The 230,686-nt window shown below is 44.1% G+C and carries 211 protein-coding genes, 1 tRNA gene, 1 other RNA gene, 1 pseudogene and 3 other annotated features (2 of these 217 cut by a window edge); of the genes and pseudogenes, 156 read left to right on the top strand and 58 right to left on the bottom strand.

Going from position 1 to position 230,686, the window contains the following annotated elements; all coding sequences use genetic code 11:
- On the bottom strand, positions 1 to 1,272 hold the 5' portion of the coding sequence (gene murE, locus IGI76_RS15225; RefSeq protein ID WP_333718798.1) for a UDP-N-acetylmuramyl-tripeptide synthetase. It extends 249 nt beyond the left edge of the window; 1,272 of the gene's 1,521 nt are visible here — the first part of the coding sequence; the start codon lies at positions 1,270 to 1,272; its stop codon lies off the left edge, out of view.
- Positions 1,273 to 1,471: 199 nt separating this feature from the next.
- On the opposite strand from murE, the gene IGI76_RS15220 reads away from it, so the two are divergent.
- The 3 genes from IGI76_RS15220 to IGI76_RS15210 all read left to right on the top strand — a co-directional run bounded on the left by IGI76_RS15220 (position 1,472) and on the right by IGI76_RS15210 (position 5,126).
- Positions 1,472 to 3,118, top strand: a complete 1,647-nt coding sequence (locus IGI76_RS15220) for a putative polysaccharide biosynthesis protein (RefSeq protein ID WP_080650821.1) — start codon at positions 1,472 to 1,474, stop codon at positions 3,116 to 3,118.
- A 69-nt stretch (positions 3,119 to 3,187) separates the two neighbouring features.
- Positions 3,188 to 3,907 carry a pseudouridine synthase gene (locus IGI76_RS15215; protein ID WP_074934655.1) on the top strand — a complete coding sequence of 240 codons (720 nt, stop codon included), beginning with the start codon at positions 3,188 to 3,190 and terminating at the stop codon, positions 3,905 to 3,907.
- Positions 3,908 to 4,103: 196 nt separating this feature from the next.
- Entirely contained in the window at positions 4,104 to 5,126 is a 1,023-nt protein-coding gene (locus IGI76_RS15210) for a M23 family metallopeptidase (protein WP_087628081.1), read from the top strand.
- A 94-nt stretch (positions 5,127 to 5,220) separates the two neighbouring features.
- Here IGI76_RS15210 and IGI76_RS15205 read toward each other — a convergent pair whose 3' ends face one another.
- Positions 5,221 to 6,075 carry an RluA family pseudouridine synthase gene (locus IGI76_RS15205; protein ID WP_201690454.1) on the bottom strand — a complete coding sequence of 285 codons (855 nt, stop codon included), beginning with the start codon at positions 6,073 to 6,075 and terminating at the stop codon, positions 5,221 to 5,223.
- Between the two features lie 191 nt (positions 6,076 to 6,266).
- Here IGI76_RS15205 and IGI76_RS15200 point away from each other — a divergent pair, with 191 nt between their 5' ends.
- The 5 genes from IGI76_RS15200 (at position 6,267) to IGI76_RS15180 (ending at position 13,858) form a co-directional block, all read left to right on the top strand.
- Positions 6,267 to 8,429 (top strand): PBP1A family penicillin-binding protein, encoded by a 2,163-nt coding sequence (locus tag IGI76_RS15200; protein WP_005227705.1) that lies wholly within the window; start codon positions 6,267 to 6,269, stop codon positions 8,427 to 8,429.
- A gap of 70 nt (positions 8,430 to 8,499) precedes the next feature.
- Positions 8,500 to 8,841 (top strand): YlbF family regulator, encoded by a 342-nt coding sequence (locus IGI76_RS15195; RefSeq protein ID WP_005227708.1) that lies wholly within the window; start codon positions 8,500 to 8,502, stop codon positions 8,839 to 8,841.
- Between the two features lie 193 nt (positions 8,842 to 9,034).
- Positions 9,035 to 10,225 carry a metallophosphoesterase family protein gene (locus tag IGI76_RS15190; protein ID WP_010749015.1) on the top strand — a complete coding sequence of 397 codons (1,191 nt, stop codon included), beginning with the start codon at positions 9,035 to 9,037 and terminating at the stop codon, positions 10,223 to 10,225.
- Positions 10,222 to 12,897 (top strand): AAA family ATPase, encoded by a 2,676-nt coding sequence (locus tag IGI76_RS15185; protein ID WP_201690448.1) that lies wholly within the window; start codon positions 10,222 to 10,224, stop codon positions 12,895 to 12,897. The genes IGI76_RS15190 and IGI76_RS15185 overlap by 4 nt, the downstream gene beginning before the upstream one ends.
- 16 nt (positions 12,898 to 12,913) lie before the next feature.
- Positions 12,914 to 13,858: a 3'-5' exoribonuclease YhaM family protein gene (locus IGI76_RS15180; protein ID WP_201691651.1), complete on the top strand. Its 945-nt coding sequence runs from the start codon at positions 12,914 to 12,916 to the stop codon at positions 13,856 to 13,858.
- 170 nt (positions 13,859 to 14,028) lie between these two features.
- On the opposite strand, the gene IGI76_RS15175 is transcribed toward IGI76_RS15180, so the two are convergent.
- The 3 genes from IGI76_RS15175 to IGI76_RS15165 all read right to left on the bottom strand — a co-directional run bounded on the left by IGI76_RS15175 (position 14,029) and on the right by IGI76_RS15165 (position 15,979).
- Positions 14,029 to 15,063, bottom strand: coding sequence for a peptidylprolyl isomerase (locus IGI76_RS15175; RefSeq protein WP_201690446.1), 1,035 nt, complete (start codon positions 15,061 to 15,063; stop codon positions 14,029 to 14,031).
- A gap of 115 nt (positions 15,064 to 15,178) precedes the next feature.
- Positions 15,179 to 15,553, bottom strand: a complete 375-nt coding sequence (locus IGI76_RS15170) for a YtxH domain-containing protein (RefSeq protein ID WP_005227717.1) — start codon at positions 15,551 to 15,553, stop codon at positions 15,179 to 15,181.
- Positions 15,554 to 15,979, bottom strand: coding sequence for an HIT family protein (locus IGI76_RS15165; RefSeq protein ID WP_005227719.1), 426 nt, complete (start codon positions 15,977 to 15,979; stop codon positions 15,554 to 15,556).
- A gap of 212 nt (positions 15,980 to 16,191) precedes the next feature.
- Between IGI76_RS15165 and IGI76_RS15160 the strand changes: the two genes are divergently transcribed.
- The 15 genes from IGI76_RS15160 (at position 16,192) to IGI76_RS15090 (ending at position 28,316) form a co-directional block, all read left to right on the top strand.
- Positions 16,192 to 16,671, top strand: a complete 480-nt coding sequence (locus IGI76_RS15160) for a hypothetical protein (protein WP_005227727.1) — start codon at positions 16,192 to 16,194, stop codon at positions 16,669 to 16,671.
- A 78-nt stretch (positions 16,672 to 16,749) separates the two neighbouring features.
- Positions 16,750 to 17,484 carry an ABC transporter ATP-binding protein gene (locus IGI76_RS15155; RefSeq protein WP_005227728.1) on the top strand — a complete coding sequence of 245 codons (735 nt, stop codon included), beginning with the start codon at positions 16,750 to 16,752 and terminating at the stop codon, positions 17,482 to 17,484.
- Positions 17,481 to 18,692, top strand: coding sequence for an ABC transporter permease (locus IGI76_RS15150; protein WP_015510486.1), 1,212 nt, complete (start codon positions 17,481 to 17,483; stop codon positions 18,690 to 18,692). The genes IGI76_RS15155 and IGI76_RS15150 overlap by 4 nt, the downstream gene beginning before the upstream one ends.
- A gap of 104 nt (positions 18,693 to 18,796) precedes the next feature.
- A complete protein-coding gene (locus tag IGI76_RS15145; RefSeq protein WP_005227730.1) occupies positions 18,797 to 19,576 on the top strand; it encodes a phosphotransferase family protein in 780 nt (259 codons plus the stop codon).
- A gap of 57 nt (positions 19,577 to 19,633) precedes the next feature.
- On the top strand, positions 19,634 to 20,290 hold the full coding sequence (gene trmB / locus IGI76_RS15140; RefSeq protein WP_333718797.1) for a tRNA (guanosine(46)-N7)-methyltransferase TrmB: 657 nt from the start codon (positions 19,634 to 19,636) through the stop codon (positions 20,288 to 20,290).
- An 88-nt stretch (positions 20,291 to 20,378) separates the two neighbouring features.
- Positions 20,379 to 21,341, top strand: a complete 963-nt coding sequence (gene comGA / locus IGI76_RS15135) for a competence type IV pilus ATPase ComGA (protein WP_333718796.1) — start codon at positions 20,379 to 20,381, stop codon at positions 21,339 to 21,341.
- The gene (gene comGB, locus IGI76_RS15130) at positions 21,295 to 22,323 is read left to right on the top strand and encodes a competence type IV pilus assembly protein ComGB (RefSeq protein ID WP_010749023.1); all 1,029 of its coding nucleotides are present in this window, start codon (positions 21,295 to 21,297) and stop codon (positions 22,321 to 22,323) included. Before comGA ends, comGB begins: the two co-directional genes overlap by 47 nt.
- Positions 22,320 to 22,625 (top strand): competence type IV pilus major pilin ComGC, encoded by a 306-nt coding sequence (gene comGC, locus IGI76_RS15125; RefSeq protein WP_010749024.1) that lies wholly within the window; start codon positions 22,320 to 22,322, stop codon positions 22,623 to 22,625. Before comGB ends, comGC begins: the two co-directional genes overlap by 4 nt.
- Positions 22,600 to 23,073 (top strand): competence type IV pilus minor pilin ComGD, encoded by a 474-nt coding sequence (gene comGD / locus IGI76_RS15120; protein WP_034857584.1) that lies wholly within the window; start codon positions 22,600 to 22,602, stop codon positions 23,071 to 23,073. The genes comGC and comGD overlap by 26 nt, the downstream gene beginning before the upstream one ends.
- Complete coding sequence (locus IGI76_RS15115) at positions 23,054 to 23,368, top strand: hypothetical protein (RefSeq protein WP_151195730.1); 315 nt, start codon at positions 23,054 to 23,056, stop codon at positions 23,366 to 23,368. The genes comGD and IGI76_RS15115 overlap by 20 nt, the downstream gene beginning before the upstream one ends.
- Positions 23,358 to 23,783 (top strand): competence type IV pilus minor pilin ComGF, encoded by a 426-nt coding sequence (comGF, locus tag IGI76_RS15110; protein ID WP_005227741.1) that lies wholly within the window; start codon positions 23,358 to 23,360, stop codon positions 23,781 to 23,783. The genes IGI76_RS15115 and comGF overlap by 11 nt, the downstream gene beginning before the upstream one ends.
- Positions 23,746 to 24,117, top strand: coding sequence for a competence type IV pilus minor pilin ComGG (gene comGG, locus IGI76_RS15105; RefSeq protein WP_333718795.1), 372 nt, complete (start codon positions 23,746 to 23,748; stop codon positions 24,115 to 24,117). Before comGF ends, comGG begins: the two co-directional genes overlap by 38 nt.
- 167 nt (positions 24,118 to 24,284) lie before the next feature.
- Positions 24,285 to 25,289: a class I SAM-dependent methyltransferase gene (locus IGI76_RS15100; RefSeq protein WP_008382040.1), complete on the top strand. Its 1,005-nt coding sequence runs from the start codon at positions 24,285 to 24,287 to the stop codon at positions 25,287 to 25,289.
- Positions 25,290 to 25,313: 24 nt separating this feature from the next.
- The gene (locus IGI76_RS15095; RefSeq protein WP_005233419.1) at positions 25,314 to 26,498 is read left to right on the top strand and encodes an acetate/propionate family kinase; all 1,185 of its coding nucleotides are present in this window, start codon (positions 25,314 to 25,316) and stop codon (positions 26,496 to 26,498) included.
- 357 nt (positions 26,499 to 26,855) lie between these two features.
- Entirely contained in the window at positions 26,856 to 28,316 is a 1,461-nt protein-coding gene (locus IGI76_RS15090; protein WP_005227746.1) for a peptide MFS transporter, read from the top strand.
- A 95-nt stretch (positions 28,317 to 28,411) separates the two neighbouring features.
- Here the strand turns inward: IGI76_RS15090 and abc-f (IGI76_RS15085) are convergent.
- The 3 genes and pseudogenes from abc-f (IGI76_RS15085) to IGI76_RS15075 all read right to left on the bottom strand — a co-directional run bounded on the left by abc-f (IGI76_RS15085) (position 28,412) and on the right by IGI76_RS15075 (position 32,308).
- Positions 28,412 to 29,994, bottom strand: a pseudogene (gene abc-f, locus IGI76_RS15085) (ribosomal protection-like ABC-F family protein).
- Positions 29,995 to 30,098: 104 nt separating this feature from the next.
- Positions 30,099 to 30,227 carry a hypothetical protein gene (locus IGI76_RS15080; RefSeq protein ID WP_333718793.1) on the bottom strand — a complete coding sequence of 43 codons (129 nt, stop codon included), beginning with the start codon at positions 30,225 to 30,227 and terminating at the stop codon, positions 30,099 to 30,101.
- An 80-nt stretch (positions 30,228 to 30,307) separates the two neighbouring features.
- Complete coding sequence (locus IGI76_RS15075; protein ID WP_005227748.1) at positions 30,308 to 32,308, bottom strand: KUP/HAK/KT family potassium transporter; 2,001 nt, start codon at positions 32,306 to 32,308, stop codon at positions 30,308 to 30,310.
- Between the two features lie 270 nt (positions 32,309 to 32,578).
- On the opposite strand from IGI76_RS15075, the gene IGI76_RS15070 reads away from it, so the two are divergent.
- Positions 32,579 to 33,334 carry an ABC transporter ATP-binding protein gene (locus tag IGI76_RS15070; RefSeq protein ID WP_005227750.1) on the top strand — a complete coding sequence of 252 codons (756 nt, stop codon included), beginning with the start codon at positions 32,579 to 32,581 and terminating at the stop codon, positions 33,332 to 33,334.
- Positions 33,335 to 34,915, top strand: coding sequence for an ABC transporter (locus tag IGI76_RS15065; RefSeq protein WP_201705385.1), 1,581 nt, complete (start codon positions 33,335 to 33,337; stop codon positions 34,913 to 34,915).
- 284 nt (positions 34,916 to 35,199) lie between these two features.
- On the opposite strand, the gene IGI76_RS15060 is transcribed toward IGI76_RS15065, so the two are convergent.
- From IGI76_RS15060 to IGI76_RS15045, 4 genes are all read right to left on the bottom strand, one after another.
- Positions 35,200 to 35,679, bottom strand: a complete 480-nt coding sequence (locus IGI76_RS15060) for a universal stress protein (protein ID WP_010749033.1) — start codon at positions 35,677 to 35,679, stop codon at positions 35,200 to 35,202.
- 64 nt (positions 35,680 to 35,743) lie between these two features.
- Positions 35,744 to 36,034 carry a hypothetical protein gene (locus IGI76_RS15055; RefSeq protein WP_010749034.1) on the bottom strand — a complete coding sequence of 97 codons (291 nt, stop codon included), beginning with the start codon at positions 36,032 to 36,034 and terminating at the stop codon, positions 35,744 to 35,746.
- Positions 36,035 to 36,201: 167 nt separating this feature from the next.
- Positions 36,202 to 36,396, bottom strand: a non-coding RNA gene (gene ssrS / locus IGI76_RS15050) — 6S RNA.
- An 85-nt stretch (positions 36,397 to 36,481) separates the two neighbouring features.
- On the bottom strand, positions 36,482 to 37,759 hold the full coding sequence (locus IGI76_RS15045; RefSeq protein WP_015510472.1) for a replication-associated recombination protein A: 1,278 nt from the start codon (positions 37,757 to 37,759) through the stop codon (positions 36,482 to 36,484).
- 216 nt (positions 37,760 to 37,975) lie between these two features.
- Between IGI76_RS15045 and IGI76_RS15040 the strand changes: the two genes are divergently transcribed.
- The 31 genes from IGI76_RS15040 (at position 37,976) to IGI76_RS14890 (ending at position 70,886) form a co-directional block, all read left to right on the top strand.
- Positions 37,976 to 38,596 (top strand): DNA-3-methyladenine glycosylase, encoded by a 621-nt coding sequence (locus tag IGI76_RS15040; RefSeq protein WP_010749036.1) that lies wholly within the window; start codon positions 37,976 to 37,978, stop codon positions 38,594 to 38,596.
- A gap of 16 nt (positions 38,597 to 38,612) precedes the next feature.
- On the top strand, positions 38,613 to 39,101 hold the full coding sequence (locus tag IGI76_RS15035) for a DUF3013 family protein (RefSeq protein WP_034857588.1): 489 nt from the start codon (positions 38,613 to 38,615) through the stop codon (positions 39,099 to 39,101).
- 11 nt (positions 39,102 to 39,112) lie between these two features.
- The gene (gene prmA / locus IGI76_RS15030) at positions 39,113 to 40,060 is read left to right on the top strand and encodes a 50S ribosomal protein L11 methyltransferase (RefSeq protein WP_333718792.1); all 948 of its coding nucleotides are present in this window, start codon (positions 39,113 to 39,115) and stop codon (positions 40,058 to 40,060) included.
- A gap of 1 nt (position 40,061) precedes the next feature.
- On the top strand, positions 40,062 to 40,817 hold the full coding sequence (locus IGI76_RS15025) for a 16S rRNA (uracil(1498)-N(3))-methyltransferase (RefSeq protein ID WP_333718791.1): 756 nt from the start codon (positions 40,062 to 40,064) through the stop codon (positions 40,815 to 40,817).
- 4 nt (positions 40,818 to 40,821) lie between these two features.
- On the top strand, positions 40,822 to 41,487 hold the full coding sequence (locus tag IGI76_RS15020; protein WP_333718790.1) for a deoxyribose-phosphate aldolase: 666 nt from the start codon (positions 40,822 to 40,824) through the stop codon (positions 41,485 to 41,487).
- Between the two features lie 187 nt (positions 41,488 to 41,674).
- Positions 41,675 to 43,885 (top strand): RelA/SpoT family protein, encoded by a 2,211-nt coding sequence (locus IGI76_RS15015; RefSeq protein ID WP_010749038.1) that lies wholly within the window; start codon positions 41,675 to 41,677, stop codon positions 43,883 to 43,885.
- A 6-nt stretch (positions 43,886 to 43,891) separates the two neighbouring features.
- Complete coding sequence (dtd, locus tag IGI76_RS15010) at positions 43,892 to 44,338, top strand: D-aminoacyl-tRNA deacylase (RefSeq protein WP_333718789.1); 447 nt, start codon at positions 43,892 to 43,894, stop codon at positions 44,336 to 44,338.
- 312 nt (positions 44,339 to 44,650) lie between these two features.
- On the top strand, positions 44,651 to 46,201 hold the full coding sequence (locus tag IGI76_RS15005; protein WP_142962449.1) for an FtsX-like permease family protein: 1,551 nt from the start codon (positions 44,651 to 44,653) through the stop codon (positions 46,199 to 46,201).
- A gap of 12 nt (positions 46,202 to 46,213) precedes the next feature.
- The gene (locus IGI76_RS15000; RefSeq protein ID WP_010749041.1) at positions 46,214 to 46,888 is read left to right on the top strand and encodes an ABC transporter ATP-binding protein; all 675 of its coding nucleotides are present in this window, start codon (positions 46,214 to 46,216) and stop codon (positions 46,886 to 46,888) included.
- Positions 46,881 to 48,431 (top strand): PASTA domain-containing protein, encoded by a 1,551-nt coding sequence (locus IGI76_RS14995; RefSeq protein WP_333718788.1) that lies wholly within the window; start codon positions 46,881 to 46,883, stop codon positions 48,429 to 48,431. The genes IGI76_RS15000 and IGI76_RS14995 overlap by 8 nt, the downstream gene beginning before the upstream one ends.
- 189 nt (positions 48,432 to 48,620) lie before the next feature.
- Positions 48,621 to 50,360, top strand: a complete 1,740-nt coding sequence (locus tag IGI76_RS14990) for an ABC transporter ATP-binding protein (RefSeq protein ID WP_010749042.1) — start codon at positions 48,621 to 48,623, stop codon at positions 50,358 to 50,360.
- Positions 50,299 to 52,221 carry an ABC transporter ATP-binding protein gene (locus IGI76_RS14985; protein WP_005227782.1) on the top strand — a complete coding sequence of 641 codons (1,923 nt, stop codon included), beginning with the start codon at positions 50,299 to 50,301 and terminating at the stop codon, positions 52,219 to 52,221. Before IGI76_RS14990 ends, IGI76_RS14985 begins: the two co-directional genes overlap by 62 nt.
- A gap of 200 nt (positions 52,222 to 52,421) precedes the next feature.
- Entirely contained in the window at positions 52,422 to 52,916 is a 495-nt protein-coding gene (locus tag IGI76_RS14980; protein ID WP_333718787.1) for a methylated-DNA--[protein]-cysteine S-methyltransferase, read from the top strand.
- Between the two features lie 103 nt (positions 52,917 to 53,019).
- Positions 53,020 to 54,525 (top strand): phosphomannomutase/phosphoglucomutase, encoded by a 1,506-nt coding sequence (locus IGI76_RS14975; protein WP_333718786.1) that lies wholly within the window; start codon positions 53,020 to 53,022, stop codon positions 54,523 to 54,525.
- Between the two features lie 19 nt (positions 54,526 to 54,544).
- Positions 54,545 to 54,748, top strand: coding sequence for a hypothetical protein (locus IGI76_RS14970; protein WP_005227790.1), 204 nt, complete (start codon positions 54,545 to 54,547; stop codon positions 54,746 to 54,748).
- A gap of 158 nt (positions 54,749 to 54,906) precedes the next feature.
- Positions 54,907 to 55,581: a two-component system response regulator SapR gene (gene sapR / locus IGI76_RS14965; protein WP_333718785.1), complete on the top strand. Its 675-nt coding sequence runs from the start codon at positions 54,907 to 54,909 to the stop codon at positions 55,579 to 55,581.
- On the top strand, positions 55,578 to 56,615 hold the full coding sequence (sapS, locus tag IGI76_RS14960) for a two-component system sensor histidine kinase SapS (protein ID WP_010749047.1): 1,038 nt from the start codon (positions 55,578 to 55,580) through the stop codon (positions 56,613 to 56,615). Before sapR ends, sapS begins: the two co-directional genes overlap by 4 nt.
- Before the next feature lie 115 nt (positions 56,616 to 56,730).
- On the top strand, positions 56,731 to 57,597 hold the full coding sequence (locus IGI76_RS14955) for a GRP family sugar transporter (RefSeq protein WP_015510464.1): 867 nt from the start codon (positions 56,731 to 56,733) through the stop codon (positions 57,595 to 57,597).
- 23 nt (positions 57,598 to 57,620) lie between these two features.
- Entirely contained in the window at positions 57,621 to 59,006 is a 1,386-nt protein-coding gene (locus IGI76_RS14950; RefSeq protein ID WP_081116932.1) for an APC family permease, read from the top strand.
- Between the two features lie 272 nt (positions 59,007 to 59,278).
- A complete protein-coding gene (locus IGI76_RS14945) occupies positions 59,279 to 60,730 on the top strand; it encodes an ABC transporter permease (protein WP_333718804.1) in 1,452 nt (483 codons plus the stop codon).
- 12 nt (positions 60,731 to 60,742) lie between these two features.
- Positions 60,743 to 61,417 (top strand): ABC transporter ATP-binding protein, encoded by a 675-nt coding sequence (locus IGI76_RS14940; protein WP_016609985.1) that lies wholly within the window; start codon positions 60,743 to 60,745, stop codon positions 61,415 to 61,417.
- A complete protein-coding gene (locus IGI76_RS14935) occupies positions 61,410 to 62,723 on the top strand; it encodes a PASTA domain-containing protein (protein ID WP_121260619.1) in 1,314 nt (437 codons plus the stop codon). The genes IGI76_RS14940 and IGI76_RS14935 overlap by 8 nt, the downstream gene beginning before the upstream one ends.
- A gap of 41 nt (positions 62,724 to 62,764) precedes the next feature.
- Positions 62,765 to 62,923, top strand: coding sequence for a hypothetical protein (locus IGI76_RS14930; RefSeq protein ID WP_005233508.1), 159 nt, complete (start codon positions 62,765 to 62,767; stop codon positions 62,921 to 62,923).
- Positions 62,924 to 62,998: 75 nt separating this feature from the next.
- Positions 62,999 to 63,685 carry a response regulator transcription factor gene (locus IGI76_RS14925; protein ID WP_333718784.1) on the top strand — a complete coding sequence of 229 codons (687 nt, stop codon included), beginning with the start codon at positions 62,999 to 63,001 and terminating at the stop codon, positions 63,683 to 63,685.
- On the top strand, positions 63,679 to 65,010 hold the full coding sequence (locus IGI76_RS14920) for a sensor histidine kinase (RefSeq protein ID WP_060792558.1): 1,332 nt from the start codon (positions 63,679 to 63,681) through the stop codon (positions 65,008 to 65,010). The genes IGI76_RS14925 and IGI76_RS14920 overlap by 7 nt, the downstream gene beginning before the upstream one ends.
- Positions 65,011 to 65,236: 226 nt before the next feature.
- Positions 65,237 to 66,223, top strand: coding sequence for a LacI family DNA-binding transcriptional regulator (locus IGI76_RS14915; RefSeq protein WP_060792557.1), 987 nt, complete (start codon positions 65,237 to 65,239; stop codon positions 66,221 to 66,223).
- Complete coding sequence (gene rbsK / locus IGI76_RS14910; RefSeq protein WP_034857599.1) at positions 66,216 to 67,121, top strand: ribokinase; 906 nt, start codon at positions 66,216 to 66,218, stop codon at positions 67,119 to 67,121. Before IGI76_RS14915 ends, rbsK begins: the two co-directional genes overlap by 8 nt.
- A complete protein-coding gene (rbsD, locus tag IGI76_RS14905) occupies positions 67,096 to 67,491 on the top strand; it encodes a D-ribose pyranase (RefSeq protein WP_060792556.1) in 396 nt (131 codons plus the stop codon). Before rbsK ends, rbsD begins: the two co-directional genes overlap by 26 nt.
- Positions 67,492 to 67,510: 19 nt before the next feature.
- Positions 67,511 to 68,995 carry a sugar ABC transporter ATP-binding protein gene (locus IGI76_RS14900; RefSeq protein ID WP_060792555.1) on the top strand — a complete coding sequence of 495 codons (1,485 nt, stop codon included), beginning with the start codon at positions 67,511 to 67,513 and terminating at the stop codon, positions 68,993 to 68,995.
- Between the two features lies 1 nt (position 68,996).
- Positions 68,997 to 69,950, top strand: a complete 954-nt coding sequence (locus IGI76_RS14895) for an ABC transporter permease (protein ID WP_086337773.1) — start codon at positions 68,997 to 68,999, stop codon at positions 69,948 to 69,950.
- A gap of 18 nt (positions 69,951 to 69,968) precedes the next feature.
- A complete protein-coding gene (locus IGI76_RS14890; RefSeq protein ID WP_074536172.1) occupies positions 69,969 to 70,886 on the top strand; it encodes a D-ribose ABC transporter substrate-binding protein in 918 nt (305 codons plus the stop codon).
- 102 nt (positions 70,887 to 70,988) lie between these two features.
- Here IGI76_RS14890 and IGI76_RS14885 read toward each other — a convergent pair whose 3' ends face one another.
- On the bottom strand, positions 70,989 to 72,182 hold the full coding sequence (locus IGI76_RS14885; protein WP_060792554.1) for a toxic anion resistance protein: 1,194 nt from the start codon (positions 72,180 to 72,182) through the stop codon (positions 70,989 to 70,991).
- Between the two features lie 97 nt (positions 72,183 to 72,279).
- The gene (locus tag IGI76_RS14880; RefSeq protein ID WP_010749055.1) at positions 72,280 to 72,921 is read right to left on the bottom strand and encodes a 5-bromo-4-chloroindolyl phosphate hydrolysis family protein; all 642 of its coding nucleotides are present in this window, start codon (positions 72,919 to 72,921) and stop codon (positions 72,280 to 72,282) included.
- 218 nt (positions 72,922 to 73,139) lie between these two features.
- Here IGI76_RS14880 and IGI76_RS14875 point away from each other — a divergent pair, with 218 nt between their 5' ends.
- Positions 73,140 to 73,718: an NUDIX hydrolase gene (locus IGI76_RS14875; RefSeq protein WP_005227818.1), complete on the top strand. Its 579-nt coding sequence runs from the start codon at positions 73,140 to 73,142 to the stop codon at positions 73,716 to 73,718.
- Positions 73,711 to 74,007: a cell wall synthase accessory phosphoprotein MacP gene (gene macP, locus IGI76_RS14870; protein ID WP_005227820.1), complete on the top strand. Its 297-nt coding sequence runs from the start codon at positions 73,711 to 73,713 to the stop codon at positions 74,005 to 74,007. Before IGI76_RS14875 ends, macP begins: the two co-directional genes overlap by 8 nt.
- Before the next feature lie 58 nt (positions 74,008 to 74,065).
- Here the strand turns inward: macP and IGI76_RS14865 are convergent, their stop codons facing one another.
- The gene (locus IGI76_RS14865; protein ID WP_010749056.1) at positions 74,066 to 74,668 is read right to left on the bottom strand and encodes a class I SAM-dependent methyltransferase; all 603 of its coding nucleotides are present in this window, start codon (positions 74,666 to 74,668) and stop codon (positions 74,066 to 74,068) included.
- A gap of 151 nt (positions 74,669 to 74,819) precedes the next feature.
- On the opposite strand from IGI76_RS14865, the gene IGI76_RS14860 reads away from it, so the two are divergent.
- Genes IGI76_RS14860 through IGI76_RS14850 form a run of 3 tightly spaced genes read left to right on the top strand, consistent with a single transcriptional unit; the run spans position 74,820 to position 76,422 of the window.
- Positions 74,820 to 75,515 (top strand): 5'-methylthioadenosine/adenosylhomocysteine nucleosidase, encoded by a 696-nt coding sequence (locus IGI76_RS14860; protein WP_005227823.1) that lies wholly within the window; start codon positions 74,820 to 74,822, stop codon positions 75,513 to 75,515.
- A 43-nt stretch (positions 75,516 to 75,558) separates the two neighbouring features.
- Positions 75,559 to 76,122: a cysteine hydrolase family protein gene (locus tag IGI76_RS14855; RefSeq protein WP_010749058.1), complete on the top strand. Its 564-nt coding sequence runs from the start codon at positions 75,559 to 75,561 to the stop codon at positions 76,120 to 76,122.
- On the top strand, positions 76,123 to 76,422 hold the full coding sequence (locus tag IGI76_RS14850) for a hypothetical protein (RefSeq protein WP_005227832.1): 300 nt from the start codon (positions 76,123 to 76,125) through the stop codon (positions 76,420 to 76,422). It abuts the gene before it with no gap.
- Between the two features lie 100 nt (positions 76,423 to 76,522).
- On the opposite strand, the gene IGI76_RS14845 is transcribed toward IGI76_RS14850, so the two are convergent.
- Positions 76,523 to 77,554 (bottom strand): hypothetical protein, encoded by a 1,032-nt coding sequence (locus IGI76_RS14845; RefSeq protein WP_240457386.1) that lies wholly within the window; start codon positions 77,552 to 77,554, stop codon positions 76,523 to 76,525.
- A gap of 870 nt (positions 77,555 to 78,424) precedes the next feature.
- On the opposite strand from IGI76_RS14845, the gene IGI76_RS14840 reads away from it, so the two are divergent.
- The 3 genes from IGI76_RS14840 (at position 78,425) to IGI76_RS14830 (ending at position 80,422) form a co-directional block, all read left to right on the top strand.
- Positions 78,425 to 78,979, top strand: a complete 555-nt coding sequence (locus tag IGI76_RS14840) for a hypothetical protein (RefSeq protein WP_236598533.1) — start codon at positions 78,425 to 78,427, stop codon at positions 78,977 to 78,979.
- Between the two features lie 137 nt (positions 78,980 to 79,116).
- Entirely contained in the window at positions 79,117 to 79,725 is a 609-nt protein-coding gene (locus IGI76_RS14835) for a hypothetical protein (protein WP_121260629.1), read from the top strand.
- Positions 79,726 to 79,834: 109 nt separating this feature from the next.
- Complete coding sequence (locus IGI76_RS14830) at positions 79,835 to 80,422, top strand: hypothetical protein (protein WP_221692786.1); 588 nt, start codon at positions 79,835 to 79,837, stop codon at positions 80,420 to 80,422.
- Positions 80,423 to 80,485: 63 nt separating this feature from the next.
- On the opposite strand, the gene IGI76_RS14825 is transcribed toward IGI76_RS14830, so the two are convergent.
- Complete coding sequence (locus IGI76_RS14825) at positions 80,486 to 82,378, bottom strand: M13 family metallopeptidase (protein ID WP_142973907.1); 1,893 nt, start codon at positions 82,376 to 82,378, stop codon at positions 80,486 to 80,488.
- A 140-nt stretch (positions 82,379 to 82,518) separates the two neighbouring features.
- Between IGI76_RS14825 and IGI76_RS14820 the strand changes: the two genes are divergently transcribed.
- Together IGI76_RS14820 and IGI76_RS14815 are read left to right on the top strand one after the other, a co-directional pair.
- Positions 82,519 to 83,058, top strand: coding sequence for a C39 family peptidase (locus IGI76_RS14820; protein WP_005233534.1), 540 nt, complete (start codon positions 82,519 to 82,521; stop codon positions 83,056 to 83,058).
- A 71-nt stretch (positions 83,059 to 83,129) separates the two neighbouring features.
- A complete protein-coding gene (locus IGI76_RS14815) occupies positions 83,130 to 84,095 on the top strand; it encodes a ribose-phosphate diphosphokinase (RefSeq protein WP_153883724.1) in 966 nt (321 codons plus the stop codon).
- A gap of 78 nt (positions 84,096 to 84,173) precedes the next feature.
- On the opposite strand, the gene IGI76_RS14810 is transcribed toward IGI76_RS14815, so the two are convergent.
- Positions 84,174 to 85,193: a LacI family DNA-binding transcriptional regulator gene (locus IGI76_RS14810; protein WP_005227844.1), complete on the bottom strand. Its 1,020-nt coding sequence runs from the start codon at positions 85,191 to 85,193 to the stop codon at positions 84,174 to 84,176.
- Between the two features lie 107 nt (positions 85,194 to 85,300).
- Positions 85,301 to 87,565: a glycoside hydrolase family 65 protein gene (locus IGI76_RS14805; protein ID WP_194193488.1), complete on the bottom strand. Its 2,265-nt coding sequence runs from the start codon at positions 87,563 to 87,565 to the stop codon at positions 85,301 to 85,303.
- A 250-nt stretch (positions 87,566 to 87,815) separates the two neighbouring features.
- Here IGI76_RS14805 and IGI76_RS14800 point away from each other — a divergent pair, with 250 nt between their 5' ends.
- Both IGI76_RS14800 and IGI76_RS14795 read left to right on the top strand, forming a co-directional pair.
- Positions 87,816 to 89,990: a PTS transporter subunit IIBC gene (locus IGI76_RS14800; RefSeq protein WP_010749062.1), complete on the top strand. Its 2,175-nt coding sequence runs from the start codon at positions 87,816 to 87,818 to the stop codon at positions 89,988 to 89,990.
- Positions 89,991 to 90,083: 93 nt separating this feature from the next.
- Entirely contained in the window at positions 90,084 to 90,914 is an 831-nt protein-coding gene (locus IGI76_RS14795; RefSeq protein ID WP_333718781.1) for an endonuclease/exonuclease/phosphatase family protein, read from the top strand.
- A 56-nt stretch (positions 90,915 to 90,970) separates the two neighbouring features.
- Here the strand turns inward: IGI76_RS14795 and IGI76_RS14790 are convergent, their stop codons facing one another.
- The 7 genes from IGI76_RS14790 to IGI76_RS14760 all read right to left on the bottom strand — a co-directional run bounded on the left by IGI76_RS14790 (position 90,971) and on the right by IGI76_RS14760 (position 99,035).
- The gene (locus IGI76_RS14790) at positions 90,971 to 91,411 is read right to left on the bottom strand and encodes a hypothetical protein (protein ID WP_005227852.1); all 441 of its coding nucleotides are present in this window, start codon (positions 91,409 to 91,411) and stop codon (positions 90,971 to 90,973) included.
- The gene (locus IGI76_RS14785) at positions 91,404 to 92,177 is read right to left on the bottom strand and encodes a MurR/RpiR family transcriptional regulator (RefSeq protein ID WP_333718780.1); all 774 of its coding nucleotides are present in this window, start codon (positions 92,175 to 92,177) and stop codon (positions 91,404 to 91,406) included. Before IGI76_RS14785 ends, IGI76_RS14790 begins: the two co-directional genes overlap by 8 nt.
- Positions 92,178 to 92,240: 63 nt before the next feature.
- Positions 92,241 to 93,572 carry a 6-phospho-alpha-glucosidase gene (locus tag IGI76_RS14780; protein WP_270266775.1) on the bottom strand — a complete coding sequence of 444 codons (1,332 nt, stop codon included), beginning with the start codon at positions 93,570 to 93,572 and terminating at the stop codon, positions 92,241 to 92,243.
- A 13-nt stretch (positions 93,573 to 93,585) separates the two neighbouring features.
- Complete coding sequence (locus tag IGI76_RS14775) at positions 93,586 to 95,178, bottom strand: alpha-glucoside-specific PTS transporter subunit IIBC (protein ID WP_016609922.1); 1,593 nt, start codon at positions 95,176 to 95,178, stop codon at positions 93,586 to 93,588.
- Between the two features lie 187 nt (positions 95,179 to 95,365).
- Complete coding sequence (locus tag IGI76_RS14770; protein WP_201690352.1) at positions 95,366 to 96,037, bottom strand: type 1 glutamine amidotransferase; 672 nt, start codon at positions 96,035 to 96,037, stop codon at positions 95,366 to 95,368.
- Positions 96,030 to 97,379, bottom strand: coding sequence for a Mur ligase family protein (locus IGI76_RS14765; RefSeq protein WP_201690350.1), 1,350 nt, complete (start codon positions 97,377 to 97,379; stop codon positions 96,030 to 96,032). Before IGI76_RS14765 ends, IGI76_RS14770 begins: the two co-directional genes overlap by 8 nt.
- Positions 97,380 to 97,577: 198 nt before the next feature.
- A complete protein-coding gene (locus tag IGI76_RS14760) occupies positions 97,578 to 99,035 on the bottom strand; it encodes a TrkH family potassium uptake protein (protein WP_223597487.1) in 1,458 nt (485 codons plus the stop codon).
- Positions 99,036 to 99,348: 313 nt separating this feature from the next.
- Between IGI76_RS14760 and IGI76_RS14755 the strand changes: the two genes are divergently transcribed.
- Positions 99,349 to 100,143 (top strand): HAD family hydrolase, encoded by a 795-nt coding sequence (locus IGI76_RS14755; RefSeq protein WP_330872852.1) that lies wholly within the window; start codon positions 99,349 to 99,351, stop codon positions 100,141 to 100,143.
- A gap of 150 nt (positions 100,144 to 100,293) precedes the next feature.
- On the opposite strand, the gene IGI76_RS14750 is transcribed toward IGI76_RS14755, so the two are convergent.
- Positions 100,294 to 101,358, bottom strand: a complete 1,065-nt coding sequence (locus IGI76_RS14750; protein ID WP_151195747.1) for an iron-containing alcohol dehydrogenase family protein — start codon at positions 101,356 to 101,358, stop codon at positions 100,294 to 100,296.
- A 162-nt stretch (positions 101,359 to 101,520) separates the two neighbouring features.
- The gene (gene msrA, locus IGI76_RS14745; protein ID WP_016609916.1) at positions 101,521 to 102,039 is read right to left on the bottom strand and encodes a peptide-methionine (S)-S-oxide reductase MsrA; all 519 of its coding nucleotides are present in this window, start codon (positions 102,037 to 102,039) and stop codon (positions 101,521 to 101,523) included.
- A 128-nt stretch (positions 102,040 to 102,167) separates the two neighbouring features.
- Between msrA and IGI76_RS14740 the strand changes: the two genes are divergently transcribed.
- From IGI76_RS14740 to upp, 7 genes are all read left to right on the top strand, one after another.
- A complete protein-coding gene (locus tag IGI76_RS14740) occupies positions 102,168 to 102,749 on the top strand; it encodes a GNAT family N-acetyltransferase (protein ID WP_333718779.1) in 582 nt (193 codons plus the stop codon).
- Positions 102,750 to 102,885: 136 nt separating this feature from the next.
- Entirely contained in the window at positions 102,886 to 103,470 is a 585-nt protein-coding gene (locus IGI76_RS14735; protein WP_005227882.1) for a thymidine kinase, read from the top strand.
- Positions 103,471 to 103,473: 3 nt separating this feature from the next.
- Complete coding sequence (gene prfA, locus IGI76_RS14730) at positions 103,474 to 104,547, top strand: peptide chain release factor 1 (RefSeq protein WP_005227884.1); 1,074 nt, start codon at positions 103,474 to 103,476, stop codon at positions 104,545 to 104,547.
- Positions 104,540 to 105,397: a peptide chain release factor N(5)-glutamine methyltransferase gene (prmC, locus tag IGI76_RS14725; protein ID WP_333718778.1), complete on the top strand. Its 858-nt coding sequence runs from the start codon at positions 104,540 to 104,542 to the stop codon at positions 105,395 to 105,397. Before prfA ends, prmC begins: the two co-directional genes overlap by 8 nt.
- Before the next feature lie 175 nt (positions 105,398 to 105,572).
- Positions 105,573 to 106,601 carry an L-threonylcarbamoyladenylate synthase gene (locus IGI76_RS14720; RefSeq protein ID WP_016609911.1) on the top strand — a complete coding sequence of 343 codons (1,029 nt, stop codon included), beginning with the start codon at positions 105,573 to 105,575 and terminating at the stop codon, positions 106,599 to 106,601.
- Positions 106,602 to 106,682: 81 nt separating this feature from the next.
- Positions 106,683 to 107,927 (top strand): serine hydroxymethyltransferase, encoded by a 1,245-nt coding sequence (gene glyA / locus IGI76_RS14715; RefSeq protein ID WP_005227890.1) that lies wholly within the window; start codon positions 106,683 to 106,685, stop codon positions 107,925 to 107,927.
- A 248-nt stretch (positions 107,928 to 108,175) separates the two neighbouring features.
- Positions 108,176 to 108,805 (top strand): uracil phosphoribosyltransferase, encoded by a 630-nt coding sequence (upp, locus tag IGI76_RS14710; protein WP_005227894.1) that lies wholly within the window; start codon positions 108,176 to 108,178, stop codon positions 108,803 to 108,805.
- Between the two features lie 175 nt (positions 108,806 to 108,980).
- Here upp and IGI76_RS14705 read toward each other — a convergent pair whose 3' ends face one another.
- Positions 108,981 to 109,217: a hypothetical protein gene (locus IGI76_RS14705; RefSeq protein WP_005227896.1), complete on the bottom strand. Its 237-nt coding sequence runs from the start codon at positions 109,215 to 109,217 to the stop codon at positions 108,981 to 108,983.
- A 126-nt stretch (positions 109,218 to 109,343) separates the two neighbouring features.
- Between IGI76_RS14705 and IGI76_RS14700 the strand changes: the two genes are divergently transcribed.
- The 7 genes from IGI76_RS14700 to IGI76_RS14670 all read left to right on the top strand — a co-directional run bounded on the left by IGI76_RS14700 (position 109,344) and on the right by IGI76_RS14670 (position 114,644).
- A tRNA-Thr gene (locus tag IGI76_RS14700) sits at positions 109,344 to 109,416 on the top strand.
- Positions 109,417 to 109,741: 325 nt separating this feature from the next.
- Complete coding sequence (locus tag IGI76_RS14695; protein ID WP_333718777.1) at positions 109,742 to 110,926, top strand: FtsW/RodA/SpoVE family cell cycle protein; 1,185 nt, start codon at positions 109,742 to 109,744, stop codon at positions 110,924 to 110,926.
- 9 nt (positions 110,927 to 110,935) lie between these two features.
- Positions 110,936 to 111,313, top strand: coding sequence for an arsenate reductase family protein (locus IGI76_RS14690; RefSeq protein WP_010749085.1), 378 nt, complete (start codon positions 110,936 to 110,938; stop codon positions 111,311 to 111,313).
- Positions 111,295 to 111,633: a glycine cleavage system protein H gene (locus IGI76_RS14685; RefSeq protein WP_010749086.1), complete on the top strand. Its 339-nt coding sequence runs from the start codon at positions 111,295 to 111,297 to the stop codon at positions 111,631 to 111,633. Before IGI76_RS14690 ends, IGI76_RS14685 begins: the two co-directional genes overlap by 19 nt.
- A gap of 77 nt (positions 111,634 to 111,710) precedes the next feature.
- Positions 111,711 to 111,960, top strand: a binding site (T-box leader).
- Between the two features lie 71 nt (positions 111,961 to 112,031).
- Positions 112,032 to 113,066 carry a methionine ABC transporter ATP-binding protein gene (locus IGI76_RS14680; RefSeq protein ID WP_333718776.1) on the top strand — a complete coding sequence of 345 codons (1,035 nt, stop codon included), beginning with the start codon at positions 112,032 to 112,034 and terminating at the stop codon, positions 113,064 to 113,066.
- The gene (locus IGI76_RS14675) at positions 113,059 to 113,745 is read left to right on the top strand and encodes a methionine ABC transporter permease (protein ID WP_081116877.1); all 687 of its coding nucleotides are present in this window, start codon (positions 113,059 to 113,061) and stop codon (positions 113,743 to 113,745) included. Before IGI76_RS14680 ends, IGI76_RS14675 begins: the two co-directional genes overlap by 8 nt.
- A 44-nt stretch (positions 113,746 to 113,789) precedes the next feature.
- A complete protein-coding gene (locus tag IGI76_RS14670) occupies positions 113,790 to 114,644 on the top strand; it encodes a MetQ/NlpA family ABC transporter substrate-binding protein (protein WP_333718775.1) in 855 nt (284 codons plus the stop codon).
- A gap of 38 nt (positions 114,645 to 114,682) precedes the next feature.
- Here IGI76_RS14670 and IGI76_RS14665 read toward each other — a convergent pair whose 3' ends face one another.
- The 3 genes from IGI76_RS14665 to IGI76_RS14655 form a co-directional block, all read right to left on the bottom strand.
- Positions 114,683 to 115,729 carry a helix-turn-helix domain-containing protein gene (locus tag IGI76_RS14665; protein WP_438781658.1) on the bottom strand — a complete coding sequence of 349 codons (1,047 nt, stop codon included), beginning with the start codon at positions 115,727 to 115,729 and terminating at the stop codon, positions 114,683 to 114,685.
- A gap of 248 nt (positions 115,730 to 115,977) precedes the next feature.
- The gene (locus IGI76_RS14660; protein WP_005227922.1) at positions 115,978 to 116,295 is read right to left on the bottom strand and encodes a DUF960 domain-containing protein; all 318 of its coding nucleotides are present in this window, start codon (positions 116,293 to 116,295) and stop codon (positions 115,978 to 115,980) included.
- A 316-nt stretch (positions 116,296 to 116,611) separates the two neighbouring features.
- Complete coding sequence (locus IGI76_RS14655) at positions 116,612 to 117,226, bottom strand: 50S ribosomal protein L25/general stress protein Ctc (RefSeq protein WP_015510436.1); 615 nt, start codon at positions 117,224 to 117,226, stop codon at positions 116,612 to 116,614.
- Positions 117,227 to 117,526: 300 nt separating this feature from the next.
- Here IGI76_RS14655 and IGI76_RS14650 point away from each other — a divergent pair, with 300 nt between their 5' ends.
- The 3 genes from IGI76_RS14650 (at position 117,527) to udk (ending at position 119,648) form a co-directional block, all read left to right on the top strand.
- Positions 117,527 to 118,243: a 16S rRNA pseudouridine(516) synthase gene (locus tag IGI76_RS14650; RefSeq protein ID WP_128488035.1), complete on the top strand. Its 717-nt coding sequence runs from the start codon at positions 117,527 to 117,529 to the stop codon at positions 118,241 to 118,243.
- A gap of 14 nt (positions 118,244 to 118,257) precedes the next feature.
- Positions 118,258 to 118,941, top strand: coding sequence for a YjjG family noncanonical pyrimidine nucleotidase (locus IGI76_RS14645; RefSeq protein WP_333718774.1), 684 nt, complete (start codon positions 118,258 to 118,260; stop codon positions 118,939 to 118,941).
- An 83-nt stretch (positions 118,942 to 119,024) separates the two neighbouring features.
- On the top strand, positions 119,025 to 119,648 hold the full coding sequence (gene udk, locus IGI76_RS14640) for a uridine kinase (protein ID WP_005227927.1): 624 nt from the start codon (positions 119,025 to 119,027) through the stop codon (positions 119,646 to 119,648).
- Positions 119,649 to 119,995: 347 nt separating this feature from the next.
- Here udk and IGI76_RS14635 read toward each other — a convergent pair whose 3' ends face one another.
- From IGI76_RS14635 to IGI76_RS14625, 3 genes are read right to left on the bottom strand one after another with little or no spacing between them, the layout of a single operon-like run.
- A complete protein-coding gene (locus IGI76_RS14635) occupies positions 119,996 to 120,469 on the bottom strand; it encodes a GNAT family N-acetyltransferase (RefSeq protein ID WP_005227930.1) in 474 nt (157 codons plus the stop codon).
- A 13-nt stretch (positions 120,470 to 120,482) separates the two neighbouring features.
- The gene (locus IGI76_RS14630) at positions 120,483 to 121,799 is read right to left on the bottom strand and encodes a sensor histidine kinase (RefSeq protein ID WP_333718773.1); all 1,317 of its coding nucleotides are present in this window, start codon (positions 121,797 to 121,799) and stop codon (positions 120,483 to 120,485) included.
- A 3-nt stretch (positions 121,800 to 121,802) separates the two neighbouring features.
- Complete coding sequence (locus IGI76_RS14625; protein ID WP_005227933.1) at positions 121,803 to 122,477, bottom strand: response regulator transcription factor; 675 nt, start codon at positions 122,475 to 122,477, stop codon at positions 121,803 to 121,805.
- Between the two features lie 132 nt (positions 122,478 to 122,609).
- Between IGI76_RS14625 and IGI76_RS14620 the strand changes: the two genes are divergently transcribed.
- The 6 genes from IGI76_RS14620 to IGI76_RS14595 all read left to right on the top strand — a co-directional run bounded on the left by IGI76_RS14620 (position 122,610) and on the right by IGI76_RS14595 (position 128,822).
- On the top strand, positions 122,610 to 123,332 hold the full coding sequence (locus IGI76_RS14620) for a polyphosphate polymerase domain-containing protein (RefSeq protein ID WP_034869049.1): 723 nt from the start codon (positions 122,610 to 122,612) through the stop codon (positions 123,330 to 123,332).
- Positions 123,322 to 123,999 carry a DUF4956 domain-containing protein gene (locus IGI76_RS14615; RefSeq protein ID WP_005227945.1) on the top strand — a complete coding sequence of 226 codons (678 nt, stop codon included), beginning with the start codon at positions 123,322 to 123,324 and terminating at the stop codon, positions 123,997 to 123,999. The genes IGI76_RS14620 and IGI76_RS14615 overlap by 11 nt, the downstream gene beginning before the upstream one ends.
- Before the next feature lie 15 nt (positions 124,000 to 124,014).
- A complete protein-coding gene (locus IGI76_RS14610; RefSeq protein WP_123834479.1) occupies positions 124,015 to 125,871 on the top strand; it encodes a carbohydrate-binding domain-containing protein in 1,857 nt (618 codons plus the stop codon).
- Between the two features lie 170 nt (positions 125,872 to 126,041).
- Positions 126,042 to 127,526, top strand: a complete 1,485-nt coding sequence (locus IGI76_RS14605) for an ABC transporter permease (protein WP_333718772.1) — start codon at positions 126,042 to 126,044, stop codon at positions 127,524 to 127,526.
- Positions 127,527 to 127,536: 10 nt separating this feature from the next.
- Positions 127,537 to 128,202, top strand: coding sequence for an ABC transporter ATP-binding protein (locus IGI76_RS14600; RefSeq protein ID WP_333718771.1), 666 nt, complete (start codon positions 127,537 to 127,539; stop codon positions 128,200 to 128,202).
- A gap of 167 nt (positions 128,203 to 128,369) precedes the next feature.
- On the top strand, positions 128,370 to 128,822 hold the full coding sequence (locus IGI76_RS14595; protein ID WP_015510428.1) for a YaiI/YqxD family protein: 453 nt from the start codon (positions 128,370 to 128,372) through the stop codon (positions 128,820 to 128,822).
- A 52-nt stretch (positions 128,823 to 128,874) separates the two neighbouring features.
- Here IGI76_RS14595 and IGI76_RS14590 read toward each other — a convergent pair whose 3' ends face one another.
- Positions 128,875 to 130,617 (bottom strand): ABC1 kinase family protein, encoded by a 1,743-nt coding sequence (locus IGI76_RS14590; RefSeq protein ID WP_081116884.1) that lies wholly within the window; start codon positions 130,615 to 130,617, stop codon positions 128,875 to 128,877.
- Positions 130,618 to 130,799: 182 nt separating this feature from the next.
- Here IGI76_RS14590 and IGI76_RS14585 point away from each other — a divergent pair, with 182 nt between their 5' ends.
- The 12 genes from IGI76_RS14585 to IGI76_RS14530 all read left to right on the top strand — a co-directional run bounded on the left by IGI76_RS14585 (position 130,800) and on the right by IGI76_RS14530 (position 143,578).
- Entirely contained in the window at positions 130,800 to 131,876 is a 1,077-nt protein-coding gene (locus IGI76_RS14585; RefSeq protein WP_333718770.1) for a D-alanine--D-alanine ligase, read from the top strand.
- 86 nt (positions 131,877 to 131,962) lie between these two features.
- Positions 131,963 to 133,312, top strand: coding sequence for a UDP-N-acetylmuramoyl-tripeptide--D-alanyl-D-alanine ligase (locus IGI76_RS14580; protein ID WP_333718769.1), 1,350 nt, complete (start codon positions 131,963 to 131,965; stop codon positions 133,310 to 133,312).
- Positions 133,313 to 133,602: 290 nt separating this feature from the next.
- Entirely contained in the window at positions 133,603 to 135,129 is a 1,527-nt protein-coding gene (gene cshA, locus IGI76_RS14575; protein ID WP_121260677.1) for a degradosome RNA helicase CshA, read from the top strand.
- A 202-nt stretch (positions 135,130 to 135,331) separates the two neighbouring features.
- A complete protein-coding gene (acpS, locus tag IGI76_RS14570) occupies positions 135,332 to 135,697 on the top strand; it encodes a holo-ACP synthase (protein WP_015510424.1) in 366 nt (121 codons plus the stop codon).
- A gap of 122 nt (positions 135,698 to 135,819) precedes the next feature.
- Positions 135,820 to 136,941 carry an alanine racemase gene (gene alr / locus IGI76_RS14565; protein ID WP_121260679.1) on the top strand — a complete coding sequence of 374 codons (1,122 nt, stop codon included), beginning with the start codon at positions 135,820 to 135,822 and terminating at the stop codon, positions 136,939 to 136,941.
- A gap of 9 nt (positions 136,942 to 136,950) precedes the next feature.
- Positions 136,951 to 137,322 (top strand): type II toxin-antitoxin system PemK/MazF family toxin, encoded by a 372-nt coding sequence (locus tag IGI76_RS14560; protein ID WP_005227961.1) that lies wholly within the window; start codon positions 136,951 to 136,953, stop codon positions 137,320 to 137,322.
- 8 nt (positions 137,323 to 137,330) lie between these two features.
- Positions 137,331 to 137,627, top strand: a complete 297-nt coding sequence (locus IGI76_RS14555; RefSeq protein WP_121260681.1) for a hypothetical protein — start codon at positions 137,331 to 137,333, stop codon at positions 137,625 to 137,627.
- Positions 137,628 to 137,927: 300 nt separating this feature from the next.
- Complete coding sequence (gene rlmN, locus IGI76_RS14550) at positions 137,928 to 138,995, top strand: 23S rRNA (adenine(2503)-C(2))-methyltransferase RlmN (RefSeq protein ID WP_275853967.1); 1,068 nt, start codon at positions 137,928 to 137,930, stop codon at positions 138,993 to 138,995.
- 195 nt (positions 138,996 to 139,190) lie between these two features.
- Positions 139,191 to 139,874, top strand: a complete 684-nt coding sequence (locus tag IGI76_RS14545; RefSeq protein WP_010749105.1) for a DUF969 domain-containing protein — start codon at positions 139,191 to 139,193, stop codon at positions 139,872 to 139,874.
- Complete coding sequence (locus IGI76_RS14540; protein WP_005233677.1) at positions 139,875 to 140,795, top strand: DUF979 domain-containing protein; 921 nt, start codon at positions 139,875 to 139,877, stop codon at positions 140,793 to 140,795.
- A 30-nt stretch (positions 140,796 to 140,825) separates the two neighbouring features.
- Positions 140,826 to 141,473, top strand: a complete 648-nt coding sequence (pcp, locus tag IGI76_RS14535; protein ID WP_333718768.1) for a pyroglutamyl-peptidase I — start codon at positions 140,826 to 140,828, stop codon at positions 141,471 to 141,473.
- Positions 141,474 to 141,916: 443 nt separating this feature from the next.
- Positions 141,917 to 143,578: a peptide ABC transporter substrate-binding protein gene (locus tag IGI76_RS14530; RefSeq protein WP_333718767.1), complete on the top strand. Its 1,662-nt coding sequence runs from the start codon at positions 141,917 to 141,919 to the stop codon at positions 143,576 to 143,578.
- A 100-nt stretch (positions 143,579 to 143,678) separates the two neighbouring features.
- Here the strand turns inward: IGI76_RS14530 and IGI76_RS14525 are convergent, their stop codons facing one another.
- Positions 143,679 to 144,014, bottom strand: a complete 336-nt coding sequence (locus IGI76_RS14525; protein WP_005227990.1) for a DUF3899 domain-containing protein — start codon at positions 144,012 to 144,014, stop codon at positions 143,679 to 143,681.
- 84 nt (positions 144,015 to 144,098) lie between these two features.
- Here IGI76_RS14525 and opp3b point away from each other — a divergent pair, with 84 nt between their 5' ends.
- Genes opp3b through IGI76_RS14500 form a run of 5 tightly spaced genes read left to right on the top strand, consistent with a single transcriptional unit; the run spans position 144,099 to position 149,117 of the window.
- Positions 144,099 to 145,040 (top strand): oligopeptide ABC transporter permease, encoded by a 942-nt coding sequence (gene opp3b / locus IGI76_RS14520; protein WP_005227991.1) that lies wholly within the window; start codon positions 144,099 to 144,101, stop codon positions 145,038 to 145,040.
- Positions 145,040 to 146,083 (top strand): ABC transporter permease, encoded by a 1,044-nt coding sequence (locus IGI76_RS14515; protein WP_005227994.1) that lies wholly within the window; start codon positions 145,040 to 145,042, stop codon positions 146,081 to 146,083. The genes opp3b and IGI76_RS14515 overlap by 1 nt, the downstream gene beginning before the upstream one ends.
- Entirely contained in the window at positions 146,083 to 147,135 is a 1,053-nt protein-coding gene (locus IGI76_RS14510) for an ABC transporter ATP-binding protein (protein WP_216593164.1), read from the top strand. The genes IGI76_RS14515 and IGI76_RS14510 overlap by 1 nt, the downstream gene beginning before the upstream one ends.
- Positions 147,136 to 147,149: 14 nt before the next feature.
- Positions 147,150 to 148,088, top strand: coding sequence for an ABC transporter ATP-binding protein (locus IGI76_RS14505; RefSeq protein ID WP_005227998.1), 939 nt, complete (start codon positions 147,150 to 147,152; stop codon positions 148,086 to 148,088).
- 30 nt (positions 148,089 to 148,118) lie between these two features.
- Positions 148,119 to 149,117: an RNA-guided endonuclease TnpB family protein gene (locus tag IGI76_RS14500; protein ID WP_430615867.1), complete on the top strand. Its 999-nt coding sequence runs from the start codon at positions 148,119 to 148,121 to the stop codon at positions 149,115 to 149,117.
- A gap of 145 nt (positions 149,118 to 149,262) precedes the next feature.
- Here the strand turns inward: IGI76_RS14500 and IGI76_RS14495 are convergent, their stop codons facing one another.
- Positions 149,263 to 150,093, bottom strand: coding sequence for an NUDIX domain-containing protein (locus tag IGI76_RS14495; RefSeq protein WP_005228002.1), 831 nt, complete (start codon positions 150,091 to 150,093; stop codon positions 149,263 to 149,265).
- 50 nt (positions 150,094 to 150,143) lie between these two features.
- Positions 150,144 to 150,419, bottom strand: coding sequence for a hypothetical protein (locus tag IGI76_RS14490; RefSeq protein WP_333718765.1), 276 nt, complete (start codon positions 150,417 to 150,419; stop codon positions 150,144 to 150,146).
- A gap of 205 nt (positions 150,420 to 150,624) precedes the next feature.
- Here IGI76_RS14490 and IGI76_RS14485 point away from each other — a divergent pair, with 205 nt between their 5' ends.
- From IGI76_RS14485 to IGI76_RS14435, 11 genes are all read left to right on the top strand, one after another.
- The gene (locus IGI76_RS14485; RefSeq protein WP_333718764.1) at positions 150,625 to 151,113 is read left to right on the top strand and encodes an immunoglobulin-like domain-containing protein; all 489 of its coding nucleotides are present in this window, start codon (positions 150,625 to 150,627) and stop codon (positions 151,111 to 151,113) included.
- A gap of 328 nt (positions 151,114 to 151,441) precedes the next feature.
- Positions 151,442 to 153,448, top strand: a complete 2,007-nt coding sequence (gene metG, locus IGI76_RS14480; protein WP_005228005.1) for a methionine--tRNA ligase — start codon at positions 151,442 to 151,444, stop codon at positions 153,446 to 153,448.
- 262 nt (positions 153,449 to 153,710) lie between these two features.
- Entirely contained in the window at positions 153,711 to 156,389 is a 2,679-nt protein-coding gene (locus tag IGI76_RS14475) for a cation-translocating P-type ATPase (protein ID WP_333718763.1), read from the top strand.
- Between the two features lie 171 nt (positions 156,390 to 156,560).
- Positions 156,561 to 156,989, top strand: a complete 429-nt coding sequence (locus IGI76_RS14470) for a hypothetical protein (RefSeq protein ID WP_005228008.1) — start codon at positions 156,561 to 156,563, stop codon at positions 156,987 to 156,989.
- 495 nt (positions 156,990 to 157,484) lie between these two features.
- A complete protein-coding gene (gene abc-f, locus IGI76_RS14465; protein WP_086295758.1) occupies positions 157,485 to 158,978 on the top strand; it encodes a ribosomal protection-like ABC-F family protein in 1,494 nt (497 codons plus the stop codon).
- Positions 158,979 to 159,452: 474 nt separating this feature from the next.
- A complete protein-coding gene (locus tag IGI76_RS14460; RefSeq protein WP_005228012.1) occupies positions 159,453 to 160,526 on the top strand; it encodes an ABC transporter ATP-binding protein in 1,074 nt (357 codons plus the stop codon).
- A complete protein-coding gene (locus IGI76_RS14455) occupies positions 160,526 to 161,407 on the top strand; it encodes a carbohydrate ABC transporter permease (RefSeq protein ID WP_005228014.1) in 882 nt (293 codons plus the stop codon). Before IGI76_RS14460 ends, IGI76_RS14455 begins: the two co-directional genes overlap by 1 nt.
- A 4-nt stretch (positions 161,408 to 161,411) precedes the next feature.
- Positions 161,412 to 162,230 (top strand): carbohydrate ABC transporter permease, encoded by an 819-nt coding sequence (locus tag IGI76_RS14450; RefSeq protein ID WP_005228015.1) that lies wholly within the window; start codon positions 161,412 to 161,414, stop codon positions 162,228 to 162,230.
- Positions 162,214 to 163,506 carry an MBL fold metallo-hydrolase gene (locus tag IGI76_RS14445; RefSeq protein ID WP_086295757.1) on the top strand — a complete coding sequence of 431 codons (1,293 nt, stop codon included), beginning with the start codon at positions 162,214 to 162,216 and terminating at the stop codon, positions 163,504 to 163,506. Before IGI76_RS14450 ends, IGI76_RS14445 begins: the two co-directional genes overlap by 17 nt.
- 16 nt (positions 163,507 to 163,522) lie before the next feature.
- Positions 163,523 to 164,806, top strand: coding sequence for an ABC transporter substrate-binding protein (locus IGI76_RS14440; protein WP_016609876.1), 1,284 nt, complete (start codon positions 163,523 to 163,525; stop codon positions 164,804 to 164,806).
- Positions 164,807 to 164,982: 176 nt separating this feature from the next.
- The gene (locus tag IGI76_RS14435) at positions 164,983 to 166,530 is read left to right on the top strand and encodes a bifunctional metallophosphatase/5'-nucleotidase (protein WP_333718762.1); all 1,548 of its coding nucleotides are present in this window, start codon (positions 164,983 to 164,985) and stop codon (positions 166,528 to 166,530) included.
- Between the two features lie 43 nt (positions 166,531 to 166,573).
- Here the strand turns inward: IGI76_RS14435 and IGI76_RS14430 are convergent, their stop codons facing one another.
- From IGI76_RS14430 to IGI76_RS14420, 3 genes are read right to left on the bottom strand one after another with little or no spacing between them, the layout of a single operon-like run.
- Positions 166,574 to 166,735 (bottom strand): hypothetical protein, encoded by a 162-nt coding sequence (locus IGI76_RS14430; protein ID WP_005228019.1) that lies wholly within the window; start codon positions 166,733 to 166,735, stop codon positions 166,574 to 166,576.
- Between the two features lie 33 nt (positions 166,736 to 166,768).
- Entirely contained in the window at positions 166,769 to 167,119 is a 351-nt protein-coding gene (locus IGI76_RS14425; RefSeq protein WP_005233740.1) for a hypothetical protein, read from the bottom strand.
- A 19-nt stretch (positions 167,120 to 167,138) separates the two neighbouring features.
- Positions 167,139 to 168,161: a lactonase family protein gene (locus tag IGI76_RS14420; RefSeq protein WP_005228024.1), complete on the bottom strand. Its 1,023-nt coding sequence runs from the start codon at positions 168,159 to 168,161 to the stop codon at positions 167,139 to 167,141.
- A gap of 118 nt (positions 168,162 to 168,279) precedes the next feature.
- On the opposite strand from IGI76_RS14420, the gene IGI76_RS14415 reads away from it, so the two are divergent.
- The 8 genes from IGI76_RS14415 (at position 168,280) to IGI76_RS14380 (ending at position 177,079) form a co-directional block, all read left to right on the top strand.
- The gene (locus IGI76_RS14415) at positions 168,280 to 168,633 is read left to right on the top strand and encodes a PTS glucitol/sorbitol transporter subunit IIA (RefSeq protein ID WP_005228025.1); all 354 of its coding nucleotides are present in this window, start codon (positions 168,280 to 168,282) and stop codon (positions 168,631 to 168,633) included.
- 15 nt (positions 168,634 to 168,648) lie between these two features.
- The gene (locus IGI76_RS14410) at positions 168,649 to 169,830 is read left to right on the top strand and encodes an AI-2E family transporter (RefSeq protein ID WP_005228027.1); all 1,182 of its coding nucleotides are present in this window, start codon (positions 168,649 to 168,651) and stop codon (positions 169,828 to 169,830) included.
- A 281-nt stretch (positions 169,831 to 170,111) separates the two neighbouring features.
- Positions 170,112 to 170,681, top strand: coding sequence for a TetR/AcrR family transcriptional regulator (locus tag IGI76_RS14405; RefSeq protein ID WP_010749120.1), 570 nt, complete (start codon positions 170,112 to 170,114; stop codon positions 170,679 to 170,681).
- Positions 170,682 to 170,714: 33 nt separating this feature from the next.
- Positions 170,715 to 171,251 (top strand): flavodoxin domain-containing protein, encoded by a 537-nt coding sequence (locus IGI76_RS14400; RefSeq protein ID WP_060791537.1) that lies wholly within the window; start codon positions 170,715 to 170,717, stop codon positions 171,249 to 171,251.
- A gap of 531 nt (positions 171,252 to 171,782) precedes the next feature.
- Positions 171,783 to 172,709 carry an ROK family protein gene (locus IGI76_RS14395; RefSeq protein ID WP_060791536.1) on the top strand — a complete coding sequence of 309 codons (927 nt, stop codon included), beginning with the start codon at positions 171,783 to 171,785 and terminating at the stop codon, positions 172,707 to 172,709.
- Between the two features lie 129 nt (positions 172,710 to 172,838).
- Positions 172,839 to 175,106, top strand: a complete 2,268-nt coding sequence (locus IGI76_RS14390; RefSeq protein ID WP_438781651.1) for a helix-turn-helix domain-containing protein — start codon at positions 172,839 to 172,841, stop codon at positions 175,104 to 175,106.
- A 19-nt stretch (positions 175,107 to 175,125) separates the two neighbouring features.
- The gene (locus tag IGI76_RS14385; protein ID WP_086295753.1) at positions 175,126 to 176,427 is read left to right on the top strand and encodes a family 20 glycosylhydrolase; all 1,302 of its coding nucleotides are present in this window, start codon (positions 175,126 to 175,128) and stop codon (positions 176,425 to 176,427) included.
- Positions 176,428 to 176,578: 151 nt separating this feature from the next.
- On the top strand, positions 176,579 to 177,079 hold the full coding sequence (locus tag IGI76_RS14380; protein ID WP_086295752.1) for a GNAT family N-acetyltransferase: 501 nt from the start codon (positions 176,579 to 176,581) through the stop codon (positions 177,077 to 177,079).
- Between the two features lie 239 nt (positions 177,080 to 177,318).
- Here the strand turns inward: IGI76_RS14380 and IGI76_RS14375 are convergent, their stop codons facing one another.
- Genes IGI76_RS14375 through IGI76_RS14360 form a run of 4 tightly spaced genes read right to left on the bottom strand, consistent with a single transcriptional unit; the run spans position 177,319 to position 181,668 of the window.
- Complete coding sequence (locus IGI76_RS14375) at positions 177,319 to 178,623, bottom strand: alpha-L-fucosidase (RefSeq protein ID WP_438781650.1); 1,305 nt, start codon at positions 178,621 to 178,623, stop codon at positions 177,319 to 177,321.
- Positions 178,624 to 178,648: 25 nt separating this feature from the next.
- Positions 178,649 to 179,146, bottom strand: a complete 498-nt coding sequence (locus tag IGI76_RS14370; protein ID WP_060791531.1) for a hypothetical protein — start codon at positions 179,144 to 179,146, stop codon at positions 178,649 to 178,651.
- Positions 179,147 to 179,164: 18 nt separating this feature from the next.
- Positions 179,165 to 181,036, bottom strand: coding sequence for a beta-N-acetylhexosaminidase (locus IGI76_RS14365; protein WP_438781649.1), 1,872 nt, complete (start codon positions 181,034 to 181,036; stop codon positions 179,165 to 179,167).
- Positions 181,036 to 181,668: a DUF624 domain-containing protein gene (locus tag IGI76_RS14360; RefSeq protein WP_015510403.1), complete on the bottom strand. Its 633-nt coding sequence runs from the start codon at positions 181,666 to 181,668 to the stop codon at positions 181,036 to 181,038. Before IGI76_RS14360 ends, IGI76_RS14365 begins: the two co-directional genes overlap by 1 nt.
- 300 nt (positions 181,669 to 181,968) lie before the next feature.
- Here IGI76_RS14360 and IGI76_RS14355 point away from each other — a divergent pair, with 300 nt between their 5' ends.
- The 7 genes from IGI76_RS14355 to IGI76_RS14325 all read left to right on the top strand — a co-directional run bounded on the left by IGI76_RS14355 (position 181,969) and on the right by IGI76_RS14325 (position 193,716).
- A complete protein-coding gene (locus IGI76_RS14355) occupies positions 181,969 to 183,327 on the top strand; it encodes an alpha-L-fucosidase (protein ID WP_333718757.1) in 1,359 nt (452 codons plus the stop codon).
- Positions 183,328 to 183,382: 55 nt separating this feature from the next.
- Complete coding sequence (locus IGI76_RS14350) at positions 183,383 to 184,336, top strand: ABC transporter permease (protein WP_005228058.1); 954 nt, start codon at positions 183,383 to 183,385, stop codon at positions 184,334 to 184,336.
- 15 nt (positions 184,337 to 184,351) lie between these two features.
- Complete coding sequence (locus tag IGI76_RS14345; protein ID WP_015510401.1) at positions 184,352 to 185,266, top strand: carbohydrate ABC transporter permease; 915 nt, start codon at positions 184,352 to 184,354, stop codon at positions 185,264 to 185,266.
- A gap of 21 nt (positions 185,267 to 185,287) precedes the next feature.
- Positions 185,288 to 186,940, top strand: coding sequence for an extracellular solute-binding protein (locus IGI76_RS14340; protein WP_015510400.1), 1,653 nt, complete (start codon positions 185,288 to 185,290; stop codon positions 186,938 to 186,940).
- Between the two features lie 84 nt (positions 186,941 to 187,024).
- A complete protein-coding gene (locus IGI76_RS14335) occupies positions 187,025 to 190,072 on the top strand; it encodes an alpha-mannosidase (protein WP_121260720.1) in 3,048 nt (1,015 codons plus the stop codon).
- Positions 190,073 to 190,078: 6 nt separating this feature from the next.
- Positions 190,079 to 192,334 carry a glycoside hydrolase family 3 N-terminal domain-containing protein gene (locus IGI76_RS14330; protein WP_060791526.1) on the top strand — a complete coding sequence of 752 codons (2,256 nt, stop codon included), beginning with the start codon at positions 190,079 to 190,081 and terminating at the stop codon, positions 192,332 to 192,334.
- Positions 192,331 to 193,716 (top strand): glycoside hydrolase family 1 protein, encoded by a 1,386-nt coding sequence (locus IGI76_RS14325; RefSeq protein WP_086295747.1) that lies wholly within the window; start codon positions 192,331 to 192,333, stop codon positions 193,714 to 193,716. The genes IGI76_RS14330 and IGI76_RS14325 overlap by 4 nt, the downstream gene beginning before the upstream one ends.
- A 72-nt stretch (positions 193,717 to 193,788) precedes the next feature.
- Here the strand turns inward: IGI76_RS14325 and IGI76_RS14320 are convergent, their stop codons facing one another.
- On the bottom strand, positions 193,789 to 194,649 hold the full coding sequence (locus IGI76_RS14320) for a MurR/RpiR family transcriptional regulator (protein WP_005228070.1): 861 nt from the start codon (positions 194,647 to 194,649) through the stop codon (positions 193,789 to 193,791).
- Positions 194,650 to 194,865: 216 nt separating this feature from the next.
- Between IGI76_RS14320 and rpsO the strand changes: the two genes are divergently transcribed.
- The 4 genes from rpsO (at position 194,866) to celB (ending at position 200,677) form a co-directional block, all read left to right on the top strand.
- On the top strand, positions 194,866 to 195,135 hold the full coding sequence (gene rpsO, locus IGI76_RS14315; protein ID WP_005228072.1) for a 30S ribosomal protein S15: 270 nt from the start codon (positions 194,866 to 194,868) through the stop codon (positions 195,133 to 195,135).
- 470 nt (positions 195,136 to 195,605) lie between these two features.
- Positions 195,606 to 197,723, top strand: coding sequence for a polyribonucleotide nucleotidyltransferase (gene pnp, locus IGI76_RS14310; RefSeq protein WP_005231801.1), 2,118 nt, complete (start codon positions 195,606 to 195,608; stop codon positions 197,721 to 197,723).
- A 210-nt stretch (positions 197,724 to 197,933) separates the two neighbouring features.
- Complete coding sequence (locus tag IGI76_RS14305) at positions 197,934 to 199,334, top strand: glycoside hydrolase family 1 protein (protein ID WP_060791523.1); 1,401 nt, start codon at positions 197,934 to 197,936, stop codon at positions 199,332 to 199,334.
- Between the two features lie 2 nt (positions 199,335 to 199,336).
- Positions 199,337 to 200,677: a PTS cellobiose transporter subunit IIC gene (celB, locus tag IGI76_RS14300; protein WP_060791522.1), complete on the top strand. Its 1,341-nt coding sequence runs from the start codon at positions 199,337 to 199,339 to the stop codon at positions 200,675 to 200,677.
- 82 nt (positions 200,678 to 200,759) lie between these two features.
- Here celB and IGI76_RS14295 read toward each other — a convergent pair whose 3' ends face one another.
- The 5 genes from IGI76_RS14295 to mvk form a co-directional block, all read right to left on the bottom strand.
- Positions 200,760 to 202,682: a heavy metal translocating P-type ATPase gene (locus tag IGI76_RS14295; protein WP_438781648.1), complete on the bottom strand. Its 1,923-nt coding sequence runs from the start codon at positions 202,680 to 202,682 to the stop codon at positions 200,760 to 200,762.
- 293 nt (positions 202,683 to 202,975) lie between these two features.
- On the bottom strand, positions 202,976 to 204,016 hold the full coding sequence (gene fni, locus IGI76_RS14290; RefSeq protein ID WP_060791520.1) for a type 2 isopentenyl-diphosphate Delta-isomerase: 1,041 nt from the start codon (positions 204,014 to 204,016) through the stop codon (positions 202,976 to 202,978).
- Positions 204,013 to 205,095 (bottom strand): phosphomevalonate kinase, encoded by a 1,083-nt coding sequence (locus IGI76_RS14285; RefSeq protein WP_016609860.1) that lies wholly within the window; start codon positions 205,093 to 205,095, stop codon positions 204,013 to 204,015. Before IGI76_RS14285 ends, fni begins: the two co-directional genes overlap by 4 nt.
- Positions 205,096 to 205,131: 36 nt before the next feature.
- Positions 205,132 to 206,130, bottom strand: coding sequence for a diphosphomevalonate decarboxylase (gene mvaD, locus IGI76_RS14280; protein WP_060791519.1), 999 nt, complete (start codon positions 206,128 to 206,130; stop codon positions 205,132 to 205,134).
- The gene (mvk, locus tag IGI76_RS14275) at positions 206,123 to 207,055 is read right to left on the bottom strand and encodes a mevalonate kinase (protein WP_206617834.1); all 933 of its coding nucleotides are present in this window, start codon (positions 207,053 to 207,055) and stop codon (positions 206,123 to 206,125) included. Before mvk ends, mvaD begins: the two co-directional genes overlap by 8 nt.
- Positions 207,056 to 207,360: 305 nt before the next feature.
- Here mvk and IGI76_RS14270 point away from each other — a divergent pair, with 305 nt between their 5' ends.
- The gene (locus IGI76_RS14270; RefSeq protein ID WP_010749130.1) at positions 207,361 to 208,005 is read left to right on the top strand and encodes a deoxynucleoside kinase; all 645 of its coding nucleotides are present in this window, start codon (positions 207,361 to 207,363) and stop codon (positions 208,003 to 208,005) included.
- Between the two features lie 89 nt (positions 208,006 to 208,094).
- Positions 208,095 to 209,000 carry a magnesium transporter CorA family protein gene (locus IGI76_RS14265; RefSeq protein WP_060791518.1) on the top strand — a complete coding sequence of 302 codons (906 nt, stop codon included), beginning with the start codon at positions 208,095 to 208,097 and terminating at the stop codon, positions 208,998 to 209,000.
- On the opposite strand, the gene IGI76_RS14260 is transcribed toward IGI76_RS14265, so the two are convergent.
- Positions 208,997 to 209,632 (bottom strand): pentapeptide repeat-containing protein, encoded by a 636-nt coding sequence (locus IGI76_RS14260; RefSeq protein ID WP_010749132.1) that lies wholly within the window; start codon positions 209,630 to 209,632, stop codon positions 208,997 to 208,999. The two genes, IGI76_RS14265 and IGI76_RS14260, sit on opposite strands and share 4 nt — an antisense overlap.
- A 333-nt stretch (positions 209,633 to 209,965) precedes the next feature.
- On the opposite strand from IGI76_RS14260, the gene nox reads away from it, so the two are divergent.
- From nox to IGI76_RS14235, 5 genes are all read left to right on the top strand, one after another.
- Complete coding sequence (nox, locus tag IGI76_RS14255) at positions 209,966 to 211,300, top strand: H2O-forming NADH oxidase (protein ID WP_061053308.1); 1,335 nt, start codon at positions 209,966 to 209,968, stop codon at positions 211,298 to 211,300.
- Positions 211,301 to 211,399: 99 nt separating this feature from the next.
- Positions 211,400 to 211,523: a sequence feature (ribosomal protein L20 leader region), on the top strand.
- A gap of 47 nt (positions 211,524 to 211,570) precedes the next feature.
- On the top strand, positions 211,571 to 212,092 hold the full coding sequence (gene infC / locus IGI76_RS14250) for a translation initiation factor IF-3 (protein ID WP_005228103.1): 522 nt from the start codon (positions 211,571 to 211,573) through the stop codon (positions 212,090 to 212,092).
- Positions 212,093 to 212,152: 60 nt separating this feature from the next.
- Positions 212,153 to 212,353 (top strand): 50S ribosomal protein L35, encoded by a 201-nt coding sequence (rpmI, locus tag IGI76_RS14245; RefSeq protein WP_003128650.1) that lies wholly within the window; start codon positions 212,153 to 212,155, stop codon positions 212,351 to 212,353.
- A 63-nt stretch (positions 212,354 to 212,416) separates the two neighbouring features.
- Positions 212,417 to 212,776: a 50S ribosomal protein L20 gene (gene rplT, locus IGI76_RS14240; RefSeq protein WP_003128653.1), complete on the top strand. Its 360-nt coding sequence runs from the start codon at positions 212,417 to 212,419 to the stop codon at positions 212,774 to 212,776.
- A gap of 193 nt (positions 212,777 to 212,969) precedes the next feature.
- Positions 212,970 to 214,589 (top strand): ABC transporter ATP-binding protein, encoded by a 1,620-nt coding sequence (locus tag IGI76_RS14235; protein WP_060791500.1) that lies wholly within the window; start codon positions 212,970 to 212,972, stop codon positions 214,587 to 214,589.
- 24 nt (positions 214,590 to 214,613) lie between these two features.
- Here the strand turns inward: IGI76_RS14235 and IGI76_RS14230 are convergent, their stop codons facing one another.
- Complete coding sequence (locus tag IGI76_RS14230; protein WP_201691627.1) at positions 214,614 to 215,189, bottom strand: helix-turn-helix transcriptional regulator; 576 nt, start codon at positions 215,187 to 215,189, stop codon at positions 214,614 to 214,616.
- Positions 215,190 to 215,739: 550 nt separating this feature from the next.
- On the opposite strand from IGI76_RS14230, the gene IGI76_RS14225 reads away from it, so the two are divergent.
- The 6 genes from IGI76_RS14225 (at position 215,740) to IGI76_RS14200 (ending at position 221,413) form a co-directional block, all read left to right on the top strand.
- Positions 215,740 to 216,339, top strand: a complete 600-nt coding sequence (locus IGI76_RS14225; protein WP_142425041.1) for an MptD family putative ECF transporter S component — start codon at positions 215,740 to 215,742, stop codon at positions 216,337 to 216,339.
- Entirely contained in the window at positions 216,336 to 217,037 is a 702-nt protein-coding gene (locus IGI76_RS14220; protein ID WP_438781647.1) for an energy-coupling factor transporter transmembrane component T, read from the top strand. The genes IGI76_RS14225 and IGI76_RS14220 overlap by 4 nt, the downstream gene beginning before the upstream one ends.
- Complete coding sequence (locus tag IGI76_RS14215) at positions 217,034 to 218,470, top strand: ABC transporter ATP-binding protein (RefSeq protein ID WP_201691630.1); 1,437 nt, start codon at positions 217,034 to 217,036, stop codon at positions 218,468 to 218,470. Before IGI76_RS14220 ends, IGI76_RS14215 begins: the two co-directional genes overlap by 4 nt.
- A gap of 141 nt (positions 218,471 to 218,611) precedes the next feature.
- Complete coding sequence (locus IGI76_RS14210; RefSeq protein WP_008379528.1) at positions 218,612 to 219,319, top strand: response regulator transcription factor; 708 nt, start codon at positions 218,612 to 218,614, stop codon at positions 219,317 to 219,319.
- A complete protein-coding gene (locus IGI76_RS14205) occupies positions 219,309 to 220,667 on the top strand; it encodes a sensor histidine kinase (RefSeq protein WP_201691631.1) in 1,359 nt (452 codons plus the stop codon). The genes IGI76_RS14210 and IGI76_RS14205 overlap by 11 nt, the downstream gene beginning before the upstream one ends.
- A 107-nt stretch (positions 220,668 to 220,774) precedes the next feature.
- The gene (locus IGI76_RS14200) at positions 220,775 to 221,413 is read left to right on the top strand and encodes a PepSY domain-containing protein (RefSeq protein WP_333718754.1); all 639 of its coding nucleotides are present in this window, start codon (positions 220,775 to 220,777) and stop codon (positions 221,411 to 221,413) included.
- A gap of 68 nt (positions 221,414 to 221,481) precedes the next feature.
- Here IGI76_RS14200 and IGI76_RS14195 read toward each other — a convergent pair whose 3' ends face one another.
- Both IGI76_RS14195 and IGI76_RS14190 read right to left on the bottom strand, forming a co-directional pair.
- Positions 221,482 to 221,652, bottom strand: coding sequence for a hypothetical protein (locus IGI76_RS14195; RefSeq protein WP_201688362.1), 171 nt, complete (start codon positions 221,650 to 221,652; stop codon positions 221,482 to 221,484).
- A gap of 90 nt (positions 221,653 to 221,742) precedes the next feature.
- Entirely contained in the window at positions 221,743 to 222,177 is a 435-nt protein-coding gene (locus IGI76_RS14190) for an acyl-CoA thioesterase (RefSeq protein ID WP_008379539.1), read from the bottom strand.
- A gap of 189 nt (positions 222,178 to 222,366) precedes the next feature.
- Positions 222,367 to 222,574 (top strand) — a binding site (T-box leader).
- A 449-nt stretch (positions 222,575 to 223,023) separates the two neighbouring features.
- On the opposite strand from IGI76_RS14190, the gene hisS reads away from it, so the two are divergent.
- The 4 genes from hisS to IGI76_RS14170 all read left to right on the top strand — a co-directional run bounded on the left by hisS (position 223,024) and on the right by IGI76_RS14170 (position 229,207).
- The gene (hisS, locus tag IGI76_RS14185; protein ID WP_060791494.1) at positions 223,024 to 224,322 is read left to right on the top strand and encodes a histidine--tRNA ligase; all 1,299 of its coding nucleotides are present in this window, start codon (positions 223,024 to 223,026) and stop codon (positions 224,320 to 224,322) included.
- 11 nt (positions 224,323 to 224,333) lie between these two features.
- On the top strand, positions 224,334 to 226,109 hold the full coding sequence (aspS, locus tag IGI76_RS14180) for an aspartate--tRNA ligase (RefSeq protein WP_010750005.1): 1,776 nt from the start codon (positions 224,334 to 224,336) through the stop codon (positions 226,107 to 226,109).
- A gap of 155 nt (positions 226,110 to 226,264) precedes the next feature.
- Positions 226,265 to 227,140, top strand: coding sequence for a YitT family protein (locus tag IGI76_RS14175; RefSeq protein ID WP_010750004.1), 876 nt, complete (start codon positions 226,265 to 226,267; stop codon positions 227,138 to 227,140).
- A gap of 198 nt (positions 227,141 to 227,338) precedes the next feature.
- Complete coding sequence (locus tag IGI76_RS14170; RefSeq protein ID WP_194193441.1) at positions 227,339 to 229,207, top strand: acyltransferase family protein; 1,869 nt, start codon at positions 227,339 to 227,341, stop codon at positions 229,205 to 229,207.
- 78 nt (positions 229,208 to 229,285) lie between these two features.
- Here IGI76_RS14170 and dhaL read toward each other — a convergent pair whose 3' ends face one another.
- Positions 229,286 to 229,891: a dihydroxyacetone kinase subunit DhaL gene (dhaL, locus tag IGI76_RS14165; protein ID WP_005233893.1), complete on the bottom strand. Its 606-nt coding sequence runs from the start codon at positions 229,889 to 229,891 to the stop codon at positions 229,286 to 229,288.
- Positions 229,892 to 229,905: 14 nt separating this feature from the next.
- Positions 229,906 to 230,686, bottom strand: partial view of a dihydroxyacetone kinase subunit DhaK gene (dhaK, locus tag IGI76_RS14160; protein WP_008379550.1) — the 3' portion only. Its footprint extends 203 nt past the window's final position; the window shows 781 of its 984 coding nt (coding positions 204-984); its start codon lies off the right edge, out of view; the stop codon is at positions 229,906 to 229,908.

Genomic DNA, 230,686 nt, shown 5'->3' with positions numbered 1-230,686 from the left:
ATCGCTGGTCAGGTAGACTTTGTCCGCATATTCTCCTAGCGCTCGTCCCATATCTGCTCGGCGAGATTGGGCTTTGCCGCCAGCACTGCCAGTGACAAAAAGCAGGCGGCCTTCTGGGCGCAATTGGCGGGCAAGTTCACTTAATGATTGGAAGCTAAGGTAATTGTGGGCATAGTCAACGATCATGACTGCGCCATTTTCTTTTTCTAAAACGATCATTCGTCCAGGGATGATCACTGTCGGCAGGACTTTCTGAGCGTCCTCACGAGAGGCACCCGCTAAGCAGGCAGCTAAAATCGCCGCTGCGGCGTTCTCATGGTTGAAAGAACCTAAGATCCCCAGTTGATATTCACCAGAGACTTGCAAGACATCAGAAGCAGCTGACAGCGCAAAGCCTTTTAGATCTGTCCCTTCTTGGACGACATAATCGGCGTCTGAACGTCCGTAGGTGATATAAGGAACTTGATGGACTTCACAAGTTTCTCGCAGCAAGTGGTAGTGATCGCTTTGGCGATTCAAAATCATCTGTTTGCTGTTGCGGATCAGTTCCCGTTTGCAGTAAAGGTAATCATCATAAGTTGGATGTTCCACTGGTCCAATGTGATCAGGCGAAATATTCAAGAACGCGCCAATATCAAAGGTAATACCGGCGACCCGTTTGGTTTTATAGGCTTGGGAAGAAACCTCCATCACAAGATGAGTCATGCCGTTTGCGACAGCCTCGGCCATCATCTTATAAAGATCCAGTGTTTCGGGGGTCGTCAACACTGCTTCATTAAAGGTTTTTCCGTCGACTGAGTTTTCCTCAGATGAAAAGAATGCTACTTTTTGACCCGTCGATTCTGCTAAAATCGCCCGAGCAAAATAGGCGCAGCTGGTTTTGCCTTTTGTTCCCGTGATGCCGATGGTCACCAACTGTTCTTGCGGGTTGCCATAAAACGCTTGAGCGATCACTGCCATCGTTTCTCGAATGTCGGTGACGATGATTCCATAAGTTGCAAAGTTGTCATAGGGCGTTTCTGAAATGTAGCACTGAATCCCTTGGTCAATGGCGGCAGCCAGGTAGCTTTCTTTAAAAGAAGCCCCTTTACAGAAAAAAAGCGTCGCCGCATCGGCTGTTCGCGAGTCGTAGCTTAATGAGGTAAAGGCAAGATCAGTCATTTCTTGCGGCACGGTATAAACCCAATCAGTGGGGGTGATGATTTCTTTCAATAGGTTTTCCTGCAATAAGAGCTTGCGGATCTGTGGCACGGTAATGAGTTCCTTTTGCATCGTTGTTCTCCTTCATTCCTCTAAAGATTTCTCTTATTATAGCATAACTCCTAAAAACCGCCGTTTGGGAGGGAAAAGTTTTCTTTTTTTTCTCCTTATTTTGAAGAAACTTTAAGATGTTGCAAAAATAGATTGCGACCAACCCTTTTTCGAATTAAAATGGAAGGGATATGTTTGTAGAAAGTTGGAGATAATGGCGATGGATAATCACATGCGTTCAGTGTCAAAAGAATTAACTACACAAGAAAAAATGGCTCAAGGATCTGCTTGGATGACGATGGGAAATATCGGCTCACGCTTGCTTGGCGCCATTTACATTTTACCCTGGTATTATTGGATGGGCGCAAATGCGGATAAAGCAAATGCGTTATTTGGAATGGGCTATAATGTTTACGCCTTATTTTTAATGATCTCCACTGCGGGGATCCCATCGGCAATTGCCAAACAGATTTCTTTTTATAATTCTCGCCAAGAATACCGCACGAGCCAGAAGCTCTTTTTAAGAGCCTTCCAATTGATGGCAGGCTTTGGCGTGGTGACCGCCGGCATCATGTATTTGGCAGCCCCATGGTTGGCAACGGCTTCAGGTGGCGGGGAAGAATTGATTCCTGCAATGCGCTCATTGAGCATTGCACTATTGGTCTTTCCTTGTATGAGTGTCATGCGAGGGTATTTCCAAGGAAACCAAGACATGAAACCTTTTGCGATCTCGCAAGTGGTGGAACAAATTGCACGTGTCTGTTATATGCTTTTGGCGACCTTTATCATTATGCGGGTCATCGAAGGCGAGTACACGGCAGCCGTGACGCAATCGACTTTTGCCGCCTTTATCGGTGTCTTAGCCAGTATTTTGGTTTTAGGCTATTACTTCCAAAAGCAACGGGTGCGGATGGATGTCTTAGTCGATATGAGCAAAGAAGAAACCGTGCTGCAAACCAAAGAATTGGTTTTAGCGACCATCAAAGAAGCGATCCCTTTTATTATCGTTGGTTCTGGGATCACGATTTTAAAATTGGTGGATCAGTACACCTTTGTTCGAATGATGAGCAGTTTTACCGAATTTTCAAATGATCAGCTCTTAGAATTAATGGCGATTTTCGGTAGCAATCCTGATAAGTTGACGATGGTGGTTATCGGATTAGCTACTTCCATGGCTTCAACGGGCCTGCCTTTGATCAGTGAAGCAGTCGCCAAAAAAGACAAAAAGAACTTAGCCAAATTGATCAGCAACAACTTGCAATTGTATTCCTTTGTAATGTTTCCAGCGACCTTTGGGATGATCGTACTGTCTTATCCCCTATACACCTTGTTTTATCGTCCAGATGCGTTAGGGGCGAGCGTCTTAGTCGCTGCCTGTCTGTCTGGTCTGGTCTTGGGCTTGTTTATGCTTAGTTCGAGTATGCTGCAAGGGATGTACCACAACAAAGAAGCGGTTGTTTTCTTCTTTGTAGGATTACTGGTGAAAGTGATCTTGCAGTATCCAGCGATTCGTTTGTTCCAAGTCTACGGTCCATTGGTTTCTACCACGATTGCCTTAGGGATCGTCTGCTGGTTAAATATTCGCAAAATGATTCGCAAAGGCCATTTCAATGTAAACTTAACGTTGCGACGGACATTATTGATTGGCGCGATGACGATCATTATGGTGATCGCAGCGTTGATCGCTCGCCAACTCTTTGGGCTTGTCTTGAGCTCTGAAAGAAAAGTCCAAGCCTTTATCTTGAGCTTGCTAGTAGCTGGAGTCGGCGGCAGTGTATACATCTACATTGCGCTGAAATTGCGTTTAGCTGAAAAATTACTCGGCTCATCAATGGTTCGTTTACGCCAGAAATTACACATCAAATAAAACTAGAAGCAGCCGCTGAGCCTCCTTTGTGAGACCTTGGCGGCTGTTTTATATGAAAGGAAGAAACCGATGCGTTTAGACAAATTTTTAGCGGATATGGGCTATGGCTCCCGCAAAGAAGTGAAACAGTTGATCAAAAAAGGTCTCGTGACCGTCAATGGACAAGTCATCAAAAGTGACAAAGCACAAGTACAAGAAACACAAGATACCGTTTGTTTTGAGGGGGAACCCATTGTTTATCAAAGCCAGTTTTATTATTTGCTGAATAAACCCGCCGGCGTGATTTCGGCAACCGTCGATTCCTATGAAGAGACGGTCTTAGATTTGTTTTCTGAAGAAGCATTTCGCGAAGATCTGTTTCCAGTAGGACGGTTGGATAAAGACACCGAAGGCTTTTTGCTGATTACGAACGATGGCGGATTGGCGCATCAATTATTGTCGCCTAAAAAGCATGTGGAAAAAGAATATTATGCCCAAGTTGAGGGAATCATGACAGCGGAGGATCAAAAAATCTTTGCCAAAGGCATCAAATTAGACGGCGAGTGGACTTTGCCGGCTGAGCTGCAGATCCTCAACGTCGATGAAGACGAAATGCGCAGCGAGATCAAACTGATCCTCCATGAAGGCAAGTTTCATCAAGTCAAACGGATGGTCCATGCAGTAGGAAAAGAAGTCGTTTATTTGAAACGGATTCGCATGGGAGGCCTGTCCTTGCCAGATGATTTGGCATTAGGCGAGTATCGGGAATTAACGTCTGAGGAATTGGCGAAGCTGCAAGAGCGAGGATAAGGCGATTGGCGAGCTAAAGAAATTCTTATAAAAGTTGTTATTCTGCTGCAATATTTGTAAAAAAAGCCCGTTTTATAGGTAATTTACATGAAAATTTGCAACAATAGACTTTAAACTGTTGGAAAAACCCTCTTTTTTTTCATGAATAAGCATGTTAAAGTAGCCAAGCTACTAAAAAAAAGAAGGAGTTGCCTCATTGAAGAAAAAGATTTTTTTATTGCTCGCCCTTACGTTGCCGCTTTTCCAGCCAGCTGTCAGTTATGCTGCTGAAACGAAGAGCACCGAGGAACTGACGGTTTTGACTGCAGAACTTGCCACGTATGAAGAGGAAGTCACCACTAGCCAACAGAAAGTCACAGCGCTGGAAAGTCAATTAGCGGATTATCAGGAAGAATTAACCCAATTAGCACAAGAAAGCCAGGAAGTTCAAACGCAGATCGCTGCTCTGAATGACCAAAAAGCCCAGCATCAAGAAAGCCAAGCGCCAAGCAGCCTGGTAGTCGACGGACCACAAGCCACGATCCAACAACTACGCAAGTTTAGTGAACAACAAGCGGCTTTACGGGAAGTGAACCAACAATTGGCGGAAAAAGAAGCCCAACAGCAACGAATCACTTCGTACCAAACCTTGACGCAAGCCCAATTAGTACATAGTAAAGAGCAACTAGCAACAGCAAAAGAAGAATTGCAGAGCCAACAAGAGCAGCTGCAGCAAACGCAAGCGCAAGTACAAGACTTGCAAGAAAAAGTGGACAAAGAAGCAAAAGCCGCTGAAGAAGCAAAACAAAAAGCCAAAGAAGCAGCAGAGAAAGCAGCAGCCAGTGAATTTTCACTGCCAATCACGGGCGCCGTGTCGATCTCCAGCGGTTTTGGTACTCGAGCTGACCCAACTGGTTTTTCTGGGACGCAGCATGATGGGATCGACTTTACAGGTCAAGCGGGGGAGAAGATCGTCGCCGCTCGTGATGGTCAGGTAGAAGATGCTGGTTATGGTCCAAGCACGGGGAATTACGTGATTTTGGCTCATGATAACGGATTTTACTCGTATTATTTTCACTTAACAGCTATCAGTGTCTCGAAGGGGGCAACCGTTGCAGTCGGCGAGCAAGTCGGTACGATGGGGACGACTGGAAACTCGACTGGCGTCCATTTGCACTTTGGATTGAGTAAGACGTTGTGGTCAGATTTCGTTGATCCAGCAGCTTACTTACCGCTATAAGCCGAAGCACCGAGTAGAAACATTGAAAAAAACATCTGAAACCAAAAAGCATGACTGACAAGAGGGGTTCCTCAAGTCGTCATGCTTTTTTTGTTTACCACAAGCCCGGTTGAGCGATGATCACTAACTGTTCTTTGGTAAAGGGATGCTCCAGATGCAATTCATAGCCATGCAGCAGCAAACGCGGCGCTGGTTTGTTTTGGTAAAGCGGGTCACCGACGACTGGATGACCGATACTGGCAAGGTGGACGCGAATTTGGTGGGTCCTCCCCGTATCTAACACACAATACACATCGGTCGTCTTTTGTTGGGTGTGGGCGATGGTTACATGGGTGACGGCTGACTGACCGTTGCGGGGGTCAATGATCCGCTTGCGACGATCGTGACGGTCACGACCGATTTTTTTGGCGATCGTTTGATCTTGCGTAAGTTTGCCCCAAACTCTGGCTTGATAGCGGCGGAAAATCTGTTTGTTTTCCAACATTCGACCCAAGATCGGCAACACCAAAGGATTTTTTGCGAATAAAACGACACCGCTGGTTTCTTTGTCTAGACGATGGACCACATAAGGCTGCTGCTGTTTCGGCGCAAGGTAAGCAGCTGCATCATTCAATAGGGTATCTGCTTCTAATGGCTGATTGGGGTGCGTCTTGACCCCCGCAGGCTTGTTCAGCACCAATAAGTGCTCATCTTCAAAAAGTACGTCGACTTTGTCTGCTTGGCCTAACTGGATCGGCTGATAGCTGTAATCACTGTCTTCAATGATCAAAGTGATTTGATCGCCGCCACGAACTTCTTGATGAAACATCGCGGGCTGCTGATTGACGATTACATTTTTCCGTGTGCGCAGAAAATGGCGCACTTTTCGTGGGACGAGCCACTCCCGTTCTAACAAATCGCGAAGCGGCATGGGCGGGTGATTTTTGGGTAAAGTCATGGTGTATTCCATAAAAACGTCCTTTCTTTGCTGTTCGCTACCGACTATTATAGCATCTTTAAGCTTTTCTTATAAAAAAAACAATAAAAAACAGAGCATTCAATGCTAGAATAATAAAGCATTCTTTTCGAATGAAATTACGTCTAGAGCCGTATAACAAAGAAAGTCATTTATGCTACACTTAACCAAAGGAGCGTGAAGTAATGGATTGGAAACACATCCTTCACAAAATAAAGACCGGTTGGCTGACCTTTTGGCGCTGGTTAAAACCGTATTTGCAGCAATTTCATCAATGGCGCAAGCGGGTTTGGAAAAAATACCACGTAAATAAAATTTTTATTTTACTTAGTTTAGTTGCTATCTTAATCATGAGCGGGTATTTGTTTTATATCGCCAAAAATACGAAAGTCAGTGAATTAGAGTCAGGTCTGAAAGAATCGACGGTGATTTTTGATGCCAATGGCGATGAAGCAGGGCAGTTGTACTCGCAAAAAGGCACGTACGTTTCTCTTGATGCCATTTCCAGTGATGTGGTCAACGCCTTGATCTCAACCGAAGACCGCAACTTCTATAATCATCACGGGTTTGATATCAAGGGGATCGCTCGAGCAGCCCTGCGCATGCTGGTCAACCGCAGTGCCGAAGGCGGTGGGGGAAGTACCATCACCCAGCAGCTTGCCAAAAATGCCTATCTGTCCTTGGATCAAACCTTTAGTCGAAAAGCCAAGGAGCTTTTCTTAGCGATCGAGATCGAGAAGAAATATTCTAAAGATGAGATTTTGGAAATGTATTTGAACAGTTCCTATTTTGGTAACGGGGTTTGGGGCATTCAAGATGCCTCGCTAAAATATTTCGGTGTCAATGCTTCTGAACTAAGCGTGGGAGAAGCTGCGACGTTGGTGGGGATGCTCAAAGGTCCTTCGATCTATAACCCGATCGACAATCTGGAAAACGCCACGAACCGTCGCGATACCGTCTTGAGTTTGATGGTGGATAACGGCAAGTTGGACCAGTCCGTTGCTGACCAAGAATCACAAGTTGCCTTAGCTAATTTACTGTATGATGGATTTGGCAATTCAGAATCTGGCTATAAGTATCCTTATTATTTCGATGCGGTCATCGATGAAGCCGAATCCTATGGGTTGGACGCCGATGATGTCATGAATCGCGGCTACAAGATCTATACAGCACTGGATCAAAACTACCAAGCGCAAATGGAAGCTGCCTATAAAAACGATGCCTTGTTCCCTGAAAATGCCGCTGATGGCACGATGGTGCAATCAGGCTCTGTCGCACTTGATCCGAATACCGGTGGGGTGCAAGCGGTGGTGGGTCGTCGTGGCGAGCACGTCTTTAGAGGCTTTAATTTTGCCACGCAAATGAAACGTTCACCAGGCTCCACGATCAAACCGATCAGCGTCTTCGCCCCTGCCCTAGAAGCTGGGTTTGAACCCGACAGTATCCTGAAAGACGAGCCCCTCGATTTTTATGATGCTCAAAACTTTGATGGGACCTATGCTGGCGAAGCAGTCATGTATCAAGCCCTCGCCCAAAGCCTGAATCTGCCAGCAGTTTGGCTGTTGCATGAGATCGGCTTAGATCGTGGGTACAGCAAAGCACAAGAGTTTGGACTTTCCTTGACCGAATCCGACAAATATTATGGCTTAGCCTTAGGTGGTTTGGAAAAAGGGGAATCACCCATGACGATGGCAGCAGCGTATGGCGTTTTCGCAAATGGCGGGTATTACTACAAACCGCATTTGATCACCAAAATCGTTGATTCAACTGGTGCCGTGATCGTTGACAATACGTCTGTGCAAGGCAAACGGGTGATTTCTAAAGAGACCGCTGATAAAATGACGAGCATGATGCTCGGCACCTTCTCTAACGGGACGGGTGTTAGTGCCAGTCCGTACGGCTTTACGATCGCCGGTAAGACGGGTACGACAGAGACCAACTTTGATGCTTCTAAGGTCAATGACCAATGGATCGTCGGCTATACTCCTGATATGGTTCTTTCAACTTGGTTAGGATTTGAGCATGTGAGTGAAGATCATTACTTAACAGGAACCAGTGGGCAAGTCGTTGGGAAAATATTCAAAGCAGAGGCCGAAAGCTTACTGCCTTATAGTCAAGGCACCCAATTCCAAGTTGCAGACGCTTATTGGACAGGTGGAAAATTGATGGCAGCCGATGAAGTACCAGATCCTGAGAGCAGTACGTCACAAAATGGCAATGATTGGCAGAAAACCATCGATGACTTTGCCGAAAGCGCCAAAGAAGGCATGAAGGAATTCGGCAGCAAGATCAAAGAAGGAACGAAAGAACTGTTTGGCGGCTTATGGAATTCCATAAGCGGAAATTAAAGGAATTAGGCAACTGCTAGTCTAGAACCTGAGAAGAATGGTATACTAGAAAAAAAGAGGAGGCGTCAAAATGGCAAATATTTATGATACAGCAAACCAATTAGAACGTGAATTACGCGAGTCAGAACAGTTTCAAGATTTGAAAGGTTCTTTCGACCGCTTGAAAGCAAATGAAGAAGCGTATGCGTTATTCAAAGAGTTTCAAGAGTTGCAACAAAGCCTGCAACAAAAAATGATGGCTGGCGAAGAAATGACAGAAGAAGAAGCGCAAAAAGCCCAAGAATTATCGCAAAAAATTCAGCAAGACGGCATTGTTTCTGACTTGATGCAAAAAGAGCAAGCCTTCAGCTTAGTAGCCAATGACTTGAACCGCATCATCATGGGTCCTGTAAGAGATCTATACGAAGCGTAATCGCCAACCAACAAAGACCAAAGAAGCAAGTGAATCTTCAGAGCAATCGGCTGCAACTGCAAGAGCCTTTTCCAAAGAAGTTTCAAAATCGCTTCTTTGGTTTTTTTTATGAAAAAGGCGAACAAATTTTCGTATTTTGCTGACGAAATGCCTGAGAAATGTTATGATAGAAGCATTAAGGAGGGAGAAAGAAATGCGATTTTTACATAGTGCAGACCTGCATATCGACCGGTCATTTGAAGGGGTTCATTTGTTATCTGAAAAAGTGAAGACCCAACTCCCTGCCATCAATCAAAAAATCATCCGTAATTTGGTGGATGTTGCCTTAGAAAAAGCGGTCGATTTTGTTTTGCTGGCTGGGGATACATTCCATCAAGCACGGCCGAGTCTAAAAGTGCAGCATGACTTTTTTGCCCAACTGCAACGACTAGGGGAAGCACAGATCCCTGTCTATATGATTTTCGGTAACCATGATTATTATGATCCGCAACGGTATTGGTTTGCTTTTCCAGAAAATGTCATTCTCTTTTCATCAGAAGAAGTTCAAACGGTTCAAGGAACAACGAAAAACGGTGAAACCTATGCAATCAGTGGATTTAGCTACCAACATCCTTGGATCACTGAAAATAAAGTAACAGAATTTCCTGCAAGAGCAGCGGTGGATTACCATATCGGGCTTTACCACGGGGACCAAGCTGGTGAACGGTATGCCCCCTTTTCAATCAGTGAAATGAAACAAAAAGGCTATGATTATTGGGGCTTGGGGCACATCCATGTACCTAAGACGCTCTCAGAGCAGCCACCGATTCTCTATCCAGGTACACCTCAAGGAAAGACCAAGAAAGAACAGGCGACTGGGGTGATTTTGGCAGACTTAACGCCGCAGGGACCAACGATCGAGCGCTTGGAGATCGCAGAGATCGCTTGGCAAAAGCAAGTGGTCTCCTTAGCGGATGTGACTGCCTCGAATGCCGTATTGCCAGCGATCATCGAGCGCTTAAAAAGTCCTCGTTCGCGCTTGCTGCATCTGGTGTTGACCGATGTGCAGCAGCTGCCGCCAGATTGGTTTCCAGCTGCGGAAAAAAATGAATGGCTGACCTACCTCAATGAACGGTTGGCACAAACAGAGCCGCTGCAAGTGATCTATGCCCTTGAAGTCGAGCAAGCCAATGAAGACAAGATCGCATTGGCGGTATCAGAAGATTATATGCTGCAGTTTTTAGCGATGTATGAGTCGCCAGAGATGTTTGCGGATCGATTGTCGGATCTATTGCAGCATCCACTGATCCAGCGGGGGATCACCCATGAATCATTTCAAGAAGAAGTCTTGCAGCAAGCCAAGCAATTGTTGAAAGACGACTTTCAATGGGAGGAGCAGTCATGAGAATTTTAAAAGCAGAGATTACCGGTTTTGGGAAATACCATGAACAAAGCTTTGCCTTTCATCCGCAAAATCAGCTGCTCTTTGGGCACAACGAGATCGGAAAATCGACGTTGTATCAATTTATTGCCGCCATTTTGTTTGGCTTTCCGAAAAAGACAGCCAAGAAAAAAGACTATACCCCCAAAAACGGTGCTGCTTACGGTGGCAAGTTATGGTTGGCGCTGGAACCCTTCGGTGAAGTGATCGTGGAACGCTATCGGCAAGTGGACCGTGGTCGTGCCAAAGTCCATGTCGCTGGCCAGACGGTCGATGAGCAATGGCTGGCACAACACCTGCAGCCCCTCAATCGAGCATTGTTCTTCGATGTCTTTACTTTTCAGCAAGAGCAATTGACCCAGATCGATAAGCTAGAAGAAAATGAGCTGCACCAAGCGTTGATTTCTCTAGGGATCAGCGGCAGTCAAAAAATGCTGCAGCAAGTGGCGCAATATGAAACCACCAATCAGCAGCAATACAAGCCACGAGGGCAAAAGCTGCCTTTGAACCAAGCGTTAAAACAATTAGAAAAACTGCAAAAAACGATTGCGGAAAAAGAAAGCGAAGAAAGCCGCATCCAACAGCAGTATCAACAGATCGCCCAGCTGCAAGAACAGATCCAAGACTTGCGGCACCAGTATCAAGCATTGAATGACGCTTATCAGGAAAATCAGCAACAGCTGAGTCACTGGGGCCTTTATAAAGAGTGGCAGCAAATGGCACCAGCAGATACGCTAGCCGATCCTCAGCAAGTCCAAGCCATCAAACAGTTTTATCAGCAGTATCAGCAGCTGACGGAAGAAATTCGCAAAAAAGAAGCCGAATTAGATCAGTTGGAGCAAGGAAAAGAATCAGACAAGTATTTCTTTTACCTTGATCACGAGCATCAGATCAGTCACTTGCTGCAGCAGCAAGTGACGATGGCGCGTTTGGCAGATCGTGAAGCAGCAGCCAATCAACAAGAAACTGTCGCCATCACAGAGTTGAATCGCTTGATTGAAAAGCGCCAGTGGAGCAGAGAATCGCCGCCGCTAGTAACGGCTTCGATCCATGAACAAACCACACGTTTACTGCAAGAACGTGTGCAGTTAGAAGAGCTCGAAAAGCGCATGAGGCGTTTAGAAGAAAAAGCGCAATCTTTGCAAGCCACCGCGGCCCGCTTAGAACAGCAGCATCCTCAATTGATTGGCCGCAAGCCCGTTTCTCGCCCGCTATGGCCGCTAGGGATCGTCGGTGGGCTAGTCACAGTGATCGGTATCTTTTTGCCAAGTCCGTGGCGCTGGCTTGCATTAGGTGCGGGGATCTCATCGATCATCGGCAGTATTTTGCCGCTGATGAAAGCAGCACCAAACAAGCAGCAAGGCGTCAAGCAAGAATGGCAGACGGTCCTCATGCAGCTGGATCTACTGGGCGAAGAGTTGGCACAGCTGGAAAATGAGCAGCAGCAAAAGCAGCAGCAGATCAGCCGTGCCCACCAAGCGTTGACACCCTTTTTTGGTGATTTGCCGGTGGAAAACTGGCAGTCGTATCTATTCGCCTATGATGAAGATGTTGCTAGCTATCAAGCCTACTCACAGCAGCGCAAGCAAGCCTATCAAGAACGGCAAGCTGTCACGGAAGAATTGGCACCCTTTGAGGAGCAATTCCGTCCGTATGCGGAGTGGCTGCCGCTGCAAAACAAAACCTTGTTAGAAAAAGCGGCGATGTTGCAGAAGTTTCATGAAGAGATGCAAACGATCAAGCTTTCGCGGTTGCAACAACCTAGCACGTTATTGGCCCAACAATTGACCCGTACCCGCAACGAACGCGACCAACTGTTTGCCCAAGCCAGTGCGCTCTTGCAGCAGCAAGGGTTAGATCACCCTGCAGAAATCAGCCTCTGGTTGAAGCAATGGGAAGCAGCGCAGCGCACGCAGCAGCGAGCAGAAGAATTGGCGGGGATGTTAACACCGATCTATCCCAAACCAGTCACACAAGCAGAATTGCTGCAGCAAAAAGACCAGATCAAGCAGCAGCAAACACAGCTTCAGGCACAAATGCAGCAGTTGACGGAGCACAAACAGCGCTTGGAACTAGAAGCAGCAGCCAGTCAAAAAAACGGCACCTTGAATCAGCTTTATCAAGAAGAAAGTGAGCTGAAGGCGGTCATTGAAGAACTCGCTGTGGCATGGGGCAGTCGTCAGTTGGCGGCTTCAATTTTGACGGATGTCACGACTGAATTGTCAGAACAGCAATTGCCGCAGCTATTGTCAGCCGCTTCGACTTATTTTGAACAGCTTTCAAACGGACGTTATCAAAAGATTCTTCTGGAAAATGGTCTGTTAGTAGCGGCAAATGCCAGCGAGACCTTTTCGATCATTGACTTGTCCACAGGAACGAAGGATCAGTTGATCATGGCGTTACGTTTCGGTTATCTAGCGCTACAAAAAAATCATCCGTTGTGCCCGATCATTATTGATGATGGTTGGTTGCATTATGACAGTGTTCGTAAGGAACGCTTCGCAGCACTATTAAAAGAGTTTGGACAAAGTTATCAAGTAATTTGTTTGTCTTCTGACCAAGAAATGGTAAGCTATTATCAGAAGTACCAGCAGCCTATCGAGGATCTGAGTAAAGGAAGTGAAAGATTTGGCTGATCGGCCAAATAAGCCCATGAAAAAAATTCGTGAATTAACTGTTGATGAAACGTTTCAACTTTTCTTACTGATCAAAAATGCCGATGTACGGATCGCGAAAAACGGCAAAAAGTTTATTGCCTTCACGTTTCAGGATACATCTGGCACGATTGATGGAAAGTTTTGGGATGCATCAGATGAAGAAATCGCCCGTTTTGAACCCGGGAAAGTGGTACTACTAGATGGGAAACGAGAAGTTTACCAAGGCAATCCGCAAGTCAAAATCATGCATTTGCGTTTAGCGAAGCCGGAAGAACCCCACGAACCAAGCCAATACATGGAAAAAGCGCCCTTGCGAAAAGAAGAGATGGAAGAAGAAATCAGTCAAATCTTGTTTGAGATCACAAATCCTCACTGGAATCGCATCGTCCGTTTCTTGTTGAACAAGTATAAAAAGGAATTCTTTGACTTTCCAGCTGCGAAACGCAATCACCATGCCTTCGCCAGTGGATTGGCGTATCATACGACAACTATGCTGCGATTAGGAAAAGCGATCGTCAAAGAGTACCCTGAATTGAATGCGTCACTGCTGTATGCGGGTATCATTTTGCATGATTTAGGAAAAGTGATCGAGTTGACAGGTCCGATGACGACAGAGTATACCTTGGCGGGGAATCTAGTAGGGCATTTGGTCTTAGTGGATGAAGAAATCACGCAAGCCTGTATGGCTTTGAAATTTGATGACAAAGAAGAGGATATCGTTGTTTTGCGGCATATGGTTTTAGCCCACCATGGCTTATTAGAATATGGGTCACCTGTTCGCCCCCGCATAATGGAAGCGGAGATCCTCCATCAGATCGATAATTTGGATGCTTCCATGCAAATGATGCTGACCTCGATCCGCCTGACAGAACCTGGTCAATACACAGACCGAATTTTTGGCATGGACAATCGGAGTTTTTATGTACCGAAAGAAGTGTAGCAGTGATGTTGCAGCTTGATCGATCAAAGTGAATGATAGAAAGAACAAAAACCACGTTAGGCTTGCTTAGCGTGGCTTTTTTAGCTGCTGGAAAAAGCAGTTAAATCGTAGATAGAAATCTAATCGGCACAAAAAAAGAAGCACCGCTATGACGGCACTTCTTTGTTCGTTTATTCAGCAGAAGAATCTGTAGCACTTTCACTTGTTGCAGTAGAATCATCGGTTGCCTCAGTAGCAGAAGAATCTGCTGCAGAGCTGTCTGTTGCATCCGTTGCAGAAGAGTCAGCAGTTGAATCTTCTGTTTCGGCAGCTGTGATGTAATCAGAAAGCAAGTCTGCTAAGTCAGAGTCTTTCATTTTCACATTGGCTGCTTGCAATTCTTGACCGATCGTTGCTGCCATAAAGGTTGAATCATTCAACAACGTGTTTTGAGCAATTTCCGTCAGTTCATCTTTGTATTTATCCATATCGTTGCCTTTGTCTTGGTTTTTCACCATTTTCACGATATAGTATTCCGTCGTATAAGTCGACGTGTTGGTTGCAGAGATCACTTCAGAGATTTCACCATCTTTTAAATCAAAAGCGGCTGTTTTCACTTCGTTTGGCACAGCAGTTGACGTAGAATCGAATTTGATCGTTCCGCCATCTTCTTTTGTTGCTGCATCCGTTGATTTTTCTTTAGCGATTTCGCCAAAGTCAGCATCATCTTTTTTCGCTTCTTCTAAGACATCTTTGGCATCATCTTCACTTGCTACTTTGATGATTTGTGCTTCTACTTCTGGGTGGAAAGAATCCCAAGCAGTTTTCATGTCTGCATCAGTAATATCCATGTTGGCTTTTAAGCCTTCACGTAACGCAAGCTGTTCTTTCAATTCTGCACGGTAAGATTTCACCGTATAACCAGAAGCAGTCAAGGTTGATTCAAAGGAATCACTACCGCCGTATTGTTCAGCCACGTTGTTGAATTGTTCGTCGATCATTTCTTCAGTCACGTCATCGCCGTATTTTTCATTAAAGACTTTTAAGACGATCATTTGACGCAACGCATTTTGGTTTTCTGAACTTGTTTTTGCTTTGTCATAAAAATCTTGAACAGTGATTTTACCGCCCTTCATTGTTGCGATTTCCTCACTTGAGTTTCCACAAGCCGCTAATGCAAAAAGACTCATTGCACTGACTGCTACTAAAAGTAATTTTTTCTTCATTCGTTTAAGCACTCCTAATTCTAAAAAGATTCATAATAATCACTGCACCTACTATACCACTTCTAGAAATGGTTGGGAAGAAAACAGTGGATGTTTCAAACAAAATTCATAAAAACTACAAATTTTCGATTTGTTTGTCATCCTCTGCGCTTTGGGCTTGAATCGTCGTAATGTGTTGATTCAATTGCTCCATTTGGGTCTTGATCCGAGCAAGGCGCGGTTGTGCTTGGAATTTGAAGGCTTCCAAATCTTTCGTGAAAGACTCCGTAACAACAGGGATCGTTTCGTCGATCGTTTTGCGGGTCACCATTACGGCATCTTTTAGCTGTTTGACGCTGTCATTGAATTCTAAGGTCGCCTCTGTCGTGTCATCTAAATAGCGAATCAATTCTTCACGGGTTTCATTGCCGCTTTTCGGTGCAAAAAGCAAACCGCCTAAGCCGCCGGCGATGGACCCGAATAATAGTCCTTTAAGAAAATTGCCGATCATTTAGTCCACCTGCTTTCCAATTTTTTCGGCGATTGCCGCTAGTTCTTCCCCCGTGTAGTTGTCTGCGTGATTGCCAAAATGGATCTTGAAATCATCGTCTTTGCTGTAACGAGGAATCAAATGGACATGGGAATGAAAGACCGATTGGTACGCCAATTCTTTATTGTTGTTGATGATATTTAAGCCTTCGATCTCAGGGAATGCTTTTTCGATCGCTCGAGCAATCTTAGGAATGCGGGCAAAAACCGCTGCTGCCAACGTTTCATCGTACTCAAAAATATCCGTCACATGAGTTTTGGGGATCACCAATGTATGACCCGGGGTGACTTGGGAAATATCTAAAAAGGCATAGACTTGCTCATCCTCGTAGACTTTGTAGCTAGGAATCTCACGATTGTTGATTTTACAAAAAATACAATTTTCCATTGTAAAAAAACCTCCTTGATCTATTACCTCTACTTTACCATATTTTGCTTTTTTTCGTCTGGTTTCCTCTTTGAAAAAGTCGGAACAAGGCAACTGTTCCTTCAACAAAGGCGCTTTTTTAAAGAAATGCGAAAAGCGAGCGAGAAACGCTTGCATTTAGATTCCAACAACCCTAGACTTAATATCAGAAATCAATTGGAAAGAAGGAACCTATGAAACCGATCATCAAAGAAACCTTACAGAAAAAAACAACGACTTCAGCGAAGCTCCGCTACTTGGCTTATGCCTATAAAGAATGGTTGATTGCGATCACGCTTTTTGTGGTGTTCGCAGGTTCGATCACCTATTCGCTAACGCGCCCAAAAGAAGAAGTAGTCAATGCCGCCATCGTCACTGAAACAGCGATGGACCCTACGGTGCAAAGTGAATTAGAGACAGCCGTTGAGACCTGGGCGATCGACCAAGGGTATCAAAAAGAAGAGCTGAGGATCAGTCTGGTTTCCTATGCTGAACCAGCTGCTGTTCAAGCCTTTACTACCCGCCTTGCCGCCGGTGCGATCCAAATGGTCATTTTTCCAGCGAGTGATGCACAACTGTGGCAAGAACGCTTTGGCAGCCAAGAATTGCCGCAAGAAACCATTACAGTGGGAGAAAACGAATTTATCTTACAAGTCACGAATAAAGAAAAATAGGCAACGGTTTTGCTAGCGGATTGAAAAAAAGAGCCTACGTTGACAAAAAGCCGTAATTAGGCGAATCGGAGGAAAAGAATGACTTTACAAGTAGCGAATGTGACAGGCGGTTATAACCAGCTGCCAGTCTTAAAAAATATTGATTTTACGATCGGCGATGGTGAGCTCGTTGGTCTGATTGGCTTGAATGGGGCGGGGAAGAGTACGACGATCAAAGAAATCATCGGGTTACTGCAACCTCACAGCGGGACGATCACGATCGACGGCTTGACCTTGAAGGAGAACCCAGAGCAATACCGCAAACAAATCGGGTATATTCCCGAAACCCCATCTTTATATGAAGAATTGACCTTAAGAGAGCACATTGAAGTGACAGCGATGGCCTATGACCTTCCGCAAGAAGAAGCCATGAAGCGAGCGGAGCGTTTGTTAAAAACCTTTCGCTTAGAAAACAAACTCGATTGGTTCCCAGCAAACTTCTCAAAAGGAATGAAACAAAAAGTCATGGTGCTGTGTGCCTTTTTGATTGAGCCAAGCGTCTACATCATTGATGAACCTTTTCTAGGATTAGATCCTTTAGCGATCAATGCGTTATTGGAGCTGATGAATGAGATGAAACAAACCGGGGCATCAATTTTGATGTCCACCCACATTTTAGCAACCGCAGAGAAGTATTGTGACAAATTCATCCTACTGCATAACGGTGAGATCCGCGCACAAGGGACATTGGCGCAGCTAAGAAGCCAATTTCAAGCACCAGAAGCCTCCCTTGATGATCTGTACCTCGCACTGACAAAGGAGAGTCAAGCATGAAGCAGTTTTTCTCGCAACGCTTACAGCGGCATCAAAAACAGATGACACGCTATTTGCGCTATGTCTTCAATGATCATTTTGCTTTGATCAGCACCTTCTTAGTGGGAGGTCTGGGGCTGTATTATTCAGAATTGCTAAAAACATTGCCGCGGCCGTTTCCATTAGGCGGCATCATCGTGGTCGCTGTTTGGCTCTTCGTTTTACCGCTGGGACGCTTAGCGACACTGACAAAACCGGCAGATTTGATTTTTCTGTTAGCCAAAGAAGGGCAAATGAGAAGTTACCTCAGTCAAGCCCTGCGTTATTCCCTCTGGCTGCCCTTTGGGGTCTTATTTTTAGCCGTAGGAGCAACGATGCCTTTAGTCGTGGTCACAGCAAACAGTACATTTGCTTCCTTTCCCTTCTTTTTAGGAATGATGTGGCTGTTAAAACTGGGGGATCTTTCACTGCAGCGGATTCGGTTGTATCAAGAAACACAGCAGCAAGTCAAACAGCAGCGAGGAATCTGGTTCGCCAGTGCGTTAGCTGCCACACTTGCCAGTATTTATGTAGCACCTTGGCTAGGGTTGGTGATCAGCATCCTCCAAGCAATCTGGTTCCTCTTTGGCGTGAAATCTAATCGTCAGCTCTTGGATTGGGACTATATGATCCAAGCCGAGCAATCGCGCTTATTACGGATCTATCGGTTTATCAACTTGTTTACAGATGTTCCCCAAATCACGACGGAAGCCAAACGGCGCAAATACCTCGACTGGTTGCTGGCAAAGATCAAACCAGCCCAAAGCAATACGTATCTTTATCTTTACTTGCGCCGAGTGATTCGTGGTGGGCAATACGGCGGTCTTTATGTCCGTTTATCCTTGATTGGTGGCTTCGTCTTATTCTTTGTCGATGAGCTTTGGATCAGTCTGCTGATCGGCTGCTTGTTTCTTTATCTGATCGGTTTCCAACTGATCCCTTTGATCAATGAATTTCAATACATGGTTTTGACCCATTTGTATCCCGTGCCAGAAAAACAAAAAGCCGCAGCAATCAAAAAAATTATCGGGTCACTTTTGCTTGTGACGACTGTTTTTTTCGGCGTGATCTGTTGCTTGCGCTTGCCCGTTGTTTGGCAAGGGGGCATCGCTTTTGTGGGCTTCTTCCTCTTTGCGGGTCTTTTTTTAGGCATCTACTTGCCAGGGCGATTAAAGAAAATGCACGCCTGATCCTCAGGAAACCTCTCTTACAAAAAGCGAACGCATATGCGCTTGACGGCGACCCTTTAGGAAGCTAGAATAAGAGGTACTGCGAAATAAGGAGAGAAGCTAGGATGGATATTCGCTTGGATCAAGATTGGCGTATGCGGCCGATCAAAGGCGACACCGGGAAAGCCTATATCGGGCTCAAGGACAACGACAAAGTCTTTATCAAACGAAATACGACCCCGATGCTTGCGGCACTCTCTAAAGAGGGCATTGCACCCAAACTCGTCTGGACGAAACGGACGGGAAATGGGGATACGCTCTCCGCACAAGAATGGCTGGATGGACGGGTCTTAGATCCCGATGAGATCGGCCAAAGAAATGACGTCATTGATGTGTTGTATCACTTGCATCATTCAAAAACGCTGGCACAGATGCTAAGCAAAATCGGCGGACAAGTCAGATCGCCTGAACAAATGCTGATGGATTATCAAGATCAGCTGCCTTCTGCGGTGGCTCAAAACCGTTTTATTCATTTGGTCACCGAGTATTTAAAAGCCAATATTCCAGCTTTTGACGAGCAAAAAGCCGCGGTCGTCCATGGCGATGTCAACTATCGAAATTGGCTGGTTTGTCAAAACTATTTGTATTTAGTCGATTGGGATTCCGTGATGTTTGCAGATCCAGCAATCGATATCGGGACTATTTTAGGTCACTATGTGCCGCTATCCAGCTGGTCCCATTGGCTGGTGCGCTACGGTATCCATAGCAGCAGCGAAGTGATCGAAAAAATTTATTGGTATGCATTGTTGAGTATGCTGCAAGAGGTCAAAAAATATTATCTGCGGGGCGATTACAAAGCCATGAATGCAGAGATTTTACAATTAAAACGAATTTATAGTGAATGAAGAGAAGATGGAGCGAGGCAATTTGGTTCCATCTTGTTTTTTCGGAAAGGAAGAAACATGAGAGTAAGAAAACGTGCAGGTGCAAAAGAGCTGATTGAAGCTCATCCACAATACGTCGTTGCAGAGCCTACCGAATGGAAAGGGCGTTGGCATGAACGCTTTGGCAATGATCATCCGCTACACATCGAGATCGGCATGGGAAAAGGTCAATTTATTACGGAAATGGCGAAAGCTCATCCCGAAATCAATTATATTGGGGTAGAGATGCAGATCAGTGTCGTTTCGATCGCATTGGATAAAATGATCGAGCAGGAGATCCCAAACTTGCAGCTGCTGCATGTGGATGGTTCGGCTTTGACCAACTATTTTGAAGACAATGAAGTAGACCAGATCTATTTGAATTTTTCTGATCCATGGCCTAAGAAGAAGCATGAGAAGCGCCGTTTGACTTCTAAAGCCTTTTTAGCGGTGGACGAGCAAATTTTACGACCTAATGGCGAAATCCATTTCAAAACGGACAACCAAGGATTGTTTGAGTATTCCTTAGCGAGCTTTTCTCAATATGGCATGATCATCAAACAAGTTTGGTTGGACCTGCATAACAGTAGCTTTGAGAACAATATCATGACGGAATATGAAGAAAAATTCTCAAGCCGCGGGCAGCGAATCTATCGGGTGGAAGCCCAATTTGTGGCAAAAGACCCGCAGGAATAAAGAAGTGACGAAAGACGAAGCAAATTTGCTTCGTCTTTTTTTTCTATTCTCAAAAGGCTTGCGTATTTCTTTTTAGGAGGGATAAGTCGTGGATATTCAAGCATTCTCAGATGAGTTGATTCACTATGGCAGACAAGAACGCATGCAGGATCTGGCCATTTTGCCGAGCGGTACACAGATGGAGGTGATTTTCAGTAAAAGCTATCTCAGAAAGACCTATCAAGTACTGACCAACGAAGAAGCCCAGCAGCTGATCACTCGCTTCAAATTTTTAGGAGGAATGGAGGTGGGAGAACGACGCAAAGCTCAGTTAGGAGCAGTCAGTTATCCGTTAGGCGATCAGCTGCAGCGGCTGCGCATCTCCACAGTCGGTGATTACCAAGGGCGTGAAAGTCTCGTGATGCGGTTTCTTTATCCTTTGACTCAGGAGCACCTGCGCTATTTTTTTGCAGAAGACGTCCAGCAGATCCAACAGGCAACCAAACAAAGAGGGCTGTATTTGTTTTCTGGCCCCACTGGCTCAGGGAAATCGACCCTCATGTATCAATTAGCTCGGACAACCAAGGGGCAAATCATTACCATCGAAGATCCTGTGGAGATCGAGGAGCCGCGCTTTTTACAGCTGCAAACCAATTTGAAGATCGAACAAGACTATGATGAATTGATTCGCTTGTCCTTGCGGTATCGTCCAGACCTGCTTTTGATCGGCGAGATTCGTAACAAAGAAACGGCGCAAGCCGCTGTACGAGCCGCTCTGACAGGTCACCGAGTATTTGCCACGATCCATGCCCGAGGTGTAGCAGAAACCAAGACGCGGCTGCTGGAATTGCTCGGGACAGACGATCGTCTGGCACATGCGCTGCAAGGGATCATTTATCAGCGATTGTTGCCAAATGAAGCGAATGAACCTCATGGATTGCTGGCATATCACTTTTATGAGGGGCAAGTGGAAAAACAGTGGCAGCAGGTATTAAAACAAGTGAAAGAAAGTGGGTGGATCAGCGATGAAGTTTATGAAAAAGAAGCCCCAGCTACCACGCCGTGCAACTGAAGCCCTCTTAGTCACCTTCACGGTGTTATTGGAGAGTGGCTTTTCCCTACAAGAAAGCCTCCAAGTGCTGCTGCGCAGCCGCCAGTTTTCTGAACCTGTGATCGAACAGCTAATTGTCCATCTCGCCCAAGGGCAAAGCTTTGCAGCAGCGGTAGCGCCGTTGTCGTTATCGGCTACTGAAAAAAGTCAGCTTCATTTAGCAGAAAATCATGGGGATCTCACGGCGACCTTGCGGCGGATGGTCGACTACCATAAATTGGTCAACAAGCAAAAACAGCTGCTGTACAAAGTAGCTGCCTATCCGCTTTTGTTACTGGTCTTTTTAATAGCTGCGCTTTTTGGGATGCACCGCTTTTTATTGCCCCAATTGCTAGCCTCTGGCATGATCGACGAAGGTCATTGGGGCATTCGCGCCATCACTTGGGCACCAGCAGTACTTATCCTCTTCTTGTTGTTAAGTGTGCTGCTTTTTGTGATCAGCCGCTGGATGTTTGCCCGCCGCACTGCCTTGCAAAAAGCTGTGTTTTTCAGCCACCTGCCATTGTTCGGAGCATTGTACACGAGTTATCACACGAGTTTTTTCGCATTGGAATGGGGCAAGTTGTTTCAGCAAGGGTTAGATATTCAACAGATCATCGAGTGTATGGAGCACACCAATAAAGCTACCTTGATCCAAGAATTAGCACGAGAACTGCGAGTGACCTTGACACTTGGGGGCGAACTCCCAGAAAAACTTCGTCATTTCTCGTTTCTCACACCCGAATTTTCTTTGATCGTCTTTCAAGGAGAAGTACGAGGAAAGTTAGGAGAAGAGCTTTTTTTATACAGTCAATTATTGATGGAACGCTTGTTTCAACGAATCGAAAAAGCCATTCACTGGGTTCAGCCTCTGATTTTTTTGTTGGTTGCTTTAATGATCGTTGGGATCTATGCCGCTATGTTTTTACCAATCTATGGAAATATCCAAGGAGTGATCGAATGATAGAAAAGAAAGTAGCATCTCCTCGCAAGCAGGGGATTTGGCGTGTCAAAAAAGGCTTTACATTGGTTGAAATGCTAGTCGTTTTATTAGTGATCAGTATTTTGGTTTTGTTGTTTGTCCCAAATCTTGCCAATCAAAGAGGAATCATTGATGAGAAAGGAAATGCGGCGATCGTGAAAGTAGTGGAAACCCAGATCGAACTCTTTCGTCTAAATGAAGATCGGGTGCCTTCGAAAGAAGAATTGATTGCAGAAGGGTATGTATCTGAGGAACAATATGCGATTTATGAGCAGGGAAAGTGAGAACAATGGCACTAGGGGATTTTCTGGGTTTACCTTGATGGAAAGTCTCTTGGTACTCTTGGTCAGTAGTCTCTTTCTCTTTTTCCCCGTCGTGGCTATCGAGTACTATCAACGATCGGCGGAAGTTTTCGGCTTTTGTGCTCGCTTAGAAAAAGGACTCTATACCTTGCAGCAATCGGCCATCATCGATAACACACAAACCCGAGCAATCTATCAAGCAGAGCCAACACCAACTGTTTCATTTTACGGCGCTGCAACTGAGCCAGTCACCAAGATCGACGTTCCTCCTCAACTAGCGATGCAGGCGTTTCCCGATATTCTTTTTAGTAGTCAATCCGGCAACAACAGCAGTCTGCGAAGGATCATTTTCTATTGGCAGGAGAAAAAGCAAACCATCAGCTATAAGTTTTTATTTGGGAGTGGCCGTTATGAAAAAATCGTTGAATAGTGGGTTCATCTTAGCAGAAAGCCTGATTGGCTTTGGGGTGTTGGCAACTTGTGTGTTACTGTTTTTAGCAATGCAGACCGCTTCACTGACGCAAAGTGCGGCATTGCAAGAAAAAGCCCAAATGCTGCGGGTGCTGTATGAAGAAGTCCAGAACCACTCCTTTGATGCGTCAACCATTACCTACACGACGCAGCGTCAGGCAGTCTATCAAGTTCGCTTTTGGCAAGCAGCGCAGCATCAACAAGCACGTATCCAAAGCGGCGAACAGCTCTGGGAGATCGTGTATGAAGAGTAAAGGCTTTACTTTGTTGGAGTGTCTGTTGTCTTTATGGGTATTGGCGATCTGCTTATTGCTGATCAGCGGGATCGTCAAGCACCTCGCACCCGTCAATCAGCAGATCATGGCTCGCAAAGATCAAGAATGGCATGTGTTTTTGTTTCAGCTGGAACGGGAATTAAGTACCTGTACCTATCTATCGGTCAGTGAGACCACACTGTATTTGCGAAGCAGTCAAAACAATTCGGTCACCATCGATCGTATCAATCGCGTGCTGCGAAAGCGGGACAACAATGGGTATCAACCACTATTGACAGAAGTAACGGATGTGTCTTTTGAGAAAATTGGCGCAGCGATCCGCTTTACCGTTTCCTTTGAGAATGGAGAGCAGAAAATTGGACAATGGAAAATTCACACACAAGAGGCGGCATAAAGGCGGTATTTTACTCACAGCATTGTTGTTTGTGCAGCTGTTGAGCTTGATGTTATTGCTAGTGTTAGAAAACAGCCGCACAACAGCCCTTTTTTATACAAAAACCATTGAAACCTATGAAGCCCGCATCATGAGCGAACTGTTTCATGCGGAATTCTTGCAAAACGAATTGGCAGATCAAGGGTCACGACTTTATAATGTAGGAAAGTTGACCTATGAACGGCAAGGACAACGCTTACAGATCGAGTGCCATGTCAAAAGCCGCCGCTTTACATTTGCCTTTTTGTTACCCGAAGAAGAGCATGAAATAGACACAGATGACCAAGAAGAATAGTACAGGAAAAGGATGGTTGTTTCGACCATCCTTTTTCATACAGAAATAGAAAAAGAATGTTTACAGCTTCACAAATTATTCTAAACGAAAGCGATTGATTATTTTGGATGAATCGGCTAAAATTAAACAGGTATATATGTTGTTATAGTTTTGAAAAGAGGTGCAAGATGTCCGCAGAAAAAATGGAAACGTCTTTTCATTTGACCGTTGAAGCGATCCAACTGCTTCAAAACGCATTGGAAACGTCTTTTTTTGATGCTTACGTAGAGACGATTGAAAATTTTGTTGATCAATACCAAGTTCGCGTGATCGATGGGGTACCAGATGAAGCAACTGCTGCTCGTTTAGAAACCATCTATCAAGAAATTCGAGCAATGGAACTATCGGCAGAAGAAAAACGCAAGCTTGCGCAGTTGGTTTTGCTCAAAGGCAGCCAAACGGAGCGCCTGCAGGCCAATCACCAACTGACACCAGATAGTCTTGGGTTTTTATTCGTCTATTTGATCGAGCAGTTGAGTAGTGCCGACCAACCAGTGAAACTTCTTGATTTATCGGTAGGCATGGGGAATCTCTTGTTGACAGTCTTGCTGAATCTGCAATTAGCGAAGCGTCCAGTAGAAGGAACCGGTGTGGATATTGACGAAACCTTGTTGGCGATCGCAGCTGCGACTGGCGAATGGACCAAAGCGCCCTTGCATTTGTTCCATCAAGATGGCTTGCAAGAGCTTTTGATCGAACCGATGGATCTGGCGATCAGCGATCTACCAGTGGGCTATTACCCACAAGATGACAAAGCCCGCAGCTTCATTACGGCGGCTCCAGAAGGGCACAGTTACGCCCATCATTTGTTGATGGAACAAGCGATGAACTATGTCAAAGCTGGCGGTTACGGTTTGTTCTTAGTACCAAGCAACTTCTTGGAAACGGAACAGAGTGAATTTTTGAAAAAATGGCTGAAAGAAAAGGTTTATTTGCAAGGAATGATTCAGCTTCCTGAAGAACTCTTTAAAAATGAACATTCACGTAAAAGTATTTTGCTTTTACAAAACCATGGAGGGACAAGCAAACAAGCAGACGAAGTCTTGCTGGTCAAGCTAGCCTCACTGAAAGAACCAAAGAACATCACAAAACTTTTTGAACAATTTGCGGCTTGGAAAGCAGCAAATCTGTAATATAATTCGGATAAGGAGATCATCATGTCAAAAACAATCGCAATCAATGCTGGAAGTTCAAGTTTAAAATGGCAATTATATCAAATGCCAGAGGAAACAGTTGTCGCTAAAGGAATCGTTGAACGAATCGGTTTGAAAGATTCTATCTTTACCATCAAATATGGGGAAGATCAAAAATTCGAACAAATCATCGACATCAACGATCACGAAGTAGCTGTAAAAATGTTATTGGATCAACTGATCGAATTAAACATTTTAGGTGCCTATGATGAAATCACTGGCGTCGGTCACCGCGTCGTTCACGGCGGAGAAGATTTCCCTGATTCAGTTGTGATCACAGACGAAGTGATGGAACGCATCCAAGCATTGGCTGAATTTGCGCCATTACACAACCCAGCAAACTTGATGGGGATCACTGCTTTCAAAAAAATCTTGCCAGAAATCATCAGTGTCGCTGTTTTTGATACTTCTTTCCATGCAACGATGCCAAAACACAATTACCTATACAGCTTGCCATTAGAGTACTATAACGAATTTAAAGTACGTAAATACGGCTTCCACGGTACAAGCCACCGTTATGTTTCTGAGCGTGCAGCAGAAATGTTAGGTAAACCAATCGAAGAATTAAAAATCATCACTTGCCATCTAGGGAACGGTGCGTCGATCACTGCGGTTGACGGCGGAAAATCAGTAGATACATCAATGGGCTTCACGCCATTAGCTGGTGTAACGATGGGCACACGTTCAGGTGACATCGATCCTGCTGTTTTGCCTTACTTAATGGAAAAATTAGATTTGAATATCGATGAAATGGTGGATGTTTTAAACAAAAAATCTGGTTTATTAGGCTTAACTGGTATTTCCAGCGACATGCGCGATCTAGAAGCAAACTACGACAAAGAAGAAGTCAAAGTTGCTTATGACGTCTTTACTGACCGCATCCGTAAATACATTGGTGGCTATGTAACGACCATGAACGGTGTTGATGCGATCGTCTTTACTGCCGGTATCGGTGAAAATGATGCCCACGTCCGCAGCGAAGTTATCAAAGGCATGACTTGGTTTGGTTGCGAATTAGATGCCGATCAAAATGCAAAACGCGGCGAAGAATTAGTGATCTCAACTGAAGAGTCAAAAGTCAAAGTACTTTTGATCCCAACAGATGAAGAATTAATGATCGCTCGCGATGTGGAACGTTTACGCGGCTAAGCGAAAACCTTCCTTAGAATAGAAGCTGAAACACATGCAAGAGAAATGCTTGCATGTGTTTTTTTGTAGGAAAGTCCGCAAAATGGGGCTAGAGAGAAAAATTGGTGAAGACCATTTTCTAATTTTTTAAACAGATAATTTAATAATTATACATATGAAAATTGGCTCATACTGCACCTAGGTGGAGGGCTTCTCATTTTGCTTTCATTTGAATTTAAATTTCCCTCCTTTTTTACAAGATGTTCTCAGGGAAATACCCTTGTAAAAGTTGCCAAATGGGAATAAACTGGCATTTGTGAATTTTCAGAAAAATTCCGCTACTTTATTTTCATTAATTTTTATAAGGGGCCATTACATATGGAAAAAGAAAAAACATTCTTAGGTCAGCCGCGAGGGCTGTCGACTTTATTCTTCACGGAAATGTGGGAACGATTCAGTTATTATGGTATGCGGGCGATTTTGGTGTACTTCATGTACGATGCAGTTGCCAACGGCGGCTTAGGGTTGCCAAAAGGAACGGCTGTGGCGATCATGTCGATTTACGGTTCCTTAGTGTATATGTCAAGTATTGTTGGCGGTTGGATCTCGGACCGTCTGTTAGGATCAAATAAATCCGTCTTTTATGGTGGGATCTTGATCATGTTAGGACACATCGTTTTGGCAACACCTTTAGGGATTCCAGCGTTGTTTGTGTCCATGATGCTGATCGTCATCGGAACCGGACTCTTGAAATCTAACGTGTCGGGTATGGTGGGGCATTTATACAGCAAAGACGATATCCGTCGGGATGCTGGTTTCTCGATTTTCTATATGGGGATCAATATTGGCGGCTTGTTAGCACCGATCATCGTCGGGATCTTAGGACAAGAGGTCAACTACCACTTAGGCTTTTCGATTGCTGCCATCGGGATGTTCATCGGTTTGGTGCAGTATTATGTGCAAGGAAAAACCACGTTGAAAAGTGTAGCGATCGCGCCAACGAATCCCTTATCGGCAGCCGAAAAGAAAACCTTCTTCCGAGCAGTCGTTCTGGTTCTTCTCGCATTGGCAGTGTTGTTTGGCGCAGCAGCTGCAACTGGCCATCTGACGGTGGATTTCTTCATCAACTTTATCAGTGTTTTAGGTATTTTCTTACCGATCTACTACTTTACCAAAATGCTCCGTTCGAAAGATGTCACACCAGATGAAAAGAAAAAAGTGTTGGCCTACATTCCGCTGTTTTTGTCAGCGATCGTCTTTTGGTCATTGGAAGAACAAGGCTCATCGATCTTGGCATTGTTTGCCGCTGACCGTACGCAATCAACGTTATTCGGCATCAATATTCCAGCAAGTTTGTATCAAACCTTAAATCCACTTTTTGTCGTCTTATTGACACCTGTCTTTGTCTGGTTGTGGACCAAACTAGGCTCTCGTCAGCCACGGACAGAAGTGAAGTTTGCCATCGGTTTAGTCTTAGCCGGTTTGTCCTTTCTATTGCTAATGCTGCCAAGCCTCTTGTTTGGAGTAGAAGAACGGGTCAGCCCATTATGGTTGGTATTGAGCTTCTTCATTATGATTGCAGGGGAAATGTGTCTTTCACCGGTGGGCTTGTCGGTGACGACCAAACTAGCGCCGAAAGCCTTCGAAGCACAAACCTTGGCGATTTGGTTGTTAGCAGACGCTTCTTCACAAGCCATCAATGCGCAAATCGCTCGGTTCTACACACCGCAAACAGAAGGGATGTACTATGGCATCGTCGGCGGAGTAGCCGTTGTTGTCGGTATCATCTTGTATTTAGCTAGAAAACCGATCCGTAACTTGATCGGCAACATTCATTGATCAAAAAATAAAAACTTGATTTTCCGCCTATGCATGGATTGAACAACCCATGCATATCGTAGGAAAATCAAGTTTTTTTGTTGCGAATCAATCTCTTAGTCAATCAAGGGGCTCAGGGACTGGCGCGTGATCTGCTGCTGTGCAATGACCAGGGCTTCTTGGAAGTGCTGCTGTAAAAAGTAGCGGTCATGGCTGACCGCCAACAGGGTCCCTTGATAATCTTGCAGCATTTCTTCAATTTCTTCTCGGGCATAGCTGTCGAGGTGATTGGTTGGTTCATCCAAAATCAGGACGTTGATTTTTTCTAAAAAGAGTTTCAGTAACGCCAAACGGATTTTTTCACCACCAGACAAATCTTTGATTCGTTTGTCCACATCACTTTGATAAAACCCGCTTTTGGCCAATTGCCGACGAGCAGCCTCTTCGTTTCCTGTCAACGTCTGTACGTAGGCCAACAAGCGGCTCTCAGGATCGGCAAACTGCAGCTGTTGGGGCAAATAGCCGATTTGTAAGCTGCTGCCGCGCTTGATGGTGCCGCCGCTAGGAAGCTCCTCACCGAGAAGTAATTTGAGTAAGGTTGATTTTCCTGTACCATTGTCGCCGATGATGGCTAGATGCTCCCCACGGTAGATTGCAAAAGTGCTGTCTTTGAATAGGAGCTGATCGGCGTATTGCTGGTGCAAATCGTGAACCATGAACACCTCTTTGCCTGATTTTCCGCCATTTGTCAAGCCTTGCAGCCGATTTTTCGGGGGCGCTGGCGGTTTGACCAGCGTTAGTTTCGCTAGGCGGCGTTCCAATTCTTTGGCTTTTTTGAAGAAGGATTCATTGTCTCCTTCATGGGCCCACTGACGAAACCGACGAATCATGACTTTCAGCCGCTGGACTTCTTTCTGCTGCAGTTCGTAATTTTTGGTCAGTTCCGCCAAGCGAGCTTCTTTCAAGACACGAAATCGGCTGTAATTTCCAGGATACTCAACCAAGGCGCCTTCTTCCAGTTCCCAGGTCTTGGTGGTGACTTGATCGAGAAAGTGCCGATCGTGAGAAACGACTAGAACCGCTTTTTTCGTATTCTGTAAATAATTTTCCAACCAGCGGATACTTGAAAGATCCAAGGATTGGTTGGTTCATCCAGTAACAGCAAGTCAGCATCGGCAACTAGCACTTTGGCTAAAGCGACTTTGACCCGTTCACCGCCGCTAAGCTCTGTTAAGCGTGCGTTCTGTCGATGGGGAATTCCTAAGCCTTGTAAGATCGCGGAAATTCGATCTTCCAATCCATAGCCGCCCAGCTCTTCAAAGCGCTGCTGCAGCTCGCCATAACGGATCAGACACTTCTCTAAATCAGTATCGGGTTCTGCCATCAAGGCTTCGTAATGGCTCATTTGCTGCTTGAGTTCTTGAATGGTAGCAGCAGAATGGAGCAGGTAGTGGGTAACGGTTGCTTCAGAAACTGTCAGCTCTTGCTCGACCGTCCCGATCCTCAAGCCTTTTTGGCGGCTGATAACGCCGCTATCGACGCCTTCACTGCCAGTCAAGATTTGTAAAAAGGTTGATTTGCCCGTTCCGTTGATGCCGACTAGGGCAATTTTTTCCCCAGCTTCGATTTGGCAGGATAACTCCTCAAATAACGGATTCCCGCCGATGGTTTTTTTAATAGCAATTGCTTGTATGATCATGATCTCTCTCCTTGAGACCACTCAAAAAGGCCATGGATATCCATGGCCAGTGTTATTTAAACTCAGATTCTCTTGAGAAAAATACCTTGAGATGGCCATTGATTTTACGTAAATGTAACTGTTTTGGACAGACTCGTCCCGTCAACAGCAACTGTAAAACCAACTGCATGGCTAAATGCGATATGGTATCGTTGGTAATTTTCATTACTTGTTATTTTAGTCATGCGCATCATGGTAGTTTTCCCTCCTTTGTGTCTTTGTCTTTTCAGTGTACCTGAAAGTATCAGAAAGTTCAACCAGTACTGGCGGTTTCTTAGCGTTCCTCGATGCGTAATTCTGTCAGAGAGCTTTCTTTCATCTGACCGATGACTAATGGAACGGTCTCATGAACCACATCGCTGTATTCTAAGCCGAACCAGCGTTCAGGTGAAATGGTATGGCGTTTGATAAAAAGCTTCGTCTGCATGACTTGCTTCTGCCATTTGCTTAATGCAGTTGCATTCGACAGCTCTTCTTCGATCATCACGAATTGGAAATCGCCCACATTGCGTCCAGGCGTTAAAGAATAGCGTTGCGGCTGCAGCGGCAAGCGACCATCTTTCATTAATTCTTGAATGATTTGGCGAATGTAGAGATTGACTTCTTGCGGCACCCGAAAGCCGAGATAAAGCTTTAGTTTAACGATAAAATCGGTATCTGCCATCGAAACTTCATATTTTTTCGTATAGGGTTCATCGGTGACTTCCACATTGACGAACCAATACACTTTGGCACGTTTTGGCCGTTTGTCTAAAATGGAATAGATGAACTGCTGACCGATCTGATCGTCTTGCAGCTTAGGAACCATGAAGACGACGTTCGTCTGAGATAAGGGCAAAGAATCATCTTCCCGCAACTGTTTCAATTGAGGGATGTAGGTAGAAAGTGCAACTTCTTCGGCAGCATTTTCTTGAATACGATTGCCCCATTCCCAAATCAGCATCACGCCGATGATCACGCTGGCTAACAAGATGGCAACGTAACCGCCATGGAAAAATTTGGTCGCACTGGAGATAAAGAAAATCCCCTCGATCGCTGCAAAAAAGAGCGTGATGAACGGTGCCAAGAAACGGGTCTTCTTGTTTTGATGCAAGTAGAAATACAGCAAAATAGTGGTCATCAACATCGTTACCGTAATGGCCAATCCATAAGCAGCTTCCATCCGAGTAGAGGTCTGGAAGAACAAGACCACGCCAGAACAGGCGATCCACAGCAAGGTGTTCAAGGCAGGAATGTACATTTGCCCGATAGACGCCCCCGGATAGATGATTTGCATCCGCGGCAATAGTTTCAACTTGATGGCTTCAGAAACCAAGGTAAAGGAGCCAGACAGCAGGGCTTGCGAAGCAATGATGGCAGCGAGGGTGGCAAAGCTGACGCCGAAGACTGTCCACCCTTGCGGCAACGCTTGGAAGAATGGATTCAAGTTTTCGATTTCTTGATAAGTCGGGTTTTGATAGACTTGCAGCAACCACGCAGCTTGACCAAAGTAATTCAGCATCAAGCAGATTTTGATATAGGGCCAGCTGGCATAAATGTTTTTCTTGCCCACGTGACCTAAGTCTGAGTAGAGGGCTTCCGCACCAGTCGTTGCCAAAAAGATATTGCCGAGAATAAAGAGACCGGCGCTGTTATCGGGACTAAAGAGCAGATTGATTGCATAACGGGGATCAAGGGCGCGAATCACCGAAAGGTCACCAGCAAAGTTCATCACACCGACGATGCCTAAGAAGGTGAACCAGCCTAGCATGATCGGTCCGAAGGCTTTGCCGACAAACTCAGTCCCAAAGCGCTGCAGGGCAAAGAGGACCAATAAGATTGCTAAGGTGATGCCGACGATGATCGATTGATCATTGCCGAAGCGATCAAAAAAGACTGGAATCCCCCGTAATCCTTCGATGGCAGTGGTCACCGTCACGGCTGGCGTCAACACGCCATCTGCTAGCAGGGCTGCGCCCCCGATGATTGCTGGAATAATCAAATAGCGGCTGTTTTTACGAACTAGGGTATAAAGGGAGAATATCCCGCCTTCTCCATGATTATCCGCGTTTAATGCGATCAAGACGTACTTGATCGTCGTTAGCAGCGTTAGCGTCCAAAAGACGAGCGAGACGCTGCCTAAGATAAAATCGGGTGTTAAGGTGCGTAGTCCGCCATTGTCCTCCACCAAGGCTTTCATTACGTAAAGCGGGCTCGTACCGATATCACCGTAGACCACCCCCATGGCGACTAAAAGTCCGCCGGCGGTCACTTTTTTCATTTTACTTGAACTCATTGACTGTTTTCCCTCCATTTTAAACTGCAAAAAGACCTAAGCGGCCCCTTGCCACTTAGGTCTTGCAAGAAACATCTTAAACCAGCGGATTCCCGCTTGCTGTTGATCTAAGATCATGGAACGGTCCATGTGCTACTCCCCTAAAGTGCTCTTATTATCTTTGTTTTTACAGCTCCTGTCAATTGATTTGTTAAAAATGGCAATAAACATTTTTCATTTCCTGCTTTTCAGCGTAAGATAACAATAGGTATGGAATAAGGAGGCAGGAAAATGATTGAGATCAAGAATCTGACAAAACAGTATGGACCAAAAAAAGCATTGTCTGATCTTTCCCTGACGATCCGTCAAGGGGAGATCTTTGGCTTTCTGGGACACAACGGAGCAGGGAAGTCGACCACGATCAAAAGCTTAGTGAGTATTTTGCAACCGACGAGTGGGGAAATCTATTTTGATGGCCAATCCCTCGTGGAACATCGCGAAGCGATAAAAAAACAAATTGCTTATGTGCCGGACACGCCAGATTTGTTTTTACAGCTAACAGCAGGGGAGTATTGGGACTTGATTGCCGCCGCGTATGAGGTGCCAGCAGCGGAAAAGGCCGAGCGTTTGCAAAAATTAGGGCGCTTGTTTGATATGCTGTCTCATGAAGAAGAGACCATCGCCAGCTTTTCCCATGGAATGCGGCAAAAAACGCTGCTGATTGGGGCACTGATCCCCGATCCAGACATTTGGATCTTGGACGAACCGTTACAAGGCTTAGATCCCCAAGCGGCGTATGATTTAAAAGAAATGATGAAACAGCACGCTGCCAAGGGCAAGACCGTGATTTTTTCCACCCACGTCTTAGACACCGCCCAGCAGTTGTGTGATCAATTGGCGATTTTGAAAAAAGGCGAGCTGCTGTACAATGGCTCAGTGGCAGATTTGCTGGCACAGCATCCGTCGCTTTCTTTGGAAACGATCTATCTGCAAATGACTGGGAGAAGTCAAGAAGAAGCGATTCTTGCAGAAGCGGAGGAAGCGTAGATGCGAAAACAACAATTTCTGACTCTGACCTCCGTTAATTTGCGGTATGCCAATCCCCAACTGACAGACAAAGCTCGCAAAAAAGGCAAGGCTGGTTCGACCTTGACCAGTTATTTGTTGTTTCAATATGCGTTTTCTGGGGTAGTGTTTCTGCTAGTCTATGGGTTGACGATGATCACATTGGATTTTAGTCAGATGCCAGGCTTTTTTACCGCTTATGTCGCTTTGTTCGGGATCTTAGGCTTTTCCCAAGGGATTTCGTCCATTTACAATGTCTTTTTCGAGAGTCAAGATCTGCCAGCGTATTTGCCGCTGCCCTTTCGACAGAGTGAAATTTTTCTGGCAAAGATCGTGGTGGTATTTCTCACCGTTGCGCCGTTTATTTTTCCTCTGTTGGTCTTATTTCTCCTGACAGGGATTCGGGCAAATGTCTTTTTCTTGCTGACGATCTTATGGGCGTTCTTGCTGTTCGGCTTATTTTTAGTCTTGATCTTCAGCATTTGTAGCTTGATCGTCTTCAGTCTGACACGAACGAAGTTTTTCTTGAAGCATAAAAAATTGGTCACTAGTTTATTGCTAGGCGTGACGATGCTGGTTGTTGTGATCGGGGTCTTAATGATGAATCAGGTGAATACTTATGAGACAGACGTGGTAGATCGGGGAGCGATCAGCTTTTTATTGCCCTTTTATTATGTGATGGTGGCACCGTTTCAAACGAATGGTTTGCTTAGCTTGCTAGGGATCATCGCCACAGCAGGCGTGTTGCTTTTTGCCCTCTATCGGTTGATCTTGCCGAAGTTTTATGAGCAAGTGGCAGCCGCGGCGCCCAACCAAGGGAGTGTTCGTCGGAAGCATAAACCCAACCAAGGTTTGGGCCAGCTGTTGTTTAATTACAATTCGCAGTTGATCCGAGATCCGAATTTGATCATGCAAGTCTTTTCTTCTTCGTTGCTGATGCCCATCATTTTCTTAGTGTCCTTTGTGTTTACAGGAGCGATTCAGTTAAGTGAATTGGATGAGCGGTTTATCGGTGTCGTTTTTGTGGCGGGGATCGCCTTGGCAGCATTGATGGTCAACCCGACTTCTTTTATCAGTAATTTGATCTCACTGGATCAGGAGAATTTCTTGTTTGTCCGCTCCTTGCCGCTATCGATGAAGCGCTACTTGCGGGAAAAATTCCGCTTTGGCGTCGTTTTGCAGCTGAGCTTAACGGCAGTCATCGTGCTGGCAGCAGTCCTTCTGTTCAAAATGCCGCTGATTTTGGCTGTCTCTTTTCTAATCGGGGCACTTTGGAGCAGTTTTCTTTTGTGCTTGAAATATTTTGCTCGTGATTATCGGCTGCTGCTTTTGGATTGGACCAACATCAGTCAATTGTTTACGAGAGGGGCGGGGAGTCTTGGGTTAGCCATTGGAACGATCGCAACGCTGTTTCTTTCCATCATTGTTATCATCCTTTACGGCTTTGCTGCGACTTCGGTTGATTTTTGGTTATTGAATGGTCCCGTTTTCTTTGTGATCCTCTTGACCAGCGTCCTTTGGATAGCCCATTATCACCATAGATTTTGGCGTCGTTTTTCCTAAGGGAAGCGACGCTTTGCTTTTTTTATTTAAGGATGGGTAAATTAACTATTTATTCAGAAAATTCAGAAAAACTATTTACAATCAAGCGGAAACATGGTTAGATAGGAGTACCTATTACTTTGCTTTCATTTTTTGCTGTACAAGTTTGGATAACCGACTTGTCAAAGAGCTGTGACCAAAGTCAAAAAGACCAATGAGACCTGAGCGCTCGTTGCCTCTTTTGCTTTTGTCACGGTTTTTTTTGTACAAAAAAACCTGCCAAGCAGCGGCAGGTCGTCTCACTATTAAGCTTTCGTGTGGTCTTTTGCTGGGACTTTGTTTTCTAGGTCTGTCCGTACAACTAACACATCACAGCCGGCATGGCGAATGACATATTCAGAAACGGAACCGATAAAGATTCGTTCCACGGCATTTAAACCAGTGGCACCGATCATAATCAAATCGATGTCGTGATCTTCTGGCAATTGTTTGGCAATGATCGGTTTTGGCGAGCCGTATTCGATCACCGTTTTGACCGCAGTTACTTGATGCTTGCGGGCATAATCCTCATAGTCTTTCAAGGTTTGTTTGGCCATTTCGGTTGCTTGTTCAGCAAGCATGCCGTCAAAAGAAGAAACGGTTTGAAAGGCACGAGTGTCGATCACATGTGCTAAAACCAATTCAGAATCATTCCGCTGTGCCACGTTCACGGCTTTTTTGAAGGCTAATTCTGATTCGCTAGACCCATCGACGGCTACCATGATTCGTTGATATTGTTGTAACATAAGAAACACTCCCATCTGTTATCTTCTACTTTTATTGTAATGCTTTTTTCTGGAAAAAGAAAACCTAATCTTTCTTTTTTTTCATTTTTTGTGCCAGCAAGATGCTGAAAGATGCGGAAGAGAGCAGCAATAAAGCCAAATAAAACAAGGCAATCAGCTCCTTATCGACAAAGCCCACAACCAATGCCACCACGCCTAAAAGGAAATGAATGAGGCTATAGGTTTTTAAGAAGACCTTATTCGCCTCGGTGGTAGGGATCAAAGTGAAAAAAATCGCTTGTTTGGCATAAAGCAAATAACTGGTGCCGAATAATACGAGTGCCACGATCGTAAATAATAGAAGAATCATAAACATACGCCATCCTGTCCTAAGTTGATAGTTTTAGTATAGCGAACCCTAGAAAGAATAGCAAAAGCCACCCTTACTCTGATGTCAGGCAAGGACGTTTCACTGTTGCTATCAGTTAGAGAACGCAAAAAAGCCATCTGTTAAAAACAGATGGCACATTCTAAAAAGAATGGGTAATATCCGTTGATGCCGTTCTTTTTCCCATAGTATTGATCCCGCAAATTCTAGCAGGTGGGTTCCACGGTCTAAGCTTCGAACTACCAAAGGAAAAGGCATGTTACCAGCATTGACACAAGACGGATCCCAAGATATCAATAAAAATGTTCGGTCAACACACAAAAGGGACAACTCGTACATCACAGAATTCCCACCCTTATAGTAGCATAGGAATGACGAAGGTGCAATAAAGTTGTTTGAAAACGATACCAAAAAGTCGCTATTTTTTTTAAGAACCTAGTTTTTTTTCTTTCGCTGCTGCAATTGTTGGTACCGTTGACCTAAGGCTTGCTCATATTTACCAGTGGCTTTTGGTTGGTAATAATGAGTATTTTTCAGCTTATCAGGTAAGTATTGCTGATCGACCCAGGCATCATCAAAATTATGCGGGTATTGATAGCCGACACCCCGATTCAAGCTTTGGGCACCCTTGTAATGACTGTCTCGTAAATGATCCGGGACATCGCCAGCTTTACCGCTGCGAATATCTGCGATCGCTGCATCCAATGCCATGTAGGCAGAGTTGGATTTTGGTGACAGACATAGATCAACCACTGTATCGGCTAACGGAATCCGAGCTTCTGGCAAGCCCAAACGTTCAGCGGCTAACACAGCATTGACGGTTCGAGCAGCGGCTGCTGGGTTAGCTAAACCAATGTCTTCATAGCCGATGACCATCAAGCGCCGACAAATGATCGCCAGATCGCCTGCCTCTACTAAACGACCTAAGTAATGCAGCGCACCATCCACATCGCTGCCGCGAATCGATTTTTGAAAAGCAGAGATCACATCATAGTGCGCATCCCCATCTTTATCGTGGGTCAATGCTTTACGCTGGACGCACTCTTCAATGATCGCTAAGGTCAAATGAATAATGCCGTCTGGTCCTTTTGGGGTGGAACGAGCAGCGAGCTCTAAGCCGTTTAGCGCACTTCGTAAATCGCCGTTGGTCGCTCGCGAGAGATGCAAGCGGGCATCATCGGTCAATACGATGGTTTCTGATCCAAGTCCGCGAGTTTCATCTGCTAAGGCTTGATCAATGGCGGTCAAAATATCTTCTTCTTGGAGCGGTTTGACTTCAAAAATCTGTGTCCGACTGCGAATCGCTGGATTGATCGTAATGTAGGGATTTTCCGTCGTGGCACCGATCATAATGATCTTGCCGCTTTCTAAATGGGGCAGTAAAAAGTCTTGTTTTGTCTTGTCTAGTCGATGGACTTCATCAAGCAGTAAAATGACAGTACCGCTCATTTTGGCTTCCTCTGCCACGATCTGCAGGTCTTTTTTTGTATCTGTGGCGGCGTTCAGCATGCGAAACGCATAGCGTGTCGAGCCGGCGATCGCACTGGCAATGCTGGTTTTTCCGGTTCCCGGCGGTCCGTATAGGATCATCGAAGAAAGCATTTTGGCTTCGACCATTCGGCGAATGATTTTCCCCGGGCCAACCAAATGCTGCTGTCCGACGACTTCATCTAAGTTCCGTGGCCGCATTCGATAAGCAAGTGGCTGCTGCATAAAACGATCCTCTCCTTTTCCTGTAAGTATAACATAAGAACGTATATTCTCATAAACAAGCTGATTTGCGTCTTTACAGAAACAAAAGGGCGCTTATTTTCCACTCAGTCAGCAAAAATCAGGTTCGTTGAAAAGAAATCGTTGAGATCGTCGTAACTCTGTAGTCAAAGATAGTAAGTTCGTCGAGAATTGTGTAGAATAAAGAGGGTGATGAGAATGGATGAATTAATGGCACTTTTTGCGACACAGCCGACAACGACCATCGCACGTGCCTTATTAGGAATGTATTTGGAACATGAGACCCCAGAAGGAACAGTAGGTGGGTATATCGTGGATTGTGAAGCGTATCTAGGCCCCGATGATCTGGCGGCTCATAGTGTGGGCATGCGAAACACACCAAGGGTTCGGGCGATGTATCAGGAACCAGGTACGATTTATTTATATACGATGCATACGCATCGAATCGTCAACTTTATTACGCAGCCAAAAGGCATCCCGCAAGGAATCATGATTCGCGGGCTAGAACCGGTGGATGGGATCGCCTTGATGGAACAACAACGACAAAAAACAGGACCGGATGTAGCCAACGGCCCCGGGAAACTGGTACAGGCACTGCAGATCCCCGCTGAGCTTTATGGAGAATCGATTTTTACAAGCCCACTGCATTTGGTTCCTGAGCGCCGACGTACCCCAAAAGAAATTTTGGCATTGCCTCGGATCGGTATCCCAAATAAAGGGGAATGGACCCAGATGCCGCTTCGTTTTGCGGTGGCTGGCAATCCGTATTTGACAAATATACGAAAAACCGCTGTTCAGCAAGACCATGGATGGTGTTAAGAAAGAAGGAATAGTGATGGCGAAAGAAACGATATTGACTTACTTAGATCAGCGATTAACGAAAAAAATCACCGACTATGATGTGGCGATCGATTGGGATGCCAAAAATCATACGATCGAATTGGTGCTGCGCTTGTTTGCTGAAAATCCTCACCACGTGCAGATCGACGATGCACAAGGTGTGGCATCAGAAGAAGCGATCATTGAATTTGAAGATGGGATTTTGCTGTATGATCCACAAAAATCAACGTTTGATGAAGAAGATTATTTAGCGACGATCCCTTATGCAGGGAAAAAAGGGGTTCAAAAAGCGTTGTTAGACGGATTGGTTGATTACATTCAAGAAATTTTAGAAGAAGGCCAAAGCGATCTGCTTGATTTCTTGAACGATGACAGTGAAGAAGCGATCTTTGAATTGCGATTCAACGAAGAAGAATTTGTGGAGAAAATGACGAACTATCAAGCGGGAGCTGGGGAAACCATGATCCCGTACCCTAGTTACTAAGGAGAACGAACATGAAATGGAATGAAGTAACCGTAGCGACAGCTAGCGAAGCAGTGGAAGCAGTCGCCAATATTTTAATGGAACACGGAGCAAGTGGGGTAGCGATCGAGGACGTTTTAGATATCGAAAATTTTAAAAGCGATGCGTATGGCGAAATTTTGGATAAAGAAACCTATACGACATTAGAAGAAGGCGCCCAAGTCAGTGCCTATTTCCCAGAAACGATCTTTTTACCAGAAGTACTGCCGACGATCAAAGCAGCCATCGACCGTCTGCCAGAATATGGTTTGGCGATCGGCAAAAACACCATCACAACGAGCGAGGTCGTGGAAGAAACATGGGCGACGGCCTGGAAAAAATATTACCATCCAGTCCGCATCTCCCGCTATCTGACGATCGTGCCCAGCTGGGAAAACTATCAACCGCTGCAAGAAGAGGAAAAGATCATCACCCTTGATCCGGGGATGGCTTTTGGGACCGGCACACATCCTACGACACGCTTGACATTACAAGCCCTAGAAGTCTACTTGCGAGGCGGTGAAACCGTCTTAGATGTCGGGACGGGCTCAGGCGTGTTGAGTATCGCCAGTAAATATTTAGGTGCCAAAGACGTGTTCGCTTATGATCTAGATGAAGTCGCTGTGAGGTCCGCCCAAGAAAATATGGCGATGAACCCCATTGCTCACGATGTGACCGTGCAGGCCAATGATCTCTTGCAAGGAGTGACGGTCCCTGCTGATCTTATCGTTGCCAATATTTTAGCGGACATCATTTTATTGATGATCCCTGATGCGTGGCGTCTATTGAAGCAAGAAGGGACCTTGATCGTTTCTGGGATCATTGAGACGAAAAAACAATTAGTGATCGATGCCATGATCGCACAAGGCTTTGAGATCGATCAGTTGTTCAATCAAAAAGACTGGTATGCGATCGCCTTTGAAAAACCAGAGGTAGAGTAAGATGCAGCGATATTTTTTACAGGAGCCTTATGAAGCAAAAGCGGTGTTTGCCGTTTCGGGAGAACCCTTCCACCATATGATCCGAGTGATGCGCATGATTCCCGGGGCAAAAGTCGGTTTAGTTTTTGAGGATCATTTGGCGATTATTGCCAAGATCAAAGAAGCCGATGAAGAAACGGTGTACTTAGAGGAAGTCGAAAAAGAACAGCAGGACAAGGAATTGCCGCTGCAGGTCACGATCGCTAGCGGCTACCCGAAAGGCGACAAGCTGGACTTGATCGTTCAAAAAGGAACGGAACTGGGGGCGGCAGCCTTTATCGGTTTTCCTGCGCAAACTTCGGTCGTGAAATGGGATCAAAAGAAATTACAGAAAAAGCAGCAGCGGCTGCAAAAAATCGCCCAAGAAGCGGCGGAGCAATCCCAACGGCAGATCGCACCAGCCATCACGCTGCTGGATAACGCCAAAGCATTTTGGCAAAGCCTCAGTCAGTATGATGCGGTCCTAGTGGCTTATGAAGAATCAGCCAAGCAAGGAGAAGCGGCGATGCTGCTGCAAGTGATCACTGCATTGCCTGTTGGCAGCAAAGTTTTAGCGATCTTTGGTCCAGAAGGCGGTCTGACCCCCTCCGAAATCGAAGAATCCCAGCAAAACAACGCCAAATTATGCGGGTTAGGCCCTCGAATTTTACGAACAGAAACAGCACCGTTTTATTTTTTAAGTGCTGTCAGTGTGCTAACGGAATTAAAGAGGATGTGAGTTGATGAATAAGAACCAAGAAGCAATCAGTGTCCGTTTGTTGACGGCCGATCTGACCGACTGGGTCTTGAAGGATTTTATCAATCAATATAAGATGACCTTAAAGGAAGTCGTCGTTTTGCCTAGTGCCATTCGGCGAGCGAAAATCTTGGCACAAGGCTCTTCCTTACAAATCGGCGCAGTGATCGATTACCCCCTTGCCCAAGGAACACTGGCAAAGGTGGCGTTTGAAATTGGTCGGGCGTTTATGGAAGGCGCCGATTTTTTGGAAGTCTGGCTGCCAGCTTCTTCCTTCATGGAAAATGATCGTGGCTTTGCGGAGTTGACTGAAACGATCCGCTCCTTGACCTTGACAGGAGGAGAGATCCGCTTAGCTGTGCAAACCGAGATCATGAATGAATTGACGAAGATCCAAGTAGCACAACGCTTGAAAGAAGAAGCTTGGCCAAAGATCGTGTTAGGGCAAAAACAACCGCTAGCAGAAGCATTGCATGACGTGAGCTTGTTTTCCTTAGATGGTGGCAGTCAACTGTCGATCCAGATCAATCCTGACACAGTAGATGAACAAGCGCTACAATCACTACAGGCTGCTGGCGCTGAGAAAATCGGGCTCTCGTATCATGTTTTTGAAGAATTGCTTAAGGACCAGCCGTCGCCCGATGTGCTTTGAACAACAGCGATTGAAAAATAGCTGAAAAATTTGTATAATAATACTACTAAATAAGAACTGCAGGTTAGACAGGAGTCCCATGCTTAGAACGTTTGTCCGCAAGGCTTTGGGTGCGTGACGAAACGTTAACAGCGACTTCTGTCTGCCTTTTTGATAGCACAAAAAAGAAAAGCAGGAGGCGGAATGAATGGCAAAAGAAGTTATATTGACCGGGCCCAATGTCATCAAATTGGTCGCTCATTATATGAGTGAAGAGCATGTTGCCTTTGTCCAAAAAGCATTAGATTACGCGACAGAAGCCCATAAAGAACAATTCCGTAAATCCGGCGAGCCTTACATTATTCATCCAATCCAAGTTGCGGGGATCTTGGCAGAATTGCAGATGGATCCTCATACCGTTGCAACTGGTTTTTTGCATGATGTCGTCGAAGATACCGATGTGACGTTAGCCGATCTGAAAGAAGAATTCGGTGCCGATGTAGCGATGCTAGTGGATGGCGTGACCAAGCTGGGTAAGATCAAGTACAAATCTCATGAAGAACAATTAGCAGAAAATCATCGAAAAATGTTGATCGCCATGGCGCAAGATTTACGGGTCATCATGGTCAAATTGGCTGACCGTTTACATAATATGCGTACGTTGAAACATCTGCGGGAAGACAAACAACGCCGCATCGCCCAAGAAACGATGGAAATCTATGCCCCATTGGCTCATCGTTTAGGGATCAGCCGCATCAAATGGGAATTAGAAGATATTTCTTTGCGTTATTTGAATCCACAGCAATATTACCGAATCGTGCATTTGATGCAGACCAAACGAGAAGAACGGGAATCCTACGTTTCCGAAACCGTGGAAGAGATTCGGATCGCTACGGAGGAACTAGATATCTATGCTGAGATCTATGGTCGACCAAAGCATATTTACTCGATCTATCGCAAAATGAAAGACCAAAAGAAACAGTTCAATGAAATTTATGATTTGTTGGCGATCCGAGTGATCGTTGACTCCATCAAAGATTGTTACGCGGTTTTGGGAACGATCCATACAAAATGGAAACCAATGCCTGGGCGGTTCAAGGACTATATCGCGATGCCAAAAGCCAACATGTACCAATCGCTGCATACGACGGTCATTGGTCCCAAAGGCAATCCTGTCGAGATCCAAATTCGAACCCATGAAATGCATGAGATCGCTGAATTTGGGGTTGCTGCGCACTGGGCCTATAAAGAAGGCAAGACCGAAAAAGTCAGAGCCGACAAGATGACCCAACAAGTTGGCTGGTTCCGAGAAATCTTGGAACTACAAGATGAAAGCTATGATGCTTCTGAATTTATGGAAGGTGTCAAAGGCGATATTTTCAGCGACAAAGTCTATGTTTTCACGCCAAAAGGTGATGTGACGGAGTTGCCTCAAGGCTCCAGTCCACTGGATTTTGCTTATAGCATCCATACCGACATCGGTAACAAAACCACCGGCGCCAAGGTCAACGGCAAGATGGTCCAATTGGACTACAAGTTAAAAAATGGGGACATTATCGAGATCTTGACCTCACCAAATTCCTTTGGTCCAAGCCGCGACTGGGTCAAACTAGTGGCTACCAGCAAAGCGAAGAACAAAATCAAACGATTTTTTAAAGCCCAAGATCGTGATGAAAACATCATCAAAGGGCATGAGGCAGTGGTTCGTACCTTACAAGATATGGGCTTTGTCCCGAAAGAATTTTTGACGAAAAGCAAAATGGCGGAAGCCTGCGAACGGTTCAATTATCAAACAGAAGATGATCTATTTGCCTCTGTCGGCTATGGGGAAGTCAGTCCCACGACCTTAGCCAACCGTTTGACCGAAGAAGAACGGCGCGAGAAACAAATCGAGAAGCAAAAGCAGCAAGTCCAAGAGATGATCAATCAACCGGCGAAAAAAGAACCAGAAAAAATGAAGGTTCGTCACGAAGGCGGCATTGTCATTGAAGGGGTCGATAACTTGTTGATCCGCATCTCCCGTTGCTGCAATCCAGTCCCTGGAGATTCGATCGTCGGCTACATTACCAAAGGCCGAGGGATCTCGATCCACCGCAGCGATTGTCCCAATGTTCAAAACAAAGACGCCGCGAACCGTTTGATCGATGTTGAGTGGGAAGATGCCACCGACATCAACAAAGAATACGATGCCGATCTTGAGATCTACGGTTATGATCGTTCTGGGTTGCTCAATGATGTCTTACAGACAGTCAACACTGTCACGAAGCGCTTAGTGAGTGTCGAAGCCAAAACCAATAAAGACAAAATGGCAACGATCCGCATCACGGTGGCGATTCAGAATTTGACCCATTTGAAATCGATCGTTGATAAAATCAAGCAGATTCCAGATGTTTACAGCGTCAGACGTACGAAGGGATGAGAAAGAATGCGGGCAGTGATCCAGCGAGTTAGTCAAGCAAGCGTGTCGATTGAGGAGAATATCGTCGGTGCGATCCAACAAGGGTTCATGGTTTTGTTGGGGATCACCCATGAGGATACAGGCGAAGATGTGGCTTATCTCGTAAGAAAAATCAAAAATCTGCGGGTTTTTGAAGACGAAGAAGGTAAAATGAATCGGTCACTGGAAAGTATAAATGGCGCCGTCTTGAGTATTTCACAGTTCACCCTCTATGGGGAGACCAAGAAAGGCAATCGCCCCAGCTTCATTCAAGCGGCACCGCCAAGTATTGCGATCCCGCTTTACGAAGCTTTTAATGAAGGCTTAAAAGCAGAAGGGATCACTGTTGCTACTGGAAAATTTGGTGCAGATATGCAAGTCGCCTTGGTCAATGATGGCCCGGTGACGATCGTGATCGATACGAAAGAAAAATAAGTGATACAAAACGAAGGATTTTCTCGCTGGGAAAGAGTGAGAGAATTCCTTCGTTTTTTTATACTCTCGAAAGCGCCAAGCATTTTTGATGGGATTCAAGTAAAATTTAAGTTGAAATCGGGAAATCTTACAAAACTGTTAGCAAAAATACTATTCTTTTATTTGTTATTTAACATCTTTTTCTTGTTCTTTTATAAGGGTTTTTAAATGGAAATATCGTTTGTACTCGTTTTTTAATATTTAAAATTCGAAAAACGATCCTTTATTGCGATTGTTCTTGAGGGAGAAGTATGGAATAATTGTTAAAAAATAATGTCACTGGAGGAAAAAACAATGAACTTTTGGCAGCGTGCATTAAAAAGTATCACCAGAAGAAAAGGGAAATCATTTATTTTATTTTTAGTTCTATTTATTCTAGGCAATGTGATCGCTGGTGCTGTAGCAATTCAACAATCCACTGCCAACGTGGAGCGAGAGACGAAACGCAAAATGGGGAACGTAGCTACGGTGGAAATGGATTGGGAAGGTTTTGAAAAAGAGCATGCAGATGCTTCGGACGAAGAGCGGTCTCAAGAAGATTTTTATCCGAAACCACCAGCGCTGGATGTTTATGAGCAAATCGGTCAGTTAAGCTATGTGAAATATTTTGATTACCAAAATCAAGCTTGGTTAGAAACAACAAAATTGAAAGCCTATACGCCGGAGGATGGCTCGGTTGGCATGGGTGGCAACTATTTCTCTTTGAAGGGCGGAAATTTGGTTGAGCCATTAGACATGCAAGAAGGCTTGATTCGCTTGGAGGAAGGCGAGGGATTAACAGAAAAAGATGTCAGTGAGTTGACGAATGCGGTATTGATCAGTAAAGAGATCGCAGAATTGAACAACCTGAGTGTCGGTGATCAATTGGTATGGGATACACGGGCAGAAGTCATGATGGAAGGTGGTTCAAGCGAGGGAGTGAGTGACGATAGTGAGGATGCGACGGACGAAACGGCTGAAAGTGGCAATCGTGTCGCAACCTTTGATTATCCTGTGACCATTGCAGGGATCTTTTCTGTCGTTAAAAAGGATCAAAGCAATCAAGGCAGTTCATCAGATCAAAGCAATTCTCAAAATAGTGATCAGATATGGCAAGTGATGGATCAAATCAACACCTTTTATGCTAGCAATAATTTAGTGCAAGATTTTAACAAATTGCAGTCTGAAAAGCTTTGGGGTCAAGAAGTGATCGAAGAAGAGTCAGACGCCTATTATCAACCGATCTTTGTCCTAAATTCAACGGATGACGTCGAAGCCTTTAAACAAGAAGCCGGTGCGTTATTGCCGCAATACTACCGCGTCATTGCCAATACGGATCAATACGAGCAGATCGCCGGTGGTTTTACTCGTTTAGGGGTGATCGCAAATTACATCGTAATCATTGCATCGATCGCAACCATCTTTATCATTTCCTTAGTGGTCCTACTTTTCTTACGAGATCGGAAACAAGAATTAGGCATCTATCTCTCCTTGGGGGAAAGCCGTGGGAAAGTCATTGGTCAGATCGTGATTGAAGTCTTGCTGGTTAGTTTAGCCGCACTGCTATTGTCCTTAGTGACCGGGAACTTATTAGGTGGGGCCGTTTCAAATACTTTGATGCAAAACGATTGGATGAGCAATCAAAATGAGATGGGCGGTGTTTATTCTGGCGGTTTGATGGCAGCTAATATTGATTACATGGATATCAAGAATGCTTATCAAGTGTCCTTCTCAGCCGGCTACATCATCACGTATCTGCTGTTAGGTTTAGGAACTGTCTTACTCTCAGCGATTTTACCGCTATTGTATATTTTACGCTTGAATCCAAAGAAAATCATGATGTAGGAGGAACCAACGATGACTTTATTAGAAACCAAAGCAGTCGATTACTATTACCAAGACGGCGATCAGCGTCGCTATATACTGAAAGAGACTTCTGTTTCTTTTGAAAAAGGCCGATTTTATGCCATCTTAGGTCAATCTGGTTCGGGAAAAACGACGTTTTTGTCCTTGATCAGTGCACTGGATAGTCCGAAAAGTGGGCAAGTATTATATGAAGGCACCGATATCGAAAAAATTGGGCATGAGAATTACCGCCGCGACGACATCAGTATCATTTTCCAAAGCTATAATCTGATTCCCTATTTGAGTGCAGTCGAAAATGTCTTAGTGCCGATGGCGATTACGAAAAATCAGCTGCCAGACAATCAACGAGAAGTGGCGTACAATTTGCTGGATTATATAGGCATCACTAAAGAAAAAGCCGATCGTCTCGTCAATCAATTATCTGGTGGGGAACAACAACGGGTAGCGATCGCCCGGGCGTTAGCCACCAATGTCGATATCATTTTAGCGGACGAACCAACCGGGAATTTGGATGAAGAAATGGAACAAGAAATCATCGATATCTTTAAAGAGCTGGCACACGTCCACAACAAATGTGTGATCGTCGTGACCCACGCCAACGAGATCGCTCAACAAGCGGATGAAGTCTTGTATTTACGTAAAGGTGTGTTGAGCAAACATGAGTGATTTTTTATCAAATTTTAGCCCGGACAACTATGATGGCAAAAAGAAACCCACGCCCGATCGCGAGAAAAAAACCAGCGAACCTGTCGGAGATCAAAACGCAAGTGGCGCGGAGCAAGCGGGCAAACCAGCAGAGCCGACGACGGTTCACCAATCAGAAGAGTCGACCGCTAGTGAGCCACTGAGTCGTTCGGCAGCCCGTCAACAAACACAGACGACTGAAGCAAAAGCGGCGAGTTCTTCGACGGAGAAGGTAGCATCAAAGGAACCAGTCAGCCGGTTTGGGAAAGAAGAAACGGAATTTGATCCGACCTACAAAAAGCGTAAGCAGAAAAAAATCTTGCTGATTGCCCTACTGACCGCCTTGGCGGTTACCGTGATTGGGATCGTCTACTATCAAATGACCCATGTGAAGGTGCCAGATTTCACTGCCCAAGATCTGTCAGAAGCGCGGACGTGGGGCATGGAAGAAGGCGTCGCTATCAAAGTAGAGCAAGAATATGATTTTGACAAAGACGTCAACCAAGTGATTGACCAAAGTGTTGACCCTGACAAAAAGATCAAGAAGGGTGCCACATTGACACTGACGGCGAGTCTCGGGCCTGATCCTGAAGAACGCTTAGAGCTGCCAGATTTTTCAGCGATGCAAGTGACCGAAGCAAAAGAATGGATCGCCAGCAATAAAGCCGAGAACCTCTCTTTGATCGAACAATTTGACGACAATGTAGCAGCAGAAGCCTTTATTAAACAAGAGGCGGCCAACAAAGAGCTTGATTTGGCGGAATACAAACGCAAAGACCGTTTGAGTGTCTATTATTCAAAAGGGAAAGAAGTCTTTGAAAAAAATATTGAAGTACCTGATTTTACGGGCAAAGCCAAGAGTGAAGCTTCTGAATGGGCGAAAAAGAATGACTTGAAATACAAAGAAGAAACCGTCTTTTCTGACAGTGTCGCCCTGGATCTGGTGGTTTCACAAGAACCAGTCAAAGGCAGCAAACTCGCGAAAAAAGATGAATTTGTGGTGAAGGTCTCAAAAGGCCAAGCATTGACCGTTCCAGATTTTTCACAATACACGATCGAAGAAGCCCAAGGACTAGAATCGAAAATCCCGCTGCAAGTCAGCACAGTCTATTCCGATCAAGTGGCGTATGGTAGTTTCTTGAGCCAGTCGGAAGAAGCAGGCAAAGAATACAGCGAAAGCGATACTTTGCCAACCGTCAAAGTCGTCTACTCATTAGGCCGACCATATTTAAAAGACATCCGTTTTCAAGCAACGGAAGGCGACTTGCCAAAACTATTCTTTGATGAATACAAATCAAAAGGCGCCAACGTCTATTACGAAATCTACTATGTCGATTCGGCGGAACCAAAAGGAACCGTTGTTGAAATGAGCCGCTACGGCGAGTTTATTCCCCTAGAAACGTGGGTCACCATCGGGATCAGCCGCGGCAATCTGCAAGGCAGTACCCAAACACCGCCGGCAGATGATGGCGGTGACGATGTCGATGAACCGATCAGTACCGCTGGTTCAAACGCTACCGAATAATCCTTACTAAGTGCTTTTTCAAACCGCATCAAAAAAGCAAGCACCCTTCTTTTTGGAAGGGTGCTTTTTACTTACTAATTGTAAAAAAAACACAAGCGAGCCGCTTGAAATCGCTGAGTCGATAAAGTAAACTTGATGGTAACGACAAAAAATGGCTCCGCAGTGCCATCTATAGAAGGGACGAAACAAATGATAAAAAAATTACTCGCGAATGTTGGCAGCTATAAGAAGGACAGCTTGCTGACCCCTGTGTATGTAGCAGGAGAGGTTGCCTTAGATGTCATTATGCCCCTGATCATGGCCATGATGATCGACCAAGGGATCGAAAAAGGAGACGCCGGTGTGATTCTAAGAGATGGCGGCTTGCTTTTTTTATGTTCCTTGATCGCATTACTTTTAGGAACGCTTGGCGGACGAACGGCAGCGATCGCTTCGGCTGGTTTTGCCCGCAACCTGCGGCACAATCTGTTTCGCCGAATCCAAGATTTTTCCTTTTCAAACATTGACCGCTTTTCTTCCTCCAGTTTGATCACCCGCTTGACCACTGACGTGACCAACGTCCAAAATGCTTACCAAATGATTATTCGTATTCTGGTCCGTAGTCCGTTAGTTCTGATTTTTTCACTTGCAATGGTTAGCACCATCAGTCCAGAACTTATGACGATCTATCTGGTTGTTTTACCGATCTTAGCGATTGGTCTGGCTTTAGTTATACGTTTTGCCCACCCGCTGTTTCTAAAAGTATTCCGCATTTATGACCGCCTGAATAATGTGGTGCAAGAAAATTTACAAGGGGTTCGCGTCGTGAAATCGTATGTTCGGGAAGAACAGCAAGAAGAACTGTTTGGCGAAGTGTCCACCGATGTTTATCGGAATTTCACGCTTGCGCAACGAATCGTCTCTTTCAACATGCCATTGATGCAATTTTCTGTCTATACGTGTATGCTGCTCCTGTCATGGTTTGGTGCTCAGCTGATCGTGGAACAAAGCAGCCTGACCACTGGGGAGTTAGTCAGCATGTTCAACTACACGATGCAGATTTTGATGAGCTTGATGATGATGTCGATGGCTTTCGTGCAGATTTTGATCGCACGAACGTCGGCAGAACGGGTCGTAGAAGTATTAGATGAAGAAAGTGACTTGAAAAATCCCGCCGATCCAGTCAAAGAGATCAAAGACGGCTCCATCGTTTTTGAGAATGTCGGCTTTAGTTACGCCAATGACAAAAACAAGCTGGCGCTGACGGATGCAAATCTGCGTATCGAATCCGGGGAAGTCATTGGAGTCATTGGCGGGACCGGGAGCGGAAAATCCACCCTCGTCCAGCTGATCCCGCGCTTATATGATGTGATTGAAGGGCGTGTCATCGTCGGCGGTCATGATGTTCGCGACTATGATTTAGAAGCATTGCGGGACCAAGTAAGTATGGTCTTGCAAAACAATGTCCTTTTTAGCGGCACCATCAACGACAATTTACGTTGGGGCAATGAAGAGGCGTCGGATGAAGAGATCCAGCGCGTGGCAACGATCGCACAAGCCGATCCCTTCATTCAAGAATTTCCTGATAAATATGAAACGCAGATCTCACAAGGAGGAAACAATGTTTCTGGTGGACAAAAACAACGGTTGACGATTGCTCGTGCCTTGTTGAAGAAACCGAAAATCTTGATTCTCGATGATTCTACCAGTGCCGTCGATACCAAAACCGACCGCAGTATTCGTGAAGGCTTGAAACGAGAAATCCCTGGAACGACGACGATCATTATTTCCCAACGGATCAATTCGATCGAAGACGCCGATCGGATCATCGTAATGGATGATGGCAAAATCAACGGCATCGGTACCCATGAAGAATTATTGGCAAACAATGCCATCTATCAAGAAGTGTACCATTCGCAGCAGAAAGGATTTGGTGAAGGTGAAGAATAGACAAGCAGCAAATCCCAAGCGCACATTGAAACGCTTATTGCGGACGATGTTTGGCGACTACAAAGGACAACTCCTATTCGTCGTTGTTATGATCTTATTAAGTGCCTTTGCCAACGTTCGCGGTTCGTTGTTTTTACAAGTCGTGATCGACGATCATATCACACCGCTTTTAGGGCAAGCCAATCCTGATTTTGGCGGCTTGTTTCGGGCGATCGTTCAAATGGCGATCATCTACCTGATTGGGATTTTGGCCGCACTGATCTATAACTTTATGATGGTCAAGATCAGTGAGGGGACGCAGAAAAAAATCCGTGACCAAATGTTTACGCATATGCAGTCTCTACCCGTCGGTTACTTTGATGCCCGCTCAGATGGCGACATCATGAGTCACTTTACCAACGATACGGATACGTTGCGCCAAATGATCTCCCAAAGTATTCCAAACTTGATGATGGCGGCGGTAACCTTTTGTTCTGTCTTTATCGCTATGTTCTCCATCAGTGTCCCATTGACTTTGTTCGTGATGCTGTCGATTATTTTGATGCTGAATGTGATCCGCATCATTTCTCGCCGCAGCGGCCGCTTCTTTGGCGCACAGCAACGAGATTTAGGCGCTGTCAACGGGTATATCGAAGAAATGATGCACGGGCAAAAAGTCGTCAAGATCTTCAATCATGAAAAAATCGTCATGGAAGAATTTGATGCCTTAAATGACCAACTACAAGAAAGTGCCACTAAAGCCAATGTCAATGCCAATACCTTGATGCCGATCATGATGAACTTACTGAATGTCCAATATGTCTTGATCGCCATCATTGGGGGCCTGTTTGCCATCAATGGTGTTTCTGGCCTAACGGTCGGGATGATCGCTTCTTTCTTGCAACTGAGCCGTTCATTGAATGGCCCTATCAGCCAGGTGTCACAACAAATCAACTTTGTGATCATGGCATTAGCCGGTGCTGAGCGGATCTTCCATCTATTAGATGAAACGCCAGAAATCGATCATGGCTACGTCACACTGGTCAATGCCAAATGGTCGCAAGGTCAGCTAGTTGAAACCAAAGAACGAACAGGCACGTGGGCGTGGAAACATCCCCACGAGGATGGGACCATTACCTATACGGAAGTGACGGGAGACGTGCGATTTGAAGATGTTGATTTCGGCTATGTCGACAATCAACTGGTCTTACATGATATCAATCTGTATGCAGAGCCTGGGCAAAAAGTTGCTTTTGTCGGTGCCACAGGTGCTGGTAAGACAACGATCACCAATTTGATCAATCGGTTCTACAACATCCAAGACGGGAAGATTCGTTATGATGGCATCAATATTGAAAAAATCCATCTTGAATCCCTGCGCCGCTCCTTAGGGATCGTGTTGCAAGACACCCATTTGTTTACTGGAACGATTCGCGAGAATATTCGCTTCGGAAAACTGGATGCTAGTGATGAAGAAGTGCTGGCAGCGGCGAAATTAGCCAATGCCGACATGTTTATCAACCACTTGCCAGAAAAATACGACACCGTGATCACGGGCGATGGCGAAGGGCTTTCCCAAGGGCAACGTCAGCTGTTGGCAATTGCGCGGGCAGCGATCGCTGATCCGCCAGTGATGATCTTAGACGAAGCCACCTCAAGCATCGATACCCGTACAGAGCGGATCGTCCAATCAGGGATGGACCGTTTGATGTCTGGACGGACCGTGTTTGTGATCGCCCATCGATTGTCTACGATCCAAAACTCCGATGCCATCATGGTGATGGATCATGGCCGTATCATTGAGCGGGGGACTCATGAAACGCTATTGGCGGAAAAAGGCACCTATTATCAGCTCTATACTGGAAAAATCGAATTGGATTGATCCTGCCATGGCTACGGCTTGAAGCTGCAGCGACTGGCGATCTACCTATTTTTCCCTTGTTTGCAACGACCGATTGGCAGTAAGCCAGTCGGTTTTTTTGCGCAGCTCGAAAAAATGGTATACTGTCACTGAGACAGCCGCACAACGGCGGCAGCACATAAGCAGTTGTGCTGCGAAAATGGATTCCATGAGGTGAAAACATGAAACTAGCATTGGCAAAGATCGTTTTAGATGATGAGTGGTATGAAGTGGTCCAATCGGAAAAAGGGTTAGTTTATTTTGGTCGGCAGCAGGATCATCATGAATTACTCAAGTTCTTTCCATTGGCTGAAATCACTAGTACAGCTGACCTTGATCCAGTAATTGAAGCGCAGCTGCAAGCGTATTTTGCAGGGGAACCAGTGACATTTACTTTTGCGTTTGATTTTGTCGGGACACCATTTCAACAAACCGTTTGGCAAGCACTGACCCAAATTCCTTATGGGCAAACCACTACGTATAGTGACTTGGCGCTGCGCATTCAACGACCGACTGCTGTCCGCGCTGTCGCAAATGCAGTGGGGCGTAACCCGATGATGATCGTGGTTCCTTGTCATCGGGTGTTAGGAAAAAACGGCCGCTTGACGGGGTACCGGGGCGGGTTAGCAACCAAACGCCGACTACTGCAACTGGAAGGGATTCCGTTTAAAGAGTAAGGGAAGCAAACTATTTATAGTAAAAAATACTAAAAAGCAATTTCATTTCCTTTTTTCTCTGGTATAATAAAATTGATTCCGGTTACAAGAAGGGGTGGAGGAAATGAACATCGTTGATTTGCAAAATGGTTCTGATATTCGAGGAATTGCGATCGCAACAGAAAAAGAGCAGGTGACACTGACAGAGCAAGCGGTTCGGCAAGTTGCTTCGGGCTTGCGCAACTGGTTGGCAACAAAGGGCAGCGGTCCTTTTCGCGTGGCAGTCGGTCGTGACAGTCGCTTGAGTGGCGAAGCACTGCAAGAAGTGTTGATGGCACAGCTGCAGCAAGAAGGTGTGGCAGTGATCGATTGCGGCTTGGCAACGACACCTGCCATGTTTATGAGTACACAGTTTGCGGATTTCGACTGTGATGCTGGTGTGATGCTGACAGCGAGTCATTTGCCTTATTACTTTAATGGAATAAAAATTTTCAGCCGCCAAGGCGGTGCCGAAAAAACGGATATCCACTATATTTTGTCCCACACTACCGTTCATGAGGCAGCGGAAAAAGGAAGCTATCAGCAAAAAGACTTGCTGACGCCTTATGCCCAAGATCTACTGCAAAAAATTCGCCAAGGGATGGGAACCAATGAGGAAAAACCTTTGGCTGGATTAAAGATCATTGTTGATGCAGGCAATGGTGCCGGCGGCTTTTTTGCTCAAAAAGTGTTGCTGCCGCTGGGAGCAGATACGAATGGCTCGCAATTTTTAGAACCGGATGGGCATTTTCCCAATCATATCCCGAATCCAGACAATAAAGAGGCGATGGCAAGTATTCGCGAAGCCGTCTTGCGGGAACAAGCTGATTTAGGCATTATTTTCGATACCGATGTCGACCGCTCGGCGGTCGTGACCAAAAGCGGTGAGCCCTTGAACCGCAACAATATGATCGCTGTATTAAGCAAGATCATCTTAGCGGAACACCCTGGCACGCGTATCGTCACCAATTCGCCAACCTCTAATCATTTAAAAACCTTTATCGAAGCACTGGGAGGGCAGCAAGTACGCTATATTTCTGGCTACCGCAATGTGATCAACAAAGCGATCGAATTGAATGAAGCAGGACTGGACACACAGTTAGCCATCGAAACCAGCGGGCATGCCGCGTTTAAAGAAAATTTCTTTTTAGATGACGGGGCGTACGTGATCGCCAAGCTCTTGATGATGCTGCCTCAATTGCAACAGCAAGGCACGACACTGGATGAGCTGATCGCGGCGTTGCAACAACCCGCCGAGACCCAAGAATTGCGCTTTGCGATCCAAAAAGACGACTATCAAGACTATGGTCGCCAAGTGATCAAGGCGCTAGCCGATCATTTGCTGCCAGGATGGCAGATCGATCCAGAAAATGAGGAAGGCATTCGCATCAACTTGACAGCGCCTTATGGCCAAGGCTGGTTCTTGCTGCGAATGAGCCTGCACGAGCCACTGCTGGTGCTGCAGATCGAAAATGATGAAGCGGGTCATCTACCGGCAGTCGTTCAAGCGATCGGTCGCTTTCTATCGCAGTATGAAGCCATCGATCAAAGCAAACTGACACAGTTTTTAGCACAGCAACCAAAAATTTGAAGAAAAGCAGGGAACTAAAATGGTGATCTTGATGCTGCTGATCATGGCAGTGACGTATGGTGTGAATTTTTTCTTGTTTCGTTACTTGAACAAACGACCAAAAATCGATGTCGTTGAACGGTTATCAATGTTATTAGGTGTCAACATGAGTGTGCTTTTTTTCGATGGGATCTTATTGTTTATCGGTAAATTACTGATCGAGACGGTAGAGATCATCGAATAACCCAATAGACATTTTTGCTTTGCCTCGCCACTGGCTTCTACCGTCAGTGGCGAGGTTTTTTAGGGTTTGCTAAAAACGGCGATTAATGTTCGCATTCGTTTTTGATATTTGATAAAGTAAAGAGGAGAAAATTACACAAAGTGAGGGAATTCACGGATATGGCAAAAATAATGGTAGTAGAAGATGAAGCGGTGATTCGCCAACTAATTATCGAAGAACTAGAAAAATGGCAGTTTGAGACCTTTGGCACGACGGATTTCCATCAAGTGTTGACTGACTTTGAAGAACAAGAGCCCCAACTGATTTTACTGGATATCAACTTGCCGGTTTTTGATGGCTACTATTGGTGTCAAAAAATTCGCGAAGCTTCCAAAGTACCAATCATTTTTATTTCTAGCCGCAATACCAATATGGATATGATCATGGCCATGAATATGGGAGCGGACGATTTTGTGACAAAACCTTTTGAGATCGACGTTCTGATTGCAAAAATCAATGCGCTGCTGCGCCGTTCCTACAACTATGTAGAAAGTAGCAGTGAAACGTTAGTGCATAACGGTTTGACCCTCAATATCGACAATAGCAGCATGTACATCAGTGGCGAAAGCATCGATCTTAGCAAAAACGAATACCGCCTGCTGTATATTTTGATGAAAAATCACGGCAAGATTTTAAGTCGGGAAAAACTCTTGCGGGCCTTATGGGATGACGAGCGATTTGTAGACGACAATACCTTGACGGTCAATATCAATCGTTTGCGACGAAAAATCGAACAAGCGGGGATGAACGGCTACATTGAGACCAAAGTTGGTCAAGGGTATATCGTACCATGACAAAGTGGCGGGTTTTGCGCAGTTTTTTGAAAGATCGTTGGCTGCTGTTTATCGGTTGGCTAGTCTTTTTCGTGTTGACGGTCTTAGTTTTTTGGCTGACTCCTCATTCCCCGATGGATTGGGGCACAGTCGGCTATCTCTTTTTAATGCAAAGTGTCTTGATGGTGTTCTTTTTAGCAGTCAGCTACTTATCCAAGCGGCGTTTTTGGCAAAAAATCACTCCCAAGCCTGGAGACAGCTTGCTGCAAAACTACTTGCAAGGAGCACGCTCGGCGGAAGAAGAACGGATCGAATCCTACATCAATCAGTTGATCCGAGAGCACCAAGAATTGATGCAGCAAGTCGTCAGCAATCAAGAAGAACAAAAGGAATACATCGATTCGTGGGTCCATGAGATCAAAGTCCCTTTAGCTGCATCACGATTGCTTTTGCATTCGATCGAATTTGATATTCCCGATGAAAAATTCATCTTACTAGAAAATGAATTGAACCGCATGAACGAATACGTCGAGCAAGTCTTATACGTCGCCCGCTTAGACAGCTTTTCAAAAGATTATCTGGTCCAAGAAATTTCATTGAAAGCCGTCATCCAGCCAGTTTTACGCAGTCAGGCCAATTATTTTATCCAAAAGAACCTGCACTATGCCGTTGAAGGCGAGGATCAGCAAGTGTTGACCGATGAAAAATGGCTCGGCTTTATCTTTCGACAGCTGGTCAGCAATGCCGTGAAGTACACACCACAAAATGGGCAGCTGACGATTCGGATCGAAAAAGATGCCCAAGGGACCTATCTCCACTTGCAAGATAGTGGGATCGGCATTCCTAAAGAAGATATGCGGCGCATCTTTGATAAAGGCTTTACGGGCGAAAATGGGCGCCAAACGGACACCCACTCGACGGGATTGGGGCTCTTTTTAGCGAAAAGTTTAGCGAAGGAATTAGGCATCGAGCTAACGGCTTCGTCGACAGTTGGAAAAGGAACCACCATGACGCTGTTCTTTCCGTTGTTGAGTTATTATGAGGAAAAACGCTAATCTGCTTTTTTTCGAGTATCTTTTTGTGTTTTTTGACAAAAATCACTTGTCCCTAGAACGTTTTCACTGATACACTAAAGCCTGTGTTTAAAATTGAATGGTAAGGATGAATGAAATGGAGATACTCGTTGCATTAGTACCAATGTTTGCGTGGGGCAGCATTGGTTTAGTAAGTGCCAAACTTGGCGGGGATGCGAACCAGCAAACGCTAGGAATGACGATTGGTGCCTTTTTCTTTTCGCTGGTCGTATTTTTTGTGACGATGCCAGTGATTGATGGAAAGGTGATTTTGATCGGTCTTTTGTCTGGTCTTTTTTGGTCCGTCGGTCAAAACGGTCAATTCCATGGCATGAAATATTTAGGTGTGTCTGTTGGACTGCCGCTTTCAACCGGCATGCAGCTGATTTTAAATACAGTCGCAGGTGCATTGTTTTTTGCAGAATGGACACAGACCCGCGATTATGCACTAGGTGTTAGCGCATTGATCTTGTTGGTGATCGGGGCGTATCTGACCGCTCGTCAAGATGGCGAAAGTCCGGTAGAAGCTGGCAGCAAGATGCTTGATTTTCCTAAAGGATTTCGGGCATTGATTTCATCAACGATCGGTTACGGCGCCTATACGATTTTGATTACTTGGGCAGGATTGGACCCCTTGGCGATCATTTTGCCACAAAGTGTCGGGATGCTGATCGGTGCCAGCCTATTTGCTTTAAGGAAGACGAAGGTCGACCGTTTTGTAGGGAAAAATACTTTGTCAGGGTTGTTATGGGGCATCGGAAATGTCTGCATGCTGATCACGGTTCAGCAAGTCGGACTCGCGGTGGGCTTCTCATTGTCGCAGATGGGGATCATCATTTCAACGCTAGGCGGGATTTTTATTCTCGGCGAAAAGAAAACCAAGAAAGAACTGCGTTATGTGGTGATTGGTTGTCTGCTGGTGATTATCGGTGGTGTTTTGCTGGGGTATATGAAAGCAACATAAACTTATATTTTTGAGGAGGAGTTATGGATTTATTTCGAAAAAAAGTCATACAACGGGAAAGTGTGACGAATTTAAAAAAAGAGTTGAAGTTAAAAGATTTGATTATGTTGGGGATCGGCGCCATTATCGGCACAGGTATCTTTGTTGTTACAGGGACTGCTTCTGCTGAGTATGCCGGACCGGCATTGATTCTTTCCTTTGTTGTAGCTGGTATCGTTGTTGTGTTATCAGGGCTTTCTTTTGCGGAATTTGCTTCTCGGATCCCTGTTTTAGGGGGCGCCTATTCGTATCTGTATGTCGTTTTTGGTGAATTTACCGCGTGGCTGGCAGGCTGGTTTTTGATTTGCGAGTTCTTATTGGCCGTTTCTTCGGTGGCATCTGGCTGGTCAGGCTATGTGCAAGGTTTCTTGGCCAGTGCGGATATCCATTTACCAACCGCTTTGACGGGCGGTTATGATCCAAGCAAGGGGACCTACATTGATCTGATTGCTGGTTTAGTCATTATTTTTGTAACCTTATGGGTCAGCCAAGAAGCGAAAAAAGCGTTGCGTTTGAATAATGCCATGGTATGGGTGAAATTCGGCGTGATCCTCTTGTTTATCGTCTTTGGTGCCTTTTTCGTGGAACCAGACAACTGGCAGCCCTTTATGCCCTTTGGTTTTTCAGGCGTCTTTAATGGTGCAGCGTTAGTCTTCTTTGCTTTTCTTGGCTTTGATGCCGTCGCAATGGCGGCGGAAGAAGTTGAAGATGCAAAGAAAAATGTCCCTCGGGGGATCATTGGGTCCATTGCGATCGCAACAGTCCTTTATATCATTGTCACACTGATCATGACGGGAATCGTGCCGTTTGCTGAATTAGGAGTCAATGATCCGGTGGCTTTTGCGATGCGTTATGTCGGTCATGGAGTGGTCGGATCAATCATTTCCGTAGGGGCGATCTTGACCTTATTAACAGTGACGATCGCTATGATGTACTCTTTGGCGCGTCTGTTATATGCCATCAGTAAAGATGGGTTATTGCCAAAAGCCATGCAAGCCATCGATCCTAAGCATAAAACACCAAAGAAAGCGACCTACATCGCTGGTGTTTTTGCTTTCTTCTTTGCGGCAGCTTTCCCGTTGAATATCTTGGCAGAATTGACCAACATTGCGGCATTGTCGTATATGATCTTAATGTCCTTAGGGATCATCAAGCTGCGGAAGATGATGGGGCCACCTGCTAAAGGTGAATTTAAAGTACCCCTGGTACCGTTATTGCCTTTGTTGTCCGTTGCCAGCTGTCTCTTCTTGATGACCCGTCTACAAACGGCGACCTGGATCGTTTTTGGGATCTCCTTAGTGATCGGAATCGCGATCTATTTTGTATATGGCTATCGTAACAGCGAATTAAATGAGAAAATTGACGAATAGGATTGTGAAAAGGCAAAGACCCAGATGTGGTCTTTGTCTTTTTTTGTTAACTATAGCAAAGCCTCCCAAAGAAATCTTTTGGGAGGTATGTTCTTTTGTCATTCACATTCTGATGATTGCTGGAGTCGATCATTGAAACAACAGTCTTTTTTATCAAACGTTCCCTAGGATTCTGCTTTTTTTGAAAAAATTTGCAAATGACAGATTCACTAAAGGTTCATCCAGTATGCTTTTGTTAGAGAAAAAAAGAGAGGATGTTGCAAGTGAATTATATGAAACGAGCATGGCTGAGTGTGACGAGAAAGCGAGGGAAATCTGCGATATTGTTTGCTGTTATTCTGATATTAGGAAATGTGATCGCTGGCGCAATTGCGGTCAATCAATCGACTCAAAATGTCGAAAAGCAGATCAAAAATCAATTAGGCTCACTGGCCACGATTGAGATCGATTATGAAAAGTTGGCAAATAGTGATGGTGGTGCGAGTATGGAGGAGATTCAGCCGCTGTCAGAGGACCTGATCAAGCAGATCGGTGAACGGTCCGAAGTCAAACAGTATGACTATTTACGAGAAACAGCGATTGCTGTTGAAAACTTCAAACCTTATCGTTTCAGTCCTGAAGAGGACGACGACAATGTCATGATTGTCGGAGGAATATCTCCTTGGGTTTATTTAACAGGAACCAATCTCTTAAAGCCGTTGGATTTTGAAGAAGATACGGTGGATTTAACACAGGGACGCTTTTTTACTGAAGAGGAACAGCGTACCGGAAAACGTGTGGGCTTGATATCGGAAGAGATGGCTCAGGAAAACGGCTTGACCGTGGGAGACACTATGGTCTTAGATGGTCAGTTTGTCGATTATTCGTCAGGGATGGACCCTGAAAAGCAAAAAGGCAATGATTACTCCATCGAAATCGTCGGGATCTTTAAAAATACCAGCTTAGAAAAAGCAAATAATCAAGGACAAGATGGCATGGCCAGCTCGTTTGCATTTGATGATCGGCCCTTCAATCGTATCTATATGCCGAATGATGCCGTGAAAACGATTGTTGAAGAGGAACGTGCGGGACAGCAAGCGGCGTTTCCAGCGACAGATTTCGGTTCTGATGAGGAGTTCTTCACTCCACAATTCATTTTGAACCAACCAGAAGATGCAGAGCAATTCAAACAAGAGGTGACACCGCTCTTGCCAAATGGCTATAAGGTCAATGCCTCTACGGATGAGTATGACCGTGTGGGGACCAGCATGAATCGCTTATCACAGATTTCATCATATGTCGTAGTGATTGCGGTGATTGCTTCCTTGATTATTATCTCCTTGATCATTGTGCTGTTTACCCGCGATCGTAAATATGAGTTAGGTATCTACCTTTCGTTAGGAGAACGACGGAAATACGTGTTTGCACAGATCGTGCTCGAACTCCTGTTGATTGGTGTCAGTGCAATGTTGATCTCCTTGGTCACAGGGAATATGCTGGGCAAGATGGTTTCTGAATCTTTGTTATCCAGTAGTATGCTAGAGGCAAATCAAGCAGGGGTGGAGCAATTCTTTGTGGGTGTACCGAAAATCGATCAAGCAACGATCAACGAAGCGTTTCGCGTTCAATACACCCTGTCTTATATCATTGCCTTTTTAGCGACCGGGATCTTGACGATCTTGCTTTCGGCAGTGGTGCCGCTGTTGTATATTTTACGTTTGAATCCGAAAAAAATCATGCTGTAAGGAGCGAAGAACATGGCAATTTTAGAAACCAAAGAGATGACGTATTACTACCAAGATGGTGAGAATCGTCGGAAGATTTTAGATAAAACCAATATCTCCTTTGAAAAAGGTAAATTTTACACGATTTTAGGGAAATCAGGCTCTGGAAAGACCACCTTTCTTTCCTTGATCAGTGCATTGGATCAACCAACCGATGGGGAAGTATTTTTTGAAGGAAAAAATATCAAAACGATCGGCTATGAAGAGTATCGCCGCAACAAGATCAGTTTGATTTTTCAAAGTTACAACTTGATCCCTTATTTGACGGCATTAGAAAATGTCCTTGTTTCGATGGCGATCTCAGACAACAAGCTCCCCGATCAACACGATCAAATTGCGTATCGCTTGCTGGATTATATCGGAATCACCTCCACGAAAGCCGATCGTTTCGTCAATCAGCTCTCCGGTGGGGAACAACAGCGGGTTGCCATCGCTCGTGCCTTGGCGACCAATGTTGATATCATTTTAGCTGATGAGCCGACGGGAAATTTGGATGAAGGCATGGAGCAAGAAATCGTGGATATTTTTAAAGATTTAGCTACTTTACACAACAAGTGCATCATCGTAGTGACCCATTCGACTGAAATTGCCAAGCAGTCGGATCAGACATTTTATTTGAAAAAAGGTGAGTTGACGGCCTATGAGTGATTTTTTATCGAAGTTTGAAGAAGAACCGAAAGAGCCAGACAAGGAATCAGCTACAGCTAAAGCACCTTCTTCCCGTGCTTCCCGCAAAGAAAAAGGTTCAGCTTCTTTAGAAGAGGGGATCGAATACGATCCCTCCTTCAAAAAGAAACGGCGGAAAAAACGACTGCTGGGGATGGGTGCGTTACTCGGGTTACTTATACTCAGCGGCTTTTTATTTTTCCAATTGGCGTACGTCCGACTGGATAACTTTGTGGACAAAGAGATCTCAGAAGTCAGGGAATGGGCGGCGGAACATGATCTTGCGATCGATGTGACGCCTGCCTATGATGAAGCCCCAGCCAATCAAGTGATCGCCCAAGAAGAAGCCGCCAGAAGTCGAGTCAGAAAAAGAAGCACCCTGCATCTAACGGTGAGCCAAGGCCCAGATCCAGAAGAGAAATTGGCATTGCCAGACTTTATGGAAATGACGAGGGACGAGGCAGCAGAGTGGATCGAAAAAAATCAAGCAAGCAATTTGACGATCGTCGATGAATACCACGATGAGATCGAGGAAAAAGCACCGATTCGAGTAGAATTTACCAATAAAGAAGTCTCACGAGAAAACTATCATCGTCGAGATGTCGGACGAGTCTTTTATTCCAAAGGCGAAGAAACCTTTGAAAAAGATATTGAAGTACCAGACTTTCGTGATAAAACCCGTGCAGAGGTAGAAACATGGGGGAAAGCCCATGAGCTGGAGCTTGAAATCAAAGAACAGGCTTCGGATACTGTGGAAGAAGGCAAAGTCATTGAACAAAGCGTGGCACCAAAAGAAAAAATCGCGAAACGGGATGCGTTTCAAGTAACGATTTCCCTAGGGAAAGGGGTCACCGTACCAGACTTTTCAACGATTTTACCAGATGATGCCCAGGCCGCTGTTGAGGGGGTCACTGTGCGGATGCGGATGCAGTTTACTCAGAGTCTGCCTTACGGACAATTGATCTCGCAAAGTGAGACCGCCGGGACCGTCTTAACCAGCAAAGATGACCAAGGCATTGAAGTCGTCTATTCAGCAGGTCAACCGTATATCAAAGATTACCGTCGAAGCGAGCTCCTTGAAGGGGATCTGCAAAAACTCTTCTTTGATGAATTCCGTTCAAAAGGGGCGAACATCAGCTATCAAGTCCGTTATGTCAATTCAGCAGAACCCTACGGGACAATCGTGGGGATGAGCAAGTTCAATCAGTTTTTACCGTTAGAAGATACGATCACCTTCGATATCAGCTTAGGCAATCAGACAGCCCCAGCGGCTACTGATCCAGAATAGCCGAGCGGATTTATCGATGACCTGCAAAAAGGAGGAAACCCATGCGTCATCAAGAGAATTTTCAAGACCTTAGGAAAAAGCTGTTTGTCTTTTTGTTAAGCGGTATGGTAGCATTGTTGCTACACATGTGGATTCATCAATCCAGCGAACACGTGCGGATCGTTTCAACAGAACGGTTTATTGGAGAACAATTGGAATGATCCTACAGGAATGATTGTGCTTACCGAAAAGTGATTGAAAAAAAGAAATGATGAGTGTAAAAGGGGGACTGACCGATGCTGATCTTATTCGTAGAAGATGAGCCATCGATCGCAGAAGCGGTTGCCAGCTTATTGAAAAAACAGCATTATTCCGTTGATTTGGCGTATGATGGCGAGACTGGGTTGGACTACGCAGCAAGTGGGGTGTATGACCTTCTCGTTTTGGATATCATGCTGCCAAAAATCGATGGGATCACATTGCTAAAGACGTTACGCAAGCAAAATATTCGCACGCCGATCATTATGTTGACGGCCAAAAGCGAAGTCGATGACAAAGTACTCGGCTTGGATGCAGGGGCAGATGATTACTTGACGAAACCCTTTCAAATGAAAGAGTTGCTGGCACGGATTCGTTCGCTAGGCAGAAGAAAAGATTTGGATTATCAAGAAGACCAGTTAGCCTTTGGCAACGTGGGCTTAGATCGTAATGAGCTGCAGTTAGCCACGCCTAGCAATCAAGTGGTGCTGTCACCCAAAGAAATGAAACTGATGGAGCTATTTTTAGCCAGACCCAAAGTGATCTTATCAAAAGAAACCATCATCAATAAAATTTGGGGCTTTGATCCCGATGTGGAAGAAAACCGCGTTGAAATCTATGTGTCTTTGCTGCGGAAAAAACTGACGCTGCTTGAAGCGGATATCGGCATTCGCACGATCCGCAATGCGGGGTATATTTTGCAGAGCAAGGAGCCGCCATGTTAAAAAAATTGCGAAATAAAATGCTGTGGTTCAATATGGCGTTGATCTCAATCATTGTCTTAGGTGCCTTTACCTTTATCTATATTTTGAATGCCACCCAAATTGAAAACGAGATCCAATCATTGATCTCGCAAGAAGCAAACACCCTAGCTGCGGTACCTTTGGATGAGGAGGAAGTGCGGCAATCACTGACAGAACCTGAGTATCCAATGATGTTGACCATCACGAATAGTACTAGTGAGCTCAGAGAGATCGCTCTACTTGACATTAGCCAAATGGATGTCGTGATTCAAAGTATTGATGAGAGCGTCGATCAAAACGAGCTTTATGAAGCCTTGGTCGATGCAGCGGCGAAACAAGGGGAGATCCCTAACGAAGTGAAGGTGAATGGCCGAAATTGGCGGTATGCGCTCTTTTTGGTGACTTCCTTTAGTCATTATTCGATCAATCATGATTCGATGGGGGAATATTCCACTAGTATCAATAATTACGAGCCATTTTATCAAGTGCTGTTCTTTGACGTCACCGACTACAAAACCAGTCTAAGCAACTTAAGAACCACGCTTTTGATCATCGGGGTCTTAGCCTTAGTCAGTATTTATATCGCTAGCTTTTATGTCGCCAATCGAGCCTTACGACCAGTGGAACTGGCTTGGCGCAAACAAAAAGAGTTTGTTTCTAACGCTTCCCATGAGCTGAAAACACCACTGGCGATCATTCAAGTCAATGCCGAGGTATTAGCTGGCAGTCCAGAAGAAACCTTGGAAAGCCAAATGAAATGGCTGGAAAACATTCAGTTAGGTTCCGAACGGATGGATGAGCTAGTAAATAGCTTATTGATGCTGACCAAATTCGAAAGTGCCGAGCAAGAAGTCGTGCGTTCGGTGATCGATGCCAGTCAAGTCGTGCAAAGTGTTTATCAAAGCATGGAGGCCATTGCACTGGAAAAAGGGATCCACTATCAGGAACAGATCGCTAAACAGGTGCGCCTTGAAAGCAATGAGCAAGCCTTACGGCAATTGACCATGATTTTGGTGGACAATGCCTTGAAATATACACCTACTGGAGAAACCGTCACAGTGGCACTCGTTGAACGCCAACGAAAAACGGTGCTGCAAGTGTCCAACAGTGGTTGCCCGATCCCAGAAGAAAAAATTCCCTATGTCTTTGATCGCTTCTACCGCGGGGATCCTTCTCGCAACCATCAAGACGGTGGCTATGGGTTAGGTTTAGCCATCGCCAAAGCCATCACAGAAATGCTGCAGGCACAAATCAGTTTGACGGTGGATCAAGACGGCGTCAATCACTTTGAAGTTTCATTTCATTGAAAAATGAGCTTTACCGTTAGGAAATAAAAGATATGCGCTGCGCTCATCAAATCTTTTACCGCATTTCGAGAAAGTCTCGCTTCCTCGAAATGCGGTATTTATGCAGCAAAACGCATTTTTTAGGAGAAGGGGACACCAAGGGAAAAAGTTTTTTTATTTCTCCTTGCAATTTTCACAAAGTTCGGCTATGATAGGTGTGTAATCGGTTACACAGGAGGGGAGCAACATGCCAACAATTAAAGATGTCGCCAATTTAGCTGGACTTTCCGTGGCGACAGTTTCAAGAGCCATGAATGGGACTGGCTATGTGAGCGAAAAAGCCCGTGAGAAAATCCATCAGGCGATCAATGAACTGAATTATTCCCCCAATGAAGTCGCACGTTCGCTGTATCAGAAAAAGTCAAAATTGATTGGTTTGCTACTTCCTGATATATCCAACCCGTTTTTTCCGCTAGTAGCCAAAGGCGTTGAAGACTTTCTACAAAAAAAAGGCTATCAAGTCATCCTTGGCAACATTCAAGAAGACAATGAGAAAGCCAATGAATATTTACGTGCGTTTGAGCAAAACAATGTGGCGGGGATTCTTTCCGCTGTCGAAAATAAAAATCGTACCCAAAGCAATATTCCGACGGTCGTCTTGGATCGGATCGATCAAGATGTCGAATATGGGGTTTATTCGGATGACCTTCAAGGCGGCGAACTTGCTGCTGAAGCGATCTTAAAAGGTGACCCCAAAAAGGTAGTCGTGATTGCTGGGCCTGAATCTGTCACCCGTGCTCGGGATCGTTTATTGAGTGTTGAATACACATTGAAAAAAGCACAAGTTCCTTATGCACTAGTGAAATCCACATCCTTTCTCTTAGAGGATGCGACCTTGACAGCGAAACAAGTTTTTTTAGAACATCCCACTGTCGATAGTGTGATTGCCCCAAGTGATACCCATGCGATTGCCATCATGCAAGAGGCTTATCATCATGGCGTAAAGATCCCAGAACAACTTCAAGTGATCGGCTATGACGATATTCCCATCAGTAAATTGGTGGTGCCACGCTTGACGACGATCCATCAGCCTGCTTATCAAGTAGGTTACAAAGGAGCAGAAATGCTCTTTGCATTGATCAACGATCAATTTATTGAACAGAAAAAAATCATCCTTCCTGTTCATTTAGAAGAAAGAGAGACAGTAAGAAATGGAGGAACGCCAATTGAATAAGATCATCGTCATTGGTAGTATGGCAACAGATTTTGTAGTCACTACGAAGGTGAAACCCAATCAAGGAGAAACGGTTTTTGGGGAAAAATTTGACACGAATTTTGGCGGCAAAGGAGCAAACCAAGCCATCGCCGCTAGCCGTTTAGGCGCAGAAGTAGCAATGCTAGGCCATGTAGGAACCGATCGTTTCGGAAATGAAATCGTCGAAAACTTAAACGTGAATGGCGTTTCTACGGAGAATGTGGAACCCGTTACACATTTTCCATCTGGTGCCGCGCATATCATTTTGCATGAAAATGACAATAGCATCATTGTCATACCCGGTGCCAATAATGCGCTTGATTTAGCTCGCTTTTCCGAAATAAAAGGAAACATCACAGAGGCTGATTTAGTGATTTTGCAAAACGAGATTCCCCAAGAAGCCAATGAAGCCATCATCGACTGGTGTTGGGAAGCAAAAATCCCTGTTTTATATAATCCAGCACCTGCGAGAAAGCTCAATCCGCGTATGTTATCTAAGGTGGGGTATCTGACCCCTAATGAACATGAGTTTAAGTTACTTTTCCCCAATCAAAAGCTTGCTGACGTTTTAGCAGCCTACCCTAATCGATTGATCGTTACCCTAGGTGCCAAAGGAGCGATTTTCCACAACGGGAAGTCGGAGGTCTTAGTTCCTGCCTTTCCAGTTGCTGCGGTCGATACTACGGGAGCTGGTGATACCTTCAATGGTGCATTAGCAGTAGGGATTTTAGCAGGTGTTCCCTTAGAAAACGCCATTGCCTTTGCCAACTTAGCAGCAGCAATCTCCGTCAAAGGATATGGTGCTCAAGGCGGAATGCCTACATTAAAGGAAATGAAGGAGAGTCCATTGTATGAAGAAGCATGGGGCATTAAATAGTGAGATCGACAAATTATTGGCGGATTTAGGCCACACTGATCAGCTTACGATTGGGGACTTGGGGTTGCCAGTACCCACAGGGGTGAAAAAAATCGATCTGGCATTAAAACTAGGTAGTCCGAGTTTTGAAGAGGTGTTATCGGTAATGCAACAAGAGATGGCAGTCGAGGCGATCGTTTTAGCAGAGGAAATAAAAACGGAGAATGCGGAGCAGTGGCAATTGATTCAAAAAACGTTCCCGAATGTTCCGATTCGTTTTGTTCCACATGAGGCATTCAAAGAAGAAACAAAGGAAAGCAAAGCCATTATTCGAACAGGGGAAGCGACACCCTATTCAAACATTATTTTACAAGCAGCCGTTATCTTCTAAAGAGACAGGAGGAAATCATGTGCAAGTCGAGATGAGCAATATTGAGAAATCCTTTGGGAAGAATCAAGTGTTAAGAGATGTCTCACTAACATTGTACCCTGGAGAAATCCATGCCCTAATGGGAGAAAATGGGGCAGGCAAGTCAACGTTGATGAACATTTTAACTGGGTTACATGCCAAAGATGCAGGGACGATTTTGATCGATGGCAAAGAAACGAACTACGCCGATCCGAAGGAAGCCGAACAAGCCGGTGTGAGCTTTATCCATCAAGAAATGAATAACTGGGAACAGATGACTGTATTGGATAACTTATTCTTGAATCGGGAATTGAAAACCACCTTTGGGCTACTAGATACGAAGAAAATGGCAAGCAAAGCGCAGGCAGTCTTTGAACAATTAGGGATTCAGATCCCCCTTCAAAAAGAAGTGGATGAACTTTCAGTCGGGCAACAGCAAATGATCGAGATCACGAAAGCGCTGATGACTGATGCCAAGGTGTTGATCATGGATGAACCGACTGCTGCCTTGTCGGATAAGGAAATTAATAATTTGTTTCAAATCATTCGTCGCTTGAAAGAAAACGGCGTAGCGATCGTTTATATCTCTCACCGAATGGAGGAGATTTTCAAAATAAGTGACAAGATCACTGTGATGCGGGATGGTCTATCGATCGATACGAAAAAGACGCAGGATACAACGATGGATGAGGTCGTGAAGAAAATGGTCGGTAGAGAGTTAGCTGATTATTATCCAGAAAAACAAGCGCAGATCGGTGAAGTCGTTTTTGAAGTAAAAAATTTAACAGCAGCTTCTAAAGTTTACCAAGGCATCAATTTTCAAGTCAGAGCAGGTGAGATCCTTGGGTTCTCAGGTTTAATGGGTGCTGGACGCACAGAAGTCATGCGAGGAATATTTGGTTTAGATGAAATTGAAAGCGGTACCTTAATCGTCGAAGGGCAAGAAGTGAAAAACTCTTCGCCTTCAAAGGCAATCGCCAATGGCTTTGGCTTTCTAACAGAAAATCGGAAAACGGAAGGCTTGGTCTTAGACTTTTCCCTGACCGATAATATCAGTTTGCCCAGCATTGATAATTTTGTCAAAACAGGCATGGTCGATAGCAAGACTGAAGCCAGTTTCGTTGCGTTAATGATCGAGCGCTTACGCATCAAAACGATGAGTGCCCAGAATTTAGCCAGCGAGCTTTCTGGTGGAAATCAGCAAAAAGTGGTTTTGGCGAAGTGGATCGGTGTCGGACCAAAAGTATTGATTTTAGATGAACCGACACGCGGAGTAGACGTAGGTGCCAAACGAGAGATTTATCAGCTGATGAATGAGTTAGCGGAACGTGGTATTGCGATTTTGATGGTTTCTAGTGATCTACCAGAAGTGCTAGGTGTCAGCGATCGCATCATTGTTTTACACGAAGGAAAAATATCAGGGGAACTCTCTCGGCAAGAAGCCACACAAGAGAAGATCATGACGTATGCGACAGGAGGAAACTAATATGGAAAAAAGTGGTATGAAAACAAAACAACTCTCGGAATCAATTAGTAAATTGGGACCTTTACTCGCTTTGATTGCTCTAGTGGCTGCTGTCACTGCCTTAAATCCAAGCTTTTTATCACCCAGTAATTTGTTGAATCTTTTGCGGCAAGTCGCAGCGAATGGCTTTATTGCATTCGGAATGACCTTTGTCATTTTGACTGGGGGCATTGATTTGTCTGTAGGGTCCACCTTGGCACTTTCCAGTGCCTTGACAGCAGGAATGATGGCCAACGGGGTGTCACCTTTAGTCGCTATTTTGATTGGGTTACTAAGTGGAGCGATCCTTGGTGCGTTGAATGGACTACTGATTTCAAAAGGAAAAATGGCACCGTTTATCGCAACCTTAGCAACGATGACGATCTATCGGGGCGCTACCTTAGTGTACACCAATGGAAATCCAATCACTGGACTAGGTGACAGCTTTCTATTCAGCTTTATTGGTCGTGGGTATCTTTTCGGGATTCCTTTTCCAGTCGTATTGATGTTTCTCGTGTTCTTTCTTTTGTTCTTGTTGCTTCATCGCACCGCCTTCGGACGAAAAACCTATGCCATCGGTGGCAATGAAAAGGCCGCTTTTATTGCTGGGGTGAAAATCGATAAGATAAAACTGATCATTTATTCGATCTCTGGATTGATGGCTTCAATCAGTGGCATGATCATCACTTCTAGGCTGAATTCTGCGCAACCAACAGCAGGGCAAGCCTATGAGATGGATGCGATTGCAGCAGTCGTTTTAGGTGGTACGAGCTTATCTGGTGGAAGAGGCAGAATTTTTGGCACGTTGATCGGGGCATTGATCATTGGTACGTTGAACAATGGTCTAAATCTATTGGGTGTCTCAAGTTTTTATCAACAAATCGTTAAAGGGATCGTGATCGTAATTGCAGTGTTACTGGATCGGAAAAGGAAATAAAAAATAGGAGGATCTATTATGAAAAAAATGTTTTTATTGGCAGCAGGCTTATTGGTACTTTCTGGATGTGGAGCGGCAACATTGGACAACGGCGGCAGTAGTGAGACACAAAGTGAGGAAAAAGCAGCTTCAGAATTGACAGTTGGTGTATCGATCTCCACCCTCAATAACCCGTTTTTTGTTTCCATGCAAGAGGGGATCAATCAACTGGCTGAGGAAAATGACACCGATGTACGCTTTGTTGATGCCCAAGATGATACTGCCAAGCAAAGCAATGATATTGATGATTTGATCCAACAAGGCGTGGATGTGCTTTTGATCAATCCCGTTGATTCTGCTGCTATCGTCCCAGCTGTTGAAGCCGCTAATAATGCCAACATCCCAGTTATTGCCATCGACCGTAGTAGCGATGGAGGAACGCTTTTGACGACGGTTGCCTCCAATAACGAAGAAGGTGGAAAAATGGCAGCAGAATTTATTCTCGAACAATTAGGGGAAAACGCAAAAGTGGTAGAACTTGAAGGCGTCCCTGGCGCTTCTGCAACCAGAGAGCGAGGAAAAGGCTTTGATGATTATGCTAAAGACAAACTAGATGTTGTTGAAAAGCAATCCGCAAACTTCAATCGAGCAGAAGGATTAACGGTTATGGAAAATATCCTCCAAGCCAACAATGACATTCAAGGCGTCTTTGCTCAAAACGATGAAATGGCTTTAGGGGCAGCCGAAGCGATGGGAAACCGAGAAGGCGTAGTGATTGTCGGGTTTGACGGTACTGAAGACGGACTCAAAGCCATCGAAGAAGGTAGAATGACGGCAACGATCGCTCAAAAACCAGAAGAAATGGGCCGCCTTGCATTGCAGTCAGCGTTTGACCATTTCCAAGGAAAAACAGTCGCTGAACAAATCGATTCACCATTAGAGTTGGTGAAAAAATAGGTAGACGCTCAATGCATTTCCTACTTTCAACATAGAAAGCCCCTCTTTGGCTGACCATTTAGGTCACCAAAGAGGGGCTTTCTTTAATACGTGGCGTTTCGTTTACTTGTTGCTGGTTAAATCCAATAAGCGGTCTTTCAAGTCTTCTTCTAGATGACCCAATTCCACTTCGGCAGCACGACGTTTTTCTTTTCCTTCTTTTTGGATCCGTAATGTTTCTTGGATCGTTTCCACAAGGTCGTTTTGTGTTTTTTGCAATGTTTCGATATCGACGATGCCGCGCTCGTTTTCTTTCGCTGTTTCAATAGCAGAAACTTTCAACATTTCTGAGTTTTTCTTCAATAGATCATTGGTGGTCTCAGAAACTTGGCGTTGTGCCGTAACTGCATCTTTTTGACGCAATAAAGTCAAGGCAATGACCACTTGGTTTTTCCATAGTGGGATCGCTGTATTGACAGAAGCTTGGATTTTTTCTGCTAACGCTTGGTTCGTGTTTTGGATCAGGCGAATTTGCGGTGCCTGTTGGATCGTGATTTGACGTGCCAAGCGCAAGTCATGAGTTCGTTTGTCTAAACGATCAAGAAATTGCGTGTAATCGTTGGCGATCTGTACGTCCATTTGATCATTCGTTTCTTCTGCTTTTTTCATGGCTTCAGGAATAATTTTGGTTTGCAATTCTTGCATCTTCAACTCGCCAGCGGCAATGTAGATGTTCAATGCATCGAAGTAATCTTTGTTCTTTTGATACAACTGTTCCAACATCATGTTGTCTTTTAGCAAACCGTCTTTTTCTTTATCCAATTTGACGGCGATCTTGTCGATTTGGGCACCGATTTTTTGGTATTTAGCGGTGATTTCAAAAATGGATTGTTTTACTTTACCAAACATCCGCTTGAATAAGTTGCCTTCCCCTGCACGCAGTTCGTCTGGATTGGCTTCTTGCAAGCGATACATCAACTCCGTCAATGAGTCGCCCACAGGGCCGATATCAGCTGCTTGGACATGGTTCAACATGGATTGGGAAAACTCTCCAAGTTTGGTTTGGGCAGCTGCACCATAGGTGATGACCGCTTGCTGGTCGGTCGCATCGATTTTGCTGGCTAATTCTTGGGCCTGTGCTTGACGCTCTGGCGGTAATTTATCAATCAAACGCGGTGCCGTTTGCTGTTCTTTCAGCTGACTGATTTCCGCTTGTTGAGTGGTGGTCAAAGTGTCGACAGGGGTTGAAAATGGGTTGTTCAATAAATCGTCAAGCGTATCCGTTACGGGTTTTGCTTGATTTGGTGTTTCACTCATAATAACTCCTCCTAATAATTGTCTGCTTTCGAAAAAAATCTAGCCTGGGCTAGATTTTTTTTTAGATTCTTTTCTTGTTGCCAATCAGAATCTATCCCTATTCATTATCTCGTTTTATGCTTTGTTTGGCAATGGATAACTCAACATCCATGTCATCAAGATCGTCTGCTACAAATTGGGAGTAGTCTTTGGCGATCAAGGAAGCCATTTGCTCGATGATTTGGGTGCTTTCCTCGATTTTATCATAGGTCTCACGACTTTTGATCTCATGGCTATTGATTTCAATGAACTTATCGGTCAAATCGACCATGTTGGGCAAGTGTGTATAAAGGAAATGACTTGCCAAAGGCAGTTTGGTCGGTTCTTTCACGAGTTCTTTGAAAAGAGCTTTTGAGGCACGCAAGGCATCGTGACGCAAGTCAATGGCTTTTAACTTGTTATTGCTAGTGATATTTTTTTGGTATTTATCGATTTGGTGTTTCGTCTGATTCATCGTTTCACGGAACAATTCGATCTCACGAGCAGTCATTCCGCTTTTCAAGTAATGGGCTTCTCGTTCTCTCGTTAAAGAAGGCAAAACTTGTGGATCGGCTGCTGGAACTTTACGCCCTCTAATACCGACGTAGACTAAAATTGCACCGACGATTAATAATAGGCTCGCAAATGAATCGCCTACTACGTTAAAAATAATACTGATGAGGACGATCGCACCAACGATCAGCCAGATGTTTTTTTTCATTTTTCCTCCTCCTAAAAATCTCTTGGACAAGTAGATTGGGTTATTCGACATCTTTATTTTAGCATGTTCACTAAAAGAAAAATATCAGACTTGGGGTGGATTTTCCGATTTTTAGTAAATTCATAAGCTTTCTTGCTATTTCTTAAGAAGATATTTTTTCTAAATTATGCTAAAGTGTTTGATAGATAAGACGTATGAGGAAAGTTAGGTGTCGATAGATGTTAGAATTTAAAGATTTTGAAGAAAAAACGATCCAACGGAATGAAATTTTCCATGGCAAGATCATTGATGTGGTCGTTGATGATGTCTCCTTGCCAAATGGCGGGACCAGTAAACGCGAACTAGTCTTTCACCCTGGTGGTGTTGCCGTGATCGCCTTGACAAGTGAGAACAAAATGCTGTTCGTTCGCCAATTCAGAAAACCGTTAGAGCGAGTGATTTTAGAGATACCAGCAGGAAAAATCGATCCAGGAGAAGGCGCTCGTCCAGATTTGACTGGCGCCCGGGAATTAGAAGAAGAGACCGGCTATCGTGCAAAAACGCTGGAGCACGTTTCTTCTATGTACCTTTCACCAGGCTTTGCTAATGAGCTCTTGCACGTCTATTATGCCAAAGAGCTGGAAAAAGTGACAAATCCCTTACCGCAAGACGAAGATGAAGTGCTGGAAGTCTATGAATTGACCTTAGAGCAAGCACAAGCCGCTATCGCTGATGGAACGATCTGTGATGCGAAGACCGTGTTTGCGATCCAATTTTGGGAGTTGCTGGAATTGAAACGGAGGAACGGACTTGCCTAAAGAACCATTGATCACCCGCAGTGAGCTTCGACGCAGACGCGAAGAAGAACAAGCGGCAGCTGAACGCAATCAGCAAATCGTAGAAAAGCAAAGCAAGAAAGAATGGAAACAAAAAGAAAAACAAATTGATAACCACTACCGAAAAGTGCGCAAGAAAAACAAAGAAATCACGAAGACCCGTGCCGGTGAGAACCAAAAATCTCGGGATCTGAACCGTTTTTTAATGAAAGCCATTGTGATCGTCACTTTATTGTTAGTCGTCGTCGGTTTGGCGATCTTTTTGTTGTGATTCTTCTAGTACTAAGAAAAAGCCGCCCCTGCATCTTCTGCAAGTGCGGCTTTTTTTGTTATTCGGTCGGCTTTTTCAAAATAGCTAAAAACATGGCCGCTGGCTGATTCATGAACAAATGATCCGCTTCATGAAAAACGGTAAAGGAAGTGGCAGTAAACCCAGTCGTCTCTGCCAGTTGAGTCAATGCGGCAGGATCGAACCCATTATGAACCAGCGGGTGAGACACGGCGGGATTTTTGAGGAAATCCACTAGATAAAGGGTTCCTCCTGGCTGTAGCAAGGCGTATAGTTTTTCCATCATAGCGGCTGTGTCAGGAATATGCAGCAAGACGAGAGATAGCAGCACCGCGTCTGCTTTTGCTTGTAAGGATTCTTGCAGCAGATCGTGGACAGTTGCAGAAGCATTGGCCAGCTGCAGTTGGTTGATTTTTTTTTCAGAAACCTCGATCATGTTAGGGGCAGTATCCCAGATGGCTAAGTGCTGGATATAAGCTGCTAAGGGCAGACTTACTAGGCCGGTACCGCCGCCGATATCGATCAGAGTTTGATGCTGGTTGTCTTTAAAATAAGGTTCAAGGGTTTGGGTGACTAATTGTGCTAACGCGATCCGTTCAGGGGTATCGTATTTTGCTGCCATGGCGTTGAAAATTTCAGACATAAGTGCCTCCTTTTATAATGACAAAAAACTGTTCGTTTCGTCAAAACTAGTTTATCATGAAAGGAGAAAAACACGTCAGTAGATACGTGGGAATTTCTGTTGTTTTTCATTTTAAAGGATGAAAAATAAACGAGAAGTAGGAGGCAAACACATGAAAATTGGTATTATTGGTGCAATGGAGGAAGAAATCAAGGCGTTGCGGGAACAGTTGATTTCACCGCTTTCTTGGGAACGCGGCGGCGCACTATTTATTTCAGGAAGTATCGGCAATCATGAAGTGATCGTCGTTCGTTCAGGTATCGGCAAAGTTCTGGCATCGATCACCACTAGTCTATTGATCCAACAATACGGGGTCAATATGGTGATCAATACTGGATCAGCTGGTGGGATCGGTGCCGGCTTACAAGTAGGGGATTTAGTGATTTCAGATAAAGTGGCCTATTTTGATGTCGATGTGACGGGCTTTGGTTATGAATATGGCCAGCTGCCTGGCGGGATGCCTTTGTATTATGAAGCCAGCCGCTATTTGATCAGTGAGATGACGAAAGCCGCAGAAGCGACTCATCATACCGTGAAAAAGGGACTGATCGTTACCGGTGACAGCTTCATTCATGACCCGCAAAAAGTACAAGAGATTTTAGGACATTTTCCAGATGCCTTGGCTTGTGAGATGGAAGGCGCCGCGATCGCACAGACCGCGCAGCAATTCAATATTCCTTTCTTGATCGTGCGCGCGATCAGCGACACCGCCGACCACGCAGCAACCGTCTCTTTTGATGAGTTTATCTTAGAAGCTGGCAAGCGTTCCGCTGAAATGGTCTTGGCATTCGTTGAAACATTAAAGTAACTTAAAAAACAGGAGAGCCGATCCGTAAGAGGAGGAAGGAAGCATGAGAGCATTACTATCCATTGATTATACGTTTGATTTTGTTGCAGATGAGGGACGATTGACCACGGGTGCTGCTGGGCAAGCGATTGAAGCTGCCTTAGTGGCTCGGACGCAAGCCTTTATCGAAGCTGGTGAATTTGTCGTTTTTGCCATCGATCGTCATGAGGAAACAGACAACTATCATCCTGAAAACCGCTTGTTCCCACCCCACAATCTTGCGGGCAGTGCGGGGCGACATCTTTATGGTCGTTTAGCCCCGCTATATGAAAACTATCAGGAAGCGCCAAATGTCTATTGGATCGACAAGCGCCATTACTCAGCCTTTAGCGGTACCGACTTGGACATCCGACTGCGGGAAAGAGGGATCACGGAATTGTACCTGACCGGCGTTTGTACCGACATCTGTGTCTTGCATACAGCAGTGGATGCCTATAATTTAGGCTACCAACTGGTGATCGATGCAGATACCGTTGCCAGCTTTGACGCGGTCGGACATGAATGGGCACTACGCCATTTTGAAAATACCCTTGGTGCGAAAATCATTTCTGCGAAGGAGGAAGCATAAATGGGATGGATGGATCAATTAAAAGCAAATTTCAGTTTCAGTGAACTGACTAGCCTTTATCAAGCGTATCAAAAAGGGGATCTTGATGTGAAGGCGTTGTTGAACAATGACTTCTTACAAAAGTATACGGATTTTCAGAACTTGGATGAGTTTATGGCTAAATTAGGCATCCAGAATGAAAACCAAATCTTCGACTTTCTAAAAGACCGCCCCAATCGGCAAAAAGCCGATCAAGTCGTCAATGAGCATTCCCAATTCGATTCTGTGATCAGTATGATGAAAAAAGCTTTACAGAAATAAACAACGATAGAAGAAGGAGCCTTCGAAAATCAATTGATTTCCGAAGGCTCCTTCTTTATATATTAATGGGTGGGTTATGTAACAAATTGATTTTTATTTGCTACCACATACCCCAATTATTAAGCTGTCTAAAGTTTAGACGGCTGTTTCGTGTACCCGCTAAAGTATTGATGGCAGCAAGATCAATAATAGATACGTACATTGTCGCCATAGCGGTAACATACATGGTAGCGATTCCCGCTATCCCAATTGGATTTGCACCCATAAGTAGAAGAAAGACAGAGTCTAAAACGGTGTCATACATCCCTTTTAAAGCCTTTTTCGAAGCTTGATCGATGGTTTCTTGTGTATCGATCATATTAGAGATTTCTTCCATGAATTTTTCTGGGGAGTTTATGGATTCTAATGAAGGTTTTTCTTCAGTGAAATATTTATGAATAGCATCAATAAAAGAGGCTCCATGTTCTAAGGACTTATATCCCGCAATGGATTTTTTTACGTTAGAGACATGATTTTTAAGGTTATAGATATCTAGATTTGAAAAATAATCTTTGAGACTAGTTACCGTATCATAAGATGATAACGCAAAATTCAAGTACTTGGTTCCCGTAGTGGTTCTAAGAAAGGCATTGTAAGCGTTGGTGTCATTGAAGGTGTAATATTCAGGGTAGTAACGAAGGGGAAGTCTGTCACCCACCAGCCCAGCATTGCGCTCATAATCATGCACATCAAAATAATAAAGCATAAATGTGTGCATAAGTTGATCATTGGTGGGATTGTTCCCGTAAATTCTAGTGGCAAATTGTTTGACTTTAGGAAACTCAAAAGGAACGACCGGCGTAACAGCTGGTAAATTTCTTTCTGAACGCTCCTCTGCTGGCAGTAGTGACTGGTACTGTAAATTTTCAAAATCGATACTCGTATTAGCAAAGATTTCCAAAGATAAACCGATTTCTACTAGCTCTTCTTCAAGGGCGACCAATAGATTCGCTTTTTCGTAATGGTCATCAGGAACATCTGCAAAATTGCCACTCTCACTGACAGCATATGCCGTGATTGGTGAGAAAAAACCACTCAGTAAAACGACAAGTAACAATATAACTGAATATTTTTGCTTCAATTTTTGCTTCATTTCAATTCCTCCTCATAATTAAAGTTTGACAACACGTGTTATACAAGTTAAATTTATCATATAAAAATAGAAAAATGAATTATTTTATTTAAAATTGATTAATTTGTTTAAAAAATGTAGGATTAGTTATTTCGCCTTAATTTTTGAAGGTATCCCTAAGCAGATAACCTTGCTTGCTAAAAGAGGAGGGAAGTGAAAAAATTCAAGATATTCGACGATGATACACTTAAAGGAAAATTGTATGCTTTGATTGATTATCTAGTAATCACCTCAGCCCTTTGTTTTAGTGCATATCATTCTTTTCCGCTTACGATTCCTAAGTATTTACATATTCCAGGGACGAACGAGTATATGGTAGGTGGCTTATTTAGCGTATTAATGTCCTACTCTCTTTATAAGACCTATTTGTTGAATGCGCATAAAAACATTCCTAAAGAAAAAAAACATAGTATAGAAATCAGTTTTTTTCTCGGCTTACTCGTCTCTTTTATTTTGCTTTTATTCAGATCAGAAAGCTTAATTAATCATTTGCTTTTTCGAAACCAATTACCTTTGGAACAGATTATGTATCACTTAGATCGATTGTATTTTCTCAATCTACTTATGTTACTGTTCGCTTTGATACGGTGTTTATTCGCTTTTGACTACTATCAAGCCTTTTATTACAAAAAAAGAAAATGCTACATGGGATATATTTATGTATACAGCTTTTTATTTCTAGTAGGAAGTGCACTCTTCTATATGTGGATCATGTCCATAAACTTTTTATTTCGCAAATAGTGTCTTCGGAGTTTACGTCCATACCTCAGTGCCATAGGAAAAGTTTTTTCAAAAATGTACTCAGTTATGAATAGAATAGGGGGCTTTGTATTGGGGAAAACGGATCAAGTGACGTTATACAAGCGAAAAGGAAAAATCTATTCCATCATTGATTATATAATTATGGGGGCTGCAATATTATTTGAAACATATCATAGCTCCCCAATTAGACCTATAATTCGTGGGAGATCAGATATTCGTGGGATTGGGTTGTCGGCTGTGAGCGCAATGGTGTTTTTGCTAGCTTGGGAGACAACTTTAAGTTTGAACCGTCATGAGCTTGTTCCTGAATACAAAAAGCATATCGCTGGAATTGAGCACGTTTTCTTCTTCTTGGTTGGTTTTTTTATCTTGATTTTCACTGCCGATCCCTTGATTGGTTTACTATCGCGAACGATACCGGTAGAGAAAATCACCTACCATCTGGAACGGCTCTACTTTCTTCATTTTTTTATGATGTTCTATGTTTTGTTGCGGTGTGTATTGGCATTCGATTATTATCAAGCCTTTTATTATGAAGATAAAAAATGCAGGATGTATTATGTCTTGCTTTGTTTTTTCGTGGGCGTAGGTGTCATTCGTATTCTTCGTGCAGCTCTTACTTAATTTGTCTCATTTATTCACCCCTTCTAAAAGAATCCATTAGCAAAAGACAAGCCTCAGCTGATTAAAAGATTGTCTTTCAATCGCATAAGTTTGTTACAGGATTGCTTCATTTAAATTGTGAGGAGGTTTTTAATGTATTGAAAAAAAGATATCAACCCCTTGATAGTTATCAGCGAAAAGGGAAGATCTATACCATCATTGATTATGTAATCTTTGGGAGCGCAATAATTTTTGAGAAATATCATAGATTCCCACTCAGGCCTTATAGACCCCCAATCAGACCTATTGGAACTCTTGGAACTTCAGATATTCGAGAGATTGGGTTAACGGCTGTGAGTGCAATGATTATGATACTAGCCTGGAATACAACTTCAAGTTTAAACCGTCACGAGCTTGTTCCTGAACACAAAAAGCATCTCGCTGGAATTGTGCACTTTTTCTTCTTCTTGGCTGGTTTTTTTATCTTGATTTTCACTGCCGATCCCTTGATTGGTTTGCTGTCTCGAACGATACCCTTAGAGAAAATCACCTACCATTTGGAACGGCTCTACTTTCTTCATTTTTTTATGATGTTCTATGTTTTACTGCGGTGTGTATTGGCATTCGACTATTATAAAGCCTTTTATTATGAAGATAGAAAATGCAGGATGTACCATGTCTTGCTTTGTTTTTTCGTAGGCATAGGTATCATTCATATTCTCCTGGGGGTTCTTTCGTTAGTTGTCTCGTTCATCTATCACTTCTAAAAAATCCATGAGCAAAAGACAAGCCTCAGCTGATTAAAAGATTGTCTTTCAATCGAATAAGTTTGTTACTGGATTGCTTCATTTAAATTGTGAGGAGGTTTTTAATGTTTTGAAAAAAAGATATCAACCCCTTGATAGTTATCAGCGAAAAGGGAAGATCTATTCCCTTATTGATTATGTTATTCTGGGTGCCGCAATGATTTTTGAAAAATATCATAGCTCCCCAATTTGGCCTTTGACAATTCATGGAAAAACGGAATTCGTTGCTGTCGGTTTATCGACTGTGAGCTTTTGTGTGCTTCTTCTAGCTTTTGAGAGAACCTCCAGTTCAAATTGTCATAAATTGGTTCCGAAACACAAAAAACATATCGCCGGCATTGAATTCTTTTTTTTCTTCTTGCCTGGTTTTTTAATCTTAATTTTCACTGCTGATCCTTTGACTAGGAGCATCTCTCGAAAATTACCATTAGAGCAAATTGCGTATCATTTGGAGCGACTCTACTTTCTTCATTTTTTTATGATGTTCTATGTTTTGTTGCGGTGTGTATTGGCTTTCAACTATTATCAAGCCTTTTATTACGAAGATAAAAAATGCAAGATGTTCTATGTCTTGGTTTGTTTTTTTGTAGGCATAGGTATCATTCGTGTTCTTCTGGGGGTTCTTTCGTTAGTTGTCTCGTTCATCTATCACTTCTAAAAAATCCATAGCAAAAAGACAAACCCTAGCTTGATATGGTTTGTCTTTTTCTTACGCTATTGTTTACCAGATCTGCACACGATCTTCTGGTGCACGATACATAGGGTCACCAGGTTTGATATCAAAGGTTGTATAGAATTCATCGATGTTTTGGACTTGGATATTGGCCCGTAGTTTCGCTGGTCCGTGGACATCGATCGACAGTAAGAGCTGTTGGTATTGTTCTTTGGCTTTTGTACGCCAGATCTTCGCCCAATTGGTGAAGAAGTCTGCTAAAGAAACATCGCTTTCTTTTTGCGCTGCTTCTAGCGCACAGCTTAGTCCGCCTGCATCGGCGATGTTTTCAGAAACAGTCAACGTTCCATTTACGGTACCGCCGGCAAAGGGCAGGCCATCAAACTCGTCGATCATCGCTTGAGCTAAGCGTTCAAAGTGGGCCAAATCTTCTTCTGTCCACCAGTTGTTTAAATTACCATATTCATCAAATTTTGCCCCGTTGTTGTCAAAGGCGTGGGAGATCTCATGAGCAATGACCGCGCCGATCCCCCCATAATTTGCGCTGGTGGATTGCTCCAAACTATAAAAGGGCGCTTGTAAGATTGCTGCTGGGAAAACGATCACGTTTTTAAATGGGTGATAGTAGGCATTCACGGTAGCGGCGGACATTTCCCATTCCTCGCGATCCACGGGCTGCTGCCATTTTTTGAAGGCATCTTCTCGGAACAAACGATTGAAATGCAGGGCATTTGCCAGCAGACTTTTCTCTTCATCGGTATGCAATTGGTCATAAATAGCAGGAACTTGATCAGGGTACCCGACATGGATGCCTAAACGATTCAATTTGATGATCGCTTTTTGGCGAGTTTCTTCACTTAACCACGTGTTGTTGCGCAAACGATCTTGGTAGACAGCAATCATTGTTTCCACCATGTGTTTGACGTCTTTTTTCGCCGTTTCCCCAAAGTACTTGCGTCCATAATAATCACCGATCACTTGACTAAAATGACCCATCGTTAAGTAATAAGCCGCTTTTTGTTGGGGAGCCGCTTCATCGATCCCTGATAAGTAGCGACTGTAGGTTCCGCCTAACTGACGCAATTCTTCACTCAGATAGCTAGTATAGCGCAAGCTTTGGTTGACGATCATCCAGCCTTTCAAGAGTTCAAAATGGCTATCAGAAACAATAATGTCAAAGGCTTCAAAGTAAGCGGGTTCCGTTACGATCAGCTCTTCTGGTGTACCTGGTAAAAGGGCTGTCAAGAGTTGTCTAAAATCGATCTTGCTGGCTTGCTTTGCAAATTCTTCCAAGGAGCGAGGATTGTAATTTTTGCTATAATCCGCACTTTCTTCCGCACTGCGCACATGAGGGGCGATCAATTTATCAAAAGCGATCGCTTGCTCTACCAACGATTCCGCTTCTGCTTGGTCTTTTCCATAAGCAACTAAAACGTTGACGGCCATCTCAAAGTAGACTTGCAGCATTTCGCTTGCTTGGGGATTTTCTGTGTAATAGGTTTTATCCGGCAAAATAGTAGCAGGCGGATAGACAGACAAAGTATTCATTTGCGCATTTTTCATGTCTGCATCGACATCTAGTTGGAAAGGCAAGGCAATGCCATCTAAAACGAAACTTGCCAGTTGCTGATTCAATTCCTCATAAGAACGCAACGCTTCGATTTTTGCTAATAGTGCATTTGCTTCAGTAGCGCCAGCTGCCTCTCGTTGGGCAAAATCGCTGGCTAAGCGGTAAAAAGCCACAGCATCCTTCATGCGGCCTTTTGGCGTAGCATGGGGATCGTGTGCCATATTTTCAAATTCTGCGATCATTAAGGAATCGATTCCGTCAACGAGATCTTGGAATCCACCCGTAGCGGGTTTATCTGCTGGAATAACAGCGGTCTCCAGCCACTCGCCATTTACATAGTCATAAAAATCATCTTTTAACAAGGTTGTCATGTCTTTCGCTCCTCTCGCTTTCTACTATTATGAAACAAAATCTGTAAGGACGCAAAGAAAAGTTTTCTAGACGAAAAAGGGTTTTGATCCAAGTAGGAGGAGAATCTAAGGTATAATAAGAAAAAAGGCAGGTGAACGAGATGGAACAAGTAGAGTGGAAAGGGATCGCCGAAGAGCGGTTTCGTCCGTATAAGCAGTGGGTCACTCCTTCAGGGTATTTATGCGGCACCTATGCGGCAGCCGTCTTTTTGGCCTACTATCAAGATTACATCGATGAAACGATCATCCCGAAAGCGTTTCGTAGAAAAAAACAGCGAGATCTGACAGTAGTGACGGAAATGCTGCGGGTGCTGATTCAGCCTCATGGGTTGCCGACGATCGCTTGGCAAGTCAGTCATGGATTGACTCGGTTTTTCGATCAATTCCAATTGCCTTACCGCGGACGTGCGACTGTTGTTGGCGGCTGGCATCGAGCGTGCAAACGAATCGATGAAGGCAAACCGGTGATCATCGGTATTTTGAAGCCTTTAGGCAGCACGTATGGCAATCATTGGGTCGTGGCTTACGCCTACGCTGAAACCGCCAGCGGAGAACGCTATTTTAAAGTTCATGACAACTGGGGCAACTACAAAAAAGTGATTCCCGCCAGTTGGGTAAACGGTACCGTCACACTTCCTTGAACGAGACGGTTAAAAAAACAGTCACTTTGTGCTAGAATAGAAGAAAACAACCACATTCATTGGAGGCAATCATGGGCGAAAGTTATAAAGATAGTTCGTTGAAAATTTTTAGTTTAAATGGAAATTTACCATTAGCAGAAAACATTGCGAAAGTTTTCGGTACAGAACTAGGGAAGTCAAAAGTGACACAGTTTAGTGATGGAGAGATTGCCATCAATATCGAAGAAAGTGTGCGGGGCGACCATATTTATATCATTCAATCGACGAATGAACCCGTCAATGATCACTATTTAGAGCTATTGATCATGATCGATGCGATGAAACGGGCTAGTGCGAAGACCATCAATGTCGTTTTGCCTTATTACGCATATGCACGGCAAGACCGAACCGCCAACCCGCATGAGCCGATCACTGCAAAATTGATTGCCAATATGCTGGTGGAAGCAGGGGCTTCTCGAATCTTGACGCTTGATCTGCATGCCGTCCAAGTTCAAGGATTTTTCGACATCCCAGTGGATAATCTCTTTACGATCCCATTGTTTGCCCATTACTATCGCGAACAAAAAATGACGGGTGACGACTATGTCGTGGTTTCACCAAAAAACAGCGGTGTCCAACGGACCCGTAGTTTGGCAGAATACTTAGATACAGCGATCGCGATCGTCGATCAAGATGAAGCCGATGGCGGCTATGTGATCGGTGATGTCGTTGGGAAAAAATGTATTTTGGTTGATGACATTTTAAATACCGGCCATACATTGGCAAAAGCGGCAGACTTGTTGAAGGAAGCTGGTGCCAGCGAAGTGTATGCTTGTGTCTCTCACGCCTTGCTTTCACCGCCTGCTAAAGAAATTTTGGATCAATCAGCGATTGAAAGTATTTGTGTCACCGATTCTTGCTGGACTAGCGAAGAACGCCATCCGCAAAAACTGCACTACATTTCTTGTGCTGAATTGATGGGGGAAGCCGTTCGCCGTATCCACGAAAATACACCAATGAGTCCATTGTTCCGCCTGGAAAGCAAAGAGTATAAATAAAAATATGAAAAGCACCCGCTATCCTTAGGGACAGCGGGTGCTTTTGCATGTAAGGGGAAGTGGATCAGACCCAGCGGATCAGTTCAACTGGTTGCGGTTTAAGACCGTTTCTCGTTTGATCAGCTTATGTGGTACGACCAGCTGTACGCCGTTTGAATCTTCATGATTCAATTGCGCCATCAGCCGTTCGGTAGCGATTTTTCCTAAGGACAGCACGTTGATATCGATACTAGTCAAATACGGATGGGTCAAAGTAGCAAAGATCGAATTGTTGAAACTGATGATGGATAAATCGTCGGGGACTTTGTAGCCATACATCGTTGCTAATTGAATGATCCGCACAGCGAACAGATCATCGATCACGACGATGGCCGTTGCTTGGGATTCTTTGATCGTTTCTTCAAACGTGACGTAATCTTCCGCTTTTTCAAAGGTCAATGCTGGATAAAAGGGGAGATTTGCCAGCATCATGGCTTTTTGGTAGCCGAAGAAACGCTCGAAATACAGGTTTTCATGGGTCGTATTGGTAGCAAATAATATCTTCGTATGCCCTTGGGCGATCAGATGCTCGGTTGCTTGCTTGCCTAACAACTGGTTGTCATTATCGACAAAAACGATTTTGTCTTCATTGCTGTATGGTTGACCAATCAAAGTAAAAGGGACTTCTTTTTCGACCAGATAGTCGATGATGGGGTCTTTTTCATCGGAATAGACCAAGATAAAGCCATCTACTTGTTTTTGCAGGTGCATCCGTTCCACGTTTTTTAGTAATGTAGCAAAGTCACGGGCGGAGGCAACGGCAACCGTCATTTGATGATGGCGGGCCTCTTCATTGATGGCTTCGATCGTTTCTAAATAAAAGGGGTTTCCTAGTCGTTCTTTCGAATCAAGAGGCGGCAAGATCACGCCGATGGCACTGGATATCTGTTTGCCGAGATTTCGAGCCGCAAGATTGGGGACATAGCCCATTTCTGCCATTACTTTGCGCACTTTCTTCTTGGTATCTTCAGAAATGCTGGGATGATCGTTTACGACACGAGAAACCGTGGATGTAGCGACGCCAGCCTTTTTGGCGACATCTTTGACCGTAATGCTCACTGATTTCCCTCCTTTTTTAGCTTATAGTATCACAAAGTGTCGGCACAAGGGTAGAGCCAATCAAAAGAAAGAAGAAATGCAGACATTTCTTCTTTCAGAAGGCTTGTTTAGTTGATCGCTGTACTGATTTCGTCTTCTAAAACATAGTCTTTGCCATACAACTTGATTGGCAATGCCTCACCGCTGATTTTCTTCAATGTCACCGTCGAGTCATTGACGGAAACAAAGAGCAGACGTCCACGATAGTTGATGTGGAAGGCATAGCGGCTCCAAGTTTTAGGTAAGAATGGCGCAAACCCTAAGTGGTCGTGATCGGTTTTCATTTGAGCAAAACCTTGAACGATCGCTAACCAGCTGCCGGTCATAGAAGTGATGTGCAAGCCATCATCGGTATCATTGTTGTAATTGTCCAAATCAAGACGAGCAGTCCGCTCATACATTTCCAACGCTTTTTCTTCCATGCCTAATTCCGCTGCTAAAATCGCATGGATACTTGGAGAAAGGGAAGATTCATGCACTGTCATCGGCTCATAGAAATCAAAGTTCCGTTGTTTTTCTTCTTTGCTGAATTGATCGCCTAAGAAGTAGATACCTTGCAAAACATCGGCTTGCTTGATAAAGCAAGAGCGCAAGATATGATCCCACGACCAATTTTGGTTCAACGGCAAATGTTTTGGATCAAGATCGGAAACGGGCATCAAGTCTTTGTCTAAGAAGGTATCATGCTGGACGAACACACCAAGATCTTGGTCTTCTGGGAAGTACATATTGTCGATGATGTCTTGCCATTTGGCTTGTTCTTCGTCAGAGATCGTGACAGTCGCTTCGTCTTTGAAGGCTTCATAGCTGGCTAAGGTATAAGCTAAGACCCAAGTAGCCATTTTATTGGTGTACCAGTTGTTATTGATATTGTTTTCGTATTCGTTTGGTCCTGTAACGCCATGGATCATGTATTTTTGCTGGCGTTTCGAATAGTGGACACGATCTGCCCAGAAACGTGAGATCGCACTTAACACTTCTAATCCTTCTTTTTTCAGGTAACTTGTATCGCCAGTATAATTCGTATAGTTGTAGATGGCATAAGCGATGGCACCATTTCGGTGGATTTCTTCGAAAGTGATCTCCCACTCATTGTGGCATTCGATCCCAGTGAAGGTCACCATTGGGTAAAGGGCACCTGCTAAGCCTTGTTTTTGCGCATTGATATGGGCTTGCGGCAATTGGTTATGACGGTATTTCAACAAGTTACGGGTCACTTCTGGTTTTGCTAATGCCAAATACAATGGAACTGCATAGGCTTCGGTATCCCAGTAAGTCGCACCGCCATATTTTTCACCAGTAAAGCCTTTCGGTCCAATGTTCAGGCGCTCGTCTTCGCCATAATAGGTTGAAAACAATTGGAACAGGTTGAAACGAATTCCTTGTTGCGCCGCAGCATCGCCTTCAATGATCACATCAGCTAAATCCCAGCGGGCTTTCCAAGCAGCAACTTGTTCTGCACGCAACGCATCATAATCTGCTTTGTATAAAGTGCCTAATTCGGTGACTTTTGCTGGATGATCATGAGCGGGAACATCACGACTCGTAACGATCAAGACTTCTTTGATCAATGAGAAGGTGTCACCGGCTGTTCCAGAAAAGGCAAAGGTATCAGCAACGCAAAGCTCGCTTTTCACGGAATCGATCGGTGTTTGGCTATGACGCATAGCAGAAGTGACAGTAAAGCGTTCAATGTCAAAATTATTTTCTACAGTCCGAGTGGTCAAGTAATGGAAGGTTTCGGTTTGGCCATGAGCCAATTCTTCCCAGAAACGTTCGTCGTAGTTGCTGTCTTCGTTATGGACATTGTTATCTAGTTTAGAAACGACTTTGATCTCAGCGTCGCCTTCAATGATCTCAGCGTCCATCTTAATGAGGGCAAGTTCACGTTTTACGATGCTCAAGAAGCGTTCAAAAGAGAATTTTACGGTGGCGCCTGCCAAAGTGACAGTAAAGTTGCGGCGTAAAATCCCGGTTTCCATGTCTAGTTCTAAACGGAAGTCACTTGGGCTGATTTTTGCTAAGTCGACTAATTGGTCATTGACAAATAGGTCCATTGCAATAAAGTTGACCGCGTTGATCACTTTGCCAAAATAGTCAGGGTAGCCGTTTTTCCACCAGCCGACACGGGTTTTGTCTGGGTACCAGACACCAGCGATATAAGTACCTAAGTGATGATCGCCGCTGTATTGTTCTTCAAAGTTGCCGCGCATTCCCATGTAGCCATTCCCGATACTTGTTAGCGACTCTTGCAGTCGACGATTTTCTTTATCTAAGGTAGATGTCGCGATTTTCCATGGATCGATCTCGAACAATCGTTGGATTTTTTTCATGAAAGTCCCTCCAGAATCTTTTTGATATCTCTATCATAAGCGCAAACGATTGCATCGTCAAGTGAAAGTTGTTGCGTTTAAAGAATTTCCTATTAGGAAACATCGAGAAAGAGAGATTCAGTTATATAAAGGTGAAAAGCGAATAGAATCCCTTTTGATATTTCTGGGTTTACAAAATCTTTTTTCTCCGTTAGAATGAAATCATTAAGAAACCGATTGCGTAAATCGATTCAGGGAAGGAAGAAGGAAGATGAAAAAATTATTGAGCTTCGAATTTTGGCAAAAATTCGGAAAAGCGCTAATGGTGGTTGTCGCTGTTATGCCAGCTGCTGGTTTGATGATCAGTATTGGGAAAACGATCCCAATGATCAATGCCGACTGGGCATTTTTGATCACTACAGGAGGCGTCATTGAAAACATTGGTTGGGCAATTATTGGTAACTTGCATTTATTATTTGCATTAGCTATTGGTGGTAGTTGGGCAAAAGAGCGAGCTGGTGGGGCATTTGCTGCTGGGATCGCCTTTATTTTGATCAACCGAATCACTGGTTCGATCTTTGGCGTGACGAGCGCGATGTTAACCGAAGAAGGCGCCTTTACCCATACGTTATTTGGGACGAAGATCATGATCGACGGCTTCTTTACTAGTGTATTAGAAGCACCTGCTTTGAACATGGGTGTCTTTGTTGGGATCATCGCCGGTTTTGTGGGAGCAACAGCTTACAACAAATACTATAATTTCCGCAAATTACCGGATGCGCTTTCCTTCTTTAACGGCAAACGCTTCGTACCTTTCGTAGTGATCGCCCGTTCAGTAGTCGTCGCATTAGTGTTATCGATCGTTTGGCCCTACATTCAGGCAGGCATCAACAACTTCGGTTTATGGATCGCGCAATCACAAGAAAGTGCGCCCGTTTTAGCACCGTTCTTGTTTGGAACCTTGGAGCGGCTGCTCTTACCATTCGGGCTGCATCACATGTTGACGATCCCGATCAATTACACCGAATTAGGTGGAACTTACACGATTCTTTCTGGCGCACAAGCCGGCACCCAAGTCTTTGGACAAGACCCATTATGGCTTGCTTGGGCAACGGATCTAGTGAACATGCGCAATGCTGGCGATACGTCACAATATCAATTTTTATTGGAAAACTTTGTTCCTGCCCGCTTTAAAGTTGGACAAATGATTGGTTCATCTGGGATCTTGATGGGCTTGTCTTATGCCATGTATCGCAATGTCGATGCGGACAAACGGCACAAATATACCTCTATGTATTTATCAGCTGCTATCGCTGTCTTCTTGACAGGGGTAACGGAACCGTTGGAGTTCATGTTTATGTTTGCTGCCGTACCGCTTTACATCGTTTATGCAGTCGTACAAGGGGCGGCGTTTGCGATGGCGGATATCGTCAACTTACGGGTCCACTCTTTTGGGAATATCGAGTTGTTGACCCGTACCCCAATGGCGATCAATGCCGGCTTAGGACAAGATTTGATCAACTTTGTGTTAGTGACCATCGTCTTTGGTGTTGGGATGTATTTCTTGGCCAACTTCTTGATCAAAAAATTCAACTTTGCAACACCAGGTAGAAACGGCAACTACGAAACAGAAGGAGCCAGCGATGCGCCAGCAACAGCTTCGGCGGATGGAAATTTGAACCCAGATTCGCAAGTCGTGAAAATCATTCATTTATTAGGCGGACGTGAAAATATCGCCGACGTTGATGCATGTATGACCCGTTTACGGGTCTCTGTGAAAAATCGAGAAGCGGTCGGCGATGAAAAAGCATGGAAAGCCGCAGGGGCTTTAGGCTTGATCGTAAAAGACAACGGTGTGCAAGCAGTGTATGGACCGAAAGCAGATGTCTTAAAATCAGACATTCAAGATATCTTAGATTCTGGTGTCACGATTCCCGAACCGACGGCTAGTCAAGCACCAGTAGAAACCACTACCCACCAAAGCCAAGGCGTGACAGCTGAACTAGCTGCCGTTGCCACTGGAGAAGTGATGCCGATCACCTCTGTCAAAGACCAAGTGTTTGCGGAAAAAATGATGGGTGACGGTTATGGCGTGCGTCCAGAGCAGACGACAGTTGTCGCACCAATCAGCGGGAAAGTCACCAACATCTTCCCAACGAAACATGCTATTGGCTTGCTTTCTGATGAAGGCATCGAAGTATTGGTTCACATGGGCTTAGATACCGTTGACTTAAACGGTGCCCCCTTTACGGTAGCTGTCACTGAAGGACAACAAGTGGCGGCGGGTGACAAGTTAGCGGAGATGGATCTCGCTGCAGTAAGTGCTGCTGGCAAAGACACCACCATCGTTGTAGTGTTGACCAACAGCAATCAAATCGATTCCTTTGAATTGACCCAAATCGGCAAGCAACAAGCAGCCGCAGTTGTTGGAATCGTAAAACTATAATAAAATGACAAGCGGGTCGACTCTTTTGTTGACCCGCTCTCTTTTATTTTTAAAAGGAATCGTACAAGCAAACCGAGAGAAGGAGCCTTATTCATGAAGGTATTAACATTGAACACCCATAGCTGGTTAGAAGAAAATCAGCTAGAAAAATGCAAAATGATCGCACAAGAGATTGCAACAGGCGACTATGACATCATCGCCTTGCAAGAAGTCAACCAAACGATCGCTGCTCAAGCCATCGTTCCTGATGGGCTATATTGCCCCACAGATACGCTGGTGGAAATCAAGGAGGGCAATTTTGCTTTACGCCTAGTGGAAGAACTGCAACTGTTAGACTGTGATTACTACTGGTCATGGACCTACAGTCACGTAGGCTATGACATTTACCACGAAGGCAATGCCTTATTGTCCAAACAGCCCATCATTGCCAAAGAATATCTTGCTTCACAAGCCACGGATGTCTGGGATCATACCACGCGCAAAAACCTGAGCGGCGTGACTGAAGCCGATGGACAGATCGTACAAGTCGTTAGCTGTCACTTTTCTTGGTGGCAAGACGGTAAATTTGCCTACGAGTGGCAACAGACAGAAGCATTTTTAGCAGAACGGGCAGATACCTTATTGATTCTAGGAGATTTCAACAACGATGCGGCCAGTTCTGGTCATCAACTCGTCCTTGACAGCTCCTTACAGCTGCAAGACAGCTTTTTAACGGCTGCCGAAACGATCGGTGAAGCCTCTGTCGTTAAAGCCATTGATGGTTGGCAAGACAATCGAGAAGCATTGCGGATCGATTATGTTTTTGCATCCAATGACCTGCAAGCAACGGAATATGAAGTCGTTTTTGACGGAACGCGTACTCCGATCGTCAGCGATCACTTTGGAATCAAAGTGGTTTTTGCTTCAAAAACAGAGCCAAACTAGCAGAAGCGACAGCAAAAAAGCAGTGCCAACCGGCACTGCTTTTCTTTTTGGGGAAGTTAAATCGCTGATCGAACAAGGAGGAAAAAGAATAAACTCAATAAAAGAATGAATGCTAATGCCCCATAGGTAAAACTCTTTTCGCCCCAGGTTGCGTTTTCCTCCTGACTTGAAAGACTTCTTCTTGTAAAAAAGACGAGTCCTGCGCCGATGACATTCGCTGTCAGCAACTGCTGGAAGAAGATCAGGAATAAATACTGACCCAAAAGGCCTTTTTTACTCATGGAAAACCGTTGAATAAAGTACAGGCAAGCCCCTTGCAGCAAAAGGAGACTACTTAACAAGACCCCTAAAGCGGCTAACGGTTGCGAGCTGAGGTACTGGGCAAAGGTCATCCCATGGTTGAAGGCAGTCAAGGAAAGATAAAGATAGTAAGCACCGGCGATCAAAAGCCAATAACTCAGTAAAATCAATGGAAACGCCCATTTTCGTTTAGTCATGGTTGCCCTCCTGTAAAGTGAATAGTCCGTAGGAACGGATCAAATAATCAATCAAGCAGCTTAGTCCGATCAAAGACTGGCTAGGGATTTTCTTGCGACCGATTTGAAAAAAATCGCAATAATAGGTCAGGTGAAACGTTGAATGGCGAGCAAAATAATTATCTCCTGGCGCACTCAATGTCAAAACGGGAATCTGACGAATCGCAAAAGTCGTCAGATTCTCTTTGACGTTTTCTGTTTCGCCGCTCAGTGAGGCGATGATCACACAATCTTCGGCAGTGATCATCGGCATGACCATATCAAATTCCGTTTTGTTCGGCAATACGATCACTCGTTTTTCCATAGAAAGCATCATTTTGGAAAACTCCTCCAGTGCTTTCTTTTGGGAAAAACCAGTTGGGTAGCAGTAGATGGTTTTGCTGCGGTCAAACAAGCAGTTGAGGGCAGCTAAGTCTACCGTTTTTAAATAGTTGAGGGTGGCGAAAATATCCTCTTGTTGCTTTTCAAAAATCGTTTTTTGTTGCGAAATCGTTGTTGCCTGTTCTTGCTGATGCCGTAGAAAATATTTGAACTCGGAATAGCCAGAAAAACCAAGTTTTTTCGTCAACCGTAAAATAGAAGACTTGGAGACGTGAACCTGCTCGGATAGCTCGACGATCCCCATAGATAGAACGGTGTCGTCGTTGGAAAGAATGTAGTTTAGAATGCCACGATCAAGTTCACTTAACTCTGATTGGTGCTGTTGAATCAAATACTGTAATTTCACAAAAACCCCTCCTTATTGATTAAGTATAGCTGAAAAGCCAGGAGGGGAGGCGAAGAACGCTGGCTAGTGTAATTCTGGCCAAAAGGCTTGATTTGCTTCAATCAATTCATCGAGTAATTCTTTGGCTACACGGGCATTTGGAACCACTTTTGAAAGAATCAGTGCTTGCCATAATTTCTGGTAAGAACCCTCTGCCCAAGCTTCCACGACTAATTTTTCTACGGCGACTTGTTGTTCCATCAATCCTTTTTGGAAGCGAGGGATCTTGCCTTGTGTGATTGGTTCTGCCCCGTTACTGCCGACGATACAAGGCACTTCCACCATTGCCTGTTCATCAAAGTTGACGATCGCTCCTTCGTTAGGCACGATCAACAGCATCCGTTCTTGCGTGTTATAAGCAATCGCTCGTGCAAGGTCCACGATGTAGCTGGCGTGTTCATCCACTTCAAGCGTGGTGTCAGTCGCTGTTTGGTTTTCTACGATGCGTTGGCATTCACCAAAGACGTGTTTTTCGCGGCCAGCCATGACTTCATTTGCCCGTGTAAAAGATGGGTTGGTGTGCGCCACTTCATCTTGAGGGAAAAAGTAATATTTCAAGTAGGTATTTGGCAAAGTGGGTGGATCAACTTCGTACACTTCTTTTGCTTTGGCAAAGGTGTGCATCCAGCTGGCATCAGCATGTTGGCTCGCTTCGATTTCTTCTGGCAATGAATAGCCGTATTTTGCCACATGCGCCTGGATCTGCGGCAGCAAATCATTGCCAGCTTTGTCTCGTATATCTGTCCACCAGCCAAAGTGATTCAATCCATAATAGCGAACCACCAACTCTTTGCGAGAAGCTAAACCGATCGCTTGCGCCATCCGTTCTTCGATTCCCACTGGCATATCACAAATATTAATGATCTTGGCATCAGGGCGCAATTTACGAGTCGCTTCTGCGACGATCGCTGCAGGATTGGAATAATTCAACATCCATGCATCAGGGGAATATTTTTCCATGTAATCGACTAACTCCAATACACCGCCGATAGAACGCATCCCATAAGCGATCCCGCCAGGACCACAAGTTTCTTGGCCGACCACACCATATTTCAAAGGGATTTTTTCATCCTTTTCGCGCATCGCATACAAGCCAACTCGGATATGCGCCATCACAAAATCGACATCCTGAAATGCGGTTTCGGGATCAGTGGTTGCTAAAAAGCTGATTTCTGGTGCGCGTTCTTTCAATAAAATCTCGCAAGCTTGTGCAACTTTTTCTTGTCGTTCTTCCAAATTGTCGTAAAACTTGATTTGGCGAATCGGGAAACGATCCAAGTGTTCCAAAAGCATCAAGACGATTCCTGGGGTAAAGGTACTGCCGCCTCCGGCGATCACGATTGAAAATTTTTTCATTTTTGTTTCCTCCTTAGTCTGATACAGCTAATAATTTTTCGAATTGTTCTCTCACTTGTGGCACATCCAGACCAACGATCACTTGGAAGGCGTTGCCGTTGCGAACAACACCATGGGCACCAGCGCCTTTAAAGATGTCATCTGGCAGCACTTGGTCTTGATCTTTGACGGTGATTCTTAGGCGAGTGGCACAATTAGTGACTTTATCAATGTTGTCGCGACCGCCAAACCCTTCTAAGTAGACTGCGGCTTGTTCGGTGTAGCGATTGGCACCAGCAATCACTGGCGTTCCAGTGTTGGCTTGTTTTTCTTTATAATCTTTTTTGGTGTACAGTTTGACTTCGCTATTGTTTTCTTCCCGTCCTGGTGTGGCTAACTTAAATTTGAGGATCAAGAAGCGGAAAACAAGGAAATAAAGGGCAGTAAAGGCTAACCCGATCACCAGCTGCGTGAAGATCATACTGCGATGATTTTGAAATAGCGGAATCCAGACCTTCGCCAACAGATCGATCAAGCCGCCTCCCATATCTCCAACGACCCCGAAGGCAAACATCGTTGCCGCCATGGTCGCTGCTAAAACAGCGTGCACCGCAAAGAGGGGTGGTGAGATAAAGAGGAAGGTGAATTCCAATGGCTCAGTGATACCAGCTAAAACGGCAGTTAAAGTGGCAGGGATCAAAATCGCTAAGACCTTCTTTTTGTTCTCAGGCTTGGCTGTGAAATAAAAAGCAGCAGCGATCCCTGGTGCAGCAAAGATCTTAGAATTGCCATGTAAAGCAAAGCCCCCTTCAGGGAAAAGCTCTTTCAATGGTCTGGTGGATTGGGCAAATTCTTGTAAATGTGCCATCCAGTATTTGGAGATTCCTTCTTCGACGACAGCGGGACCAAAAACAAAGGGGGTATACACGAAATGATGGAGACCTGTGGGAATCAATATTCGCTCTAAGAAAGTATAGAGCCAGACCCCAAAGACCCCAGCACTTGCTAGAAACCCTTGCATGGACCCAATGCCAGCTTGGACTTTCGGCCAAATCAATGCGATCAAGAAAGCAACTGGCAGCATTAAAAAGAAACCGAGGATCACGACAAAGGAAGAGCCTTGGAAGATTCCGAGAAAATCAGGCAGCTTCGTATCGAAAAACTTGTTGTGAAGATAGACGACGATCGCCGAAATAAAAATTGCTCCGATAATACCAGTATCTAATGTTTTGATGCCAGCGATCATTTTCAAACCACTCTCACCGCCGGGATCAGCTGCAAAGTTGACACCGAAGAAGTTACCAAAGTATTCGATCATGCCAGAAATAAAATAATTACAAGTAATATAGACGACAAAGGCTTCCATTGCCGCTCGCGCATTGGCTTTTTTTGCGAGACCGATCGGTAATCCAATGACAAATAATAATTCCATTTGGTTGAAGACCGTCCACGCACCGTTTTCAATGATCGTCCAAATGTTGTACCAAGTAGAGCCTTCAGTGGCGATGCTCCCCACAAGCATCGGATTTTTAAAGATAATACACAGCGCGACCATGATCCCTGAAAAGGAAAACAAGAGGACCGGGGTAAACATCGCACCGCCAAACCGCTGAACTTTTTCCATCATAATTTCTTAACATCTCCTTTCAATTTTTACTACAACCCCAGTATAGAAAAGAAAGATAGCGGTTACAATAAAGCGAGGCAGCATAGGAACGTAGAAGCAAACAAAGAGAAGAAGTTGCAACGGCGGGGAAATTTCCCATAAAAAAACAAACCTGCGAAACACAGGTTTGTTTGCTACGTACGTGTATTTAAATTTCGACGTTGCCATAACGATTGGCAAGGGCGGTGCGGATCAAGCGCTCTGCCAAATGCTCATTTCTTGCAAGGAGCGGTCCGTGGAAGTAAGAGCCGAACACATTGCGGTAAACCACGCCTTCGGTTTGGTCTTCGCCATTGTTTCCTTGTCCTTGGATGACTTTCCCCAATGGTTTTTCCCCTCTACCTAAGAAAGTACGGCCATTATGGTTTTCAAAGCCATAATAGGTCTCATCGAATTCTTCATTGTGGATCACGATGTCACCGATGAACCGGTTGTTTTCTTGGCTTAAGGTGTAATGATCCAAGGCACCGATCCCCTTGATTTTTTCGCCGTTGGCACCGATGTAGTAATGACCCAGTAATTGATAGCCGCCGCAGATCGCCAGCATGACGCCATCATTTTCGATATAGCTGGTCAGGGCTTCTTTTTTTGATTGGATATCTTGTGAAACGATCACTTGTTCAAAATCTTGCCCGCCACCGAAGAAGACGAGATCATATTTTTCAGGATCGAAGGGCTCGTGAATGCTGACGACTTCTGCGTTGAAGGTCACGCCTAGTTTTTCGGCCACGTAGCGCAGCATCAAGAGATTGCCGTTGTCGCCGTAAGTATTCAAAAGATTTCCATACAAGTGGGCAACATTCAGTTGATACTTAGTCACGACTCATTCCTCCTTTGATATAGCCTTTTTCCGCAAGCTTTTTGCGTAGCTGCAGGACTGCAGTGTAAGTCGCTAAAATATAGACTTTTTCTGTTGGTAAGTCTGCAATTTGCTTGATGACGTCATCAAGTTCAGGGGTTTCAATGATTTTCTCTTCAGGGATCCCCGCAACTTTTAACCGCAACGCCATATCTTTGTGACGATCACCACCAGCGATCACTTGAGGAATCCCCATATCGGCAAACGCTTCATGGTCGCCATCCCAAATCCAGCTGACGTCGATCCCATCTGCGTAGTTGGCATTCAACAAGCTGACTAGTGAGAAAGGATAGGGCGACAGGCCGATCATATCGATGACTTGGTTCAAACCAACAGGGTTTTTAACTAAAACTAACGTACATTCTTTGTCCCCGATGCGGATCACTTCTTGGCGGCCAAAGACTTTTTCGTCATAGGCCAAACCAGATTTGATTTTTTCAGGTGCTACGCCATAATATTCCGCAACCGCAGTTGCCGCCAGCGCATTGTAGACATTGTACATCCCACCAACTTCGATGCGATAGTCATTGCCATCGATCACAAAATCAGCAGAGGTGTTGTCCATTGCACTCATTTCCGTCAGTTTATAATCCAATTCTGGTCGATGGAAGCCGCAATTTGGGCAGTAGTATTTCCCAAGATTGGCATAGGTGATCATTTTATAATGCAAAATGTGATGACACTCAGGACACAACACGCCATCCGTATTGTAATGGGCCATCTGCTCTTCATCTGGCAAATGATCAAATCCATAGTATTTCCGCGGATTGACAGTTGCTACCGAATTGAACAGTGGCGAATCCCCATTGCAGAGGATCGTAGCTTCTGGTGAGTTTGCGGCACCTTCAACGATCATTTTATAGGTCGTATAGATCTCGCCATAACGGTCCATTTGATCGCGGAAAATATTAGTGAAAACGAACAATTCCGGTTTGATGTACTTCGTTACTTTGCTGAGACTGGCTTCATCGATTTCTAAAACCGCGAATTTTTTGCCTTTTTTAGGGCGTGCCGATAGAAAGGTTGAAACGATCCCTTGGACCATATTGGCGCCGGTGGGGTTCGTCAATACTTCATCAAATTCTTGGCGCAAAATATTGACAGTCAAGGCAGTCGTCAATGTTTTGCCGTTGGTGCCTGTGATCACGACGACTTGGTAATCTTTCGCCAAATGATCTAATATATGTGGATCAACTTTTAATGCTAATTTACCAGGCAGGCTTGAGCCGCCTTTGAAAAAGTTCTTTAATACCCATTGAGAGGTCTTACCGACTGAAACAGCCAGATGACTTCGTATTCCCATAATGTAACCCTCCATTAGAGCGAATGCTTTCATTGTGCAAATTCAATTTATCATACCATATACCAAGAAAAAGGTTAAATTGCTTTTGCGATTCTTTAAATTTCTGCAAAGACCATTCTGATAAATGGCTCTTTTACTTGCGATGATCAAAGGCTTGAAAAGCAAAACAGCAAACCTTCTGCCAGGTTTGCTGCTGCTTTAACCGATAATGATTTTTTCCGTTGGGTACTCGTAGCCTAAGTCACGTGTTTCTTTTGGTACGAATAACATCAAGGTGTACAGCATACCGACACGGCCGATAAACATCAAAAGAGCAATCACGAGTTTGCCGATAGTTGATAAATCACCCGTGATTCCTAAAGAAAGCCCTGTGGTTCCAAATGCCGAGGAAACTTCAACAATGATGGCGATCAAAGGGATATCCTCGATGGCGGTCAAGAATAAGACACAAAAGAAGCACATGCCCATCGAAAGCATAAAGACCACCACTGATTTGCGGACGTCATCTTGATCGATCCGGCGACCGAAGATATTGATATTGTCCTCACTTTTCAAGAAGGCATAGAGGTACAGCCCAATGATGGCAATGGTCGTCGTCCGAATCCCCCCACCAACAGAGCTGGGACTACAACCAATAAACATCAGCAAGGAGAAAACGATCAACGTCGTGGTTTGAAAGTTGCCTAAGTCATGGATCTGCAGGCCAGCATTCCGCGTTGTCATGGAATAAAACATGCTGTTCATCCACATACCGCTAAAGCTGTAATCTTTGAACAAATAATCTTTCTCAAGGAAAAAGATCGCTAATGTACCGCCGACAAAGAGGATCACGAAAGCCAAAACAGCAATTTTTGTGAATAAAGAAAAGCGAAACGGCAAGCGGCGGCGTTGTTTTTTCATTTTAAAAAGGACCCATTCCCGAAAGTCCATGATCACTGGAAATCCGATCCCCCCGATAAAAATCAAAATCATGATACACGTCAGGAAGAAATAATCATGGGAAAACGGCAAGATGGAATTGCCCGTCACATCAAACCCTGAGTTGGTCACAGCAGAGATCGCTTGATAAAATCCATAAAAGATCGCATCTCGCCAATTGTCATAATAGCCGTAAAGATGAAAATAAACAGCGAAGATCGTGCCTGCTACCACCTGACAAAGCAAGATAATGGTAAACGTCGTTCGAATCATCCGAACGATCCCACTAAGCTTTGGCTGATTCATATCCGTCATGATCAACTGGCGCTGCTTTAAACTGATTTTGCGCCGTGAGACGATCGCAAAAAAGGTCGAGATCATCATGATCCCTAAACCGCCGACTTGAAAGAGGACTTCCAATAAGATGACCCCGTGGTCGTTAAACACGTCATTGATCGGAAAAGTAGTCAGCCCAGTGACACTGACCGTGCTGACCGCCATAAAGAACAGATCGATAAACGCGACATGAGAGCCGGGTTCTCGAAAGAAGGGGAGTGAAAAAAGCCCCAAAGAGACCACCGTCATCACGATATAATAAAAAACAATCACTTGGATTGAAGACACGTTCTGGGAAATAAACGTCTTGCTCCTGCGCTGCGTCAAGCGGGCAAAGCGGGTAAAGTTCATTACAAAAAACCCCTCACTAAATAAACTATCCCCAGTATACCAAAGAACCAAGTAGATTTGAAAGAAAGCAGGATAGAATTCATGAGCAGCAGAAATTGTGCAAGGAAAAGCTTTTGGAAAGTGTCGTTGGGTTAGAGGACACGATCAGGCTGTGGTTCTTGCGGCAGCTTGATTGCTTAAGAAACTTAAAAACTCGAAGCAAATCAGTAAGGATTTCACGATTTCAGAAGAAAACGCTGGCAATTTATGAGAAGATAAAAGAAATAAAAGATAACGGCGACGATCCGCACGGAACAATAGCGAGAAAGCGGACAAAAAAAGCGCATCAAATTTTTTGAAAATCGAGACGGAAATGGGGAGTATCATGAAAGACGTAAAAATTATTTTTTTCGATGTTGATGGCACACTGATCGACATGAGCAAAAAGCAAATCTCTAAAAGAATGTTAGCCACATTAAAAGCCTTGAAGAAGCAAGGAATCCTGTTGTGCATTGCGACTGGCAGAAGTCCCATCGCGTTGCCGCAATTTGAAGGCGTGACCTTCGATGCGTTTTTGACCTTTAACGGATCGTATTGTTTTAATCAAGCCGAGGGGATCCACCAAAACCCCATTCCTAAAAAAGATGTTCAGCAAATCATTGAAAATGCCACGGTCCTCAAGCGTCCAGTAGCGATCGCAACGAAGGACCGAACGGTTGCCAATGGCAAAGATGCTGACTTAGTTGAGTATTTTTCCTTTGCCCACCAAGAAGTGATCGTGGCAGAAGATTTTGATGAGGTGATCCAGCAGCAAGACATTTTCCAAGTGATGCTTGGCTCAGGGAAAGAAGACTACGCCAAAGTGATGGCAAATACCACGGAGGCGAAAATCACCGCCTGGTGGGATCGCGCAGTCGATATTATTCCAGCCAGCAGTGGGAAAGGAAGCGGCATTGCCAAAATGCTGGCTTACTATGGCTTGGATAAATCTGAAGCCATTGCCTTTGGCGATGGCAACAATGACATTGAGATGCTAGAGGCAGTCGGCTGGGGTCTCGCAATGGCCAATGCTTCGGATGAGTTAAAAGCAATCGCCGATGAAGTGATCGGTCACGTAGCCGAGGAAGGCATTTATCATTACTGCTTAGAAAACGGGCTGCTGGGTGAAGTCGTGCAGTGATGGGCAATGCGCCAGTTGCTGTCGCCCGCTAAGAATATGCGCAGCTAGGATCGCTACTGCGTGTCTATTGGATCAAATAAAAAAACTGTTTCCGAAATGTATTAGGGAAACAGTTTTTTTGATATAAAGTTGTTTAGCAATGTGTACGGTTTACAGCGCCTCCACCGCTTCGATCGCCTGATAGACTTTTTCAGGTGTGATCGCAGGATCGATCAAAATAAAGGTTTCTTCTTCTTTGACAGCATAGGTCAGAACCGAGGCGAAGTAATCCCGATCAAGGCGCGTCACGTGGAGATCCTTCAACTTCATTGGCAAGTGCAAAGCTTCGTAAAATGGCCGTAATTCTTCAATCACATCAAAATCATTGGTATAGGCAAGCTGGACCCAAATGCAGTAGGCGACTTTGTTGCCGTGCAAGACGCTATGGGTCTCACTCAAATAAGACAAGCCGTCATGCAGCGCATGCGCACCAGACGTGCGGCCAAATTCGACTGCAAAACCACCAACTTCGCCTGCCAAAGCAATGATCGCATCGGTGATACGGGCAAACGCGGGGGTCAGCTGCCCGACTTCTAGGTCTTTGACGGCTTGGATCGCATCGGCAATCAACAAGTTTTTGATCAAAAGAGCGCTTTGGAAACCTAGCCGTACTAAGGCAGTCTTGTCGTCTTCTGCCATGTTGCGGACGATGGCTTCCATTTCATAATATTTGGCTAACGTATCAGCGATCCCTGCGATAAAGTAATCAACGGGTGTGGCTAGTAAAAAACGGGTGTCGACGATCGTCATGTAGGCACCTTTTTTGGCATAGTCGATTTTACAAATCGTATGATTGGGGTAATAGGCGACGATCACCGGGGTGAAGGGTGCACAGTTGGAAACCAATGTAGGGATCACGATCAATTCTGCGCCAAGGGTTTGGGCGGTGATTTTTGCTGTATCAGCGACCTTGCCGCCGCCGATTGCCACCACGGCATCCGCTTGCTGGATTGCTTCAGCTAAGGCTTGTGCATTTTCATAACTCGATGATCCATCGTAGCGGTAGATCGGGTAGTCAAATGAATGAGGGTAATAGTTCGAAAACACATCGAATGACTGCTCCCCAGTGATCACAGCAACTTCTTGGAACTCACTTAAATACTCTGGCAAATCAGCTAAGACCCCATCGCCAGTAATATACCGATTAGGACCTGGACGGACTTCATTGGCTAACATCAAACAAACACTCCTTTATAATCGTCAGAATTTTCTAATCAGTGTATCGCGAAAATGACCTGACTGTCAATTTCCTTTTGGCAAAAGAAACAGAAAACAGCCGATCTGCCTTGAGAGCAAATCGGCTGTTAATGATGAATCGGGAGGCATGCTCCAAAAATGTTAGGCCCAGTTTTGGCGAATAAAGCCAGCTCGACCGGAGCCTTCGCTATAAGCATTGTAATGGGCTGCATTTTTCTTGTAAAAATCTTGATGGTAGTCTTCTGCAGGATAAAAAGGTTCTGCTGGTTCGATCTTCGTTACGATCGGACGGTCAAAGCGGCCGCTAGCTTGCAACTGCGCCTTTGATTTTTCTGCAATCGCTTTTTGTTCTTCACTATTGTAAAAAATCACTGGACGATAGGAATCACCACGGTCGGCAAACTGACCAAACGCATCCGTGGGGTCTGTCTGCTGCCAATAGATGGCAACCAATTCTTCATAAGAGATGACCTCAGGATCAAAGGTGATCTCAACTGCTTCGGTGTGACCGGTGGTTCCTGTCGTTACTTGTTGGTAGGTTGGGTTAGGCACATGGCCGCCAGTAAAGCCAGAAACCACTTTGAGGATGCCTGGCTGCGAGTCAAAAGGTTTCACCATGCACCAAAAACAACCGCCAGCAAAAATTGCCGTATCTTTCATAGGTATTCCTCCTTTGCTTCTATGGTATGCTTCTAGTAGAGAAAAACAAGAGATATGCTTGTAAGAAGGAAAAAAGCAGAAAATGAGTTCTTTACGAGAAAACAAAATGAGAAAGAGAGGCACAACCAATGTTAGATAAATCAATTCCATATGCAGAAATCTGGATGAAACGAGCGCACAAAAGCACACCGATCCAGCCCCTTCAATCCGATAACTATTCGCTACGCAGCTACCAAACAGGAGACGAAGGGCACTGGGCACGGATCGAAACATCCGTCGGAGAGTTTGACAATGAGGCAGAGGCATTGGCGTATTTTGAAAAGGAATTTATGCCCGAGCAAGCACAGCTAGGCCAACGAATGTTTTTTGCCCTTGATCAATCAGGTACACCGGTCGGTACGGCTACCGCTTGGAAAAAAGCCAAGCAAGACGGCACACCGGTTCCACTAGTCCATTGGGTAGCAGTAATGCCGCAAGCTCAACGTCAAGGGATTGCTCGCGGCTTGGTCACGCAAGTCGTTTCTGTCTTGGAGGCAGCCAACGAGCCGATGTATCTTCATACGCAAACCTGGAGCCACGCAGCAATCACGCTCTATCAGCAGCTCGGATTTGTGATCATTGCAACGGATATCAATAGGAATGAAAATCCAGAATATCCGCTGGCTTGTCAAGTATTGGCAGAAGTTGCTCAAAAAGCCAGAAACGAGTAAGAGATGGCGGCGGCAAAAAATCCGTTAATTTTTCGTAAAACTCTTGCGTAAAAGGCGGCAGGTGTCGAATTTAAGTCTGTAAAAATTCTCCTTTTTCAAGTATAATACCAAAGGAGTATGAGGAAGGATGGGCGAGATGGCACAGCTTTTTTTTAAATATGGCGCAATGAATAGTGGGAAAACGATCGAGATATTGAAAGTTGCTCACAACTATGAAGAACAAGACAAACCAGTCGTGATCATGACAAGTGGATTGGACACCAGAAGCGGTGTGGGAAATGTTTCAAGCCGCATCGGCTTAGAACGAGACGCGATCCCGATTTTTGATGAAACGGATCTGTTCCATTTGATCAAAGACCTCGGTTACAAACCTTATTGTATTTTGATCGACGAAGCACAGTTCCTAAAGAAGCATCACGTGCTGGCTTTCACCAAAATCGTGGATGAGCTAGGTATCCCTGTGATGGCCTTTGGTTTGAAAAATGATTTCCGTAATGAATTATTTGAAGGCTCAAAATACTTGCTGCTTTACGCAGATAAAATCGAAGAGATGAAAACCATCTGCTGGTTCTGTCATAAAAAAGCAACCATGAACTTGCACTATATCGACGGAAAACCCGTTTACGAGGGCGATCAAGTACAAATCGGCGGTAACGAAGCGTATTATCCTGTTTGCCGCAAACATTACTTTCACCCGGGAATGAAAAAAGAAGGAGAATAATCAATGTACGATCAGTTACAAGCAATCGAAGACCGTTACGAAGAATTAGGCGAATTACTAAGTGATCCAGCCGTGATCTCTGACACCAAACGCTTCATGCAGCTTTCAAAAGAAGAAGCCAATACACGGGAAACGGTGGAAGTCTACCGCCGTTACAAAGAAGTCGTTGAAGGAATCAAGGATACCGAAGAAATGCTTGGGGAAAACCTTGATGCGGAAATGGCAGAGATGGCCAAAGAAGAACTCTCTGACTTGAAAAAAGAAAAAGACGTTTTAGAAGAACGCATCAAAATTTTGTTATTGCCCAAAGATCCGAATGATGACAAAAACATCATCATGGAGATCCGTGGTGCAGCGGGCGGCGATGAAGCAGCCTTATTTGCTGGCGATCTTTTCAATATGTATCAAAAATATGCGGAAAACCAAGGCTGGAAAGTCGAAGTCATGGATGCCAACGTCACTGGGATCGGCGGCTACAAAGAAGTCATCATGATGATCACTGGCGACAACGTCTTTTCAAAATTGAAATATGAGAGTGGCGCCCACCGAGTGCAGCGGGTACCGTCTACCGAATCACAAGGCCGAATCCATACGTCTACGGCAACGGTCGTGGTTATGCCTGAAGCTGAAGAAGTCGAAATCGATATCGCAGACAAAGATATTCGGACCGATATTTACCATGCCTCTGGTGCTGGTGGTCAGCACGTCAACAAAACAGCTTCTGCTGTTCGTCTGACTCACTTGCCAACAGGGATCGCTGTTGCGATGCAAGATGAGCGTTCACAGCTGAAAAACCGTGAGAAAGCGATGAAAGTCTTGCGGGCACGGGTCTATGACCAAATGCAGCAAGAAGCACAAAGCGAATACGATGCAAACCGTAAATCAGCAGTGGGTACTGGCGATCGTTCTGAACGGATTCGCACCTATAACTTCCCGCAAAACCGCGTAACAGATCACCGCATCGGGTTGACTATTCAAAAATTGGATCAAATTTTAGCTGGAAAACTCGATGAAATTGTTGATGCACTGATCGTTTACGATCAAACATCAAAATTAGATGAGATGCAAAATGGCTAAAACCTATCGAGAAGTCCTTTCACGGGCTTCTTCTTTTTTAGAAACGAAAGGGCTGGACGGGTATGCGATCCAATACCTGTTTTTACAGCGAAAAAAGTGGCAGCAACTCGATTGGCTGCTGCAGATGGACCAACCCATCTTAAGGGAAGATGAGGCACAGATCGCAGCAGATCTTGAGCAGCTGCTGCAGCATGAACCACCGCAATATTTATTAGGGTATGAAGAATTTTATGGGCATCGCTTAAAAGTGACCCCTGCAACCTTGATCCCGCGTCCAGAAACCGAAGAGCTGGTGGAAAACTGTCTGACAAAACTACCAGCAGATCAGCCGCTGCAAGTCGTAGACATCGGCACAGGTACTGGAGCGATCGCCATTGCCTTGAAATTAGCACGTCCCCAGTGGGCCGTAAGTGCCGTGGATCTTTCAGCAGAGGCATTAGCCGTTGCTAAAGAAAATGCGGCAGCCTTAGGCGCGGAGATCCGCTTTTTCCAAGGAGATACCTTAGAGCCTGTGGCAGATCAGCAATGGGATCTGATCGTTTCCAACCCGCCGTATATCAGCGCTGAAGAGTGGCCGCTGATGGATATCAGCGTAAGAGAAAAAGAGCCTAAAATGGCGCTTTTTGCTCAAGAACAAGGATTGGCGATCTATAAGCAATTGGCACAGCAAGCACCGAATTGTTTGGCGCCTAACGGGCAAATGGCGCTAGAAATCGGCTTTCAGCAAGGACTAGCTGTTCAACAGCTTTTTGCAGCCGCTTTTCCCAACAAAGAAGTTACCGTAGCAAAAGATCTTGCGGGTCAAGACCGGATGGTGTTCGTCAGTCATCCACAAGATGTGGATAAATAAATTTTTTTTCTACAGAAAAATTGTAAAAACCTTATGAAATAAACAACTTCTAAATAAACCGAGTTATAAACAGGGTTATCCACACTTGACAAACGACTTATCCACAAAATGTGGAAAAGAAACGAGAAAATGTTGATAAGTGTGGAAACTTCTCAAAAAAGGATGTGGATAAATTGTGGAAACAAAAATTTTTGATCAAACACAGTTGAACGAAGCCGCAGCTATTTTAGCTGAGGGGGGATTGGTGGCGTTCCCGACGGAAACCGTCTATGGACTTGGGGCTAGCGCGCTTTTGCCCACGGCTGTTGCGCAAGTATATCAAGTCAAAGGGCGACCTAGTGACAACCCTTTGATCGTTCATATTGCCGAGCCAGAGCAGTTGGAACCGTTTGTGGATAACAAGCATCCTTTTGCTGATAAATTGATGGAAACTTTCTGGCCTGGGCCCTTAACCTTGATCTTTTCGATCAAAAAAGACAGTTTACCTAGCATTGTTACTGGCGGCTTATCCACAGCGGCTTTTCGGATGCCAAACAACACCAAGACGTTAGCGTTGATCAAACAAGCCCAACAACCATTGGTTGGCCCTAGCGCGAATACTTCTGGTAAACCAAGCCCAACATCAGCTGCGCATGTTCAGCATGATCTGGCAGGCAAAATCGCTGGCATCTTGGATGATGGGGTGACGCAGATCGGTGTCGAATCAACGGTCTTAGATTTGAGTGACCCAACGGCGCCGCCGATCATCTTACGTCCTGGTGCGATCTCTAAAGAACAGCTTGAAGCAGTTTTACAAACAAAAGTCCTCGTCGATCAGCACTTAGTAACAGAAAGTGAAGCACCCAAAGCGCCTGGCATGAAATACAAGCACTATGCACCGAATACCAACGTCATGATGGTCAATGATCAAGATTGGCCGGCAGCCATGGCTTGGGCAAAAGAACAGCAGTTTAAGGTAGGGGTTTTAGCTGGACCAACGATCGCCGAGCAAGTCCGCTTTGAAGCTGCAGCCATCTATTTATTTTTTGATGACAGTGTGGAAGCCGCGACAAAAGGGCTGTTTGCTGGTTTACGGGCGTTAGATGAATCGATTGCTGAGTTAGATGTCTTATTTGCACCCACGTTTCCAGAAAGCGGCTTAGGGGCTGCTTATATGAATCGGTTGAAAAAAGCTGCAAATCAAAGTTTCTTTCAAGAAAATTAGCAAAAAACCAGAATTCATTATAGGTAGCTTATGAAGAAATGTGATACAATGCTACCATTAAGGTAAAGGGGTGTTGTAAGCATGGATTATCAAACGTTTGATCCCGAATTGTGGCAAGCGATCGAAAAAGAAACGAATCGTCAACAAAACAATTTGGAATTGATTGCGTCTGAAAATATCGTTTCAGAAGGTGTAATGGCTGCGCAAGGTAGTATTTTGACAAATAAATACGCTGAGGGTTATCCAGGTCGTCGTTACTATGGCGGTTGTGAATTTGTTGATGTGGTAGAAAACTTAGCAATTGAACGGGCGAAAAGTATTTTCGGTGCGGCATATGCCAATGTTCAACCGCATTCTGGTTCTCAAGCCAACACAGCAGCTTATTTAGCGTTGATCGAAACAGGCGATACAGTATTAGGGATGGATCTTTCCGCAGGCGGTCATTTGACTCATGGCTCACCAGTGAATTTCAGCGGCAAGACCTATAATTTTGTTAGTTATGGTGTTGATCCTGCAACAGAAGTCATCGACTACAATGTCGTTCGTATTTTGGCGCGTAAGCATCAACCGAAACTGATCGTTGCTGGTGCCAGTGCTTACTCACGTACGATCGATTTTGCGAAGTTCCGTGAAATCGCTGATGAAGTTGGCGCAAAATTGATGGTGGATATGGCGCATATCGCTGGTTTAGTAGCGGCTGGTCTTCATCCAAACCCAGTTCCTTATGCGGACATCACGACTTCTACGACCCATAAAACATTACGCGGCCCTCGAGGCGGCTTGATTTTAACAAATGATGAAGACTTAGCGAAAAAAATCAATAGTGCCGTTTTCCCTGGTATCCAAGGCGGCCCATTAGAGCACGTTATCGCAGCGAAAGCTGTTGCTTTTAAAGAAGCACAAGATGAGTCGTTCAAAGAGTACTCTGAGCAAGTCATCCGCAATGCACAAGCAATGGCGAAAGTCTTCAACCAAGCACCACAAGCCCGCTTGGTCTCTGGTGCAACAGACAATCACCTATTATTGATCGATGTGCGCGGCTTTGATTTGAACGGCAAAGAAGCAGAAGCTTTGCTGGATCAAGTCAATATCACCGTCAATAAAAACTCGATTCCTTTCGAATCACTAAGTCCTTTCAAAACGAGTGGGATTCGCGTGGGGACACCAGCGATCACTAGTCGTGGCTTTAAAGAAGAAGATTGTGTCGAAGTGGCGAAATTGATCGTCAAAGTTTTAGAAAAACCAAATGATGAAGCCGTTTTGGCAGAAGTCACGGCGCAAGTCAAAGAATTGACGGACAACTATCCACTTTATAAAAATAAATAAAAGGGGACTGTGACAGAAGTTAAGGTCAGACAAGACGTCTCACGCGTTTTTCCTGCGCTATAGCTCTTTGATCACCGAAAGTGAGAAAGGGGCTAGAATGAACGCAGAGGCGTGTTACATGCCGTCTTGTCTCCTTCCTTCTAACACAATCCTTTTTTTGAGGAAAAGCAGTATTGCCTGTGGCAGATGGTTGTAACAAGAGCCGATTTGCTTTAAAATAAGAGAAAAACCAAAGGAGATTTTTTTAAATGGGTAAATTTCAAGTAATCGATCACCCGCTGATCCAACACAAATTAACAATGATCCGCGACAAGAACTGTGGAACAAAGGTTTTCCGTGAAGTTGTTAATGAAATCGCAATGTTGATGGCGTATGAAGTGTCTCGCGACATGCCGCTTGAAGATCTAGTGATTGAAACACCAATTGAAGAATCAACACAAAAAACACTATCTGGTAAAAAGGTAGCGATCATTCCGATCCTGCGTGCAGGTCTAGGCATGGTTGATGGTATCCTTGAATTGATCCCAGCCGCAAAAGTTGGTCATATCGGGATGTACCGTGATGAAGAAACGCTAGAACCACACGAATACTTCGTAAAATTACCTGAAGACATCGATGAACGTCAATTATTTATCGTTGACCCAATGTTAGCTACGGGCGGTTCAGCGATCATGGCGATCGATGCACTGAAAAAACGCGGCGCTTCAAACATGAAATTCGTCTGCTTAGTTGCTGCACCAGAAGGCGTGAAAGCATTGCAAGATGCCCATCCAGATGTTGACATCTACACTGCAAATCTTGATGAACGCCTAAATGAACACGGCTATATCGTTCCTGGTTTGGGCGATGCCGGTGACCGTCTATTCGGTACAAAATAAATCAATACAAATAAGACAAAGGCAACTGAAGTTTTGCCTCGTCAATGATGCCATGGAAGAAGATCGACAGCCAAAACGGTTCGATCGGTTATCCATGGCTTTTTTTGAGCTTTTCATAAAATCAGACAATGAAAAAAGGAGAAAATCAACTGATTTTCTCCTTGCATTAAACGGGTTATAGTTTGGTTAATTGTTTGTAATTGATGATCAATACACCATTACTTTGCGAAACTAATTTCTGGTTTTCTGGGGTTTCGTTCAGCTCGACCACCGCAGAGTTTTTCAACTGCTTTGTGATGGTACCAGTTTGTTTCTTCCCATGGAACGTGAACATGACAGGAGTAGCGACCTCAAACGTTGAACCTTCTTGTGACGGGACAATTGTTGTTTCGAATTTACCAAATGTTGCCATGTAAAAACCTCCTTGATACTTCTATTATATCACAATTTTCGGAAAATTTCAGTAAGTAGATTTTTTTCAGCAGACCTCTTTACAAAACAACCGTTTTTGCATATAATTTTCTTTGTGCCATACAACGCCAGCTTAGCTCAGTTGGTAGAGCAACGCACTCGTAACGCGTAGGTCACAGGTTCGAATCCTGCAGCTGGCATAACCAAAACCATCACCTCATAGACAACCTATGACGTGGTGGTTTTTTGTTTTATTTGAAAACAGAGAGTGTGTTTTTAGGAGAAAAATCAATCAGAAAGTATATGGTTCTAAAAGATAGCCAGATATTATTATGACATAATGTTCTATGGCATTTATTTCATAATTTTAAGAAGCAGAAAAACGAATTGCACTTCATTTTTAACCCTCTTTTCCCGAAAATCATTAAAGTTTCTAAATTTTTTGTGAATGCTCATGGACAATCCTTTCTTTTCTCCTCAATTATCACTATAATGGATAAAGATTCTACAGAAGAGAGTGTGGACATGGAAAATTCACGAATAAAAACGAACGATAATCGAATTGACTACGGTGTGATTCTACCCGTATTTTTATTATGTCTGATTGGTTTGGCGTCCCTGTATGTGGCGCTGACACACGATCCAAATAATCCGAATATGCTGCGAACGTTAGGGTTTCAAGCTTTATGGTATGTGTTAGGCATTGTAGCCGTGATCATTATCATGCAGATCAAATCAAAATGGCTCTGGAAATTGACGCCCTATATTTATGGAGCTGGGCTTGTCGTTATGTTGGCGCTGCTGAAATTTTATGATCGGACAATGGCTGACTCGACAGGGTCGAAAAACTGGTTCCGTTTTGGTCCTTTTACCTTGCAGCCTTCAGAATTGATGAAGATCGCCTATATCATGATGTTGGCGTTAGTCGTCACGCAGCACAATGTCAAGCATCGGGAACGGGATCTGAAAACAGATGGGTTACTGATTGCAAAAATGTTAGCCGTCACGATCCCAGTCCTGATCCTGATCACCTTACAAAACGACTTTGGTACGATGTTGGTCTTTCTGGCGATTTTCGGTGGGGTCTTCTTGATGTCAGGAATCTCATGGCGAATCATCGTGCCAGTGATTGCGGCATTTGTGATTCTCGGCGGTGGAACGATTTTCTTAGTGACTACCGATGTTGGTCGCGAGTTTCTGTACAATACAGGAATCTTTAAAGAATACCAATTCGCCCGTATCGATTCGTGGCTAGATCCTTTTCATGATACCCAAGGGCAATCCTTCCAATTGGCGTATGCTCTGATGGCGATCGCCTCTGGCGGGATGTTCGGGAAAGGATTTAATGTCAGCGATGTGTATGTACCAGTCCGAGAATCCGATATGATTTTTTCGGTGATCGGTGAGAATTTTGGGTTTATTGGCAGCGCGTTTGTCATTTTATTGTATTTTATTTTGATTTACCGAATGATCCGCGTATGTTTCGATACCAACAATGAATTTTATGCCTACTTGGCAACTGGGATCATTATGATGATTCTCTTCCATGTGTTTGAAAACATTGGCGCAAACATCGGTCTCTTACCGTTGACGGGGATTCCACTGCCGTTTATCAGCCAAGGAGGATCTGCCCTATTAAGCAATATGATTGGGATCGGTTTGATTTTATCGATGCGCTATCAAGCTGAGACCGCACCAAAAACACTTTAAGGAGTTCACATGATTACATTTTATTGGTACCCAAAATGCAGTACATGCCGAAATGCGAAGCGTTGGTTAGAAGAGCACGAGATTCCCTTTGAAGCGATCGATATGGTAGCTACACCGCCTCAACCGGAACAATTGCTGGCTTGGATCCAATCAAGCGAAGCACCGTTAACCCGTTTCTTTAACACAAGCGGCATGAAATACCGTGAATTGCAATTAAAAGAAAAAGTGCCGACCATGACTGCCCAAGACGCAGCCGATGTGCTGGCAACCGATGGTATGTTGATCAAGCGCCCACTGCTGGTTAGCGGCGACCGCTTTTTGATTAATGGATTTAAAGAAAATGAATATGAAGGAGTCTTACTAGAATCATGGAAAAGAAATGCTTAAGAAAAAAAGATAATTTGTGGGTTTTGTTTAACGGGAAAGAATATTGTGTCGGTTTAACAAAAGAAGCGCAAGAAGAACTTGGTGCGGTCACGTTTGCTTCGATTCAAAAAGCAGGAACTGCTTTAAAACAAGGAGAGACCCTTGTTGAGCTGGAAGCGGAAAAAGCAGTCAGTGAATTTCCAAGTCCATTGACGGGCGTGATTTCTTCCGTAAATGAAAAAATCGATCAATCGATTGATACCTTAAATGATGAAGACGAAATGAACGCTTGGCTGGTCAGCTTCAAAGAGGTTGACCCAAGCCAATTTGAAGCCTTGTAAGTCAAATCTGTAAAAACGACTATTTTTTCAAAAAGAATTGACAGTCGGATAAGACGTTGCTATAATTTGCTCAATAAATGAATGCTTTGAAAAGAAGAGTACATGTTCTTAACGTACACAGAGAGCCCTGTTTGGTGCAAATGGGCAACGGAGAGAGGATGGAAGATGGTCTTTGAGCATGATAGGTGAGTGGAAACAAGCCTATCACGGGAGGCACCCGTTACAGTGCAGCAGTATGCGAAGTAATTCAAGTACTGAGCGAGGCTGTTGATGCGAATCGACAGTAAATCAAGGTGGTAACGCGGAAGTTGTGCTTTCGTCCTTTGTAACAGTATAATGTACAGAGGATGAGAGCTTTTTTTGTGTTTAACCAACCAAAGAGGAAAGATGGGAATAACATGGCATTAATCGAATTGTCGCATGTGAAAAAGTCATTCGGCAAAAAGCAAACGGCTGTCCACGCCGTCAATGATGTTTCATTGCAAGTGGAAAAAGGCGATATCTATGGAATCGTCGGCTACTCTGGTGCTGGGAAAAGTACATTAGTTCGTTTGTTGAACGGCTTAGAATTGCCGACAGCAGGAGATGTAGTCATTAACGGTCAAAATATTTTGGCATTGAAAAACAAAGAATTGAGAAACTTCCGCAAAAAAATCGGCATGATTTTTCAGCACTTTAATCTATTATGGTCTCGAACGGTGGCGGAGAACATCGAATTGCCATTGGAGTTGGCTGGCGTTGAAAAAGCAAAACGACGTCAACGAGCGCAAGAGCTGATTAAATTAGTTGGGTTGGAAGGACGGGAAACTGCCTATCCGGCACAATTGTCTGGCGGGCAAAAGCAAAGAGTCGGGATTGCTCGTGCATTAGCGAATGAACCAGAAATTTTGCTGTGTGATGAAGCAACGAGTGCGTTAGATCCACAAACAACAGAAGAAGTGCTAGATCTCTTGCTTTCCATCAATAAAAAATTGCATTTGACGATCGTGCTGATTACCCATGAAATGAACGTCATTCGCAAAATCTGCAACAAGGTCGCGGTGATGGAGCATGGGCAGATCGTTGAAGAAGGATCAGTACAATCGGTTTTCCGTAACCCGCAGCAAGAAGTGACCAAACGTTTTGTTCAGCAAGATTTGGAACCAGAAGAAGATGTTGAAGAACTACGGCAAGCCTTCTTACGAGAAAATCCGCAAGGGCATTTAGTGACCTTGACCTTTACACAAGACAACGCCAATGAACCAGTCATTTCACAAGCGATCCGCCGCTTTCAGATCGATGTCAATGTCGTTTACGGAAAGATCCAACAAACCAATGAAGGATCCTTTGGCGGCTTGACGGTCTTATTGACAGGTGAAGCAAGTGAGGTCGAAAAAGCGATCGCCTTTTTCAAAGAGCAGCAAGTGGGCGTGGAGGTGATTGAGCTTGGATAAGTCATTTGTAGAAACCTATTTTAATTTTGAAAAAGTCGACTGGACCAATATGCAGCAAGCAACCCTAGACACCTTGTTTATGACTTTCTTCTCCATGGTTTTAGTGGTCGTGATCGGTTTGCTTCTAGGATTGGCGCTTTATTCACTAGGGCGTAAACAAACAGCGGGAGCCAACATTTTCTATAACGTGGTTTCCATCATCAGTAACGCCTTTCGTTCAACGCCATTCATGATTTTGATGGTCTTGATCATTCCGTTTACAACATTATTAGTCGGTTCATTCCTAGGGGCAAAAGCAGCGATCCCAGCATTAGTTTTATCGGCGGCACCGTTTTATGCTCGGATGGTGGAAATTGCTTTTCGTGAAGTCAATCCTGGTGTGATTGAAGCAGCGGAAGCGATGGGTGCTAGTTACTGGGAGATCATCTACAAGATCGTGATTCCCGAAAGTGTTCCAGCATTGATTTCAGGACTGACGGTCACAACGATTTCAATGATTGGTTATACTGCCATGGCAGGCGCGATCGGTGCCGGCGGGCTAGGCGCTTTGGCTTGGCAAGAAGGATTTCAACGTGGAAATTACACTGTTACGCTTGTTGCAACAGTGATTATTTTAATTATCGTTTTCATTATCCAAGGAATCGGCGATTTCCTTGCGAAAGCCACCGATAAACGGTAAATGAAACGAAGAACAAAAAGTGGAAAATATGGGAGGAAATGGATATGAAAAAGATTTTTGGTATTGCAACAACCTTATTGTTAACTGCCGCTTTAGCTGCTTGTGGCACAGGCTTAAATTCAGGAAGCTCTGACTCATCTGCGGCTGAGGGAGAATCAACAAAATTAGTGATCGGTGCATCAGTTACGCCTCATGCGGAAATTTTAGAACAAGCCAAACCTTTACTAGCAGAAGAAGGCATTGATCTTGAAATCAAAACCTTCGATGATTATGTGTTGCCAAACAAAGCATTGGAAAATGGGGATATCGATGCCAATTACTTCCAACACATTCCTTACTTGAACAAACAAATCGCAGACAATGGCTATGATTTTGTCAATGCTGGTGCGATCCATATCGAGCCAATGGGGCTTTACTCAAAACGAATCTCTGATATTTCAGAACTAGAAGATGGTGCAACGGTTCTTACTTCCACTTCTGAATCTGACTGGGGTCGTATCCTAACGATTTTACAAGATGCTGACTTGATCACTTTAAAAGACGGCGTTGATACAGAAACGGCAACCTTTGATGATATTGCTGAAAATCCGAAAAACTTAGAATTTAAACATGACGTCGATCCATCTCTTTTGGCGACTGCTTATCAAAACGACGAAGCAGACCTAATTGCCATCAATGCGAACTTCGCATTCGGGATCGATTTGAACCCAGCGGATGATTCTGTTTTATTAGAAGCGGATAATTCGCCTTATGTCAACGTGATCGCTGTCCGCAGTGGTGACGAAGATAGCGACAAAATCAAGAAATTGATCGAAGTGCTGCATTCAGACGAAATCAAAGACTTTGTGGAAGAACAATGGCAAGGTTCAGTGAAAATCGTTGATGCTGACGCAAAATAATTCACTGCCAATTAAATGAACTTCAAAAGAGCGTGTCGCTACTTAAGCGGACGCTCTTTTTTTTGCGGAAAGGCAATGATTGGTTGGAAAAAAGAGAGCTCTTGCCAAATGCATTCATAGAGTAAGGGCAACTCGGGATGCTTTTTTAAGAGTTTTTCGTAATGGGGAAGCTGAGTCAAAAAAGCCTGGACCAAGCGTTGGGAACGTTCAGATAGGCAAGGATTTAGTGGCGGATAGACAAATAAATTGCCTTCCAGTAAGGCGCCCAAAAGATGGGCTTGGAAAATTTTCGACAAAAGCACTTCTAATGGTTGCTGGAGCGGATGCTCCGACAAAATCGGCGTGATGATTCGTCGCAAAAGGAAGGCTTCTTCTGTTGGCACATAAAAAGGCTCCAGTGTTAGCAGCTGTTGCCACAAAAATAAATAGCTGCGTTCACCAACTAAATAAAAACGCGGCACAAAACATGTTGGATAAACTTGCTGAGTAAACGTGGCGGGGGTGTTGGGATAAAAAGCGTTTGCCCGCAACTGATGAATCTGCTTCAGTTCTTGAAACGCTTGATTAGAAGAAAGCGTCGGGCTTGCTAAGAGGGTGAGTCGAAAAATCACATAGCGCAGTTGCCGTTCATTGCCAGTAATCAAAGGAAAACTGCGACGGTCGATCCTTAGATGATAAGGTGCCAAAAAAAAGGAAAAGGACAAAAAGCGCCGATGCAAATTGGAGGGGCTCAGGTAATACCGCTTGTGGAGGTCTGCAAAGGAAATGGTCGGCATTTTTAACAGTAACAAGAGCAACTGATAGTTTGTACTTTTATTAAACAATGCAGCAAGCATTTCTGTATGGGAGAAGTTTTTGCTGGCTAGGGGCTGCTGCAAATCATGAAAGGCACGAATGTGTCCTTGCTGCACATCATAATGGAAGGAAGGGTCCTCGTTTAAACAACTGGACAGTAGCCGACGGATCGTTTTGACGGAAAGATTTTGGTCGGCAGCAGCTTTATTCAAAGGAAGGGGATTTTCGCTCAAGAGCATCGTGGACAGACGCAGCATTTGCATAATATCTTTTTCAAGGATATTTTTCAAAACTAGGCACCTCTTTCAGCTGAATTTTGCAACTGTCCTTATTATAAGGGAACTTCACACGTTATTTTAACATACAAAAAATAGTCAATAAAACGTAATAAAAAACGGGGGATTCATTGGTTGCTTGCTCGAACCCTTTATAATATGGAATTAAATGAGAGGAAGGAATCAAAAAAAACCACCTTTTAAAATAAAAAGGGTGGTTTTTTTTGTAAGTATCGTTATAAAAAGAGAAACACGAAGCGCTGTTAACGAGTCTCGCTAGGCAATAAAATCGTTTGCCGCTGCCCATCGTCATACACATAGACTTTTTGGGGATAGAGGTCGGAATAACGGTAAGGCAGATCAACGCCGAGTTCGATTTGACTTTGTGCTTGAGAAAAAAGCAGTGTGACACGACCGTGATTGTTTTGGACTTCAAAGGTGAGCAGATTTGTCAACGGAATAAACCCTTTTAAATCGAGATCGATGATTAACCAAATACTATCGATCAGTTCGCCAGGCAGTGTTTGAACAATCCCGCCAGAAGCGTAGCGGCTGCGGTGATCATCAAATGTTTCAAACATAAAAATCCCTCCTTCAAGTAGGCTTGCCAATAACATCAAATTTGTCTATTTATCATAATGAAGAACCGTCAAAAATGCAACTACTTCTGCTTTTCTTTTTGGTCAGCGACGCATTTTAACTATTTTCTTAAAAATTTGATGGGTTGGCTGGACCAAGCTTTCCCATGACGTCTTTCAGTGGAAAATAGTCAGTTGCAGCTCACCAGCCCTTCGTAAGAATGAAAAAGACTCTTAAAGGAAAAGCCCTTCAAGAGTCTTGTATTTCTTAGAAGTGTCTGTTGATTGAAGACGCGATCTTAAGAACGATGTTCTATGATTATTCTTCGTCTTCACCGATAACTGCTGGTTCAGCAGCTTCGCCAGCTTCTTCATCTTCAGTGATTTCTTGTGGTTCAGTAACCGCAACGATTTGTTCTTCTGGATCGGTCACGATCGTGTACTCGTCGTTCTTAGGCAGATCAGCCACTGTTAATGAATCGCCGATCTCTAATGACGTTACATCGATCTCAACACGTTCAGGCAATTTGTCTGGTGTTGCTGATACAACGACTGTATACAAGTTTTGTGCTAGAACACCACCAGCTTTGACACCAGCAGATTCGCCAATTAAGGTTACTTCTGCTTCTACTTCTGTTTCTTCATTCATATCGACAGATAGGAATTCAACGTGGGTTAAATTGCGTGTGAAGGTATCTGATTGATACTCTTTGATCAGTGTATTGACTTTTTTGCCTTCTAAACTGATCGTGATTACGGTATTCAATCCATTTTCACGCAAGATTTTTTCTAATTCTGCTGCATTGACAGCAATCGGTGTGCTTTCTACTTTGTACCCATTGACAATTGCAGGTACTTTTCCTTCGTGGCGCAACTTGTTCCGTAAAGAACGTGGGCGAACTTCTCTTTTCGTAACTTCTAATGATACTGACATAACTCAATTCCTCCTAAAATTTTCTCGTTAATAACGAGATTTTTTAAGCAAATTTTGTTAACTCTGCACATTAAGTGGTACGTGAGTGAAAACACGCAAAAGGGCAGTTGTGTACACAACTGCCCCAGAAAGTTTTGGTTCAACTTTTCTCCACCAGGTCATAACGCTGTGTATGAGAAACTATATTTACTTTACTCTTTAACCTTACGCAAAAAGACAAAGAAAGTCAAATCATTTGAAATCCTGGCAGTTTCCTTTCGCTAGATCCTGAGCTATAATAGCCACTATGGAGAAAAATTTATGCGTTTAGATAAAGTGATCGAGCAACAATTGAATACTTCTCGTAAAGAGATGAAACGGTTGTTTCAGCAAGGAAAAGTCCTCGTGGATCAAAGGATTGAAGGGCGACCTGAGCGCAATGTCGATAGCGCCATCCATCAAATCATGGTTGCGGGTCGTCAGTTGGAGACGCAGGAACGCTATTATATCGTCAACAAGCCCAATGGTGTCGTTACAGCGAATGTTGATCAACAGCACCAGACAGTGATCGATTTGATTGCACCAAAGGACCAGCACCCAGATCTTTATGCCGTCGGTCGATTGGATCGGGACACGGAAGGGTTGGTATTAGTTACGACGAATGGTCAGTTAGGCTATGACTTGCTACATCCCACCAAAAAGGTGACCAAGCGATATGAAGTGGTGGTCAATGACTTGGTGACTCCTGAAGATGTGGCGGCATTTGCCACAGGGATCACCTTTCATGGTGGTGTCACTTGCAAACCAGCTGCCCTAACGATCATCGATGCCCGAGCGGCTCGTTCCTTTGTTTCGTTAGAAATTGCTGAAGGCAAGTTCCATCAAGTGAAAAAGATGTTTTTAGCCCGAGGGAAAAAAGTCATTCAGCTGAAACGAACAGCGATGGGTTCGCTGGTTCTACCAGATGATTTAGCAGTGGGGAGTTATCGCTCGCTGACGCAAGAAGAATTAAAAGGACTGGCGGCGCATTTCCGCTGAGAAAGAGGGAGAAAATGAAGTATAAAACATTATTATTTGATGTCGATGACACGATCCTCGACTTTCAAGATACCGAAGATCAAGCCTTAAAAGCACTATTTGAAGCTCATGGCTTGGAAATGACCCCAGAGCGCAAACAAAGCTATCAAACGATCAATCATGATTTGTGGCAGCAGTTTGAGCAAGGGAAAATCACGAGAGACCAAGTCATCAATGAGCGTTTCGGTTTGTTTTTTGAAACGCAAGGCATTCAGGTCGATAGTCCAGCAGTTGAATTGGCCTATCGGGAATTTCTAAATAAAGGACATAAACTGTTAGACAACAGTGATGAGATCTTAGCGGAGTTGGCGCAGCATTTTGACCTATACGTGGTGACGAACGGGGTTTCTGAAACCCAATATCGCCGCTTGGAAGATGCCAAATTAAAGCCGTATTTCCTTGATATTTTTGTTTCAGAAGATACAGGGTATCAAAAACCAATGAAAGAATATTTTGACTATGTGTTTGCTCGCATACCAAACGTTAAAAAACAAGAAACAGTCATCATTGGCGATTCACTGACTTCAGATATCTTAGGCGGACAACTGGCAGGGATCGATACGATTTGGTTCAATCCAAAGAAAAAAAACAGTGGTGAGATTCAGCCTACTTATGTGATCGAACGTTTGCAGCAATTACTTCCTTTATTGCAGCACTGATTCTACAGAAACAGTAGTAATTTGCCGAATTTTCGCTATAATAGAACCAGTGTGAATTTTTTAAGATGAAAGAGGTTAATTGAATGACGAATGGCAAGCCCATTATTATTGGTGTGACAGGTGGATCAGGTAGTGGAAAAACAAGCGTGAGTCGGGCGATCTTTAATCATTTCCCCAATCATTCTATTATGATGCTTGAACAAGACTCCTACTATAAAGACCAAAGTGATCTGAGCTTTGAAGAACGGTTGAACACCAACTATGACCATCCTTTTGCATTTGATACTGATTTGTTGATCGATCACTTGCAACAGCTGCTTGCATATCAAACGATCGAAAAACCCGTCTATGATTATGTCGCGCATACCCGCAGCGAAGCAACGATCATTCAAGAACCCAAAGAAGTCATTATCTTGGAAGGGATCTTGATTCTAGAAGATGAGCGATTGCGTAATTTAATGGATATTAAACTTTATGTTGATACAGACGATGATATTCGAATCATTCGCCGAATCAAACGTGACATGGAAGAACGTGGCCGGACATTGGATTCTGTGATCGAACAATACTTGACGGTGGTAAAACCGATGTATCATCAATTCATCGAACCGACCAAACGGTATGCCGATGTCATCGTACCAGAAGGCGGCGAAAACCACGTAGCCATCGATTTGATTACGACCAAAGTAGCGACCTTCTTATCCTAAGTTTTTTTATCCATCAATTGGAATGTTTCTATTTGAAAAGTAACAATTGATTCATGAAAAACTGCTGATAGGCACTCTTTCTTGAGAAATGCTTATCAGCAGTTTTAATTTTATAAAAAACAGTAGTATTCCGACTAGTTTTATGGTAAAGTAATCCTCATGCGACGAGTCGAGAAGGTCTAGCATTAGCTGACCAGATTGATAGCAGAGGCACACCGCGTAAGCAACCTACCGGATTTGTAGGGTGTCGGAATATTCCTTTTGTGGAGATAGGGTATTCTACTAGCAATAGTACTGTGAGTAAAGAAAGCTGTGAACATTTTTGTTCACAGCTTTTTTTTGTTCATTTAGGTGAGAGAACAGCGATAGATGGTGGAAGACTCTCCCCAAGGATGGTAGCCCGTCCCGATCGGTTCAAAAGCAAATTTCTCATAAAAAGTAGAAAGATCCGTACATAGATACAAAGAATCAAAACCAGCTCCAGCAGCACGTTGCTTGGCTGTTTCGATCAAAAGGCGGGCACCGCCTTGGCCACGCCACAAAGGGTCCACATACAAGGCGCAAAGCCAAGGGGTCAAATCCATCCGACTGATGAAGTCGTTGGGGATCAAGCCGCCGCAGCCGATGATTTGATAACGTCCGTCTGCTGCGATTTCTTCGTTGACCAGCAGCAGCCATTGCGGCAAAGGATTTGCTGAAAAACTATGGGTCAGGCTATCCTCATAAACCATGAGGGAGTCGGGACCAGCCCACTGTTTTTGGAAGTAACGAATGGCTTCTGCTAAGTAGTCAGGGTGTTCTTTAAGGGTGATGACCTGCATTTGTTTTTCTCCTTTATCCTTCTTTAGGTAAACGAATCTGAAAAATAACCCCTCGTGGCTGCAAATCTTTGACCTGGATTTGTCCCTTGTGCTCTTCAACGATTTGCTTGGCGATCGCTAAGCCTAAACCATAGCCGCCGGTCTCTTTGGAGCGGGAACGATCCTCGCGGTAGAAGCGGTCAAAGATACGGGCTTTTTCTTCATCGGAAATGGCTGGTCCTGTGTTTTTGACCTCGATCAGCCATTGCTTGTTAGAAATCTCCGATAAGAGGGTGATTTTATCACCACTGCTGGTATATTTTAAGGCATTATCTAGGAGGATCACGAGGACTTGATGGATTTTCTTTTGGTCAAAGCAAGCGGTCGTTTTGGCAAAGTTTTCGACAACAAAGTGTTTTTGATCCAATTCGGCAATTTCTTTGAAAGGTTTGACTAAGTCATCGATAAAAGGAGCTAGCTCGATGGTTTCTTTTGTCAAAAGCAATTGATTGGAATCACTGCGGGCGATCGTCAGCAAATCCGCCGTTAATCCAGTCAGCCGCCGAGTTTCCGCTAACGCTTGCGCGATGCTTTCAGATTCTTCAATGATCGTATGATTGGGCTTGGTAAACAGGCGTTCCAGACTGTTTTGAATGATCGTCAATGGTGTGCGCAGCTCATGGGATGCATTTTCGACAAATTCCTGCTGTTTTTTCCAGGAGGCTAAAATGGGGCGCATGTTCAAGCTGGAAAGCAAATAGCTGATCCCGATCGAAAGAATCCAGAAAAAGATCATCGATAAAATCAAAATCGTTTGGAAATTGTTCATCGCATTTTTGATTTGGTTAGTGTTCGCCAAGACTTGGATATAGCCGACACCAGCATCATTTGTTGGTGCTTTGGTGGTGATCGAACGAAACAAAAGGGTCTCTTCTTCCTCTGACAAGGACTGATCCACCACTGAAAAAGATGTGATACTGTCTAAGTGGCTTGTATCTAAAGATAAACTTGCCAGTTGTGAAAAGCGGCCGCCCAAGGTCTGCTTGTTTAATATCTCACCGTCTTCAGACCAGAGAATCAACTGGGTATTGAAGCGATTGGTCCCAGGGATCTTTGGCATGGCACTATCTGGTGGCAATACCTCTAGATTGGATTGCGAAGCGTTGATCTCTGCTTGGATCAAGCGGGTATCTTTGACTGCTTGTTCCAAAGAAATGTCGGTTTGCCGATAAGCCGATTGGTTGAACAATTGGAGGACGATGGTTCCTAAAAGTAAGAAAACCAACGCAAAGGCACTGACATTTAGGAGAAAGGAGTGCAGCCGTTGTCTCTTAGAGCGTTCTTTATTCATAGACTAGGCTCCTTGCATAATATAGCCGACATTTCGCAACGTACGGATCTCTTTGTCGATCCCTGTCTGGCGCAAGTGTTTCCGCAGATTGCTCATATAGACTTCGACGACAGTCAAGGTCGTTTCTGAATCAAATCCCCAGATGCGATCAAAAATCTGTTCCTTAGTCAAAATAATGTTTCTATTTTGTAGAAAATAAAGCAGCAGCTCAAATTCTTTCCCTTGGATCGGCAAAAGCTGCCCTTGGTAACTGACCTCATTGGTGCCAAGGTTGCACAGCAATCCGTTATATTCCAGGGTATTTTCATTGAACAAACCTAAGGAGCGTTTTAGCAACGCTTTGATCCGCATCAATAATTCTTCCCGATAAAAAGGCTTGGTCAAATAATCATCTGCCCCTTTTTGAAAACCGGTCACTTTGTCTTCTAAGCCGTCTTTGGCTGTTAAAATCAGGACGGGTGTTTGGAGTCCTTTTTTTCTTAGGGCAGAAAGCACCTCATAACCGTTCATCTCTGGCATCATCAAGTCGAGAATAATCAAATCATAGATCCCCGTTTCTGCCTCGTATAAGCCTTCACTGCCATCATAGGCTTGTGTGACGTCACCGATCTCGCTGACGATTTCTTTCATATTATCAGATAATGTTTTGTCATCTTCGATCACTAATAGTTTAATCATGTTCCCACCTCTTTAAGGATAAGAATAGCACGAATAGCATAAAAAATGCTTAAAAAAACTGTTTTGCCTTAAGCTGCATTTAAGATAGCTGCCGTAAATTCAGTGCATGGATTTCAAGGGAGGAACATTTTTATGAAATTGAAAAAAGTCTTTCAAAGAAAAGAGACAAAATATTTAATAGCCAAGGAGCAATTTCCTGCATTTCTTGCTGAGCTTCAGCAAAGAATGGCGATCGATGAATATGGGCAGCACACGATTATGTCCTTGTATTACGATACCCACGATTACCGCTTTATTCGTCATTCGATGGACAAACCGAAATACAAAGAAAAATTTCGGGTCCGCAGCTATGGCATACCGACAGAGCAGCAGTTGATTTTTTTAGAGATCAAAAAGAAAGTCAATGGCGTGGTCTACAAACGCCGAATCCCGCTGCCCTATGCTGACTATTGCGGCTGGTTGCAAACAGGGGTCTTGCCGTCAATGGCAGAAGCACCGCAAATCGCTGCAGAGATCCACTGGCTATTTAAGCAAAACCCAGACTTGCTGCCGAAAGTGTTGATTGCCTATGATCGCTTGTCGCTGTTTATTGATGATGATAGTGAATTTCGCGTGACATTCGACCAAAACATTCGCTTTCGCACCTATGATCTTATGTTCGGTTCTGGCAGTGAGGGGGCGCTGGTAGCACCTGAAATCGGGGTGTTGATGGAAGTGAAAGCCCTCGGTGCTTATCCGTTATGGTTTGTGGAGCTGTTGAACAAATACAGCGTGCGCAAAGGTAGCTTTTCGAAATATGCCCAAACGTATCAACGGCATTTGTTCAAGAAGGAGGAATGGTTACATGTTATCTAGTCTGTTTTCTGGCGATACGAGCACCCTTGAATGGCGTAGCTTATTGATCTGTATCGCCGCCTCATTGCTTTTAGGAATATTGGTAGCTGCGATCCATATGATCCGCAATGTCTACACAAAAAACTTCGTCATTACCTTGGCTGTTTTACCGATCCTCGTTCAATCCGTGATCATGCTAGTCAACGGCAATCTTGGCACAGGTGTGGCGATCTTAGGCGCCTTCAGTTTGATTCGTTTCCGCTCGGTTCCAGGAGGGTCTAGAGAGATCACCAGCGTCTTTTGGTCGATGGGGATCGGTCTGGCAACTGGGATGGGCTATGTCGGCTATGTCGTGATTTTTTCCATCATCGTGGCGCTTTTCTTGACCCTTTTATACACGGTGCCCTTTGGCGATCGACAAGCCACGAGTGAACGAGAACTGAAAGTCACGATTCCAGAAGATTTGGATTATCCGCAACTATTCGATGATCTCTTTGAAAAATATACGCATTCTGCCAAACTGACATCGGTTCGAACGACCACGATGGGGAGCTTATATGAGTTGCGTTATCAGTTGCTGTTAAAAGACCAAGCGCAAGAAAAACAAATCATTGATGAAGTTCGGGTTCGTAATGGCAATTTACCCGTTGTTTTAGGCAAGCTCACCGCTAACCGCGATGAGCTGTAGAAGGAGGAACCTCTTATGAAAAAACTCATTTATCCGCTCTTACTCTCATCGCTGCTCCTAGGCGCTTGTGGGCAAACCGATAGTAGTAGCACGAGCAGCAGCTCCAGTTCTGCAGCGGCTGTTTCAGGTTCTGCCGCAGTGACCAACGTTGCAACGACTCTTGATGATGCTACGGACTATTATGGCAGTTACGAAGAAGAAGACGTGGATGCCTCCTACGATGAGGCGACCGCCACGCAACTTGAATTGAATGACGGCGATACGACGGCTGTTGATGGCGTTGCAGTGGAAGACCAAACGGTGACGATCACGCAAGCTGGTACCTATGTCGTCAGCGGTTCCTTAAGTAATGGTCAACTGGTTGTCAACGTCAATAAAGAAGAAAAAGTCCATCTGATCTTTGCGGGTGTCACGATCACCAATGAAGATGGGGCGGCAGTCGTCATCGAACAAGCAGAAAAAGTCATCACGACCTTAGCCAGTGATACGACAAATACTCTGATAGATGGCAGCAGCTACACCTTGGCGGAAGGTGAGACGGAACCAGATGCCGCTTTTTATAGTAAAGAAGATTTGTCCATCAACGGTGATGGAACGTTGGTGATCACAGGAAATTACAGCAACGGGCTGCGCAGCAAAGATGATTTGGTTTTAGCTGGTGGCACGATTGAGATCACAGCGAAAAACAATGCCATCAAAGGAAAAGATTCCGTGTCGATCTTGGCAGGGAACTACACGCTGAACACCACTGAAGGAGATGGCATCCAAGCGAATAATTCGGAAGATGCGGAAAAAGGCTACGTTGCGATCGATGGCGGTACCTTTACGATCCAAAGTGGGCGTGATGGCATCCAAGCAGAAACAAATTTAAGCATCCAATCAGCCGATCTCACGATCAAAACGGCTGACGGGGCACAAAGTCAGTCGCTAGTGACGGATGAAAGCTACAAAGGATTGAAAGCTGGCGGTGTGATGACCATCAGCAGCGGTACCTTTGCGATCGATAGTGCAGATGATAGCCTGCATGCCAATGATACCATCAACATCACAGGTGGTACGATCACTGCCAACAGTGGTGACGACGGCATACATGCGGACAATGAATTGACGATCTCCGATGGGACGATTGCTATCGAAGAATCCTATGAAGGACTAGAAGCAAGTGTGATCACGATTGCTGGTGGTACGACACACGTCGTGGCTAGCGATGACGGGATCAATGCCGGTGGCGGCAGTGATACAGAGGAAACCACTGGCCAATTTGGGCAAGACAGCTTTGGTGGCGGTCCTGGCGGTGGCGATACCGCAGATGACAGCAAACAAATCACAATCACTGGCGGGACGTTGGTGGTCGATGCCGAAGGGGATGGCCTGGACAGTAACGGCAATGTCACTATGAGTGATGGGGTCGTCATCGTAAATGGTCCAACGACCGGTGGCAATGGCGCTTTGGATTATAACGGGACGTTTGAAATCACTGGCGGTGTCTTGTTAGCTGCTGGTACGACCGATATGGCCATGAATGTCAGTGGGGGAAGTCAACAGTCGATCGGGATCAGTTTCGATCAAACCCAAGCAGCAGAGACCCTTATGACCTTAAAGGATAGTCAAGGACAGACGATCTTGTCCTATGCACCAAGTAAAAGCTACCAACATGTGGTTCTTTCTAGCCCAGATTTGACGGATAGCAGCTATACATTGGTCAGTGGGGGAACGAATGATGCGCAAGCTGTTTCTGGTTATTATGCTGGTGGGACCCTTAGTGATGGGACGGAATTAGGAACGTTGCCCGTCACGGAAACGATCGCCAACTTGACCCAATCAGGAGCTACAGCGACAACCAATCAAATGGGCGGCGGCTTTGGCCGTTAGTTGAAGGTTCCTCGATCATTCCCTTGGGGTCATCAATAAAACGTGCAGATCGCAGAAGACAGCTGCGGTCTGTTCCAACGTTTTGAAAAATCAGGGGAAGATTTAAGTTCAATTTAAGCTAAGGTTCTTATAGTCGAAATACAATAATTTGCCATTCAGGAGGAACAAAGATGAATTTTTTGAAACGAGGTCTCCAAAGTTTATGGGCGAAAAAAGGCCGGAGCCTGTTGCTGATCGCCGTGTTTTCTGCAATCTTTATTTTTGTATTGGCGGGTCTGACGATTCGCAGTGCGGCACTAGTAGCGACTGAAAATGCCCAGAAAAGTGTTGGCGCAACTGTGACGTTGCAAGCAAACCGCGAGCAGGCTTTTCAGCAAAGGAGCTCTTCTTCTGACAGCGATGACCAAAGCACCCGACCAGATCCAGGGAGTTTTCAATCGACACCAGTAGCGATTACTGATGCCCAAGCGATCGCCGATTTAGACGGGGTTGCCTCATATAGTTTTGAAGTCAGCACCTCTGCTGATGCCGTCAGCGGGATCGAACCGATCTCCAGCAGTGACTCATCGACAGAGTCAGAAGCAACCGATAGCAGCGAGACGGGGCAAATGGACGGTATGCCAGGAGGAATGCCTGGCGGGAATATGAGTACGGGTGATTTCCAAATCACTGGTGTATCAAGCAGTGCGGCGTATACGACTTTTTCGGAAGGAACAGCGACAATCACGGATGGAGAAGGCATTACTTCTGAGGATGAAGGTACGAACCAAGTCCTGATCGAATCCTCACTAGCCGAAGCAAATGATTTGGCAGTCGGAGATACGTTTTCGATTACTGATGCAGAGGACAATGAAGTCGAAGTGACGATCAAGGGAATCTATGAAACGAGTGAAGTAGGCAACAGCATGAGCCAAATGTTCAACTTTCTCAATCCAGCCAACACGATCTTTGCTTCTTATACCCTTGCCAATACGTTGAGCGGCAATGAGGACACCATTGACTCGGCAACCTATACCTTGAGTGATCCGTCTGAGATGACAGCATTCGTGGAAGAAGCGGAAGGGTTGATCGATACAGAAACCTACAGCATTCAAACCAACGATCAAATGTATCAGTCGATGCTGACACCATTAAATAATGTCGCTAGCTTTGCAAAAAATATTATTGTGTTAGTTGCTGCTGCCGGTATCATTATTTTGACGTTGATCGTGATGATGTCGATTAGGGAACGTCGTTATGAGATTGGTGTATTGCTCTCTTTAGGCGAGTCACGGGCTAAAGTGATCCTACAGTTTTTCACAGAGATTTTTGTCTGTATGGTATTTGCTTTAGGGATCGCGGCCGCTAGCGGCAATCTTGTCGGGAATGCCGTCGGAGAGCAATTATTGGCACAACAAACAGAGACAACGACTGATCAAGCAGCCACTGAAAACGCTGGTCCTGGAGGCGGGGAGATGCCGCAAATGGGCGGAAATCGTGGTGGTTCTTTCCCATCCTTCACCCAATCAGCAGAAGTGGAGTCCTTAGAAATCACCGTTTCCCCTCAACAAATTGGTTTATTGGCATTACTCGGTCTAGGGATCAGTTTTGGCTCGATCTTACTCTCTTCCGCGGGCATTTTGCGGTTGAATCCGAAAAAAATCTTGGTTTCTTAGGAGGAACGACATGACATTACGAACAGAACAATTAGGATATTGGTATCAAAGCGAAGCAGAAGCGCTGTTTCGTGACGTTGATTTGACCTTTGAACCTGGCAAGATGTATGCGATCTTAGGTTCTAGCGGATCGGGGAAAACAACTTTCCTGTCACTGATCACGGGCCTAGATACACCGAAAGAAGGAAAGATTTTCTACAATGAAGAAACGTTAGCAAAAATCGGATTGCGAGAATACCGCCGCAAAGATGTTTCCATCGTGTTCCAAGCGTATAATCTATTGCCTTATATGTCGGCACTGGACAATGTGATCACAGCGATGGCGATCGCGAAGTCGCAGCAAGCTGATAAAAAGGCCTATGCTTTAGCCAACTTAGCCAAAGTTGGCATCACGGAAGAGCTGGCACTGAAAAAAGTGACCCAATTATCGGGTGGGCAACAGCAGCGGGTGGCGATCGTTCGCGCATTGTGCTGTGAGCATGAGCTGATCGTAGCCGATGAACCGACTGGAAACTTGGATGAAACGACGTCCAAAGAGATCGTCAAACTATTTCAAGAAATTGCTCATGAGCAAAAAAAATGTATTATCTTAGTGACCCATGAGCAAGAAGTAGCCAAGGCTTGCGATGTCGTTTATGAGCTAAAAGAGCGAGCATTTTCTAAAGTTGAAGGATAAGCTTTGCTTAGGGTAGCTGCTAGTTATTAGGGCGGAGGCAGTTGCTCTTCTTGAGGCTTTAAATACATCCTCAAGGAAACGGCTGTAAAGTCTGCTTGCATCTTCGCCTTGCTCCTCTTACAATAGAAGTAATTGTAAACGAAGAAACTTGTGAGGGGAGTGTAAAGATGCGACTTTTTATTGACGGCGATGGATCGCCAGTGAAAAACGAAGTGATTGAGCTGGCTCAGCAATATCAGCTGCCGGTGGTGATCGTCACCAGTGTCGATCATTACACGACCAAAGATTATCCTGCCCATGTTCACTTTGTCTATGTCGACAAAGGCTCGGATCGTGCGGATTATGAAATCGTGAAGGAAATAGAGCCCGGTGATTTTCTCGTTACCCAAGATTATGGGTTAGCCTCTTTGGTCTTGCCGAAAAAAGCGCGGGTTTTTCACCATAACGGCACAGAGTATTTGCCAGAAACGATCGATTTTTTACTTGGACAACGCTACTTAGGTGCGCAGATGCGTAAAGCAGGCAAGCGTACAAAAGGACCGAAGCCCTTTACGAAAGAGGATCGGGAAGCCTTCAAACGAATCTTTGAAAACGAATTGCGACAGACTCTTGCAAAATAAGCACCCTCAAGACCCAGCTTCTGCATGAACCACGGGAATTGAAGGTGCTTATTTATTTCTTGCGAAAACGATCATAGAAGTATTTGCTGACTAAAGCCACGATCGCGAAAAATGCTAAGGTATATCCGAAGATTCCCATCTGATGGACGAAGGCTCCTTGTTGCGGGCTGGCGACCACCAATAAGGAAGAGCCAAGGATGACCGCAGCTAGAATAATACCGATCACCAGTCGATTGACCATCTGATCAAAGCGGTCCAATAGCTGCTTTTGTTCGCGGATCTCTAGATTCAGTCGGTGTTTACCAGTCGCAAAAGTGTCTAAGACAGCCAAGGTCCGATCGGGAAGATGGCTAAGTGCCCGCAAGCTTTTTGCGGTTGCCAAGGCGCTTTTTTTCACCTCGTCTTCAATACTCAGCTGCTGCAGGAAATATTTTTGTGCAAAAGGCTGAGTGACTTCCATCATTGATAATTCGGGATCTAAGGCTTTGATCACACCTTCCAAGGTACCAAAAGCCTTGATCAGCAAGGTGATGTCTCGATGCATCTGCAGTTGGTTATCATGGCAGATCGTGATGACTTCCGCCATCACTTTTTGCAAGTCGATATCCTTTAGCGGCATATTATAGTAGTTTTCAACAAATTTTTGCAGATCTTGGTAGAAGGCGACTTCGTCAAAGGAACTGCCGCTGCTGTTGCACAACCGCAAGACGGCTTTGCCGACTTCTTGGGTGTCTTGGGTATAAAGAGCAATCAACGCATCGGCTAAACGGCTGCGTAAAGACTGATCCAAATGACCCATCATCCCAAAGTCCAAGAAAATCACTTGGTAAGGCGGCATGACAGCTTCTTCTTGCCATTTCAACGAATAATCGACCCCGCCGAGGACACCGACGCGCTGCTTGACTTGAAATGGTTGTGGGCGGTTGGCTTGATCCGTGAAGACATGCAAGAAAAGATTGCCAGGATGTGGATCAGCGTGAAAGAAGCCATCTTCAAAGACTTGTTTCATAAAGTTTTCGACTAATAGCGTCCCCACTTGTTTTTTCACTGCTTTAACGGACTGATTGTCATAAACGATGTCTTGATTTTTGCGGGTCAGTAAGCAATTCAAGCTTTCACCTGCCATGTAATCCATGACTAATACTTTTTGGGTACACCATTCGGGATAAACTTTTGGCAATGCCAACTGCGGGTCTTGGTGATTGTTGCGGTAGAATTCCTGTGCGTTTTTCATCTCTTGTAAAAAATTTGTTTCATTGGCAAGTGATCGTCGGACTTCGCTTAGCACGCTTTTTAAATCCACCACATTGGCTTCTGGAATTGCGCGAACCAACGGCAGGGCTTTTTCAAAAAGATCGAGATCCACTTGAATTGCCGCAATGATCCCTGGATGCTGCACTTTGACGATCACTTCTTTGCCGCTGAGCAAGTTTGCTCGATGGGCTTGTCCGATGGAAGCTGAGGCGACCGGAATTTCATCAAAAGCGGAAAAAACTTCCGTTAGCGGCTGCTGCAGTTCTGTTTCCAGCAGTGCTTTGACCTTGGGAAATGGATCGCTTTTGACATTGTCCTGCAGCTGCTTGAATTCATCGACAAAGGTGCTGGAAAGCAGATCATTGCGGACCGAAAGCATCTGCCCGATTTTGATAAATGTTGGTCCTAATTCTTCAAACGCTTGACGCACCATTTCGGGGTGCTGCTGTTTGCTGATATTTTGAACGACTTTGTATTTCAAAAAGACTTGAACGATTTGTTTTAATCGTCCTTTTCTAGAAGGAGCGGTTTGTTCTGTCATAGGTCCCACCTCTTTAAACGTGCCGTGATATATTCATAGTACTGACAAAATGAAAAACATTCAACTAACGACTGTGTAAGCTTAAAGAAATTTCTGCAAGATTTAATGCCGGTTGGTCGATTTTGTGCTAAAATGTGGAAGACTTAGTTTGGTAGAATCAATGAATACAGGAGGAAATTCTTTTGAAAATCATTTTATTATACGGGGGACGCAGTGCAGAACATGAGGTATCACTGTTATCCGCTTTTTCAGTTGTTAATGCTGTATATTATAATTACTACCAAGTTCAATTAGTAATGATCACCAAAGAAGGACGCTGGTTAAAAGGCCCATTATTGACTGAGGCGCCAACGTCTCCAGTTACTTTGGCATTGACCAATGAAGAAACCAAAGGGGAAGAAATTTCACCTGGGGCAATCTACGAAGAAGACGCGATCGTCTTTCCTTTACTTCACGGACCAAATGGCGAAGACGGCACGATCCAAGGGTTTTTAGAAACCATCGGAATGCCTTATGTCGGAGCCGGTGTCTTGACTAGTGCCTGTGGGATGGACAAAATCATGACCAAGTATATCTTGCAAGCTGCGGGGATTCCGCAAGTTCCCTATGTACCAGTCTTGAAAAATGCGTGGAAAGAAAATCCGAAAAAGATTTTCGATCAATGTGAAGGTAGTCTGCTTTATCCAATGTTTGTCAAACCTGCCAACATGGGCTCAAGTGTCGGTATCTCGAAAGCCGAGAACCGTGAAGAACTGCAAAATGCGCTACAAGAAGCGTATCGCTACGATACCCGAGCGATCGTTGAACAAGGAATCGAAGCCCGTGAGATCGAAGTAGCCGTTCTTGGAAACGAAGACGTTCGGACCACAATGCCGGGAGAAATCGTAAAAGATGTTGCCTTTTATGATTACAATTCCAAATACATTGACAACCGAATCGAGATGCAGATTCCTGCACAAATTCCAGAAGAAACACAAGCCAAAGCTCAAGAGTTTGCGAAAAAAGCCTATACGATGTTAGGCGGCAGCGGATTGAGCCGTTGTGATTTCTTTTTGACCAATAAAAATGAGCTCTTTTTAAATGAGCTGAACACGATGCCAGGGTTCACTGAATTCAGCATGTACCCACTGCTATGGGAGAAGACCGGCTTGCCTTATGGGGATTTGATCGAAGAATTGATCCAATTAGGGATGAATCGTTTCAATCAAAGACGTTCGTTCTTGACCAATGTAGAAGCAACAGAAAACGAAGCAGAATAAATAGCAGGAAGAAAGCCAGCTCAACTCAAGGAAAATACTTGAAGCGATCTTGTGCTTTCTTTTTTTAGGAAAAAGGAGCGAACCTGATGAATTTTACTGTAAAAGAAGCCGCTGCCGTATTTGGTCAGCAAATTGAAAATGAAACGCCACTTGCCTCTGTGGAATTCGACAGCCGTCTGATCAAAGAAAACAGTCTCTTTGTTCCCTTAGCGGGTACCCGTGACGGACATGAATTTGCCCAACAAGCCAAAGACAATGGGGCGATCGCCACACTGTGGAGCCACCCTACGATCGAACCGCCGCAAGACATCCTTGTGATTCCTGTCACGGATAACGTCAAAGCGTTCCAACAATTGGCACGAGCGTATAAAGAAAAGCTTGCACCGAAAATCATCGGTATTACTGGAAGTAACGGGAAAACGACCACCAAAGATATGGTGGAAGCGGTCATGGCCCAAAAGTACCAGACCTATAAAACCCAAGGCAACCACAACAATGAACTAGGCGTGCCTTTGACTATCTTGCATGCGCCAGAAGATACCCAAGTATTGATTTTAGAAATGGGAATGGATCATGCAGGTGAAATCGAAGTCCTTTCACGCTTAGCAGAACCTGACGCTGCCGCTATCACGTTGATTGGCGAAGCCCACATTGAAAACTTAGGGTCCAGAGAAGGGATCGCCAAAGCCAAAATGGAGATCACCGCAGGATTGAAAAAAGACGGCTTCTTTATGCTGCCAGCTGATGAACCATTGTTAGAGCCCTTTGTTCCCAATTTAATGCAGACCATTGAAACTTTTGGCTTAACTGAGGGAGATCTACAAGGAGATATCGTGGAGGAATCGCAAGATCAGACGATTTTTACGGTTGCAGGTACCACCTTTACCTTACCGGTCTTAGGCGGCTATAATGTCAAAAATGCCTTGATCGCGATTGGGATAGGACGTCATTTTGGTGTAGCAGATGAAGCGATCAAGGAAGGCTTGGCGCATTTTCAATTGACGAAAAATCGGACCCAATGGGTGACTGCTGGTAATGGGGCAGCGATTTTGAGCGATATTTACAATGCCAATCCGACGGCCATGGGTCTTGTATTGGATAGCTTCCGCAAATTGCCTTTAGCAGGACGACGGATCGCCGTATTGGCAGATATGCTTGAATTAGGACCAGATTCTGCACAAATGCATGAGCAGATGGCCGCACACTTGGATGACTCGTTCCAGCTAGTTTTCCTTTATGGCAAAGAAATGCAGGCATTGCAAAAACGACTAGCGAACACTGCCCTTGCTGACAAGGTGCGCTATTTTGCGATTGATGAAAAACCACAGCTGATCGCCTCCTTAATAGAAACTTTAGAACCTTCCGATAGCCTAGTGATCAAAGGCAGCAATGGCATGGGCCTGAGTGAAGTCGTTGATGCACTAAAAGGAATGTAAAGCGGAGTTGAAATCTTGCTGAAACTTTCAAAACGTGTTATACTTATCTAACGCCGAAAGATGAAGCACAGAATGATTACTGTAAAAAACATTGACGTTTTGAGATAAAATGATGGCTGAGACAAACAACACTTGTTTTAGCCTTTTATAATGCCTTCGTGAAGCGGTTTTTCGGTACCGAGAGAAAGATAAGAGTAAATGGGACTACTCTTGTGTTTCTGAAGAACTAACCTACGCTTCGATGATAGAAAAACAGGCATCGAAAAGATGACCAGCCTAGGAGGATCCATTTGAAATTTAAAGATCTAGAATTATCCAACGAATTATTGACTTCTGTTGAGCGTGCCGGCTTTGAAGAAGCAACACCCATCCAAGAAGCAACGATTCCATTAGCCTTAGCAGGCAAAGACGTGATCGGTCAAGCACAGACCGGTACTGGTAAAACCGCCGCATTTGGTTTGCCAATGTTAGAAAAAATCGACCCAGCGAACCATCAACTACAAGGATTAGTGATTGCCCCAACCCGTGAATTAGCGATCCAAACCCAAGAAGAATTGTATCGTCTTGGTAAAGACAAAAAAATTCGCGTTCAAGCAGTTTACGGTGGAGCCGATATCGGCCGTCAAATCCGTCAATTAAAAGATCGTCCCCATATCGTAGTTGGTACGCCAGGACGTATGTTAGACCATATCAACCGCCACACCTTAAAATTAGGTACGGTTGAAACGCTTGTATTAGATGAAGCAGACGAAATGTTGAACATGGGCTTCTTGGAAGATATTGAAAAAATCATCAGCCAAGTGCCAGATGTTCGTCAAACGTTGCTATTTTCAGCAACAATGCCGCCAGCAATCAAAAATATCGGCGTGAAATTCATGAAAGAGCCTGAACATGTTCAAATCAAAGCCAAAGAAATGACCGCTGATTTGATTGATCAATACTATGTTCGCTCAAAAGATTACGAAAAATTCGATGTCATGACTCGTTTGTTGGATGTGCAATCACCTGAATTGACGATCGTTTTCGGTCGTACGAAACGTCGCGTTGATGAATTGGCACGTGGTTTAGAAGCCCGTGGCTACAAAGCTGAAGGCATTCACGGGGACCTTTCTCAACAAAAACGGATGAGCGTTTTGCGTTCATTTAAGAGTGGTCAATTAGATATCTTAGTTGCCACAGACGTAGCAGCTCGCGGATTAGATATTTCTGGTGTTACACACGTTTACAACTACGATATCCCTCAAGATCCTGAAAGCTATGTTCACCGGATCGGACGTACAGGTCGTGCCGGAAAAGGCGGAATGTCAGTGACTTTCGTTACACCAAACGAAATGAGCTACTTGCATGTCATTGAAAACTTAACGAAAAAACGGATGACACCAATGCGCCCACCAACCGAAAAAGAAGCATTTAAAGGTCAATTAGGTGCCGCAATCGAAGCCGTTGAAACAAAATTGGATGAAAATGGTTTGGATAAATACTTGCAAGCAGCCGACGATCTTTTGGAACGTTATTCTGCACAAGATTTAGCAGCACTGCTTCTAAAAACAATGGCGAAAGATCCAGCTGATTTAGAACCAGTCAAAATCACACCAGAACGCCCATTACCTCAAGGAAAAAAATCATTCAATAAAAACGGACGTCGCAGCAATAACAGCAATGGCGGCAATCGTAACCGTAAAGAAAACGGTGGGAACCGTGGCGGCGGCAACGGCAATAAAGCCCGTGGTAACTATTCAAAAGATGGTGCCCGTAAAAACAATCGCCGTAGCAACGACAAAAAACGCGGTTTCGTAATCAGAAATAACCAAGACTAATTAAGTTTGTGGACCTTGTAAGGAAACTTGCAAGGTCTTTTTTATATAAAAAACAAATATGAGCGATTGAAAATCTTAATCTCCGTATAAACTCGTCAGATTTGAATGGTAATTCGCCATTTTTTTGGTAGAATGGTAACTAGCTGAACAAGGGGTATTTCCAATTTGGAAAACCCTATCTTAGGTGAAGGTAGAGAAAAGAATGATCAAAGGAATCGGGATCGATGCAGTCGAGCTGCCTCGAATGAAAGAATTAATTGAAAAAAAACCTCAGTTTATAACGCGTATTTTAACAGAGAAGGAAGCAAAATTATTTGCACGTTTGCCTCTGAAACGTCAGGTAGAGTTCCTTGGTGGGCGCTATGCCTGCAAAGAAGCGTTCTCGAAAGCTTGGGGGACAGGGATCGGCAAAGTTTCTTTTCATGATATTGAAGTCTTGACCAATGAATTCGGTGCACCGATCGTTACTAAAGCACCGCATCCTTTAGAAAAAACGTTTGTCAGTATCACCCATACAAATGATACTGCTTTTGCACAAATTATTTTAGAAGTACTAGATAGTGAATAAACCAAGTTGAAGTAGTCTGTCAGTCAAGAAGACTTTGATACTTCATGGACGAACAGCCGACTACATAAAACCAACTTAATTTGTTCATCTGATCAAGCACTAGTAGAAAGAAGGAACTGGAAATGGTGGTTGCTTACCATAGACCAACGAAAGCGATAATTGATACAACTGCGATTACCGAAAACATCAAACATGAGATTGCTCACTTACCAAGCGAGACATTTCTTTTTGCGGTGGTCAAAGCGAATGGTTACGGACACGGAGCGGTTCAAACCGCTCTTGCAGCCAAAGAAGGCGGCGCAGATGGTTTTTGCGTTGCGACGATCGATGAAGCGATCGAATTGAGAGAAGCAGGGATCACTGACCCGATTTTGATCTTAGGTGTCGTGAACGTGTGTGATATTTCCTTGCTGACGACCTATGATTTGTCATTTCCAGTCGCTTCGATGGACTGGTTGATAGAAGCAGGCGCTTATTTAGAGGAGAACCCTCTAAATAAGCCGCTTAAAGTGCATATCAAGGTGGATACTGGTATGGGGAGAATCGGCTTTTTGACTGCCGAAGAAGTGCGCCAAGCCGTTCTTTGGTTAGAAGATCACCCCTCTTTTGATTGGGAAGGAATCTTTACCCATTTCTCCACAGCCGATCAAGCTGATACAACTTATTGGGAAACACAGCACCAGCGGTTTAAAGAAGTCTTAACTGTTTTGCCTTATTTGCCGACATATATACATACAGGCAATAGCGCGACCTCCTTGTGGCACAAAGAGGCCGTTGGGAATATGGTCCGTTTTGGGATCGCGATGTATGGATTGAATCCGTCAGGTCATGCATTGAAGGAACCATTTTCCTTAAAACCAGCCCTTTCACTTGTTTCTGAACTGATCCAAGTGAAATTACTTGAAAAAGGAGCGGGGATTGGCTATGGTGAGACATATATCACGCCCCGTCAGGAATGGATCGGCACTGTGCCTATCGGTTATGCGGATGGCTGGTTACGAAAAATGCAAGGCTTCTCACTCTTAGTAGAAGGCGAACCTTGTGAAATCGTCGGTCGGGTGTGTATGGATCAACTGATGATTCGTTTGCCGCGAGCATTTGCTGTCGGTACAACGGTCACGTTGATTGGTGAGAATCATGGGAAACGAATTACGATGCAGGATGTTGCAGACCAGTTAGAAACGATTCACTATGAAGTAGCGTGCACCCTCTCAGCAAGGGTTCCGCGAGAATATAAAAGTTAGGGTGGTCCTATGGTAAAAAGGGGAGATATTTATTTTGCCGATCTTTCACCAGTCGTTGGATCGGAGCAAGGCGGAATACGACCGGTCTTGATCATTCAAAATGACTTGGGCAATCACTTCAGTCCCACCGTGATCATTGCGGCGATCACGGCAAAAATGGCGAAGCCGAAATTACCAACCCACATTGGAATTTCCGCTTCTTGCACAGGGATTGGCAAAGACTCCGTCATTTTGATGGAACAGATCCGCACGATCGACAAAAGTCGGTTGAAAGAAAAAGTTTGTCATTTAGACGATAAAGTGATGTGTGAAGTCGATGCTGCTTTGATGATCAGTATTGGTGTGGAGCCGACCTTTGCTACATCAACGATCGAGGTGTAAAACAAGCAATGGGGTATGTAGTATTAATAGTAGTTGTCATTTTATTGATTCTCTTTACTTATAAACATATTCGCCGTTTTCTTTCAGAAACCAAAAAGCGCAACGAAACCATGGAACAAGGGTATTACCTTGTCAGTCATACATATGAAGAAAAGCGGGAACAGACACATTATTACGGCGTTTTTCAGCAGGGAGACAAAGAGCTGATACTAGAAATGTCGTTACAACTTTATTTGCAACTGCAGCCGCCGCAACGGGGCATGTTGACTGCCAAAGAAGGCAAAGTACTTTCTTTTGAAATGTGATCATGTAATGAAAGTAACGCGCACCAGGAAACAGCCCCCTCATGAAAACAAGCAGGAAAGAGCCGCTCCGTTTCGTACATCGGAGCAGGTTCTGCCACTGCTTGTTTTTTTCATGCAGGTCTTTGTGAGAGGTTTCCTATGGATTCAGATTCAATGAATGGAAGAAAGAGCATCTTCAAAAAAGAGGAATACCACAAAAGCGTGCGGCTAGAATGCTTTGAAGATCAGGTAATGTACGGTTGCTTTTCACAAAGAATTCAGTTATAGTATGTAGCGACTAGTTTGAAAAGAGGGAAAAAAGTGAACCCATCGATTTATGGACTTACCAAATCAGATCTATCTTTGTGGATAACTGAACAAAATGAAAAGAAATTCCGTGCCAACCAAGTGTGGGAGTGGCTCTATGAAAAACGAGTAACCAGCTTTGAAGAAATGACCAACCTACCGAAACCTTTGATTGAGAAACTGTCGGCAGCCTTTGTGATCAATCCTCTGAAACAGATGGTGGTACAAGAAGCCAGTGACGGAACCGTCAAGTATTTATTCCAATTGCCAGACAATCACATGATTGAAACGGTCTTGATGCGTCAAGAATATGGCATGTCCGTTTGTGTGACGACCCAAGTCGGCTGCAACATCGGCTGTACGTTTTGTGCCAGTGGGTTATTAAAGAAGCAACGAGACTTAACGGCAGGCGAGATCGTGGCTCAAATCATGTTAGTACAACACTATTTTGATGAACGCAATGAGGGGGAACGAGTCTCTCACGTGGTGGTCATGGGGATCGGCGAACCCTTTGATAACTATGACAATGTGATGCATTTCTTACAGATCATCAATGACCCGAAAGGCTTAGCGATCGGCGCGCGGCATATTACTGTGTCAACCAGCGGCTTAGCGCATAAAATTAGAGAGTTTGCGGAGAACGGCTTGCAAGTGAACCTAGCGATTTCGCTGCATGCCCCAAATAACGAAGTCAGAACCTCCATGATGCGGATCAATCGGAGTTTCCCGATTGAAAAGCTGATGGCAGCAGTCGATTATTATTTAGAAAAAACCAATCGTCGGATCACGTTTGAGTACATCATGCTGGATCATGTCAATGACCGGCCAGAACATGCCCGTCAGTTGGCAGCTTTATTGAAGGATAAAAAGAAATTGTCCTACGTCAACTTGATCCCATATAACCCAGTGAATGAACATGACCAATACGCTCGAAGTAAAAAAGCGGATGTGTTAGCCTTTTATGACATTTTAAAGAAAAACGGCATCAATTGCGTGATTCGTAAAGAACATGGGACAGATATCGACGCAGCTTGCGGACAGCTGCGAAGCAAACAAATGAAAAAAGAAGCCTCCGCTTCTTAAACGTAAAAAGCAAAAGAAGGACTGCACAAGCGCAGTTCTTCTTTTTGTTATTTACTATCTAAGTAATTAAAAAACGTATTAAAGAAAGCGTATTCCTCGAAAGAAAATTCAAAAAACATTGTTTTACAAGAAAAAAATAGATTATACTAAAAGCTGGTATCCATTAAAAATAACTTATCGTGAAAGGATGATTTGATGGAATGGATTAAATTAATTGGTATTCTAGTTATTTTAGTCGGCTTTTTGCTGAAGCTAGATACTATTGCTGTCGTAATCGTTGCTGGTTTTGTCACCGCGCTTGTGTCGGGGATTTCTGTTGTTGATTTTTTAACAATGTTAGGAGAAGCGTTTGTCAATAATCGACTCGTTACGCTGTTCTTACTGACACTACCGATGGTCGGCTTGTCAGAACGTTTTGGCTTGAAGCAGCAGGCAGTCATATTGATTGAAAAGATCAAAGGCTTAACACCAGGGAAGTTCTTGAGCTTGTACTTGTTTATTCGAGAACTTGCTGGCTTTTTCTCTATTCGGATCCAAGGACATACACAATTTATCCGCCCGATCGTTAACCCGATGGCGCAAGCTGCTGGGGAAAACAAATTTGGGGAACTGGATGAAAAAGATCAGGAAAAAATCAAAGCTCGGGCTGCCGCTAACGAAAACTTCGGGAATTTCTTTGCGCAAAATACCTTCGTGGCTGCTTCTGGTGTGCTATTGATCGTAGGAACATTGCAATCTCTTGGCTACGATGTGGCAGCTAGTTCGATCGCGCAAGCCTCATTGCCGATCGCATTGATCGTCTTAGTCATTGCTACATTGTCGAACCTGCTCTTTGATCGTAAATTAGCAAAAAAATATGGCAAGAAGGAGGACAAATAGATGGAAGGAATCGTTAACGGATTACTGGAATTCTTTTATATCTTGATCGGATTGCTGTCGATCATGACGGCTGTACGGGTTTTTCGTGAAGCGGATCATCCCACCCGATTAGGCACTTCTGCCTTTTGGTTACTGCTAGGGGTCGTCTTTGCTTTCGGGAATTTCTTGCCGTATCTTGTGGACGGGATTTTGATCGTTTTGATGGGCTGTTTGACCTTCTTCAAACAAGTACAGATCGGTAAAATCGTGGACGTGGATGATGAAAAAGCAGAAGCATCGGCTAAACGGATCGGTAGTACGATCTTCGTGCCATGTATCAGTTTAGCATTGATCGCTGTAGTGATTTCTTATACGCCATTAGGGGGCCAAGTTGGGATCGGGATCGCATCGATCTTAGCACTCTTGTTGGCAGTCGTGTTGACTTCCGCTAAACCAAAAACAGTGCTAGACGATTCCGATCGAATGCTTCGTCAAGTCGGAACTGCCGGTATCTTGCCGCAGTTATTAGCAGCATTAGGTGTCATTTTTAACGCTGCTGGTGTCGGTGATGTGATTTCTCAAGGAATCTCTGGTGTCGTGCCAGAAGGCAATCGTTTTATCGGTGTCGTGGCTTACTGTTTAGGAATGATGATCTTTACTATGATTATGGGAAATGGTTTTGCGGCATTTACCGTTATTACTGCAGGCATCGGTGTACCTTTTGTGATGGCGCAAGGCGGCGACCCAGTCGTTGCTGGTGCATTGGCAATGACCGCTGGTTTTTGTGGCACATTGCTGACTCCGATGGCAGCCAATTTCAATGCACTGCCAGTGGCCTTGTTAGAGATGAAAGACCCCAATGGTGTCATTAAAGCACAAGCCCCAATTGCTTTATTATTGTTAGTGATCCACATCGCTTTAATGTACTTTTGGGCATTTTAGTGGTAAAACAAAGAGGGAAGGATGATGGAAATGAAACTATTAATTACTGGATTTGATCCATTTGGCGGAGAAGCAATCAATCCTGCCTTAGAAGCAGTGAAATTACTGCCAGATACAATTCATGGTGCACAGATCGTGAAAGCAGAGATCCCCACTGTATTTGGGAAATCAGCAGCGATCGTCGCAGAGAAAATTGAAGAGATCCACCCAGATGTCGTTTTAAACATTGGCCAAGCGGGTGGACGGTTTGCCATCTCACCAGAACGAGTGGCGATCAATGTGGATGATGCCCGGATTCCTGATAACGAAGGCAATCAACCCGTCGATGAAGCGATCCAAACAGAAGGGAAGCCTGCTTACTTCACACAACTGCCGATCAAAGCAATGGTAGAAAACATGAAAAAAGCAGGAATACCTGCAGCCGTTTCTAATACTGCTGGAACCTTCGTCTGCAACCACATCATGTATCAAGTACAATACATGATCGATACAAAATACCCTGAAATGAAGGGTGGTTTTATCCACGTACCGTTTATTCCTCAGCAAGTCGTCGATAAAGCAGGACAGCCTGCAATGAGCATCGAAGACATCGCCAAAGGATTGATTGCAGCGGTGGAAGCCATCGTTGATTATGCCGACAAAGAAGATCTAAAAGCAATTGGCGGCGCGATCCATTAATCATTAAAGAGGACATCCTTTCGGGGATGAAACAAATGTCTTTAAGGCGAGAAGACCTGATCAGCAAGCATGCGATCAGGTCTTTTTTTGGCCTGTTTTGATAAAAATCATTGGCGATTTCTGTATGTTTACCCTTCTATCAGACATTTCTCATTTTGACGGATCAAATGAAAAAGAAAGACAGAAAACGAATGTAATTTACATTTAACCATGTTTTTTTATTATTTTTTTTGCTTTGTTTCTTATAAATAAAGAAAGGAAAAATAGCATTTAACGAATGTTTGATGAGAGTAAGGTAAGTAAATACCAAGAAAACTTTCTGCCAGAGGTGTTTTTTATCGAAAAAAGGATTGCTTTTTTAATAATTATTAATTAAAATCTTATCTAACTTCAGAAATCGCATGATTATTCTGAAAATTAATTCAATTAAGGGGTAGGACAGGATGAAGAATAAATGGGCCTATGGTTTAGTGGCTGTGTGTGGCGTGGCGTTAGCCGGTTGTACAACGGGCGGAACAAGTAGTTCAAGCAATGACACAGCAGCAAGCGGCGACAGCAGTGCAGAACAAGTGTTTAACGTAGTGGTTTCACAAGAAATGCCAAGTGCGGATCTCTCATTAGCAACCGATACGATCAGCTTCAGTGCATTGAACAATGTATATGAAGGACTGTATCGTTTGGATGCTGACAGTACACCACAACCTGCTGGTGCAGCTGAAGCAGCTGAAGTCAGCGAGGATGGACTGACTTACAAGATCAAATTACGTGAAGATGCGAAATGGTCAAATGGTGACCCTGTTACAGCAGCAGATTACGTCTATGGTTGGCAACGGACAGTCAAACCTGAAACAGCATCAGAATACGCGTATCTATTTTCACCAGTTAAGAACGCAGATGCCATCACAGCAGGCGATACGGATCCATCAGAGCTAGGCATCAAAGCAGTGGGGGATTATGAATTAGAAATCACCCTAGCAAAAGCAACACCTTACTTTGACTACTTATTAGCATTCCCATCCTTCTTCCCACAAAATCAAAAAGTGGTAGAAGAAAATGGTGATCAATATGCGTCAACTAGCGACAATGCTGTCTATAATGGACCGTTTGTCTTGACTGGGTTTGATGGACCAGGAACGGATACGGAATGGGCTTATGAAAAGAACGACCAATATTGGGACAAAGATACTGTTAAATTACAAACGATCAACGTAAGCGTCGTGAAAGAATCCTCAACTGCCTTGAACCTTTTCCAAGATGGTCAAGCAGATGATGTCATCCTAACAGGTGAATTAGCGCAACAAATGGCTAACGATGAAGCCTTCGTTTCTCAACCAGAAGCAACGACTTCTTACCTAGAATTGAACCAACGTGATGAAGATTCACCTTTCCGTAACGAAAACTTACGTAAAGCGATCTCTTATGCGATCGACCGTGATGCCTTAGTGACATCGATCTTAGGGGATGGTTCGATTGCTTCAACTGGGTTGGTACCAGAAGGTATGACCTTCAGCCCTGGCGATCATACGGACTTCACGGAAGCAGCTGGCAGCGTCATTGAATACAATGAAGAGCAAGCCAAAGAACATTGGGAAAAAGCAAAAGAAGCATTAGGGATCGATTCATTAGAATTTGATATCTTAGCTTCTGATACAGACTCAACGAAGAAAATCATTGAGTACTTGCAAGATACGATCGAAAAAACATTGGACGGTGTGAAAGTCACGTTAAGTCCAGTACCATTCTCTGTTCGTTTGGATCGTTCAAACGCTGGTGATTTTGATACAGTAATGGGCGGTTGGGGTGCTGACTATGCCGATGCAAGTAGCTTTACTGACTTGTTTACGACAGGCAACTCATACAACCGTGGGCAATGGAGCAACGAAGAATACGATGCAGCAGTTGAAGCAGCGGGTACGACCAATGCCAATGACCCTGACAAACGTTGGGAAGATCTAGTCAATGCAGAAAAAATCATTATGAATGAACAAGGTGTCATTCCAGTTTATCAAAAAGCGGAAGCACACTTACGTGCAACAAAAGTCAAAGGTGTTGTTGCTCACGCAGCGGGCGCACAATACGACTACAAGTGGACATCAATCGAATAATCACGAGTAGTTGACTTGAAATGCCGAAGAAAAGGCTGGGACAATTTCTTGTCTCAGCCTTTTGCTTCTCATTTCAATGAGTAAAACTATAAGAATGAAATTAACTAGTAGCAATCATTAAAAAGAGCAATGAAAGGAATAACAAGAAGACACCAGGCCATAACCAAAAGGCGTAGCTCTGTTTGCCGACTTGGGATAATTTCAGATAATCTGTTTTATTTTTGGAAAAAGCTTTCTTCATGGAGTATTGAAAATGGTCAAAGAAACCAGAAGCAAATACCCATAAAAAACCGCCAATGATCAAAAAGAACAGCGCCCACAAGAAAAGGGCATCTGAAAGAGCTGCTATGGAAAATTCATTTTTTATGGCTAACCATCCGCCAGAAATTGCGAGGCATAGGAGGGGTATGAGCCCACTACTTTTTTTTATTTTCATGATCTGACTCCTTTTTAATGATTCGTACTATGTTAATTTACATAATTATTGAATAGAAGTCAAAATACTTAAGGGGGAAACTGCGTGAACAGCTTTTTGAAATATTTATTGAAACGAGTGTTCTACATGGTCTTAACATTATGGCTGATTGCCACGATCACCTTTTTCTTGATGCAATTTTTGCCAGGAACACCATATACGAATGCTGAAAAATTAAGTCCAGAACAAATTGCCTTGCTAAATGAGCAAGCAGGATTGGACAAACCGATCATTACCCAATATTGGCTTTATTTGACCAATTTACTAAAAGGTGACTTTGGGATCTCTTTCCAATTTAAAAACCAGCCAGTAGCGAATTTATTATCAGGAAGAATCGGACCTTCACTGCAACTAGGGCTACAAGCGATCATCTTTGGTACGTTCTTTGGGATCATTTTAGGAACGATCTCTGCGATGAAACAAAATACTTGGATCGATACAACGTCTACCTTAGTGGCGATCTTAGGACGTTCGATCCCTAACTTTGTCTTTGCCGTGTTGCTGCAATACATTTTTGCCATCAAACTAGGGATCTTACCGATTGCTAAGTGGGAGACTTTTGCCAGCACGATCCTACCGACCGTCGCCTTGGCGATGTCGCCATTAGCGGATTCCGCCAGGTTTATTCGAACCGAGATGGTGGAAGTGCTGCATAGTGATTATGTCGAGTTGGCACGAGCAAAAGGGTTAAGCCGCTGGGAAATTGCCTTCAAGCATGGTTTGCGGAATAGTTTGATTCCGTTATTAACGCTGTTAGGGCCGCTAGCTGTCGGTTTGATGACGGGTTCTCTTGTCGTAGAAAATATTTTTGCGATCCCAGGTATCGGTGAACAGTTCGTAAAATCAATCATGACCAATGACTATCCAACGATCATGGCGGTAACAATTCTTTATTCCGCAATGTTGGTCTTTGTTATTCTTGTTGTTGATATTTTATATGGAATCGTTGATCCGCGGATCCGAGTTTCAGAAGGGAGTCGTGGCTAATGGCAGAGAAACCTTACACAGCAAATGATGTTGCTGCCATCGATGCAGCCAAATTTCAACCGTTACAAAAAAATACCAATGAAGAGCGTGAAGCGATCGCAACCCCTTCATTAACGTTTTTCCAAGATTCATGGCGTCGTTTGAAAAAGAACAAAGCCGCGGTCTTCTCAATCATTTTGTTGCTGATCATTATCGCGATCTCAATCATTACGATTTTTGTCTCGCCACATGATCCAACTGCGCAAAATGTGACCTTTACAAATCTGCCGCCGAAAATTCCTGGTATCAACATCAATGGCTTAAACGGCTATGCGATGGTGGGAGGCGAGCTAGTAGATAAGTATGCAGCTGCCAATGTTCCTGACGGGACGTATTTCCTTTTAGGAACGGATGGCTTGGGGCGTGACCTATTGAGTCGTCTATTTGTAGGAACACGTATTTCCTTGTTGATCGCGTTTATCGCGGCAATGCTTGACATTATCTTTGGTGTAACCTATGGCCTGATCTCTGGTCTTTTAGGTGGACGGATCGATAATGTGATGCAACGTTTTCTAGAAATCTTATCTGGTATTCCCAACTTAGTGGTAATGATCTTGATGTTGGTGGTTTTTGAACCTGGGATCTTCTCGATCGTGGCAGCAATGGCGATCACTAACTGGATTCCAATGGCGCGGATCGTACGGGCCCAAACGATGAAACTAAAAGATCAAGAATTCGTTTTAGCCGCAACGACGCTGGGGGAAAGTCGCCTCAAGATTGCGATGAAACACGTATTACCGAATATTTCCAGCGTGATCATCGTACAAATGATGTTCAGTATCCCCTCGGCGATTTTCTTCGAGGCCTTCCTAAGCTTTATTGGGCTAGGATTAAAACCACCTTCAGCATCTTTAGGGATGTTACTAAGCGATGGCTACAAAACCTTCTTGTTCCTGCCTTACCAAATGTGGGTACCAGCTGTGACCTTGTCTGTGATTATGATTGGGTTCAACTTGCTGGCAGACGGTTTGCGTGATGCCTTTGATCCGAAAATGAAAGAGTGATTGCTATGAAAAAAGTCTTAGAAGTGAAAAACTTAGAAATTTCTTTTGACACCTTTGCTGGGAAAGTCCAAGCGATCCGCGATGTCAGTTTCGATCTATACAAAGGAGAAACCTTGGCGATCGTGGGCGAATCTGGGAGCGGCAAGTCCGTGACGACCCGCAGTATCATGGGGTTGTTAGCCAGCAATGCCAATGTCGATAATGGCCAGATCCTCTTCAATGGGACGGACATTTTGAAAAAATCCGAAAAAGAACTGCAAAAAATCCGTGGCAAGGAAATCGCCATGATTTTCCAAGATCCAATGACTTCATTGGACCCAACGATGCCGATTGGCAAGCAAGTAGCAGAATCATTGATGAAGCACAACAAAATCAGTAAAAAAGAAGGCTTGCGACAAGCGTTGGAACTATTGAACCTTGTCGGCATCCCGAATGCTGAGAAACGCTTGAAAAATTATCCGCATCAATTTTCTGGTGGTCAGCGGCAGCGGATCGTCATTGCGATCGCGTTGATCTGTTACCCGCAGATCTTGATTGCAGATGAACCAACGACTGCATTGGATGTAACGATCCAAGCACAAATCTTAGAGTTATTAAAAGATATCCAGAAGAAAATCAATTCGTCCATCGTCTTCATTACCCATGACTTAGGGGTCGTTGCCAATGTGGCGGATCGGGTGGCCGTGATGTACGGTGGGAAAATCGTCGAAGTGGGGACCGCAGAAGAGATCTTCTATAACCCACAACATCCATACACTTGGGGCTTGTTAGGTTCGATGCCGACGTTAGAAGGAACAGGCGATCGCTTGTACGCGATTCCTGGTTCACCTCCAGATTTGTTAGATCCGCCAACAGGTGATGCTTTTTATCCACGGAACGAGTTTGCCTTGCAGATCGATGCTGAACAGCAACCGCCATTCTTTGACGTCTCACCGACGCACAAAGCGGCCACTTGGCTGTTAGCGCCACAAGCACCGAAAGTGACTCCGCCGGATGAGATCTTGATTCGCTGGAAAAAATTCCAAGAAAAAAATACTCAGGCATCTGTCTAAAGGAGGAGAAACGGTTGGAAAAAGTTTTACTTGAAGTAAAGAATCTCAAACAATATTTTAACGTTGGCCGCAAAGACGAAGTCAAAGCCGTCGATGATATCTCCTTCCAAATCTATGAAGGGGAAACCTTTGGTCTAGTCGGTGAATCCGGAAGCGGAAAATCGACTACTGGACGGACAGTGATTCGTTTGAATAACCCTACCGGAGGCGAAGTTCTTTTTGATGGACAAGATGTTATGAAAATCAAAGGCAAGAAACCACTGGCTGATTTTCGTCGAGAAGTTCAAATGGTCTTCCAAGATCCTTATGCTTCCTTGAATCCACGGATGAAAGTTCGGGACATTATTGCCGAAGGGATCGATATCAACGGACTAGCCAAAAATGAAAAAGAACGCAATGATCGGGTGGATGAACTTTTGCGAACCGTCGGACTAAACCCAAGTCACGGGACCCGTTATCCTCATGAATTTTCAGGTGGACAACGTCAGCGGATCGGGATCGCCCGCGCGTTAGCTGTCGATCCAAAATTCATCATCTGTGATGAACCGATCTCGGCATTGGATGTTTCGATCCAAGCCCAAGTCGTCAACTTGTTGCAAGATCTGCAAGAAGAACATAAATTGACGTACTTGTTTATCGCCCATGATTTATCGATGGTCAAACACATCAGCGATCGGATCGGCGTGATGCACAACGGCAAACTGCTAGAAGTAGGCACCAGCGATGAAATCTATCATTACGGGGTCCATCCGTATACTGAAAGTCTTTTATCAGCGATTCCGCTGCCAGATCCTGACCATGAGCGTCAACGCAAACGGATCAAATACGTCAGCGAACCAAACGATAACCAAGAGCGAGCAATGGAAGAGATCGCACCAGGACATTTCGTTTATGCCACGAAAAAAGAAGCCAAGATCTATCAAGAAAAGTTAGCACAAAAAAAGGGGAACTAGCGTCAAAGGTATAGGGAGTGTTAGGAGGAGATGAAACTGGGTGTTTTAAAAGCATACAAATTTCGGATCTATCCTAATGGACAGCAAAGACAGTTTTTCATCGAAACCTTCGGCTGTGTACGTTTTACGTACAATCAACTGCTGGAGGCAAAGATGGAGGAGCTGGCCAACAATGAAGCAAAGCAAGGGTTGACGCCAGCCAAACTAAAAAAGGAGTATCCTTTTTTGAAGGAGACCGATAGTTTGGCATTGGCGAATGCACAACGGAATCTGGACCGAGCGTTTCGAAATTACTTTCAAAAGCGGGCTGGCTTTCCAAAAATGAAAACCAAAAAAAGTATCTGGCAATCGTATACCACCAATAATCAGCAGCACACCATTTATTTTGAAGACGATCAAATCAAGCTGCCAAAGCTTAAAACATTGGTTCCCGTAAAAAAGCATCGGGCGATCAAAGGGAAGATCAAATCGGCAACGATCTCAGCAAAAAACAACGAAGAGTTTTACATCTCGATCCTTTGCTTGGAAGAGATCCCGCCATTGCCGAAGCAGCAAGCCTCTGTCGCTGTTGTTTATGATCCGCAGCAGTTGGTCAAAGCCAACCAGCCGATACCCATCACCTGTGAACATGCCATCCAAACGAAGCAAAAGCTGACGCGAGCAGAACGCAAGCTTCAGGTGAAAGCGACGGCGGTCAAACGGAAAAAAATCCTTTTGACCCAGGCGCGAAATTATCAGAAGCTAAAAGGAAAGGTCGCTCGCCTTTATCGTTTTCACTGCTGTCAAAAGCGGGAATTCATCGATCAAGTCAGCTACCATCTCGTAAAACAGTACGATACGATCTATTTGGAACAAATCGCAGAAGATACGGTTTTAAAAGCTGGTCATTACAGCATCAGTGATTGGCATCAATTCGTTCGCAAAATCCAGTACAAAGCGCAGTGGTACGGCAAAGAACTGCAGTTTGTCACGTTGGATACGCAGGACCAACAGAAGCTAGAACGGCTCTCAGGCGAAATGAGCAGCTGAGCCGCTTGAACTGGAAGGAACGCCAGGGATCGCCTAGGGTATAGAAAAAATCTTTCTGATTTTTGTTTCTAGGAACCACGTTCACTAATTATGATTAACCAGCAACCCCCTGCCAAACTATGGTCTGACAGGGGGTTGTATTTTTTTACATTTTGTCACCTAAAAATGCGTCATTTAAGCGATAGATCTTTGAGGGACGCCCGATGCCGACGGGCTTTTCGCCAACTTCCGTAAAATATTGGAGCATGGATTTTTTAAAGTTGGAATGATCGATCATTTTAAAATCGATCCCTAAAAACTTGGCGAATACTTTACGGGCTTCCGTGATCGTAAAGTCTTTGCCTAACACGAGCAGCACTTGTGGCTCGTGTTCCATCTTGTTGGCAACCCGTTTGAAAGCTTTGAGGATGATCGCGCTGTGGTCAAAAGCCAACGTATCTTTTCCAACAGAGGCGCCAGTCACTAGGTCAAGAATGATCTCGATCTCGCCGCTGGTCAAATAAATTTGATTGGCTTTTCTTTCTAAAGAGAACCAGCGTACTTGGTTCGCATCGTCACCGGCACTTAAGGGTTCTTCACCGATAAAAGCCAAATAGCTGACGGTGATCACCCAACCGCGAGGATCGCGATCTGGGGTGCTGAAGGTATGCAGCTGTTCGATGTTTTGTTTGGAGATGGTGACCCCGATCTCTTCTTGCGTCTCACGGATCACACTTTGCCCCGTCGATTCATTGGGATTGACGAAGCCTCCCGGCAATGCCCAAGAATTACGGAAAGGGTGGCCTTTTCTTTGGATCAGCGCAATTTTTAATTGTTCTTCTTCTTTGTTGTAACACATCAAAACCATATCGACGGTTACGGAAGGTTTCTCGTATTTCGGCTGATCTTGCGCCTGATACCATGTAAGAAACTCTGCTTCTGACGCTTCTTTTTCATAGTAGTGTTTTTCAGCTGATTTTGAGGTAAATTCTTTCATTGGTTTCTCCTGCCTTAGATAAAGTAAGTAGCTGAACGCGACGGTTTTCCTTAACGGAAAAAATAAGGAACGATCAAATTAAGGAAAAATAATGCGAGATAAAGCCAAGAAGACGGCGGGTGTTCCTTGAGTGATGAATAGCCCCAAAGAGCGATCCAGAGCAAAAAAAGCACACGGAGGACTGCCATCGCTGTTGCAAAGAGCGCAGCATAATCATGGCTATTGAAGTACGCAAACAAAAAGGGGTAACTTGTGGTTGAAAAAAGCAAGTGTCCCACAGAAAGCACAGTTAAAAGCAAAAAATGCTGTTTGTTTTTTCGAGTCATAGCGTTCCTTTCTATAAGTGAAGTCTTCCTCATTATAGCAAAAGAAGCACCTGTTAATCAAAGCCCGTCTGCAAGAAGCTTTTTCAGATCCTTTTTCTCAAAAAAAGCAATAAATGACTAGAAATGCTGCTGAAAAGGCACGAAATAGGTATACTAGAGGAAAGAAGGCGAGCCGCAGAGAATTCTTTCGAGAGGGGGAAAAGAGGTGAAGACGATCAAGTTTCTCGTTTTTCTATTGCTGTTGTTGATCATTAGTGGCTGTACCCGTTTCCGTCAGCTGCAAGAGCAGCCGACGGATTTGATGGTTGGGCAAAGTGTCAATCGAGTCCCTGCCGATACGTTTATGGGGCCCCCATTCCCTCAACAAGCAACCCTTCGTCTGGAAGTGGAAACCAGCACAGCAACATCCGGACGCTTCAAACTGTACAATCATTCCGATCAGAGGGTGATCTACGACAACTATTTTGCAGTGGATGTTTTCGAGGGGGATGAATGGCGGGAACTCCTTTTTAAAGAAGACGTGGTTTTTCAAGACATCGGTCTTTATGCCTCTGTCCACAGTCAAACAACTTTACTAATCAATTGGCCGGAGTATTTTGGCACCTTGCCGAAAGGAACCTATCGCTTGATCAAAGAAGTGACCATTGAAGAAGAGGGACCACAAACGCTGATGATAGAATTTATGATCGAATAATCGCTAGTTGCCGCTTGGAAGACACAAAACGATCAGAAAAAAGAAGCAACTCCCTCACTAGCACCCTTTGTATCTAAGCAAGATTCTTCCCCTAGAACATTGAAGTGAACGGCTATCTGCGCTATGATAACTAGTAGAAAAGAAATGCTCAAATCTGCTGGTTTATTTGCTGCGTGTTAAGGACCAAAACGATTCCTTTGTTCCTTGTAGACCATGGAAAAAGGTCTTAGGTTATCCGCTTTTTTGATTAAAATTATAGCATTTTTGGGTTGCGAACTGTATACTACCTAAGTATACACTTTACTAGTGAAAAGGAGGACTTGCGTCCATGGCTGAAAAAGAAACATTCTATATTACGACGCCAATTTATTATCCAAGCGGCAAACTGCATATCGGGAATTCTTACACGACGATCGCTTGTGATGCGGTAGCACGATACAAACGATTGATGGGCTTTGATGTCTTTTATTTGACGGGTGTCGATGAGCACGGTCAAAAAATTGAGAAAAAAGCAGAAGAACTTGGCGTAGATCCGCAAGAATACGTCGATAAAATGGCAGCTGACGTCAAGAAACTATGGAACACACTAGACATCAGTTACGATAAATTTATCCGCACAACGGATGATTACCATAAAAAAGCCGTTCAAAAAATCTTCCAGCAATTGCTTGATCAAGGAGATATCTATCTTGGTGAATATGAAGGGTGGTATTCCGTTTCTGATGAAGAATACTTTACTGAAACGCAATTAGCAGAAGTTTACCGAGATGAAGAGGGCAAAGTCATCGGCGGTAAAGCGCCAAGCGGTCATGAGGTAGAATTGGTGAAGGAATCTTCTTATTTCTTCCGCATGAGCAAATATGCCGATCGTTTGGTTGAATACTATGATGAGCACCCCGAGTTCATTCAACCAGAATCACGTAAAAATGAAATGCTGAATAATTTCATCAAACCAGGCTTAGAAGACCTGGCTGTTTCCAGAACGACCTTTAAATGGGGCATCCCAGTCACTGCTAGTCCTGAACACGTGGTGTATGTGTGGATCGATGCGTTATCCAACTATATTACGGCATTAGGCTATGGCTCAGACGACGATTCCTTGTTCCAAAAATACTGGCCAGCTGACGTGCATATGGTTGGGAAAGAAATCGTGCGTTTCCATACAATCTATTGGCCAATCATGCTGATGGCATTAGACTTGCCATTGCCGAAAAAAATCTTTGGTCATGGCTGGTTGATGATGAAAGACGGCAAGATGTCGAAATCTAAAGGCAATGTCGTTTATCCAGAAATGTTAGTGGAGCGCTACAGTTTAGATGCGTTGCGTTATTATCTATTACGGGCGGTTCCTTTTGGTAGCGATGGTGTATTTACACCAGAAGATTTCGTTTCTCGTTTGAACTACGATCTAGCCAATGACTTAGGCAACCTGTTGAATCGGACGATCGCTATGATCAATAAATATTGTGATGGCTTAGTCCCAGATTATGCCTCAAAAGTGACGCCTTTTGATAGCGAGCTGTCAACGACTGCGGCCAATGTGGTTGGTCGTTACCATGAAGCCATGGATAAAATGGAATTCAGTACGGCATTGTCAGAAGTTTGGACATTGATCTCCCGTGCCAACAAATACATTGACGAAACTCAACCATGGGTATTAGCCAAAGAAGAAGAAAAGCGTGCTGAATTAAACAGTGTAATGGTTCATTTAGCGGAAAGCTTACGCATCGTTGCGATCTTATTGCAACCGGTGATGACAGAAACACCAGCCAATATTTTCCAACAATTAGGATTGGCTTCTGTTGCCATGGATCTGAAAGATTTACGCTTTGGTGAATTTCCAAGCGGTACGAAAGTCGTTGCCAAAGGCACACCGATTTTCCCTCGTTTGGAACTTGAAACAGAAGTAGCCTACATCCAAAAGAAAATGGCTGAAGGGACGCAAAGTCCAGAAGAAACAGTCAAATGGAATCCAGAAGAAACCACATTGCAATCCGAAAAAGCCGAGATCAAATACGAAGACTTTGACAAGATCGAATTAAAAGTGGCAGAAGTCGTTGACTGTCAAAAAGTCAAAGGCGCCGACAAGTTGCTGCAATTCCGCTTAGCTGCGGGAGATGATCAAGATCGTCAAATTTTATCGGGGATCGCTGAATTTTATCCAGAACCGCAAGATTTGATCGGTAAAAAAGTCGTGATCGTTGCTAACTTGAAACCGCGGAAAATGCGGGGACAAGTCAGCCAAGGAATGATCCTTTCAGCAGAAGACAATGACGGTCGTCTGCAAATCGTGGAAGCACCAAAAGGCATGCCAAACGGCTCGATCATCGCCTGATTCATAGGAGAAATCCTTCTGCTAGTTTCAGCAAAAATAAAATTGCCAGACCTGAAAAGTTTTTGTATAATGTAGGTTATTGACATGAACATGAGGGAGTAATTGGCGGATTTTATCTGCGGCAGTATCACCATCCTGAAAGAAATTTCTGGTGCTGTCTTAAACAGTGAGACTTATGTATGCTTAGACAGTGCATACATAAGTCTATTTTTTTTCATATCATGTACAATAAAGGAAGAGTAAATATAAAAGGAGGAGAAACATGTCAGAAGAAAACAAAAAGGAACAGCTATCGCAGGCGTTTTATGCGCAAGAAGCGCAGCATGTTCTGGAAGAAATGCAAACAGATGCCAATGGATTAACGAACGATGAAGCACAAAAACGCTTATCTGAGTACGGTCCCAACGAATTAGAAGAAGGCAAAAAGAAATCGATGGTACAAAAATTCTTTGAACAATTCAAAGATTTGATGATCATTGTTTTGCTAGCGGCGGCGATTATCTCAGCAGTCGTTTCCCATGAAGTCGTGGACTCAATTATTATTTTAGCAGTTGTCATTATCAACGCGATCATGGGTGTCGTTCAAGAGGCGAAGGCGGAGCAGGCGATCGAAGCACTAAGAGAAATGTCTACACCAAATGCCAATGTGTTGCGTAATGGTCATACCGTCACCATCAAGAGCGATGAATTGGTGCCGGGGGATATTGTCCTATTAGAAGCTGGCGATGTCGTACCGGCAGATTTACGCCTTTTAGAAGCAAGTTCTTTAAAAATTGAAGAAGCTGCTTTGACCGGTGAGTCCGTACCAGTCGAAAAAGAATTGACCGTCATCGAAGGGACGGATGTCGGGATCGGCGATCGCGTCAATATGGCATATTCAAACAGTAATGTGACCTATGGACGCGGCAAAGGGGTCGTGGTCAATACAGGGATGGGAACTGAAGTTGGGAAAATCGCTGGCATGCTGGCTAGCGCCCAAGAAACCGAAACACCATTGAAGCGTAACTTAAATGAATTAGGAAAATTCCTGACGATCGCCATCATTATCATTGCAGTGATCATGTTCTTTGTTGGAACGATCTTTAACAATACGTCATGGGTCGACATGCTATTGACGTCGATCTCATTAGCAGTAGCGGCGATCCCAGAAGGGCTACCAGCGATCGTAACGATCATCTTAGCCTTAGGTACGCAAGTAATGGCGAAACGAAATGCAGTGATCCGTAAATTGCCAGCGGTTGAAACCCTTGGGGCAACCGATATTATCGCTTCTGATAAAACTGGTACGTTGACGTTGAATCAAATGACCGTGGAAAAATTGTATGTCAATGACAAGCAACATGCTGCTTCAGAAGATATTCCGTTAGACAACATGGCATTAAAAGTCATGAACTTTGCCAATGATACAAAATTTGGTGAAGAAGGCAACTTGATCGGTGATCCGACTGAGACCGCATTGGTGCAATTCGGGATGGATCAAGGATTCCATGTGCGAGATCTTGTCAATCAAGAACCACGGGTAGCAGATCTGCCATTTGATTCTGACCGAAAACTTATGAGTACGATCCACCAACAAGAAGACGGTCGCTATTTAGTTGCTGTCAAAGGCGCACCAGATGTCTTGCTAGGCAGAACCTCAAAAGTACTACTGGACGGCCAAGAGCTGCCGATGACCAATGAAGAAAAAGAAAAAATCTTATTCAACAATACCGATATGGCAAAACAAGCACTGCGGGTATTGGGGATGGCCTACAAATATGTAGACCAAGTACCAGAAAACTTAGAATCAGAAATCGTCGAAAATGATTTGGTCTTTGCTGGCTTAGTCGGAATGATCGACCCAGAACGGGCAGAAGCAGCCGATGCGGTACGTTTAGCCAAAGAAGCTGGGATTCGTCCAATCATGATCACCGGAGACCACCGCGATACAGCTGAAGCCATTGCGGGACGTTTAGGGATCATCAAACCGGGCGATGATGATGCCGTCTTGACTGGCGCTGAACTCAATAAAATGAGCGAAGAAGAGTTTGCCCAAAAGGTAGCGAACTACTCAGTCTATGCACGGGTATCACCTGAACATAAAGTTCGGATCGTCAAAGCTTGGCAACAAGAAGGCAAAGTCGTTGCCATGACTGGTGACGGGGTCAACGATGCACCGTCACTGAAGCAAGCCGATATTGGTGTCGGCATGGGGATCACAGGTACCGAAGTTTCTAAAGGTGCTTCCGATATGGTCCTAGCAGATGACAACTTCGCTACGATCGTCGTAGCAGTGGAAGAAGGACGAAAAGTCTTCTCCAATATTCAAAAAGCGATTCAATACTTGCTAGCCGCTAACCTAGGGGAAGTTTTGACCTTGTTCTTAGCAACCTTGTGGGGTTGGGACTCGCTATTGCCGATCCACTTGCTTTGGATCAACCTAGTAACGGATACATTCCCAGCAATTGCTTTAGGAATGGAGCCTGCTGAAAAAGATCTAATGAAACATGCACCGCGGGGACGCAGTTCCAACTTCTTCTCTGGTGGTGTGATGAGCAGTATCATCTACCAAGGGATCTTAGAAGCGGCAACCGTGCTGTTCGTTTATTGGTCAGCGATCCAATGGCCCGTTCACAATACGTACGATGCGATCCATGCCGATGCCTTAACGATGGCCTTTGCCACGTTAGGATTGATGCAGTTGTTCCATGCCTTCAACGTCAAATCGATCCATCAGTCGCTCTTTAAAGTAGGGGCATTTAGAAACAAAGCCTTCAACTGGGCGATCCTGTTGTCCTTTGCGTTGATGCTGGTGATCTTCATCGTGCCAGGATTAAATGATATCTTCCGTGTTGCACACCTTGACTTGTATCAATGGGGCATCGTTTTAGGCGCCTCCTTTGCGATCATTCCAGTCGTTGAGATCGTCAAAGCGATCCAACGAGCAATGGGAAGCAAATAAGCCAAAAATAAACGGAAAATCAATCAATGGTCTGCTGTCCTTCTCCCTGGGCAGCAGGCCTTTTTTTGCTGGCTTATTTTCGATAAACCCTGCGGCTGTTACTTGACCTTTTCATTTGCAGTAAGAAACGGTAAAATAGGAGATAATAACAAAGAAAGTAGGGGACCCACTGTGCGACCAAACTTAGGTTTTTATGTACAAACAATCAACGATCTTGTCAAAGAAACAGAAGCGATCGGGGAGAAAATGAATCCCAATTATGAAGAGATCCGCAAAGCGATCGACGAGAAGAAAGAAGCCGAGGTAACACCTGAGCGGCTAGCTGAGATTACTAGAATTTTTAAAGAAGGCACGGACAAATACCGCTTGATGCTGGAAAAAATCAGCAAATTGCGTCCCCCAGCGAATGTAATGGGGATCCATAAAAAATTTGAACGGGCGTATATGAAATATGTTGCTGGCTGTGATGAGATGATTTTGAGTCTCGATAACAAAATCGACCAAGAGGCCTTTGATGCGGCAGAAGCCAAACAAGATGAAGCAACCGACGAAATTTCTTTTGCCATTCAACGGATGACGGCTTTATTGTTAAAAAAATGATAAACATTCAAGTTAAACAAGAGTTATTTAATTTAACTGTTATGTTTTTCACATGTAAAGTTTTTTTATCGGAGGTATAATGAATTCACAACCAACAACCTTTTTATTTTTCATTTTACTCCTTTTGCCATCAGGACTAACCAACCTGATGGTTTTTTTGTGTTTCAAGTGTTTTTTTATGAAACGTTTCCAGCGATAACGGGTTTAGTTTGTGAATAAAATATAAAGGAAAAGCAGCAGGGGGTACTGAACTTGCGCTTTTTTGCCGATCAATGCTATACTTAGGGCACTATTAAACGAAATGAGGGATCCTCCATTGAAAAATTAACCAATTTGTTGAAAGCTGCATGAAACTGTTCCTCCAAGGGGATAGTCTGCAGATTTTCAGGATTGGTTGACTTTTTCGATGGGGGATCTTTTTGTGTACCTCTAAAAACTGATTCTGAAAATAGCTTTAGGTCTACTCTATTCCGTGAATAGAGACGAGGTATATTTATGTCGAATATCAGTATTAATCATTTAACTTTTGGCTTTGACAGCCAAGAACGGTTGCTTTTTGAGGATGCCAACTTGAACCTTGATACACAATGGAAATTAGGGTTGATTGGCAGAAATGGTCGCGGCAAAACGACCTTGCTGCGTCTGCTGCTCAATGAATTGCCTTATAGCGGCTCGATCACCCATGAGCAGCAATTCGTTTATTTTCCCTTAACCGTCGCTGACGATCAGCAACTGACGCTTTTTGTTTTACAGGAATCTGGCGAATTTGAGCAGTGGCGTTTGGAACGGGAATTGAACCTGCTGCAGCTTGATCCAGAAGTTCTTTGGCGGCCCTTTGCCACTTTATCTGGCGGCGAGCAAACGAAAGTCCTGTTGGCGCGGTTGTTCGTTGATGAAGAGAATTTTCCTTTGATCGATGAACCAACCAACCATTTGGATGTGACCGCTCGCGAACATGTTGCCCGCTATTTGCAGCAAAAAACCGGGTTTATCGTTGTGAGCCATGATCGACAGTTTGTCGATGACGTCGTCGATCATGTATTGGCGATCGAAAAAAGCCGCTTGGTGCTGTACAAAGGGAATTATTCAGTCTATGAGCTGCAAAAGCAGCAAAAAGATGCGTACGAGCAAGAACAAAACAGCAAGTTGAAAAAAGAAATCGGTCGTTTGAAGCAGACGGCAGCCGAGAAAGCGGAGTGGTCCCGAGGACGCGAACGGGACAAATTAGGGTCGCCGACCAAAAAAGGCAGCGGGGCAATCTATGATACGGGGGCGATCGGTGCCCGAGCGGCACGGACCATGAAGCGCTCGAAAGCGATCGTTAAACGGATGGAAGATCAAATTCAAGACAAGTCTGCGTTGTTAAAAGACATTGAGTGGATTGATCCTCTGAAAATGACTCCGCTTGTTAGCCATCATGATGTGTTGCTGGAAGCAGAGCATTTTCAGCTCGGCTATGAGCAGCCTTTGTTTAAACCGCTGACGTTTGCGATCCGTCAAAAAGAGCGCTTGGGGATTCAAGGGGCCAACGGATCTGGCAAGTCCAGTTTGATTGCGAGTATTTTAGGTACTTTCGATGGACAGCAGACAGGGACGATCAAAACAGCCCATGGGATCACCATCAGTTATGTCCGACAAAACTACGAGGACAACTGTGGGATGCTGACAGAATTTGCCCAAGAGCATGGCTTGAATTATCAAGATCTGCTAAATAATTTAAAAAAGCTTGGCTTGGAAAGAGCTGTCTTTCAAACGCCGATCCAGCAAATGAGCATGGGGCAGCGTAAACGCGTGGAACTAGCCAAATCATTAGCGACACCAGCAGAATTGTTTATCTGGGATGAACCGCTAAATTATTTGGACGTCTTCAATCAGAAGCAATTAGAGGAAGTGATCCATTTGGTGGAGCCTTCTATGCTGATCATTGAACACGACCGTTATTTTCTTGAGCAAGTTTCAACGAAATTGCTGACGCTGACGGGTGACTGAGGCGAAGGAGAGAATGAAAAAGGATGATTGTTTTTTTAATAATCATCCTTTTTTTGTTATTTTAAAAGAAGAAATACTGATGGTCTTAGTAAACAATTACTAAAGGTGCTTTTGGACAAAAAGTCGCGTAAAAATAGTGTTAACATCAATGGATACTAAAGGATTGAAAATTTTTACCCGTTTTTCATGAAAATTTTCTAAAAACAGTAAAATGTTCGTGTTTACTGGCTAGAAACTGCGTTGTTTGGCTCATTGTTTTCTCATTAAAAGGTAAATTAATTAAAAATTCTTTCATAATTCCCAATGATTTTTACAAAACATTTACAATAATGGTATCGAATAAAAACATTCGTTTGTTATGATTAAAATCGAATTTCTTTGAGCGTTTGACCGAAACATCAAGAGTTCGTTTTTTTTGTGACTTGAAATGCCAGTCAACTATTCGGAGGAAAAAGAGAAAATGGAGGGGCAGTTTTGATAGAAGTAGTCGGGTTGAAGAAGGTTTTCGATAATAAGTTTGAAGCCTTGAAAGCAGTAGATTTTACAATAGAAAAAGGCGATTTGGTTTGTTTGTTGGGACCAAGTGGTTGTGGGAAATCGACGATATTGAATTTGATCGCGGGGTTGTTGAGTCCCACCGATGGCGATATCCGCTTTAATGGTTCTTCCGTTGTTAAGACCGAGCCAAAAGACCGCAATATCGGGTTTGTTTTTCAGAATTATGCCCTTTATCCCCATATGACTGTTTTAGAAAATGTCATGTTTCCACTGACAGTCGGAGAGAAAAAGATCAAGAAAAACGAAGCACAGAAAATTGCTGAAAAGTTCATGAAACTGACCAATATTGAAGAGTTAAGTCAGAAAAAACCAGGAACCCTTTCTGGCGGACAGCAGCAACGGGTAGCGATCACGCGTGCCTTGGTGCAAAGTCCAGAAGTCTTACTACTGGATGAACCATTGAGTAACTTAGATGCCCGTTTGCGCTTGAAGATCCGTGAAGAGATCCGTCGGTTAGTCAAAGAAGTGGGCATCACCACGATCTTCGTGACTCATGACCAAGAAGAAGCTCTTTCTATCAGTGATAAGATCATCTTGATGAACGAGGGGATCATTCAACAAAATGATGATCCGCAAAACCTTTACTTAGAACCAAACAATCTTTTTGTAGCGAAATTCATCGGTAATCCAATCATCAACATCTTGCCAGTAGAAGTCAAAGATGGCCAAATGATCCATCCTGCCTTCACTGTACCAGTTGACCGTTTTACTGACCTTCGCTTCAAGAAACCATTAACAGACGGCCAATACACGTTAGGCATTCGTCCAGAAGATGTGCTGACCACCTTGCAAGCAGGTTTGTTCCAAACGGAAGTCAAGAGTGTGGAGCTGATCGGACGAGAACGAATCTTGAACTTTGATCTGGCTGACAAACATATGAAATCGATCGTTAGTATTGAAGAAATCATTGAAGAAGGCGCGCAAGTGTCATTTGATTTTCATTACAAAAAAGCCTTTATCTTTGATGAAAAAGGAGAGCGGGTCTACTAATGTTCAAAAAAAATTATAACCCTGAGAACCAACCGAAAGCATGGCTGTTTTTACTGCCTTCACTGGTCATTATTTTCTTATTCAGTGTATATCCGCTGTTTCGTTCCTTCATCATGAGTTTCCAAAAAGGAACCTTGATTAACCAACAGTATGCTGGGCTTGAGAACTATCAAAGGGTTTTAACGGACCCAGTCTTCTTTCGAGCACTGCAAAATACGGCGCTCTTTGCTTTTGCGGTCGTACCGATCGCGTTGATCCTTTCTTTAGCGATTGCGTGGATCATTTTTGAAAAAGTCAAATATAAAAGTTTTTTTGAAACGATCTTCTTTATGCCTTATGTCACGAGTACGATTGCCATCGGGATCGTGTTTCGCTACTTTTTCAATGGCTCTTACGGGATCATCAACTATTTGTTGAGTCTTGTCGGCATTCCACCAGTCAACTGGCTGGATAATGTCAATATGAGTATGACGACCTTGATCATCTTTGGCGTTTGGACGAGCCTTGCCTTCAACATTATTATCTTGTTGGCAGGAATGCGCAACATCGACAAAGAACACTACAAAATCGCAAAAATGTTTGGCGCCACCGATGGCGAGATTTTTCGGAAAATCACCTTTCCGCAGTTGATCCCGACTTTTGCCTTCTTGTTAACGGTCAATCTGATCAGTGCCTTTAAAGTCTATACTCAAGTATATGCCTTGTTTGGCGGACAGCCAGGGATCGCCCGCAGTGCAACCACGGCAGTCTTTTATATTTATGACAAATTCCATATCGCCGGACGTCCGGGGATTGCAATGGCGGCAACCGTGATCTTGTTCATCATTATTTTGCTCGTCACCTTTATCCAAAATAAACTTTTGAAGAAAGTGGGCGAATAAACGAATGAAAAAAATTGTCACGATTGTTTCGATGCTGTTTTTAGCAATTTTAGCAGTGATCACGCTGTTTCCCTTTGTCTATATGATTTTAGCTGGTCTAATGACCTACAGTGAAGCAACCAGTATTCCACCGACGATCATGCCAGAGTCTTTCCAGTGGAGCAACTACGGGGAAGTTTTTACCCGAGCACCGTTTTTACGCTACTTCTTTAATACGGTCTTCGTTTCCGCGGTGACGACTATCGCGACGCTGATCACTGCGATTCTAGCTGCCTTTGCATTGACTAGTCTTGAATTCAAATACAAACGGTTAGTTATCGGATTGATGATCTCGTTATTGATGGTTCCTTATGAATCGATCATTTTCACCAATTACAATACGATTGCGCGAATGGGCTTATTGAATACGTATAGTGCGTTGATCATTCCCTTTCTGACCAGTATTTTTTACATCTATTATTTAAATGGTTATTTGCAAAGTATTTCCAATACCTTTTACAAAGCGGCCAAAATCGACGGTGCTAGCGATTTGGCTTACATTCGGCGGATTTTGATCCCCATGTCAAAACCAGCCTTAGTGACAGTCGGGATCTTGACTTTCATCTCTAGCTGGAATTCCTTCTTATGGCCGTTGCTAGTAACCAATGAGAAAAAATACCGCCTCTTAAATAATGGGTTGGCTGCCTTTACCACAGAAAGCGGCAGCGATGTTCATTTACAGATGGCGGCAGCGACCTTGACCGTCATTCCAATTCTGATCATTTACTTGATCTTTAGAAAAGAAATTATCAAAGGAGTGGCTAAAGATGGCATCAAAGGATAAAACGACGATTACCTTTCATAGCGGGATCTTAACGATTGGAGGGACCGTCATCGAAGTTGCGTACAAAGATGCCCATATCTTTTTTGACTTCGGTTCGGAGTATCATCCAGAAACACCCTTACCAGATGAAGAATTACAAACGTTAGTTGCGCATCGCTGGATACCAGAACTGAAAAATGTCTACGATCCACGCTTAGACTACACGTACCAAGGAAGCGAAACGAAAGAATACCAAGAAACAGCAGTTTTTCTTTCCCACGCCCATCTGGATCATTCCAAGATGATCAACTTTTTAGACCCAAATATTCCTATGTACACCTTGAAGGAAACCAAAGCGATCCTCGAAGTGTTGAATCAAAAAGGGGACTTCTTGCTGCCCGTTCCTCATGAAGAAAAAAGCTTTGTCCGTGAATTGATCGGCTTAGAACCCCATGATGTGATTCGGGTCGGGGAAATCAAAGTCGAGATCATTCCAGTCGATCATGATGCGTACGGTGCGGCAGCTTTGTTGATTCGCACGCCAGATCATTTTATCGCTTATACCGGTGATTTGCGTTTGCATGGCTATCATCCAGAGCGTACCAAAGAATTCTGTCAGTTAGCCAAACACACGGATCTATTGATGATGGAAGGGGTCAGCATCAGCTTTCCAGAAAGAGAACCGGACCCCAAAGCGATCACAGTGGAAAGTGAAACAGAATTGATCGAGACCTTCGTGCGTCTGGTCAAAGAAAATCCCCAACGACAAATTACTTTCAATGGCTATCCAGCCAATGTCGAGCGCTTTATGGCGCTTGTTGAAGCCGCGCCGCGGACGGTTGTTTTAGAGGCGACGCAAGCTGCTTTGTTGAAAGAAATTTTCAATAAAGATGTACCGTTCTATACGATCGATGATCAAGTACCAGCGACGCTCGATCCAGCCTTCGCCATTTCTTATCAGGCATTATGTGCCGACACGAGCCAGTACCTTTGGCAAGCAGTCGCGCATTTTGAAAACTTGCAGACGGGTGGTTTGTATATTCACAGTGATGCGCAGCCGTTAGGCGATTTTGATCCAGCTTATCAAGTCTTTTTGGATCAATTGGCAGCACTGGACATCGAATTTGTCCGTTTGCCAAACTCGGGACATGCGAAACCAGCTGATTTAGATCAGATCATTGCATGGATCGAGCCCCAACGATTGGTTCCAATCCATACGCTGAAACCAGAAAATCTGGTGAATCCGTATGGTGAAAGAATATTGCCGCAACGCGGTGAAAAAATTATTTTAGAGTGATAGAGGAGAGGAAAAAATGAAAACAAAGAAACTTGCATTTGCAGCAGCTGCAGCCGCGACATTGGTATTAGGGGCTTGTGGAAACAACAACGATTCATCTGGTTCTACGGAAAGTGATGAAATCGTTACAGAGCTAAGCGAAGATACGACTGTCACCTTTTGGCATGCAATGAATGGTGCGCAAGAAGAATCATTGACGAAATTGACCGAGCAATTCATGGACGAAAATCCAAACATCAAGATCGAATTGCAAAACCAATCAAGCTATCCTGATTTGCAAGCAAAGGTGAATTCAACCTTGCCTTCACCAAAAGATCTGCCAACTATCACCCAAGCATATCCTGGTTGGTTATGGAATGCTGCCCAAGATGACATGCTAGTTGACCTTGGCGAATACATCAACGATGATACTATCGGTTGGGGTGACCAAGAAGAGATCCGCAGTGCCCTTTTAGATGGTGCACAAATCGACGGCGTGCAATACGGGATTCCTTTCAACAAATCTACAGAAATGCTGTTTTACAATGCAGACATGTTAGACGAGTATGGTATTGACGTACCAACAAACCTGGAAGAATTAAAAGAAGCTTCTCAAGAAATCTATGAAAAATCAAACGGTGAAGTCGTAGGTGCTGGTTTTGACTCATTAAACAACTACTATGCCATCGCAATGAAAAATCAAGGCGTTGATTTTGACAAAGACTTGCAATTAGACAGCGATGAATCAAAAGAAGTCATCAACTACTACCTAGATGGTGTTAAAGACGGCTACTTCCGAATCGCTGGTTCTGACAAATACTTGTCTGGTCCATTTGCCAACGAGCAAATCGCAATGTATGTCGGCTCAATCGCAGGGGAAGGCTTTGTTAAAAAAGATACCGAAGGCAAATTTGAATATGACGTAGCAGCTCGTCCAGAACCAATCAACTTGCAACAAGGAACTGACTTGTATATGTTCAACAGCGCAACACCAGAGCAACGCACCGCTGCTTTTGAATACATGAAATACCTAACTTCGCCAGAAGCGCAAAAAACATGGGCGATCGATACCGGCTACATGCCAGTTGTTGAATCTGTTTTGGAAAGCGATGAATACAAAAACAATCCTGAAACAAAAGTCGCTGCCAAATTAGAAGATGCAACCAAAGAATTGTTCTCGATCCCAGTGATTGAAAATGCTGATCCTGCTTACAATGAAATGCGTTCAATCATGGAAAACATTTTGTCTAATACAGATCAAGATGTCGATCAATTGATTGAAAACGCGAAACCACAATTAGAAGATGCTTGGAACCAATAATTCTGAATTTCTTCGTCAAAATAGGGTATAATCAGGGAAACACCTGAGAATGAAAGACAAAAGGGTTTGTGCCATAAGGTTTGAAGACACAAGGAAGCAGAAAATGCTGGCTTTCGAGGGTTTTCGACTTATGCGCATGCCCTTTTGGTCTATTGAGGGGAAAAGGAGTCTTTTGAATGAAAATCACGTTTTTAGAAACGAGCGATATGCATGGCTATGTCTATCCAACCAATTTTGCCGATGATACGGAACAAGGATTCGGCGTGGCAAAAGTTGCCACCAAAATGAAAGAGCTACGTCAAGCAGCCTCCGGGCCGGTCGTAACGATCGAAAATGGCGACTTTATCCAAGGCTCGCCCTTAAGCTATTACATCGCCAAAAGCCAGCACTCCGTTGCCGCATTGACCGCTGTCGTCAACCACCTAGACGTTGATGTCCATGTCTTAGGCAATCATGAGTTCAACTACGGTCTGCCTTATTTGCAAGAAGCGATCGCCAGCTACCAAACACCAGTACTCGCAGCGAATATTTTAAATGAAGCGGGAGAACCATTCTTTGGCCAAGCTTACACCATCATTGAAAAAGAAGGGGTAAAGATCGCGATCTTAGGAATGGTGACGCCATATATTCCTCATTGGGAACAGCCTGCGACGATTCGCGGGATGCAGTTTGTCAGCATCGTTGAGACAGCGAAAAACTATGTGCCTTACTTAAGAGAAAAAGCCGATATCGTTGTCGTCAGCTACCATGGCGGCTTCGAGCGTGATTTAGTCACTGGAGAACCGACCGAATTATTGACTGGTGAAAATGAGGGCTATCAATTATTGCAGGAAGTCTCAGGAATCGATGCGTTCTTCACAGGACACCAGCACCGTGAGATCGCCACAAAAATCAATGGTGTCCCCGTTGTACAGCCCGGTTATCGTGGAAGCTTTATCGGCGCCATCGAATTGACGGTTGAAAAAAATCAGACAGGGGTTCATGTCACAAACAGTACGGCTGCGTTGATCCCTGTTGCAGATGCTGTCCCAGATCAAGAGACGTTGGCTTTGTTAGCACCCATCGAAGAAGAATTACAAACCTGGCTAGATCAGCCGTTAGGCAAAGTCAGTGGGGATATGCGAATCACCGATCCGATGGGGGCACGCTTGAAAGAGCATCCTTATATTGAATTCATCAATCGTGTTCAGATGGCTGCCAGCGGCGCCAAAATTTCTGGTACTGCTCTTTTCAACAATGAGGGCAAAGGCTTTGGCGCAACCATCACGATGCGAGATGTGATCACTAATTATATTTACCCAAATACGTTAGCTGTAGTCAAAATAACAGGTGCCGAATTAAAAGCCGCTTTAGAACAAACGGCGGATTATTTAGCCGTTGTTGACGGTCAGATCGTCTTCAATCCTGCTTTTATTGAGCCAAAACCGCAATATTATAACTACGATATGTATGAAGGCATCGAGTATACGATCGATCTTAGTCAACCCGTCGGTCAGCGAATCACCCGCTTGGACTTTGAAGAAAAAGCCATTGCGATGGATCAAGAATTAGAGATCGTCATTAACCAATACCGTGCAGTAGGTGGCGGCAACTACGCCATGTTTTCTGCCGAAAAAATCGTTCGTGAGATTCAAGTCGATATGACGGAACTGATTGCTGACTATTTAAAACAGCATCCTCAAATCGAAGCTACGACGAATCAAAACTTTCTAGTGACGTTATAACAGTAAAACAGCCTGCGATGAAGGAATCATCGCAGGCTGTTTCTTAATTTTCTACATTGCGTACATAGTCATCAAAGTATTTTACCAAATCCGCTTTGACTTGTTGATAGTCTTCTTCGGAATACTCTTTGTCTTCTAGTTTTGCTTCGAAAAACGGCATGGCCAATTCTTCTCGTAAACGATCCAACACTTGTTCTTGGTTCATAACGTCACCTTTTTCACATTTGATTTGATTTCATCATAACAAATGAAATGAGGCTGTCAATGCTTCGTAAGTGTCTTTCATTTTTTCTAAACGATTTTTTAAAGAAACAAAATCATCGTCATCATGAAAAAGGACTTGTTTTAATTCAAAATAATAGATCTCAAAAGCATCAAAGAAAGCAATGACTTCCGCTGTTTGCAGCTCTTTGGCAGTATCGCAGCGAATATAGGCTTTTTCAGCGATCGCATACGTTTCTGCAGTCGTTAATAGGACCAATGATTCATTGTATTTGCGGCTCGTCACTAGTTCAAAGGTTGATTGACATTTATTGTAGATATTAGAAAAATCTTTGAGCACAAGTTCCTTTGGTGTTTTATCAAACATGGGGGAATCCTCCAAAACTTTATTTTTTGAATAAGACGCAGACACATTCTGGTGCGTAGATGTCTTTTTCTAAGACAGTCAATTTGCCAGTGGCTTCATCGCGTTTGTATAACGTTAGGTTATCAGAATTTTGGTTGGCACAAACGAGATAATCGTTTGTCGGGTCCAAATCGAAATCGCGAGGGAAGTCGCCTTCAGTCGAGATTGATTGAACAAAAGTCAGGCCAGCGCCTTCATCGGTTACTTCAAAAACAGCGATTGAATTATGGCCGCGATTTGAGCTGTAAACAAAACGGCCATCGTTCGAGATACGTACCGCAGCGCCACTGTTGAAATCCGTAAAGTCCGCAGGGATCGTTGGCACCTTTTGGATTTTCTCAAAACTGCCATCTGCTTCATTGTAGCGTAAAACAGTCAATGAGCTGTCTAATTCGCCCACTAAGTAAGCGTATTGGTTATTTGGATGGAAGACCAAATGACGTGGACCAGTTCCGTCTTCTGCCACGTAAACGGCAACTTCTGTCAGTTTGCCATCTTCTGAAATATCATAAGTATAGACCCGGTCTGTTCCAAGGTCACAAACTGCTAAACGTTGGTCTGGTGTTAAGTCAGTATAGTGGACATGAGGTTTGTCTTGGTTTTCATGAGAGCCGACGGGTTCATCATGGTAGATGCTGTCCGTTGCTTCGATGCTGCCATCCTCTAGAATTTTATAAACATTCACTTCACCTTTATGGTAGTTGGCACCATATAAAAGCTGACGGGTTTCATCAACTGCTACATAGCAAAGTGGTGCGCCTTCTTCCGTTGCGGTATTCAGCAAGGTAAAGTCTGGGGTATAAGCAGCTGCGCCGCCGTTGCCATCTACTTCTGTGACGCTGTAAACTGCTTCTTTTTTACTGCGGGCAAGATAAGTCGGACTTTTTTCTTCCGCGCATAAGGTCAAATCGGTCAGTGTTCCTTTTTCCGTATCTAAAGCGATCGAATAGATCCCTTTACTTTCGCGACGAGTGTACGTACCTAAATAAATCGTTTGCAACATAAAAAAACCTCCTAATAGTTTCATTCCTATTTAATTCTACCATAGAATGCGGTTTTGGGCGGGTAGAAAAACTCTTTATGTTATAATAAACAAGAAGATAGAAAGGGGAGTTTGTCATATGAAAAAAGGGACGATCAAAGAAATCGGTCCACAAGCGATCGATTCGCAAGAAAGAATGATCATCTTTTTTGGGGAAGAAGCGACCGACACACTGCGAGAATATTCAGTCATCCAAACGATTCCTGATTCGCAAGCGTTAGTCGTCACAAAAGGGGACCAGATCACTTTTGGTGATCAGACCTATCAAGTCCAATATGTAGGGACGGTCGTAAACCAAATCCTGCAAACGATCCAGCATGTGACCTTTGTCTTTGACGAAGTGCCGGCTGAAGATCAGCTTTCAAGTGCGATTTATTTAACGCCAACTGTTCTGCCGAAACTAGAAGTCGGCATGCAGGTGACGTACGACTAGGAGGCAAAGAATGTCATGAAAGAAACGCAGAAAAAGCCGCATTCCTGGTTTTGGAAATGGTTTTTAAACAATCAAGCAGTGACCAGCTTGCTGGTCATTTTATTGATTCTCTTGATTTTGCTGCTCTTTACGAAAGTGTCGTATTTGTTTGAACCCGTCTGGCAATTTTTAGCCATCGTCGGATTGCCAATCATTTTGGCGGGGATCTTGTATTACTTGATGAACCCCACCGTCGACTACTTAGAACGCAAGGGAATCAAACGAATCTACAGTATTTTCGGTCTCTTTATTTTAGTGGTTGGTCTGATCGTCTGGGGTGTGGTGGTGATCATCCCTAAGATCCAAGAGCAATCCATGAGCTTTGCGGATAATTTGCCAGGCTACTTGACGATCATCGAGAATAAGGTGAATGAGATCCTCTCTGATCCAATCTTCTCACAAGTCCAAGAGCAGATCGAAGCCTCCAATGAGAAGTTGATTTCTTCTTTGACGGATATCGTCCAAAACCTTTCCCGCAGCACGATTCAAAATCTAGGCAGTTTCTTCGGCGCCGTTGCAACGATCGTTTTAGCGGTCATTACCATGCCATTTATTTTGTTCTACCTACTGAAAGATGGCCGTAAACTAGCCCCTTATTTTGTTAAATTTCTGCCAACCAAAATGCGCCAGCCATCACTGGTCGTCTTAAAAGAGATGAACGATCAAGTATCCTCCTATATTCGGGGACAACTGACGGTGGCGTTTGCGGTCGCAGTGATGTTTATGATCGGGTTTAGTATCATTGGCTTAGATTATGCCATCACACTGGGGATTGCAGCGGGATTTCTAAATTTGATCCCTTATTTAGGATCTTTTTTGGCCATGATCCCTGCGGTCTTTTTAGGAATCGTCGGTGGACCCGTGTTACTGATCCAAGTGCTGATCGTCTTTGTCATTGAGCAGACCATTGAAGGCCGCTTGATTTCGCCATTAGTTCTAGGAAACGAGTTGTCGATTCATCCTGTCACGATCCTGTTAGTCCTCTTGACTTCAGGAAAACTGTTTGGCCTTGTTGGGGTCATTTTAGGGATTCCTGTGTATGCGGCAGCTAAAGTGGTCATTACCCATGTGTTTGAATGGTATACGCGGGTTTCCTCCTTGTATGAAGAGGAAGAACCGATCCCCGAAGCGCCACCAGAGGACACCCCAGAAGTGTAGCAGCTTCGAGTGTAAAAGAGCCCATACGTATTATCTACGGTACAGCCTTTTTCTGTGGGCTGTACCTTTTTTATGCGGATAAAAGAGCCAGCAATCATTGGAAAGTAACGGAAGATTTACAACCTATGAACGATGATTTTTGAGAAATAGACAGCTCTTTATTCAATAGAAAGAGCGAGGGATAGTGGCTTGGATCCAATTGACTTCGAAGGAACAAAAGAATATAATCGATTTATATAAAGAGTTTATATAACGAAACTTGTGCTTAAGGAGGACAATGAATGCCGAAACAACGAATAACAAAGGAAATGGTGGTTGATGCCGCCTTTGAGATTGCTCGAAAAGGCGGTATGGAGCACGTGATCGTCAAGAACATTGCCGAGAAGTTAGGCTGTTCAGTCCAGCCCATCTATAGTTACTGCACCAATATGGAGGGCCTGCGAACAGAAGTAGAGCAGAAAGCACGGCAATTTTTACAAGCGTATCTAGAAGCCCATAGCGACCCCCAGGATCTGTTTCGCAGTACCGGACACGCGTATTTGCAATTGGCGAAAGAAGAACCCCATATTTTGAGTATTTTTGTCTTACAAAAAAGAGCGAATGTTTCGTCATTAGAAGATCTGTATCAGTTGGAGACGAATCCTCAAGTAGCCCAAAGGATTGCCGCCGATTTGACTATCAGTATAGAAACCGCCAAACAGCTACACATGCATATGCTCATTTACACGATCGGAATCGGTACGATTTTCTCAGTAACGACACCTGGTATTCCACTAGATGAAATCTATGCACAACAGGAAAAAGCGTACGAAACGTTTTTAGAACAAGCAATAGCTGGCACAAAACCATAAGGTGCAGTCCTAACTGCAGAGAGGAGTTCCCCCATGAAAAACGGCATGATTGTTTATCAATCGAAATACGGCGCTGTCAAAAAGTATGTCCACTGGCTTCAAGATGCAACAGGTTTTTCCAGCCTAGAAACCCCAAAAGCGAAAATAGCTGAAGTAATGGATTATGACACAATTATCTTCTGTGGGGGAATCTATGCATCGGGTATTGCTGGACTGTCCTTTTTAAAAAAGAATACTAACCAGCTAAAAGACAAAGAGATACTTATCTTTTGTGTGGGAGCCTCTGCTCCTGAAGAAGATGTTGTGAAAAAACTCAGAGAACAGAATCTCACGGGTCCAATAAAGGACATCCCCCTTTTTTACGGCAGAGGACAATGGCAGGAAAGCAAAATGAATTTCTTTGATCGAAACTTAGTGAAAATGTTAAGAAAAGCTGCGGCTAAGAAAGCGCCGCACACCTATGACCCACAGACGAAGGCACTCATGGAAGCCAACGGACAAGATTGTGATTGGACAGATAAAAAGTACTTGGGTCCGTTGGTGGATTATTTGGAGCAGGGACTGTATTGAACGAGCACAAGCGTTTATTGAGGTTTTATGACTCAAATGAGCAATGAGTGACCAGAGTGTAAGAACAGAACAAAGTTAGCTTATTGCTAATAGATTTTCTGTTGTGACACCCAGAGTCAGCAACTAAGTTCTAAAAAATCGTTCGATCTATTTCTAAAAAGCAATGACTAAGTAGAATGCCGATCACGCATGAGAGGATGTCTTATGCGTGACGGTTTTTTGTTTTATAAACTAGATAGCTTATCTCAAAAAATGGGTAGCTGTTTCCTTTGCTGACAAAATTCTCAGGCACCGTATCTAATGGATTTCTTTTTTGCTTTGCAGGATGAACAGTTTTGTGAAGCTGAGCGTTAAACCTGATCTTTTTAGTGTTTTAAAAATAAGCAGATAAGCTATCACTTTCTGTACAACGTATATTCTTTCTAAATGCAAGATATCTTTCGTTGCGGGGTTTTTTATGGCTTGGGCGGATTTGACACACTGTTGCAAGAAATACATATGGTCGCCGAAAACATTGGTTGCGTATACTAAATGCAAGATAAAAGAAAGCCTTGTGAGGTCAAGAAAATGTGGATTTTAGCAATTGATATTGGCGGTACTGCTATTAAATGTGGGTTAGTGAATAGTCAAGGGGAACGCAGACAATTGACTCAATTTCCTATGAACAAGGAATATGCCACAGTCACGCAACGCATATGTCGACACATCGATGCATTCTATGCTGCAACATTTGATGGTATTGCTATTAGCTCAACGGGACTGGTTGATCCACGAAGCCAAGAAATCGGGATGACATCACCTTTGTATGAAGGATTTGGCAAAAGACTGGTTAGGCATTTGCGAAGCACATACCAATGTCCAGTGGCTGCCGAAAATGATGGCAACTGTGCGTTATTGGCAGAAAAGTGGTTAGGTCACGCTCAAAATTGTGCGTCCTTTGCGACAATTGTCCTAGGTACATCCGTTGGCGGTGGCTTAATGATTAACCATCAATTGGTTCGCGGCAAACACTTACTAGCAGGAGAGTTTGGCTATATGCTTTTTCCGACCGAAACGAAGGATTGGGAACTTTGGAGCATCGCAGGGTCAACCAGAACTCTTGTGGAAGAAACAGCAGAGCGTATCGGAGATCCCACAATCAATGGGCAGCGCATTGATACACTGGTTCAAGAACAAGATCCGCGATGTCTGCCAATGGTCGCTGATTTTGTCGATAAGCTGGCGGCAGCTTGCTATAGCCTACAGTACATGATTGATCCGGAAATTATCTTGATTGGTGGTGGAATCAGTGCTAGCCGTTTCTTGATCCCTCAAGTAAACGCACGATTGGCTGTGATTGCTGAACAGATTCCAAGTACTGTTATCGTGCCAAACATTTGTGCCTGTCGTTTTGGCAATGAATCAAATTTATTAGGCGCTTGTTATAACTGGTTAAGAAAATACAAGCCTGATAGCTAACTTGTAAAAAAGCATTGTTTTTTATTAAAATAAAGCGTATTTTATTAGAGTATCATACATTCTTTTCTCCTAAATAAGTACCGATAAATGAAAGCGTTTTTGAGCTTTTGAAATAACAGAGAATAGGTGATGCAAGTGAGAAAGTACACGGAACAGAATCGTCAAAAACTATTTAGGGGAATCATTCGTGCCATCAGCTCTTATTTAATCGTGTTTTTAGTGCCTTTTTTAGCCGTGTCATGGATTTGGTATGATACCTCTGTCAAAAGTATCAATGAACAAGTACTGCTGACGGCCAGAAATCAATTGATCCAATTGAAATATTCATTAGAAAATACATTTATTCAATTGAATTATCTGACCCAAAAAATGACCAATGATCATGTTGTTTCATTGAAATACCTACAGCATCCTTACTTGACTAAAGAAGCAAAAGAAGCGATGCAGACATATAAAATCACTAACGATCTAGTCGAAGAAGTCTATTTATATTATAAAGAAGCTCCGGCGACCCTTTATTCAACCGTTGGCTCACTGTCAGTCGACACATTCTTGAATAAGGTACTGCCAAAAAACGATATGGACCAAGTTCAATTGGTCGCACAATTGGACTCTCCAGCGCCGACGTTACTGACATTGGAAGGTGCTGGTGGAGAACAGCGATATTCGCGTTTCTTTTATATCGTTCCAATTCAAAGTGAAGAAATGACCGTTTACGGCGCAGCAATCTACGAAATCAAAGAAAACAATTTGAAGAGAATCCTTGATTTAAGCAATAGTGATGGGCTCAGCAATACCTATATCATCAATGGTGAGTATCAGTTATTAGCCAGTACCACCAATGATGAGTTAGCACGCTTTTTAAATCATCCTGAGCGAATGAAAAAAGGTATTCAAACAGGACGAATGCGGTTTGAACAATCGACGTATTTTGTTCAAGCAATTGCCAACAAAGAATTGAATATTTCGGTCGTAGCTGTCGCCAATCCGAATCAAGCATTGGCTTCAGTCAACCGTGTGCAAGAACAGTTCGTCCTAGTATTTATCGCCATATTGTTTACGGGTATCACCGCAGTCGTGATGCTTGGTTTACGCAGTTATCGGCCGATTCGCAAAATAGAAAATCTGGTTCAGGAGTTTCATCGTGATCCAAAAATGACTCTTCATTCGATGGATGATGTCCATAATACGCTAGCGGCATTTTTGGTAGAGCACCAAGAACTGCATCAGGAAGTCCGCCTGCAAACACCTCATGCCAGAGAGCAAGTGTTGCGCAAATTAATGAGTGGACGTTTCCGATCAGAACAAGAATTGGCTCTGCTTTTGGAAGCTGTCCATGTTTGTTTTCCTAACTCGAATTACTTTGTGATCGCCATTGATACGAAAACTGTTGATACCAAAGCCAAGCAAGGGGATAAGAAATTTTTAATTGATTATATCGAAGAAATCAAAGAAGCTGATTATACGGCATATGCCACTGAAATTTTGTCCACAGAAATGCTGGCATTGACCGTTGGCTTTGTTGATGGCAAAGAACAAAAAGAAATTGTAGATGCTATCGCGGAAAAAATTACCCAAGCGATCTCCCTAACACCCGCAATGGGTGTCGGGATGACGGTCGATCAACTAACGGCTATTAATGAATCGTATATCGAAGGATTGGCGGCACTGGAAAATCAAGGAAGTCAAGGGAAGCAAATCAGCTACTATGCGGAGCTTTCCCAAGAGACCAAACATTTACCGATCAATTATCCAGACAATCAAAAATTAAAATTGATCCAAGCCTTGAATCAAGGAAATATTGAGATTGCCAGTGAAACGATCCAACGTTTGATTGAAGAAGGCGAAAGCAAGCAGACTTCGCCTCGTGTCCAAAAAATGTACGGCTACTACTTGTTGAATACGATCGCGCAAGTCGGCGGTGAATTGGTGGGGGCAGAGGTACTGCATACTGCTTCTGAAAGTGCCGATTTCAACAACTTGAACCAATTGCAGACGGCCTTGTTAACGATTGCCCAGCAGATTTGTACAAAGGTGCAGAAACAGCCGCTGGATGACGAGTCGGAAATGAATGAGAAAATCTTCAGTTTTATTCAAGAAAATTATCATTCCTCTCAGCTATCGCTAGAATCGGTGGCAGAGGAAGTGGGTGTATCTGTCTCTTATGTCAGCCGTTTTGTAAAAAAAGAAAGCGGCAAAACCTTCTCCAAATATATTCAAGAATTACGGCTGAAAAAAATCAAAGAAGAACTGATTGAAACAGATTTGCCGATCAAAGAAATTATTCGTAACAATGGGTATTATGATGTTTCCAACTATACGAGAAAGTTCCGAAAAATAGTGGGTGTGACCCCAGGGCAATACCGTGAAATGAACCAAAAAATGAGAAATTATTGAAAGTAAGAGGAAGAATGAGATGAATAAACCAGTTGATTTGAAAGAAGCTCAGCAACGAGCTGCCGTCTTTTTTGAGGAGATAGGTTGGCAGTCGGCGAAGGATCCGCTCCCGCAAATAGTGGTTGATCCGCAGCTGGATGCTGATTTTCGATTTGAAAACCAAACAATCAGTGTGTCCTCGCCAGAACACGTCTTTTACGCGTTAACCAAATATGGCCGAGATCAAGCGACAGGTCAATTAGCACAGAAAAGCTATCTAGCAGCGCTTAAAGAACGCTGTCTGATGATCGATATCGGGCGTAAATTTTATTCTCTAACTGATTTGAAAGTAATCGTCCGCAGTATGGCTTGCTTCCAATTTACGCATCTGCAGCTTCATTTTTCGGAAAACGAAGGCTTTCGGATTGAATCCCAGCAATTTCCAGAAATCGTTTCGGAAGAATATTTGACCAAGCAGGAAATTCGTGAATTGATTGCGTATGCTCGAAATCATGCAATTGCCATTATCCCTGATTTTGATTCTCCTGGTCATTTGCGGCAAGTGTTGGCTCAAAAGCCCGAGTGGCAATTACCGACAGCCGATGGCACGCGTGATGATCGAGCACTGAACATTTTGGATTCAGAAGCGGTAGCTTTTATTCAGGAAGTTTATCGGGAATATGCGCAACTGTTTGAAGACAGCACCTATTTTCATATTGGTGCCGATGAGTTTATTGATTTTGATCATTTAGAAAATTTTCCACAAATGATTGAAGCAGCCCGCGAGCGCTATGGGGAAAAAGCTAGCGGAATCGAAGTCTTTATTGATTATGTCAATGAACTGGCGGCCTTTGTTGAAAGTCTCGGCTTTGTTGTGCGGGTCTGGAATGATGGGTTTTACCGCTTGAATCGCCAAGAGCAGACAACGTTGACGGAGAATTGCCAAATCTCCTATTGGACCCGTTGGAACCAGAATATGGCGCCGGCAGATGTCTTTTTTGAAAAAGGCTATACCATGATCAATCACAATGATAATTTTTTCTATTATGTCTTAGGAGAAGCGGCAGGCTATACTTATCCAACCTACGAAAAAATCAGCAATGAATTCCAGTTGACGACGTTTGCCAATGGACAACAAGTTGCACAGGAACAGCTTGCCCAAACACAGGCGATCGCTTTATCCGTCTGGGCGGATGTGCCTGAGGCTCAGACTAGTCGTGAAGTGATCCAAGCGATTTTTTGGCTCCAAGCGGCTATTAGCCAAAAAGTTTATAATGAACCCAATCGGCCAAAAGAGACAGTACAAAAGCTCTATGATGGGTGGGAAGCGGCATTCAGCTGATTGCTAGAGGAATTGGGTGAAGCAGCAATCGCTGATAATCCCTATTATTTTTTTATGATGAATAAGTTTAACGATAAGGCAAATCAATGCCAGCGACACACTGTATAGAATGAACATAGCCCCGAGTGAGGGGGAGAAATGGAGCAAATAAGTGGTCATAGACATTCAACCGTTGAAGAGAAAAGATATCCTTGAAATGGATCAAATGTTTTTAAAGCAAGGGTGGCCTTCTCGCCAGCAGCTCTTGATTGATTATTTAAACGAGCAAGAAGCGGGGGAGAGATGCGTTTTGCTTGCCAAAATAAACAACAAAACTGCCGGGTATTTGACCTTGGTTCCTCTAGCAAAGCATGGACCATTTAAAGGCTTGTATCCAGAAATTGTGGATTTTAATGTTTTTGAATCCTATCAAAAACAAGGGGTAGGCAGTCAGCTTTTAAAAGCAGCCGAAGGAAAGGCACGAGAAATAGCTGCCGTGATGACATTGGGGGTAGGCTTGCATAATGGTTATGGATCGGCCCAGAGACTGTATGTAAAACAAGGCTATATTCCAGATGGATCTGGTGTTTGGTTCAATAATCAGAATTGTGCGATGAATGCGCCTTGCTGCAACAATGACGATCTTGTTCTTTATTTGTCTAAGGAACTTTGAACCTCCTGTGGTAAGTACCGTTAAGAATGGATTAAGCACGCAACTCGTTTGGATGTTCTCATCACCTGTTCAACAAGCTGGTTGGCTACTTTCGTATAGGCAAATTTGTAGGAGTTCTTGAACAAATAGCCATAAAAAATGACTAAAAGCGATCCGCTTCTAGTCATTTTTTTGTAAAGAAAGTAAGGGCAACGTCTTTATATAAATAAATTCTTCATTTAGGACAGTGCAACGGGTGCTTACATTTCTCTTAAAGTGATCTCGACCACTGGTACCAACACATCTGGTGGGCAGACGGGTAAGCTGAGAACAAGGTCCTCTTTGTTGATGATGGCTTCCGTTGAAGTGAGAACTTCTTCGGGATCAAATCCTCGATAAAACAATTCGGAGCCATCATGTAAGAAACGGATATGCTTTACGCGTCCTGCAAGCCCTGGAAGATGCAAGGATTTGTATGGATAAGAAAAGAGGTGCAAGTAAAGTTTATTCCCGTTTTGGGTGTAGCGGCTGTCAATAGGCGGTTGAAAAGAGCTGGTACCACAGCCGATAATCGCTTGTTGATGATAATGCATACATGAACCGATGGCTTCTAAATGGCTGCGAGTTGGTAAGCTGATTTCTCCACGAGCATTTGGGCCGATATTTAAAAGAAAGTTCCCATCTTTTGCCACTGTGTCAATCAGCATTTTGGTCATCATTTCACTGGATTTCCAGTGCTGAGCATCACGATCATAGCCCCACGTTTCGTACATCGTTTGGCACGCTTCCCATATCAAAGGCAATCCATCCGCTTCTAATGGTTTGTCTGGTTGGAATTGCTCAGGGGTGGTAATCCCTCGGCCCAAATCCAGACGGTCATTCAGCAGCATGTTCGGCTGCAGGTTTCGACAAATTTCTTCGATCCGCTTACTATCCCAATCGGCGGCACCTTTGCCTTTAGACCATCCCAAATCTCGATGACTATATGGAAAATCAAACCACATATAATCGATGGTTCCATAGTTAGTCAATAGTTCAGTGACTTGACCAGCTAAAAAATCTTGATAGCGGCGCATGTCACGCTGGTTATTCGTCTGACGGGCTTGAATAGTCTCTCGTTGCGGATGCAGCCCATCGAGCGTGAAATCTGGATGATACCAATCGATCAGCGAATGATACAGCCCAATCTTAATGCCGACCTTACGAAATGCCGGCAGCAGTTCTGCTAAGAGGTCACGCTTGAAGGGGGTATTGGTCACTTTGTATTCGCTGAGAGCGGTATCCCAAAGGGCAAAGCCTTCATGATGTTTCGTCGTGAAGACCATGTATTGAAAACCGGCCTTCTTTGCGGTTTGAGCCCATTCCTCTGCATTGAAAAGATCAGGATCAAACTGAGAAAAATAGTTCTCGCGATAGGTGGTGGGTTCAATTTTTTCTGTCGTCATAAACCATTCGTGTCGAGCGCCAATACTGAAAAGGCCGAAATGGATGAATAAGCCAAACCGATCATGGAGGAACCAGTTTGGGTCAGGGTAGTCGGCAGGCCAATTTTTATACGTTCTCATTAAAAATAACTCCTTTTTCAATCACTTAAAGAAATTCTGTATTCGTCATGACTGTTTCTTGAATTTTCCAGCCATCTGCTTCCTTGACAAAGGTATGGTAAGCCTCTGTGATGTGGTCACGGTAAGAAGAGTCTTTTGGGCTGATCGTTTTCTGTTGAGCCGCGACCAGCATGGATCCTGTCTCTTGTTTAACAACTTCAAAAGAAAGCAGCGTGTGCTGCAGCTGTTCTTCTGCAAAAAAATCAGCTAATTCTTGGGTCGTCTCTGCTCGTGCCGCTGCCACTAGCGTTGCGGCATAGGCTGTCGCGTCTTGGTCAGAGGCTGCTTGTAAATTTTCTTTCAGCACTGCCAAACAAGCCTCCGCCGCTGCTTGATTTGTAATATTGCCTGTCATCTCCAGTTTTTCTGAAGGTTGGGCATGAACTGGAGCAGAAGAATCGGTTGTTAGAAAATAGAGAAAGAATAGGCTAACAATAGCCAGCAGACTCACGATGACGGTTCGGCGCAGCAAGGATGTTTTCATAAGTTCTCACTCCTTCTTTTAAACATCAGAAATTTTCCCCGCACTATAGATTCCATGAAATAAATTGCGACCCACAGAAGTACTGCCGCTGAAAGGGGTCACCATTGGTAAGGACGGTTGAGTCAATTCTTCCAACGTATCGAGCTCCCCGTCCAAGAAGGCAGTAAGCCGCCAGAGTGTCGTATCGCAGCGCATCAGCAAGGCGCCGTATCGCAGATCGATAATTTCAAAACCGAAAGGTCGATTCCAGTCAAACCAGACTTGACGATGGGCTTCATAAAGGGATTGCAAGATGGATTTATAGACACTGAGCTTATCTACTGCTTGGTGCAGTCCGGTGCGATCTTTGCTTTTATAGGCACTAGTGATCTGGTTGGTAATACAGGCTTTTTGTGCCAAAACATCAGCCAGCTGCTGATAAAAGGCAAACATCGTTTGTGTGTCCCGTGTTGTTTTCACAGCAGCCAACTCTTGAGCCAATGTTTGATAGTGGGATGCTAAAGAAAGATCAGTTAAATTTTCTTGATACAAGCCATACAGCAAGTCTTGGTAGAGCAACAGCTTGCTGGGGTTTTCTCCGTGAGGATTGTTTTTTGGCACACCTGTAGTTTGATCAAAGCGATCAAGCAGTAAAAAGTCGTTGGCTATTGATTGATGAAAAAGCTGAAATTTTTTAGTTAAATTCTCTAACGAAAGGTCGTTTCCAAACTGCGCTTCACTGAAATATTGCAAACCTAGTAGCGCAGCAATCAATGGTGTTTCAGCTCCGTCGTCGCCCCAAAGTGTGGCATAGACTTCTTGGACATCGTTTTCTTTGGCGGCTTGCAAGGCGTGACGCATGGTGGCGAAACTTTTGCCGTAGTTCGGCGCCAAACCGTTCCACGTCCAGATACCTCCAGCAAAGACGATCGGCTGTTTTAATTCCCGATGTTTCGCAAACATTCGCTGATAAGAGGCATGATCATGGTGATAATAATCCCAGTAAACCATTTTGACCGCAGGAAGGTCAGAAAATAATTCTGTCGGAAAACACACGTCTGAATCGTAGTAATCACCCGTAGGCGCACCGATTCTAAAAAACATATCGCTCCACATCATCGGCTCAAAACCTATGTTTTGACAAAGCGCAGCTACCTGCTTTAGGTGTGCGGCCATAATCGTGAAACGGTCTTTTAACCCGTGTATTTCTAAATACTTTCCTTTCCCCAATTGGTGTGCTTCATCCATACCGATGTGCAGTTGATCAGTTGCAAAACACGAACGGATCGAACGGATCGCTGCTTCCAAAAAAGTATACGTTTCTTCTTCTCCCACCAGTAGAATATCTTCTGTGTCCCGAATATTTCCAGCGAACTGCCACTTTAAAGGATTCGTCAAATGTGCCAATGTTTGAATCGCTGGAATCAAAGTTACTCCTACGGCTTGGGCATAGGTATCTAGAGCCTTTAACTCTACTTGGGTATAACGACCGCGCAAATGTCCGAAATAAGGGTACTCTGGAATTTCATAAGTATCTTCCATATAGAGCATGAGGCGATTGAGACCCATCTTACTTGTTAATAAAATGAACCGTTCCAGCTTTTTGACGGTCATCACCGCATTGCGGGACAGATCGATCATTGGTCCAATTGCTTCAAAATGCGGCTGTTCTTCTAAGACATAGACTGGGCGGTCTTCATGCACCCATAAAGTTAATGCCCGAAACAAATGCGCTTTTTCTTGATAGTAAATGATCGTTTCTAGTGGGCCGTGGCAAATTTTCAGGGAACCGGGTCGATGAATCAAGCGCAAGGGATGGCCATTCGGCGTTTCCCTCAATTCTAGTTCTTGCAGTGCGTGACTAAAAAAATCATCGAGGTTTTCATTACTTTGGATAAAAATGTCCTTCATCACGAGCGTCCTTCTTTCATCAGTGATTCCGAGCGCTGAATCGCTTGAAAAGAGAACCAGCTACTGGGGAATAGGAAAAAGGGAACAAAGCCGATGACTAATAAGATTGGCAAAAAAGTCAAAATGATAGTAGTCACTAAGATTCCCAAAATCATCGCAATTGTTTGGGGAACACTGATAACCATTAGTAATATTGCTTGTTTAAAATAGTGAAGAAGCGTCAAATCATAACGCAAATAGACCGGCAGAAGGTACAAGCTGATCAAAAGGGCACTGATAAATAGCAGCAGCAAAAAAAAGTGAATCAAGCTATTTTGGATAAAAGTACTAGAGATACGTAATTCCAACCATAAGAACAACAACAAACCCGCTTGCATGGCGCCTAATTGATTGGCACGACGGAAATTTTTTTTCACGATAGTTTTGAACCAAGTCTTCAAAGACGCTGGTCGTTCCTTTTTTTGGAAGCTATCGAAAAAAGCTTGGATAATCGTAGCGGTGGCAGGAAAAATACCTAAAAATATCCCGTATCGAAATACCCAATAAAACCAGAGTAACTGCAACTTCAGGCAATGAAGTAACCAATCGCCGACTTGATAGGAAACATGATAAATACCATTCGTTTGTTTCATAAGCCCCTCACTTTCTTACGGATACAAGTTTTGTTGTATCCGCTTTATTTGTTGTTCTAATCGTATCATTGATATATAGCGAGTGGGAGTAAATGGAAAAATCACACATCGAAAACAAGAAAAACACAGCAAATGTATTTGAAACGCTACATTTTTCCAAAAACGTTCATCGAAATCAAGCTTTATTCCTTGCACCTTTTATAGACGAAGTTGCTCGTTTTAACATAGCGAAAAAACTTACATATTGTTATAGGACATTTTTTTCGCTTACATTTAGAACAAAGAAAGGAGTGCAAATGAATGACAAAGATTCGCGGTGATATTGAAGAAGCCAAAGGGAATGTTCAAGAAGAACTAGTCCCAGAAACAGAAATGCTCAAGCAACGTCTGGAATGGTTTCAAGACTTGAAATTCGGAGTGATCTTCCATTATGGGCTGTATGCCGAAGCGGGGATCGTTGAGTCTTGGCAATTATCTGAAAAAGATGAATGGGCTAGAGAAAACCACCCTTATCGAGAAACCATCGAAGCACTGCGTTTGGATTATTGGCAGTTGATCAATCAGTTTGAACCGAAGAAGCTGGATACCCGCAAATGGGCAAAAATCTGTAAGGATGCAGGGTTTAAGTACTGTTTATTCACAACAAAGCATCATGATGGGTTTTCGATGTTCAATACAATGGAATCAGAGTTTAAAATCGGCGGGAAATTAAGTCCCTTTAAACGCGACATATTGCAAGAAGTGTTTACGGCATTTCGAGAAGCAGGGATCGCCACAGGAGCCTATTATTCTAAAGCTGACTGGTATTCTCCTTTTTACTGGTTGGATGATGATACCGTCAAAGGCCGTCATGCCAGTTACGATACCCATCTTCATCCAGAAATTTGGGCACGCTATGTGTCGTTTGTGCATCGCCAGATTGCGGAGATTACCTCCAATTACGGAAAAGTCGATTTTCTTTGGTTAGATGCCGGTTGGTGCGGACAAGGCAAAGAAGACCTACAAATGGATCGTTTAGCTGAGATTGCGCGTAAGAAACAGCCGGAATTGATCATCGTTGATCGGATGATGGGGGGCCGTCATGAAAATTATGTGACACCAGAACGCAAAATTCCTGCATTAGCGGAAATTCCTAAAAAAGTTTGGGAAAGCAATATCCCGATTGGAAATGATTGGGGCTATGTGCCGAATGATACTTTTAAGAGCAGCCAAGAACTGCTGGAAACCTTGATTGATGTAGTCAGTAAAGGGGGGAATTTGATTTTAGGCGTCGGACCAACACCTGATGGCGAATTTACATTCGAAGAGACCCAACGCTTAGAAGAAATCGGCCATTGGTTGGCGCTATATGGTGAAGGCATCTATGAAACGCGGGCAAGACCAACAGCTTGGAAAAATGAATGGTATTTGACCTATCAAAAAGACGGCAAGGCTCATTTTGCATTTCGCAGTATCGCTGCAGTCGCTTGCGAACAGATTCCTTTAACAGAGATCGGAGCAACTGAAGAAGACGAGCTAATTGATCTAGCCACTAAAAAACCGTTACCAGTCTATAAAAATGCGGATGAACCGTATCTCTTATGGTCGGATATCAGTCACCCGAACGTTGGGGCAGTTGGGATTCGCGTTTCGACACATAGGGAAAAAAATACACATTGATTTGAAAGCGAATACAATTCATGATAAGGCTAACACCAAGCAAGGAGGAGGAAGAATGGAAACAGCGCCAATCAGACAAACCGTTTCAGTACCTAAAACAAAGAAACAAGATATAAAAATGAAGATCAAGAAAAATCGGCAATTGTACTTGTTTGTGTTGCCAGCGTTTTTGATTATTTTGATTTTCTCGTATGGACCGATGTATGGAATCATTATTGCATTCAAGGATTATATGCCTTCATTAGGGATTATGGGCAGTCCTTGGGTTGGGTTTAAACATTTTCAACGTTTCTTCGATTCCTATTATTTTTGGGAACTCATCAAAAATACTTTAGGAATCAGTATCTATTCATTGGTTGTCGGTTTTCCGCTGCCGATCATCCTGGCATTGGCTTTGAATGAGATCAAAGACGGCCCGTTTAAAAAAATTACCCAAACAGTCACGTATGCTCCAAACTTTATTGCTGTGGTGGTCATGGTAGGTATGGTCATTGCTTTCTTATCTCCCTCAACAGGGATCATCAATCACCTATTAGAATTTTTGGGTTTCGAGCGGATCAGCTTTATGACCAATCCCCGCTGGTTTAAAACGATTTATGTACTGTCGGGCGTTTGGCAAGGAACGGGATGGGGGTCTGTGATTTATCTGGCAGCCCTATCTGGAGTTGATACGCAACTGCACGAAGCGGCAACGATCGATGGCGCTTCTCGTCTGCAACGCGTTTGGTATATCAATATTCCAACGATCATGCCCACGATGGTGATCTTATTGATCATGAGCTTCGGCAGCTTGATGTCAGTTGGGTTTGAAAAAATCATCTTGATGCAGAATCCTTTGAATATGCAATCCTCGAATGTGATTGCGACCTTTGTTTACCAGCAAGGGCTGTTAGATGCGCAGTACAGTTTTGCTGCGGCAGTCGGCCTATTTAACTCATTGATCAATTCAGTCTTGTTGATCGTAGTCAATCATATCGCCAAACGTTTAAGCAACTCTAGTTTATTGTAGAAGGGAGGACCAAAAGTGAAAACAACGTCTTTAATAAAAGATACCCGTGCTGATAAAATCTTTTTGATCTTTGTTTATGTGTTTTTAGCAATTTCTTTGCTGATCGTTTTGTATCCACTGATTTATATCATCAGTGCTTCAATCTCAAATCCGCATCTGGTAAACTCTGGTGAAATGTGGCTTTTGCCAAAAGGAATCACCTTTGAAGGCTATCGAACACTACTAGGCAATAGCAGTATCTGGCGTGGCTATTTGAACACGATTTATTATACGGTTTTAGGGACATCGATCAATCTCTTAGTGACCTTACCTTGCGCTTACGCCTTATCACGAGAGGATTTTTATGGGCGACGCGCCTTCACCAATTTTATGTTGGTCACCATGTTCTTGTCCGGTGGCTTGATTCCCAGCTACTTGTTGATTCGCAGCTTAGGCATGCTGAATACTGTCTGGGCACTAGTGATTCCAGGAGCCGTCTCGGTTTACAATGTCGTTGTCACGCGAACATTTTTTCAATCCACGATTCCACGGGAGATGGAAGAAGCAGCAATTGTGGATGGTTGTTCTGATTTTCGGCTATTCATGCAGATCGTTTTACCACTATCAACGCCGATCATTGCGGTAATGGCTTTGTTCTATGGCGTCGGACATTGGAACAGCTTTTTTAGCGCATTGATCTATCTTTCTGATCGATCAATGTATCCGTTACAAATGATTTTAAGAGAAATATTGATTCTTCAAGATATGTCATCAAATACCGTCAATAATGTGACTTCAGAAATGGCGAATATGCTATATAGCAAACAACAACTTGCTCAAGTCATCAAGTACGGCGTCATGATCGTTTCTTCATTACCGGTAATTATCGTCTATCCGTTCTTACAAAAGTATTTTGTCAAGGGCATGATGGTTGGTTCAATTAAAGGATAAAAAACTTAAAGGAGGAAGAAAATGAGAGTAAAAAAGAAACTTTTAGGAATAGCAGGTGTTGCTTTGTGCAGTATGCTCGTCTTAGGTGCGTGCGGTAATTCTTCAGATGAAGGTACTGGGGAAAAGAAAGAAGTGGCCATCAATCATGACAGTCAGTTTCCGATCATCAAAGAAGGGGAAGAACTGACACTGAATATCATGGCACCTGGTGTAGGGTTGGCGGAATGGGAAGACATGCCGACATTACAGGATTATCAGGAAAAAACTGGCATCAAACTGACCTATACGACACCGCCATCCGCTGACTTTAGTACGAAACTGAACTTAGCCTTTGCTTCTGGAGATTTACCGGATATCGTTTACGGTGCTGGTTCGCAAGCATTGACTGCTTCGATGGAGATCGATTACGGTTCACAAGGGATCTTGCTTCCCTTAGAGGAGTATATCACGCCGGAAATCATGCCAAACTTGTATGCACTGACGCAAGAAGATCCCTCAATCTTGAAGTCGATCACAACACCGGATGGGCACATCTACTCTCTGCCGATGATCTCACGGAATGCGACATCGATCTGGTGGCAAGGTCCGATGTGGTACAACGGCACGTGGCTCGATAATTTAGGTGTATCAGAGCTGCCAAAAACCACAGACGAATTGCAAGAGCTTCTGACACGTTTTAAAAACGAAGACCCTAACGGCAATGGTCAAGCAGACGAGATCCCATTGACGGATGTTGATATGAACTCGACACGAGTTTGGTTGATGGCTGCCTTTGGCTTACGGACCCGCGGCATCCAAGTGGATGATGATGTGGTCTCCTACACACCGACTTCAGAAAACTACAAAGCATTCTTGGAATATATGAATACATTGTACGATGAAGGCTTGCTGGATAAAGAAGTTTATGGACAGTCAGATGAACAGAAAAAAGCGAAGGGTGAAAACAATCAACTTGGGCTTTTTGCCGACTATTTCAGCTTCTTTACTACTGGTCGCAGTGAGGAAGAGGCTATGAATGATCCAATGTTCCAACCAGTGACTTCTGAATGGGCTCCAGAAGCTAAGATTCCCGGTAGTCCAAGAATTTCACGAGGGACCTTTGCTTTGACCAATGTCAATCCTTCTCCAGAAGCTTCTATGCGCTGGGTGGATTACTTCTATTCAGAAGAAGGCTCAAAATATATCGAACAAGGACCAGAAGGGTTTTTATGGGAGTACCAAGAAAATGCGGACGGTGAAAAAGTTCGTGTCTATGCAGACGGCATCGATACCAACAATACCGAAGACGAACGTGGCAAGATCACACCAGCATACGGATTGACAACGCCAAACCTTGTTATCGATACAACCGGCGAATACCATATCCGTAAAACGGCGAATGAAGAACCGGATACTCGTTTCAACGATTGGGTTGCCAAAGAAACAGCTGAGAAGATGGAAGACATCGCTGAAGTACCATTTCCGCTACTGTATTTAACGATTGAAGAAAACGATAAGGTAGCAGCAACTGCCACTGATTTGACAACTTATGTAGAACAAATGGAAGCCAAGTTTATCACAGGTGTCGAACCGTTAGATAATTGGGACGACTATGTGAAAACGATCGAAGCAATGGGCATTGACGAATACGTCGAAGTCTACCAAGCGGCTTATGACCGTTGGAAAGCAAACTAAATAAAGTGATAAGTGGAAAACGGGCCGAGATGATCAATCTCAACCCGTTTTTTTCAAAAATCTGCTAGAGGAGTCCAAAGAAAAATGAGAGTTATGCAGCCTTATGAGTTTGAACGCATTCGAAAAATTTTATACAAATTAAAACAATACCGCGTACGCCATCAGCAACCGGTAACCCCACTTTTTTTAAAACGAGAGACTTGGGTACCGTATGAGCAAGGGACCTATTTTGGAGAAAAAAATTCCTATTACCAATTGCAAGGTAGCCTTCAAGTTCCCGCTGACTGGGTGGAAAATCTTTGTGTCCTGCAAGTGTACTCAAGCCTTTCAGAGTGGGACAATACCACCAATCCCCAAATAAAAATCTATTTGGACGATACCTATGTCCAAGCCATCGATGTCAATCATCGAGAAATTACATTGACAAAACAATTTCTACAAAAAGAAGTCAAACTGAAGATCGATTTGTTCTCCGGCCGATCCGAAAAACCATTCCCGCTGCAGGTCAATTTATTGGCGTTGGATCCTGCAGTTAATGATGTCTGGTATGATTTTTATACGCTGTTTGATAGTTGGCGTGCCATTCGTGCGTTTGGCGGTGACGAAGCATTTTATCAACAAGTCCTTGGTCAAGTCGCCAATGTCTTGGATTTTCGTACCCCCTACTCAACGGCATTCTATGAAAGTCTCACAAAAGCAAAGCAGCTGCTTTCATCGTGTTACCTACCAGCGCATACACCAAAACAAAAGGTGACGGCTGTCGGCCATACCCACATCGATCTGGCGTGGCTTTGGACGGCGCAGCAAGCAATTGAAAAAGGCGAGCGCAGTTTCCAGACGGTCTTGAAATTGATGGAGGAGTATCCAGATTACACGTTTTTTCAAAGCCAACCACAACTGTATCTCTCCATGAAAACCCATTATCCTGAACTTTACGCTGCAATCAAAGCAAAAATTCGAGAAGGAAGATGGGAAGTTGACGGGGCGATGTGGGTAGAAGCCGATTGCAATTTGACTTCAGGGGAATCGCTGGTTCGTCAGATCCTTTATGGCAAACGGTTTATGAAAGAGGAATTTCAAGTCGATAGCCGCATCTTATGGCTACCGGATGTCTTTGGTTATTCAGCCGCCTTGCCGCAAATTTTACGCAAAACAAATACGCCCTACTTTATGACGACGAAGCTGTCATGGAACCAGTTCAATCAAATTCCTTATGATTCCTTCTATTGGCAAGGAATTGATGGCAGCCGCGTTTTGACGCATTTTATTACCACCATCAGTGAAGGATACAGTCCAAGAGATTATTATACGACGTATAATGGATTGCTAGATCCGTATACGATTAAGGGGAGTTTTGAACGTTATCAGCAAAAAGATCAGCACGACGAAATTTTGATTGCCTATGGGTACGGTGACGGTGGCGGAGGCCCGACGAAAGAGATGCTAGAAGTCCAGAAACGGCTGCAAAAGACACTGCCAGATATGCCGACGATTACTGGCAATCATGTGGGGGGCTTTTTTGATCGACTGGCAGATTCTTTTAAGGAAAAACCTGGCCCGGTCTGGTACGGCGAATTGTACTTTGAATACCATCGTGGAACACTGACTTCGATTGGCAAAAACAAGAAGGCCAATCGCCAAGGAGAATTTTTCTTACAGACGATCGAAAAACTTTATAGTATCTGTGGGATGAATCGCTATCCACAAGCTGAATTAGAACAACTTTGGAAACAGCTGCTGTTCAATCAATTCCACGATATTCTGCCGGGAAGCTCGATCAAAGAAGTCTATGATCAGACGGATCAAGAGTATCGGCAGCTCTTTGAAAAAGGCTGCGAGCTGATCCAAGCTTTGCTTCCAGAAACACAAGCACCCAAAGCTACTCCATGGCATGTCTTTAATCCGCTGGGACAAGAGCGGACGGGTCTGGTCTATTTAGACGATCAAACAGGGGTCAAAGAAGCTTACTCGACTCAGCGGACCCATGATGACCGGCTTTTAGTCAAAATTCCCGCCATGGCTGGCTTGAGCTGCAAAACACTGACCCCTGTCTCAGCTGTGCCTCAATCAAAGCAAGTGGCAATGCGGCTGACGGAATCGTTTGAAACGGTTGATTTTAAAGTGATTTTTGACGAACACTTTGACATCATCTCTTTATTTGACAAACGGTATCAACGAGAGATCGTACCAAAAGGCGAGCGGTTGAATCAGTTAGTGGCTTATGAAGATCTGCCGATGGATTATGATGCGTGGGATATTGATATTTATTACCAGAAGAAGCCTTATCCTTTGAAGCAAGTTCTCTCAACTGAGGTCGTTGAGCAAGGTGAGATTCGTGATACCTTGAAAATCAAACGTCAGTTTGAAGATTCTTTTATTACCCAATGGCTACATTTTTATCATGGCACCGGAAGAATCGATTTTGAAACAGCGGTTGATTGGCAACAGCATCAATTGCTGCTGAAGGCATTGCTGCCGATTGATGTCAACACATTGGAAGCGACATTTGATATTCAGTTTGGGCAGGTAAAACGACCTGTGCATCAAAACACGACATGGGACCAAGCACGTTTTGAGAGCTGTGGTCAAAAATGGGTTGATCTCTCAGAAGGAAATTATGGGGTTAGTATTTTGACAGATTCGAAATATGGGTTCAATACGGATTATCAAAAGATCGGGCTTTCTTTGATCAAATCGCCGATCGATCCGTATCCAGAAGCGGATCAAGACTTTCATGAGTTTACCTACTCCTTGTACGCCCACGAAGGGACTTGGCAAGAAGCGCAAACGATGGAAGAAGCTTTGGCATTGAATGTTCCCGTTCTAACCGTTCCAGGTGTGCCACAACTATCAACAGAAGCTTTTCTAGCAGTCGATCAAAAGAATGTCTTGCTGGATACGGTGAAAAAAGCCGAAGATGAAGAGGCACTGATCGTGCGGTTGTACGAATATCACAATCAAACCACCGCCTGTCAATTGCGTTGCCAAAAAAGAATCAAAAAAGCGGTTTTAACGAATCTTTTGGAAGAAACCGTCGCTGAACTGCCGATCGAGCCGCTGGATGCCCAAAGCATCACAATCCATTTCCAGCCATTTGAAATCCAGACCATCATGCTTTATTTAGAAGACTAAATAGAAATGGAGAAGCATATGATTGAGACACTTTTACGGCAAATGACGTTGAAAGAAAAAATCGGCCAGCTGAATCAGCGTCTGTATGGTTGGGAAGTTTATGAAAAAACTAACGGAAAAATTATGTTGACTGAAACCTTTAAAAAAGAAGTAGCTCGTTTTGGCAGTCTTGGCTGGATCTACGGCGTGTTTCGGGCTGATCCTTGGTCAGGTAGAAATCAGCAAACAGGCCTGACGACCGCGGAGTCCTATGAGCTATCCCTTATGATTCAAACTTATTTGCAGGAGCACACTCGGTTGGGGATTCCAGCCTTTCTCAGTGAAGAGTGTCCCCACGGGCACCAAGGTTTGGAAGCCACGACATTTCCGGTCAATTTTAGTGTCGGTTCTAGTTGGAATCCCGACCTGTATCAAGCGGCCCAAACTATCACTGCTCAAGAGATTCGAGCAAAAGGGGCCCATGTCGGCTTAGTTTCCGCATTGGACATTACTAGAGATCCGCGTTGGGGACGAACTGAAGAATGTTTCAGTGAAGATCCATTTTTAACCAGCAGCTTTACCAAAGCGGCCGTCAGAGGATTGCAAGGATCAAAAACAACGATAGAAAAACAGAACGTTTTAGCGGTGTTGAAGCATTTTGCTGCCCAAGGTGCAGGAATGGGGGGGCACAATGCAGGACCAGTGGCGATCGGTGATCGGGAATTCCGTGAAATTCATCTGCCACCAATGAAAGCGGGGATTGCTGCTGGGGCTTTGGGGTGTATGGCTGCATACAATGATCTAGATGGCGTTCCTTGCCATGCCAATGCGTATTTGCTGCAAGATGTTTTAAGAGAAGAAAGTGGCTTTGCGGGAATCGTTATGGCTGATGGGTGTGGGTTGGATCGGATTGCTGACTGGCTGGGAAGTCGCTCGCAAGCAGCCGCCAAATCCTTGACCAGCGGTGTAGATGTTAGTTTATGGGACGAAGTTTTCCCTGTATTGGAAGAAGCTGTCCTTGACGGATTGATTGCGGAAACGGTTATCGACGAGGCGGTCCGGCGTGTGCTTCTTTTGAAAGAAAAACTTGGCTTGTTTAAAGAAGCAACGCCCCACGTTTCATTGCCAGACAAAGAAAAGGCCCGACAAGCTTCCTTAAAATTAGCAGAAGAATCCGTCGTCTTACTAGAAAACAATGGCATTTTGCCTTTGAAGAAAACGCGACAAAAAATTGCTGTCATTGGTCCTCACGTTAAACAGCTGTATCATCAGCTGGGGGATTATACCCCATTTAAGGAGGAAGCAATGTGTATGACTCTTTGGGAAGGGTTGACCAAATTAAATACGCATCAAGTGGATTTCGCCTACGAAAAAGGCTGCGAAATCGCCAATGGAACAACGGCGCAACGACGGCAGGCTTGTCAGATCGCAGAAGACGCTGATGTCATCTTAGTGACGATTGGTGGCTCCAGTGCCCGTGATTTCACAACGGATTTTGACAAGAACGGCGCCGCCTTAAGGGGATCTCAGGAAATGACCAGCGGAGAAAACATCGACTTAGCTACCCTCGATTTGCCGCAATGCCAGTTGGATTTACTGTTTGCGTTGAAGAAGAGGAAAAAGCCGCTGATTGGGATCGTGATTTCTGGACGACCGCATTGCTTAGCTCCGTTGAAAGAAGTATTCGATGGACTGCTTTACGCTGGCTATCCCGGCCAATATGGAGGGGAAGCGATTGCTCGGATTCTTTTTGGCGAAACGGTTCCTAGTGGGAAATTAGCAGTTTCTATTCCTGATACGGTTGGACAGCTGCCAGTCTGTTATAATTATCGCAACACAGCGTTTCAAAAAGACTACCTCGATCAAAACGGCGCACCAGTATATTCTTTTGGTTATGGTCTTAGTTATGCCTCTTTTACTTGCAGCGCGGTTTCGGCTGAATATGCAGGTGAAGGCATTATCGTTAGCGGCACACTCGAAAATCATTCTGCAGTTTCTGGCAAAGAAGTCATTCAATGTTATCTAAAAGAGTACACAAAAGCATATGTGCCGAGAAAAAAAGTCCTGTGTGGCTTTCAAAAAGTATGGGTGCCTAATCAAGGGCAAGTAGCTTTTCAACTCGTGATCGATGAAGCATCATTGCAGCAGCTGGCAATTTCTTTGAAAGATACTGCATCGTTTTGTCTGGAAGTCGAAACAGCAGGTCAGCAGTATCGATTTTTATTTCAACGATCCAACCCTGACCGTACGTGGCAGGTAACTCAGAAAGGAGCAAAAGAATGATTCACTTTCCAAAAAACTTTTTATGGGGAGCGGCCGCGTCAGCACCGCAAACCGAGGGGGCTGCGGCTGTTGACGGCAAAAGTCCCTCTACATGGGACAAATGGTTTGAGTTAGAGCCGTCACGCTTTTACGATGGTGTCGGACCAAGCGACACTTCAAATACCTACTATCAATACCGTGAAGACGTGGCAAACATGAAGGCCATGAACTTAAATTCCTATCGGACATCGATTGCATGGACCCGCTTATTACCAGACGGAAAAACATTGAATCAGACGGCAGTAAAGTTTTATCGGGCATATTTTCAGGAAATGCTGGATCAAGGCATCGAACCGATCATTAATTTGTTTCATTTTGACATGCCTTGGTGGCTGATGGAGAAAGGAGGCTGGGAAGCCAGGGAATCCGTTGACCATTTTGCATTTTATGCAAAAACTGCTTTTGAACAATTCGGCGATTTAGTGAAAAAATGGGCGACCTTTAATGAACCATTGGTGCATATTGAATGTGGGTATTACGGAGATGCTCATTGGCCGCAAGTGCGTGATTTCAAGCGGGCGATCCAAGTGGGGTATCATACTTTGCTAGCTCATGCGAAGGCAGTTGCTGAGTTTCGTAAACTCGCACTTCCTGATGGAGAAATCTGTATCATCTTGAATTTGTCACCTGTTTATCCAAAAAGCCAAGAAGCGGCTGATCGAGAAGCCGCTGAATGGGCGGACCTCTTGTATATTCGCAGTTTTTTGGACTGTGTCGTTTATGGACAATTTCCTGAAAAACTAACGAGCTTGTTCAAGGAGCATCAATTGACCCCTGAATATGAGGCAGCAGATGCGGAAATTTTTCGTGAAAATACCGTAGATTTTATCGGTTGCAATTATTATCAACCGTTGCGGATCCAAGCGCCCCTTCCGCAGAATGCAGCATCCCATCCCTTTGAGCCGCGTCAGTTGTTTCGTGGGTACGATTGGCCAGAGAAAAAAATCAATCCTCATCGTGGCTGGGAAATCTATCCAGAAGGGATCTACGATATTGCGATGCGTCTGAAGAATGACTATCAAAACATGCCATGGTTTATTTCCGAAAATGGCATGGGGGTGTCAGAGGAAGAACGGTTCATGGACGCCACGGGACAGGTCAATGATACGTACCGGATTACCTTTGTTGAAGACCATTTGCGTCAGCTGCATCGCGCGATCGAAGATGGGTCACCTTGTTTCGGCTACCATATGTGGACCTTTATGGATTGCTGGAGCTGGTTGAACGCTTATAAAAACCGCTATGGTTTTTATCGAGTAGATTTGAAGAATAACTTCGAGCGTTATCCCAAAGCATCCAGTTTTTGGTTGGCAGAAGTAGCTGCTAAAAATGCCATTGATTGATCAAAGTGTCCGATTAGAAGCAAAAATACCGCAGGAACATGTTCCTGCGGATTTCTTTTGGGTATGAACATTTTACAAATACTTCTCACGAAAATCAGCGATGGCTTGGCGTGACGCATAGATATTTCGTGCCAACTTTTCATTTTTACTTAAAAAGACATAGAAAAGGACATCGACCGCCAATAGGTGGGCGATGATTGAATTGGTAGCGGCACTCCGCTGGTTGGCTTCTTTGGAACGGGACACTTGTAGGGGAACATCCGCCAACTTCGTCAACGGGTTGCTGCCAAAGCGGGTGAGTGACAGGATCGGAACGCCAAGATTTTTAGCGATTTCGGCTAAGTGAACCATCTCAGGCGTGTGTCCACTGTTGGAAATGACCCAGACCAGACTTTTTTTCTCGTTTTTGACAAGTTGCGGCAACAAGAGATTGTAGTCATTTTCAAACACGACGATCTTGCCTAAACGAGTCCATTTTTGTTGGATATCTTGTGCGATCAATGAGGAAGCACCGATCCCGCAGACAAAGATGCGTTCACGAGTCGCGATCAGTTCAGCGGCAGCCAACATCAGCTGTTCTTCTAATAATTGAGCCGTCTCATTCATAGTCACCTGGGCATTGTGGCTCAATTTTGAGGTGATGGCATGAAAGGGCTCGTTTAATTCAACATCGGCATAGCCTAAATGCTCATTGGCATTGTGGCGCAAGCCGGATTCGGCAGATAATTGTATTTTTAAATCTGTCAAACTAGCAAAGCCGGTTTTTTTCGCAAAACGGACAACGGTTGGTGCACTGATCCCAGTGGCTTCTGCTAATTGACTCGCAGTCATCGACGGCACTTTTTCAGGATTGGCCTCCATGAATGCGAAGAGTTTCTTCTCAGAAAGCGATAATTCATTTTTCATGCTCTCGATTCGGGAAAGAACGCTCATCCTTACACTTCCTTTAGATAGAGTAGTATCCTAAGTATAACATAAGTTTTGGAGGAGCTTTCAAAAGAAACGAAAAGAATAGGTAGATAAACTTGCTTTTTTACTTAGAATCAAGTAAAGTAATTACGTGTGAAAAGCACAGTACCTGTTACTTGGTTTAACGAATCACCAACGTTTTACTCAGTCGCAGGGGAAAAAGAAAAAGAGGTGAAAAACATGGCAATTTCAAAAGAACGCAAAAACGAAATCATCAACAAATTTGCACGTCATGAAGGAGATACTGGTTCTCCAGAAGTTCAAATCGCTGTTTTAACAGAAGAAATCAACCATTTGAACGAACATGCACGTATGCACAAAAAAGACCACCATTCATACCGTGGGTTGATGAAAAAAGTTGGACATCGTCGTAACTTATTGGCTTACCTACGTCAAAAAGACGTACAACGTTACCGCGAATTAATCCAAGCTTTAGGATTACGTCGTTAATCAAACAAAGAAAAGTGAGGTTCAACCCGAATCTCACTTTTTTGCTATGAATCACTGCGACTGGGCGGCGCAAGCCGCACAGAGCAGATGATGAATAGTACTAGGCGAGAGCAGCGAGCGTAGTGACCAAGCAGCGGAATCACTGCGACTGGGCGGCGTAAGCCGCACAGAGCAGATGATGAAACCTACTAGGCGAGAGCAGCGAGCGTAGTAACCAAGCAGCGGAATCACTGCGACTGCATTGTCGGCTAAAACAGCTGATGCAGTCTGACAGGTGATCTCGAGCCATCTAAAAAGTGAAACACCGAAATAGCGGCCTTTTGACTGGTGAATCAAAAAGCGCAGCCAAAAAGAATTTTGGGTCCTTGTAAGCAGCATCCTACTAACCAAATGAAAGCAGCGGAACGACATTCCGATTTTTTCATTTGTTTAGTAGTGACTTGCTGGGATCCGATGAAAAGGAGCAGAACATGACAGAAAAACAAGTATTCAAAACAACTTGGGGCGGCCGCCCATTAGAAGTAGAAGTTGGCCAATTAGCCAAGCAAGCAAACGGAGCTGTATTGGTTCGTTATGGCGACACGGTTGTCCTAAGTGCAGCGGTTGCATCTAAGGAAGCAAAAGATACCGACTTTTTCCCATTAACGATCAATTACGAAGAAAAAATGTATGCCGTAGGGAAAGTACCTGGTGGCTTTATCAAACGTGAAGGACGTCCAAGTACGGAAGCAACATTGACTGCCCGCTTGATCGACCGTCCGATCCGTCCAATGTTTGCGGAAGGCTTCCGTAACGAAGTACAAGTTACAAACATCGTAATGAGTGTTGAACAAGATTGTACGCCAGCAATGGCAGCAATGTTAGGTTCTTCTTTAGCGTTATCTATTTCAGATATCCCGTTTGACGGACCGATCGCTGGTGTCGATGTCGGTCGGGTCAATGGCGAATATGTCTTGAATCCAACAGTAGAACAAGCAGAACAAACTGATATCGAATTGACAGTAGCTGGAACGAAAAAAGCCATCAACATGGTTGAATCAGGAGCGAAAGAAGTTTCTGAAGAAGACATGTTAGGTGCGTTATTATTCGGTTTTGATGCTATCAAAGAATTGGTTGCCTTCCAAGAAGAAGTTGTCGCAGCTGTGGGCAAACCAAAAATGGAAGTCAAATTGTTACAAGTAGATGCTGACTTGAAAAAAGAAATTTTCGACGGCTACTACCAAACAATGAAAACTGCTGTTATGACGGAAGAAAAATTGGCTCGTGAAGACGAGATCGATAAAGTCAAAGACACAGTGAAAGAAGTATATGCAGAAAAATTTGCTGGACATGAAGAGGAAGCACAATTCTTGAAAGAAGTGAAACAAATCGCAGAAGATCTTGAAAAAGATGTGGTACGCGAATTGATCACCATCGACAAGATTCGTCCGGATGGCCGTCAATTAGACGAAATCCGTCCATTGGCATCAGAAGTTGGCTTATTGCCACGTGTTCATGGTTCTGGTCTATTTACTCGGGGACAAACTCAAGCATTGTCTGCTTGTACGTTGGCACCTTTAGGTGAACACCAAATCATTGATGGATTAGGGGTTGAAGAATCAAAACGATTCATCCACCATTACAACTTCCCTCAATTTTCTGTTGGTTCGACTGGTCGTGCTGGCTCACCAGGGCGTCGTGAAATCGGTCATGGTGCATTAGGCGAACGTGCCTTAGCACAAGTGATTCCTGATGAAACAGACTTCCCTTACACAATCCGTCTTGTTGCAGAAGTATTAGAATCAAATGGTTCTTCTTCTCAAGCAAGTATTTGTGCAGGAACCTTAGCATTGATGGATGCAGGGGTGCCAATCAAAGCACCAGTTGCAGGTATCGCAATGGGACTTGTATCTGATGGTGAAAACTACACGATCTTAACGGATATCCAAGGCTTAGAAGATCACCTTGGCGATATGGACTTTAAAGTTGCTGGAACCAAAGATGGGATCACTGCGTTACAAATGGATATCAAGATCCAAGGAATCACTGAACAAATCTTGACAGAAGCATTAGATCAAGCGAAAAAAGCACGGATGGAAATCTTAAATGAATTGACATCAACATTGGCTGCTCCTCGTGAAGAGTTAAGCCAATACGCACCGAAGATCGAAATGATCCAAATCGATCCTGCGAAGATCAAAGATGTAATCGGTAAAGGCGGCGACACCATCAATGGCATCATTGATGAAACTGGCGTGAAAATCGATATCGATCAAGACGGAAAAGTTTCGATTGCTTCTGCTGATGCAGAAATGATCCAAAAAGCCATCAAGATCATTGAAGAATTGACGAAAGAAGTAAAAGTTGGCGAAGTGTACCTTGGGAAAGTTGTCCGTATTGAAAAATTCGGTGCGTTTGTCAACTTGATCAAAGGCAAAGACGGCTTAGTTCATATTTCACAACTTGCGAACGAACGGGTCAACAAAGTGGAAGACGTTGTCAAAGAAGGCGACGAAATCTTAGTGAAGGTTACAGAAATCGACAAACAAGGTCGTGTGAACCTTTCAAGAAAAGCACTATTGAACGAAGACAAAGCAGAGAAAAAATAAGCTGCTACTTCTAAATCATAAGCAAAGTCTAGGAAACTGGACTTTGCTTTTTTTGTGTCTAAGTAGCAGCTCTTCAAGAGGGTCTTACTTGACAGGAGTTATTTTTTGCGTTACCGCGAAAAATAAGAGATAATTCAGAATATTGTCTTTGCTATGCAAGCAATAATTCTAAGATGTCAAACGCATCTTATTTAGGATAAGGAGTACGATATGAAACAAACATTTCCAACCGATTTTTTGTGGGGAGCATCGATTTCCGCGCACCAAACCGAAGGGGCGTATCAAACCGACGGTAAGGGGCTGAGTGTCCAAGATACTCGTCCAAGAGACAACCATGAGATCGCAGATTTTACAGTGGCTGTCGACCATTACCACCAGTACAAAGAGGATATCGCCTTGTTAGCAGAAATGGGGATCAAAATTTTCCGCTTTTCGATCGCTTGGTCGCGAATTTTTCCAGAAGGGCGCGGTACCGTCAATCAAAAAGGATTGGATCATTACAGCGATCTCATTGATGAATTGCTGAAACACGGGATTCAGCCCTTTGTGACGTTGAACCATTTTGACTTGCCGCAAGCATTGGAAGACGAAGGCGGCTGGACAAAACGCAGCACCGTTGAGGCATTTGCCGCATATGCCAAAACGCTGTTTACGGCCTATGGGGATCGAGTGACGCACTGGCTGACGATCAATGAACCAAATATCATGCTGCTGGTGGATCAAAAAATATTAGGGAAAAAGATTCCATTATCAGAAAAATACCAGCAATTTCATCACCTGATGATCGCTGAAAAATATGCCTTCGAAGCGTGTCATGAAATCGTTCCAAATGGCAAAATCGGACCGGTGCCAAATATTTCGTTGGTCTATGCGGCGACTAGTCGACCAGAAGACAACCAATCAGCGTTGTACTTCAACAGTGTCCGGAACTGGGCTTACCTTGATTTTGCCTGCTTCGGTCGTTACAACACGGTCTTTCAAGATTATTTGAACCAAAACGGGCTCACGATTGACTTTGGTCCGGAGGATGAGGCGTTGATGAAACGGGCTTTGCCTGACTTTGTCGCGATGAACTTCTACACCACGGTGACAGTGGAGCAGCCGACGGAAGCTGGGGACATGAAAAACGGCATCAGCGATCAGCAAAGTGAAGACATTATGGAACGTGGTTTTTACAAAGGGTTCACCAATACGTTCTTGAAGAAAAATGCCTTCAATTGGACCATCGATCCCTTGGGACTGAAAACGACGTTGCAGACTCTTTATGATCGTTACCACTTGCCGATCATCATTACCGAAAACGGCTTAGGGGCAGAAGATCATCTAGAAGCAGATGGCACGGTTCATGATCCGTACCGTATCGATTATTTGTCGCAGCATATCAGCCAATGCTTAGCCGCGATCAATGCTGGGGTGGATCTGATCGGATACAGTCCGTGGTCTGCCATTGATTTGATCAGTGTACATGAGGGGATTCGAAAACGGTATGGTTTTATTTACGTGGATCGCAATGATGCACAGGAAAAAGAACAAAAACGAGTGAGAAAAGACAGCTTTTATTGGTATCAAAAGCTGATTGAAGAAGGGGCGATCCCTTCGTTGGAGGAGTAACGATGACAAGTGTTTTTACCTTTTTAGAAACGCGTTTGATGCCGCCTTTGAATAAGTTGGCGAATTTACGCTTTATTCGCGCAATCATGCAAGCAGGGATTATTACGGTCCCTTTTACGATCGTCGGATCGATCTTTTTGATCATCAATAATTTACCGCAGATCATTCCACCACTGGCTGGCTTTTTCGAACAAACGATTTTACGATTTTCACCGCTTTATAGTGTCGTGACCACGATGTCTGTCGGCTCGATTGCTGTTTTTTATTGTTTAGCAACAGGGTATTATTTAACTGAGATTTATCATAAAGAAGATCATTTGACTATGAGCAGTTTTGTAGGGGCGTTATTAAGTTTGTTTGCCTTTTTAATGACGATCGTCCAAGTCGACATTACCGATGGGGCAGCTCAATTGCTGCAGTCAGACAGCGAAACTGCCATTGTTTACAATGGAATCGCCATAGGCGGTTGGATCACACGCTTTAGCGGGGTAGGCATCTTTATTGGGATTATCACCGCAGTGCTTGCTACGTCGGTCTATCGTTTTTGTGTAAGAAGAAAGATCACCATCCAGATGCCTGAAGGGGTTCCTGATGGAGTCAGCAAAGCATTTGCGTCATTGATCCCAGCGATTTTGATCGCCTTTTTGATGGTGGCGATCAACGGGGTACTGGCGGTTTTCCACACGGATCTTCACGGATTGCTGTCCAAACCATTTGAATTCGTGAAAGAGTTGACGGGTTCTTGGTTAGGAATCATCGTGATTATGCTCCTTATCCATCTCTTATGGGCAGTGGGGGTTCATGGGACGGCTGTTATTAAAAATAGTTTCATCAATCCCATCCTTTTGGTGGCTCTAACGGAAAATATCGATGGTGCCAATAATATTTTTGCTGGGGATTTCGTGAACATGTATATTTTTATGGGCGGCGCAGGCAGTACGCTTGGATTGGTTTTATTGATGCTGTTTGTGGCAAAATCACAACAGCTCAAAGTCTTAGGAAAAGCAGCGATCTTACCAGGGCTTTTTAATATCAATGAACCAGTGATCTTCGGGGCACCGATCGTCTACAATCCGTATTTGATCATCCCCTTTATCATAACCCCTTTGATCAACGTCACGATTGCTTACTTTGCTAGCTCATTTGGCTTTGTCGATAAAGTCATTACTGGCATTCCCTGGATCTCGCCAGTCGGAATTGGGGCGTTTTTAGGAACTGGCGGTGATTTCCGAGCCATCCTGATCGCTTTGATCAACTTAGGGGTTTCCATTCTCTGCTATTATCCATTCTTTAAGATGTACGATGGCAAACTCTACACGGAACAACTTGCCAATCACGCATAAATAGGAAAAAACAGCAAAACGCCCGTTGATGGACTTCTAGTGAAGTGCCAACAACGGGCGTTTTTTCTAATGCAAGTAGTGATCACGTATGCAAAGACTGTTGATACAAAACGCAATCATCACAATCTTTGCGAGTTGGTTTGGCTTGCTGGGGTGTTTCTTTGTGTAATGGCAAAAGCATACGCAACCCGTTTAAGATGACTAAGATCGTGCTTCCTTCATGACCCACGACCCCTAGAGGCAGCGTGAGAAATTCAAGGAAGTTTGAAGCAATCAGCAACAAGATGACACTGATAGAAAAGACGATGTTTTGTTTGATGATCCGCTGTAATTTTTTAGCCAAACGGTGACTGTCGACCAAGCGCAGCAAATCATTTTTCATCAAGACGATGTCCGCCACATCCATTGCGACGTCAGTTCCTTCGCCCATCGCGATTCCTACACTTGCGGTCGCTAAGGCGGGGGCATCATTGATCCCATCACCGACCATCGCATTGATTTTGTAGGTTTCTTTCATTTCTTTGATCCGAGTGGTTTTCTCATCAGGCAGGCAATCACTTTCGTAGTCAGACAAGCCGATTTCTGCTGCGATCACTTTAGCAGTACCTAAATGATCACCCGTCAGCATCGTCGTGTGAATCCCCTGCTCATTGAAGTAGGCAAGACTCTCACGAGCTTCAGGACGGGGCTGATCCAATAGCGCTAAATACCCTGCTAACACACGGTCACGATTGATATAAATCAAGGTTTTTCCAGCTGCTTTCAATTCGTGGATGCGAGTTTGCTCATTGGCAGCAACAGATGTTAGATCGACTTCTTTTCCAATCGTCCAATGGGCAGCTTGGTAAGTGGCGGCTAGACCGACCCCCGCTTGTTCTTCCACGGCTAATTCCAATGGCTTTTCATCGTGAAAATACGCCAAGATCGCTTCAGCCAATGGGTGATTTGATTGTTTTTCCATCCCGACGATCAGTTGGGGAATAAAGGGTTCATCCAGCAACAGATGGACATCAGTGACAGCAGGTTTGCCACGAGTCAGCGTTCCGGTTTTGTCAAAAGCGATCGCTTTGACATTGGCAAAGGCATCCAAGGCTTGTCCGCCTTTGCATAAAACGCCCAAACGAGCAGCGTGAGAAATGGCTGCTAAGGTCGCAGGAGTAGCAGAGGCGACTAAGGCACAAGGAGATGCCACCACCAGTAAGACCATGCCGCGATAAAAGCTTTCTTGGAACCCCCAATTCGTGAAAAACGTACACAAAACGATCATTAGCGGGACGGCGATCAAGACGATCGGCACATAGATCCGTTCGATTTTTTCAATCAGGGTCGCCGTTTGACTTGGCATTTGCTGTGCTTCTTCCACCAATTGAATGATTTTTGCAAAGCGGGTGTTTTCACTCGTTTGGGTAACTTCAATGTACAATGGCTGACCGAGGTTGATGGTTCCGCCAAATACTTCACTGCCCAAACGTTTCTCGACAGGAATGGATTCGCCACTGATGGCCGCCTCATCAACGCTGCTGTTTCCTTGGATCACGATACCGTCGATCGGGATCGCACTGCCTTTTGCCACCATAATCGCATCTTTTAACTGAAGGGCTTCCACTGGTACTTCGACGAGCTCTCCACTTTCAATCATTTTTAAGGCAGTCGTTGGTTGCAGTGCCATTAATGAACTAATTTCTCGCGTACTTTTGTTGGTCGTATATTCCTCAAGGGCACCGCTCAAACAAAAGATAAAGGTCAACATCGCCCCTTCAAACCAATGACCAATGATACAGGCACCAATGGCGGCTAATGCCATCAATAGATCGACGTTTAACCGTTTGTCGTGCACCAATTCTTGCGTGCCTTCCCAGGTTTGTTTCCAACCACCAGCAAGAATCGCTAACAGATAAGGGACAAAGCTATAAGGAATGGAAAAAGATGCCATAAGAAAGCCAGTTGCCATCAATAGCAAACAAGCGATCGTTGAAAAAACAGCCGACGATTCTGATTTACTCATAAGAAACGCCTCCTTTTGAATGTAGTCTAGGAATGAAAAACCGATCCTTTTCTCAAGAAATAATCGATTGTTCCTCCCTCAACTTGAGCATAGCACATTCGAAAACAAGATGGTAAAAAAACAACGTACCTGATAATGAAAGTGATTATCAAGTAGCGATTAAATAACGCTACTATCCAAATGATAAATGGAAACTTACTATTATAGAAAAAAGAACACAAAAAAAGCAGCACAATAAAAAACGAATTGTACTGCTTTTACTTATTTGATGTGGTAGTCAGCGATTGGATCTCTCAACGCAAACTATACTTTGCTAAGGGAATTTGACGTGCTTCACACCACTCTTTGACAGCGCCAGAAAAAATCAGCTGAACCTTGGTGAGGTCTTTAGTGCTTGTCTGTCCTGCCATTGTGTAGAGCAGCTGCAGCTGTTCCTTCCATGATTGTAAGGTGGCGATGGTTTCTTCTTTGCCTTTTGACAAAAGCAGCACGAGGATCGTGGCGGATAGTCCTACGCTATCCGCACCAAGGCAAAGTGCTTTGAAGATATCGTAAGCATCCCGAACGCCGCCTGAAGCGATGCGGGTAAAGGGCTGTTGGATCTCATTTGCTTCCAGCAAGGAAATCACGGTGGATTGGCCGAAGGTATCAAGATACGCCAATTCACGTTTTTTTCGACGAGCATTTTCGATTTGCGTAAAACTTGTGCCGCCGCTACCAGCAACATCAATCGTTTGTACGCCGATCGCCAGTAACTGCTGGATCGTTTCACGGGACATCCCAAAGCCGACTTCTTTGATGACAACCGGAACGGCAACGGAAGCAATCGTTTTTTCCAATAAGGACAGCCATTGGCTAAATTGACGATCGCCTTCGGGCATCACTAATTCTTGTGGTGCATTAAGATGGATCTGCAAGGCGTCGGCGCCAAACAGTTCTACTGCCCGTTGTGCATTTTCAACGGGACTGCCCGCACCAATATTGGCTAATAAGAAGCCGTCAGGATTGGCTTTGCGGACGATGCGGAAAGAATCGGCGACACTTGGGTCTTTTAAGGCAGCCGAAACGGAGCCGGTTGCCATCATCAAATCACAGGCTTGCGCGATCTCTGCTAACTCTTGATTGATTTTTAAGGTTTTTTCACTGCCGCCTGTCATGGCATTGATGAAAAAAGGGCTGGAAAATGAGCGGTCAAAGACAGTCGTCGTAATTGCCACATCAGCCACGTCAATTTGCGGAAAGGACTGGTGGACCAAGCGAACTGCATCAAAATCGTTGCTGTGTTCTTTATGAAACGCTTTTGCTAAGGAAACATGTTCATCTTTTCGATTCATGATAGGTCCTCCCGGTAATGGTAAACATGCAGCGGCAATGGGGTGATCTCGGCTTTTTCCCACGCACTCATCAATGGTAAAATACCGGTTTTCTGGTCAACGATCACGATGCCGCAATCGCCACCGCCGGCACCAGAAGATTTGGCTGCGCCACAATAATTTTCTGCTAGATCACAAAGCTTTTTAAGTGCGGGGGTTTCAATCGGTACACCAGTTAGTGCAGACAACTCTCGCAGGAGCTTTCGATTTTCCGTGATCATTTTTTTGATCGTGCGACTGTCTTCATTTAAGAAGCCGTCGATCAATCGATTGACGCAGTCTTTGCTGGCTGCTAAAAAGGCAGCATAGGCGTTTTCTTTTTCTTCTTTGGATTGATAGACTTGATCCACTAAATCAGAGGTGGAGGCAGGAGAGCCTGTCCAGCCAATCAGCAGTCGAAGAGATTTCGGAACCGTCAAGGGACGGATCGATAATCCTGGCCAATCGAAAGCGATCAATTCTGTTAAGGTATGGTCTTTTTGTTTGGCTAAGACCCAGTCGTGATCGAAGGTTGAAAAAGCGATCCAGCCGCCATAGCAAGAGGCCGCAATATCACCGCACGACCCATTGCCTTGAACAGCGAGATGGGCAAGAGCCGCAATTTTGAATTGGGTCAACCGATCCATTTCCATTTGATAGTACAGATTCAATGCTTTGACCGTGGCAACAGTCACGGCACCGCTGGAACCGAGGCCATATTTGCGACCATTCGAGTTATCCAGTTCACTGGTCACTTTTAAATCGTAAAAGGAAAGGGGGATGCCTTTTTCTTGGGCATATTTTTCCGTCAGACGAATGGCTGCCAAAATATAGTGGAACGGGTTATCCCGGTGGTCTAAGACTAATTCGCCTTTGCGACGCGTCCAGCGAATCGGCAGGTCGCTGTATTGGGCAGACTGGATGCTGCCGTTTTTACGGGCCTCTTCAACAGTGACCGTGATAAATTGGTCAACGGCAACGATGATTGCAGGATGACCAGGTTCGACAACGGCGTATTCACCAGCAATAAATAGTTTTCCAGGAACGGATAGTTCAATCATTTCGACACTCCTAATCGATGGCTTCTTAATGGCTTCTTAGTTGATAGGGGAAGATTCTTCCACCGGTAAAAAGGCTAATCCTTTGCCCGCATGAGCAGTTACTAATTGTTCTGAGGCAAAGTGAGCACTTAATTCACGTAAAATCGTTTGTTCTTCTTGTTTTTGGCATAAAACTTTGACATTGGGACCAGCATCCATCGTGAAATAGCAAGCCAATCCTTTTTTTCGCAGCATTCGGACACATTCCATGGCTCGCAAAGATTCAGAAGACCAATAAGTAAAAGGTGGTTCGGCGGCTAAGGTCGTTCCATGCATTTTCAAGGCGTTGGCCTCGGTCGTTTCACCTAAAGCAGTAAAGTCTTTTTCGGCAATCGCTTGTTTCATTTTCACGAGATCGCTCGCAGTGGCAGAAAGCCAGCCTGGATAAAAGCTAGAGGTTTCAACGGTTCGGCGCATCCCCTCACGACTGGAGACTTCTTTGGCTTGTGCGTTGATCAAAATAAAAATCATACTCAATTCTTCTTCCCAGCCATTCGACGGCACTTGGGTGGCAAAAGAAGTCTCATCGGTGCCTTGATGCCATTCAGCAAAACCGCCGTAGATACTCCGACAAGCCGAACCAGAACCGCGACGGGCCAAACGGGATAACTCTTGCTCCGACAAGTTTAAGTCCAGTGCTTCACTACAGGCACCCGCCAATGCCGCTAATCCGCTGGCAGAAGAGGCAAGTCCAGCAGCGGTTGGGACGAAGTTTTGACTTTCCACCGTGGCATACCACGGGCAGTCCGCTTTTTTTCGTACCAGATCCAAAAAGTCCGCAACTTTTTTTGTGGCAGCGTCTGTTTGCACCACACCATCCAATGTAAAGCGATCCTGTGTAAAATCGGGTGAAAAAGCCACCGTTGTTTCTGTGTAAAAAGCATCGAGGGTCAGGGACAAACTATTGTTCATCGGTAAAATGAAAGTTTCGTCTTGTTTTCCCCAATACTTGATCAATGCGATATTCGTGTAGGCGCGAGCCTTTCCCTTATACATGTTCATAAACTCCTAATCCTTGTATCCATGCCGCACGAGCGCCATCGGACAATAAAATACGGCTGATATTCTCAGCCTGTTCCTTCGTTTTGGTTAGTGCGATCATACAGCCGCCTCGGCCCCCGCCGGTCAGCTTCGCCCCATAAGCCCCGTGTGCCAATGCTGAGGAAACCAACTGATCCAGTTGCTGATTGCTGACTCCTAACTGCTGCAGTGCCTGATGGGCATTGTTCATGCTTTCGCCTAATACTTCTAATTGATTGGCTATGATGGCCTCTTTGGCTCTTTTGGTTTCGATCCCTAAACGCTGGATCGCTTGACTAGCCAGCTGCTTGCTGGTTTCAAAAAGATGGGCGACACTTTTGACAGCTTCTCTCGTTTGCCCTTTGATGCCAGTATCAGCGACGAGCAAATAACCGTCGATCGTGAGGGGAAACGAAGTGATGGGATGCCCTTTGATGAAGTAAATGGCATCCGTCCCACTGGTTGCCGCAGCATCGATCCCGCTAGGATTGCCGTGAGCGATTTTTTCAGAAAAGTTGACATAGGTCATCAATTCTTCTTTTGTAAAATCTTTTTTGATCCAATCAAAAAAAGCGCGAGTCAGTGCAACAGCGACCGCCGCGCTAGAACCCATTCCCCGTTCAGAAGGGATGGTGCTGACGATGGAGGTTGCAAAAGGACCCGTGTGGAAATCTTGTTGCAGACGATGCAGCAAGTCTTTGACATTTTTTAAGTGGCTGGGGACTTCTTCAAGCAGACCGTGATAGTAACTTGAAATCAAGGTGTTTGTTTCATTTGCTGTGATCTCGACTTGTACTTTTGCTCCCGCAAAAGGGAAAGCAATTGCTGGTTCACCGTAAACAACTGAATGTTCACCCATTAAGATGATTTTTCCTGTAGCTATGCCAGTACCAATTGACATTATTTTCCTCATTTCTCTAGGGAGCTTACCCCACATGATTCATTTATCGTTTGTCAGTCAATTGTAACTATCTCCTGACAAAAACACAATTTAATTAAAGATCCTTTCCTATTTTACTAGAAGAAGGCTCTTTCGTTAAGCATTCCGTATGAGATTTCAAAAAAAAGCAAAAATCTTTAAACTTTTATTGAAAAACTTCTTGATCTGTGCTTCAAAAGTTTCAGTTGACGGCACAAGATATAGTATTGTATAGTTGATATCGCAAATGCAACATACAATATTTAGTGATGAGTGAGTTGGGGGATATGAGCGTGATCGTATTAGCAGGAACGATTGGTGCCGGTAAATCAAGTTTGACCGCATTGATCGCCAATCATTTTGGCAGTCAAGCCTTTTATGAATCGATCGATGACAATGAAGTGTTACCATTATTTTATGCAGATCCAAATAAATATGCGTTTTTACTGCAAATCTATTTCTTAAATAAACGATTTGAAAGTATCAAGCAAGCTATGAAAGACGACAATAACGTCTTGGACCGTTCCATTTATGAGGATTCACTGTTGTTCCATTTAAATGCGGACCTTGGGCGAGCAACCGATACCGAGGTCAAAGTCTATGATGAATTGTTAGCCAATATGTTGGAAGAGCTGCCGTATGCAGCCCACAAAAAGCATCCAGATCTTTTGGTGCATATTCGCGTTTCTTTTGAAACGATGTTGGAGCGTATTGAAAAACGCGGGCGGGAATACGAACAATTGACCTTTGATCCTTCGTTATACGACTACTACAAAGAGTTGAACAAACGCTACGATCAATGGTACGAAGAGTACAATGAGAGTCCAAAGATTCAGATCGATGGCGATCAATTCAATTTTGTCGAAGACCCGCAAGCGGCACAGGCCGTTTTAACAATGGTGGAAGATGCTTTGAAAGACGCCCGCAAATAGCAATAGCCGATACAGCCAGAAAAGTCCTTTGATTGGGCTTCTGGCTGTTTTCTTTTATAATAGAAGAAAGCAAGAGTGGAGGATGGACTGTGGAAAACAAACATGTCTTTTATGATGGAAACTATGAATGGATTCAAGTCGACCAGCAAGACGCAAAAAGCGTGATGGCACTACAAAAACAATATCATCTTTCGGATGAGATGCTTACGTATTCTCTAGATAAAAACGAACGCGCACGAGTCGAATACGATGCCGAAGAAGAAGCATTGCTGCTGGTTTTCAACGTACCTCAGCAAGAAAAGCGAGACAATCATTTTGAGACCAGCCCAATGACGTTTATTTTAAAAAAGAAGCAGATCTTTACTTTTGCCTCCCATGATACCCGTTATGTGATTCCGATGATGGAGCGCTTGATCCTGCAAAAGCCGCAGCAAACACCGCTGCACTTTTTGTTTCAAAGCTTATTCTTGATTTCAGGCACGTTTTTTCCGCTAGTCGAAGAAGTCAATAGTGAACGGATTCGCTTGAATCAGCGACTACGGGAAAAAACCACCAATAAAAACCTGCTGCAAATGTCCGATTTGGAAGTTGGTTTAGTCTTTTTAGTGTCTGCTACGAAACAAAATGCGGTCCTCTTGGAGCAGATCAAAGCGTTATCCATTTATCGCTTGATGGATGATGACGAGCGGGAACAGCTGGATGATGCCCTGATCGAAGCCAAACAGGCAGTGGAAATGACGTTGCTGGCTTTTCAAATTTTAGAGCAACTATCTGGAACCTATAATAATCTGTTAAACAATAACTTGAATGATACCATGAAGTTTTTGACCGTTTGGTCTCTCTTATTGACTGTGCCTTCCATCGTCACCAGTTTCTTTGGCATGAATGTTCCACTGCCTTTTACCAATAGTATTTTCGGTTGGGGGATTGCCTTATTGATCAGTTTAGTGTTATCCATCTGGATGTTGATTGCTTTATGGCGCAGAATTCGTTAATCGATCACCAAACCTAGACCGGCGGCGATGACCAAGGCTTGTTCTTGATCGACCGTTAGTCCCCGCAATTGTTCAAAGGACAACGCGATCTTTTGAAATTGATTGGTCCGAAAATCTAAAGTTGCTAATTTTGTGTGAAACCAGTTGCTATTGTTCAACTGGTTTTCTTGTAGCGTCAAGTGTTTCCAATCCATCTCATAAAACTCACTGTCGTTTAGTTGACACTGACGAAACAGCATCGTCCGTAAATTGGTGTTGCTAAAAGAAGCGAAGTTCGCCACGCAATCTTCAAAGGTGCAGTCACGGAAATAGCTTTCCGCAAAATTGGTGCCAGTCAATTTGCATTGTTTAAAGTGAACCCGATGAAAGCTGGCGCCAAAACATTCCAGATTAGAAAAATCGCAATTCTCAAAAAGAACGTTTTGGCATTCCCATTGACTCAAGCGTGTTTTTTGCATCGTCACTTTCTTGAAATGACATTGCTTCAAGATGAGATTTTTGCAAGCATCATAGCTATAGTCACCGCCTTCGAAGAAAGCACCTTCGAAAAGCAGTTCTTCTTCTAAATAAAAATCCTGTGGCTCTAATGCCGACAATAAGGGCGGTAGTGGCAATACGATTTTTTTCTTCATCAAGATCCCATCCTATCTGTTTTTCTCTTCAGTATAACACGGCGAATCGCTGCCGCAACAGGTACGAAAAAGCGGTAGAATATTGTGAAATTTATTCAATCGGTTTGCAGAATGCTTTTATAACAAGGAAAATCCTTAGGTTTAAATACATAATTTTTCACAATCTTTTTGCTTGCAAGACGAAAATAATTTTGATATAGAAACTTAACCAGCTGAAAGTGACGTATATCAACGAAAAACTGTCATAAATTTTTAAAATCGCGAAAAAGTTGATAGTTTTCAAATTCACAAGCGAGCTATAATGACAATGTAAACAAAAGGAGGAAATTTTCCATGACAAAAACAGTTATTATCGGTGCAAACCACGCGGGGATTGCTGCTGCCAATACACTATTAGATAACTACAAAGACCAAGAGGTCGTAATGATCGACCGTAATACAAACTTAAGCTACCTAGGTTGTGGGACTGCTTTATGGGTTGGACGTCAAATCGATTCATACGAAGGCTTGTTCTATACAAAACGTGAAGATTTTGAAGCAAAAGGTGCAAAAATCCATATGGAAACAGTTGTAGACCATATCGATTTTGAGAAAAAAGAAGTGCACGCTGTAACCAATGACGGTGAAACGATCGTTGAATCTTATGATAAAGTTGTCATCGCAACTGGTTCGGTACCGATTTCACCAAAAGTACCTGGACGTGACTTGAAAAACATCCATTTCTTGAAAAAATTCCAAGACGGACAAACGGTTGATAAAGAGTTAGCATCAGAAGACGTGAAAAACGTTGCCGTTATCGGTGCTGGTTACATCGGTGTTGAAATTGCTGAAGCAGCAAAACGCCGTGGTAAAAATGTGTTGCTTTTTGATGCAGCGACACGGGCATTGCCAAACTACTATGACAAATGGTTTACAGAAGATATGGACAAAAACTTAGCTGACAATGGCATTGAATTGCATTTCGGTGAATTAGCACGTGAATACAAAGGAACAGAGAAAGTAGAAGCAGTTGTAACAGACAACGGCGAATACCCAGTTGATCTAGTGATCAACGCGATCGGTTTCTTACCAAATAACGAGTTAGGCAAAGATCATTTGGAATTGTTTGCTAACGGCGCGTACTTAGTGGATCGCCATCAACGGACAAGCGATGCAGATGTTTACGCAGTCGGTGACTGTGCAACGGTGTACTCAAATGCTTTGCAACAAACAACGTATATCGCATTAGCAACGAATGCCGTACGTTCAGGGATCGTCGCTGCCCATAATATCGGCGGAACGTCTCTAGAATCAACAGGTGTTCAAGGATCAAACGGGATTTCGATCTTCGGCTACAACATGGTTTCAACTGGCTTGTCAGTCGAAGCTGCCGAACGTAATGGCATGAAAGTGAAATACTCTGATTACGAAGATACCCAAAAACCAGGCTTCATGAAAGAAAATGCGACGGTTAAAATCCGCATCGTCTATGAAGAAGAATCACGCCGCATCGTTGGTGCACAAATGGCATCACGAACATCTGAAATCGCAATGGGCATCCACATGTTCTCACTAGCGATCGAAGAAGGCGTAACGATCGACAAGATGAAGCTATTAGATATCTTCTTCTTGCCTCACTTCAACCAACCATACAACTACATCACGATGGCTGCATTGAAAGCAGAATAAGAAACACGAAAGTCGGAGCGTATGCTCCGGCTTTTTTTTGAAACAATCATGAAAACTGTTGACAATAAGAGAAAAAAGCAGTATACTATAAAAGTTGAGAAATAAAAGCAGAAGCACCCGCTTCTCGCCTGAGTGAAGATATCGCTGGGCAGAATAGGATTCCTACCATTTATTTGTGTGGAGTACGTGCGGGTTCGTGAAGAACTCGTTTTTTTATTGTCTGATTTCGAATCGACAAGCTTTTCTTTCTCTCAAAAAACTCGGAGGTGAATGACCATAGCAAAGGATATGATGGTAAACGACGGCATTCGTGCACGTGAATTGCGTTTGATTGATCAAAACGGCGAACAACTTGGTGTAAAAAGTAAAGCTGAAGCATTGCAAATTGCAGAACGAGCAAACCTTGATGTGGTATTGGTGGCACCAAATGCTAAGCCGCCAGTAGCAAGAATTATGGATTACGGGAAATTCCGCTTTGAGCAACAGAAAAAAGACCGTGAAGCTCGTAAGAAACAAAAAGTAATCAACATTAAAGAGGTTCGTTTAAGTCCAACGATCGACGTCAATGATTTCAACACAAAATTGCGTAATGCACGTAAATTCCTTGAAAAAGGGGACAAAGTGAAAGCTTCGATCCGTTTCAAAGGCCGTGCCATTACCCATAAAGAAATTGGTCAGAAAGTGTTAGATCGTTTGGCGGAAGAAACTGCTGATTTGGCAACTGTTGAGCAAAAGCCAAAAATGGATGGCCGCAGTATGTTCTTAGTATTAGCACCAAAAAACGATAAATAATGACTCACTGAGTTTCAGTTTAAAGTCAGATAACGAAAGATTTTGAGGAGGAAATTAGTTATGCCAAAACAAAAAACACACCGCGGATTAGCAAAACGCGTAAAACGCACTGGCGGCGGCGGATTGAAACGCTTCCGTGCCTTTACCAGTCACCGTTTCCACGGCAAAACAAAAAAACAACGTCGTCAATTGCGTAAAGCTTCAATGGTTTCAGCTGGCGATTACAAACGTATCCGTCAACAACTAGCACGCATGAAATAATTGCGTAACCCAAGCTTCACGTATACAAACAATTATCGATTTTCATATTAGGAGGAATTATACATGGCACGTGTTAAAGGTGGAACAGTAACTCGTAAACGTCGTAAAAAAGTGCTTAAATTAGCAAAAGGTTACTACGGTTCTAAACACACTCTATTTAAAACAGCAAAAGAACAAGTAATGAATTCATACAACTACGCATACCGCGATCGTCGTCAAAAGAAACGCGACTTCCGCAAATTGTGGATCGCTCGTATCAACGCAGCGGCTCGTATGAATGGCTTAAGCTACTCAAAATTGATGCACGGCTTGAAATTAGCTGAAATCGACATCAACCGCAAAATGTTAGCTGACTTGGCTGTAAACGATGCAACAGCATTTACTGCATTAGCTGACCAAGCAAAAGACGCTTTAAACAAATAATCCATCGTTGGCAACAACGTTAGCCCCGCTCTTGAGCGGGGTTTTTTGTTTTTTCTCGATGACCGAAGAATGGTTTCTCACTATCTTTCATATGTTTCTTTCCATTAAGCGAAAAATAGATTATACTTTTGAAAACGTTTGTTTTATTTATCTTACGATTTTTCCACGAACACTGCAGCAAAAGGAGCATACGATGGCAATTGATTTATGGCGGCATTTTAAAAAAGGATTGACGGTATATGTTGGGATTGGAATTGCGGTCTCATTTTTGAGTGCCGCGAATGTTTTTTATTTTCAAAAACTACTCGATTCATTTGGCAAGACACTTGATTGGCCAGTTGTTTTTATCTATGGGTTAACGCTAGTACTGGTACCGCTTTTGTCCTATCTCGAGCAGAAACCAAAAACAACATTGTACAACAGCATGTATTTCTATCTCAAAGAACAAGCTTTAGTAAAAATCAGCAAGATTGCCTATTCCGAGTACTTGCAGATCGGCTCTGGAGCACTCTTACAGAAAACCGAAGCGGGAGCAGCGGCTGGCAGAAATATCCATTTGAATTTTTATGGACGCTTGTTTAAAGAATTGCTTCCCGAAACACTGTTTAACTTAGCTTTTATTGCTATGATCGATAAAAGATTGATTCCAGCGATCCTTGTGGGCTATCTAGTGGTGTTTATCGTGACCAATCTGCTTTTGAAAGTTTTACGCTCTCTCAAAGAACGTGCGCTAGTTTCAGAAGAAACCATGAATAGCACCTTTATTCGCGGACTAACGGAAATGGTTACGTTTCGAATCAATAAACGGTTTGAAAAAGAGATCGCACAATATAAAAACATGGCTGCTGACACAACAGAACGTTTGACGAAAATGACGATGATCCATGAGTTTTTCTTTGGTTTTTTTGCAGTCTTAGTCGCATTGATCAAAGTCGCAATTGTGGTATTGGCATTTACAAATCAGATTACGGTCAGCTTGGGCGGTTTAGCAGCATTGATTATTTATGTGGATCGAATCTACACGCCTGTTGCAATATTTAACGTGATTTTTGTTCAATACAACTTAGATAAAGTTGCCTTTGCACGGTTAAACGAATTTTTCTATCTGTCAGAGGACAAAGCATTAACACAAGGCGATGCATTGTCTGAGACCATCAACTGCATCACAGTTAAGGATCTATCCGTCACACTTCAAGAAAAGCAAATCTTAACCAATAGCACACTGGAGCTGAAGCGGGGAGCAATTTATGGGTTAGTAGGAGAAAGCGGCGCGGGAAAATCAACGCTGGTCAAAACGATTTTAGGCTTGTATCAGCCGACGACCGGTGCGATCCTGATCAATCACAAAAATTTAGCTGCTTATAACTTAAATGATTTCTATGAGCATATCTTTTATCTATCGCAAGATGCCCCAATCTTCCAAGGAACGCTGAAAGAGAATATTATTTTTGATAAGGAAATCGCAGACGAGGAAATCATAGCGGTATTAGAAAAATGTCAATTAGGCGCATTCTATCAGGTACTCAAGGGAGGACTATCTGCTGAAATTGGAGAAAAAGGAGCCAACCTTTCTGGTGGGGAAAAACAGCGAATCGCTTTTGCCCGATTGTTTTTCTCAGACGCAGAAGTCATTGTTCTTGATGAAGCCACATCTGCTTTAGACGTAACAACAGAAGAAAAGCTTTTTGCAGCGATCAAAGACCAATTGAAAAATAAACTAGTCATTATGATCACCCATCGCCCGAAAAATTTGATTTATGTAGATGAGATCATTGAATTGAAAAAAACACAGGTTGTAGCGGCTTCATCATAAAAGCAGCTTCAACCTGTGTTTTGATCAGCGCATCAGTAAATGCGGCAGTGTACTAAGCCATGCGATGATGCCGACGATCAAGGTAAAGACCACGACGATGAATGCTGTTGAAAGGAAATCTTTTTTGACGTCGCGCTTTTTTCTAATGGCATCGAGGTCTTGATTTTCCATGAAGGCAACGATCTCTTTATACGTTTTGATATTTTGGGTTTTCTTGATTTTTTCGATCTTTAATGCGGCATACATGGAGACGAGCCAAAAACATAGAGGCGGGACAATCCACCAGTATCCGGGTAAATAAAGAGCAGGCCCAACAGAGAGTGCGGTCAATAGTATAAAAAGCAGCATCATTTTTGTGTAACGATCCATTTCTGTTTTCTCAATCGTTTCTTTCATTTGTTCAACATCCCCTTTGACTAATTCATCTAAAGAAACATCAAATAGAACACTGAGCAATAATAAATTGTGAACATCAGGATAGCTTTTTTCATTCTCCCAATTGGAGATCGTTTGTCGGGAGACATAGAGTTTTTCTGCCAGCCCTTCCTGAGAGAGACTTAATCGTTCCCGATGTTTTTTTATTTGTTTGCTTAAGTTCATTTTATCCGCTCCTTCTACCATTAGTTTAGGCCAATGTCTGCATTCTAACGATCAAATGTCTTTGACAATGCCTTGAAATCAAGTGTCAAAATGTTTTTACAGTTGGGTTTATGCTGTTTACACAGCAGTACAGCGTTGATTTTCTTCAACGAATAAGCGACAGTCAGCTTTCTTATTGTTTTTTTATAGAAGCACCTGCTGGTTTCTTAATAAAGAAAATGATGAAGAGTCTGTGCTGATTTTTAATGTTTGTCTTTATCTATTATTCATTAATTTCGCAAAGATGGGAAGAGGAGAAAACAACTAAGCGTGTGAAAGCATCATTTTTCCATTAGTGGATTTTTAAAGGTCCCTGTGTGTTGAAATGGAGCCATTCAGAAGTGACGTCTGTTTGTTGGTTCTGTTCTAGAAGAAAATCGACTGTTGATAAGCATATCACCCCATAAAAACGTCTGCTTTGTGCTATACTGAGGCTTTGTAAAAATAAGTTTGTACAAGCAAGCAGCAACGGTTTTTTCATTGATTGCTTGCAAGAAGGAGCGTATACGCAGTGAAAAAACTAAAGGTTCAAGATTTAATTGCAGTGGGGATCTATACAGCGATCTATTTTCTTTTAATGAGCGTCTGTCTATTGATTTTGCGTTTTGTGATCCCAGGTTTTCATAATTTATTTATTCCAGCAGTCACCGCTTTGTTTTCTGGCATTATCTATCTGATTTTATTGAATAAAGTACCGAAATTTGGCGCAATCACCATTATGGGTACCGTGGTAGGGCTCTTTTTTTTGATTTCAGGACATTTTCCATTGGCCTTTTTGCCCAATATGCTTTGTGCCTTAGCAGCTGATTTGATCCAATACAAAACAAAGCTCAAAGAGAACGTTCGCGTACTGGCGAGTTATATCGTCTTTAGTTTTGGCTTGATGGGTCCGATCTTACCCCTATGGTTTATGAAAAATGCCTACATCGATTCATTAGTGGCTCGCGGAAAAGATGAAACCTACATTGCCGGCGTGTTTGCTCATACCTCCAATTTGATGTTAGGGCTTTGTGCACTGGCGGTTTTGATTGGTGCGGTGGCTGGTTTAGGTATCGGCAGTCGCTTGATGGAAAAACATTTTCAACCAACGATCCAATCGCATAAAGGGTGAGGAATGTGTCGAAAACAAGGTTTGATCCCCGCAGCAAATTAGCGGTGATTCTCTTTGCTAGTTTTACTATGATGGTGACCATCAGCTGGATCGATGAGTTTGCCCTTGTCACTTTCTTACTGCTGCTATTTATAGTCAGCGGCTTTTGGAAAAAAGGCTTGCTGCTCTATGGCGTGTTTGTCTTGCTGACACTGGCAGATAGTTTTTTGTTTCGCCAAGGCAACCACATACTAATCGTGTTGCTGGATTTCTTTTCCGTCGGTTATCGCCGCTTATTGCCAACGATCATGGCGGCGGCTTTTGCCATTAGCGGAACGAAAAACAGTGAATGGATGGCTGCGCTGCAAAAAATGCACATGCCCAACGTATTATTAGTCCCGCTGGCAGTCTTATTTCGTTTTTTTCCCACATTGGTACAAGATTTCAAAAGTATTCGCCAAGCGATGCGCTTTCGCGGCATCTCGCTGTCGGCAGGATCGATCTTGCTTCATCCACTGCAAAGTGCGGAGTATTTTTTGATCCCATTACTGATGTCGGCTGAAAAGACCGCAACCGAACTGTCGGCTACGGCCCTCGTTCGCGGGCTAGCATCAGAAACTCCCCATACCACCGTCCACGAACTGAAGCTGCGCTGGTGGGATGGCTTGGTCTTTTTAGCATTAGGCGGCTTTATCGTGAAAAGGATGTGGCTTGGATGATCACACTAGAACAAGTGTCAGTGAAACGAGAAAATCGAACCGTATTATCTGAGCTTTCTTTGACAGTCGCAGCTGGGGAAGTTATCGTTTTGTGCGGCGCTAGCGGCAGCGGAAAATCGACCTTGCTCAATGTTTTGAATGGCTTGATCCCTGAGCTGTATCCCGCCGAAGTGCAAGGAAAGATCCGTGTCGGAGAAACAGACTTGCCAGTTGCCGATTTCTCCCATTATGCCCAGACGATTGGCGTCGTCTTTCAAAACCCCAAGACTCAATTTTTCACCACGGATGTCTATTCGGAGTTAGCTTTTTCGATGGAAAATGCGGGCGTCGCACCAGAAAACATTCGGCAGCGAATCACCGAAGTAGCACAGCAGTTTTCCCTGACCCCGTTGCTTGATGCTAGTGTCTTTGATCTATCTGGTGGGGAGAAGCAGCTGATTGCTCTCGCTGCAGCCACGATGCTGCCCCATGATGTGTTCTTATTGGATGAGCCTTCCAGTAATTTGGATCAAGAAGCGATCCAAAAGTTGACTCAAGGATTGGCTTCTTTAAAACAACAAGGGAAAACCATTGTGATCGCCGAACACCGCTTGGCGTATTTGGCGCCACTGGCAGATCGCTTCTGTCTATTAGAAGCAGGACGATTGCGGGCGTCTTATCCAGCAGCTCAGCTTTTGTCACTGCCCGAGGAGGCAATTCACGAGTTGGGATTGCGAAAAGTAGGCGAGGCGGCATTGGAAAATCAGCACTGCCGAGAATCTTTGCCAGAAAAGTCTGGATTAAGGGCAACGCATCTGCAGATCAAGCAATCGAAACGCTCAGCAAACAGCAGAAATTGGGCGCTTAACTTGCCTGAACTACAATTGCCGACGAAGCAAGCTGTGGGGATCGTTGGACCAAATGGTGCTGGCAAAAGTACGTTGGTGCAAGTCCTGTCAGGATTGAAAAAATGCCCAGAAGCAGTATTTGCCATCAATGGACAAAAGCGGACCCAAAAGCAGCTGCTGCAGGAAAGCTTTCTTGTGATGCAGGATGTTAACTTGCAGCTGTTTTTTGAAACGGTGGAAAAAGAGCTGCTGATCAAAGCCCAAAACCCAGCTCGTTTTGAAGAAATTGTCTCATTGTTGCACTTAAAACCACTCCTTGCCCGACATCCGCAAAGCTTGTCGGGTGGGGAAAAACAACGAGTTGCGATTGGCAGTGCCTTGCTTTCTGGCAAACGTTTGTTGTTTTTCGATGAACCAACGAGTGGATTAGATTTGCAGCAAATGGAAGAAGTCGCAAAACTGTTGCGAACAGTTGCTAAAGAAGTTGATTTATTAGCGGTGATCAGTCATGATCGCGAGTTTTTGGCTGAAACATGTCCTTACGTGCTTCAACTCCAACAAGGGGAACTCGTTGGCACGTATCAGCTAGCAAAAAATATGGAATAAATGAAAGACGGAGTGGACCTTGGTTCATGCCGTCTTTTTTGTTCGAACATGAAAAAATCTTCATGATTTTTTTCTTTCAATCAGTTAGGAAGTTTCGAAAAAATCCGTTATGATAGAAGCAAAACAGGAGGAGGAGCGCATATGGCCTTGAAGATCTTGCTAGTAGAAGACGAAGAAAGTTTAGCCAGTTTTATTCAGACCGAATTGACTTTTGAGGGATATGACACGGTCTGGGCCAAAGATGGGCAAGAGGCATTGACCTTGTTCAATCAGCAAGCAAATGCTTTTGATCTGATTTTATTGGATTGGATGCTGCCAATCTATGACGGCATCACAGTGGCGCGGCGGATACGTAAAGAAAGCGACATCCCGATTTTGATGATGACCGCCAGAAATCAAACCGCCGATGTGGTGACGGGGCTTGATGTCGGATTAGATGATTATTTAACGAAACCTTTTGAAATCGAAGAACTGTTTGCCAGAATTCGGGTGATCGAGCGGCGGTTGCAACGAGAAGCCAAACAACAAAAGAACCAGCAAAACCAATTAGTGGCGGGGGAGCTGATGATGGACATCGCCAAGCACTTAGTTCAGGTTGCCGGTGAAACCATTGAGTTGACGCCCAAAGAGTTTGGCATTTTATATGAATTGATGAAAGAACCTGAGGTCGTCAAAACGAGAGATGACCTATTGAATGAGATTTGGGGCTATGAATACGACGGCCAAACGAATGTTGTAGATGTCTATATCCGCACACTGCGGAACAAGCTGGATGTTTGCGGCAAAGGCAAAATGATCGCAACCGTTCGTGGATTAGGCTATGTCTTGAGGACCGATCATGAAGAATAAATCAGCCAACCAACGTAGAAAAACAGCCCAATTTCAATTGACGAGCCGCTTTTCCTTGATACTCTTTGGTCTGCTGATTCTCTTCAATCTGCTGTTTATTTTATTATCGGTAGGTTATTTGTTTGAACATATCGAAAATCGTGCCAGCAACATCCTTGAAGCCATCGAAAAAGGTGAGGCATCAGGGGATGCCTGGGACTTTCTCGTCAATGCCTATGTCTCGGCAGATGAAGAAGACGCCCTGCAAGTGATCTTAGCCGATGGCAGTGTCGTTTCATCAGAAGATGCGGAAGAGATTTTTGCCGATATCAATCAAGGGCGAGTGATTCCTTTTCTCGAAGACATCGTTTTTACAGAGGAGGGCATCTATTACACGAAAACCCAAGAAGTCGATGGGGATCAGGTGACGATCGCTATCAATGGGGAGGATAGTGTGGAATTAGCCTATGGCCTCTTTATGATCAGCAGTTTCTTGAATCTGATCGCTGTTGTCGTGGGCAGTCTGCTGATTTATTGGAGTGTCGGGAAATGGAGTCAGAAGCTTACTGGTATGGCGCAAGAAATTACTGCCATTGAACAAAGTCGAACAGGAGAACTGACGGTTTCTGAAGAGCCCATCGAGATTCGTTCGGTGGCATTGGCCTTTAATAAATTATTGAAAGAACAGCGAGAGACGATCGAACGGGAAAAACGGTTCGTTGCCGATGCTTCCCATGAGCTGCGAACACCTTTAGCTGCGATTCGCGGACATGTCCAATTGATCCAGCGGCGTGGAACCAAACATCCCGAAGTCATTCCTTCCTCAATGGCGTTTATCGACAAAGAGTCGAAGCGTTTGGAAACATTGAGCAATCAATTGTTGGACCTAGAAAAAAATCAATCCCAAGATGAAATGACCCTTGTTGATGTTTCCCAGATCGTCCGAGAAGAGTGTGAAAAACAAGCGACGATCGTTCCGCAATCGATTGAATATTTTGTGGAGAACCAATGTATGAAACGTGGGCATAAACGTGACTTCCAGCAAATCATCCAAAACCTGTTAGAAAATGCCGCGAAGTATTCGCCTGTTGATCAGCCGATTCATGTGACCTTGACACAAGAGCAAAGGCAGTTGTCTTTAACCGTCGCCGATTTTGGCATTGGGATTCCCGATGATAAGAAAGCCTTGATTTTTGAACGGTTCTATCGGGTAGAAGATTCTCGTTCTAGCCAGATTGCCGGTTCAGGCATTGGGCTTTCACTGGTAAAACAGCTGGCAGACAAATATCATGCCAAAATCACCGTGACAGACAATCAACCGCAAGGCAGTATCTTTAAGCTGGCCTTTCCAAATGAAAGAGAAAGATGAAGATTTTTTTAGATTTTCTTCAAGCAATTTTGATTCTTTTTCTTTGGGAACTTGTTATTCTAAATATATAGAAAAAAGGAATACACAAACAATTGGAGGAATGAAACATGAAAAAAACAACTATTTTATTCGGAATTGCCGCTTTAGGATTATTGGCAGGATGTACACAAAACAACACTGGAAATTCAGAACCTGCGCAAAACAGCAGCTCAAGCACAGCAGTTGCCTCATCAAGTGAAACAACGTCGTCACAAGCAACAGACAGCTCTTCAAGCAGTGCAGCGATCGCCAATGGCGGCTTACCTACGGTGACCGTAGAAGAAGCGATCCAAATATTCCAAGACAAATACCCAGATGCAGCGATCACTTCGATTGATTTGGATACTTCTTTTGGCAATTACTTCTACCAAGTAGATGGCGTGGATGACACGAATGAGTTTGAATTAAAGATCGATGCAGAAACCAAAGAAACTTCTGAAGAAAGAACGGGAAAATTGGATGCCGATGAACAAAACGGTGTCAAAAAAGATGCCGATCAATTGGACCTAACCAACTTGCTTTCATTGGAAGAAATTTCTGATATCGCCGTGAAAGAAGCTGGCGGTGGTCAAGCAACAGATTGGTCATTAGACAAAGAAATGAATGTAACCTATTGGGAAGTAAAAGTAGAAGATGGCAACAAACAAACAGATGTGAAAATCAATGCCCAAACAGGTGAAGTACTAGAAACCGAATTGGATGACTAATCCTGTTTCGCAGTAAAAAAGATAAGCCGCTATCGTCTATGCGCAAAAGACGATAACGGCTTATTTTTTTACGTATGCTGTTTGACTTCAGTTAACGGTTTGACGCGACCACCAATTTTATCTGCAAATGCTTCGGACTGCTTCCGATCTTCAAAGACCCATAACTTGTCTGGAACTTTTTCACGAGTGCGACGACCATCTTTGCCAATGTAACCATGCAAAACTTTAATCACGTACATCGCCATCATCCTTCCCTGAAATTACTTTTGATTATACGAAAGCCGTTTCAAAAAGCAAGGATTTTGACTTAAATGAGTGATCAGAATTGATTATTCCCCTGACAGGGCAGCATAATCAGCAAATCGTTGATGGATTTCAGGAAAACTACGCTTCAGCTGCACGATGCGATTGGTCTCTTTTGCTAAAAAACAATGCTTTGAAGTCCCCGTCGTTGCCAACTGACCATCACTAGTTTTGTAGATCTCATAGCGAAAATCCAAACGCGTGCCCGTATATTTGTCGACCAAAACATCGATTCGCACCTCATCTTCGTAACGAATCATCGTTTTGTATTGCGCACTGACTTCCAGCACGGGAACGATCAAGCCCGCTTCTTCGATGGTATGATACGGTAAATCCAAAAACGCGAGTAATTCCACGCGGGCCTCTTCAAACCAGCGGATATAATTGGCGTGATGAATGATCGCCATTTGATCGGTCTCATAGTAGTGTGGTTGACGGATATAGCCTGAATATAAAGACATAAAAACAGCTCCTTTCATAGAAACAAAACCTTCGTTATTCAGCATAACGCAAAAAGGAAGAAAAGCAAACAGAAGGAGAGCTTCTTTGTGTTGAACACTTGAGAAAATGCTACTAGAGAGCAGCGGAGTGAAAAAGACAGTGAAACACCTTGACTTTTTCATAGCTTTCTTGTAGTTTATAGATAATATCAAAAATCAGTGAAGGATCGAGTACTTTATTCTATTCCTTAAAAGAGAAAACTGCCCCGGCTGAAAGCAGTTTAGGACGTGTAAAGGAAAGACAATCTGGAGATGAACAGAAGAAAAGCTGTTCCGTGACCGAGCGTTAATCGAGCGAAGGAGAAGAACATTTCTCGAATTTAGGTGGTACCGCGTGTAATCAAAACTCGTCCTTGTATAAAAAAACAAGGGCGAGTTTTTTGCTGTGAATCACTGCGACTGGTCCGCAAAGCGGAACAGAGCAGATGATGAACAGTACTAGGCGACCATAGGGAGCGTAGTAACCAAACTAGGAATCACTATGATTGGCTTGCGGAGCAAGCCAGAATAGATGATGAACAGTACTAGGCGAGTGCAGGGAGCGTAGTAACCGAACTAGGAATCACTATGATTGACGCAGGAAGTGAGACATGAAAGCTGTACTTGGCATTTTTTGCTTCGTTCAATTGCAGTCGAAGCCAACGAAATGATGACCAGCAATCAACGGCAAATAGCGCAATAACCCAAAAGTCAAACACGAGAACAACCCACCCACATCAATGAGCAACAAACAATAGGTGAATAAGCAAACAAGCAATGAAAGCAAAGAACATGGGCAACCATGAAACAAATAGGAGGATGCATACGATGAGTTACCAACGTCCAAAAGGAACCAACGATATTTTGCCAGGAGAATCCGAAAAATGGCAATTTGTGGAAGAAACAGCACGTTTAGTGTTTCGCGATTACCAATTCAACGAAATTCGGACACCGATTTTTGAGCACTTTGAAGTGATCGCCCGCAGTGTCGGGGACACAACGGATATCGTTTCAAAAGAAATGTATGATTTCTACGATAAAGGAGAGCGTCATGTGACGTTGCGTCCAGAAGGCACTGCACCGATTGCTCGTTCTTATGTCGAAAACAAACTATTCGGACCAGAACATACGAAGCCGTATAAAGTGTTTTACATGGGCCCTATGTTCCGCTATGAACGTCCGCAAAAAGGCCGTTTGCGTCAATTCCACCAAATCGGTGTCGAAGTTTTCGGTTCAGCAAATCCAGCGACCGATGTTGAGACAATGGCGATGGCAATGGATTTTTATCGTCAATTAGGACTGAGTCAATTGCGCTTGGTCATCAATTCATTAGGCGATAAAGAAACACGCCAAAACTATCGGCAAGCGTTGATCGATTATCTAGCGCCCCATGAAGCGGAGCTTAGTGAGGATTCAAAACGCCGCTTGCATGAAAATCCTTTGCGGGTCCTTGACAGTAAAGATAAGCGTGACCAAAAATTCGTGGCGGATGCACCATCGATCCTAGACTACTTAACACCAGATGCCAAGGCACATTTTGAAACCGTAACGAGTATGCTGGATGCGTTGGAGATCCCTTATGAGATCGATTCAAATATGGTGCGCGGTTTGGATTATTATACCCACACGATTTTTGAGATCATGAGTGAGGCACCAAAAATGGGGGCGCAAGCCACCATCTGTGCCGGCGGTCGTTACAATCATTTAGTGGAAGAGCTAGGCGGACCAGAAACACCTGGTTTTGGTTTTGCTTTAGGGATCGAACGTTTATTGATCACTATGGAAGCCGAAGAAGTTGTGATTCCTGCTTTGAATGAGTTAGATGCGTATGTGGTTGGTTTGGGACAAGAAACCAATTTAGAAGCGTTGAAAGTCGTGCAAGCGATTCGTAATTTCGGTTTTTCTGCCGATCGTGATTTCATGGATCGTAAAGCCAAAGCCCAGTTTAAATCTGCTGATAAACAAGGAGCACGGTTGGTTCTGACTCTAGGCGAAACAGAATTAGCAGAACAAGTGATCAATATCAAATCCATGGCAAGCCGTGAAGAAAAACAATTTCCGTTAGCGGATCTTTATGCCCGCTTCGATGAGATCTACGATGAAATGACAACCAAAATGTTTGAGTGAGGAGAAAAAGAATGACAAAACGTACAGTATATTGCGGGTTAGTAAATGAGACCCATTTAAACCAGACAGTAACTCTAAAAGGCTGGGTGCAAAAGCGCCGTGACTTAGGGGGCGTGATCTTTATTGACTTGCGCGACCGAGAAGGGATCGTGCAAATCGTCTTCAATCCTGAGGTTTCGAAAGAGGCCTGGGAAATCGCGGACAAATGCCGCAGCGAATATGTATTAGAAGTAACGGGTCAAGTCATCAATCGTGCACCAGAAGCCATCAATCCGAAAATGGTGACAGGTGCCTATGAAGTGATGATCAGCGAAATCACGATTTTAAACACTGCAAAAACACCAGCCTTTTTGATTGAAGATGATCAAACCGTTGGCGACGAGATTCGCATGAAATACCGTTATTTAGACTTGCGACGTCCAAAAATGACGAACAACATCGTGATGCGGGCGAAAACGACGCAAGCGATCCGCAATTTCTTAGACACGAACGACTTCTTAGATATTGAAACACCTTATCTAGGAAAATCAACACCAGAGGGCGCGCGGGATTATTTGGTTCCTTCACGGATCTATCCAGGTCATTTCTATGCGTTGCCGCAATCACCACAAATTTTTAAACAGTTATTGATGGGTGCTGGCTTCGATCGCTACTATCAAATCGTACGTTGCTTCCGTGACGAAGATTTGCGGGGCGACCGTCAACCTGAATTTACCCAAGTCGATATCGAAACCTCTTTCTTGACGGCAGAAGAAATTCAAACCTATACGGAAGAGCTATTGGCAAAAGTGATGCGAGAAGTCAAAGGCATCGAAGTTACCTTGCCATTCCCACGGATGACCTATGATGAGGCAATGGGACGCTACGGCAGTGACAAACCAGATACACGGTTTGACATGGAGCTTATCGACTTATCAGAAGTTGTGAAAGACGTTGATTTTAAAGTCTTCCAAATGGCTCTTGAAAAAGGCGGCGTTGTGAAAGTCTTAAACGCCAAAGGGGCTGCAGACAAATACTCCAGAAAAGACATGGACAATCTAGGTCATTACGCTGGCCAATTTGGTGCCAAAGGATTGGCATGGGTCAAAGTTGAAGAAGATGGATTGAAAGGACCGATCGCTAAATTCTTGACGGAAGCGACCGACGCGATCATTGCAGCAGCCAATGCGGAAGTTGGCGATATTCTGATGTTTGGTGCCGATTCCTTTGAGATCGTTTCAGCAACGTTAGGTGCGATCCGTAATAAATTAGGAAAAGAATTAGGCTTGATCGACGAGAGCAAATTCAACTTTCTATGGGTCACTGATTGGCCGCAATTTGAATACGATGAAGAAGCAGGCCGCTACGTTTCTGCTCACCATCCATTCACATTGCCAAAAGAAAGCGATCTGCCGTTGTTAACGACAGACCCTTCAAAAGTCTATGCGCAAGCCTACGATATCGTGCTAAACGGTTACGAGCTAGGTGGCGGATCATTGCGTATCCATACACGGGAAGTGCAAGAGCAAATGTTTGAAGCGCTAGGCTTCTCACGTCGCGAGATGCAAAATCAATTTGGCTTCTTATTGGATGCTTTGGATTATGGGTTCCCACCACATGGCGGCATCGCCCTTGGGTTAGACCGGTTAGTGATGCTCTTGGCTGGTGAAGAAAACATTCGCGAAGTCATTGCTTTCCCTAAAAATGGGAAAGCAGCTGATCCAATGTCTCAAGCGCCAAGTACCGTTTCGCCAATGCAATTGTTTGACTTGAACATCGATGTAACAACGGTTGAAGAAAACGAATAAGCGTTAAACCATGATGAAATGAGTGATGAAATAGAAATTGGTGAATGAATGAAAAAAGTTCATGAGAATTCACCCATTTCTTTCATTGCTCGTTTCTTTTTTTATGAGCTGAAGTATAATAAAGGCAAATCAAAAAAGTGAGGCTATGAAATGCAATGACTCCTCTGTTTAAATGGCTCCCTCATCCAGAATACGCCAACAAACTTTCGTTTTCGATCGTCTATGCGCTGCTGGCATCGATTGCGGTCAATTTCTTCTATCAACCAGGTAATATTTATTCCAGCGGCATTACGGGTGTCGCTCAGATCATCACCACGATCTCAAGAGAAGGGCTCGGGTTTTATATCCCCTTATCCCTTGCGCTATTATTGTTGAATGTGCCATTATTTTTTCTAGGTTGGTTTAAGATCGGCCACAAGTTTACGATTTTTACTGGAATTACTGTTTTACTCACCTCCTTATTCGTGCAAATTTTACCCGAAGAAACCGTTACGACGGACCCGATGATCTGTGCGATTTTCGGTGGTGCCATCAACGGGGTGGGGATCGGCTATGCTTTGAAGAATGGTCTTTCTTCAGGAGGGCTGGATTTTGTCAGCATTGCCATCCGCAAACGGACAGGGAAGACGATCGGCTCGATATCGATTTTCTTTAACATTGTTATTTTGTTCGCCGCAGGGATCTTGTTTGGCTGGCAATATGCGTTGTATAGTGCGATCGCGATTTTTGTCAGTGGAAAAGTGACGGATGCGGTCTTTACGAAGCAAAAGAAAATGCAGGTGACGATCATCACCCGCAACCCAGAAGAAGTCATTCAAACGATCCAAAAACATATGCGGCGAGGGATTACCATCATCAATGAAGCCGAAGGGGCGTACAAGCATGACAAACAAACGGTTTTGCTGACGGTAGTGACACGCTTTGAACTGCCGATGCTGCGCAGTGCCATGAAAGAAGCCGATCCAAAAGCCTTTGTCAGTATTGCAGAAAATGTCCAGATTTTGGGTCGCTTTTATGAAGAAGAACTGTGAAAAAGGAGTTGAAAAAAGTATTTCTTTATAGAAGTACTTTTTTTTCGCCAAAAATTAATTTTTTTGAAATATAGCAGATGTTGCTAGCTTTATATGGGGGATTTCTGGTAAATTATGAGAGTATGGAATCAATAGCGTTCATGCTGAAATTGTTTTTTTATGAAACAATTGTATCAATTAGAGAAAAGTGGTTGAAAAATGAATAAACGTTTAAGCACAAGCCGCTATATTACCGGGTTTGACGGAATTCGAACCTTGGCAGTCATCGGCGTTATTTTATATCATTTACTACCTACTCATATGCGAGGCGGGTATTTAGGAGTTCCAGTATTCTTTGTCGTATCAGGTTATTTAATCACTGACTTGCTGAGGCAAGAGTGGGATCAAAACGGCAAAATCAAAGTCAAAGATTTTTATGTTCGGCGAATGAAACGGCTCTATCCAGGAATGGTGGTGATGCTGCTTATCTCAGCAGCGTATATCACGTTGTTCCAGCGAAATCTGCTGAATAATTTGCGCGGGGTTTTTGTTAGCTCGTTGCTGTATTACAACAACTGGTGGCAGATCAATCATGGGTTATCCTATTTTGATCGGTTCGGTAATGAATCCCCCTTTACCCATCTGTGGTCGCTGGCTGTGGAGGGACAGAACTATCTGATTTGGCCTTTAGTGTTTATTTTGCTGATGAAAATCGGCAAGCAGAGGCATCGCGCCTTTAAATTTACTGCCGCAGTCACGATTTTGTCGGCAATTCTGTTAGCAGTCCTTTACACACCTGGCGCTGATCCGACACGGGTCTATTATGGAACGGATACGCGGCTCTTTTCGATCTGGATGGGGAGTGCCTTAGCATTCATTTGGCCAAGTACCCATTTGAAGAAAGAGATACCGCAAAAAGCCAAACGGGTCTTGAATATCTCTGGCTTTGCTTCCTTGGCTGGTCTGATCGCAGCGTTCTTTTTCTTAGATGATCATTTGACCTTTGTCTATTATGGCGGCATGTTCTTGATCAGTATCCTATGTACGATTCTTGTGGCAGTCACCGCTCATCCCGGAGCCAGCTTGAACCGGGTATTGAGTAATCCGATTTTCAGTTATATCGGCAAGCGTAGTTATGGGATCTATTTGTATCAATTTCCAGTGATGATTTTTTACGAAGCAAAAGTGGGAAATATCGGGGAGAACGTGCTGATGCACACGTTAGTGGAGCTATTCTTGATCTTGTTTATCAGTGAATTGTCCTATCGATTTATCGAAAACCCAATGCGTAAATTCCAGTACAAAGATACATTCAGAACGGTCCGCGGCTGGTTCAGCAAACCGATTTTTAGTTGGAAAAAACCGTGGTTAGTGCCCAGCTTACTGATTACCCTCGTTGCTTTGTTTGGCGTCGTGACTGCACCGACGAATTATGTCGATGCCCAGCAGCAGCAGTTGAAAGACAACATTGCGGCCAATAAAAAAGCGGCAGAGCAATCGCAGAAGAATGCGAATGCTGAAGGTAATGAAGCAGACGATGAGGCGAGCACGAGTGAAGATGAAAAAAATATCATGGAAAAGTATGATCTAACAGCAGCCCAAGTGAAAAAAGCAGAATCTCTTGAAATCACGGCTTTTGGTGATTCTGTGATGCTGGATGCAACGGCTGACTTGAAAGAAGTCTTTACCCAAGCGGTAGTTGATGGGGATGTTGGGCGCCAGCTGTATGCGAGTCCTGAATTGATCAAAGGCTTGAAAGAAAAAAATCTTTTGCGGGATACCGTCCTTGTGGGGCTAGGGACGAATGGTTCCTTTACAGAAGCCCAATTTGACAGCTTTATGAATGAGATCGGTGATCGCAAAGTCTACTGGATCAATGTGCGAGTACCGACACAGCGTTGGCAAAATGAAGTCAATCGGATGTTGGAGCGCATGGCGGAAAAATACGACAATATGACCTTGATCGATTGGTATGATTTGAGTAATGACCAAGAGTCATGGTTCTATGAAGATCGGGTCCATCCAAATCCAGATGGCATGGATCAATACGTGAAGCTAGTTGCCCAAACGATTTTACAAGAGGAATAAACAAGAAAAAGACAAACCTTATGCAATCATAAGGTTTGTCTTTTGTCTTAAACGGTATTTTGTAAGAGCATCGTTTTTTTAATCCTTTTCTATCACCGTTAACAAAGACTCAAATAAAATCGCACTAGAAGCCGATCCGGGATCGATATGACCGATGGCACGTTCACCAACATAAGAGGCACGGCCTTTTTTAGCCACTAGTTCTTTGGTATGCTCTTTCGCTGCTTCGATCGTGTCTTTGGTCAATTCACCTTTTTTCAAGGCTTCTGCGACAGGTTGCCACACATCGACCATCGTTTTGTCTTCAAACTCAGCTTTTCCCCGCATTTTGATGCCGGTCAAGCCTTCTTCAACGATCGTACCTAATTGTTCAAAGGAGTCGATTGTTTCTAGTTCCTTCGTTGCTTTGGTCATATTCATAAACGCCGAACCATAAAGGGGACCCGAAGCGCCGCCGACTTTTGAGATCATTGCCATCGAGAAGACTTTAAAGGTATCACTGATCGTCGTTGGCTGTTGTTTGGCATAAGCTTCTTGATAAGCGGCTACGCCGCGTGCCATATTGTTGCCATGGTCACCGTCGCCGATCGGTGTATCTAAATCGCTTAAATAGGCCTTGTTTGCTTCGATTTCTTTCGTGAAGGTATCTAACCATGCTTGCACCGTTTCTGTTGTCAATTGCATCTCTATTCGCTCCTTTACCAGGCTATTGTTGTGACGGCTTCATTTAACGCATCGGTGTGATCCGTTTCGCTGAAGTCGATCAAGGTCAGTGAAAGTCCCTGCATATCGATGGAAGTCATGAAATTGCCGACTTTATGGAAGGAGACAGGGATGTCTTTTTCTGCGAGTAATTTCGCGACATCATTGGCAAAAACGAATAACTCCATTTGCGGCGTACCACCCATACCGTTGATCAAGACACCGACTTTTTCTGGGGTCTTTTCATAATCCGCCAAGATTTTTTCCACCAACTCTTTTGCTAGTTCACGTGAGGGTTTCAGTTTTTCTCGACGGTAACCAGGTTCGCCGTGGATACCCACGCCATACTCGATCTCATCATCGGCTAAGTCAAAACCTGGTTTCCCAACTTCAGGAACTGTTGCCGCTTTTAATGCGACCCCAATGGTTTTGATCGATGCAACCAAGGCATCGCCCAGTGTTTTTAATTCACTTAAGCTGGCACCATTACGAGCAGCTGCGCCTAAAATCTTGTGGACTAAGACCGTACCGGCAACTCCTCGTTTCCCAGCAGTATAGGTGCTATTTTCAACAGCGATATCATCATCAACGACCACGATCTCCGTTGTGATCTCTTCCATTTCTGCCATATCTTTGGCCATCTCAAAGTTCAAGATATCGCCAGTATAGTTTTTGACGATCAACAAGACGCCTTGTCCTTGATCAGAATCTTGGATAGCCGTCAAAATCTGGTCGGGGGTAGGGGAGGTGAAGACATCGCCTAAAACGGCGGCGCTA

This window comes from Enterococcus sp. DIV2449a, assembly GCF_051711225.1.
GTDB lineage: Bacteria > Bacillota > Bacilli > Lactobacillales > Enterococcaceae > Enterococcus_D > Enterococcus_D casseliflavus.
The sequence above is the reverse complement of the archived record's forward strand: the minus strand, read 5'-3'. Positions and strand labels throughout refer to the sequence as shown.

Excerpts from the sequence above, each read along its gene's own strand:
- IGI76_RS15220 (WP_080650821.1), top strand. The coding sequence starts at position 1,472 with ATGGATAATCACATGCGTTCAGTGTCAAAAGAATTAACTACACAAGAA.
- IGI76_RS15215 (WP_074934655.1), top strand. The coding sequence starts at position 3,188 with ATGCGTTTAGACAAATTTTTAGCGGATATGGGCTATGGCTCCCGCAAA.
- IGI76_RS15205 (WP_201690454.1), bottom strand. The coding sequence starts at position 6,075 with ATGGAATACACCATGACTTTACCCAAAAATCACCCGCCCATGCCGCTT.
- IGI76_RS15200 (WP_005227705.1), top strand. The coding sequence starts at position 6,267 with ATGGATTGGAAACACATCCTTCACAAAATAAAGACCGGTTGGCTGACC.
- IGI76_RS15195 (WP_005227708.1), top strand. The coding sequence starts at position 8,500 with ATGGCAAATATTTATGATACAGCAAACCAATTAGAACGTGAATTACGC.
- IGI76_RS15190 (WP_010749015.1), top strand. The coding sequence starts at position 9,035 with ATGCGATTTTTACATAGTGCAGACCTGCATATCGACCGGTCATTTGAA.
- IGI76_RS15185 (WP_201690448.1), top strand. The coding sequence starts at position 10,222 with ATGAGAATTTTAAAAGCAGAGATTACCGGTTTTGGGAAATACCATGAA.
- IGI76_RS15180 (WP_201691651.1), top strand. The coding sequence starts at position 12,914 with ATGAAAAAAATTCGTGAATTAACTGTTGATGAAACGTTTCAACTTTTC.
- IGI76_RS15175 (WP_201690446.1), bottom strand. The coding sequence starts at position 15,063 with ATGAAGAAAAAATTACTTTTAGTAGCAGTCAGTGCAATGAGTCTTTTT.
- IGI76_RS15170 (WP_005227717.1), bottom strand. The coding sequence starts at position 15,553 with ATGATCGGCAATTTTCTTAAAGGACTATTATTCGGGTCCATCGCCGGC.
- IGI76_RS15165 (WP_005227719.1), bottom strand. The coding sequence starts at position 15,979 with ATGGAAAATTGTATTTTTTGTAAAATCAACAATCGTGAGATTCCTAGC.
- IGI76_RS15160 (WP_005227727.1), top strand. The coding sequence starts at position 16,192 with ATGAAACCGATCATCAAAGAAACCTTACAGAAAAAAACAACGACTTCA.
- IGI76_RS15155 (WP_005227728.1), top strand. The coding sequence starts at position 16,750 with ATGACTTTACAAGTAGCGAATGTGACAGGCGGTTATAACCAGCTGCCA.
- IGI76_RS15150 (WP_015510486.1), top strand. The coding sequence starts at position 17,481 with ATGAAGCAGTTTTTCTCGCAACGCTTACAGCGGCATCAAAAACAGATG.
- IGI76_RS15145 (WP_005227730.1), top strand. The coding sequence starts at position 18,797 with ATGGATATTCGCTTGGATCAAGATTGGCGTATGCGGCCGATCAAAGGC.
- trmB (WP_333718797.1), top strand. The coding sequence starts at position 19,634 with ATGAGAGTAAGAAAACGTGCAGGTGCAAAAGAGCTGATTGAAGCTCAT.
- comGB (WP_010749023.1), top strand. The coding sequence starts at position 21,295 with ATGAAGTTTATGAAAAAGAAGCCCCAGCTACCACGCCGTGCAACTGAA.
- comGC (WP_010749024.1), top strand. The coding sequence starts at position 22,320 with ATGATAGAAAAGAAAGTAGCATCTCCTCGCAAGCAGGGGATTTGGCGT.
- comGD (WP_034857584.1), top strand. The coding sequence starts at position 22,600 with ATGCGATTTATGAGCAGGGAAAGTGAGAACAATGGCACTAGGGGATTT.
- IGI76_RS15115 (WP_151195730.1), top strand. The coding sequence starts at position 23,054 with ATGAAAAAATCGTTGAATAGTGGGTTCATCTTAGCAGAAAGCCTGATT.
- comGF (WP_005227741.1), top strand. The coding sequence starts at position 23,358 with ATGAAGAGTAAAGGCTTTACTTTGTTGGAGTGTCTGTTGTCTTTATGG.
- IGI76_RS15100 (WP_008382040.1), top strand. The coding sequence starts at position 24,285 with ATGTCCGCAGAAAAAATGGAAACGTCTTTTCATTTGACCGTTGAAGCG.
- IGI76_RS15095 (WP_005233419.1), top strand. The coding sequence starts at position 25,314 with ATGTCAAAAACAATCGCAATCAATGCTGGAAGTTCAAGTTTAAAATGG.
- IGI76_RS15090 (WP_005227746.1), top strand. The coding sequence starts at position 26,856 with ATGGAAAAAGAAAAAACATTCTTAGGTCAGCCGCGAGGGCTGTCGACT.
- IGI76_RS15080 (WP_333718793.1), bottom strand. The coding sequence starts at position 30,227 with ATGATGCGCATGACTAAAATAACAAGTAATGAAAATTACCAACGATAC.
- IGI76_RS15075 (WP_005227748.1), bottom strand. The coding sequence starts at position 32,308 with ATGAGTTCAAGTAAAATGAAAAAAGTGACCGCCGGCGGACTTTTAGTC.
- IGI76_RS15070 (WP_005227750.1), top strand. The coding sequence starts at position 32,579 with ATGATTGAGATCAAGAATCTGACAAAACAGTATGGACCAAAAAAAGCA.
- IGI76_RS15065 (WP_201705385.1), top strand. The coding sequence starts at position 33,335 with ATGCGAAAACAACAATTTCTGACTCTGACCTCCGTTAATTTGCGGTAT.
- IGI76_RS15060 (WP_010749033.1), bottom strand. The coding sequence starts at position 35,679 with ATGTTACAACAATATCAACGAATCATGGTAGCCGTCGATGGGTCTAGC.
- IGI76_RS15055 (WP_010749034.1), bottom strand. The coding sequence starts at position 36,034 with ATGTTTATGATTCTTCTATTATTTACGATCGTGGCACTCGTATTATTC.
- IGI76_RS15045 (WP_015510472.1), bottom strand. The coding sequence starts at position 37,759 with ATGCAGCAGCCACTTGCTTATCGAATGCGGCCACGGAACTTAGATGAA.
- IGI76_RS15040 (WP_010749036.1), top strand. The coding sequence starts at position 37,976 with ATGGATGAATTAATGGCACTTTTTGCGACACAGCCGACAACGACCATC.
- IGI76_RS15035 (WP_034857588.1), top strand. The coding sequence starts at position 38,613 with ATGGCGAAAGAAACGATATTGACTTACTTAGATCAGCGATTAACGAAA.
- prmA (WP_333718792.1), top strand. The coding sequence starts at position 39,113 with ATGAAATGGAATGAAGTAACCGTAGCGACAGCTAGCGAAGCAGTGGAA.
- IGI76_RS15025 (WP_333718791.1), top strand. The coding sequence starts at position 40,062 with ATGCAGCGATATTTTTTACAGGAGCCTTATGAAGCAAAAGCGGTGTTT.
- IGI76_RS15020 (WP_333718790.1), top strand. The coding sequence starts at position 40,822 with ATGAATAAGAACCAAGAAGCAATCAGTGTCCGTTTGTTGACGGCCGAT.
- IGI76_RS15015 (WP_010749038.1), top strand. The coding sequence starts at position 41,675 with ATGGCAAAAGAAGTTATATTGACCGGGCCCAATGTCATCAAATTGGTC.
- dtd (WP_333718789.1), top strand. The coding sequence starts at position 43,892 with ATGCGGGCAGTGATCCAGCGAGTTAGTCAAGCAAGCGTGTCGATTGAG.
- IGI76_RS15005 (WP_142962449.1), top strand. The coding sequence starts at position 44,651 with ATGTCACTGGAGGAAAAAACAATGAACTTTTGGCAGCGTGCATTAAAA.
- IGI76_RS15000 (WP_010749041.1), top strand. The coding sequence starts at position 46,214 with ATGACTTTATTAGAAACCAAAGCAGTCGATTACTATTACCAAGACGGC.
- IGI76_RS14995 (WP_333718788.1), top strand. The coding sequence starts at position 46,881 with ATGAGTGATTTTTTATCAAATTTTAGCCCGGACAACTATGATGGCAAA.
- IGI76_RS14990 (WP_010749042.1), top strand. The coding sequence starts at position 48,621 with ATGATAAAAAAATTACTCGCGAATGTTGGCAGCTATAAGAAGGACAGC.
- IGI76_RS14985 (WP_005227782.1), top strand. The coding sequence starts at position 50,299 with ATGCCATCTATCAAGAAGTGTACCATTCGCAGCAGAAAGGATTTGGTG.
- IGI76_RS14980 (WP_333718787.1), top strand. The coding sequence starts at position 52,422 with ATGAAACTAGCATTGGCAAAGATCGTTTTAGATGATGAGTGGTATGAA.
- IGI76_RS14975 (WP_333718786.1), top strand. The coding sequence starts at position 53,020 with ATGAACATCGTTGATTTGCAAAATGGTTCTGATATTCGAGGAATTGCG.
- IGI76_RS14970 (WP_005227790.1), top strand. The coding sequence starts at position 54,545 with ATGGTGATCTTGATGCTGCTGATCATGGCAGTGACGTATGGTGTGAAT.
- sapR (WP_333718785.1), top strand. The coding sequence starts at position 54,907 with ATGGCAAAAATAATGGTAGTAGAAGATGAAGCGGTGATTCGCCAACTA.
- sapS (WP_010749047.1), top strand. The coding sequence starts at position 55,578 with ATGACAAAGTGGCGGGTTTTGCGCAGTTTTTTGAAAGATCGTTGGCTG.
- IGI76_RS14955 (WP_015510464.1), top strand. The coding sequence starts at position 56,731 with ATGGAGATACTCGTTGCATTAGTACCAATGTTTGCGTGGGGCAGCATT.
- IGI76_RS14950 (WP_081116932.1), top strand. The coding sequence starts at position 57,621 with ATGGATTTATTTCGAAAAAAAGTCATACAACGGGAAAGTGTGACGAAT.
- IGI76_RS14945 (WP_333718804.1), top strand. The coding sequence starts at position 59,279 with ATGAAACGAGCATGGCTGAGTGTGACGAGAAAGCGAGGGAAATCTGCG.
- IGI76_RS14940 (WP_016609985.1), top strand. The coding sequence starts at position 60,743 with ATGGCAATTTTAGAAACCAAAGAGATGACGTATTACTACCAAGATGGT.
- IGI76_RS14935 (WP_121260619.1), top strand. The coding sequence starts at position 61,410 with ATGAGTGATTTTTTATCGAAGTTTGAAGAAGAACCGAAAGAGCCAGAC.
- IGI76_RS14930 (WP_005233508.1), top strand. The coding sequence starts at position 62,765 with ATGCGTCATCAAGAGAATTTTCAAGACCTTAGGAAAAAGCTGTTTGTC.
- IGI76_RS14925 (WP_333718784.1), top strand. The coding sequence starts at position 62,999 with ATGCTGATCTTATTCGTAGAAGATGAGCCATCGATCGCAGAAGCGGTT.
- IGI76_RS14920 (WP_060792558.1), top strand. The coding sequence starts at position 63,679 with ATGTTAAAAAAATTGCGAAATAAAATGCTGTGGTTCAATATGGCGTTG.
- IGI76_RS14915 (WP_060792557.1), top strand. The coding sequence starts at position 65,237 with ATGCCAACAATTAAAGATGTCGCCAATTTAGCTGGACTTTCCGTGGCG.
- rbsD (WP_060792556.1), top strand. The coding sequence starts at position 67,096 with ATGAAGAAGCATGGGGCATTAAATAGTGAGATCGACAAATTATTGGCG.
- IGI76_RS14895 (WP_086337773.1), top strand. The coding sequence starts at position 68,997 with ATGGAAAAAAGTGGTATGAAAACAAAACAACTCTCGGAATCAATTAGT.
- IGI76_RS14890 (WP_074536172.1), top strand. The coding sequence starts at position 69,969 with ATGAAAAAAATGTTTTTATTGGCAGCAGGCTTATTGGTACTTTCTGGA.
- IGI76_RS14885 (WP_060792554.1), bottom strand. The coding sequence starts at position 72,182 with ATGAGTGAAACACCAAATCAAGCAAAACCCGTAACGGATACGCTTGAC.
- IGI76_RS14880 (WP_010749055.1), bottom strand. The coding sequence starts at position 72,921 with ATGAAAAAAAACATCTGGCTGATCGTTGGTGCGATCGTCCTCATCAGT.
- IGI76_RS14875 (WP_005227818.1), top strand. The coding sequence starts at position 73,140 with ATGTTAGAATTTAAAGATTTTGAAGAAAAAACGATCCAACGGAATGAA.
- IGI76_RS14865 (WP_010749056.1), bottom strand. The coding sequence starts at position 74,668 with ATGTCTGAAATTTTCAACGCCATGGCAGCAAAATACGATACCCCTGAA.
- IGI76_RS14860 (WP_005227823.1), top strand. The coding sequence starts at position 74,820 with ATGAAAATTGGTATTATTGGTGCAATGGAGGAAGAAATCAAGGCGTTG.
- IGI76_RS14855 (WP_010749058.1), top strand. The coding sequence starts at position 75,559 with ATGAGAGCATTACTATCCATTGATTATACGTTTGATTTTGTTGCAGAT.
- IGI76_RS14850 (WP_005227832.1), top strand. The coding sequence starts at position 76,123 with ATGGGATGGATGGATCAATTAAAAGCAAATTTCAGTTTCAGTGAACTG.
- IGI76_RS14845 (WP_240457386.1), bottom strand. The coding sequence starts at position 77,554 with ATGAAGCAAAAATTGAAGCAAAAATATTCAGTTATATTGTTACTTGTC.
- IGI76_RS14825 (WP_142973907.1), bottom strand. The coding sequence starts at position 82,378 with ATGACAACCTTGTTAAAAGATGATTTTTATGACTATGTAAATGGCGAG.
- IGI76_RS14820 (WP_005233534.1), top strand. The coding sequence starts at position 82,519 with ATGGAACAAGTAGAGTGGAAAGGGATCGCCGAAGAGCGGTTTCGTCCG.
- IGI76_RS14815 (WP_153883724.1), top strand. The coding sequence starts at position 83,130 with ATGGGCGAAAGTTATAAAGATAGTTCGTTGAAAATTTTTAGTTTAAAT.
- IGI76_RS14805 (WP_194193488.1), bottom strand. The coding sequence starts at position 87,565 with ATGAAAAAAATCCAACGATTGTTCGAGATCGATCCATGGAAAATCGCG.
- IGI76_RS14800 (WP_010749062.1), top strand. The coding sequence starts at position 87,816 with ATGAAAAAATTATTGAGCTTCGAATTTTGGCAAAAATTCGGAAAAGCG.
- IGI76_RS14795 (WP_333718781.1), top strand. The coding sequence starts at position 90,084 with ATGAAGGTATTAACATTGAACACCCATAGCTGGTTAGAAGAAAATCAG.
- IGI76_RS14790 (WP_005227852.1), bottom strand. The coding sequence starts at position 91,411 with ATGACTAAACGAAAATGGGCGTTTCCATTGATTTTACTGAGTTATTGG.
- IGI76_RS14780 (WP_270266775.1), bottom strand. The coding sequence starts at position 93,572 with ATGAAAAAATTTTCAATCGTGATCGCCGGAGGCGGCAGTACCTTTACC.
- IGI76_RS14775 (WP_016609922.1), bottom strand. The coding sequence starts at position 95,178 with ATGATGGAAAAAGTTCAGCGGTTTGGCGGTGCGATGTTTACCCCGGTC.
- IGI76_RS14765 (WP_201690350.1), bottom strand. The coding sequence starts at position 97,379 with ATGGGAATACGAAGTCATCTGGCTGTTTCAGTCGGTAAGACCTCTCAA.
- IGI76_RS14755 (WP_330872852.1), top strand. The coding sequence starts at position 99,349 with ATGAAAGACGTAAAAATTATTTTTTTCGATGTTGATGGCACACTGATC.
- IGI76_RS14750 (WP_151195747.1), bottom strand. The coding sequence starts at position 101,358 with ATGTTAGCCAATGAAGTCCGTCCAGGTCCTAATCGGTATATTACTGGC.
- msrA (WP_016609916.1), bottom strand. The coding sequence starts at position 102,039 with ATGAAAGATACGGCAATTTTTGCTGGCGGTTGTTTTTGGTGCATGGTG.
- IGI76_RS14740 (WP_333718779.1), top strand. The coding sequence starts at position 102,168 with ATGTTAGATAAATCAATTCCATATGCAGAAATCTGGATGAAACGAGCG.
- IGI76_RS14735 (WP_005227882.1), top strand. The coding sequence starts at position 102,886 with ATGGCACAGCTTTTTTTTAAATATGGCGCAATGAATAGTGGGAAAACG.
- prfA (WP_005227884.1), top strand. The coding sequence starts at position 103,474 with ATGTACGATCAGTTACAAGCAATCGAAGACCGTTACGAAGAATTAGGC.
- prmC (WP_333718778.1), top strand. The coding sequence starts at position 104,540 with ATGGCTAAAACCTATCGAGAAGTCCTTTCACGGGCTTCTTCTTTTTTA.
- glyA (WP_005227890.1), top strand. The coding sequence starts at position 106,683 with ATGGATTATCAAACGTTTGATCCCGAATTGTGGCAAGCGATCGAAAAA.
- upp (WP_005227894.1), top strand. The coding sequence starts at position 108,176 with ATGGGTAAATTTCAAGTAATCGATCACCCGCTGATCCAACACAAATTA.
- IGI76_RS14705 (WP_005227896.1), bottom strand. The coding sequence starts at position 109,217 with ATGGCAACATTTGGTAAATTCGAAACAACAATTGTCCCGTCACAAGAA.
- IGI76_RS14695 (WP_333718777.1), top strand. The coding sequence starts at position 109,742 with ATGGAAAATTCACGAATAAAAACGAACGATAATCGAATTGACTACGGT.
- IGI76_RS14690 (WP_010749085.1), top strand. The coding sequence starts at position 110,936 with ATGATTACATTTTATTGGTACCCAAAATGCAGTACATGCCGAAATGCG.
- IGI76_RS14685 (WP_010749086.1), top strand. The coding sequence starts at position 111,295 with ATGGAAAAGAAATGCTTAAGAAAAAAAGATAATTTGTGGGTTTTGTTT.
- IGI76_RS14680 (WP_333718776.1), top strand. The coding sequence starts at position 112,032 with ATGGCATTAATCGAATTGTCGCATGTGAAAAAGTCATTCGGCAAAAAG.
- IGI76_RS14670 (WP_333718775.1), top strand. The coding sequence starts at position 113,790 with ATGAAAAAGATTTTTGGTATTGCAACAACCTTATTGTTAACTGCCGCT.
- IGI76_RS14660 (WP_005227922.1), bottom strand. The coding sequence starts at position 116,295 with ATGTTTGAAACATTTGATGATCACCGCAGCCGCTACGCTTCTGGCGGG.
- IGI76_RS14655 (WP_015510436.1), bottom strand. The coding sequence starts at position 117,226 with ATGTCAGTATCATTAGAAGTTACGAAAAGAGAAGTTCGCCCACGTTCT.
- IGI76_RS14650 (WP_128488035.1), top strand. The coding sequence starts at position 117,527 with ATGCGTTTAGATAAAGTGATCGAGCAACAATTGAATACTTCTCGTAAA.
- IGI76_RS14645 (WP_333718774.1), top strand. The coding sequence starts at position 118,258 with ATGAAGTATAAAACATTATTATTTGATGTCGATGACACGATCCTCGAC.
- udk (WP_005227927.1), top strand. The coding sequence starts at position 119,025 with ATGACGAATGGCAAGCCCATTATTATTGGTGTGACAGGTGGATCAGGT.
- IGI76_RS14635 (WP_005227930.1), bottom strand. The coding sequence starts at position 120,469 with ATGCAGGTCATCACCCTTAAAGAACACCCTGACTACTTAGCAGAAGCC.
- IGI76_RS14630 (WP_333718773.1), bottom strand. The coding sequence starts at position 121,799 with ATGAATAAAGAACGCTCTAAGAGACAACGGCTGCACTCCTTTCTCCTA.
- IGI76_RS14625 (WP_005227933.1), bottom strand. The coding sequence starts at position 122,477 with ATGATTAAACTATTAGTGATCGAAGATGACAAAACATTATCTGATAAT.
- IGI76_RS14620 (WP_034869049.1), top strand. The coding sequence starts at position 122,610 with ATGAAATTGAAAAAAGTCTTTCAAAGAAAAGAGACAAAATATTTAATA.
- IGI76_RS14615 (WP_005227945.1), top strand. The coding sequence starts at position 123,322 with ATGTTATCTAGTCTGTTTTCTGGCGATACGAGCACCCTTGAATGGCGT.
- IGI76_RS14610 (WP_123834479.1), top strand. The coding sequence starts at position 124,015 with ATGAAAAAACTCATTTATCCGCTCTTACTCTCATCGCTGCTCCTAGGC.
- IGI76_RS14605 (WP_333718772.1), top strand. The coding sequence starts at position 126,042 with ATGAATTTTTTGAAACGAGGTCTCCAAAGTTTATGGGCGAAAAAAGGC.
- IGI76_RS14600 (WP_333718771.1), top strand. The coding sequence starts at position 127,537 with ATGACATTACGAACAGAACAATTAGGATATTGGTATCAAAGCGAAGCA.
- IGI76_RS14595 (WP_015510428.1), top strand. The coding sequence starts at position 128,370 with ATGCGACTTTTTATTGACGGCGATGGATCGCCAGTGAAAAACGAAGTG.
- IGI76_RS14590 (WP_081116884.1), bottom strand. The coding sequence starts at position 130,617 with ATGACAGAACAAACCGCTCCTTCTAGAAAAGGACGATTAAAACAAATC.
- IGI76_RS14580 (WP_333718769.1), top strand. The coding sequence starts at position 131,963 with ATGAATTTTACTGTAAAAGAAGCCGCTGCCGTATTTGGTCAGCAAATT.
- acpS (WP_015510424.1), top strand. The coding sequence starts at position 135,332 with ATGATCAAAGGAATCGGGATCGATGCAGTCGAGCTGCCTCGAATGAAA.
- alr (WP_121260679.1), top strand. The coding sequence starts at position 135,820 with ATGGTGGTTGCTTACCATAGACCAACGAAAGCGATAATTGATACAACT.
- IGI76_RS14560 (WP_005227961.1), top strand. The coding sequence starts at position 136,951 with ATGGTAAAAAGGGGAGATATTTATTTTGCCGATCTTTCACCAGTCGTT.
- IGI76_RS14555 (WP_121260681.1), top strand. The coding sequence starts at position 137,331 with ATGGGGTATGTAGTATTAATAGTAGTTGTCATTTTATTGATTCTCTTT.
- IGI76_RS14545 (WP_010749105.1), top strand. The coding sequence starts at position 139,191 with ATGGAATGGATTAAATTAATTGGTATTCTAGTTATTTTAGTCGGCTTT.
- IGI76_RS14540 (WP_005233677.1), top strand. The coding sequence starts at position 139,875 with ATGGAAGGAATCGTTAACGGATTACTGGAATTCTTTTATATCTTGATC.
- pcp (WP_333718768.1), top strand. The coding sequence starts at position 140,826 with ATGAAACTATTAATTACTGGATTTGATCCATTTGGCGGAGAAGCAATC.
- IGI76_RS14530 (WP_333718767.1), top strand. The coding sequence starts at position 141,917 with ATGAAGAATAAATGGGCCTATGGTTTAGTGGCTGTGTGTGGCGTGGCG.
- IGI76_RS14525 (WP_005227990.1), bottom strand. The coding sequence starts at position 144,014 with ATGAAAATAAAAAAAAGTAGTGGGCTCATACCCCTCCTATGCCTCGCA.
- IGI76_RS14515 (WP_005227994.1), top strand. The coding sequence starts at position 145,040 with ATGGCAGAGAAACCTTACACAGCAAATGATGTTGCTGCCATCGATGCA.
- IGI76_RS14500 (WP_430615867.1), top strand. The coding sequence starts at position 148,119 with ATGAAACTGGGTGTTTTAAAAGCATACAAATTTCGGATCTATCCTAAT.
- IGI76_RS14495 (WP_005228002.1), bottom strand. The coding sequence starts at position 150,093 with ATGAAAGAATTTACCTCAAAATCAGCTGAAAAACACTACTATGAAAAA.
- IGI76_RS14490 (WP_333718765.1), bottom strand. The coding sequence starts at position 150,419 with ATGACTCGAAAAAACAAACAGCATTTTTTGCTTTTAACTGTGCTTTCT.
- metG (WP_005228005.1), top strand. The coding sequence starts at position 151,442 with ATGGCTGAAAAAGAAACATTCTATATTACGACGCCAATTTATTATCCA.
- IGI76_RS14475 (WP_333718763.1), top strand. The coding sequence starts at position 153,711 with ATGTCAGAAGAAAACAAAAAGGAACAGCTATCGCAGGCGTTTTATGCG.
- abc-f (WP_086295758.1), top strand. The coding sequence starts at position 157,485 with ATGTCGAATATCAGTATTAATCATTTAACTTTTGGCTTTGACAGCCAA.
- IGI76_RS14455 (WP_005228014.1), top strand. The coding sequence starts at position 160,526 with ATGTTCAAAAAAAATTATAACCCTGAGAACCAACCGAAAGCATGGCTG.
- IGI76_RS14450 (WP_005228015.1), top strand. The coding sequence starts at position 161,412 with ATGAAAAAAATTGTCACGATTGTTTCGATGCTGTTTTTAGCAATTTTA.
- IGI76_RS14445 (WP_086295757.1), top strand. The coding sequence starts at position 162,214 with ATGGCATCAAAGGATAAAACGACGATTACCTTTCATAGCGGGATCTTA.
- IGI76_RS14440 (WP_016609876.1), top strand. The coding sequence starts at position 163,523 with ATGAAAACAAAGAAACTTGCATTTGCAGCAGCTGCAGCCGCGACATTG.
- IGI76_RS14435 (WP_333718762.1), top strand. The coding sequence starts at position 164,983 with ATGAAAATCACGTTTTTAGAAACGAGCGATATGCATGGCTATGTCTAT.
- IGI76_RS14430 (WP_005228019.1), bottom strand. The coding sequence starts at position 166,735 with ATGAACCAAGAACAAGTGTTGGATCGTTTACGAGAAGAATTGGCCATG.
- IGI76_RS14425 (WP_005233740.1), bottom strand. The coding sequence starts at position 167,119 with ATGTTTGATAAAACACCAAAGGAACTTGTGCTCAAAGATTTTTCTAAT.
- IGI76_RS14420 (WP_005228024.1), bottom strand. The coding sequence starts at position 168,161 with ATGTTGCAAACGATTTATTTAGGTACGTACACTCGTCGCGAAAGTAAA.
- IGI76_RS14415 (WP_005228025.1), top strand. The coding sequence starts at position 168,280 with ATGAAAAAAGGGACGATCAAAGAAATCGGTCCACAAGCGATCGATTCG.
- IGI76_RS14410 (WP_005228027.1), top strand. The coding sequence starts at position 168,649 with ATGAAAGAAACGCAGAAAAAGCCGCATTCCTGGTTTTGGAAATGGTTT.
- IGI76_RS14405 (WP_010749120.1), top strand. The coding sequence starts at position 170,112 with ATGCCGAAACAACGAATAACAAAGGAAATGGTGGTTGATGCCGCCTTT.
- IGI76_RS14400 (WP_060791537.1), top strand. The coding sequence starts at position 170,715 with ATGAAAAACGGCATGATTGTTTATCAATCGAAATACGGCGCTGTCAAA.
- IGI76_RS14395 (WP_060791536.1), top strand. The coding sequence starts at position 171,783 with ATGCAAGATAAAAGAAAGCCTTGTGAGGTCAAGAAAATGTGGATTTTA.
- IGI76_RS14390 (WP_438781651.1), top strand. The coding sequence starts at position 172,839 with ATGCAAGTGAGAAAGTACACGGAACAGAATCGTCAAAAACTATTTAGG.
- IGI76_RS14385 (WP_086295753.1), top strand. The coding sequence starts at position 175,126 with ATGAATAAACCAGTTGATTTGAAAGAAGCTCAGCAACGAGCTGCCGTC.
- IGI76_RS14375 (WP_438781650.1), bottom strand. The coding sequence starts at position 178,623 with ATGAGAACGTATAAAAATTGGCCTGCCGACTACCCTGACCCAAACTGG.
- IGI76_RS14370 (WP_060791531.1), bottom strand. The coding sequence starts at position 179,146 with ATGAAAACATCCTTGCTGCGCCGAACCGTCATCGTGAGTCTGCTGGCT.
- IGI76_RS14365 (WP_438781649.1), bottom strand. The coding sequence starts at position 181,036 with ATGAAGGACATTTTTATCCAAAGTAATGAAAACCTCGATGATTTTTTT.
- IGI76_RS14360 (WP_015510403.1), bottom strand. The coding sequence starts at position 181,668 with ATGAAACAAACGAATGGTATTTATCATGTTTCCTATCAAGTCGGCGAT.
- IGI76_RS14355 (WP_333718757.1), top strand. The coding sequence starts at position 181,969 with ATGACAAAGATTCGCGGTGATATTGAAGAAGCCAAAGGGAATGTTCAA.
- IGI76_RS14350 (WP_005228058.1), top strand. The coding sequence starts at position 183,383 with ATGGAAACAGCGCCAATCAGACAAACCGTTTCAGTACCTAAAACAAAG.
- IGI76_RS14340 (WP_015510400.1), top strand. The coding sequence starts at position 185,288 with ATGAGAGTAAAAAAGAAACTTTTAGGAATAGCAGGTGTTGCTTTGTGC.
- IGI76_RS14335 (WP_121260720.1), top strand. The coding sequence starts at position 187,025 with ATGAGAGTTATGCAGCCTTATGAGTTTGAACGCATTCGAAAAATTTTA.
- IGI76_RS14330 (WP_060791526.1), top strand. The coding sequence starts at position 190,079 with ATGGAGAAGCATATGATTGAGACACTTTTACGGCAAATGACGTTGAAA.
- IGI76_RS14325 (WP_086295747.1), top strand. The coding sequence starts at position 192,331 with ATGATTCACTTTCCAAAAAACTTTTTATGGGGAGCGGCCGCGTCAGCA.
- IGI76_RS14320 (WP_005228070.1), bottom strand. The coding sequence starts at position 194,649 with ATGAGCGTTCTTTCCCGAATCGAGAGCATGAAAAATGAATTATCGCTT.
- rpsO (WP_005228072.1), top strand. The coding sequence starts at position 194,866 with ATGGCAATTTCAAAAGAACGCAAAAACGAAATCATCAACAAATTTGCA.
- pnp (WP_005231801.1), top strand. The coding sequence starts at position 195,606 with ATGACAGAAAAACAAGTATTCAAAACAACTTGGGGCGGCCGCCCATTA.
- IGI76_RS14305 (WP_060791523.1), top strand. The coding sequence starts at position 197,934 with ATGAAACAAACATTTCCAACCGATTTTTTGTGGGGAGCATCGATTTCC.
- celB (WP_060791522.1), top strand. The coding sequence starts at position 199,337 with ATGACAAGTGTTTTTACCTTTTTAGAAACGCGTTTGATGCCGCCTTTG.
- IGI76_RS14295 (WP_438781648.1), bottom strand. The coding sequence starts at position 202,682 with ATGAGTAAATCAGAATCGTCGGCTGTTTTTTCAACGATCGCTTGTTTG.
- fni (WP_060791520.1), bottom strand. The coding sequence starts at position 204,016 with ATGAATCGAAAAGATGAACATGTTTCCTTAGCAAAAGCGTTTCATAAA.
- IGI76_RS14285 (WP_016609860.1), bottom strand. The coding sequence starts at position 205,095 with ATGATTGAACTATCCGTTCCTGGAAAACTATTTATTGCTGGTGAATAC.
- mvaD (WP_060791519.1), bottom strand. The coding sequence starts at position 206,130 with ATGTATAAGGGAAAGGCTCGCGCCTACACGAATATCGCATTGATCAAG.
- mvk (WP_206617834.1), bottom strand. The coding sequence starts at position 207,055 with ATGTCAATTGGTACTGGCATAGCTACAGGAAAAATCATCTTAATGGGT.
- IGI76_RS14270 (WP_010749130.1), top strand. The coding sequence starts at position 207,361 with ATGAGCGTGATCGTATTAGCAGGAACGATTGGTGCCGGTAAATCAAGT.
- IGI76_RS14260 (WP_010749132.1), bottom strand. The coding sequence starts at position 209,632 with ATGAAGAAAAAAATCGTATTGCCACTACCGCCCTTATTGTCGGCATTA.
- nox (WP_061053308.1), top strand. The coding sequence starts at position 209,966 with ATGACAAAAACAGTTATTATCGGTGCAAACCACGCGGGGATTGCTGCT.
- infC (WP_005228103.1), top strand. The coding sequence starts at position 211,571 with ATGACCATAGCAAAGGATATGATGGTAAACGACGGCATTCGTGCACGT.
- rpmI (WP_003128650.1), top strand. The coding sequence starts at position 212,153 with ATGCCAAAACAAAAAACACACCGCGGATTAGCAAAACGCGTAAAACGC.
- rplT (WP_003128653.1), top strand. The coding sequence starts at position 212,417 with ATGGCACGTGTTAAAGGTGGAACAGTAACTCGTAAACGTCGTAAAAAA.
- IGI76_RS14235 (WP_060791500.1), top strand. The coding sequence starts at position 212,970 with ATGGCAATTGATTTATGGCGGCATTTTAAAAAAGGATTGACGGTATAT.
- IGI76_RS14230 (WP_201691627.1), bottom strand. The coding sequence starts at position 215,189 with ATGAACTTAAGCAAACAAATAAAAAAACATCGGGAACGATTAAGTCTC.
- IGI76_RS14215 (WP_201691630.1), top strand. The coding sequence starts at position 217,034 with ATGATCACACTAGAACAAGTGTCAGTGAAACGAGAAAATCGAACCGTA.
- IGI76_RS14210 (WP_008379528.1), top strand. The coding sequence starts at position 218,612 with ATGGCCTTGAAGATCTTGCTAGTAGAAGACGAAGAAAGTTTAGCCAGT.
- IGI76_RS14205 (WP_201691631.1), top strand. The coding sequence starts at position 219,309 with ATGAAGAATAAATCAGCCAACCAACGTAGAAAAACAGCCCAATTTCAA.
- IGI76_RS14200 (WP_333718754.1), top strand. The coding sequence starts at position 220,775 with ATGAAAAAAACAACTATTTTATTCGGAATTGCCGCTTTAGGATTATTG.
- IGI76_RS14195 (WP_201688362.1), bottom strand. The coding sequence starts at position 221,652 with ATGTACGTGATTAAAGTTTTGCATGGTTACATTGGCAAAGATGGTCGT.
- IGI76_RS14190 (WP_008379539.1), bottom strand. The coding sequence starts at position 222,177 with ATGTCTTTATATTCAGGCTATATCCGTCAACCACACTACTATGAGACC.
- hisS (WP_060791494.1), top strand. The coding sequence starts at position 223,024 with ATGAGTTACCAACGTCCAAAAGGAACCAACGATATTTTGCCAGGAGAA.
- aspS (WP_010750005.1), top strand. The coding sequence starts at position 224,334 with ATGACAAAACGTACAGTATATTGCGGGTTAGTAAATGAGACCCATTTA.
- IGI76_RS14175 (WP_010750004.1), top strand. The coding sequence starts at position 226,265 with ATGACTCCTCTGTTTAAATGGCTCCCTCATCCAGAATACGCCAACAAA.
- IGI76_RS14170 (WP_194193441.1), top strand. The coding sequence starts at position 227,339 with ATGAATAAACGTTTAAGCACAAGCCGCTATATTACCGGGTTTGACGGA.
- dhaL (WP_005233893.1), bottom strand. The coding sequence starts at position 229,891 with ATGCAATTGACAACAGAAACGGTGCAAGCATGGTTAGATACCTTCACG.